Source organism: Rhizobium sp. USDA 4016 (assembly GCF_056279705.1).
In genome coordinates this window covers 1237016-1463153 of sequence record NZ_JBWCCY010000002.1, presented here as the reverse complement: position 1 = coordinate 1463153, position 226138 = coordinate 1237016, and the positions used below count along the sequence as shown (strand labels likewise).

Annotated in this window: 208 protein-coding genes, 7 pseudogenes and 1 riboswitch (2 of these 216 cut by a window edge); of the genes and pseudogenes, 129 read left to right on the top strand and 86 right to left on the bottom strand. The window is 59.2% G+C overall.

The genetic code is table 11. The features are described from left to right. Positions 1-630 carry the 3' portion of a GntR family transcriptional regulator gene (locus tag ACZ9DP_RS08115; RefSeq protein ID WP_074071838.1) on the top strand. Its footprint begins 33 nt before the window's first position, so 630 of the gene's 663 nt are visible here — the last part of the coding sequence; its start codon lies off the left edge, out of view; it ends in the stop codon at positions 628-630. Positions 631-790: 160 nt separating this feature from the next. Here ACZ9DP_RS08115 and ACZ9DP_RS08110 read toward each other — a convergent pair whose 3' ends face one another. The 3 genes from ACZ9DP_RS08110 to ACZ9DP_RS08100 form a co-directional block, all read right to left on the bottom strand. Then, on the bottom strand, positions 791-1012 hold the full coding sequence (locus tag ACZ9DP_RS08110) for a hypothetical protein (protein ID WP_022717815.1): 222 nt from the start codon (positions 1010-1012) through the stop codon (positions 791-793). Between the two features lie 398 nt (positions 1013-1410). Continuing rightward, on the bottom strand, positions 1411-2541 hold the full coding sequence (locus tag ACZ9DP_RS08105; RefSeq protein WP_476202228.1) for a helix-turn-helix domain-containing protein: 1131 nt from the start codon (positions 2539-2541) through the stop codon (positions 1411-1413). Positions 2542-3054: 513 nt separating this feature from the next. After that, positions 3055-3480 (bottom strand): hypothetical protein, encoded by a 426-nt coding sequence (locus ACZ9DP_RS08100; RefSeq protein WP_476201144.1) that lies wholly within the window; start codon positions 3478-3480, stop codon positions 3055-3057. A gap of 382 nt (positions 3481-3862) precedes the next feature. On the opposite strand from ACZ9DP_RS08100, the gene ACZ9DP_RS08095 reads away from it, so the two are divergent. Next, positions 3863-4309 (top strand): hypothetical protein, encoded by a 447-nt coding sequence (locus ACZ9DP_RS08095; RefSeq protein ID WP_476201143.1) that lies wholly within the window; start codon positions 3863-3865, stop codon positions 4307-4309. Here the strand turns inward: ACZ9DP_RS08095 and ACZ9DP_RS08090 are convergent. Both ACZ9DP_RS08090 and ACZ9DP_RS08085 read right to left on the bottom strand, forming a co-directional pair. Further along, positions 4299-4949: a response regulator gene (locus tag ACZ9DP_RS08090; protein ID WP_092588006.1), complete on the bottom strand. Its 651-nt coding sequence runs from the start codon at positions 4947-4949 to the stop codon at positions 4299-4301. The genes ACZ9DP_RS08095 and ACZ9DP_RS08090 overlap by 11 nt on opposite strands. Next, a complete protein-coding gene (locus ACZ9DP_RS08085) occupies positions 4946-6346 on the bottom strand; it encodes a sensor histidine kinase (RefSeq protein ID WP_476201142.1) in 1401 nt (466 codons plus the stop codon). Before ACZ9DP_RS08085 ends, ACZ9DP_RS08090 begins: the two co-directional genes overlap by 4 nt. A gap of 277 nt (positions 6347-6623) precedes the next feature. Here ACZ9DP_RS08085 and ACZ9DP_RS08080 point away from each other — a divergent pair, with 277 nt between their 5' ends. Continuing rightward, positions 6624-7385, top strand: a complete 762-nt coding sequence (locus tag ACZ9DP_RS08080) for a hypothetical protein (RefSeq protein WP_476201141.1) — start codon at positions 6624-6626, stop codon at positions 7383-7385. Between the two features lie 741 nt (positions 7386-8126). Here the strand turns inward: ACZ9DP_RS08080 and ACZ9DP_RS08075 are convergent. Continuing rightward, positions 8127-10037 (bottom strand): diguanylate cyclase, encoded by a 1911-nt coding sequence (locus ACZ9DP_RS08075; protein WP_476201140.1) that lies wholly within the window; start codon positions 10035-10037, stop codon positions 8127-8129. A 153-nt stretch (positions 10038-10190) separates the two neighbouring features. On the opposite strand from ACZ9DP_RS08075, the pseudogene ACZ9DP_RS08070 reads away from it, so the two are divergent. From ACZ9DP_RS08070 to ACZ9DP_RS08050, 5 genes and pseudogenes are all read left to right on the top strand, one after another. After that, positions 10191-10796 (top strand): annotated as a pseudogene (locus tag ACZ9DP_RS08070) (EAL domain-containing protein); the annotation flags it as partial. Between the two features lie 91 nt (positions 10797-10887). Beyond that, on the top strand, positions 10888-11610 hold the full coding sequence (gene minC, locus ACZ9DP_RS08065; RefSeq protein WP_074071847.1) for a septum site-determining protein MinC: 723 nt from the start codon (positions 10888-10890) through the stop codon (positions 11608-11610). Positions 11611-11642: 32 nt separating this feature from the next. After that, complete coding sequence (gene minD, locus ACZ9DP_RS08060; RefSeq protein ID WP_040115446.1) at positions 11643-12458, top strand: septum site-determining protein MinD; 816 nt, start codon at positions 11643-11645, stop codon at positions 12456-12458. Then, the gene (gene minE, locus ACZ9DP_RS08055) at positions 12455-12715 is read left to right on the top strand and encodes a cell division topological specificity factor MinE (RefSeq protein WP_194731194.1); all 261 of its coding nucleotides are present in this window, start codon (positions 12455-12457) and stop codon (positions 12713-12715) included. Before minD ends, minE begins: the two co-directional genes overlap by 4 nt. Before the next feature lie 564 nt (positions 12716-13279). After that, on the top strand, positions 13280-14560 hold the full coding sequence (locus tag ACZ9DP_RS08050; protein WP_283073926.1) for a DUF3422 family protein: 1281 nt from the start codon (positions 13280-13282) through the stop codon (positions 14558-14560). A gap of 428 nt (positions 14561-14988) precedes the next feature. Here the strand turns inward: ACZ9DP_RS08050 and ACZ9DP_RS08045 are convergent, their stop codons facing one another. Further along, positions 14989-15999, bottom strand: coding sequence for an IS30 family transposase (locus ACZ9DP_RS08045; protein WP_476201139.1), 1011 nt, complete (start codon positions 15997-15999; stop codon positions 14989-14991). A 349-nt stretch (positions 16000-16348) separates the two neighbouring features. On the opposite strand from ACZ9DP_RS08045, the gene ACZ9DP_RS08040 reads away from it, so the two are divergent. Further along, positions 16349-17086 (top strand): hypothetical protein, encoded by a 738-nt coding sequence (locus tag ACZ9DP_RS08040; RefSeq protein WP_476201137.1) that lies wholly within the window; start codon positions 16349-16351, stop codon positions 17084-17086. Between the two features lie 9 nt (positions 17087-17095). Here the strand turns inward: ACZ9DP_RS08040 and ACZ9DP_RS08035 are convergent, their stop codons facing one another. The 5 genes from ACZ9DP_RS08035 to ACZ9DP_RS08015 all read right to left on the bottom strand — a co-directional run bounded on the left by ACZ9DP_RS08035 (position 17096) and on the right by ACZ9DP_RS08015 (position 22192). Further along, a complete protein-coding gene (locus tag ACZ9DP_RS08035; protein ID WP_476201136.1) occupies positions 17096-18469 on the bottom strand; it encodes an ISNCY family transposase in 1374 nt (457 codons plus the stop codon). Positions 18470-19082: 613 nt separating this feature from the next. Continuing rightward, positions 19083-19592, bottom strand: a complete 510-nt coding sequence (locus ACZ9DP_RS08030) for a GNAT family N-acetyltransferase (RefSeq protein WP_476201134.1) — start codon at positions 19590-19592, stop codon at positions 19083-19085. Between the two features lie 240 nt (positions 19593-19832). Continuing rightward, positions 19833-21134, bottom strand: a complete 1302-nt coding sequence (locus tag ACZ9DP_RS08025) for a Fic family protein (protein ID WP_476201133.1) — start codon at positions 21132-21134, stop codon at positions 19833-19835. Between the two features lie 621 nt (positions 21135-21755). Beyond that, positions 21756-21908: a hypothetical protein gene (locus ACZ9DP_RS08020; protein WP_476201131.1), complete on the bottom strand. Its 153-nt coding sequence runs from the start codon at positions 21906-21908 to the stop codon at positions 21756-21758. Further along, on the bottom strand, positions 21908-22192 hold the full coding sequence (locus ACZ9DP_RS08015; RefSeq protein WP_476201129.1) for a hypothetical protein: 285 nt from the start codon (positions 22190-22192) through the stop codon (positions 21908-21910). Before ACZ9DP_RS08015 ends, ACZ9DP_RS08020 begins: the two co-directional genes overlap by 1 nt. A 157-nt stretch (positions 22193-22349) precedes the next feature. Between ACZ9DP_RS08015 and ACZ9DP_RS08010 the strand changes: the two genes are divergently transcribed. Together ACZ9DP_RS08010 and ACZ9DP_RS08005 are read left to right on the top strand one after the other, a co-directional pair. After that, entirely contained in the window at positions 22350-23162 is an 813-nt protein-coding gene (locus ACZ9DP_RS08010) for an aminoglycoside phosphotransferase family protein (protein WP_476201127.1), read from the top strand. A gap of 580 nt (positions 23163-23742) precedes the next feature. After that, the gene (locus ACZ9DP_RS08005; RefSeq protein WP_194731188.1) at positions 23743-24072 is read left to right on the top strand and encodes an ATPase inhibitor subunit zeta; all 330 of its coding nucleotides are present in this window, start codon (positions 23743-23745) and stop codon (positions 24070-24072) included. 495 nt (positions 24073-24567) lie between these two features. Here the strand turns inward: ACZ9DP_RS08005 and ACZ9DP_RS08000 are convergent, their stop codons facing one another. After that, the gene (locus ACZ9DP_RS08000) at positions 24568-24858 is read right to left on the bottom strand and encodes a DUF6522 family protein (protein ID WP_074071854.1); all 291 of its coding nucleotides are present in this window, start codon (positions 24856-24858) and stop codon (positions 24568-24570) included. A gap of 219 nt (positions 24859-25077) precedes the next feature. On the opposite strand from ACZ9DP_RS08000, the gene ACZ9DP_RS07995 reads away from it, so the two are divergent. Beyond that, positions 25078-25455: a YbaN family protein gene (locus tag ACZ9DP_RS07995; protein WP_074071855.1), complete on the top strand. Its 378-nt coding sequence runs from the start codon at positions 25078-25080 to the stop codon at positions 25453-25455. Positions 25456-25604: 149 nt separating this feature from the next. On the opposite strand, the pseudogene ACZ9DP_RS07990 reads toward ACZ9DP_RS07995, so the two are convergent. Further along, a pseudogene (locus ACZ9DP_RS07990) lies at positions 25605-25752 on the bottom strand (NapC/NirT family cytochrome c); the annotation flags it as partial. 195 nt (positions 25753-25947) lie between these two features. Between ACZ9DP_RS07990 and ACZ9DP_RS07985 the strand changes: the two are divergent. After that, positions 25948-26166 (top strand): hypothetical protein, encoded by a 219-nt coding sequence (locus ACZ9DP_RS07985; RefSeq protein ID WP_194731187.1) that lies wholly within the window; start codon positions 25948-25950, stop codon positions 26164-26166. Between the two features lie 46 nt (positions 26167-26212). Here the strand turns inward: ACZ9DP_RS07985 and ACZ9DP_RS07980 are convergent, their stop codons facing one another. From ACZ9DP_RS07980 to ACZ9DP_RS07960, 5 genes are all read right to left on the bottom strand, one after another. Then, on the bottom strand, positions 26213-26458 hold the full coding sequence (locus ACZ9DP_RS07980; protein WP_074071858.1) for a DUF982 domain-containing protein: 246 nt from the start codon (positions 26456-26458) through the stop codon (positions 26213-26215). Between the two features lie 145 nt (positions 26459-26603). After that, entirely contained in the window at positions 26604-27554 is a 951-nt protein-coding gene (locus ACZ9DP_RS07975) for a glycoside hydrolase family 25 protein (RefSeq protein WP_194731186.1), read from the bottom strand. A 188-nt stretch (positions 27555-27742) separates the two neighbouring features. Continuing rightward, on the bottom strand, positions 27743-29176 hold the full coding sequence (gene eglC / locus ACZ9DP_RS07970) for an endo-1,3-1,4-beta-glycanase EglC (RefSeq protein WP_239600728.1): 1434 nt from the start codon (positions 29174-29176) through the stop codon (positions 27743-27745). 228 nt (positions 29177-29404) lie between these two features. Then, a complete protein-coding gene (locus tag ACZ9DP_RS07965; protein ID WP_194731184.1) occupies positions 29405-30715 on the bottom strand; it encodes an HlyD family type I secretion periplasmic adaptor subunit in 1311 nt (436 codons plus the stop codon). Next, positions 30712-32454, bottom strand: a complete 1743-nt coding sequence (locus ACZ9DP_RS07960) for a type I secretion system permease/ATPase (protein ID WP_476201125.1) — start codon at positions 32452-32454, stop codon at positions 30712-30714. The genes ACZ9DP_RS07965 and ACZ9DP_RS07960 overlap by 4 nt, the downstream gene beginning before the upstream one ends. Before the next feature lie 172 nt (positions 32455-32626). Between ACZ9DP_RS07960 and ACZ9DP_RS07955 the strand changes: the two genes are divergently transcribed. The 4 genes from ACZ9DP_RS07955 to ACZ9DP_RS07940 all read left to right on the top strand — a co-directional run bounded on the left by ACZ9DP_RS07955 (position 32627) and on the right by ACZ9DP_RS07940 (position 36326). Beyond that, complete coding sequence (locus tag ACZ9DP_RS07955) at positions 32627-32815, top strand: hypothetical protein (RefSeq protein ID WP_476201124.1); 189 nt, start codon at positions 32627-32629, stop codon at positions 32813-32815. Positions 32816-32938: 123 nt separating this feature from the next. Next, entirely contained in the window at positions 32939-33214 is a 276-nt protein-coding gene (locus ACZ9DP_RS07950) for a hypothetical protein (RefSeq protein WP_040115459.1), read from the top strand. A gap of 125 nt (positions 33215-33339) precedes the next feature. Further along, complete coding sequence (locus tag ACZ9DP_RS07945) at positions 33340-35328, top strand: PhoX family protein (protein ID WP_476201122.1); 1989 nt, start codon at positions 33340-33342, stop codon at positions 35326-35328. A 173-nt stretch (positions 35329-35501) separates the two neighbouring features. After that, entirely contained in the window at positions 35502-36326 is an 825-nt protein-coding gene (locus ACZ9DP_RS07940) for an inositol monophosphatase family protein (protein WP_476201120.1), read from the top strand. A gap of 9 nt (positions 36327-36335) precedes the next feature. On the opposite strand, the gene ACZ9DP_RS07935 is transcribed toward ACZ9DP_RS07940, so the two are convergent. Genes ACZ9DP_RS07935 through ACZ9DP_RS07915 form a run of 5 tightly spaced genes read right to left on the bottom strand, consistent with a single transcriptional unit; the run spans position 36336 to position 41155 of the window. After that, the gene (locus tag ACZ9DP_RS07935) at positions 36336-37184 is read right to left on the bottom strand and encodes a glycerophosphodiester phosphodiesterase (RefSeq protein ID WP_476201118.1); all 849 of its coding nucleotides are present in this window, start codon (positions 37182-37184) and stop codon (positions 36336-36338) included. Further along, positions 37177-38256 carry an ABC transporter ATP-binding protein gene (locus ACZ9DP_RS07930; RefSeq protein ID WP_476201117.1) on the bottom strand — a complete coding sequence of 360 codons (1080 nt, stop codon included), beginning with the start codon at positions 38254-38256 and terminating at the stop codon, positions 37177-37179. Before ACZ9DP_RS07930 ends, ACZ9DP_RS07935 begins: the two co-directional genes overlap by 8 nt. A gap of 36 nt (positions 38257-38292) precedes the next feature. Then, on the bottom strand, positions 38293-39120 hold the full coding sequence (locus ACZ9DP_RS07925) for an ABC transporter permease (protein WP_476201115.1): 828 nt from the start codon (positions 39118-39120) through the stop codon (positions 38293-38295). Then, the gene (locus ACZ9DP_RS07920; RefSeq protein ID WP_476201114.1) at positions 39117-40010 is read right to left on the bottom strand and encodes an ABC transporter permease; all 894 of its coding nucleotides are present in this window, start codon (positions 40008-40010) and stop codon (positions 39117-39119) included. Before ACZ9DP_RS07920 ends, ACZ9DP_RS07925 begins: the two co-directional genes overlap by 4 nt. Continuing rightward, a complete protein-coding gene (locus ACZ9DP_RS07915; protein WP_194731176.1) occupies positions 40010-41155 on the bottom strand; it encodes an extracellular solute-binding protein in 1146 nt (381 codons plus the stop codon). The genes ACZ9DP_RS07920 and ACZ9DP_RS07915 overlap by 1 nt, the downstream gene beginning before the upstream one ends. A gap of 282 nt (positions 41156-41437) precedes the next feature. Here ACZ9DP_RS07915 and ACZ9DP_RS07910 point away from each other — a divergent pair, with 282 nt between their 5' ends. Next, a complete protein-coding gene (locus ACZ9DP_RS07910) occupies positions 41438-41659 on the top strand; it encodes a hypothetical protein (protein WP_476201113.1) in 222 nt (73 codons plus the stop codon). Positions 41660-41840: 181 nt separating this feature from the next. On the opposite strand, the gene ACZ9DP_RS07905 is transcribed toward ACZ9DP_RS07910, so the two are convergent. Beyond that, entirely contained in the window at positions 41841-42320 is a 480-nt protein-coding gene (locus tag ACZ9DP_RS07905; RefSeq protein WP_476201112.1) for a hypothetical protein, read from the bottom strand. Here ACZ9DP_RS07905 and ACZ9DP_RS07900 point away from each other — a divergent pair. Next, entirely contained in the window at positions 42319-42753 is a 435-nt protein-coding gene (locus tag ACZ9DP_RS07900) for a hypothetical protein (RefSeq protein ID WP_476201111.1), read from the top strand. The two genes, ACZ9DP_RS07905 and ACZ9DP_RS07900, sit on opposite strands and share 2 nt — an antisense overlap. A gap of 111 nt (positions 42754-42864) precedes the next feature. Further along, positions 42865-43182, top strand: coding sequence for a PepSY domain-containing protein (locus ACZ9DP_RS07895; RefSeq protein WP_476201109.1), 318 nt, complete (start codon positions 42865-42867; stop codon positions 43180-43182). Positions 43183-43564: 382 nt separating this feature from the next. On the opposite strand, the gene ACZ9DP_RS07890 is transcribed toward ACZ9DP_RS07895, so the two are convergent. After that, positions 43565-43765 carry a hypothetical protein gene (locus tag ACZ9DP_RS07890; RefSeq protein ID WP_239600706.1) on the bottom strand — a complete coding sequence of 67 codons (201 nt, stop codon included), beginning with the start codon at positions 43763-43765 and terminating at the stop codon, positions 43565-43567. Positions 43766-43864: 99 nt separating this feature from the next. Beyond that, positions 43865-44755, bottom strand: a complete 891-nt coding sequence (locus ACZ9DP_RS07885) for a LysR family transcriptional regulator (RefSeq protein ID WP_476201108.1) — start codon at positions 44753-44755, stop codon at positions 43865-43867. Positions 44756-45024: 269 nt separating this feature from the next. Between ACZ9DP_RS07885 and ACZ9DP_RS07880 the strand changes: the two genes are divergently transcribed. Continuing rightward, a complete protein-coding gene (locus ACZ9DP_RS07880) occupies positions 45025-46056 on the top strand; it encodes an aldo/keto reductase (RefSeq protein WP_074071873.1) in 1032 nt (343 codons plus the stop codon). Between the two features lie 16 nt (positions 46057-46072). On the opposite strand, the gene ACZ9DP_RS07875 is transcribed toward ACZ9DP_RS07880, so the two are convergent. The 6 genes from ACZ9DP_RS07875 to ACZ9DP_RS07850 all read right to left on the bottom strand — a co-directional run bounded on the left by ACZ9DP_RS07875 (position 46073) and on the right by ACZ9DP_RS07850 (position 52243). Continuing rightward, positions 46073-47143, bottom strand: coding sequence for an ABC transporter ATP-binding protein (locus tag ACZ9DP_RS07875; protein WP_476201106.1), 1071 nt, complete (start codon positions 47141-47143; stop codon positions 46073-46075). Beyond that, positions 47140-47967, bottom strand: coding sequence for a carbohydrate ABC transporter permease (locus ACZ9DP_RS07870; protein WP_022717691.1), 828 nt, complete (start codon positions 47965-47967; stop codon positions 47140-47142). The genes ACZ9DP_RS07875 and ACZ9DP_RS07870 overlap by 4 nt, the downstream gene beginning before the upstream one ends. Further along, complete coding sequence (locus ACZ9DP_RS07865) at positions 47964-48866, bottom strand: carbohydrate ABC transporter permease (protein WP_074071876.1); 903 nt, start codon at positions 48864-48866, stop codon at positions 47964-47966. The genes ACZ9DP_RS07870 and ACZ9DP_RS07865 overlap by 4 nt, the downstream gene beginning before the upstream one ends. A gap of 130 nt (positions 48867-48996) precedes the next feature. Next, positions 48997-50229 carry an ABC transporter substrate-binding protein gene (locus ACZ9DP_RS07860; protein ID WP_074071877.1) on the bottom strand — a complete coding sequence of 411 codons (1233 nt, stop codon included), beginning with the start codon at positions 50227-50229 and terminating at the stop codon, positions 48997-48999. A gap of 65 nt (positions 50230-50294) precedes the next feature. Further along, on the bottom strand, positions 50295-51197 hold the full coding sequence (locus ACZ9DP_RS07855; RefSeq protein WP_476201104.1) for a sugar phosphate isomerase/epimerase family protein: 903 nt from the start codon (positions 51195-51197) through the stop codon (positions 50295-50297). An 11-nt stretch (positions 51198-51208) separates the two neighbouring features. Next, positions 51209-52243, bottom strand: a complete 1035-nt coding sequence (locus tag ACZ9DP_RS07850) for a Gfo/Idh/MocA family protein (RefSeq protein WP_476201102.1) — start codon at positions 52241-52243, stop codon at positions 51209-51211. Between the two features lie 415 nt (positions 52244-52658). On the opposite strand from ACZ9DP_RS07850, the gene ACZ9DP_RS07845 reads away from it, so the two are divergent. The 3 genes from ACZ9DP_RS07845 to ACZ9DP_RS07835 all read left to right on the top strand — a co-directional run bounded on the left by ACZ9DP_RS07845 (position 52659) and on the right by ACZ9DP_RS07835 (position 55685). Further along, the gene (locus tag ACZ9DP_RS07845) at positions 52659-53702 is read left to right on the top strand and encodes a LacI family DNA-binding transcriptional regulator (protein ID WP_074073070.1); all 1044 of its coding nucleotides are present in this window, start codon (positions 52659-52661) and stop codon (positions 53700-53702) included. A gap of 459 nt (positions 53703-54161) precedes the next feature. Then, entirely contained in the window at positions 54162-54401 is a 240-nt protein-coding gene (locus ACZ9DP_RS07840) for a YjiS-like domain-containing protein (protein WP_074071880.1), read from the top strand. Positions 54402-54647: 246 nt separating this feature from the next. Next, on the top strand, positions 54648-55685 hold the full coding sequence (locus ACZ9DP_RS07835; RefSeq protein WP_074071881.1) for a substrate-binding domain-containing protein: 1038 nt from the start codon (positions 54648-54650) through the stop codon (positions 55683-55685). Positions 55686-55721: 36 nt separating this feature from the next. Here the strand turns inward: ACZ9DP_RS07835 and ACZ9DP_RS07830 are convergent, their stop codons facing one another. Continuing rightward, on the bottom strand, positions 55722-56921 hold the full coding sequence (locus ACZ9DP_RS07830) for a multidrug effflux MFS transporter (RefSeq protein WP_476201100.1): 1200 nt from the start codon (positions 56919-56921) through the stop codon (positions 55722-55724). A gap of 175 nt (positions 56922-57096) precedes the next feature. On the opposite strand from ACZ9DP_RS07830, the gene ACZ9DP_RS07825 reads away from it, so the two are divergent. Next, positions 57097-57828, top strand: a complete 732-nt coding sequence (locus ACZ9DP_RS07825; protein ID WP_476201099.1) for a TetR/AcrR family transcriptional regulator — start codon at positions 57097-57099, stop codon at positions 57826-57828. 3 nt (positions 57829-57831) lie between these two features. Here ACZ9DP_RS07825 and ACZ9DP_RS07820 read toward each other — a convergent pair whose 3' ends face one another. Beyond that, the gene (locus ACZ9DP_RS07820; RefSeq protein ID WP_074071884.1) at positions 57832-58230 is read right to left on the bottom strand and encodes a response regulator; all 399 of its coding nucleotides are present in this window, start codon (positions 58228-58230) and stop codon (positions 57832-57834) included. A 307-nt stretch (positions 58231-58537) separates the two neighbouring features. Between ACZ9DP_RS07820 and ACZ9DP_RS07815 the strand changes: the two genes are divergently transcribed. The 5 genes from ACZ9DP_RS07815 to cueR all read left to right on the top strand — a co-directional run bounded on the left by ACZ9DP_RS07815 (position 58538) and on the right by cueR (position 71677). Continuing rightward, a complete protein-coding gene (locus tag ACZ9DP_RS07815) occupies positions 58538-64006 on the top strand; it encodes an alpha-2-macroglobulin family protein (protein ID WP_476201097.1) in 5469 nt (1822 codons plus the stop codon). After that, the gene (gene pbpC / locus ACZ9DP_RS07810; RefSeq protein WP_476201095.1) at positions 64006-66087 is read left to right on the top strand and encodes a penicillin-binding protein 1C; all 2082 of its coding nucleotides are present in this window, start codon (positions 64006-64008) and stop codon (positions 66085-66087) included. The genes ACZ9DP_RS07815 and pbpC overlap by 1 nt, the downstream gene beginning before the upstream one ends. Positions 66088-66160: 73 nt before the next feature. After that, the gene (gene treY, locus ACZ9DP_RS07805; protein ID WP_476201093.1) at positions 66161-68680 is read left to right on the top strand and encodes a malto-oligosyltrehalose synthase; all 2520 of its coding nucleotides are present in this window, start codon (positions 66161-66163) and stop codon (positions 68678-68680) included. Between the two features lie 75 nt (positions 68681-68755). Next, complete coding sequence (locus ACZ9DP_RS07800; RefSeq protein ID WP_476201091.1) at positions 68756-71269, top strand: heavy metal translocating P-type ATPase; 2514 nt, start codon at positions 68756-68758, stop codon at positions 71267-71269. 12 nt (positions 71270-71281) lie between these two features. Then, complete coding sequence (cueR, locus tag ACZ9DP_RS07795; protein WP_074071889.1) at positions 71282-71677, top strand: Cu(I)-responsive transcriptional regulator; 396 nt, start codon at positions 71282-71284, stop codon at positions 71675-71677. Here cueR and ACZ9DP_RS07790 read toward each other — a convergent pair. Next, on the bottom strand, positions 71674-71832 hold the full coding sequence (locus tag ACZ9DP_RS07790; protein WP_348651999.1) for a type II toxin-antitoxin system VapC family toxin: 159 nt from the start codon (positions 71830-71832) through the stop codon (positions 71674-71676). The two genes, cueR and ACZ9DP_RS07790, sit on opposite strands and share 4 nt — an antisense overlap. A 231-nt stretch (positions 71833-72063) precedes the next feature. Here ACZ9DP_RS07790 and ACZ9DP_RS07785 point away from each other — a divergent pair, with 231 nt between their 5' ends. Genes ACZ9DP_RS07785 through ACZ9DP_RS07775 form a run of 3 tightly spaced genes read left to right on the top strand, consistent with a single transcriptional unit; the run spans position 72064 to position 74095 of the window. Next, positions 72064-72603: a sigma-70 family RNA polymerase sigma factor gene (locus ACZ9DP_RS07785; RefSeq protein WP_074071890.1), complete on the top strand. Its 540-nt coding sequence runs from the start codon at positions 72064-72066 to the stop codon at positions 72601-72603. Further along, entirely contained in the window at positions 72590-73357 is a 768-nt protein-coding gene (locus ACZ9DP_RS07780; protein WP_194731161.1) for an anti-sigma factor family protein, read from the top strand. The genes ACZ9DP_RS07785 and ACZ9DP_RS07780 overlap by 14 nt, the downstream gene beginning before the upstream one ends. A 21-nt stretch (positions 73358-73378) precedes the next feature. Continuing rightward, entirely contained in the window at positions 73379-74095 is a 717-nt protein-coding gene (locus ACZ9DP_RS07775) for a Bax inhibitor-1/YccA family protein (protein ID WP_074071892.1), read from the top strand. A gap of 126 nt (positions 74096-74221) precedes the next feature. Here the strand turns inward: ACZ9DP_RS07775 and ACZ9DP_RS07770 are convergent, their stop codons facing one another. The 3 genes from ACZ9DP_RS07770 to ACZ9DP_RS07760 form a co-directional block, all read right to left on the bottom strand. Then, the gene (locus ACZ9DP_RS07770; RefSeq protein ID WP_476201090.1) at positions 74222-75346 is read right to left on the bottom strand and encodes an RHE_PE00001 family protein; all 1125 of its coding nucleotides are present in this window, start codon (positions 75344-75346) and stop codon (positions 74222-74224) included. A gap of 76 nt (positions 75347-75422) precedes the next feature. Then, entirely contained in the window at positions 75423-76136 is a 714-nt protein-coding gene (hutC, locus tag ACZ9DP_RS07765; RefSeq protein WP_194731936.1) for a histidine utilization repressor, read from the bottom strand. A gap of 56 nt (positions 76137-76192) precedes the next feature. Next, positions 76193-77539, bottom strand: a complete 1347-nt coding sequence (locus ACZ9DP_RS07760) for a formimidoylglutamate deiminase (protein ID WP_476201088.1) — start codon at positions 77537-77539, stop codon at positions 76193-76195. 119 nt (positions 77540-77658) lie between these two features. On the opposite strand from ACZ9DP_RS07760, the gene hutI reads away from it, so the two are divergent. From hutI to ACZ9DP_RS07740, 4 genes are read left to right on the top strand one after another with little or no spacing between them, the layout of a single operon-like run. Beyond that, positions 77659-78909, top strand: coding sequence for an imidazolonepropionase (hutI, locus tag ACZ9DP_RS07755; RefSeq protein WP_283073955.1), 1251 nt, complete (start codon positions 77659-77661; stop codon positions 78907-78909). Further along, positions 78906-80441, top strand: a complete 1536-nt coding sequence (hutH, locus tag ACZ9DP_RS07750) for a histidine ammonia-lyase (protein WP_476201087.1) — start codon at positions 78906-78908, stop codon at positions 80439-80441. The genes hutI and hutH overlap by 4 nt, the downstream gene beginning before the upstream one ends. A 1-nt stretch (position 80442) precedes the next feature. Further along, a complete protein-coding gene (gene hutU / locus ACZ9DP_RS07745; protein WP_194731156.1) occupies positions 80443-82116 on the top strand; it encodes a urocanate hydratase in 1674 nt (557 codons plus the stop codon). Positions 82117-82119: 3 nt separating this feature from the next. Next, complete coding sequence (locus ACZ9DP_RS07740; protein WP_239600676.1) at positions 82120-82695, top strand: HutD/Ves family protein; 576 nt, start codon at positions 82120-82122, stop codon at positions 82693-82695. A gap of 214 nt (positions 82696-82909) precedes the next feature. On the opposite strand, the gene cobM is transcribed toward ACZ9DP_RS07740, so the two are convergent. Further along, positions 82910-83668, bottom strand: a complete 759-nt coding sequence (gene cobM / locus ACZ9DP_RS07735) for a precorrin-4 C(11)-methyltransferase (RefSeq protein WP_476201085.1) — start codon at positions 83666-83668, stop codon at positions 82910-82912. A gap of 2 nt (positions 83669-83670) precedes the next feature. After that, the gene (gene cbiE / locus ACZ9DP_RS07730; RefSeq protein WP_476201084.1) at positions 83671-84903 is read right to left on the bottom strand and encodes a precorrin-6y C5,15-methyltransferase (decarboxylating) subunit CbiE; all 1233 of its coding nucleotides are present in this window, start codon (positions 84901-84903) and stop codon (positions 83671-83673) included. On the opposite strand from cbiE, the gene ACZ9DP_RS07725 reads away from it, so the two are divergent. After that, positions 84902-85672 (top strand): cobalt-precorrin-6A reductase, encoded by a 771-nt coding sequence (locus ACZ9DP_RS07725; protein WP_476201083.1) that lies wholly within the window; start codon positions 84902-84904, stop codon positions 85670-85672. The genes cbiE and ACZ9DP_RS07725 overlap by 2 nt on opposite strands. Here ACZ9DP_RS07725 and ACZ9DP_RS07720 read toward each other — a convergent pair. The 6 genes from ACZ9DP_RS07720 to ACZ9DP_RS07695 are packed head-to-tail and all read right to left on the bottom strand — an operon-like array spanning position 85636 to position 90459. Further along, entirely contained in the window at positions 85636-86400 is a 765-nt protein-coding gene (locus ACZ9DP_RS07720) for a precorrin-3B C(17)-methyltransferase (protein ID WP_194731152.1), read from the bottom strand. The two genes, ACZ9DP_RS07725 and ACZ9DP_RS07720, sit on opposite strands and share 37 nt — an antisense overlap. Then, a complete protein-coding gene (locus ACZ9DP_RS07715) occupies positions 86397-87128 on the bottom strand; it encodes a precorrin-2 C(20)-methyltransferase (RefSeq protein ID WP_194731151.1) in 732 nt (243 codons plus the stop codon). The genes ACZ9DP_RS07720 and ACZ9DP_RS07715 overlap by 4 nt, the downstream gene beginning before the upstream one ends. After that, entirely contained in the window at positions 87125-87757 is a 633-nt protein-coding gene (locus ACZ9DP_RS07710; protein WP_074071904.1) for a precorrin-8X methylmutase, read from the bottom strand. Before ACZ9DP_RS07710 ends, ACZ9DP_RS07715 begins: the two co-directional genes overlap by 4 nt. A 2-nt stretch (positions 87758-87759) precedes the next feature. Further along, positions 87760-89139, bottom strand: coding sequence for a precorrin-3B synthase (cobG, locus tag ACZ9DP_RS07705; protein ID WP_476201081.1), 1380 nt, complete (start codon positions 89137-89139; stop codon positions 87760-87762). 56 nt (positions 89140-89195) lie between these two features. After that, positions 89196-89954 (bottom strand): precorrin-6A synthase (deacetylating), encoded by a 759-nt coding sequence (gene cobF, locus ACZ9DP_RS07700; protein ID WP_476201079.1) that lies wholly within the window; start codon positions 89952-89954, stop codon positions 89196-89198. A 25-nt stretch (positions 89955-89979) separates the two neighbouring features. Then, positions 89980-90459, bottom strand: coding sequence for a DUF2938 domain-containing protein (locus ACZ9DP_RS07695; protein WP_239600670.1), 480 nt, complete (start codon positions 90457-90459; stop codon positions 89980-89982). Between the two features lie 164 nt (positions 90460-90623). Between ACZ9DP_RS07695 and ACZ9DP_RS07690 the strand changes: the two genes are divergently transcribed. The 9 genes and pseudogenes from ACZ9DP_RS07690 (at position 90624) to ACZ9DP_RS07650 (ending at position 100096) form a co-directional block, all read left to right on the top strand. Beyond that, a complete protein-coding gene (locus tag ACZ9DP_RS07690) occupies positions 90624-91556 on the top strand; it encodes a dihydrodipicolinate synthase family protein (RefSeq protein ID WP_194731147.1) in 933 nt (310 codons plus the stop codon). Positions 91557-91991: 435 nt separating this feature from the next. Beyond that, positions 91992-92564: a GbsR/MarR family transcriptional regulator gene (locus ACZ9DP_RS07685; protein WP_194731146.1), complete on the top strand. Its 573-nt coding sequence runs from the start codon at positions 91992-91994 to the stop codon at positions 92562-92564. Positions 92565-92568: 4 nt separating this feature from the next. Further along, positions 92569-94269 carry a thiol reductant ABC exporter subunit CydD gene (gene cydD, locus ACZ9DP_RS07680; protein WP_476201077.1) on the top strand — a complete coding sequence of 567 codons (1701 nt, stop codon included), beginning with the start codon at positions 92569-92571 and terminating at the stop codon, positions 94267-94269. After that, the gene (locus ACZ9DP_RS07675; RefSeq protein ID WP_476201076.1) at positions 94269-95957 is read left to right on the top strand and encodes an amino acid ABC transporter ATP-binding/permease protein; all 1689 of its coding nucleotides are present in this window, start codon (positions 94269-94271) and stop codon (positions 95955-95957) included. The genes cydD and ACZ9DP_RS07675 overlap by 1 nt, the downstream gene beginning before the upstream one ends. 68 nt (positions 95958-96025) lie before the next feature. Continuing rightward, positions 96026-97607: pseudogene (locus tag ACZ9DP_RS07670) on the top strand (cytochrome ubiquinol oxidase subunit I). A 5-nt stretch (positions 97608-97612) separates the two neighbouring features. Beyond that, complete coding sequence (cydB, locus tag ACZ9DP_RS07665) at positions 97613-98764, top strand: cytochrome d ubiquinol oxidase subunit II (protein WP_476201075.1); 1152 nt, start codon at positions 97613-97615, stop codon at positions 98762-98764. Positions 98765-98777: 13 nt separating this feature from the next. Further along, on the top strand, positions 98778-98888 hold the full coding sequence (gene cydX, locus ACZ9DP_RS07660) for a cytochrome bd-I oxidase subunit CydX (RefSeq protein ID WP_040115511.1): 111 nt from the start codon (positions 98778-98780) through the stop codon (positions 98886-98888). A 145-nt stretch (positions 98889-99033) separates the two neighbouring features. Next, entirely contained in the window at positions 99034-99339 is a 306-nt protein-coding gene (locus ACZ9DP_RS07655) for a hypothetical protein (RefSeq protein ID WP_476201074.1), read from the top strand. 142 nt (positions 99340-99481) lie between these two features. Further along, positions 99482-100096 carry a TerC family protein gene (locus tag ACZ9DP_RS07650; RefSeq protein ID WP_476201072.1) on the top strand — a complete coding sequence of 205 codons (615 nt, stop codon included), beginning with the start codon at positions 99482-99484 and terminating at the stop codon, positions 100094-100096. A gap of 560 nt (positions 100097-100656) precedes the next feature. On the opposite strand, the gene ACZ9DP_RS07645 is transcribed toward ACZ9DP_RS07650, so the two are convergent. Beyond that, the gene (locus ACZ9DP_RS07645; RefSeq protein ID WP_476201070.1) at positions 100657-101748 is read right to left on the bottom strand and encodes a LysR family transcriptional regulator; all 1092 of its coding nucleotides are present in this window, start codon (positions 101746-101748) and stop codon (positions 100657-100659) included. A 185-nt stretch (positions 101749-101933) separates the two neighbouring features. Between ACZ9DP_RS07645 and gstA the strand changes: the two genes are divergently transcribed. Together gstA and ACZ9DP_RS07635 are read left to right on the top strand one after the other, a co-directional pair. Next, positions 101934-102560 carry a glutathione transferase GstA gene (gene gstA, locus ACZ9DP_RS07640; protein WP_476201069.1) on the top strand — a complete coding sequence of 209 codons (627 nt, stop codon included), beginning with the start codon at positions 101934-101936 and terminating at the stop codon, positions 102558-102560. 80 nt (positions 102561-102640) lie between these two features. Further along, positions 102641-103081: a nuclear transport factor 2 family protein gene (locus tag ACZ9DP_RS07635; RefSeq protein ID WP_476201067.1), complete on the top strand. Its 441-nt coding sequence runs from the start codon at positions 102641-102643 to the stop codon at positions 103079-103081. 12 nt (positions 103082-103093) lie between these two features. Here ACZ9DP_RS07635 and fhuB read toward each other — a convergent pair whose 3' ends face one another. The 6 genes and pseudogenes from fhuB to ACZ9DP_RS07605 form a co-directional block, all read right to left on the bottom strand. Further along, a complete protein-coding gene (gene fhuB / locus ACZ9DP_RS07630) occupies positions 103094-105085 on the bottom strand; it encodes a Fe(3+)-hydroxamate ABC transporter permease FhuB (RefSeq protein WP_476201066.1) in 1992 nt (663 codons plus the stop codon). Further along, positions 105069-105941, bottom strand: coding sequence for an ABC transporter substrate-binding protein (locus ACZ9DP_RS07625; RefSeq protein ID WP_476201065.1), 873 nt, complete (start codon positions 105939-105941; stop codon positions 105069-105071). The genes fhuB and ACZ9DP_RS07625 overlap by 17 nt, the downstream gene beginning before the upstream one ends. A gap of 5 nt (positions 105942-105946) precedes the next feature. Then, complete coding sequence (locus ACZ9DP_RS07620) at positions 105947-106726, bottom strand: ATP-binding cassette domain-containing protein (RefSeq protein WP_476201063.1); 780 nt, start codon at positions 106724-106726, stop codon at positions 105947-105949. A 90-nt stretch (positions 106727-106816) separates the two neighbouring features. After that, positions 106817-109016 (bottom strand): annotated as a pseudogene (locus tag ACZ9DP_RS07615) (TonB-dependent siderophore receptor). A 167-nt stretch (positions 109017-109183) separates the two neighbouring features. After that, positions 109184-110068, bottom strand: a complete 885-nt coding sequence (locus ACZ9DP_RS07610) for a helix-turn-helix domain-containing protein (protein ID WP_074071921.1) — start codon at positions 110066-110068, stop codon at positions 109184-109186. A gap of 131 nt (positions 110069-110199) precedes the next feature. After that, positions 110200-111033, bottom strand: a complete 834-nt coding sequence (locus ACZ9DP_RS07605) for an amidohydrolase family protein (protein WP_476201061.1) — start codon at positions 111031-111033, stop codon at positions 110200-110202. Between the two features lie 159 nt (positions 111034-111192). Here ACZ9DP_RS07605 and ACZ9DP_RS07600 point away from each other — a divergent pair, with 159 nt between their 5' ends. Beyond that, positions 111193-111651: a YbaK/EbsC family protein gene (locus ACZ9DP_RS07600; protein ID WP_476201059.1), complete on the top strand. Its 459-nt coding sequence runs from the start codon at positions 111193-111195 to the stop codon at positions 111649-111651. An 85-nt stretch (positions 111652-111736) separates the two neighbouring features. Further along, positions 111737-112747 (top strand): Tim44 domain-containing protein, encoded by a 1011-nt coding sequence (locus ACZ9DP_RS07595; protein ID WP_476201057.1) that lies wholly within the window; start codon positions 111737-111739, stop codon positions 112745-112747. 4 nt (positions 112748-112751) lie between these two features. On the opposite strand, the gene ACZ9DP_RS07590 is transcribed toward ACZ9DP_RS07595, so the two are convergent. After that, positions 112752-114029, bottom strand: coding sequence for an L-fuconate dehydratase (locus ACZ9DP_RS07590; protein ID WP_476201056.1), 1278 nt, complete (start codon positions 114027-114029; stop codon positions 112752-112754). A gap of 26 nt (positions 114030-114055) precedes the next feature. Then, positions 114056-114790, bottom strand: coding sequence for an SDR family oxidoreductase (locus tag ACZ9DP_RS07585; protein ID WP_194731137.1), 735 nt, complete (start codon positions 114788-114790; stop codon positions 114056-114058). Positions 114791-115080: 290 nt separating this feature from the next. Between ACZ9DP_RS07585 and ACZ9DP_RS07580 the strand changes: the two genes are divergently transcribed. From ACZ9DP_RS07580 to ACZ9DP_RS07570, 3 genes are all read left to right on the top strand, one after another. Continuing rightward, positions 115081-115314 carry a hypothetical protein gene (locus ACZ9DP_RS07580; RefSeq protein ID WP_476201054.1) on the top strand — a complete coding sequence of 78 codons (234 nt, stop codon included), beginning with the start codon at positions 115081-115083 and terminating at the stop codon, positions 115312-115314. 174 nt (positions 115315-115488) lie between these two features. Next, positions 115489-115683, top strand: a complete 195-nt coding sequence (locus tag ACZ9DP_RS07575; protein ID WP_476201052.1) for a hypothetical protein — start codon at positions 115489-115491, stop codon at positions 115681-115683. A 242-nt stretch (positions 115684-115925) separates the two neighbouring features. Then, on the top strand, positions 115926-116243 hold the full coding sequence (locus ACZ9DP_RS07570; protein ID WP_476201050.1) for a hypothetical protein: 318 nt from the start codon (positions 115926-115928) through the stop codon (positions 116241-116243). A 223-nt stretch (positions 116244-116466) separates the two neighbouring features. Here ACZ9DP_RS07570 and ppk2 read toward each other — a convergent pair whose 3' ends face one another. Beyond that, positions 116467-117387: a polyphosphate kinase 2 gene (gene ppk2 / locus ACZ9DP_RS07565; protein WP_476201048.1), complete on the bottom strand. Its 921-nt coding sequence runs from the start codon at positions 117385-117387 to the stop codon at positions 116467-116469. 47 nt (positions 117388-117434) lie between these two features. Continuing rightward, positions 117435-117644, bottom strand: coding sequence for a hypothetical protein (locus tag ACZ9DP_RS07560; protein ID WP_476201046.1), 210 nt, complete (start codon positions 117642-117644; stop codon positions 117435-117437). Between the two features lie 233 nt (positions 117645-117877). Between ACZ9DP_RS07560 and ACZ9DP_RS07555 the strand changes: the two genes are divergently transcribed. Continuing rightward, entirely contained in the window at positions 117878-118591 is a 714-nt protein-coding gene (locus ACZ9DP_RS07555; protein WP_476201044.1) for a TIGR01458 family HAD-type hydrolase, read from the top strand. Positions 118592-118833: 242 nt separating this feature from the next. On the opposite strand, the gene ACZ9DP_RS07550 is transcribed toward ACZ9DP_RS07555, so the two are convergent. From ACZ9DP_RS07550 to ACZ9DP_RS07540, 3 genes and pseudogenes are all read right to left on the bottom strand, one after another. After that, positions 118834-119166 (bottom strand): DUF6665 family protein, encoded by a 333-nt coding sequence (locus tag ACZ9DP_RS07550; protein ID WP_476201042.1) that lies wholly within the window; start codon positions 119164-119166, stop codon positions 118834-118836. A gap of 609 nt (positions 119167-119775) precedes the next feature. Then, positions 119776-119924 (bottom strand): annotated as a pseudogene (locus tag ACZ9DP_RS07545) (nitrate reductase); the annotation flags it as partial. 25 nt (positions 119925-119949) lie between these two features. Beyond that, the gene (locus tag ACZ9DP_RS07540) at positions 119950-121008 is read right to left on the bottom strand and encodes a LacI family DNA-binding transcriptional regulator (RefSeq protein WP_074071930.1); all 1059 of its coding nucleotides are present in this window, start codon (positions 121006-121008) and stop codon (positions 119950-119952) included. A gap of 260 nt (positions 121009-121268) precedes the next feature. On the opposite strand from ACZ9DP_RS07540, the gene ACZ9DP_RS07535 reads away from it, so the two are divergent. From ACZ9DP_RS07535 to ACZ9DP_RS07510, 6 genes and pseudogenes are all read left to right on the top strand, one after another. Next, positions 121269-122252 (top strand): autoinducer 2 ABC transporter substrate-binding protein, encoded by a 984-nt coding sequence (locus tag ACZ9DP_RS07535; protein WP_194731133.1) that lies wholly within the window; start codon positions 121269-121271, stop codon positions 122250-122252. 93 nt (positions 122253-122345) lie between these two features. Beyond that, positions 122346-123857, top strand: coding sequence for a sugar ABC transporter ATP-binding protein (locus ACZ9DP_RS07530; protein ID WP_476201040.1), 1512 nt, complete (start codon positions 122346-122348; stop codon positions 123855-123857). Next, on the top strand, positions 123850-124851 hold the full coding sequence (locus ACZ9DP_RS07525) for an ABC transporter permease (RefSeq protein ID WP_476201038.1): 1002 nt from the start codon (positions 123850-123852) through the stop codon (positions 124849-124851). The genes ACZ9DP_RS07530 and ACZ9DP_RS07525 overlap by 8 nt, the downstream gene beginning before the upstream one ends. Further along, positions 124848-125843, top strand: a complete 996-nt coding sequence (locus ACZ9DP_RS07520) for an ABC transporter permease (protein WP_194731130.1) — start codon at positions 124848-124850, stop codon at positions 125841-125843. The genes ACZ9DP_RS07525 and ACZ9DP_RS07520 overlap by 4 nt, the downstream gene beginning before the upstream one ends. A 4-nt stretch (positions 125844-125847) precedes the next feature. Next, positions 125848-126696: a sugar phosphate isomerase/epimerase family protein gene (locus ACZ9DP_RS07515; protein ID WP_074071935.1), complete on the top strand. Its 849-nt coding sequence runs from the start codon at positions 125848-125850 to the stop codon at positions 126694-126696. 117 nt (positions 126697-126813) lie between these two features. Continuing rightward, positions 126814-127247: pseudogene (locus ACZ9DP_RS07510) on the top strand (hypothetical protein); the annotation flags it as partial. Here the strand turns inward: ACZ9DP_RS07510 and ACZ9DP_RS07505 are convergent. Next, positions 127177-128142 carry a GNAT family N-acetyltransferase gene (locus ACZ9DP_RS07505; RefSeq protein WP_476201036.1) on the bottom strand — a complete coding sequence of 322 codons (966 nt, stop codon included), beginning with the start codon at positions 128140-128142 and terminating at the stop codon, positions 127177-127179. The pseudogene ACZ9DP_RS07510 and the gene ACZ9DP_RS07505 overlap by 71 nt on opposite strands. A 168-nt stretch (positions 128143-128310) precedes the next feature. Beyond that, a complete protein-coding gene (locus ACZ9DP_RS07500; RefSeq protein WP_074071937.1) occupies positions 128311-128550 on the bottom strand; it encodes a hypothetical protein in 240 nt (79 codons plus the stop codon). A 297-nt stretch (positions 128551-128847) separates the two neighbouring features. On the opposite strand from ACZ9DP_RS07500, the gene ACZ9DP_RS07495 reads away from it, so the two are divergent. Continuing rightward, positions 128848-130983, top strand: a complete 2136-nt coding sequence (locus tag ACZ9DP_RS07495; RefSeq protein ID WP_476201035.1) for a PBP1A family penicillin-binding protein — start codon at positions 128848-128850, stop codon at positions 130981-130983. A gap of 403 nt (positions 130984-131386) precedes the next feature. Here ACZ9DP_RS07495 and ACZ9DP_RS07490 read toward each other — a convergent pair whose 3' ends face one another. Genes ACZ9DP_RS07490 through ACZ9DP_RS07480 form a run of 3 tightly spaced genes read right to left on the bottom strand, consistent with a single transcriptional unit; the run spans position 131387 to position 134317 of the window. After that, positions 131387-132064 carry an ABC transporter ATP-binding protein gene (locus tag ACZ9DP_RS07490; RefSeq protein ID WP_074071939.1) on the bottom strand — a complete coding sequence of 226 codons (678 nt, stop codon included), beginning with the start codon at positions 132062-132064 and terminating at the stop codon, positions 131387-131389. After that, the gene (locus ACZ9DP_RS07485; RefSeq protein ID WP_476201034.1) at positions 132061-133302 is read right to left on the bottom strand and encodes an ABC transporter permease; all 1242 of its coding nucleotides are present in this window, start codon (positions 133300-133302) and stop codon (positions 132061-132063) included. The genes ACZ9DP_RS07490 and ACZ9DP_RS07485 overlap by 4 nt, the downstream gene beginning before the upstream one ends. Before the next feature lie 7 nt (positions 133303-133309). Further along, positions 133310-134317 (bottom strand): efflux RND transporter periplasmic adaptor subunit, encoded by a 1008-nt coding sequence (locus tag ACZ9DP_RS07480; RefSeq protein WP_476201033.1) that lies wholly within the window; start codon positions 134315-134317, stop codon positions 133310-133312. Positions 134318-134460: 143 nt separating this feature from the next. On the opposite strand from ACZ9DP_RS07480, the gene ACZ9DP_RS07475 reads away from it, so the two are divergent. From ACZ9DP_RS07475 to ACZ9DP_RS07435, 9 genes are all read left to right on the top strand, one after another. After that, positions 134461-135150, top strand: coding sequence for a TetR/AcrR family transcriptional regulator (locus ACZ9DP_RS07475; RefSeq protein ID WP_476201032.1), 690 nt, complete (start codon positions 134461-134463; stop codon positions 135148-135150). 443 nt (positions 135151-135593) lie between these two features. Then, complete coding sequence (locus ACZ9DP_RS07470) at positions 135594-136940, top strand: ABC transporter substrate-binding protein (protein ID WP_194731122.1); 1347 nt, start codon at positions 135594-135596, stop codon at positions 136938-136940. Between the two features lie 55 nt (positions 136941-136995). Further along, complete coding sequence (locus tag ACZ9DP_RS07465) at positions 136996-138297, top strand: carbohydrate ABC transporter permease (RefSeq protein WP_476201030.1); 1302 nt, start codon at positions 136996-136998, stop codon at positions 138295-138297. Positions 138298-138299: 2 nt separating this feature from the next. After that, positions 138300-139142: a carbohydrate ABC transporter permease gene (locus tag ACZ9DP_RS07460; protein ID WP_074071946.1), complete on the top strand. Its 843-nt coding sequence runs from the start codon at positions 138300-138302 to the stop codon at positions 139140-139142. Then, positions 139142-140197: an ABC transporter ATP-binding protein gene (locus tag ACZ9DP_RS07455; RefSeq protein ID WP_476201028.1), complete on the top strand. Its 1056-nt coding sequence runs from the start codon at positions 139142-139144 to the stop codon at positions 140195-140197. Before ACZ9DP_RS07460 ends, ACZ9DP_RS07455 begins: the two co-directional genes overlap by 1 nt. Further along, positions 140197-140976 carry a glycerophosphodiester phosphodiesterase gene (locus tag ACZ9DP_RS07450; protein ID WP_074071948.1) on the top strand — a complete coding sequence of 260 codons (780 nt, stop codon included), beginning with the start codon at positions 140197-140199 and terminating at the stop codon, positions 140974-140976. Before ACZ9DP_RS07455 ends, ACZ9DP_RS07450 begins: the two co-directional genes overlap by 1 nt. Next, complete coding sequence (locus ACZ9DP_RS07445) at positions 140960-141964, top strand: LacI family DNA-binding transcriptional regulator (RefSeq protein ID WP_476201026.1); 1005 nt, start codon at positions 140960-140962, stop codon at positions 141962-141964. The genes ACZ9DP_RS07450 and ACZ9DP_RS07445 overlap by 17 nt, the downstream gene beginning before the upstream one ends. After that, positions 141964-142785 carry an inositol monophosphatase family protein gene (locus ACZ9DP_RS07440; RefSeq protein ID WP_283072478.1) on the top strand — a complete coding sequence of 274 codons (822 nt, stop codon included), beginning with the start codon at positions 141964-141966 and terminating at the stop codon, positions 142783-142785. Before ACZ9DP_RS07445 ends, ACZ9DP_RS07440 begins: the two co-directional genes overlap by 1 nt. Before the next feature lie 78 nt (positions 142786-142863). After that, positions 142864-144351 (top strand): sulfatase, encoded by a 1488-nt coding sequence (locus tag ACZ9DP_RS07435; protein ID WP_476201025.1) that lies wholly within the window; start codon positions 142864-142866, stop codon positions 144349-144351. Between the two features lie 61 nt (positions 144352-144412). Here ACZ9DP_RS07435 and ACZ9DP_RS07430 read toward each other — a convergent pair whose 3' ends face one another. Next, positions 144413-145330 carry a LysR family transcriptional regulator gene (locus ACZ9DP_RS07430; RefSeq protein ID WP_476201023.1) on the bottom strand — a complete coding sequence of 306 codons (918 nt, stop codon included), beginning with the start codon at positions 145328-145330 and terminating at the stop codon, positions 144413-144415. A 123-nt stretch (positions 145331-145453) separates the two neighbouring features. Here ACZ9DP_RS07430 and ACZ9DP_RS07425 point away from each other — a divergent pair, with 123 nt between their 5' ends. The 3 genes from ACZ9DP_RS07425 to ACZ9DP_RS07415 all read left to right on the top strand — a co-directional run bounded on the left by ACZ9DP_RS07425 (position 145454) and on the right by ACZ9DP_RS07415 (position 148994). Next, on the top strand, positions 145454-146065 hold the full coding sequence (locus ACZ9DP_RS07425; protein WP_194731115.1) for a glutathione S-transferase family protein: 612 nt from the start codon (positions 145454-145456) through the stop codon (positions 146063-146065). 11 nt (positions 146066-146076) lie between these two features. Then, complete coding sequence (locus tag ACZ9DP_RS07420) at positions 146077-147024, top strand: flavin-nucleotide-binding protein (RefSeq protein ID WP_476201021.1); 948 nt, start codon at positions 146077-146079, stop codon at positions 147022-147024. 206 nt (positions 147025-147230) lie between these two features. After that, a complete protein-coding gene (locus tag ACZ9DP_RS07415) occupies positions 147231-148994 on the top strand; it encodes an adenylate/guanylate cyclase domain-containing protein (RefSeq protein ID WP_476201020.1) in 1764 nt (587 codons plus the stop codon). A gap of 21 nt (positions 148995-149015) precedes the next feature. Here ACZ9DP_RS07415 and ACZ9DP_RS07410 read toward each other — a convergent pair whose 3' ends face one another. Beyond that, a complete protein-coding gene (locus ACZ9DP_RS07410; protein ID WP_074071958.1) occupies positions 149016-149918 on the bottom strand; it encodes a DMT family transporter in 903 nt (300 codons plus the stop codon). Positions 149919-150182: 264 nt separating this feature from the next. Between ACZ9DP_RS07410 and ACZ9DP_RS07405 the strand changes: the two genes are divergently transcribed. Both ACZ9DP_RS07405 and ACZ9DP_RS07400 read left to right on the top strand, forming a co-directional pair. Next, positions 150183-150860 (top strand): helix-turn-helix domain-containing protein, encoded by a 678-nt coding sequence (locus ACZ9DP_RS07405; RefSeq protein ID WP_476202225.1) that lies wholly within the window; start codon positions 150183-150185, stop codon positions 150858-150860. Positions 150861-151334: 474 nt separating this feature from the next. After that, positions 151335-152597, top strand: coding sequence for a glycerate kinase type-2 family protein (locus tag ACZ9DP_RS07400; RefSeq protein ID WP_476201019.1), 1263 nt, complete (start codon positions 151335-151337; stop codon positions 152595-152597). 22 nt (positions 152598-152619) lie between these two features. Here ACZ9DP_RS07400 and ACZ9DP_RS07395 read toward each other — a convergent pair whose 3' ends face one another. Next, entirely contained in the window at positions 152620-153633 is a 1014-nt protein-coding gene (locus ACZ9DP_RS07395) for an AraC family transcriptional regulator (RefSeq protein ID WP_476201017.1), read from the bottom strand. Between the two features lie 144 nt (positions 153634-153777). On the opposite strand from ACZ9DP_RS07395, the gene ACZ9DP_RS07390 reads away from it, so the two are divergent. From ACZ9DP_RS07390 to lpdA, 7 genes are all read left to right on the top strand, one after another. Continuing rightward, a complete protein-coding gene (locus ACZ9DP_RS07390; protein WP_194731108.1) occupies positions 153778-154545 on the top strand; it encodes a 3-hydroxyacyl-CoA dehydrogenase in 768 nt (255 codons plus the stop codon). A gap of 21 nt (positions 154546-154566) precedes the next feature. After that, positions 154567-155754, top strand: coding sequence for an acetyl-CoA C-acyltransferase (locus tag ACZ9DP_RS07385; RefSeq protein WP_476201016.1), 1188 nt, complete (start codon positions 154567-154569; stop codon positions 155752-155754). Between the two features lie 13 nt (positions 155755-155767). Continuing rightward, a complete protein-coding gene (locus ACZ9DP_RS07380) occupies positions 155768-156895 on the top strand; it encodes an acyl-CoA dehydrogenase family protein (RefSeq protein WP_476201014.1) in 1128 nt (375 codons plus the stop codon). 64 nt (positions 156896-156959) lie between these two features. Next, positions 156960-158192 (top strand): 3-methyl-2-oxobutanoate dehydrogenase (2-methylpropanoyl-transferring) subunit alpha, encoded by a 1233-nt coding sequence (locus ACZ9DP_RS07375; RefSeq protein WP_074071966.1) that lies wholly within the window; start codon positions 156960-156962, stop codon positions 158190-158192. 1 nt (position 158193) lies between these two features. Beyond that, positions 158194-159207, top strand: a complete 1014-nt coding sequence (locus tag ACZ9DP_RS07370) for an alpha-ketoacid dehydrogenase subunit beta (protein WP_022717608.1) — start codon at positions 158194-158196, stop codon at positions 159205-159207. A gap of 3 nt (positions 159208-159210) precedes the next feature. Then, entirely contained in the window at positions 159211-160470 is a 1260-nt protein-coding gene (locus tag ACZ9DP_RS07365; protein WP_476201012.1) for a dihydrolipoamide acetyltransferase family protein, read from the top strand. 5 nt (positions 160471-160475) lie between these two features. Beyond that, positions 160476-161873, top strand: a complete 1398-nt coding sequence (gene lpdA, locus ACZ9DP_RS07360) for a dihydrolipoyl dehydrogenase (protein ID WP_476201011.1) — start codon at positions 160476-160478, stop codon at positions 161871-161873. A gap of 326 nt (positions 161874-162199) precedes the next feature. Here the strand turns inward: lpdA and ACZ9DP_RS07355 are convergent, their stop codons facing one another. The 10 genes from ACZ9DP_RS07355 to ACZ9DP_RS07310 form a co-directional block, all read right to left on the bottom strand. Beyond that, positions 162200-162808 (bottom strand): thiamine phosphate synthase, encoded by a 609-nt coding sequence (locus tag ACZ9DP_RS07355; RefSeq protein ID WP_194731104.1) that lies wholly within the window; start codon positions 162806-162808, stop codon positions 162200-162202. Beyond that, on the bottom strand, positions 162805-163578 hold the full coding sequence (locus ACZ9DP_RS07350; RefSeq protein ID WP_074071973.1) for a thiazole synthase: 774 nt from the start codon (positions 163576-163578) through the stop codon (positions 162805-162807). The genes ACZ9DP_RS07355 and ACZ9DP_RS07350 overlap by 4 nt, the downstream gene beginning before the upstream one ends. A 3-nt stretch (positions 163579-163581) precedes the next feature. After that, positions 163582-163779 carry a sulfur carrier protein ThiS gene (thiS, locus tag ACZ9DP_RS07345; RefSeq protein WP_074071974.1) on the bottom strand — a complete coding sequence of 66 codons (198 nt, stop codon included), beginning with the start codon at positions 163777-163779 and terminating at the stop codon, positions 163582-163584. After that, on the bottom strand, positions 163776-164759 hold the full coding sequence (gene thiO, locus ACZ9DP_RS07340; RefSeq protein WP_476201008.1) for a glycine oxidase ThiO: 984 nt from the start codon (positions 164757-164759) through the stop codon (positions 163776-163778). Before thiO ends, thiS begins: the two co-directional genes overlap by 4 nt. Position 164760: 1 nt before the next feature. Further along, on the bottom strand, positions 164761-166587 hold the full coding sequence (gene thiC, locus ACZ9DP_RS07335; RefSeq protein WP_476201007.1) for a phosphomethylpyrimidine synthase ThiC: 1827 nt from the start codon (positions 166585-166587) through the stop codon (positions 164761-164763). 92 nt (positions 166588-166679) lie between these two features. Then, a riboswitch (TPP riboswitch) is annotated at positions 166680-166791 on the bottom strand. A 63-nt stretch (positions 166792-166854) separates the two neighbouring features. Further along, complete coding sequence (gene kduD / locus ACZ9DP_RS07330; RefSeq protein ID WP_476201006.1) at positions 166855-167610, bottom strand: 2-dehydro-3-deoxy-D-gluconate 5-dehydrogenase KduD; 756 nt, start codon at positions 167608-167610, stop codon at positions 166855-166857. A gap of 5 nt (positions 167611-167615) precedes the next feature. Continuing rightward, positions 167616-168452, bottom strand: a complete 837-nt coding sequence (gene kduI, locus ACZ9DP_RS07325) for a 5-dehydro-4-deoxy-D-glucuronate isomerase (protein ID WP_476201004.1) — start codon at positions 168450-168452, stop codon at positions 167616-167618. Next, a complete protein-coding gene (locus ACZ9DP_RS07320) occupies positions 168449-169219 on the bottom strand; it encodes a GntR family transcriptional regulator (protein ID WP_476201002.1) in 771 nt (256 codons plus the stop codon). Before ACZ9DP_RS07320 ends, kduI begins: the two co-directional genes overlap by 4 nt. A gap of 187 nt (positions 169220-169406) precedes the next feature. Beyond that, entirely contained in the window at positions 169407-171332 is a 1926-nt protein-coding gene (locus ACZ9DP_RS07315; RefSeq protein WP_476201001.1) for a DUF5054 domain-containing protein, read from the bottom strand. An 11-nt stretch (positions 171333-171343) separates the two neighbouring features. After that, positions 171344-172360 carry a LacI family DNA-binding transcriptional regulator gene (locus tag ACZ9DP_RS07310; RefSeq protein WP_476200999.1) on the bottom strand — a complete coding sequence of 339 codons (1017 nt, stop codon included), beginning with the start codon at positions 172358-172360 and terminating at the stop codon, positions 171344-171346. Between the two features lie 322 nt (positions 172361-172682). Between ACZ9DP_RS07310 and ACZ9DP_RS07305 the strand changes: the two genes are divergently transcribed. From ACZ9DP_RS07305 to ACZ9DP_RS07250, 12 genes are all read left to right on the top strand, one after another. Then, positions 172683-174044, top strand: coding sequence for an extracellular solute-binding protein (locus ACZ9DP_RS07305; protein ID WP_283072497.1), 1362 nt, complete (start codon positions 172683-172685; stop codon positions 174042-174044). 80 nt (positions 174045-174124) lie between these two features. Then, a complete protein-coding gene (locus ACZ9DP_RS07300; protein ID WP_074071984.1) occupies positions 174125-175033 on the top strand; it encodes a carbohydrate ABC transporter permease in 909 nt (302 codons plus the stop codon). After that, the gene (locus ACZ9DP_RS07295) at positions 175033-175863 is read left to right on the top strand and encodes a carbohydrate ABC transporter permease (protein ID WP_074071985.1); all 831 of its coding nucleotides are present in this window, start codon (positions 175033-175035) and stop codon (positions 175861-175863) included. The genes ACZ9DP_RS07300 and ACZ9DP_RS07295 overlap by 1 nt, the downstream gene beginning before the upstream one ends. A 16-nt stretch (positions 175864-175879) precedes the next feature. Next, positions 175880-176980 carry an ABC transporter ATP-binding protein gene (locus tag ACZ9DP_RS07290; protein WP_476200997.1) on the top strand — a complete coding sequence of 367 codons (1101 nt, stop codon included), beginning with the start codon at positions 175880-175882 and terminating at the stop codon, positions 176978-176980. A gap of 11 nt (positions 176981-176991) precedes the next feature. Further along, on the top strand, positions 176992-178392 hold the full coding sequence (locus ACZ9DP_RS07285; RefSeq protein WP_476200995.1) for a CehA/McbA family metallohydrolase: 1401 nt from the start codon (positions 176992-176994) through the stop codon (positions 178390-178392). A 154-nt stretch (positions 178393-178546) separates the two neighbouring features. Next, a complete protein-coding gene (locus ACZ9DP_RS07280; RefSeq protein ID WP_283072499.1) occupies positions 178547-179278 on the top strand; it encodes a FadR/GntR family transcriptional regulator in 732 nt (243 codons plus the stop codon). A 65-nt stretch (positions 179279-179343) separates the two neighbouring features. Next, positions 179344-180852 carry an ABC transporter substrate-binding protein gene (locus ACZ9DP_RS07275; RefSeq protein ID WP_476200993.1) on the top strand — a complete coding sequence of 503 codons (1509 nt, stop codon included), beginning with the start codon at positions 179344-179346 and terminating at the stop codon, positions 180850-180852. A 65-nt stretch (positions 180853-180917) separates the two neighbouring features. Beyond that, positions 180918-181865, top strand: coding sequence for an ABC transporter permease (locus ACZ9DP_RS07270; RefSeq protein WP_074071991.1), 948 nt, complete (start codon positions 180918-180920; stop codon positions 181863-181865). Continuing rightward, positions 181862-182734, top strand: coding sequence for an ABC transporter permease (locus ACZ9DP_RS07265; RefSeq protein ID WP_476200991.1), 873 nt, complete (start codon positions 181862-181864; stop codon positions 182732-182734). Before ACZ9DP_RS07270 ends, ACZ9DP_RS07265 begins: the two co-directional genes overlap by 4 nt. 12 nt (positions 182735-182746) lie before the next feature. After that, positions 182747-184531 (top strand): gamma-glutamyltransferase family protein, encoded by a 1785-nt coding sequence (locus ACZ9DP_RS07260; RefSeq protein WP_476200990.1) that lies wholly within the window; start codon positions 182747-182749, stop codon positions 184529-184531. Positions 184532-184534: 3 nt separating this feature from the next. Continuing rightward, positions 184535-185290 (top strand): DUF1028 domain-containing protein, encoded by a 756-nt coding sequence (locus ACZ9DP_RS07255; protein ID WP_194731090.1) that lies wholly within the window; start codon positions 184535-184537, stop codon positions 185288-185290. 28 nt (positions 185291-185318) lie between these two features. After that, positions 185319-187142: an ABC transporter ATP-binding protein gene (locus tag ACZ9DP_RS07250; RefSeq protein WP_476200989.1), complete on the top strand. Its 1824-nt coding sequence runs from the start codon at positions 185319-185321 to the stop codon at positions 187140-187142. A 157-nt stretch (positions 187143-187299) separates the two neighbouring features. On the opposite strand, the gene ACZ9DP_RS07245 is transcribed toward ACZ9DP_RS07250, so the two are convergent. Beyond that, positions 187300-187557 (bottom strand): hypothetical protein, encoded by a 258-nt coding sequence (locus ACZ9DP_RS07245; protein WP_476200988.1) that lies wholly within the window; start codon positions 187555-187557, stop codon positions 187300-187302. Between the two features lie 429 nt (positions 187558-187986). Here ACZ9DP_RS07245 and ACZ9DP_RS07240 point away from each other — a divergent pair, with 429 nt between their 5' ends. Further along, positions 187987-188301: a hypothetical protein gene (locus tag ACZ9DP_RS07240; RefSeq protein ID WP_194731087.1), complete on the top strand. Its 315-nt coding sequence runs from the start codon at positions 187987-187989 to the stop codon at positions 188299-188301. Between the two features lie 519 nt (positions 188302-188820). On the opposite strand, the gene ACZ9DP_RS07235 is transcribed toward ACZ9DP_RS07240, so the two are convergent. The 3 genes from ACZ9DP_RS07235 to ACZ9DP_RS07225 all read right to left on the bottom strand — a co-directional run bounded on the left by ACZ9DP_RS07235 (position 188821) and on the right by ACZ9DP_RS07225 (position 190184). Next, a complete protein-coding gene (locus ACZ9DP_RS07235) occupies positions 188821-189117 on the bottom strand; it encodes a DUF982 domain-containing protein (RefSeq protein WP_476200986.1) in 297 nt (98 codons plus the stop codon). 212 nt (positions 189118-189329) lie between these two features. Beyond that, positions 189330-189758: an HD domain-containing protein gene (locus tag ACZ9DP_RS07230; RefSeq protein ID WP_476200985.1), complete on the bottom strand. Its 429-nt coding sequence runs from the start codon at positions 189756-189758 to the stop codon at positions 189330-189332. A gap of 9 nt (positions 189759-189767) precedes the next feature. Then, entirely contained in the window at positions 189768-190184 is a 417-nt protein-coding gene (locus tag ACZ9DP_RS07225; RefSeq protein WP_476200984.1) for a hypothetical protein, read from the bottom strand. 217 nt (positions 190185-190401) lie between these two features. On the opposite strand from ACZ9DP_RS07225, the pseudogene ACZ9DP_RS07220 reads away from it, so the two are divergent. The 9 genes and pseudogenes from ACZ9DP_RS07220 to ACZ9DP_RS07180 all read left to right on the top strand — a co-directional run. Further along, positions 190402-190685: pseudogene (locus tag ACZ9DP_RS07220) on the top strand (NADPH-dependent FMN reductase); the annotation flags it as partial. A 38-nt stretch (positions 190686-190723) separates the two neighbouring features. After that, complete coding sequence (locus ACZ9DP_RS07215) at positions 190724-191155, top strand: hypothetical protein (protein WP_476200982.1); 432 nt, start codon at positions 190724-190726, stop codon at positions 191153-191155. 210 nt (positions 191156-191365) lie between these two features. Beyond that, positions 191366-192223, top strand: coding sequence for an SDR family oxidoreductase (locus ACZ9DP_RS07210; RefSeq protein WP_074072001.1), 858 nt, complete (start codon positions 191366-191368; stop codon positions 192221-192223). 207 nt (positions 192224-192430) lie between these two features. Further along, entirely contained in the window at positions 192431-192634 is a 204-nt protein-coding gene (locus ACZ9DP_RS07205) for a hypothetical protein (protein ID WP_476200981.1), read from the top strand. A 1-nt stretch (position 192635) separates the two neighbouring features. After that, positions 192636-192848, top strand: coding sequence for a hypothetical protein (locus ACZ9DP_RS07200; protein ID WP_194731083.1), 213 nt, complete (start codon positions 192636-192638; stop codon positions 192846-192848). A 38-nt stretch (positions 192849-192886) separates the two neighbouring features. Then, positions 192887-193111 (top strand): hypothetical protein, encoded by a 225-nt coding sequence (locus ACZ9DP_RS07195; protein WP_476200979.1) that lies wholly within the window; start codon positions 192887-192889, stop codon positions 193109-193111. 297 nt (positions 193112-193408) lie between these two features. Beyond that, the gene (locus ACZ9DP_RS07190) at positions 193409-193579 is read left to right on the top strand and encodes a hypothetical protein (protein ID WP_476200977.1); all 171 of its coding nucleotides are present in this window, start codon (positions 193409-193411) and stop codon (positions 193577-193579) included. 394 nt (positions 193580-193973) lie between these two features. After that, complete coding sequence (rfbC, locus tag ACZ9DP_RS07185) at positions 193974-194537, top strand: dTDP-4-dehydrorhamnose 3,5-epimerase (RefSeq protein WP_074072004.1); 564 nt, start codon at positions 193974-193976, stop codon at positions 194535-194537. A gap of 15 nt (positions 194538-194552) precedes the next feature. Then, on the top strand, positions 194553-195836 hold the full coding sequence (locus ACZ9DP_RS07180) for an NAD(P)H-dependent oxidoreductase (RefSeq protein ID WP_476200975.1): 1284 nt from the start codon (positions 194553-194555) through the stop codon (positions 195834-195836). A 462-nt stretch (positions 195837-196298) separates the two neighbouring features. On the opposite strand, the gene ACZ9DP_RS07175 is transcribed toward ACZ9DP_RS07180, so the two are convergent. Further along, entirely contained in the window at positions 196299-198203 is a 1905-nt protein-coding gene (locus tag ACZ9DP_RS07175) for an acyltransferase family protein (RefSeq protein WP_476200973.1), read from the bottom strand. Between the two features lie 540 nt (positions 198204-198743). Continuing rightward, positions 198744-199514 (bottom strand): metallophosphoesterase family protein, encoded by a 771-nt coding sequence (locus ACZ9DP_RS07170; protein ID WP_476200972.1) that lies wholly within the window; start codon positions 199512-199514, stop codon positions 198744-198746. A gap of 540 nt (positions 199515-200054) precedes the next feature. On the opposite strand from ACZ9DP_RS07170, the gene ACZ9DP_RS07165 reads away from it, so the two are divergent. From ACZ9DP_RS07165 to ACZ9DP_RS07065, 21 genes are all read left to right on the top strand, one after another. Then, positions 200055-201476: a glutamate-1-semialdehyde 2,1-aminomutase gene (locus ACZ9DP_RS07165; RefSeq protein ID WP_074072010.1), complete on the top strand. Its 1422-nt coding sequence runs from the start codon at positions 200055-200057 to the stop codon at positions 201474-201476. Between the two features lie 161 nt (positions 201477-201637). Continuing rightward, positions 201638-202876 (top strand): class I SAM-dependent methyltransferase, encoded by a 1239-nt coding sequence (locus ACZ9DP_RS07160; RefSeq protein WP_194731075.1) that lies wholly within the window; start codon positions 201638-201640, stop codon positions 202874-202876. Between the two features lie 41 nt (positions 202877-202917). Continuing rightward, complete coding sequence (locus tag ACZ9DP_RS07155) at positions 202918-204183, top strand: DUF4910 domain-containing protein (protein ID WP_074073081.1); 1266 nt, start codon at positions 202918-202920, stop codon at positions 204181-204183. Positions 204184-204188: 5 nt separating this feature from the next. Continuing rightward, positions 204189-204920, top strand: coding sequence for an SDR family NAD(P)-dependent oxidoreductase (locus ACZ9DP_RS07150; RefSeq protein ID WP_074072012.1), 732 nt, complete (start codon positions 204189-204191; stop codon positions 204918-204920). 494 nt (positions 204921-205414) lie between these two features. Further along, entirely contained in the window at positions 205415-206245 is an 831-nt protein-coding gene (gene exoK, locus ACZ9DP_RS07145; RefSeq protein ID WP_476202224.1) for an endo-1,3-1,4-beta-glycanase ExoK, read from the top strand. Further along, positions 206245-207429 carry a glycosyltransferase gene (locus tag ACZ9DP_RS07140; protein ID WP_476200970.1) on the top strand — a complete coding sequence of 395 codons (1185 nt, stop codon included), beginning with the start codon at positions 206245-206247 and terminating at the stop codon, positions 207427-207429. The genes exoK and ACZ9DP_RS07140 overlap by 1 nt, the downstream gene beginning before the upstream one ends. Before the next feature lie 11 nt (positions 207430-207440). Further along, positions 207441-208439 (top strand): glycosyltransferase family 2 protein, encoded by a 999-nt coding sequence (locus ACZ9DP_RS07135; protein ID WP_476200968.1) that lies wholly within the window; start codon positions 207441-207443, stop codon positions 208437-208439. Continuing rightward, positions 208436-208558, top strand: a complete 123-nt coding sequence (locus ACZ9DP_RS07130; RefSeq protein WP_476200967.1) for a hypothetical protein — start codon at positions 208436-208438, stop codon at positions 208556-208558. Before ACZ9DP_RS07135 ends, ACZ9DP_RS07130 begins: the two co-directional genes overlap by 4 nt. After that, positions 208555-210951 carry a polysaccharide biosynthesis tyrosine autokinase gene (locus ACZ9DP_RS07125; RefSeq protein WP_246763437.1) on the top strand — a complete coding sequence of 799 codons (2397 nt, stop codon included), beginning with the start codon at positions 208555-208557 and terminating at the stop codon, positions 210949-210951. Before ACZ9DP_RS07130 ends, ACZ9DP_RS07125 begins: the two co-directional genes overlap by 4 nt. A 106-nt stretch (positions 210952-211057) precedes the next feature. Then, complete coding sequence (locus ACZ9DP_RS07120) at positions 211058-211672, top strand: NAD-dependent epimerase/dehydratase family protein (protein ID WP_476200965.1); 615 nt, start codon at positions 211058-211060, stop codon at positions 211670-211672. 37 nt (positions 211673-211709) lie between these two features. Then, the gene (locus ACZ9DP_RS07115; protein ID WP_476200963.1) at positions 211710-212171 is read left to right on the top strand and encodes a hypothetical protein; all 462 of its coding nucleotides are present in this window, start codon (positions 211710-211712) and stop codon (positions 212169-212171) included. A gap of 70 nt (positions 212172-212241) precedes the next feature. After that, positions 212242-213030 carry a glucose-1-phosphate cytidylyltransferase gene (gene rfbF / locus ACZ9DP_RS07110; protein WP_074072017.1) on the top strand — a complete coding sequence of 263 codons (789 nt, stop codon included), beginning with the start codon at positions 212242-212244 and terminating at the stop codon, positions 213028-213030. A gap of 295 nt (positions 213031-213325) precedes the next feature. After that, on the top strand, positions 213326-213946 hold the full coding sequence (locus tag ACZ9DP_RS07105) for a sugar transferase (RefSeq protein ID WP_476202222.1): 621 nt from the start codon (positions 213326-213328) through the stop codon (positions 213944-213946). Between the two features lie 39 nt (positions 213947-213985). After that, on the top strand, positions 213986-215275 hold the full coding sequence (locus tag ACZ9DP_RS07100) for a polysaccharide biosynthesis/export family protein (protein WP_476200961.1): 1290 nt from the start codon (positions 213986-213988) through the stop codon (positions 215273-215275). A 22-nt stretch (positions 215276-215297) separates the two neighbouring features. Continuing rightward, positions 215298-216596, top strand: a complete 1299-nt coding sequence (locus tag ACZ9DP_RS07095) for an O-antigen ligase family protein (RefSeq protein ID WP_476200960.1) — start codon at positions 215298-215300, stop codon at positions 216594-216596. A 403-nt stretch (positions 216597-216999) separates the two neighbouring features. Continuing rightward, positions 217000-217962, top strand: coding sequence for a glycosyltransferase family A protein (locus ACZ9DP_RS07090; protein WP_074072023.1), 963 nt, complete (start codon positions 217000-217002; stop codon positions 217960-217962). 33 nt (positions 217963-217995) lie between these two features. After that, positions 217996-219087, top strand: a complete 1092-nt coding sequence (locus ACZ9DP_RS07085; protein ID WP_476200958.1) for a glycosyltransferase family 8 protein — start codon at positions 217996-217998, stop codon at positions 219085-219087. A 90-nt stretch (positions 219088-219177) separates the two neighbouring features. Next, positions 219178-219747, top strand: coding sequence for an oligosaccharide flippase family protein (locus ACZ9DP_RS07080; RefSeq protein ID WP_476200956.1), 570 nt, complete (start codon positions 219178-219180; stop codon positions 219745-219747). Next, positions 219644-220210 (top strand): oligosaccharide flippase family protein, encoded by a 567-nt coding sequence (locus ACZ9DP_RS07075; protein WP_476200954.1) that lies wholly within the window; start codon positions 219644-219646, stop codon positions 220208-220210. Before ACZ9DP_RS07080 ends, ACZ9DP_RS07075 begins: the two co-directional genes overlap by 104 nt. Beyond that, a complete protein-coding gene (locus ACZ9DP_RS07070; protein WP_476200953.1) occupies positions 220188-220631 on the top strand; it encodes a hypothetical protein in 444 nt (147 codons plus the stop codon). Before ACZ9DP_RS07075 ends, ACZ9DP_RS07070 begins: the two co-directional genes overlap by 23 nt. Positions 220632-221017: 386 nt before the next feature. Continuing rightward, positions 221018-221833 carry a hypothetical protein gene (locus ACZ9DP_RS07065; protein WP_476200951.1) on the top strand — a complete coding sequence of 272 codons (816 nt, stop codon included), beginning with the start codon at positions 221018-221020 and terminating at the stop codon, positions 221831-221833. 68 nt (positions 221834-221901) lie between these two features. Here the strand turns inward: ACZ9DP_RS07065 and ACZ9DP_RS07060 are convergent, their stop codons facing one another. Next, positions 221902-222576, bottom strand: a complete 675-nt coding sequence (locus tag ACZ9DP_RS07060) for a sugar transferase (protein ID WP_074072029.1) — start codon at positions 222574-222576, stop codon at positions 221902-221904. 348 nt (positions 222577-222924) lie between these two features. On the opposite strand from ACZ9DP_RS07060, the gene ACZ9DP_RS07055 reads away from it, so the two are divergent. The 3 genes from ACZ9DP_RS07055 to ACZ9DP_RS07045 all read left to right on the top strand — a co-directional run. After that, entirely contained in the window at positions 222925-223272 is a 348-nt protein-coding gene (locus ACZ9DP_RS07055; RefSeq protein WP_083635979.1) for an exopolysaccharide production repressor protein, read from the top strand. A 186-nt stretch (positions 223273-223458) separates the two neighbouring features. Next, positions 223459-224604 (top strand): NAD(P)/FAD-dependent oxidoreductase, encoded by a 1146-nt coding sequence (locus tag ACZ9DP_RS07050; RefSeq protein WP_476200949.1) that lies wholly within the window; start codon positions 223459-223461, stop codon positions 224602-224604. Positions 224605-225254: 650 nt separating this feature from the next. Further along, positions 225255-226138: the 5' portion of an FAD-dependent oxidoreductase gene (locus tag ACZ9DP_RS07045; protein ID WP_476200947.1), read on the top strand. 715 nt of this gene lie beyond the right edge of the window; only the first 884 of its 1599 coding nucleotides appear in the window; the start codon lies at positions 225255-225257; its stop codon lies off the right edge, out of view.

Sequence of the window (226138 nt, the reverse complement as noted above, 5' to 3'; positions counted from 1 at the left end):
CCGCGTCTGGCGGAGGAGATCCGCGACATGCTGATCGCGGGCGAATTGAAGCCGGGGCAGCGCCTGTCTGAGGCAGCGCTCAGCGCCGGCCTGGATGTGTCGCGCAACTCACTGCGCGAAGCCTTCCGGCTCTTGACCAAGGAAAATCTCTTGCGCCACGAGCCCAATCGCGGCGTCTTTGTCGCCACGCCGAGCATGGCCTCAATCATCGACATATACCGTGTGCGCCGCATGATCGAATGCCAGGCGCTTGCAAAGGCCTATCCCAAGCATCCGGCGGTGGTGCGTATGCGCTCAGCGGTCGAGCGCGCCAGGGTCGCGCGCGATCGCAAGGATTGGGCAATGGTGGGCAGCGAAAACATGGTCTTTCACGCGGCGATCGTCGATCTTGCCGACAGTCAGCGCCTGAATGCTTTCTATGCGCAGATCGCCGCAGAGCTGCGTCTCAGCTTTGGCCTTCTCGCCGATCCCGAATTGTTGCACGCGCCCTATGTCGACCTCAATGGCGCTATTCTCGAGAAGCTCGAGGCGGGATTGACGGCCGAAGCTTGCACAGCGCTCGAAGCGTATCTGATGCAGTCTGAGCGCACAGTTCTCGCCGCCTTCTCGCGAATCGATCCGGGCAAATGATCCGCGAATGTGAAACCCCCAGCTAATACCACGGTCTCAGACCACGCACGCCGCCGACGAGCCGCTTCGTCGCGAAGCAGCAGCGCCGGCGGGCTTGCCGAAGAATTGCTGGCACCATCTCGCGCTTGTTGTTGTGCGAAACGCGAACGGATACTCAATACTAATTTGCCGCAACCCTTCGCGCGAGCGCCATCACATAGTCATCCGCGATGTCGGCCAAGGTCAAAGCGACCTCCGGCTCCTTCCACCCCGCAGCAAGGGCCCTTTGCACGAAATCTTGAAATGCCGCTGCAAGGACCTCCTCGCGCTCGACGGCTCGATATGGATCACTTGCGCCATGTTGCGGGTTGCTGATCTGTATTGTCGGACGGGTAAATTCCATTGATATGCCCCCTAGAGGTTGCGCTATTTGCATGGAGAGTACATTCGTCATGTACCCGGTTTCTCTCGCCTGAACTGCTATTATGCTTCTTTATTAATAAGTTAAGTGTCGGGTGTCGTTAGCCACGCATCCCGAAACTTGCAGCAGCGTCCATTTTTGCAATCATCGATCGGCAATGCGGAATTTTACCCTCAGTGGCCACGATATTCAGTCAAGCAAACATGCCCACGGTCCTGCGACGAGGCGGCGACCAGTAAAAAGCCATCGTGAGGAGGCCGCCGGGCTGCTTTGGATCGGTCGCCATCGGCTGGACAATGGAGCATTCGTTCATTTGGCGGGTGCGGCAATGAGGTCGTCAATGCCGCAGATCGCCTGCTGTGATGGCGAACAGGCCGGGACTAGCGGTTATGGCCGAGCATCTTTAGCCATTTGTCGAAGGAATGAGCGCTCTCGACTTCTGACATTGGTGCGACAGCATGCCCAAGATAGAGCGGAACGGCTACATTTCTCGCCTCGCGCGGACTGTAACCAAACTCCTTACTGAATGCCCGGCTGAAATGGGCAGCAGAAGAAAAGCCCACAGCAAAGGCGATATCGACGATTTGCTGCCGATTGCTGATGTCACTCAGGGCAGCGTGAGCAGACAAAAGCCGCCGGCGCTGAATATAGTGATGAACGCCGCCATCCGGCTCGAACACCTGATAGAGGCGGGTGCGCGAAACACCGAGTTCCCGGCATATTCGATCCGTCGTGAGATCGGGCGACTTCAAATTGCGCTGGACGAAGCGGCGCACGCGCTCCATCAAAGCCAAGGTGCTGTGTTGCTCCGGAACAGCAATATTGGAAGCCGATGCTGAAACGCAGGTCAAAATCATATCACGTGTGGTCTGGACCACGTAGGGAAGGTCCACTGCAGCCAGACGTGAAAGGTTTGCCTCGACACCATCCAGATATTCGATCAGCAGTTTGGTGTATGTTCCGGACAAGGCGACATTGTTTTTGATTTCGCTGGAGGCGGGAACATCAAAAAGCAGTTCGCGCGGCAAATAAAGCGAGAGGACTCGTGCCTCGGTTGATCGGCCTCGAAAGGGATGGCCCAAAGAACGCAGCTCCACCTTTCCTGGCTCGCCCTCCGAGACATGCCCATCAACTTCCGTCCATGTCCGGCCGTTGCGCAGGACCGAAATGTGCCAATGATCGATGAGGTTTGACCGCACCTTTGCCTCCGATCGCATATAGCTGTGGGCAGGTGTGCTTTGTTGAACGACCAGCATGCCGCCGAGATTCCACGCCGCATGATCGGCTACAAACGCCGCTTCTTGCGATGGGCAATCCGGACGCCGAATGTCTATAAGGGGAGCGACATAGGCCTGCCAGGCCGCAAATTGATCTGCCGGTTCCAGCCCGCGCGTGGAAAACAGCAATGGTTCCAACGCTGGCGGAGCCGGAGGCTCTTCATTGCTTGGTTGTGCCGATCGCGGATAACGACGGCGTTCGACTTTTACCGGCGCAGTGTCGTCGCCCGGCACGCCATTTTCGGTTTCGGCACCGGGGGATACGGATTGTTCTTTGCGTCGATCATCTGACAATCTGGTCCCCCGAACTGGCGTCACGACAGCGCCAAATAGTCACCCGAAACCTGTGTATGTCGCCGGATCTGCCGAAAGAGACGGAGAACGCTGTCCCCTTCCAGCCGAAGATAGGCGCTTCATCAAACCAACGACTGCACAGCGCTGACCCAACCCGGCAGCATGCCATCTCTTTAGGCGTTCCAGTCTCCGAGCCCGAACCGGCCACGTCTGACTTTCAAGCTCGCTACCACCGACCGTGTGGTCGACCCGATCAGGAACTGGTCTGATTCTACCGATGATCCCGTCAAGGCCATTGTCTAGGTAATTTCTTGTCTAGATTGTGGCATTTGGCGGCATGCACGAACGCCGGGTCAGGTGTCGGCACCGGGCGCATGAACCGGAGCCGAGTAGATGGTCGTCGGCATTGGTGGAAGTCTCAACGGTCGCAGCGACTCCATATCACCGGAATGGTCAGCATGAAGCTGAGCGGAGACTATCGAAATCTCCAGCTTCGTGAGGAATGCCATCCCGATCCTTGTCAGGCGGTTCTGGTCTCCTGGCACGCTCGTCTGTCAAGATGTGTCTTACGATAATGTCATTGGCACTTCGCCCAGGATCGCACGCCCGCATTTCCGCTGTCAGCAATTTTAAAGCATCGGCCAATTGTCTTTCCGCGTTGACGGTAGATGCCGAACCGGCTTCGCGCAATTCGCTATAGAGCTTTGCTCGCTCGCAAACCTCTTCGGCTCTGGCCAGACACTCTGCTGTCGGTTTGATCAGCCTCAAGGCGAGGCGTAGGTTAATTGCGGCCGTAAGCTCAAATGCAGCAGCCGAGAAACTTGTAACCGCGCCCGGGGGGTGGGTGTTCTTTAGAAGCGCCAGCCATTGAGGGATCATTACGGTCTCCGGAACGCGACCTGGACATCAGGAAGAAACGAGAGTACGCGAGCACATATCTCTCGTGGGTTGATCATGCCCTCCCAGTCCTCACCTGTCCTCGGACTTTGGTCCTATCCGCAAGCGGACGAAGGTCCGATCCCGTCCGCAGGAAAGGTCTGATCTTCCTTTATCAGGCGCTTGCAGGGTTGACGACCGGCATGCGTCATGAGCAATCTCAAGAACTTGGACTGGCTTTTTCGGCTTCGGATCTTGGATATTGCATGTAAATTTGCTCAGCAGGTTTTGCCCATCGCCTCCGAGCCGAATATTCGCCATTGCTCCAAGTGCGCTCTTTAATTGACAAAGGACGTGGGCGCTGACCCCGCGTCAGGTAACAGCGATGACTACGCGTCGGAATCTTCTAGCCACGTTGTGTTGGGCTTTGGTTGGTGTCTCCCTTTCAATCCTTCCCTACAAGATTGAAATATCGGGATCCGCGTTCGACGTGGTCACCCAGTCTGCCCTGGCCAAGAGTGGAAACAACGGCAATGGCGGCGGCAACGGCAACGGCGGCGGCAATGGCAACGGCGGCGGTAATGGCAACGGCGGCGGTGGCAATGGCAACGGGAAGAGCGGCTCGAGCAACAGCTCTTCCGGAAAAGGCTCTGGTGTGTCGGCAACGACAAGGGGCGATGACAACTCCTCGCTCGAAGTGCTTCACGTCGATGGAATGAGCGAGGAAGTCAAAAGGGGACGCTACATCATGAAGGATGCGAAAGGGCGCACGATCGTCAATCGGCGCGCCACTTTTGATGATGTAAAGCGGCTTCAATCATTCAGTCCCTGACCGGCTTTCGATCGATCGCATCGCGAAAGACCATCGCCGCCTCTGTCCTGTTGTTGACGTCAAGTTTCGCCATGACCTGTGTCATGTGATGCTTGATCGTTTTCTCGTGCAGGTCGAGCTTCCGGGCCACCTCCTTATTGCTAAGGCCCGTCGCGACGAGCTTTAGAACTTCGTGTTCACGGGCGGTAAGCGCAGCAATGGCGTCAACGTTGGAGGGCTCGGATGGATTGTGAAGCAACTTGGCAGACAGCGTCGGAGCGACATATCCGTCCCCGTCAGCCACCGTGCGGATGATGTCGGCGAGTGCTCTGGAGCCGACGCCTTTGAGAACATAACCTTTCGCCCCCGCCTTCAAGGCTCCGGTAACATCATCGTTGGCTTCAGAGACCGTCAACATGATGATCTTCTGCGATGGTGATGCTTCAAGGATCGGACCAATCGCGTTCAGTCCCCCGCCTGGCATGGAAATGTCGATGAGGATGATGTCGGGCCGCAGGTTCTGTGCAATTCGCAACGCGTCATCCTTCGAACCGCCTTCGGCGATCACCTCGAAACCATCGATCTCCGACAAGCTTCTCGTTACGCCCTCTCTAAACAGCGGGTGATCGTCTATAACCGCGACCCTTATCGTTTCGCTCATACTTGCTCGGTCTCCTCGGTGTTGAGTGTCATCCTGACGATCGTACCTGGCGCCGCAAATGTGATCTCGAACGTACCGCCAAGACTTTCAACGCGTTCCCTGAGGCCCGCAAGTCCAAGGCTGGTAGGTCCGACGTCGTCGGGACTGAAACCTGGTCCATCGTCTGCGACTTCTACGCTGACGCGATTTCCCTGCAGACGCGGGATAACACGCTGGCCTGCGCCGCCGCCATGACGATAGGCATTATTCAATGCTTCCTGCACAAAGCGGTAGATGCATATTTTCGCCGACGGCGACAGACAAACAGGTATGCTGGACGTCACCAGGTCGACGATCGTCCCGGTTCTCTGGCGATGCGCGTGAACACCACGCTCCAATATTTCAGAAAGGCTCGCTGCCTCGATCTGCGGCAAGACCAGACCGCTGCAAATCGTACGGATTTCGCGCATGGCTTCGTCGAGACTTGCCTTGATGGATGCTATCTCCCGCTCGCGGGTGACAGGAGAGGTCGATGCGCTGACGACGGTGCGGCTATCCAGCCGAAGCGAAGCATAAGCTATAAGTTGGGCTGGGCCGTCGTGAAGATCCGCGCCGATGCGCCGCAGATAGCTCTCGTTCAACGCGGTGACGCGTTCGGAAGCGCGCTGGACACGCTCCCGGAGAGCCTCGTTCTGGGCAAGCAAAGCGGACAAATCGTCAATCCGCTGCCTCAACGCATGACGCTGATTTTCGATCGTTCGGCTACCCCTTAGAACAATCGCCGAAAGCGTCGCGAAGAACACAAGGGTAAAACCCGCCACCGCGAGCCAGGTGTGAAGCCGGGCCTGGCTGAGGCTGTGCTGGAAGTCATTGGCAATTTCGTAAAACTCGGAAACGGCGACCACCTGTCCCGACCAGGGCTGCAGGACGGGGTTGTAGATCTCCAGAAGCGGTTTACCGGCAAGACGTTCTACCTTGTCCTCGACATCGTCGAGCTCGTTGAACTGAGCCGCCATCTTGCCGGCAAAGGCCGTCTTCAGCTCATCACTGAGCGGGAACTTCTTTCCGACCATGGTCTTGTCGTTCGAATAGAGAATAGTTCCATCCGAGCGCCACAAACGGAATGACAACAGCCGGTCGCCGAGCGCACCTTGCCCGAGCGTCTCGTCCAGAGCCCGCGCGACCGTGTCGTCAAGCGCCTGGCTCGTCTGCATGTCAGGCAGCAGCGGAGCAATGACACTGTCCACGTAAAGGGCAGTCGTTGCGGCAGAATTGCGTGTAACGGCGTCTTCGATCAAACGAGTGACGAACGCCCCGACCAGAAGCATCGCTCCAATCGAGACAATGCCGCCAATGACCAAAAACTGCTTGGCCAGTGACTGCGAATTCCATTTTGAAATCAGGTTGGGCCGACGCACGAGTTATTCTCGGGGATTGGTCGCATTGCGTGGGCGACCCGTTTCGATCTTGCAGATAGCCTACCTTCTCCGCTGCGGCGGTCAATGGCGAGCGTGTCAAGCGTCCACTATCAGACGTTTAGAATCCATCCATCGGACCTAAGTCCTAACCGCTGCGGCATTGGTCTGAGGATCATGGAATCGCGCCGCCGCGCAAGCTATCGTTGCGTTCACTGAAGCCGCTCATCGGCGGCTGGCCGTGATTTTTATCGCCGCCGCTTTAACGAGGAGACATCGCATGCCAATCAGAAAACTGATCAGCCGGGGCATTCTTGCGCTTACGATGACAGTCGCACCACTAACGGGCGCTACGGTCGGAACCTCGAACGAGGCCCTCGCCAAGGACGGAAATGGCAACGGCAATTCTGGTGGTGGTGGAAACGGGAATGGGAATGGGAATGGAGGCAACCACGGCAGCGCGGGCTCGAACCATGGCAAGTCTGGCAATGCGCATTCCCATTCGAAGACGAGTTCAAAGTCGGGTGCAAGCACGCCGACGCTCGAATCGCTTTTCTTTCATGACAAAAAGACTGGTAAGGCAACAAAGGCGGATAAGCCCGTCAAGAGCGGCAACGCTGCAAAGAAAAGTCTGAAGAACACTAAATCGGACACGGTTGGACTGAGTTCGTTGAACCGCAACTATCACGCCTACATGCATTCCAACGACCCGCGACTGGCTCCCGTTGCGTCCTACGTCATGGCATATGCTGAATTCGAAAAGGTAAGCGGGCCCGATGTGGTTCCGACCGATCCGGCGCTGAGCGATGAGGCGCTGCGCGAGGCCCTTACGGGCTTCACAAAAGGGGGCGTCGTGAGCGACGATGCCCTTGCTGAAGCCAAGGAAATCCTCGGCGTGGGACCGGCAGTCGGCAAGATTGACGAGATTCGCGAAACGCTGCCCGATCCGGAGGCCGTGGATACGGTTGAGGAGCCAACAACCACGGAAACGACGACAACAGTCACGATTGTCACGGAGACGCCCACCGAGCCGGCGAACTGATGTTGAGATACTCGCCGGCACCTGAGGTGCCGGCGCAATTCATTGCCGGCAGCGGCGAGGTCCCTCGATAACCACCACGCTGGCTGCAGAGTCCCGTCTAGGAACTCCTGCTGAGAGATCTTAGCGAAATATTATCATTTGTGTCGATTGCTACGGATACGTGCAACGTGCCATATCTGAATCAGGGCCGGATGATGCCGCAATCGTTGAATCTATCCTGGAAAGCCTGCGCCAGGGCATTGTGCTTCTCAATCCTGGCGGGTCTGGTGAAGCAGATCGTCGAACTGCACCAAGGCTCAATCGAGGTTCGCAGTGCAAGGGGATCCGGATCGACATTTGCCGTTACACTTCCAATTACGCGAAACAGCGGTTCTTCCGCGCGCAGTGATGCTGCCTGAGGCGAGACGTCGACAATAAAATCACCATTCTTCGCATGGACGCGAAGCTCGCTTCGCATTGTTGAGGCGTTGAGGGATGCAGGCTCAACTCGACGCGTCCAACGGTCGTGGGGGATTGGAGGCGTCCGGGCCAAATGGTTGATCTTTACGGTGTCAGGATGCCGGAAATGACGGCCGCCCGCTTTTGGCGAAACTCAGTCGACTATCTAGACTTCAGCAAAACTCCATTCTTGTTTCCGATCTCACAGACGAGCAGAATTCGCACGCTGGCTTGAAAGCAGGCGGGGGATCAGAAGATCCTGCAGCGCATGAAAAGCGCATACAGAGCCCCGGGGAAGGCCAATCATCTTGAGCGCGATGGCCCCTTTTGTCGACGCCCATCGCATTTTTGGGCACTCCAGGCGCTGATCTGGTTGCGACCGTTGCGTTTGGCATCATAAAGAGCGTCGTCCGCGCGTTTGATCAGTTCCGACGATACGAGTTCGGAAGAAGAGCTTAGCTTTGTCGAAACGCCGACACTTGCGGTGACATACCGGAATTCGCTGCCCGCATGCGGTATTTCCAGCGCCCGAAGCCCCGTCAGGAATTTGCGGGCAAGCGCCTGGGCTGCGCCTTCGTCGGTTTCGGGCAGCAGAACGACGAATTCCTCACCACCAAAGCGGGCGACGACATCGGTGCGGCGCTTGACAACTTGGCGTAAACAATCGCTCACGGCTTTGAGACATTCGTCGCCGGCAACATGACCGTAAGTGTCGTTATAAGCCTTGAAACGATCGACATCGATCAAAAGCAGGCTGAGCGGGGTCCGGTTTCTGGTGCTCCGGGCGAGCTCGATGACGATCGCCTGGTCGAAAGCCCGCCGGTTGACGATCCCCGTTAAAGCATCCGTTTCCGCCAAACTCTTCATTTGCTCGGCAAGTTCACGTAGCGAGTGCTCGGCCTGCTTCATGGCTGTGATGTCGGATACGACAACAAGTGCTTTTCCGTCGGTCGTCAGTCGCGTCCGCAAGCTGAGCCAGCGGCCATCACAGAGGTCAATCTCCTCGTCCTTGTCCTGATGCAGGTGCGCGACGGCGTTGTCGATCCAGTCGTCTGTCACTTCCTTGGGCAGATCGCGCCGCTCCTCTGTCTCCGCGACCTTCCGCAGAATGTCTTTAATGTTGGCCCCGGGAATCCGCGCTGGAGCAGATAAGGGGAACAGGCACCTGTACTGCTCGTTACAGAATAGCAGCGTGCCGTCAGGACCGAACATCGCAAATCCATCCGACATGCCGGCCATCGCGTGCGACAGCAGATTCCGGCTTTCGGTCAGTTCGCGCTCCACGCGCCGCTGTTCCGTGATGTCGCGCGTGGCGCCAGCAAGACCGATGATTTCGCCCTTTCCGTCGCGCAAGGGAAACTTGGACGTCGAGTAGCACCTTTCCTGCTCGCCCTCACGAAGCTGTTCGATCTTGTCGATCACGGGTTTGCCGCTCCGCACAAGCTCTTGCTCTTCGGCAAACAGGATCTCCGCGCGCCGTTGCGTTGCAAGCTGAAAATCGGTGAGGCCGATCATCTCGGCCGGCGAGCTGAAGTGATGATGTTCGGCGACATTGCGGTTGACGATGACAAACTGGCTCCGGCTATTCTTGACGTAATGGTAGTCGGATGTCTGGGTGAGGGCGGCCGTCAACAGATCACGTTCGAGTGCAATGCGTTCGAACTGCAACAGGACAAGCCCGGAGATGATGATGGCGCAGGAATTCAGGAAGACAGCGGGTGCAACGATTGTCGTAAGCGTTTGGCCATCGGCGTAGCTTAGCAGGATCAGTGACCCCACGAGTGTTACGCAAACCGCAGCAGCCAAGAGCACGACATCGATAATCCCGATCTTGCGGTTTTGAACGACTATGTGAGCGGCAAGACCAACGGCGCCGATCAGCAGGATACCGGTAATGCCGTTGATTGTTCCCGCTCCGCCTGAAAATATCCGGAAGGCGCCTGCAACAGCCATCGTGGCAATGGCTGCCACCGGCCCGCCAAACAGCCCGGAGATCGCAATCAGCGACGATCTCAAATCGATGAACGCCCCGGAGTCGACAGGGATCGAAAGCAACATCGATGCAATGGCGCCGAGGCCCATTGTCAGACCGAATGCGACCCTCGACTGAAGCGCGGAAAGATCGCGGAATCGATAATAGAAATGAGCCCACAGCGACATGACAAGTGCAACGACGGCGAGGTTTCCCGTCAGTATCTGCCAGGTTGTACTCATGATCGTTTCAGCAGCTCGAGAACATGGATCAATTTGAACTTCTACGCTTTTTTTCTTTCGGGCAGCTTAACGCGGTGTTTGTTTTGGATCCCGGTGGCGGCGCTATCATTTCGCCGCCGCTGACTGCGTTGGATGGTTACGACTGTCGGTAACCACGCTTTCATCCCACTTGCTGAAAATCTGGCCTCATAGGCGCTCTCGGCGTTCACATGCTGCGTGAGTCGATCTGCCATGCGAGAGCCTGGCCCGGCTGACGTTGTCCGTCAATGTCTCACCAATCCAGCTGTGTAATCCGGACTTCGGGGCGCAAGTGATTGCGGTTCTGCAGGAATCTGATTTCGACGCCAACCGCCTGACTTTGGAGATAACCAAGGCGTCCTCATGACGAATCCTGATCAGGCCCGCCGGTCCATCGACCAGCTTAAGCGCGTCAGAATCAAGTTCGCGCTTGACGACTTCGGTTGCGGCTATGCGAGTATTGGCGCACTGCAGCAGTTTGGCTTCGATCGGATGAAGATCGATCGATCACTTGTTTCGGGTGTCGAAGACGCTGCAAACGGCATTGAGGTTCTTCGCGCGACGATCTCCTTGGCAACGGCTCTTAATATTCCCGTTACCGCCGAGGGCATCGAGAATGTCCGCCAGGCAGCGATACTACGCGACACAGGATGTGATCAGCTCCAAGGATATCTCGTCGGAAAGCCCATGTCTGCACGGGAGATTTCAGAGAAACTTCGTCAAGAAGATCCAGCGGCATGATTGCCCAGCGGCTGCGCAAACCTTTCTTAATACTGTTAACTCTTTATTAACCATGGCGGCGGTAGACATAGTCAACGATTTCTTAACATAGATGACCAAAGTGCTAACAGACGCTCGCTCTATCCGCATCAAGGGCCGCTCTTTCCTCGCGGTCATGCTTTCTCCAGATCTCCCGCTCGATGATTGGCTGGCGAGACTGGATGATCTCGCAGCCCGCTCAGCCGGATTCTTTTTGGGCCGGCCCATCGTGCTTGATGTCACGGACCTGCAGATCGACCGATCGCAGTTGAAGGACCTCATTGCGGAACTAACGCAACGCAATGTGAGCGTCATGGGAATCGAGGGCGGCCGGCCGTCAATCCTTGGGCCAGGCATGCCGCCTGCACTGAAGGGCGGACGGCCGGTTTCCGACTTTGAACTTCCAAAAGCGGAACCAATCATCGATCTGCAAAGCAAGCCGCCGGCAAGCGAAGCGCGTCCGGCGCTCCAGTCCATCGTGATCCGGCAGCCCGTGCGTTCAGGCCAGTCAGTGATTTTCCCGGAAGGCGATGTCACCATCGTCGGTTCTGTTGCCTCCGGTTCGGAGATCATCGCCGGAGGTTCGGTCCATGTTTATGGCACCTTGCGGGGCCGGGCCATGGCGGGGTCGGTCGGAAATGCGTCCGCGCGGATCTTCTGCCGAAAGCTCGAGGCAGAGCTAGTTGCGATTGATGGCGTCTACAAGACCGCTGAAGACATGGCCTCGAACCTTCGAGGACAAGCTGTCCAGCTCTGGCTGGAAGGCGACACGATCATGGCAGAGAAACTTATCTGAGCCGAAAGCCGGCTAGGACACAGGAGAGCAAGATGGGGAAAGTCATCGTCGTCACTTCAGGCAAAGGCGGAGTTGGCAAGACAACTTCTACCGCCGCGCTTGGAGCGGCTCTGGCGCAGAGGAACGAAAAAGTGGTCGTCGTCGATTTTGACGTCGGGCTACGCAATCTCGATCTCGTGATGGGTGCGGAGCGAAGGGTCGTCTACGACCTGATCAACGTCATACAAGGCGATGCCAAGCTCCCTCAGGCGCTGATACGCGACAAGCGACTCGAGACGCTGTTTCTGCTCCCGGCATCGCAAACGCGCGACAAGGACAACTTGACGCCGGAGGGTGTCGAACGTGTCATGGCCGACCTGAAGCGCCACTTCGACTGGATCATCTGCGATAGCCCCGCAGGCATCGAACGTGGGGCGACCCTTGCAATGCGCCATGCCGATATCGCCGTCGTCGTCACCAACCCGGAAGTTTCTTCGGTCCGTGATTCGGACCGCATCATCGGCCTATTGGACGCCAAGACCGCCAAGGCAGAACGCGGCGAGCGGATGGAGAAGCATCTGCTCCTGACCCGCTACGATGCCAACCGAGCCGAACGGGGCGATATGCTCAAAGTCGATGACGTCCTGGAGATCCTCTCCATTCCGCTCCTCGGCATTGTTCCCGAAAGCATGGATGTTCTACGCGCCTCCAATATTGGCGCGCCTGTGACGCTCGCCGATAGCCGCAGTGCACCCGCGATGGCATATTTCGATGCCGCCCGCCGGCTTGCCGGTGAGGAAGTACCGATCACAATTCCCGGGGAAAAGCGCGGTCTCTTCGGCAAGATATTCGGACGGAGGGCCGCATGAACATCTTCAGTCTTTTCGGCAAGAAGAAAACCGCCCCCGCGGCCCGTGAACGCCTGCAGGTGCTTCTGGCCCACGAACGCTCGTCGGCGGGTTCAGACCTTGTATCGCTGCTGCGCGAGGAAATCCTTGCGGTGATTGCCAAGCATGTGCAGCTCGACAACGACAAGGTCCAAGTAAAGATGGATCGCAATGAGCACGTGTCGATTTTGGAAATCGACGTCGAGATCCCATTGAAGGCAGAGGCGCAAGCTGCTTGAAACGGCCAAAGAAGCCGCACGCCTGAAGTAGTGGTCAGATATTGAGAGCCGGGTAGGCGAGGGGAGGGCGCGGAGTAAGCGGCGACTGTAACTGTCGGTTGCCTGAAGACGCCGCCCTCCCGCTGCCGCTTCCGGCATTGCGGCGCCTGATAACATCCATATACCCAGCTTGGCCCGGAGCGCCCCGTCAGCGCCGCTGATGGAAGCACCGCTTCTGACCGGCGACGTCGATTTGCACAGGCTTCATGCCTGGACGACCGGCGCGATTGGGACAATCGTGCACCGGCGTTGGCCGTACGGGGCAACCAGGTCCAATCGTGATCGCCGTAATCGCGCGGACCGGTGCCGCGATGCGCCCAGTTGTGCGATGCTGCACCTGCCGCTCGCCGGCTCCCTTCCTGAACTTTGCCACTTTTGCGGGCCGCTTCCGCTGCTCATGCGCAATTGGGTTGCAGCCGGACTGCTGCCCTATAATCGATTAAACTCGACCTAGCTTAACAAATTGATTTACATGACATTTGAGGCATGGCAACGGGTAGAAACTCAACTGTTGCCGGGGGCCAAATGAGCAGGGGTGTTTTTGCTTTCAGACCGGCCGCTCTTCGTGAAAGAGCGGTGGGCGAAATCCACGCTCGGCCATATGCCCTTATTACGGTACCTCGCGTCATCTTTCAGCTTGCGTTCCTGACGGACAGCGAGCCCGATCAGGATCATGATATCGTAAAGCGGCTCTCCCAATCGAGCGGATCGCCGCCTCCGTCTCATGAGACCAATCACCATGCGATCAGCTGGGGACAAGGAACGCTGAGATGGGAACGCCACACGGAATTCTCGACCTATTTCTGGGACAGCCCCGCTCCGGAAAAGTTCGGGGCTGAGATCCCTGTGCATCCATTCGGTGACGGATTTTCGCAACCCGGACCCTTCATCTCGGGAATACGGCTGGAGATCAGATCTGACACTGAAGAGACGCAGAAGGACCTCGCCGTTTTCGACCGGACGAGCCTTTGCCGCAGTGACCTCAGAAGCGGGGAGGCCACCATTCTTACGGATTTCCGTCCGGATGGGGATGGCCTGACAAAGATCCTCGTTATTGACCGCGGTCTATCCGACAGCTCGCGCGGTGCGCTCGTTCAGAAGCTTCTGGACATTGAGACCTATAGAACACTTGCAATGATGGCATTGCCTTTGGCACAATCGCTGTCACCCGAGATCCGCCGGATAGAAGCTAGCCTGACGGCGGTCACTCAGCGGATGAAGCAGCACGCTCGCGACGAAGCCGATCAGCTGCTTGCGGAAATTACCCGTCTGGCGGCCGAACTCGAAGCGAATGCTGCGATGAGCCTTTACCGGTTCGGCGCCAGCCGCGCCTACTACGAAATTGTCCAAGAGCGAATTCGGGCGCTTGCCGAAACAGCGACATCCGGGAGCGAGAGCCTTGGTACTTTCTTGGAGCGCCGCCTGGCACCGGCGATGCGGACCTGCCAATCTGTAGAGGAGCGCCAGGCAAATCTCTCGCGCAAACTGGCTCGTGCCACGTCCTTGCTAAGGAGCTGGATCGATGTCGAGCTGGAGCAGATCAACATGACGTTATTAAACTCCATGGACCGCAGGGCAAAAATGCAATTACGCCTGCAGCAGACCGTTGAGGGCCTCTCCGTTGCTGCCATATCGTACTATGTCGTCGGACTGATTGGATATGTCGCCAAAGGGGTACACTTGTTTGGCATCGAGTTTGGATCAGAAATTGTGACGGCAATCTCGGTGCCTGTCGTCGTCTTGGGAATTTCGCTTATCGTGCGGAATATCAGGCATCGGCACTCGGAAGAAGGCGACACGCAATAAAGGAACCACCCGCAGGTTGGGCGAAGACGACCACTGTCGGATTTGGCCGACATACGAATGGCTTCTGGACTCTCGAGGCAAATATGTTCGAGCGTAGCCAGATGCGGATGACCATATCGTCGTGTAACGTCTTCTCGGTGGACGTCAGGACTGGCGGCGGATTCTCGACACGCTGGTGATCCGCTCAGACAGCTCTGCGAACCCGACAAAGCTAAGCGCGACCGACGGTTCTTCAACGGGCCGCAGAGCTAAGAGCTTGCCGCTAGCATCGTCGATATAGACCAGCAGGCGCAATTGGGACCGCGGTTCTCTGACGTTGACCAGCAGATCGAGAGGCGAGACTGTCGCATCTCTAACTGGCCCAACTGTCGCATTACTAAATAGCTCTGTGAGTTCATGGCGAACCGCGACCTGCGGGCTTTGAGAAGCTAACTGGTGCGCCGGATTTGCGCGAGGAGTTTCTGGCGGAAGACTTCCGCTGGTGTTTTGTAGCCGAGGCATTTGCGCGGCGTTGCGTTCAGATGATTGCAGATGTCGGTGAGATCGCGGTCGCTGAGAGACAGGGGATCGACCTCTCTCGAAAGCCATTTCCTCGCCCGTCTGTTGGTGTTTTCGACGGTGCCTTTCTGCCAGGGAGATTGTGGATCGCAGAACCAGGTCTGCGCTCCGATGCTTGCCTGCAGGTAGGGCCAGTCGGTGAACTCAGTACCACGGTCGAAGGTGATCGAACGACGAGCGAGGTGGGGCAGGGATTGCAGCACCTGGATCAGGCCGTCCATCACCGGTCTGGATTGTCGGTCGTTGTTGCGCAGGAGAATGGCAAAGCGACTGACCCGTTCGACCAGTGACGTCACGTTGGCCTTTCCGAACTTTTTGCGAAACTGGATGAGATCGCATTCCCAGTGCCCGAACTGCTTGCGCTCGGCAACTGCGTCGGGCCGGTAGAGAATGTTGACGTCGGGGGTGAACCGCCGACCATGGCGGCGTCTGGCGTGCCGTGGCCGACGCCTGGCGCGGTGCTCCGGAAGATGTCGCCACAGCTTGATTGCGTGGCCGTCCGAGGAATAGGCGAACTTGTAGATCGTCTCATGGCTGACAGAGATCGGATGGCGCTCAAGCTGCAGTCGGCCAGCGATCTGTTGCGGCGACCAGCCATGCATGATGCGCTCGATCACCGATTGGCGCAGATGCGAGAACCGGGCAAGTTTGCGCAGCTTGGCACGCCGTTCTCGCGCCATGTCATTGGCCATCACGCAGTAGTAACTGTTGAGGTCCGGCATCTCACGATCCTCGAACGTATTGCGGCGCAGCTCACGGAAAATGGTCGAGCGATGTCGGTGCAGTTTCTCGGCGATCACGTCAACGCTGATCCCAGCCGTGCGCCAGCGGGCAATCTTGCGGCGTTCTTCCACATCGATCTGGGAGTAGGTGCGTTTCATGTCTCGTTCCTTGCAAGGATAAACCGTTGTTATCTATTGCAAGTCGCACTTCATCCTTGAACCCACCCCTCTTACAAACAATGTGGCGGGGAAGTTGGAATGTCCGCACTTGTGCAAAAGTAGAAATGTCACTTTGGGCGCGTCTTCAGCCATTTAGAAATGCGACACTCGACATCTCCACTTGCGCTGAGGCAAGCCCCCGACCGGACCGGCTGGTCCGGGTTGCAAGGGAAGGGAGGGGGCGGGTGAGAGGCACCCCTTCGGCTTGAGCTTTCTCAGTAGCAATTGTTCGGTCGCCGGTTGTACTATTGTCGGCAGTATGTTGCAGGGCAGGGATCAGAGTGGCACGATGCTTCCGGAAATCAAGCTGGTGGGTGGCGTCGATGTCGCCGCTCTCTCGCCACTTCTTCGCGGGATGATCCTTTCGGTTTCCTACGCCGGCAGTCAGGGCGGCATCGGGTTGACCGCGACTGGCGCCATGAACCGCAAGTTTGTGCATTGGGCCGCCACGCACTTCCAGTGGCCCGGCTTCACAGCCGAAGACCTCTACAGCATGAACAAGGTGCTCAACGAATGCGACATGCCGCCGCTTTGGCCCGTGCGCGACATGCTTCATCACCTCAGACTTCTTCGCCGGAATAAGGACAACCTGCTACCAACCAAACGTGGTCGGGACTTCTTGGCGAGACCGCAAGCCTTCTTCGATCTGATCGCCACGGATTATCTCTATGCTTATATCCATCATGGGCAGACGCAGGAAGATGTGCGCAACCGGATACGTTGGTGGCACGTCTTTCTCAATCTTATCAATATGAAAGCAGATATGCCGTGTTCTCTCGAAGAGCTGGCGAACGAGCTATACCCGAGCGAAGCGTATCCGGCGCCAGCAGAGATGACGGTCGAAACCGTAATGGAACGATCGTCGCTCCGCTACGACGTCATCCAGCCGCTGTGCTGGCTGGGATTGCTACACGAAGAGCGCGAAGGACTGACTATCTGGCAGGACGGTACCTACCTCAAGACACCCTTGTGGGAGGCCTGTCTGAAACTGGAGTCGGATAAGCAGGCCTCAATCAGCATGCATTGACGACGACTTTTATTCGGCAGCCGGTTGCCTCAACAACGCGTTCTCTCGCCGCGCAACGACCTTTGGATCGCCCATGAAATCCTTCCTCCGGCCCGGGCCGCGCGCGCGTTTGACGTAGCCATTTTTGTCGCTGTTACTCTTTACGGTCGGCTTGTCGTGCTGGTCCTGGCGCTCCTTGATATAGGCCAGCACATCGCCAAGCCGCTTGTTCTCGGTGATCGCCGCATGCGTCACACGCTGGTCCTTGTCGAACACCGTGTAGGGCAGGGAATACCCTTTCCAGCGCACATCCAGGCGACCATCCGCATAGGCATAGGTCTCGACATAACGGCCAGCCAGACCGCGCGTCACCTCGGTCTCCTTCAGCATGATCCGCTGGCGCTCAAATGAAAACGTCAGCTGCGATCCGACATAACGCTGCTCGCGTTTGCACAGAATCTCGTTGAGCCGTTCCGGCGCCAGATTCATTGGCCGATGCAGATCGTCTGATCGGGCAGGGACAATCGCAAACCGCGCATTGTAGTGCTCCATGAAGCCCGGCAAAAACGCGTTGCCAGTCTTCATATCGCCGATGCCCGCCAGCCGTAATTCCTTGACCAGCCGATCCTGCAGCGTCCGGTTCATTCGCTCGACACGCCCCTTCGCCTGGCTCGAATTTGCGCAAAGAATCTCGATGTTTAACTCTGAAAGCGCCCGCCCGAACTGGGTCATGCCCTGGCCACCCTTGGCGTCCTCCTTCGCCACCCGAAACACCGAATGCTTGTCGGAGTAAAAGGCCACAGGCGCGCCGTGATGCTTTAGATAAAGTGCCAGCGCCTCGAAATAGCTGAAGGCGCTTTCCGAGCGGACAAAGCGCAGCTGCAACAGCTTGCCCGTCGCATCGTCGACGAACACCAGCAGCGAGCACGGCGGCCCGCGATCTTCGAACCAGCGATGCTCGGAGCCGTCGATCTGCACCAACTCGCCATAGGCCTCGCGTCGCAGTCGTGGCTGATGAAACGTCCGGCGCTGCTTGCGCGACAGCCAAAGTCCGGCCTCCGTCATCCAGCTCCGCAGCGTCTCGCGCGACACACGCACTCCATCGCGTTCGGCAAGCTTCTCGGCTGCCAGCGTCGGACCGAAGTCCGCATAGCGTTCGCCAACCAGCGTCACGGCGTAATCGCGAACACCATTGCTGATCCGGTTGTTCGACGGCCGGCCGATCGCCTTGTGTCGGATCGAGGCCGCACCGCCAGTGCTGATCCGCTCCAGCAGACGACGCACCTGGCGCGTACTCAGATCAAGCACATGCGCCGCCGACACCAGCGTCATCCGGCCGGCGATCACCTTCGACAAAATCTCGATCCGCTGCAGATCCCGCTCGCTCATCGCAATCAGTCCCATCCGCAATCTCCCAGGTCATCAAACCCGGGGAGAGTGACATTCTTACTTTGCAGAAACAGGACACTTTAACTTTGCGGCTACAAACAAACATCACATAATCTATCTTATGGAACTAACGGGCGGTTTTGTGAGTGTTGCTTTTGCTCCCAAACCGCCGCTTACGCAGTTGTGGATTTCCTCGATAAAAAGCGGTTTTGGCTGTTGGTTTTGTGACGGAGCGTGAAAGATTTGCGCAGGTTTATGTGGGCGCAGGTCGTTATGCCGGTTAATCTAGCTTCTTCGTCAATACCGCCAACGATGTCCGGCGTGGTCAGCGTCGGCTCTTCCGGTGCTCCTCGGTTCTGGGCGACAATCTGGAGCGACGTCCTAAAGACGTCGTTAGAGCCGTCGACCCGACGCAAGCATCTGTCCGCCCTGGACCGGCTCTATGACGCCGCCCAGCGCCAGCGTGGCAGCGACTGCCTCGACCGTCTGATCGCCGAGGCCGACGCCGATGCTCTTGCCCAGAGGTCCGCACGTCGGATAATGCCCCAAAGATGGTCTGACTTACCCGCGAGATAACCGAGACGGTCGAGGGCATGACGGCCCAGTTCGGCTTTAAGTCCCAATCCCTCTAAATCGGACGGTCGAATGAAAGTAGCAGACTTTCCACCCCGCCCTCGATGACGTCTCGATACGGCAGAAACCCTGCGGACAGCGAACCACGAATAGCTATTTTGTTCTCTTTAGCGTGACAAATGAAGCATTTGCAGTCTTGGGGGAAAAGGGAAGGAACCACGTTCAGCACATATGAGCGAAGCATAGCCTTCCCCAAGCCCCTCCCTATGAAACGCTCATCACCGATAAATAGGTCGACCGCTACGCCGTCGTGCTCGCCTATCTCAAACGCGAAATCGGGATAGCCGCGAAGCAAATAGCACTGCAATTTTCCAAAAGGCTCACCATTATAACAGGCTATATGGCAATGGGTGGGATGGCTTGGATTGAGGCGTTCGGAATACTTCCTCTGAACTTCCTCTATTGTTATCGGCGTCTTCTGGTAGTGAGCACGCATATGAAAGCTATTTAGCCATTCACACAATATCCGAAAATCTGCTTCGGTCAGTGACCTGAAATCAATCATCTGGCTGTACCTTAGGTCGATTGCTCGACAGGTTCTACTCGCACGTCGCCCACGGGCATTCCAAGCGGTAATCACGAAGCCGCAAAGCCCGACGCGAGCTAAATGCTCGCGTGCGGATGCTTGAGCGCAGGTCGCCTTCAGGACCTAGTCACTCACTCACCCAGCTTCGGAGCCGAAACCGCACTCTTTGGAACTGGCAGGCGGTTTCGCCGGTCACGCCGGCGTGCGTCCCGAGAGTTCCTAGGTATCATCGTCGTCGGCATCCAAACCATCCTTCACGCGCTGCACTGCCGCCGCCACAGCGGCTTCCAGAAGCGAAAGCTCGTCATCAGTCATCTCCGCAAACAAGCCGCGTTTCTTGTTTGAGATGTGGCCGTTCTGCAGGCACAGCTTGACAAACAAAGCTGCTTTGCGGTTGGGCATATCAATTATGTCGGTCAAAGCCGAGTAGCCGGCGTCGAAATAACGAATGTAGTCGAGTTCCTCCCTGAGGTCTTTCTGAACCGTCTCGCCAATCTTTTGATAGATGAACTCCACCGATGGAGTGGCATCGAAATATCGGTAGAGGTGGGCAGTGTCGTTCCTGACGACGATGCTGTGGTCCCTATCCCATCGCCAGTCCGTTCTTTCCAAGGCGGGACGCGAGAACGTTTCAAGCGTGGCCTCGTATGCCCTTTCGTCACGGACGATGGCGGCGGATACCGGGAAGAGAAAGTCGGGAGGGGTGAAGCCTTCTCTGGACAGGATGTTGTGGATCAGGAAGCGGTGAATTCGCCCGTTGCCGTCTTCGAACGGGTGTATGTAGACGAAAGCGAAGGCGACGATCGTGGCCGCTACCACCGGGTCCGACATGCCCTTGAGCCGCTCAGTCAACAAAGACCAATCCGCCATCAACGGCTCGACGTCCTCGGGTTTCGGGCCGATGAAATGGACCTTTTCAAAGCCCGGGCCGATCGTCTGCCCGACGAAGTTCTGGAAATCGCGGAAGTCATCTGCGGCATACCTCGGATCGACGATCGTATTCTGCAGCTCGACGAGATCGCGTTTGCTCGCCGGATCGAAGGCCGCGATGTTCCTCAGCGCGGCAACGAACCGTTCTGCTCTCTGCGCGGTGGGTTCTTCGCGCTCGATTTCAAAGGAGGATTTCGTCTCCTTGGTGAACAGGTACTGGATCGCTCTGGCGAGGAGTGCTGGATCGCAGTCGTTCACGATGTCTTCAGCTTGCCTGTTGATTTCCGACGCTCTTGCATCGGCTATCGGCCTCGTGGAACGTACGGTGACGCATAGTCCCGGCACGCCGAGCATATTGTCGACGACCTTGTGGCGTTGTGAGAACCTTCCGGCCGCACCGATGTTTTTCTTCTCGTCCAGTGCGTGGACGTAGTTCACGGTTCCCGCGTCCGGCAGAGAAAGTCGTGTTCCAGTGAACCATTCAAAGAGAAACCATGCGCGGCGGGCGAACGCGCCTTTCGGCTCGGCTTTGATCCAGGCTTCGATCTCTGCCGGATCGACCTTGTTCATAGTCTGGGCGATAACGCCCATGTCGAGTGTTTCATGCTTCAGAGCGAATTTGAGGTTTCCCGCGATGCTTTCTTCGGGAGCATAGACGAGAGGGTACTTCTCAACGACCCTACCCTCTTCTACATATGTTTTCCGAGACGTCTGGCCGCACCAGGACTCGACGGCTGGCGCGGGGCAATCCAATCGCAGATGCGTCCTCAGCCAATTCTGTCCGATTGGAAATTCGCTCATCGTTGAAGCTTACCTATTCAAAAACGCATTCGCCTGTTCAAATTCGGTTTAATTTACCCTCTTCCGTCAAAAAACACTATACGGCCAAGCATTTCCTGGCGAGCGCCATCAAAAACGCATTCGAACGTGAAAAAACGCAATGCAAGTTTGCCTTAACGTCGAAAAAGTATGCGATGTTTTCATTACCTTCCACGCCGGAACAGCTTCCATGTTGCAGGCGGCAGTACGGGTTCGGCCATCGTGGAATCCTTGGAACGATATAGTCGCCCGAAACTATCGATCCCGATGGACGCGCCGAGGGAAAAGCGGCAGGCCATAGGTTTCGCCTTCCGCCTTCGCAGCCAACCGACGTGCACAGTCTGGAAGAGCGAAGTCGGGAATCTGAATGTCGATCCTTTAAGGCTCATCCAATCACCCTTCACCCTCTGGCGGATGATCTTTTTGCTGGTCTGGCAACACCGACCACGGTCGACCCGTACGCGCATCCTCTTCGGTCGCTTCGTATCCGAGGTCATCCGCGCTTCCGGCAATTAGCTTGAAAGCATAAATTCGATTGATTTTCATTAGGTGCTCGCCTCCCCTTCCAGCATGCTCGCACTTGAGTCGATACCGGTCAGTATCGCCCTCGAGGAGCTCTGCGGCATGAGTCCCGCCGCCGCATCTCGCATCGGCGGACAGTTCTCAAATTCCGCATGTGCACTGGCGGTGTTTGGCGGGTGGCCGCGTTCCAACACGACATAATCCGAGCAGCTTTGATACAGCGGCATCAGTCGTGGAGCGTCAATTCCAATCAGCCCTTCAATTTCATAGCCAGAGAGCGAAATTAGGAAATTGGTGGTTTTGTCCATGAAACGTAGCGTTTCGGCGCGGGATGACGCATGCTCCCAGCTTAAGTATAAAAAGACGGCTCGCCGCGTTTCTTGCAATCAGACTCACCTGCAGGAACCTTGGCCAAGGTGGGCCATCTGCACCGCACACGCGGGATAATGGGAGTTAGATAGGTGTATGGTTGAGTCAGAGATCGCCCTCGACGGCGGTGCAGACTCGACAGTCGTTCGAGTCGGCCAGACAGTTCGGCGCGACGGTCGCTCTTGGTCACCGGCTGTCCTCGATCTGCTGCAGCACATCGAGCGTAAAGGATTTGCTGGCGCGCCGCGTGCGCTGGGCTTTGACCACCAAGGGCGAGAAGTTCTGACTTATATTGAGGGCGAGGTCGGCCGAGGTGCCGGCTTCATCCCGGACCACGGTGGCCGCTTCGACAGTCGTCTCCCAGACTATGTTTGGCGTGACGACGTGCTCGTGCATCTCGGCGCGCTCATGCGTTCCTATCACGATGCCGCGTCGACCTTTCCCTCGGCCAGCCGCGGGTGGCGCTTGGAGTCTCGCGAGCCTGTCGAGACGGTCTGTCACAACGATCTCGCGCCATGGAACACCATCTTTCGAGCAGGCCTTCCGGTGGCGTTCATCGATTGGGACACCGCGGCTCCGGGGCCTCGCGCCTGGGACCTTGGGTTCATCGCCTGGCGTTGGGTGCCGTTCTGGCGTGACGCGAAGTGTCGAGCACACGGGCTCCCGATTGGCGTTGCCGAAAAGGCTCGCCGCTTTCGCTTGCTGCTCGACGCGTATGATCTCGAGCCTGAGATTGGCGTTGTGCACGCGGGAATCGAGCGGATGCGCCAATTGCAAGAATACATGTGGAAGCTCGTCGCCGGCGGTTCTGGCTGGGAGGTCGAGCTCGCTCGTCGCGGTGTGCTCGACGAGGTGGCCCTTGAGATCGAGTGGGTTGAGGAGCACGCTTTAGCTCTGGTGGGATCCTGATTCGTCCCACCCCCGGCGTGCTCGACCTTGCGGCGGCTGACTTGGGAAGTGTTGCGGCGAATTCGAAATGAAGAGGATATTCTTCCCGTGTTCGATGCCTGACATGACGTAGGTTGCTTTTCCGCACCGGTCCTTCCGGATCGCCGGGATGTGGGGCGGCTTCGGGCCAACTTGAGACTTTTGCTTGGGTCTCCTGTGCGCCAAGAGGAGCAAGATCCAGGAGGATAAACCGAACTCCTGGATTTCGACTGTGAACAGTGGTTCGAAAGTGCTCTCTTATCGCCCGGATATCCGCGCGGGTTTGAGGGTGGCCATCTGTCTGGCCGCCATAACGCGGGTCCTTGTGGCGGGCGAAGCGAGGAATAGATTCGAAGTCCTGCACCAATTTGGGAACGGCTAACCCTCTCACAGCGTTTTCAGATGGTCGGGTTTGATCGCTATCAACGCGCCTTGTCTCTCGCGCACACCGTCGCCTCAAAACGGAGGTTACGTCATGACGCACAAGCAAAGTCCTGTTTCGGCCCGGTCGCACTCGATGCTCACGGCCTTTTGCGCCGCGGCAAGGAAAAGGAGTTTTCGCATGACATCCTTGGACGATAGAAGACGGGCGCTTGAAGACAAATACATTCTCGACTTTGAACGGTCGCTTAAGGTCCGCGCCCGCCGAAATCGCCTGCTGGCGGAATGGGTTGCCGCTGCAATCGGCCGCAACGACGTCGACGCGTATGTGAACGAGGTCGTGGCAACAGCCATCGCTTCGCCGGAAGACTCGAATCTGCTGCAGAAGATTCGCGCGGACTTCAGTGCCGCTGGCCGGGCTGCCGATGAAGCACTTCTTCGCGAGAAGATGCACGACCTGATGTACATGGCTGCCGAAGCCATGGAGCGTGAGGACGCAACGCAAAGGTAGCGGGACGACAGATGGACCATATGGAGGTCCATCCCCTGAGAGCGGAGCGCGGCCAAGCTTGCGGCCAAGCTTATCGCCGCCCTCGGTCCACCTGCCGTGCAGGCGCCGGCTTAAGATTTGGCGATGGCCGAGTGTCGCTGCCGAGGAAGCGCGTGCCGATGTCGAAGAAGCTGACCGCCTCTGTCGCTCGCCATTTCCTCGTACTACACCTCTGCCTTGGGTCGAGGCCGCGTTGCGGTGTCGTGTCATTGGCGACATCTCCTCGACCGTGTTCTCGCCTGGAGCGTTTCATCACCCCGGGGTTCCTCGATGCCTTGGAGCGACCAATGCCGGGATCGTCATTGAGGCCGAAGATCGCGGCAAGATCCCAACGTTGATGGCGACTTCTCCCAGGGCATAAGGCCTTCACGAAGGGTATTGCAGACGAGGACAAGGTCCCTGCCCCCTGATGAGATAGCCCACGGCAAGAATGAACGGAAATAGGAATAGCCGCTTCTACGCAAGTTTCCGGCGGCTACTCCTTTTCATCGTGCCAGCCCGGGCGAAGGTCATTTCTTCGGAAATGACAGTATCGGAGTTGTCGAGGATCGCGCGCCAAATGCGATTGCCGATCCTGAGGCTCAGCCGCTGCAGGCCGAGATCCTCGCCCTCACCAATTTCCACGGTACTTGCAACCAATCCCATCTGCAGTTTTCGCCTGAACTCGGCTCCGGAGAGGCCGAAGCGCGAGGAAAGCTCTGCGGGATTGAGGATGAAGTCACCATTGTCGTCGCGCGTTATCTGCATTCTGGATCCCTTCCGGTCTTGTCCCTGATCGCGTCTCTAGGCGTGCGTTGTATGCCTGGTCGCTTTTTCGAGATATTCGGTTTGGTGGAAAAACGGATATGCGCAAGGTTGAACGGCGCGCACTGCAATCCTATTGTCCGCGCATCCCTATGGTATGCTGATAGAAGAAACGGCAGGGCGATCGGCGCTTTGGAGCGGTTGAACGGCTGAAGCCGCTTGATGAAAGGACATTCCGTGCGATTGCTGTTTGCTGCCCTTGGCTTTGGTTTCGTTGCAATCGGCGTTATTGGTATCTTCGTGCCGCTGCTTCCGACGACTCCGTTCCTGATCCTTGCCGCTGCTCTTTTCTCCCGCTCCTCCCCGCGCTTTGAGCGCTGGCTGCTTGCCCATCCGCGCTTCGGCGAGCCACTGCGAAATTGGCGGCGCCAAGGGGCGATCCGGCGACGTCATAAGCTTGTCGCCTGTATCTCGATGATTTGCAGCTTTCTCATTCTGCTCGTATTTTTCAGACCTTCAGCAATTGCGATGGTTGGCGCTGGAGTTCTGATGGCGGTTGCCGCGATCTATGTCGCGTCCAGGCCCGAACCGCGATACTGAAAATCCTCCACGACTGCCACACGGCCCTTGGCTTAGAACGCCCCGCGTGAATTTTGTCCAAAGCATGGGTGAGGTCATCGATCGGCGAATTGCCTGCCAAGCTCGAGGCGTTTGTCGAGAGACTCGGTCGTGTGTTGATCGTTACCTTACACCTCCTTGGAGGCTGGCATCTTGCGGGCGATCTTGTCTGTCCATTGGTGCGGAACGTGACGCCGGAACGCTTGGACAAATGAATGGTGCGGGTGAGCTCTCGTGACAGGGTGTGCAGAACTTTTCAGTGTTGGTAAGTTCCAGCGCAATTGCAATCAAGCAATCAAAATGCGCCGGAAAACAAAACCTATCGGAGGCATGGTCATCTAGAGTTCACGGTTTGGTCGCGAAGTCATGGGTATTGCGATCCCTGGAAGGAACTAGAGGATTGGACGTGCATTTCCAGAGATTGCCCAAACGAAAATGGACGCGCTTAATACCGCACTTGGAAGGATTGCCAGGATGAGTCTCGAAGGACACACGACAGCGCCGGGTGCAAACGTCCATGAGAACCATTACTGCGACCATGAAGATGCAAGTGGCATCCGTTGCACGCAATGGGGCTGTTACGGCTTCGAGGAGAGCACCGGCGCCACACGATGGTACTGCCGCAAGCATCAGCCGCTGATCTATCGCGGACTGCCTGCGCACGGCAGCATACACGTCTTGATCGGACGTTAGCCCGCGCTGGTTTGCCGGCTGCCCATACGGCGGCGGAACTTTCTGTTCAGCTTAAACGGAAGTGCGCTTCGACCGCTGCAGCAATGAATGCTTGTCGGGCTTTGGTCCCGTCGCACCCGCCATTAAGAGCGTCGTCACATATCTGCTCTGCTCGTCGGTACTGGCTTCCATGATAAGCCGGCCAGGAACGATCAAGCATCGACTTGGCTTGCCGCACGGTCTTGACCGTTCGCATAGTGCCCGTTACCGGATCCTCAAGAGTGATTGGAGTATCCCAAATAGCCCTTTTCATGACGCAGCACCTCCCGAAGCGGGAACGGTTTCATCCCAGTACGGTTCCGGGCTTGCCCCACTTCCGGCTGCATTGGTTAACAGGGTGTTTCCCTTTACCATCCGGCATGCCCTGAAGACCCGGTTCGATTGGACGCCACCGCTCGTCAGCGGCGGTCCGGCGAGATCGAAGACGTTACGATCAGGTCAGGTTGCGGCGCTTCAAGCGGCACGGAGCCGAATTCGATCTTTGCAAGGATCAGCGGAGGATCGGGCTCGGCAGGGCGCAGGAGACCGCCTTGGGGCCAGGCACGCCGCAATTCCTCCTTGGACATCGCTGCGACGTTCACGTCGATATCGGTCAGCGTGCCCGGCACGCGATATGGACAGCGCCGCTTTGAACAGTTGCTGGCGGAAGAAAACTGCCAGAGAAAATAGTTCTGCCAGTTCCCAAGCGGGAAGACCTTGCGGATGTCCGGCTTGTAACGCGCATACCAAAGGGGCAGCCTAGCCAGTACACTGTAGTCCCGCCGATATGCGGCAATATAGCGTGCCGTATCATGGTTGGTATAAAGGATCGGATAGCGTCCGGTTCTCGCCCTGATGTGCCCGACAAATATCTGCGCATCCTCGAGTGACATGAACCGATCGGGGTCGATGCCTTCGATATCGAGGATCATCAGATCGTCCGCATCCGGCGTCGCATAGTCGAGGAAGTGATTGGCCTGGTCGATGGGATTGCCGGGCCGGCCGACATGGTAGGCACCCCAGAGCAAGCCGTTCTGTCGGGCAATCATCCGGCGGCTCGTATAGAGCTCGCGGCTTACCGCGTATTTCCGCCACATCGTCTTGCAATGCGCAAACGTGTCTCCACGGTGCTCTCCCTCGCAGCTGAAGCTCTCGGGCAGACCATCGGATGCCTTGGAAATAAAGGCCGCGACGCGCTCGTCCTTGAGCAAGGCCTGCCAATCGATCGCATTCATTTCATAGGCGTCGACAACCAGCGCGTTGTTTGAACTCTTCCAGGGCGACACATCCGCCGCAAGCAGCCCCCCTGCTTCAGCGATGAAAGCAAGCAGACAAAGGCAGGAAAGAATCGATGCTCGGAGCCCCTTCATCGAGCCAAGGTAAAATACCCCGAGTTTATAATATATTAAGAATAAGGCAGCCTTAACGCGCGCCGCGTCCAAGCGGCTGATTGAGCGCCATGGCCATGGCGCTCAAGTGCACGACCCGTTCACCGTCGAAGCGCTCGGAACCAAGTCTGTCGCTTGAGATTCGCGTCGATCATCGGCCGGGGCAGATGTTAAATGTGCCAGTCGGTTGCAGCGGATTGGGCGCTGGCCGTGACCGGTGCATCATCGAGCGAATAGGCATGGATGTAGTCTATCTTCATCTGTGCCCCATCGGCGAACCCGGCACCCGGCGTTCCGGCCGTGCCGCCGACGGCGAGGTTTACCAGCATGTACATTGGATCATGCATGTCGGCCGGCGTATCGGCATGAGCAACGGCGACATCGTCGAAATACCAGACGATTTGATCTTCGTCCCACAAGACCCCATAGGTGTGGAAGCCATCGGTGCTTGGGACCTTGACCGGCGTCGAGACCGTGGTGCGCGAGCCGGTCTCGTTGCTGTGGACTGTCACGTTGACGGTGTTCGGATCCTGTCCCCGCATCTCGACGACGTCGAGTTCCGGCGGCCACGAGCCATCTTCAGGCAGCAGCCAGAAAGCCGGCCAGGCACCCTGTTCGGTCGGCATGTCGGCGCGCATTTCGAAGTACCCATAGGTCTGAGCGAAGGAGGAATGCGTGTTCAAGAGGCCCGACGTATAATCGTAGCCGTTGATCTGCGATTGGATTGCTTCGGAGGCCGGCGCCGCTGTTATGGTTAGCACCCCATTCTGAAGAGAGAAGGGATTGACGGCCGAGGTCGCAGAATAGGACGGATTGATGTACCACTGGAGTTCGCCATTGCCGGGGAGCGTGCTGCCCTTTTCCGGCGCCCACCAGAATTTGGCATCCCAAACGCCCTGGTCACCGTTGCGCAGCGACAGGCTGTTGAATTCATCGGCAAATGTGAGCGTGAGTGCGGACCGGTCGAGCGTCAGCTGGAACTGATCCGCGCTGAGGTCGGCGACGGTTTTGTTCGCAAAAACGATACTTTCTCCGCCACCGAGATCGAGCCGCAGGTTTGCGCCCTCCTGTGTGAGGTGGCTTACGACCTGATCGAAGCTCGACAGCCCGTAGCCGTTCAATCGGACGGTATCGTCGGTGCCGAAATCGACGACAAGGTCGCTGCCGTTGCCGCGCGTGAAGATGAACGTGTCGGAACCGCCGGCGCCGATGAGGACATCGTTGCCCGCGCGACCATCTATCGTTTGACTGCCGGATCCGCCGGTGATGATATTGTCCGCCGCATTGCCAAAGGCGTAGCGGCCGCTGCCGGTGACGGTCAGATTTTCGAAATTTTCAGGAAGCGTATAGCTCATCCAGGTGCTGATGGTATCGACCCCGGCGTTCGCGGCCTCCACCGCACGATTGATGCTGGAGTAAAGGTAATAGATGTCGTCACCCGTTCCGCCCTGCATGGTAACGTTTACGGAGGCGTCGCCCCAGATCGAATCGTTGCCGCTCGTCCCATTCAGCACAGGGCCTGAACCTTTGGCCGAAAACCAGGCGCTCGATGCACCGCTATAAAAGAGTGATTTACCAACGGCGTTCGTAACCGAGCTTGCCATATATGATTCTCCTTCGTTTTCTGCCTTGCGATAATAGACGACGATTTAGGCGATTTTGACTCTGTCGATTGGTTTTAGCTTCAACCTCCACGGAAAGCCTGCAACAGGCCTAATGGAATTATCGCCGCGCGTTTGCGGCTGTGCCACCATCTGGCGTTCGGACCATAGTGATCCATAGTGACACGGAAAAGACTTGCGCTTGCCCTCGCACGCGCCCCGCCAGATCACTCAGTCCTCCCGGAACGCGCGTGCCACCTGGTCGGTCAGAGGCTTCGTCAAATAGGCAAGAGCAGTACGCGCACCTGTTTGCACGAATGCTTCCACCGGCATGCCGGGGACGGGCACAAGGCCGCCCAATCGGCTCCATTCGCTCTGATCAACCGAGATCCGGACGGCATAGTAGGTCGTGCCGCTCTCCCGATCCGTCGTCAGATCGGCGGCAATCTGCTGCACGATACCGTTGATTTCGGGCGTGTTCCTTTGGTTGAAGGCAGAAAATCGCAGCCTGACCTCTTGGCCGATGGATAGCTGATCGATGTCCTGGGGCAAGACGCGGACTTCGGGCGTCAGCGTATCGCGGGCGGGCACGATCTGCATGATCGGCTCGCCAGGTGGAACGACAGCGCCGGCGGAGTGGACCGTAAGCTGATGGACGATACCTGTCTGAGGCGCCCGGATGTCAACGCGCCGCAGTTCGTCTCTTGCGGCGACCATTCGTTCCGAGAATTCTCCGATGTCGCTCTGCGTCTTGCGCAGTTCGTCCGATACTTCGCTGCGGTGATCGTCATCGATCTGAATGATCTGCAATTCCGTCTCGGTCACCTTACCGTTCGTCTGCGCAAGGCTTGCCACAAGGCTGCCGAGTTCGCCCGTCAGGCGCGCGGACTCGCGTTCAAGGGCATAGAGACGGTTGACGGGCACGATACCTTGATCGAACAGGCGCCTGACGCTCGCAAGCTCCTTGTCGATCAGCGCCATCTCTGCCTTCTTGCCGGTCTGCTGGGCGACAAGTCCCTCCGCTTCCTGCCGCAATTGCTGGATGCGTTCGCGCAACTGTGCTTTTCTGCTGGCACGCGATGTCCGGCGATCTTCGAACAATCGGCGCTCGCCTTCGATGATGCCGCCGTCTCCAGCTTCGCCCGCCTGTTCTAACAGGCTATCGGGAAACCCAATCTCCTCAACGCCGTCCCGTTCGGCGCCCAGCCTGGCAGAGGCGGCCGACAGCTCGTTCAGTCGCCGGGAGATGATTGCGAGGTTTGCCCGCAATTGCGTGTCGTCCAGATGCACGAGGATCTGCCCAGCCTCCACCAGCCCGCCGTTTTTGACGAAGATTTTCCCGACAGTGCCGCCCTTTTGATGCTGAACGGGCTTCACATAGCTGTCGACGACAAGCGTGCCGTTCGCAATCACCGCGCCGGAGAGATAGGTCGTTGCTCCGAGGCCCCCAACCACGCCGATCAGAAGGAGGACCATCGCGAGTGCGATTGTCGTAAGGCGGCTGATTGCAGCTTCGGATATGGGAGATCGCTTGTCGATCAACTGTCGCCTCCCGCTATAACCGTCAGCGTGCTACTGCGCGGAGCCGTCGAAACCGTTGCCTTATTGAAAACCTCGTCCTTCGCCCCGAAGGCCTGAAGCTGTCCATTGGCGAGTACCAGAACGAGATTGGCGGCCGCCAATGCACTTGGCCGGTGAGCAATAACGATGGCAATGCCCTTGCGTGCCCGGATGCCTGCGATCGCCTGAGCGAGCGCTGCCTCGCCATCGCTGTCGAGGTTCGAGTTCGGCTCATCCAGGACGACAAGGAAAGGATCGCCATAGAGCGCGCGCGCCAGGCCAATGCGCTGGCGTTGCCCGGCCGAAAGCATCGATCCGTTCTCTCCGATCTGGGTATCGAAGCCATCGGGAAACTGCACGATCATCTCATAGACGCCCGCAGCTCTTGCCGCTGCAATGATTTTCTCGGACGGGGCATTTCTGTCGAAACGCGCGATATTTTCGGCAATTGAGCCCTCGAAAAGCGACACTTCCTGCGGGAGATAGCCGATCGACCGGCCGAGCGACGACGGGTCCCACTGATCAAGGGACGCCTTGTCGAGACGCACCGAGCCGCCGATAGGTTTCCAAAGACCGACGAGTCCGCGGGCAAGCGACGATTTTCCAGATGCGCTCGGTCCGATGACGCCGACGGCGTCTCCGGCCTCCGCCTTGAACGAGACCCCGCGCAGTACCATCGTCCGGGTACCAGGAACGGCAAGGTGAAGCGCTTCCACGGACAGGTTGGCGGTCGGTGCAGGCAGGTCGACATGCCGCTCCTCGGCCGGCAGCAGTTCCAGATGCTTCGTCAGTCTGCTCCAGCTTTGCCGGGCGGCGACAAAGCCCTTCCATTGTCCGATTGCAAGCTCCACAGGTGCCAGCGCCCTGCTGACGAGGATGGAACTTGCGATCATGATGCCGGGCGTCGCCTCTTGCCTGACGACCAGGATGGCGCCGACCGCCAGCACACCGGATTGCAGCATCATCCGAAGGACTTTTGAGATCGACATCAGACTGGTCGTGACGGTCGTCGCCGAGATATGATTGGCAAGATACCGGTTGTTAACCTCGGTCCATTTGGTGGCCAGCAACGACCCGAACCCCATGGCCAACACGGCCTCGGAGTTTCGCCGTGTCGCTTCGGCAAGATTCAGTCGCCGCGCGGAAAGCTCTGCGGCAATTTTTGCCGGTTTGCGGGACTTGAATTCGGCGAGTGCTGTAAGGCCTATCAACATCACCGCACCGGCAAGCGCTGTGACACCGATCCAGACGTGAAAGAGAAAGCACAGACCGATGTAAAAAAGCATCCACGGCATATCGAACAGCGCCGTTGGCCCGGGGCCGGAGAGAAAACCGCGTACTGTATCAAGATCGCGGATCGACTGCAGACCGTCGCCCGGCATTCGCATCCGCGAGGGCAACAGGATCAGGGAGTTATAGACGTCGCCTCCCAAACGCTCGTCGACAGCGGCTCCGGCGCGCATCAAAAGCATCGAACGGATAAAATCGAGCAATCCCTGGAAGATGAAGAGCGTTGCTGCAATGATCGCAAGCCCGGAAAGTGTCGGCAGGCTTCGACCCGGAATCACCCGGTCATAGACTTGCAACATGAAGAAGGAGCCAGTGAGCGCCAATATGTTGACAATGCAGCTCGTGGCTCCGACACCCAGGAAAGCGCGCTTGAGGGAAAAAAGCACCGCCACAAGGAAAGCCCGTGGTGGGCCGGATTTTTCGTTCGTCATGCAGCGCTCCGCGGTTGTATCACCGACACGAAGCGGGAGCCGTTCGTGCAGGCCATTCAACATTTGATTCTCAGTTCGACGCTATTGTTATCATCCCATGCGGTCGGCGTGTTCCCGTTAAAAAGTTTCTTTCGGTCTAAATTAAGGACCGCTTTACAGCGGACGCATCTGAATGGCCGATGTGCAGGAACGGGACGAGGTCGCGCATGCCTTGCGGACGAAATTTTCACCCACTATCTCAGCCGCGGCGTTCGAGAAAAGCAAGCCCGGCCTGCAAATCCTGCTGTGGATAAGGGAGATTGCCGACGAAATTTGGCCCTGTTGGCCGCCTACGGGCTGGGATCCGGCAACCTTTCGTTAACCATGCCGGCCTATCAATGGGGCGCTGCTTTTCCGCGATAGCAAGGCAGCACGTCGCGTGGCGGGCTTTGCCGCTTCAGGCACGTGGCGCTTGGGCTGGATATCTTCGCCAAGGAGTTTGCAAATGCAGCTTATCGCTTTACCGGATACGTTCAACCTGATCGGCAACGATGCGCTTATCGTCATGAAGGCCGAGGACACACATCAAGCCGTGTGTGTGACGAAAGATGCGCTTGCTGGTGTTCAGGCTGCGCCCGACCCACGGTGGCTGCCGCAGGATCTGAGCGTACTCGAACTTATTGCAAGCCGGAAATTCGATCATGGCGAGATCGCCTTCGATGGCCGCATCTGGATCACGGCGAAGGATGTCCAGAACTGGCATAAAATGACGCGGCATTAAATTCAGCCGACGACGACGGGTTACGAGCGAGCGACAAGGCAATTGTCGCATTTCCGTAATATCCCAGCCCTAAGTTTAGAATGGCTCCAAAACTAGGGGCCGTTCTCAACTTTGGAGCCAGTCCCATGAATGAACATCTTTCTCAAAAGATATTCCCCACGACGCAACTTGAAGACGCAGATGGCGAAGGCCACAATTCGAGCCTCAATCCGACCATGGGCGAAATCATCAGCAAGCGCTTTTCGCGCCGTAGTTTCCTCCAGGGTTCGCTTGCAGTTGCCGCCATTACCGCGACCGTCAGCCCAGTGGCGTTGATGACGGCGGAAAAGGCGCGCGCGAATGGCGCTTCTGCCTTCTCCTTCCCGGAAGTCGAGGCCGGCGTGGATGCCAACCATCACGTCGCCGAAGGCTACAACGCCGACGTCCTTTTGCGTTGGGGCGACGCGCTCTTCCCCGACGCACCGGCCTTCGACCCGACCAAGCAGACGGCAGAAGCCCAGCGCCGGCAATTCGGCTACAACAACGACTATGTCGGCTTCATCCCGCTTGAAGGTTCTTCGACAAACGGGCTGCTTGTCGTAAACCACGAATATACGAACCCGCACCTGATGTTTCCCGGCATCGTCAAGATCGTCGACGGGAAGATCTCCCAGGGCAAGCTCAGCAAGGAACAAGTCGACGTCGAAATGGCCGCGCATGGCGGCACGATTGTCGAGATCCGCAAGGTCGACGGAAAGTGGCAGGTCGTTCCGGAAGGCCGCTACAACCGCCGCATCACCTCTACCACGGAAATGCAGCTTACCGGCCCGGCTGCCGGTCATGATCGGGTCAAGACCTCGGCGGACGCCACCGGCACGCGCGTCATCGGCACGCTCAACAACTGTGCCGGCGGCGTGACCCCTTGGGGCACCTACATCATGGCTGAAGAGAATTTCCACGGCTATTTCTCCGGCGAACTGCCGGAAGGCCATAGGGAAGCCGCCAATTACAAGCGCTACGGCGTGCCGGAAGGCGGATATGATTGGGCCAATTACTACGACCGCTTCGACCTCTCCAAGGAACCGAACGAACCGAATCGCTTTGGCTGGATCGTCGAAGTCGACGTCATGGATCCGACCGCGACCCCGAAGAAGCGCACCGCTCTTGGCCGTACCAAGCATGAGGGAGCGGCATCGATCGTCAGCAAGGACGGCCGTGTTGTCTTCTATCTCGGCGATGATGAACGCTTCGACTATGTCTACAAGTTCGTGACGTCGGGAACGTTCAATGCGAACGATCGTGCCGCCAATCTTGATCTCCTCGATGAGGGCACGCTTTACGTGGCCAAATTTGCCGAGGACGGTACGTTGCAGTGGCTGCCGCTCATCTTCGGCCAGGGACCGCTGTCAGCCGAAAACGGCTTTGCCAGCCAGGCCGACGTTCTCATCGAGACGCGTCGCGCCGCCGACATTATCGGCGCAACGAAAATGGACCGGCCGGAAGACATCGAACCGAACGCCGTCAACGGCAAGATTTATGTCATGCTGACCAACAACAGCAAGCGCAAGGCCGATCAGGTGGACGCCGCAAATCCCCGCCCCGACAACGCCTTCGGTCACATCATCGAGATCACCGAGGATGGCGGCGATTACTCAGCAACTTCAGGCAAATGGGAAGTTCTCTTGAAGTGCGGCGATCCTTCGGTTGCCGAAGTCGGCGCGACTTTCTCGACCGAAACTTCCAAGAACGGCTGGTTCGGCATGCCGGACAACTGCGCCGTCGATTCGGCCGGCCGTCTTTGGGTCGCAACGGACGGCAATAACAACAAGGCCACCGGCCGCACTGACGGCCTTTGGGCTGTCGACATCGAGGGTGACGCCCGCGCCACCTCTCGCCTGTTCTTCCGCGTCCCGGTCGGTGCCGAGCTCTGTGGTCCGCTCTTTGCCCCGGATGACGAAACGGCTTTCGTCGCCGTGCAGCATCCCGGGGACGGCGGTGATGACTGGGCGGGCCATGGCCGCCCATCCTATTACGAGGATCTTTCCACCAGGTGGCCAGACTTCAAGGATGACATGCCGGTGCGCCCGTCTGTACTCGCCATCACCAAGATCGGCGGCGGCAAGATCGGCATCTGAGACGGCGCGTTGACAGAGCCTTTGTTAGCCGGGACGAGTGCGTCGTCCCGGCTATTGTTGTTCACAGGGACACAATCGTGTCTGCATCCATGCCCTCTCGTGTCACAAAAACTTCATGCGCCTCTGCGAAAGCTTTGGGCAAACGAAATCCGCAATCTCCATAAGAATTCTTCATGACATCGACCTCGGTCTCCACCCGCTTGTCACCGGCGGCCTCGCAACGCCTTTTGCTTCTCGCAAATACGGCACTGAAAGCGGGGCAAACCGCCCGCAGGTCGCTAAAGCGGCGGCTGGTGAGCGAGATCGTGTCGAAGGCTCCGCGTGACTACCAGACGGAAATCGACGTGGCGGTCGAGGGGATCATCGTCGATGAGGTGGCGAAAGCCTTTCCCACTTACGCGATCAAAGGAGAGGAAGCCGTCGGCAATCGTGATGCCGAGGCAAGCACACCTGTCATCTATATCGACCCGATCGACGGCACGACAAACTACGCCTGGGGCATTCCGCATTTCGGCATGACGATTTCGATCGCCGAAGGTGGCCGCATCGTGGCTGGTGTCGTCTATGATGCGATGCAGGATGAACTGTTCAGCGCGGAGGCCGGCGGCGGCGCTTATCTGAACGGTGAGCCGATCCGCTGCATCGAGAACGCCGAAATCGAAAGCGTGCTGATCGGCGCTGGACTGCCCGTTCCAGGACAAGTGAAAGCCGTCAGCGAGGACACTTACTTCACCGCGCTCAAGCGGCTGATGGTCAATACGGCTGGTGTGCGGCGGCTGGGCTCAGCAGCACTTTCGATTGCCTATGTGGCATGCGGACGGCTGGACGGCTTCTTCGAAGACGGCCTGTCGCTGCATGATTATGGCGCGTCGGTCCTTCTGGTCGAAGAGGCTGGCGGACAGGTTTCGGCCTTTTGCGGCGGGCCGGTCACGGCAAACGGCGATATCCTCGCCGCAAATAGGGCGATCCATCCGTGGCTTGTCCAGGGGTTTAATTGAGCTCGGGACTTACTGGTGCTTGACCAGCAGCGCTTCCAGCCCGACCGGATCGTCGGTCGTGATTTGATCCGCTTTCAGCGTAAGAAGCCGGCGGACCTTCGGCAAGACTTCGGGAACGGCTGCCGTGATGGTATAGGCATCGACGCGGCGGCCAGCGCGATGGAAGGCGTCAATGAGGTCATAACCTGCAGCGTCGGCGAAGAGCACCAGTTCGTAATAGAGATAGAACATTCGCGCGCGCGGCGATGCCTTCAGCGCTGTTTCCACGAAACCTGCGAAGTCGCGGCTTTCGATCACGCGCTCAATCGCCCCGTCGTGACAAGGGTCATAGCCGATCGGCATGTCGGGAACCGCGTCGGAAAGCCGTTCGACGGCTCTAGCATCGCCCCCAGACAGAATGACCGACCGTGCGACCGGCGACATTGCTGCGGCAAAGGCGGTAATGTCCACGTCGCGGATACTCGCGGACGCCTCCTTGAGATCCAGCTGCAGGACGGCATTTTCATCGCATTCGCCCGCAAGAAGAAGCTGCCCGAGATCGTCGATCAGCATCACCGGGTGATCTGCCGGCACGCCGGTATCATCGCGAAGCTGCAAGCCACGCAGATACTCCTGCGAAGCATCCAGGACACGGCCCGTGCCCGTCGTGGCCCGATCAAGTGTCTCATCGTGAAGAACCGCAAAACCTTCGCCGCAAAAACGAATGAGATCTATCTCGACGCTGGCGCCGAGCAACATGCCTTCGGCAATCCGCCGGCGTGTGAATGAGATGTCGCCGGCGAAGCGATGGCCACGATGCCATTTCAGCCATGTCCGGTGCGCACCTGTTTCGACGGCAATCCCCCTGCGGTCAGACATGTCCGAGCATCCGATCGGTTTGCAGCTCGCCGGCGGCGGCCGACCGATGGACGAGCTTGTTGTCACGAAAGGCGAAATAGGCGGTGGCTGCCGGTTCCACAAGGGAGCCCCTTGTCCAATCGACATCCGGTGACGTCATGGCCTTGAGCCGCGTGCCGTCCGCAAGGTCGATATCGACGATCCTGTGAGTGCCGAAATCGATGCTGCGATGCACGATGCCGGCGCCTGACTTCTTTGACCGGCTGAGCGAGAGCGCTTCCGGTCGGAAGGCGAGCACGAGATCGCCGTCTTCGACCGGAACTGCAAGCGAAAAATCCGGATGTTCGCTGATCCCGTTGCGGACTTTCACGCGAACGAAATTCATGGAGCCGATAAAACCTGCCACGAATTCGGTCTTCGGTTCGCGGTAAATGAGGTCCGGCGGTGCGGTCTGTTCCGTGCCGCCATCCCGCATGACGACGAGCCGGTCGGCAAGCGCCAGCGCCTCGTCCTGCCCATGAGTGACAAACAGGGTCGTGATGCCGAGGCGCTGCTGGATGTCGCGCACCTCTTCCCGCAGGCGCTCGCGCAAATGCTGGTCGAGACTGGCAAAAGGCTCGTCGAGCAGCAGGATCTTCGGCTCGAGCACGAGCGAGCGCGCCAGCGCCACGCGCTGCTGCTGCCCGCCCGAAAGTTGTGTCGTCATCCGCTTTCCGTAGTTGGAAAGGCCGACAAGTGCGAGCGCGCTTTCAACGCGCTCCGCGAGCTCGGGTTTCGGCAGCCTGCGTATCTTCAACCCGAATGCGATATTGTTGAAGACGTCCATATGCGTCCAGAGCGCATGGCTTTGAAACACCATCCCTGTCGGGCGCTTCTCCGGCGCAAGTGTCGTAACATCCTTGGCGTCGATGAGAATTGAACCTGCACTCGGTCGTTCGAAACCGCCGATCATGCGAAGAAGCGTGGACTTGCCGGACCCCGATGGTCCGAGCAGGCAGACGAGCTCGCCATCATCGACATCGAGCGAGAAATCGCGCACTGCGAACGAAGCGCCGAAGGCCTTCGAAATCCCTTTGATCGTCAAGCGTGCCATTTCAAGCCTTTCTTCGGGTCATGCCCGATCCGCACGTCACGCGCCAAAGCCGCGGGCAAAGGCACCCGTTCCAACGACACGGCGGGCAAACATCAGTGCGATGAAGGACGGCACCCACAACATGACCGAGAGGACTGCGCCGTACTGCACGACGATCTGATTGTTGATGAAGGTGATCATCAATACCGGCATGGTTCGGACCTCAGGAGCACCGATCAGCCACGCTCCCTCCGTTTCGTAGAAGGTACCAACAAAGGTGAGCAGAAGCGCAGCCGCGATTGTCGGTGCAGCCTGCGGAAGGGTGATCGACCAGAACACCCGCAGTGGTGCCGCACCTGCATCCCGGGCCGCTTCCTCCATGCGCCGGTCAACGTTCTGGAACGCCGCGACAGGGATCCAGATCATCAGCATGAGGGTGCCGACGAGCTGGATCAGGACGACACCCCAGAACGTGCTGATCAGGCCGAGCTGCAGGAAGATGCCGGCGATCGCGACAAGCAGTCCGAACTTCGGGAAGGCGTGCGAAGCAAGAAAGGACAGGAAGAGGATGTTCCTGCCCGGAAAGGTCATGCGCGCAAATGCGTAAGCCGCCGGCAGGCAGATGACAGCCGACAGCAGCGTCACGGTCGCCGTCAGCCGAAGGCTGAGAAAAAGCGATTCCCAGACGTCGGAGCGCGATAGCGTCTGCGACCAGAAGCGCAGCCCGAACTGCTGCGGAATGACAGAGGGATAGCGCCAGACCTCGGTAAAGGCCCAGGTTCCGACAACAATCAGCGGAAGCGCGATGAACAGGGTCAGCAGCGCCGCAAACAGGATGCCAACCCAATCGATCCTTGCCGCACCGGCAGCTTTACCAAGGCTCATCGACCGCCCTCCCGGTTTTTCGCGATCGAGCGAACATAGAAGATCCCGAACACCAGGCAGAAGCCGAAGGTGATCACCGCTTGCGTCAGAGCATTCAGCGGGTCGTTGAGGTCGGAGAAGGTGCGTTGCATGAACGGCCCCATCATTTCGGGCGAAGCTGGGCCAAGCACGTAAGGCAGCGTGAAGGACGAAAAGATGCCGAGGATGGCGAAGGAGGCCGTGACGAGAAACGAATTGCCCATGCGCGGCAGGATAATCGAAACGAAGACCCGCAGCGGAGAAGCACCGACATCGCGCGCAGCTTCGATCGAGCTTTTCGCGATATTGCCCAATCCGGCCGCCAGCATCAGCACCGTCAGGGGAAGATTGTCCCAGACGAGGCCGATCACTGGCCCCCAGGGTGTCAGATATGGAGACGGCAGCTTTGGCAGGCCGGTCGCGTTCAGGAGGATGTCGACGGTGCCGTTCGGACCGATCGTGCGGATAAGCGCGTAGGAGAGGATGATCGACGGGACGAACATCGGAAAGATTGCAAGGCCTTGGACATAGGCTGCGAGCCGTCCCTGCGAAAAGCGCAGATAGAGGGCGATCGGTAGGCCCGTCGCGAGAAGCAGCAGGCCGCAAACCAGCGTCGTCCAGAGCGTAAGCCAGAGATTGGCGAGGCTATAGGTATCGCTGAAGAAAAAGCGGTAGGAGGCAAGCGAAAAGACAGTAGCGCCGTCCGGTTGGCGCAGGAAAACCGTGCCGACGACTGCGGCGATGATCGGATAGACGATCAGCCAACCCAGCAGAAGCACCGGCACGGCGACGAGAAGAAGCCCTGCCGAAGCGTTCGTGGCGGCTGGTGTGCGCCAGCGCGCCAGCGATGGTAGCGGAAAATCCCTGCGCATCAGGTACGGCTGATGCCCGGCGCGACGCTGCGGTACCAGCCGTCGTTGATGGCAGGCTCCCAATCGCCGCTCGGAAAGGTCGGGATCGTCGCCGGGACGACATCGGCATATTTCTGGCGGAGTTCCTCGGAGATATGGTCCCAGGAGATGCCCGGAAAACCGCCGATCTCGGTGATGATCGCTTCCTGCATCTCCTTTGTCAGCAGGAAGGCGGTGAGCTTCAGGGCCGCGTCCTTGTGCGCGCCGTTCGAAAACACCGTCATGCGGGAGAAATTACCGCAAAGCGCAAGGTCGCCGAGCTGAACGAGGCCGGTCGTTTCCGGCAGAACGCCCTGCGAGATCGCCTGCAGGACCTGGTCGGACCAGACCGGCGTCATGGCGACGACGCCCTGCGCCAGAAGCTGGATCGACTGCGTGTTGCCAGCCGTATAGGCGCCCTTTTCATAGAGCGACGGCGCAAGGTCGTTGAGGATCGCCCAGGCAGGCGTCAGGGTCTGGTTGGCGTAATCGGCCGAGAAGTTGTCGATCGTGAATTTCTTCGGATCGCGGCCGTTGGCCTCATGGATGGCGCGGCGAACGAAGTTTCCGCCTGAACCACCTTTGTCGGGACGATTGTAGATAAACTGGCCCGGATTGGCCTTGATCCATGAAATCAGCTGTTCCCAGGTTTTGGGCGCATCCATTGGGTCGAGCTTGGCCTTATCGTAGGCGAGAAGAACCTGCGAGCCGCGGTAGGGAAGCGAATATTCGCTGTCGACGCTCAGCGGATTGACGCGGTCGAAGCCTTCGATGTTCTCTGCAGAGAACTTGACCCAAAGACCGGCGTCGATCCCACCCGTCGGCAGGCGTGGATCGAAGGTTTCGAAGATGTCTGCCTGCGGATCCGTCTTGGTCTGCAGGGCGGCCAGGGCTCGATCTGCAATGGCGCGCAGGCCGGTATTGTCGCCGGCATCAGTGACCTTCAAGGCAACGTCCGGATGGGCCGCTTCGAAAGCCGGACGGACGATGTTGTTCCAGAAGTCGACGATATTGGCATCGGAGCCGCTGTAGAGATCGATAGTCCTCGCTGCGGCGGTGGCAAAACGCGGCGCAGCCAGCAGAGCTGCTGCGGCCGACGACGTGATAAGAAACTCGCGTCTGTTCATTACCTTCTCCATTCGTTTCGCGGTCGCACCCCGCGTGCCTGTTGGAGCTAGCTAACGCTGACGCGTGACATCGGGATGACAAAAGGGTCCGGACGAAGGGTTTTTTGCACAGCCGTGCATTCTCATCTCTGCAACAACAAAATCGACAAAAGATGGGCGAATCCGACGTTCTTGCATGCGGCTTATGATTGACGGCCGGCCTGCGGCCATCTTTTCGCCGTCGCTCTTACATTAGATTGTAATCAATCGCGGCTAGATTGTTTTCATCATCAGGAGGCAACTATGCGCGATATGACCATGTCAGAGATAATGAGCGATCCACTGATCCGACAGCTTATGCGCGCCGACAGGGTATCGCTTGACGTTTTCGCAACATTGCTTCGCGAAGCTGCAGCGCGCGTAGACGCACAGGCAATGAAGGGCACGAGCGCCGCCGTGCGGCCAGACGATAACGAGACTTCAGCACAGTCGCACGGGACGATCATGCAATCGGAAGCAGTATAGAATTGCGGGCCTCAATTTTTGCCGCCCACGCTATGCTTTCTGACCTGTGAGCATGCGGGTCTTCCAGCCCGAGAATGGTCTCATGGGCGCCGGGTGGGGTTTGATCGGTCCCGTAACAGCGATCTGCCAAGCCGCGATATGGCCTACAACTTCAAGAGGAAGCGAAGATCCAAAGCGGGCGTCAGCGGGTAGCGCCCCAGAGGTAGGCGACTGCCGCAACTATGCCGACGGCAGTCAGCGGCCTTGCCCTTACATGCTCCTCGATTTCATACACAAAGCTTCTCGCCTGAACTTTCGCGATCCGCGCCGTACCGGAGGCGAGCTCTGTTGCGGACTCTGAGACGCGGCTTACTTCTGATCGCAGAGCCTTGATCTCGCCGCGGCTGACCTCGTTCCGCTTTCGACTTGCAGCGAGCGCTTCATCGACCAAGGGAGATTGTTCGTCGGGCGGTTCGGGGTCGCGCTGCCGCTGGACGCGCTCGGCCACCTCGGCGTCCACTCTTCCAGATGGTGCCGTGGTGTGGGTGACCGAAACGGGATCTGAGGCCGGAAAGGTGTCCTCAAGTCCTTTCTCGAGTTCGCCCTTTCGCGATCGCTTGCGCTGCTGGGCCTGCTCCCGCTTCATGGACTGAACTGCTGGGGATTCGTCTGGATTTGGCATGTTGAGTTCCTCCTTGCTTGATCGCAGTAATCCCGCAGGTGCCGGGAAGTTCCGGATTTGTGTTCAAACTGCCACCGGCCAGCATGTCAAAGTCGAAATTCATCATGAACCTCGCGGGATACCCCGGGGTTCAGGCCGGGGAGGAACGCGAGAGCGGCGTTGGGCCGCTTCCCGCTGGGATTTGACATATTCGGAGATCACCGAGAGCGGTGCGCCGCCACAGCTTGCCGCAAAGGAGGACGGCGACCACAAAACGCCCTTGTGGGAGCGCCCGGTATTTCAGCAAAACAATCTCTATGAGTCTGTTTTCGTTGATGGTCTTGCCCACGCTGGTTTTTTCGTGGCTACGATGATTGGCTCTAAAGGCTTCAACAACTGGCGGGCATGCGTTTGCATTGCGTTACAGCTCAGGAGAAGGCGCGTTAAATCATAGGGATGCATTGGGATCTTAAGATGCCGCTTACGCCCGGAAAATTTCTGGAACTTTAAAGTTCGACCGGTGTTCCGTGCACGGATCTCGGCGATCCCAAAAAGGAACACAACAATGCGCGCGTTCATCCTAGCCGCTACCGCCCTCGGGGCATCCGCCTTCTCTGTGCTAGCCCAGGCAACACTTGCGCCATCCCCGTCCGGAAACACGCCTGCGATCGCAACACCAGGCACGAAGAACCCGACTGCCCCCGTCGCAGGTGCCAACAGCTTCACCCAAGCCCAGGCAAAGGATCGCATCGAAAATTCAGGCTACACGGAGGTTAAAGACCTAAAGCTCAACGACAAAGGCGTCTGGATGGCCTCGGGCATGAAGGACGGCAAGGCTGTTTCGATCGCCCTCGACTATCAGGGCAACATTGTCGCCGAATAGGGAACACCCAGGCGCCGAAATGAGAGTTATATCCGGATTTTTCGACGACTACTGCGAAACGAAACCGCAGCAGTGCGAAGCATGGCCAAAACCTACGAACGTTGCTGTCATCGTAGATTTTATTTCAACCGACACTTTAGGTAAGCGATCAGAAGTCACTGATATAACAGGGAGACCGCTTCATGATCGGGATAGGCACTTGCATGCGTCCAACACGGCTGGGGCGGATTTCTATAAGCTTGGGGCCTTTCCGTTGGCCGTTTTGTCAGCCGCGACTGGGTCCTTGCGGATCCTTACGAAATTGCCTCACCAGCAGATCGGGTAAAACAGACCACGAACCTGTCTGCTGCGACAGCCGGCCAAATTTAGACCTGCAAGCCTATCAGTCCCCGCGCAGTTTATGGGTGATGAAGACAGCTATGCCGCCGATCCCCAAGACTATGACACCCCATAGAATCCAGACACTTTGATTGACCATGAAACTCGAGGAAGGATACGGGAAGAGCCCGCTACCTTGTCCGATCCAGAGCAATCCGAGCAGGATCAAACTCGCCCCGAATGCATAACTGAATTTCCGTCTCATGTTCATCCCTCTCGCTCACTTCCGGCCATGATGACGATAGACGATCATAGGCCGCCCAGCCTCGACAGTATCCGCAATTCACGCACCACCCGGCGCGGGTCAAACTTCGATGCCGGCGGCATCACTTCCGATGATCTCCTCGAAGCGTCTCGGCAGAGCGTCGCCCGATGTTGCCGATGAAGCCAATACAACTTCCCAGCATGCATCTGCTTCTTTCAGACGGCAAACACTCAATGTCTGTGCCCGGCTGCAGGCGACCGATTCCGGCACGAGGGCGATGCCGAGCCCGTGTCCGACGAGTTCCATCAACGTGCCGAGATCGCTCACCTCAAATGCGATCTTGCGATCAATATTCGCCGTCAAAAACAGATCATCGATGATTTTGCGCGTACCTAAATCCTGCTCGAATTCGACAAAGGCATGAGCTGCAATTTCATCAAGCGAAACAACCTGGCTTGAGGCAAGTGAATGCGACTTGTTGCAGACGACAACCAGTTCTTCGCAGGCGATGGTGACGGTTGCAATGTCGGCCGGCGGATCAAACATGGGCAGGAATGCAAGGTCGAGTTTGCCGTTCCTGACCTTCTCCAGGAGATGGACCGCCCCGCCCTGTATCAGCCGCACGTCGATATGTGGATGACGCTTATGAAAACGGGCAAGTAGAAACGGCAGATCGACAAATGCCGGCAGTCCCTGAACGGTTCCGAGGTTCAACTTGCCCGATTTCGCCTGGGCAACAGCGCTTACCGCTTCCCGTGCGTCCTTCGCTGCCTCAAGGACAATCTCCGCCTTTTCCAGCAGCGCCCTGCCGGCGGCCGTCAGCCGCACCTTTCGAGTAGTGCGGACGAAAAGCTGCGCATTCAGCTCTTGTTCCAACGCCCGGACTGAACTCGAAAGAGCGGACTGAACAATGTTCAACCGCTGCGCGGCTTTCGTGAAATGCTCGGCTTTTGCCGCAGCAACAAAATACTGGAGCTGGCGTAGTTCCACTGGAGCCTCATTTTTCACACATATTGATCAATCTCATCTAAATCTTCCGTTTGAAAGATGGAAGCGCCTGACGCATTCTCTCGCGGCGTTTTCGGCATTGCTTCTACCTCACGTGATCAACCTATTCGTTCATGACGGTCTTCTCGACGCTGTCCTTTCCGACAGCTGCGCAGGAGAAGAAGCGTTGGCTGCACGGCCGCCATCGGTGCCGATGATGCGAGACAGTGGCCGCCCTTGGTGTCGCGGCTTTGATGTATCAGGAGGTTAACATGGACTATCGCAAACTCGGCCACAGCGGCACAATCGTGAGCGCCTATTGTCTCGGCACGATGACCTTTGGTGCGGAGGCGGACGAGGCCGCCTCTTACAAGCTGCTCGACGATTATTTCGCCTGGGGCGGCAATTTCATCGATACCGCCGACGTATATAGCGCTGGCAAATCCGAAGAGATCATCGGCCGCTGGCTGAAGACGCGGCCGACCGAGGCAAAGCAGGCCGTGATCGCAACCAAAGGCCGCTTCCCGATGGGTCCGGGTCCGAACGATATCGGTCTCTCACGCAGACATCTTAACCAGGCGCTCAACGACTCGCTCCGTCGCTTGGACATCGAGCATATCGATCTTTACCAGATGCATGCTTGGGACGCGCTGACGCCCATCGAGGAGACTCTGCGCTTTCTCGATGACGCCGTTTCAGCGGGCAAGATCGGCTACTACGGTTTTTCCAACTATGTCGCCTGGCACATTGCCAAGGCTTCCGAAATTGCCAAGGCGCGCGGCTACACACGGCCGGTCACGCTTCAGCCGCAATATAATTTGTTGATGCGCGATATCGAGCTTGAAATCGTCGCCGCCTGCCAGGATGCCGGCCTGGGGTTGCTTCCTTGGTCACCGCTTGGCGGTGGCTGGCTGACTGGCAAGTACAAGCGTGATCAGATGCCGACCGGCGCAACCCGTCTTGGCGAAAATCCAACGCGCGGCGGCGAAGCCTTCGAAGCCCGCAATGCGCAGGAGCGCACCTGGGCAGTTATCGGGGTGGTCGAGGAGATTGCGAGAGCCCGCGGCGTCAGCATGGCGCAAGTGGCCCTTGCCTGGACGGCGGCGCGCCCGGCAGTGACCTCCGTCATTCTCGGCGCGCGAAATCCTGAGCAGCTCGCCGACAATCTCAATGCCGCCAGCTTTGCGCTTTCACTTGAGGAGACCACCAGGCTCAACGAAGTCAGCGCGCCGACGCCCGGGCAATATCCCTATGGTGAGCATGGCATCAACCAGCGCCACCGCAAGATGGAAGGCGGACGCTGAATCTTTAAAGGCGGCGTCAGATCCTGACGCCGCTTGTCTCATCGAAGAGGTGAAGCTGCTCCGGATCGACAATCACGCCGATAGTATCTCCTGCCCGTGCATTTCCGCGACCGGTTTCGACAATGGTAAGTTCAGGTCCGGTTGCCGCAGTGATGAAGGTCGAAGAACCCGTGGATTCCACGACGGCGACCGGAACGTCGAAGGTGCCCTGCCCTTGGCCGGTGATGCCGATATGCTCGGGGCGAATGCCGGCGGTCACTTTGCGGCCGGGTTGCAGTTTGCTGGAGATCGTCAGCTTGTGCTTCAGCGGGCCGAGGTCGAGCGTCAGGCTTGCGCCATCTTCGCCGACGATCGCCGGGATAAAGTTCATTGCGGGCGAGCCGATGAAGCCGGCGACGAATTTGTTGGCAGGCGTGTCGTAGAGATCAAGCGGCCTTCCCTGCTGCTCGATGACGCCCTCGCGCATGACGACGACGTGATCGGCCATAGTCATCGCCTCGATCTGGTCGTGGGTAACGTAAACGGAAGTCGCGTGAAGCCGGTCGTGCAACGCACGGATTTCCTTGCGCATATGGACGCGCAGCGCCGCGTCCAGATTGGAAAGCGGTTCGTCAAAGAGGAATGCCTTCGGATGACGGATGATGGCGCGGCTCATGGCGACGCGCTGGCGCTGGCCGCCTGAAAGTTCGCGCGGATAGCGTTTCAGGAGATGCGACAGGCCGGTAGTGGCAGCGACTTCCTCGGCGGCTTTCTTCGCCTCGGCTTTGGCGACGCCGCGGATGCGCAGACTATATGTGAGATTCTGCTCGACCGTCATATGCGGATAAAGCGCGTAGGACTGGAAGACCATTGCCACGTCGCGCTTGCGCGGCGGCACGTTGTTCATCAACTCCCCAGCGATCTTAAGATCGCCCTCAGAGATGCTTTCAAGGCCCGCGAGAGACCGCAGAAGCGTGGACTTGCCGCAGCCGGAAGGGCCGACGAGCGCCACGAACGTCCCCTTGGCAATCGACAGGTTGATGTTCTTGAGAGCGTGGAAGGCGCCGTAATGCTTGTTGACGCCGGCAAGCTCGATCTGAGTGGTCATTTGAGGGCTCCCGAGGTGAGGCCGGATACGATGCGGCGCTGCAAGAGAACGAAAATGGCGAGGATCGGCGTTACATACATCGTGGCGTAGGCCATGATGTTGTTCCACTCGTTGGTGTTCGGTCCCATGAAGGAATTGAGACCGACACTCGCCGGCTGAAGCTCGGCGGCCTGGATCATCGATTTCGCATAGACGAATTCGCCGAAGGCCTGCATGAAGATGAGGATCGCGCTGACGAGGATGCCGTTGCGCGCCAGCGGCAGGACGATGTTGAAGAAGGCGCCGATGCGGGAATTGCCGTCGACAAGAGCGGCCTCCTCCAGTTCCTGCGGCACGGCCATGAAGGTGGCGCGGACGAGGACGACGAAGAAGGGCATGCTTTTTGCTGCAATGGCGATGATAACGGCAAGGCGCGGATAGTTGAGCATGCCGAGCTGCGAGAACCCGACGAAGATCGGTGTAACCATCAGGGAGGCCGGAAGAACCTGCAGCATGAGGATCAGGAACAGGCCAATATCCACCCAGATGCTGCGATAACGCGCCAGCACGTAAGCGCAGCCAACGCCGAGAATGGTGATGAGCGCCACGGAACCGAGCGCGATCACCAGCGAATTCCAGAGATAGCGGCCCATGTTCCGGCTCTCCCAGACATAGGCATAGGTGCTCCATTGCGGAGAAGACGGCCAGAAGCTCGGCGGCGTAGCGAACATCTCTGAGCCGCTTTTCAGCGCCGTGATGTACATCCAGTAGAGCGGAAAGAGATAGATCGCCGCCATGGCGATGGCGATTGCGAACATCAGTCGGTTGCGGTTTGTATCGCTCATCCGCGCACCTCATGGCGTGTCGAGCGGACATAGACCACAGAGGCGATCATGACGAAGACGATCATGATGACGGAGATCGTGGCACCCTTAGCGAAATCATATTGGCGGAAAGACAACTCCCAGGCCCAGTATTGCGTTACATTTGAGGAATTGTTCGGCCCGCCAGAGGTGATCGCGGCGAAGAGGTCGAACTGTTGCAGCGTGAAGATCAGGCCAAGGGCGATGATGGCGCCGATCGTCGAGCGCATCATCGGCACAGTGATGGTCCAGAAGCGCTGCCAGGCATTCGCACCATCGAGTTCTGCAGCTTCATAGAGATCGCCGGGGATGGCCGAAAGGCCGACGGATAGCAGGATCATGTTGAAGGAAGTGCCGAGCCAGATATTGGCAATAATGACGGCAAAGAGCGAATAGTGCGGGTCGGAACGCCAGAAGATGTTTCCCGAGATGATGCCGCTTTCTCGCAGGATGAAATTGAGCACGCCGAAGTCGCCTGACAAAATCCAGTTCCAGATGGCGCCGACAACGAGGCCCGGCATGACCCAGGACACGAGGAAGAGACCGCGCAGCCACGATGCACCGGGAAAGTTCACCCAGAAGAACAACGCAAGCCCGAAACCGATCAAGAACTGACCGGCGATCGAGCCGGTGACGAAGATCAGCGTGTTGTAAAGGATCCCCAGCGTCTCGGGCTGCGCGAAGATATCCGTGTAATTCTTGAAGCCGACGAAGGGGCGCGAGAAGGTCCCGAGGCTGAACATGTCAACCTCTTGAAAGCTCATCACAACATTGTAGATGAGCGGCAGACCCGCCATCAGGAACAGAAAGCCGAGCGGAAAGGCGACAAGCACGATATCGAAACCGCGGCCGTCCTTGACGCTCATCAGGATCCTCTTCATCGGGCCTCCGATAACTCCGAACGGGGCTGCCTGGCGCTCTCGCGGAAGACAGCCCCTGCCGGGAGGAATGGTTGAGTTTCTCCTTCTCCCCGGAGCGGGGGAGAAGACGAAGCGATTAACTGGGTGCCAATTATCCAAGAACGGCCTTGATTTTGTCGGCGGCCTGGTCGAGTGCTTCCTTGGCGCTCATCTGGCCTGTCAATGCTGCCTGTATTGCGTCCTGGATCGCCTTGGAGATCTTCGGCCACTGCGGGTGCGGGCCGCGGGGCTTGGCATATTTCATCTGCTCGAGGAAGACCTTGAGAGCGTCATCCTTCAGCTTTTCGCCGGTCACCGGGATGGTGATGTCGGAACGGGCCGGAAGCTGGCCGTAGTTCTTGAACAACTTGTCGTCCTGAGAGGCGAAATATTCAAGCGCCTTGAAGGCTTCGGCCGGGTGCTTGGAACTTGCGAAGATCGCCCAGTTGAAGTCGCCCATGGCCGACGAGCGGTCCGCGCCTGCCTTCGGAACCGGAAGCAGCGTTACACCCCAATCGAACTTGGCTTCCTTCACCATGCGGTCGAGTTCCCACGGACCGGAGATCGCCATTGCTGCATTGCCGGAATTGAAAGTGCCGGTCGAGTCCCACTGGCCGCGCGTCAGTGTATCGGGCGAGGCAAGCTTCTCGTCCATAATGGTCTTCCAGGTCTCAAGCGCCTTGACAGCGCCGTCGGCATTGATGTTCTCGTAGCCGCCACCGCCCATTTGGGCCCAGGGAAGGAACTGGAAGGTGCCCTCCTCGTTGGCTTTTGCAGAGAAGGCCAAGCCATAGACGTTCTTAGCCGGATCGGTCAGTTTGCGCGCGTCTTCAACGAGCTCATCCCAGGTCTGCGGCGGCTTGTTCGGGTCGAGGCCCTTCGCCTTGAACATATCCTTGTTGTAGTAGAGGGCGATCGTGTTGGTTGCTTTCGGCACGCCATAGTATTTCCCGTCCCATTCGACCGACTTCAGCGGCCCGGGAAAATAATTCTCCGGCTTGATCACGGTCGACTTCGAGATCATGTCGGTCAGATCGAGGAAGGCGCCACGCGAAGCGAACATCGCGTGTTCCGGATTATCGACGGCAATGATGTCGGGCGCCTGACCGGAGGCATAGGCGCGCATCGCTTCGGTAACGACGTCATCGAATTGGATCAGGCGGTACTCGATCTTAATGCCGTTGTTCTGCGCGTTGAATTCCTTGACGAGATTGGGCGCTGGTTGAATGTCGCGATCAAGCGACCAGACGCTGATGGTAACGTCTTCCGCCTTGGCTGAAAGGCCGAAGAGCGAGACGCCGGCAAGTGCCAAAGCGCCCAGAACTGCGAATTTGCGGATAGCCATGGTTCTCCTCCTTTGTGGTTACCCCCGACTGCCCGGCAAAATCCTCCTTGCCGGGCGCGGTATCATCAAACCGGATCGGCGACGAAATCGCCGCCCCGGGCATGCTTCAGATAATTCAGTGCGTAGACCTGGCCCGTCATCTCCAGCACGTCGCGGTAAACCGGATCGTGCCAGCCTTCGATATCGATCGAGCCCGACCAGCCGGCCAGACGCAGCTCCGAAATGATGTCCGTCCAGTTGCTGTCGCCGAAACCCGGCGTGCGCATGAAGACGAACTTTTCCTTGCCGAAGATGCCATGCTCCTTGATGACATCCCAGCGGATCGTCGCATCCTTGCCGTGGACATGGAAGATTTTCTTTGCCCACTTTCGAATCTGCGGCAGCGGCTCGATCAGGTAAACCATCTGGTGGCAGGGTTCCCACTCAAGGCCGATATTGTCGTCCGGCGTCTCATTGAAGATCAGCTCCCAGGCATCCGGATTATGCGCGATGTTCCAGTCACCGGTTGCCCAGTTGCCGTCCATAGCGCAGTTTTCGAAGGCGATCTTGATGCCCTTGTCGGCGGCGCGCTTGGCAAGCTCGCTCCAGATCTGCTTGTAGCGCGGCAGGCTGTCGGTCAGCGGCGTACCGCGGATGCGGCCGGTAAAGCCGGCAACGCAGGTGGCGCCAAAATGATGGGCATTGTCGATGCAGTCCTTCCAGCCCTGCAGCGTCTGCAAGTCGATATCGGTTTCTTCCAGCGGATTGCCAAACATGCCGAGCGTCGAAATTGTAATGTCGCGATCGCCGATCGCGTCGAGTGAGCGCTTGCCGAGCTCGGCGAGATCCTGTCCGTTGGTCGTCTGCCAGAAAAAGGGCTCGAAGCTCTCGAACCCCATATCGGCGATCTGGCAGATGCGCTTGTCGGCGCCGCCCTTGGACGCGCTGACCATAGTTCCGATACGGATGGATTTTGCAGGATTGCTCACGATCTCATTCCTTATGCTGAAATTTCAACGCGCTTGCCGGTTCTGGCGCTCTCGATCGCGCCGAAGACCATGGCAAGGCTTCTGATGTTGTCGCTGCCGGCCGTCTCCGGCCGCTTGCCGGTCCGGATGGCGTCCACGAAACCGGCAATCACGCTGGCATGGCCGTGCGTCTCCTCGTCCCGCTCCGCCCCAGGAACGTCGACGGGCGTAACGCCGCGAAGCAGGCCCGTCTCTTGGCCGGCAACTGCGGCGCGGAATGTTTGATCCCCGTCCCAGGTTAGCATTCCCTTGGAGCCGACGAGACGCCACTGGCTTTCCCAGCTCGTACGCTCGCCTTCTGCGCACCAGGAGCCGCGATAGGTGAAAACGACATCGTCGGAGAATTCAAAGGTGGCGTTGGCAGAGGCGCCGTGACGATACCACGACCCTTTTGGATTACGCTCGACGCAATAGACGGCGAGCGGCTTCTTGCCGGCGACAAAGCGTGCGGCATCGAAGGTATGGATCGCCATGTCGAGAAGCAGGACATTGTCCATGTCCTCGCGGAAGCCGCCGAAATGCGGGGCTATGAAGAAGTCGCAATGGATCGCGGTCACATCGCCGATTGCGCCGCTTTCGACAAAACGGCGCATGCGGCGAACTCCGGAAATGAAGCGTCGGTTCTGGATGATCGCATGGATCTTGCCGGTCTCCGCCGCAAGATCGATCAGGGCAGCTCCTTCCGCCAGCGAGGTAGCCATCGGCTTTTCGCTCAGCACATGGCATCCCGCCTTAAGTGCCGTAGAGACGACATTGAAACGGGCAGCCGGGATGACGACGTCAAAGACGATATCCGCCCTCGCCTTTGCAATAACGCTGGAAAGATCAGTGCCGATGGAGGCCTCATTCAGGCCGAACTCCGAGGTGAGCGCTTCGGCCGCAGCCAGGTTCACATCGACGAGGCCGGTGACCTCGATCGATTCGGCTAGAGCCGGGGTTTCCTTTAAGGCGCGCAGCCAGCCTTTGGACATGGCTCCGCAACCGCACAGAACTGCATTCAATGTCACGATTTCCTCCCGCGGCGCGCGTCCGGCAAATCTCCGTTTGCGTGTCCCGTAAACGTTTACGATAGTAAGCGGAAACGTTTCTTGCTGTCAATAGAGGGCGAAACGGGGCGAAATGCTGCGGAAAACAGCTTTAAATGCGCGATCTTAGCCAAATTCACATTGCAATGCAGCACGGTCATGCCGGGCATGTCATCGGGCTGTCAAACAGACATTTTACCAAACCCCAAACCAGGTTGCACAGCGATGCAACGCAAGGGACAAACACGACGACCTACTGCTGTTTGCATGGCAAGCGCCAGTGGCAACTCAGGTTGCAGTGATGACCGCGCTCATGCTTGCATCCTGGATGTTTATGCTAATGATGAAGCGGTTCCTAACGGCAGACGTACTTTCGCGGGTGGATAAAGGAATGCCAATGAAGGACGGCCCGACGATCGACGGAAAGAAGACCAAGCGCAAGGAGCGCATGCGATTTGTCAGCGCAGATCAGGTCGCACAGCTTGCGGGCGTTTCACGCTCCGCTGTTTCACGGACTTTCACGCCAGGCGCAAGCGTTGCGCCCGCCACCCGCGAGCGGGTGCAGAAGGCTGCCGAGGAGCTTGGCTATCATGTCAACGATCTGGCACGCGGCGTCCTTGCAAATCAAAGCCGGCTGGTCGGCATCGTTGCGACGCGGCCGGAAGTCGGCTTTCGCGCCCATCTGGCCGCAGCACTTGCAAAAGCGCTGATAAAGCGGGGCAGCATCCCGATCCTGATCAACACCGGCCAGACCGAGGATGAATTGCTTGCAGCGCAGAAGATGTTGATCGGCCACCGCGCCGAAGCAACGATCATTCTTTCGGGATCCCCACCCGCGAGCTTCGTAGATATCGCGCATCGCAACGGCCAGCCGCTGGTGGTCATCGGCCGCACCGAACCGGATGCGGACCATGTCAGTGCCGGAAACGCCGAAGCGTCCCGTAATGCAGCGACGGCCTTCTTCGACAAGGGATACCGGCGGCTTGCCGTTGCAGCGTCGCATTCGGCAACGTCCAGCATTGCCGAGCGCGAGGATGCCTTCTTGGCGGCAGCCGAGGAGTTCGGCGCTTCGGTCTCGGTCGGACGCGGCATAGATTCCGACTATGACAGCGGCATCGATGCCGCGCGTCAACTCTTCTCCCGGGCCGAAAGACCCGATGCGGTCTATTGCGCCAACGATTTAATTGCCTTCGGATTGATGGATCATGTCCGAAAGACGCTCGGCTTGCGGATACCGGAAGACGTCGCCGTGATCGGCTTTGATGATGTGCCGGAGGCAGCCTGGCTCAGCTACCGGCTTACGACTTTCCGCCAGGATCCGGTCGTCATGGCACAGCGCGCCGTCGACCTTGTCGAGCGTCGGCTTGCCAGCCCGGACTTGCCGCCTGCCTACGAGAGGGTCATTCCGGAACTTATCTTCCGCGACAGCTTCACCCCCTGACCTCAGCGCTCGATATGTGTCACTTTTGCCGCTCGCCGGAGGTCATTCTCGATGCTGCCGAACGAGAGGTGTCGCATGATGGCGTGTTGCCGTTAGGCAACAAACTTCTCGGTGATAGCTACAATTCAAGATTTAATATTGCTGATCATCCGCTGTTGTGCAAATATAAGCCTATCTCGCAAATTTAGTCAGAGGAGGCGTGAAATGAATCTCATTCTCGTGTTTATACGCCCCGCTGGCGGGATGGCTCGCAAGACGTCGATGCGTTGTGCATCCAATCCGGGCCGACATTCCTCCGAGGCTGTATAAACCCCGGATCACTGCCATTTTGGCATTTCCCAACTTGACCTGAATTGAGCCGGACCGCCGAACGACTACGTGTGTTCCACGTCCGCCTCCATGTGTCTTTTTAACCTTCGAGAGGACCTGGCTGCTTGAGCGCGCCGGGACGGAAAAATCATGCGTGAAGCACAAGTAGTAGTTGCTGAAACCCTTTCGGCGACGGTCGATGAACTGTACCAGAAATTTGGCGTCTGGAGGACAGCCCGCGCGCTGGTTCTGGCCGCCTGGAGGCATCACCAAACGGTGAACCAGGTCTCCCAGCTGTCAGATCGTATGCGCCGCGATATCGGCCTTCCGGAGGCCGAGGATGCGTACGGGGCGGCGAGATTCTGGAGCATCTGGCCCGACACAAGATGACTTCCAGCCCCGGCGGCCTGGCTGCCGGGGCTGGCGTCTGCCTGCGGACCATCGTCATGAGAAGCATACAATAGACGTCGGCTGCCGGCGCGAAAACGATGCGGCATCTTCATCTCGTGCCGATCTGACGTCTGTGCCGCACACCGTTGCCGCCCACGAGCGGGACCGCAGCCGCTTTGCGGAAACGCGTTCCTGTGGCAATAAGAGAAGATCACGCGTTTTGATCGGGGAGGAAGAACGCAGCCGATGAAGGGAATCCGACAGCTTGCCAAGCATCTCGACATTTCGATCGGGACGGTTTCCCGCGCGCTAAACGACAAACCGGACGTCAACGAGGAAACGCGCAAGCGCGTGCTGGCGGCTGCCGAGGAGCTTGGCTATGTGGCAAATCAGTCCGGCCGCAGCCTGAGGCAGGGCACGACCAACGTTATCGGATTGATGATCGAATCCAGCAAGGAAACCGTCGAAAATAGCGACAACTTTTTTCTCGGCCTCACCGGCGGTCTGCAGAGCGTGCTTGCGCGGCACAAGCTCGACCTCGTGATGCTGCCCTGCCCCAGCGACGAGGATCCCTATGAATACCTGAAGCGCATGGTGGCGCGGCGCGTCGTTGACGCGATGATTATTTCAGCGACGCAGCGGATCGATAGGCGCATCGATCTTCTGGTGAAAGCCAAGATTCCTTTCGTCGCGCTCGGACGAAGCTCATCGGGCGGCAACTACACCTGGATAGATCTTGATTTCGAGGGCGTGGCGGCGTCGGCGGTCGACCGGCTGGTGGCCAAAGGACATCGTAGGATCGCGATCGCAGCACCTTCGAGCGATATCAATCTCGGCTATGTCTTCGTCGATGCCTACCAGCAGTCGCTTGAGCGCCACGGCATCCCGTATGATCCCAAGCTCGTCATTCGCGTCAAATCGAGCGAACAAGGTGGCTACCAGGCCGGACACGAATTGCTGCTCTTGGACAACAAGCCGACAGCCATCATCCTGATCTACGAGTTGATGGCGATTGGTCTTTACAGACGCTTGGTCGAGGCAGGCGTCGTTCCGGGGCGCGATCTGGCAGTGATCGGCTTCCGTGAGGAGCCACGCGCCAAATTCCTGCAACCTGCCCTCACCTGCTTCCGCATGTCGCTGCGCGATCTCGGTGTCGAACTGGCCGAAACGCTGCTTGCGACCATGCCCGCTTATGCGAAATATTATCCGAAGGGCGCGCGCAACACGATCTGGCCGCTGGAACTGGTCCCAGGCGAAAGCGACGCCTTTTTCCTCAATCCATGAAACTGGCCGCGCCGTTTGGGGACGCGGCCGCAATTGTCATTCAGCCGGTGCTGCGGCGGCGCGGCGGCCGAGCGTTGCTTGCGTCAGGACGAAGGCAAGCAGCGCGCAGGCCGCAATGCCTGCCGCCATCGGAACGGCCGTGCCATCGGCAAACAGGCCGGACACCACCATTGCGACGGCCGCAATGACGAAGTGCAATGTCCCCATCAACGACGAGGCCGTACCTGCGATCTGACCGTGATCCTCCAGAGCAAGAACCGCGCTCGTTGGAATGACAAGTCCGAGAAAGCCATATCCGATGAAAAGGAAGACGGCCATCACCGGAAGCTGGTTGATGCCCGCCGCCATTACGACGGCCATCACGACCATGACGAGGCAATAGAAGGTGACGGCTGAGCGCATGACGCGAACGAGGCCGAAACGCTCGCCGAGCCAGCCGGTCGCCTGCGATACGGCGAAGAAGGACACGGCGTTGACGGAGAATGCGAAGCTGTACTGCGTCGGCGTCAGGCCGTAGTGCTGGATGAGCACGAAGGGCGAGTTGGCGAGATAGACGAGGAAGCTCGAGATCCCGAGGCCACCGATGAAGGTGAGCGTCAGGAAGTTCCTGTCGCGCAAAAGGAAGCCATAGGCAGACATCGCGCTGCCGAGGCTGCTGCCCTTGCGATCCTTCGTCGGGCGAGTCTCGTCAAGCTGTGTGGCAAGCAGCACGAGCCCGATGAAAGCCGCGACCGTCACCGCCCAGAAGACGCCGCGCCAGCCGTAGAACTCGATGACCGCACTGCCGGCCAGCGGAGCAAGAATGGGGGAAATTGAGAAGACGAGCATGAGAAGCGACATTAGACGGGCTGCCTGAATGCCAGTGTGCATGTCACGAACAACAGCGCGTGGTATGACCATGCCGGCCGCACCGCCGATGCCCTGGATGAAGCGGAAGGCAATCAGCGTTTCTATGTCTTGGGCCAGCGCGCAGCCGATGCTGGCAACGGTGAAGATGCCGATACCCAGGTAAAGTGGCAGCTTGCGGCCCCACATGTCGGACAGCGGACCGTAAAGCAGCTGGGCCAGTGCAAAGGAAATGAAGAACGACAGAAGGCTCAACTGGGTGACGTTGTTATCCGACCCCAGATCGACGCCAATCGAAGGCAGTGCCGGAAGGTACATGTCGATGGCAAAGGGACCTATGGCTGATAAAAGCCCAAGGATGAGCGCAATGCGAAAGAATGAAGCGGTCATTTTGATGATCTTTCATAAATGCGCAGCGAAGGAAGCGGACTATGTCTCTCCGCCGCGTTGCTCTCGAGGGGTTCAATGAGGGGCGGCTGCAACCCGCGACGGCGCTTGGAGAAGCGTCAGCGAATGCGAACCGAGGTGTCTAGTATTTTGGACACGAGTGTAAAATTAGACAGTGTTGTCTAACTCGTCAAGGCGCATTATCCTTAGAGCGATGAAAAATCTCGCGCCACCCGAAAAGAGATTGGATGGGCCGACCCAGCGCGGCCAGTTCAAGAAGCGCGCTTCCATCCTGGAAGCAGCCGCGGATGTATTCTGCCGCCAGGGCTTTGCAGGAGCAAGCATCGACGAGATTGCGGTAGAGGCCAATGTCTCGCGCCAGACGATCTATAATCACTATTGCGAGAAAGAGACTTTGTTCGTCGCCGTCGTAGACGACGTGCTGAAGCGCGCCAATTCGATGATTTTTTCGATGCTGGCAACGTTTCCGGTCAATGCCGACAATTTGGAAGAAGACCTTGTCGCCTTTGCGGTCCGGATCAACAAAAACTGCATCTGCAACCAGGACGGAAAGTTCCTGCGCCGTCTCGTCCAGAACGAAGGTGAGCGCTATCCGCATCTTTTCGAGACCTGGCGCCAGCAAGGCCCGGGTCGGATCATTTCCGCGCTCGGCGCTCTGTTTGCGCGGTTGAGCGCCAGTGGTGCGCTGAAGATCGAAGACTTCGATGTGGCGGCACGCCAATTCCTCGCTCTCGGGAATGCGGATCTGCAGATCATGATGCTGTTCGGGCAAACGCCGAGCGATGAGCAACTCGAAAGTGCCGCCCGCAACGCGGTCAGGACGTTCCTTCGCGCTTACGGCACGGAGAGGTCCGCCGAGCGACCAGAGCTTGCGGCCGTCAGCGGCTGAGCGTCAGGCAAAGACGAGCATCTGCGACGGAACGGCAGCGAGCGCGCCATTGCGGCGCGCGACGGCATACTTCAGCGACTGCTCGACGACGGACGGCTTGACCGGCTTTTTGACGACGCCGAGCGTCCCCTTGACGCCGCCTGCCACCATCTCCGGGTTGCCTGTCATAAAGACGACGGCAATACCGTGGTCTTGCGCGAGCCGGCGGCCGATTTCCGGGCCAGTCGCACCATCCGACAGGTTGACGTCTACAAAAGCGACGTCCGCCGTCGGCGCAAAACGCAACGCCTGCTCCTTATTTGCGGCAAGCCCCGTCACTTCCATGCCCATGGCTTGAACGGTTGCTTCAAGATCGAGGGCGATCAAGAGCTCGTCCTCTACGATCAATACTCTCTGGTTCATGAGGTTATCCTGTAGCCAGCTTACGCAAAACATTCGTGGCCAGACGCCCTTGCCGGCCCGGGCACGTGAAAAACTTCGCACCAGTCGGCCGTGGCCGGCGGAACTTGACCGGATAACGGGCAACGGCCGGATATGTTCCGAGCCGATACGCATTATTTCTCGATTAAGCCATTGTTAATACTAATAAAACATTAAGATCGGCGTAAGCCTTTGATAAAAAGCAGCTCTAAATTTGAAGTTGTATTGACAAGTCTTTTCGGCAGCAGGAGAGTGCCCCAATCCAGCGCCAGCGACCGGGGGGAAACCTATGTCTGTACGCTCGTTTTTCGCATCCGCCGCCATTGCTCTTTTAGCCATCGCGGCCAGCCTTCCCGCGACAGCTGCGGAGACCAAGCGCGATATCCAGACGATTAAGGACGCCGACTTCTTCGGCTTCGATCTGCGGACGGAGCAGAACGTTTCCCTCGAACAATGCAAAACCGCATGCATTGGCGACAAGAGCTGCAAGGCTTTCACCTATAACCCGAAGGTGAAATGGTGTTTCCTGAAGTCCGACTTCAAGACGATGAACGCTTTTCCAGGCGCAATTGCCGGTCGGATCGTCGAAACGACTGCGGGACCGCGCGAGCCCGATATCGGTGCGCCCCCTCGCCTCAGCTTTCTCTCAGAAGACATCATCCAACAAGCCCGCGACTTCAAGGCCAATCTGGCGCTCACCGACGCTCAGCCGGGCCAGACCGTCGACAGCCTGACAGCAACGGCGCGCCTTGATCTTACCGCCAACAACCTCGCAGGCGCGATCGACGCTTTCCATCGCGCGCTGGCGCTGACGCCCGACGATGCCGATCTCTGGCTGGAGACGGCCCGCGCCGCAAATTCGCTCGGCGGCACTGGCAGCCAGGCCTTCGGCCAGGCACTTCTCGATGGGTTGAACGGCTACGAACTGACGCGCACAGCCTCAAAGCGGGCAGATGCTCTTGCCGTGCTTGCGACCTCGCTCGCCAAGAATTCGAATTTCCGCGCGGCCCTCAACGCCTATAAGGCAAGCCTTGCGCTGGCAAGCTCCAGGGAAGTCCAGGCGGCCTATCTCAAGCTCAAGTCGGAACAGGGCTTCCGCATCACCGAACACAATGTCGATGCCGACAGCGCAACGCCGCGTGCCTGCGTGACGTTCTCGGAATCCCTCGTCAAGACGGTCGACTATGCACCGTTTGTGACGCTGAACGGACAAGCCCCCAAGGCGCTCGAAGCCAAGGACAAGCAGATCTGCGTCGAGGGCCTGGGTCACGGCGAAACCTACAAGATTAGCTTCCGCACCGGCCTTCCCTCTTCCGTCGACGAGGTCCTGGACGCACCCGTCAGCCTCGATGTCTACGTCAAGGACCGCAGTCAAATGGTGCGGTTTACCGGCGATAGCTTCGTGCTGCCTTCGACGGCGCGCCGCGGCATTCCGCTCGTCAGCGTCAATATCGAAACTGCCAACCTCAAGCTCTACCGCATTGGCGATCGCGGTATTGCTCCGCTTCTTACCAGTTCGCAGTTCCTGACGCAGCTCGACGGCTATAGCGCGCAGCGCATTCAGGATGAAAGCGGCGAGCTCGTGTGGCAGGGTTCGATCGAGATCGCCAACGATCTTAACAAGGATGTCGTCACCAGCTTCCCCGTTGATGAAGCCTTGCCCGCGCGCAAGCCGGGCATCTATGTGCTGATCGCCTCGCCTGCCGACAAGCCGGAAAACGAGTGGGATTCCAAGGCGACACAATGGTTCGTCGTTTCCGATATCGGCGTTACTACCTACGCCGGAACCGACGGGCTCAACGTCTTTACGCGCTCGCTCGCTTCCGCCAAGCCGATCGCCGGCGTCGAGCTGCAACTGCTTGCCAAGAACAACGAGGTTCTGGGCACCGCGACGACGGATGAAAACGGCCGAGCCACCTTCACTGCCGGGCTGCTGCGCGGCACGGCAGCACTCGCTCCAGCAGTCCTGGCTGCCAGGAACGGGGCGTCCGACTACGTCTTCCTCGATATGACGAGGGCAGGCTTCGACTTGTCTGATCGCGGCGTGACGGGACGAGCCTCGCCCGGGGCGATCGATGTCATGACCTGGACCGAGCGCGGGATCTATCGGGTGGGCGAAACCGTCCATGCCACCGCCCTTGCTCGCGATACGGATGGCAGGGCGATCGAAAAGCTGCCTCTGACCTTCATCTTCATGCGTCCCGATGGCGTCGAAGACCGGCGCATCGTCCGGCAAAGCAGCGACGTCGGCGGCTATTTGATCGATCTCCCGATCCAGGAAAATGCCATGCGCGGCAGCTGGACAATGAACGTCCATACCGATCCCAAGGGGTCGCCGATCGGTACGAGAACATTCCTCGTCGACGATTTCGTCCCCGATCGCACCGACCTGGAGCTGAAGACAGAAGCCAAGGAAATCGGTCCCGATACGCCGGCAACGATCGATATCAGCGGTAAATATCTCTACGGCGCGCCGGCAGCCGGCCTGACGCTTGAAGGCGATGTCGTCATCAAGCCGACTCGCGAAAGCCGAACCTTCCCGGGCTACTTCTTTGGTCTTTCTGACGAGGAGGCGAACGAGGAAAGCCGCCAGGCGATCGAAGGCCTGCCGGAATTGGACGAGAACGGCCAAGCAACGACCGATCTTTCGGTCGGTGATCTTCCCGCAACCACGCAGTTGTTGAACGCGACGGTCTATATCCGCATGCAAGAAACGGGCGGCCGGGCGCTGGAGCGCACGCTGCTGATCCCGGTCAAAAACCAGGGACCGATGATCGGCATCAAGCCTGAATTTTCAGGCGATATAGCCGAGAATTCGATCGCCAGCTTCAACGTGATCGGCGTCTCGGCCGACGGCCAGAAGCAGGAAATGAAGGGGCTGCGCTGGAAGCTTTCGCTCCTTGAGCGCGAATACCAATGGTATCGGGAAGGCACGGCATGGAAATACGAAACCGCTTTCAATGCGCGCCAGGTTGCCAGCGGCACGACTGATGCCGGCTTGGACGGCGGCAAGATAGCGTCCCAGGTTGGCTGGGGCCGCTACCGACTTGAAGTCGAAAGCCCGGACGCGGATGGCCCGACATCAAGTGTCGAATTCGACGCCGGCTGGATGGTGGAGGCTGTCTCGACCGAAACGCCGGACGGCCTCGAGATCGCGCTCGACAAAGAGAGCTACAAGGCCGGCGAGACGGCGAAGCTCAAGGTTTCTTCCCGTTATGGCGGCGAGTTGATGGTGACGGCCGGGACGGAAAACCTCCTTGCCGTACAAAATGCAACGATCGGCGAGACTGGGGGTGAAGTGGAGATCCCAGTCACCGCCGAATGGGGCGCTGGCGCCTATGTGACAGCAACCCTCTTCCGTCCGGGCGACGCACAGGACAGCCATATGCCGATGCGCTCGATCGGCATCAAATGGCTGAAAGTCGATCCCGAGCAGCGCGCGCTGCAGGTCGCAGTCGATGCACCGGAAACGATGCTGCCGCGCGCACCGCTGAACATCAGCCTTGCAGTGACGGGTGCTGGAGCCAATGAGGATGCTTATGTCACGGTTGCCGCCGTCGATGTCGGCATTCTCAACCTGACGCGCTACACGGCCCCCAACCCCGAGGACTGGTATTTCGGCCAGCGCCAGCTCGGTCTTGAAGTCCGCGATCTCTATGGCCGGCTGATTGACGGTTCGCTCGGCGCGACAGGCAAGCTCAGAACCGGCGGCGATGGTGGCGCGGTGGCGCTGCAGGGCAGCCCGCCGACGCAAAAACTTGTCGCCTTCTTCTCCGGTCCGGTGAAGCTTGACGCCGACGGAAAGGCCAATGTCAGCTTCGACATTCCGCAATTCAACGGCACGGCGCGTGTCATGGCCGTTGCCTGGTCGAAGGATGGAGTCGGCCACGGCATCAAGGATATCGTCATCCGAGATCCGGTGGTCGTCACCGCCAGCCTGCCGAAATTCCTGGCGCCTGGCGACAAGGCGGAACTGCGCCTTGACATCGCCAATACCGATGCGCCGGCCGGCGATTTCAAACTGCAGCTGACCGGCAACGAAGCCGTCGGCATCGAGGAGGCCGCAGCTTCGCGGACGATCCATCTGGATGCCGGTGCGAAATCCGATTTCACGCTGTCGGTGATCGGCAAGCAGCCCGGCAACGGCGCTTTTTCGATCAACCTGTCGCATGCATCTGGACTGTCGCTTTCTCAGACAGTCGACGTACCAGTCCGCCCATCGTCACTGCCCGTGACCGAAAGGCGCGTCATCGCCTTAAAACCAGGGGCGAAACTGAGGGTCGACAAGGAACTTCTGGCCAACAGCGTTTTGCCGGGCGCCTCGGTCAGCGTCAACGTCACGCGTTCGGCCGCCTTCGACATTCCCGCACTGCTGATGTCGCTCGACCGTTATCCTTTCGGCTGCGCCGAACAGACGACGAGCCGCGCCCTGCCGCTTCTTTATCTCAGCGAGCTTTCAAAACAAAACGGGCTCGAAGACGATGCAGACGTGAAGAAGCGCGTCCAGGATGCGATCTATCGTGTGCTGTCCTATCAGGCATCGGCGGGCAGCTTCGGCCTTTGGGGACCGGATTCGGGCGACCTCTGGCTCGATTCCTATGTCACGGATTTCCTGACGCGGGCGCGTGAAGAGAAGTACGATGTGCCCGACCGTGCGCTGGTCCAAGCGCTCGAGAACCTGCAGAACGCGCTGAGCTACGACGTCGAGGTCAAGACGCAAGGCGATCAAATTGCCTATGCAATCTATGTTCTTGCCCGCAACAGGAAGGCCTCGATCAGCGATCTGCGCTACTACGCCGATACGATGATCAACGACTTCCCGACGCCGCTTGCCAAGGCGCATATCGCCGCGGCATTGGCACTTTACGGAGATGCGACGCGTTCGAAGAACATCTTCGTCGACGCTTTGCAGATGACCGAAAATTCCATCGTTCATCGCGTCAATCTTTCGCGCACCGACTACGGCTCGATCCTGCGCGACGGTGCGGCCATCCTGGCACTTGCGGCCGAAAGCCGCCCTGTCCCGCCAGTCATTCCGGAACTGGCAAAGGCCGTCGGCAGGGAGTGGGACCGCAGCAAGTGGACGAGCACCCAGGAGCAGGCCTGGACGCTGCTTGCCGCGCGCGCGATCCAGAGCGGCGATGATTCGCTGAAAGTGGACGTCAACGGCGCGCTGCATAGCGGTGCCTACATGGCGAAGATGAGCGGCGACGCGCTGATGAACAATCCCCTGACACTGACGAGCGCAACGACCGATCCGGTATCGGCGGTCGTCACGACAGTCGCAGCGCCCGTCACGCCGCTGCCTGCCGGCGGCAACGGCTTTGCCATCGAGCGCACCTATTACACGCTTGATGGCGAGCCGGTGAATATCAGTGAGGCGCAGCAGAACGAGCGTTATGTGGTCGTGCTGCACGTGACCGAAACCAACGCCTGGCCGTCGCGTGTCGTCATGACCGATCTGCTGCCTGCCGGCCTCCAGATCGATAATCCGAGCCTGGTCGACAGCGCTCAGCTCACCAATTTCGACTGGATCGGCGAACAGACGGCGGCGCACACCGAATTCCGCAACGATCGCTTCGTTGCGGCCTTCAACCGGACTTCGGACGACAACCGTGAAATCAACGTCGCCTATATCGTGCGGGCCGTCACCCCAGGCGTTTATGACCATCCGGCGGCGACCGTTGAAGATATGTACCGCCCCGAATATTCGGCTCGCACCGCGACCGGCAAGATGGAGGTTGTCGCAGCACGATAATGCGGCTCTGGCGCAAGCTCACGATTGGAACTGCGGCCGGTTTCATTCTTGCCGGCGCGGTTTTCTTCGCGTTGGACGCTGCCGACAGGGTCTTTCCGCCGCCGCTCGAAATGACCGGTGCGGTGTCGGCCGAAGTGCTCGATGCCGACGGTCAGTTGCTGCGCGCCTTTGCGACGCCGCAAGGCCGTTGGCGTCTGAAAACCACGGTCGCGGATGTCGACCCGCAATTCATGCGCATGCTGATCGCCTATGAGGACCGGCGCTTCTACGAGCATCACGGCATCGATCCGCTGGCGATCGGGCGGGCGGGCCTGCAGCTGGTCACCAACGGCCGCATCGTTTCCGGCGCCTCGACGCTTTCCATGCAGGTGGCGCGGCTGATCGAACCGCGCGCCGGACGTTCGCTTTCGGCGAAAATCCTGCAGGTGATACGCGCCGTCCAGATCGAGCGGCGGCTTTCGAAGAAAGAGATTCTCGATCTGTATCTGACGCATGCACCCTATGGCGGCAATCTGGAAGGCGTGCGCGCCGCAAGCCTTGCCTATTTCGGCAAGGAGCCGAAGCGGCTGACGGTGGCGCAGGCTGCCCTCCTCGTCGCCCTCCCCCAGCTTCCTGAACGGCGACGCCCCGACAAAAACCTGGCGGCAGCGGAAGCGGCACGAAAACGCGTTCTTGAGCGCTCCGCCGTGGCCGAAGTCATCGGCGAGGGTGAGGCCGAGCGCGCCGAGGCGACACTCGTTCCGGCAACGCGCATGCAGCTTCCAGCTCTTGCCGCGCATCTTGCCGAAGCAGCCCTTCGCAGCAAGCCGAACGAGCGCGAGCATCGCACGACGCTGAAGAAGCAGATACAGGCAGGACTAGAAGCGACGGCGAAAAGTGCCGCGATGAAACTTCGTCCGAAACTTTCTCTCGCGATCGTGATGGCCGATGCGCGCACGGGCGAGATCGTCGGCGAAGTGGGATCTGCGGACTATTTCGACGCGAGCCGTTCCGGCTGGATCGACATGACGCGTGTCAGCCGCTCGCCCGGCTCGACACTGAAACCCTTCATCTATGGACTTGCCTTCGAGCAGGGGCTGGTCAGCCAGGAAACGATCATCGAGGACCGGCCAGCCGATTTCTTCGGTTACCGGCCGCGCAATTTCGACATGAGCTATCAAGGCGACGTAACGGTCCGAGAGGCATTGCAGCTTTCGTTGAATGTGCCGGCCGTCAGGCTGCTTGACGCCGTCAATCCGGCGCGGCTTTTGGTGCGCTTCCGCCGCGCCGGCGTTCGCCCCATCCTGCCGCCGAACGAAGCGCCGGGACTGGCGATTGGGCTCGGCGGCGTAGGTATCACGTTGAAAGACCTCGTGCAGCTTTATGCGGCGCTTGCCAACAAGGGCGAGCCGGTTCGCATCGGCGACGGTGTAACTGCAAAGCCCGGCAAGATAGACGGCGAGCCGTTGCTGGAGCCGGTCGCCGTTTGGAATGTTTCGGATATTCTTTCCAGCGTCATCCCACCGACAGGCGCCCCGCAGCGCGGCATCGCCTACAAGACGGGGACCAGCTACGGCTATCGCGACGCATGGTCAGTCGGCTACGACGGGCGGTATGTGCTCGGTGTCTGGGTTGGAAGGCCGGACAATGGCGCGGTGCCGGGGTCGACCGGTTACGGCACGGCAGCCCCCATCCTGTTTGAGGCATTTGCAAAGTCGAGCATTGCAACCACACCTTTGCCACGCCCGCCTTCTGGCGCAGTGCGCGTCGCCCAGGCGGATCTGCCGGTGAGCCAGCGGCGGTTCTCGATAAATGCCAGCGGATTGCCTTCCACCTCCAGCCGCGAACAGGCACCGCAGATCGTCTATCCACCGGAGGGCGCGCATGTCGACCTCGGCGCAAGAAGCGGTGATCTCTCGCCATTGATGTTGAAACTGCACGGCGGTCGGGCGCCGTTCCGCTGGCTTGCAAACGGCAAGCCGCTGCCCGATCTTTCTCGCCGCCGCACCAACCAATGGATGCCGGATGGTGGCGGCTACTCGAAACTGACGGTGATCGACGCGATGGGCCGTGCCGCAAGCGTCGGTGTCTTCATCGATTAAACCTTGGAATTGGGGGGAACAAAGGGCCCGTTATCACCGTTCCGGGCCGTCTCCTCCGGAACGGCAGGCGAACATGATGCTTCCGACATCGACATACCGCATTCAATTCCGCAACGGCATGACATTCGACCGGGCCATCGAATGTGTGCCCTATCTCAAAGCCCTTGGCATCAGCCATCTTTACGCTTCGCCGATCTTTGCCGCGACGAGCGGTTCCACGCATGGCTATGACGTAACCGATGTCAATGAAATCGAGCCGGCAATCGGCGGACGCGAGGGCTTTGACCGCTTGAGCCATGCTTTGAAAGACGCCGGGCTCGGCCTCATCCTCGACATTGTGCCGAACCATATGGCCGCCTCGACGGAAAATCCCTGGTGGCGAAGCGTGTTGAAGCTCGGCCGGGAAAGCCCCTATGCGCGCCATTTCGATATCGACTGGAGCGAACGGCTCACCCTGCCGATCCTCGGCAAGCCGTTCAAGGATGCACTGTCTGATGGCGAGTTGCGGCTTAAGCGCGATCCGGAAAGCGGCGAACTGGCGCTTGGCTACTGCGATACGCTTTTGCCCTTGAACCCCGACAGCACCAATCTTGTTCCAGCAAGCGCAGATGAGCCGGCGTTGGTCGACCTCGCAATAGACCAAGAGCTGATCGTCAGCCTACACCAGGCCCAGCATTGGCGGCTGACATATTGGAAAGAGGCGGCCAGACATCTGAGCTACCGGCGGTTTTTCGAAGTAACGGGTCTGGTCGGCCTGCGCGTTGAGGACGAGCAGGTTTTCGAAGATAGCCATCGGCTCATTCTCGAACTCGTTCGGTCCGGCCAGGTAGAGGGTTTGCGGCTCGACCATATCGATGGCTTGGCCGATCCGAAGCAATATCTGCAAAGGCTCCGCACTGAGACAGGACCCAAGACCTATATAGTCGTCGAGAAGATCCTCGGCCATGACGAGACACTGCCCGCAAGCTGGCCGATCGCCGGGACCACCGGCTACGAATTCATTTCGGCACTCGGCCATCTCTTCGTCGACGGCGGCGGCCTGCAACAGCTTGGTACCGCCTATGCGAATATTGCCCCGGATATGGCCGATATTACTGCTGGTCTTCGCGCGGCCAAGCAAGTGATGGTGGAGCGGAACTTTGAAGGCGAGACGACGCGGCTGGTGAAGATCGTCCATGGCCTTTATCCCGACCTTGACCGCGCCGCAATTGCGGCAGCTATCCACGAATCGCTGATCGCCTTTCCCGTCTATCGCATCTATGGCAGCAAGGGTCCGCTTGATGCACGGGATGCGGACGTGCTCAGCAGGGTCATTTCCAGCGCAGCTGCAAGGCTTGCCGACCGGCGGGCGATCGACGGTGTGGCAAGGCTATTGAAAGGCGAGGTACGGGAAGCAGCGGCGAAAGAATTCCGCTGCCGATTCCAGCAGTTGAGCGGACCGGTCATGGCCAAGGCAATGGAGGACACGCACTTTTATCGCTACAACCGGTTGCTTGCGGTAAACGAAGTCGGCGGCGATCCGGATATCAAGCCGGGCGGCGTCGAGGCTTTCCATGCGCTGATGCTTAAGCGCGCGAAGCTTAATCCGCACGGGCTTTCGGCGACATCGACGCACGATACCAAGCGCGGCGAGGATGCGCGTGCGAGGCTTTATACCTTGAGTGAAGGAGCCGATGTCTGGGCGCAGGCGGTGGAGCGCTGGCGCGAGATGAACCGCGACCGTCTGATCGAACTGCCGGGCGGATTGACGCCGGAACCGAATGTCGAATGGATGCTCTATCAGGCGCTTGCCGGGATATGGCCGGAGGATTTCTTAAACGGAGAGGCCGAAGCGCTGATCGGGCGCTTCACGGCCTTTGCGGAGAAGGCGATCCGTGAAGCAAAGCTCGGCACGAACTGGAATGAGCCGCATGCCGGATACGAGGCGGCGGTCAGAGCTTATGCAACAGCGTTGCTTTCATCGACCAATCTCGTCTTCCACGAGGATTTCGGAGCGGTCATGCGGCCCTTCATCGAGGCCGGCTATCTAAACAGCCTGTCACAGACGCTGATTAAGCTGATGGCGCCCGGCATTCCAGATATTTATCAGGGGGCCGAGCTTTTGGATTTGAGCTTCGTCGATCCTGATAACCGCAGGCCTGTCGACATGACAGCCTTGTTTGCCAGCCTCTTAGAAGGAACGCCAATTGCAAGTCTGACGGTGCCCGCGTTGAAACAGCGCATCGTCCAAATCGGTCTTCATCTTCGAAAGCGGCAGCCGGAGCTTTTTGCGAAAGGCAACTATGTTCCGCTTAAGGTGTTAGGCGGCCGCAAGGATCATGTTGTCGCCTTTGCGCGAGAGTTGAACGGAACCTATGCGATGACCGTCGTTCCACGGTTGATGCTCGGCTGGCTCGATCCAGGCGTTTTATTCGCCGGTCCGGAATTCTGGAACGATACGGCAATTCAGGTGCCGGCCTTCCTTGAAGGTCGCCGCTGCGATCTCCTGACCGGTCGAATTCTTGATCCGGTAGGCCAGCTGCAACTTTCGGCGCTCCTTGGCAGCCAGCCTGTGGCGCTCATCGAACCTGTCGGAACCGACCGAGGACCATGAAATTATCGCTTGACCTTCCAGTTGCTGGAAGGTTCATAAGCCTATCCACTGCCTGTCCGGGCAAAGGAGAAGCCTATGAATACACAAGATCATCATCATCACCACGGAAGTAGCAATTGCTCCTGTCACCAAAGCCTGGACAATCTCGGCAAGGCCGCTTTGGCACGCGATCCCGTCTGCGGCATGACGGTTGATCCGGACGCGGGCAAGCCGAGCCTCAATTACCAGGGCCACGCTTATCATTTCTGCAGCGACGGTTGCCGGAAGAAATTCGAAGCCAATCCGAAAGATTATCTGACGGCGAAGGATCCGGTTTGCGGCATGTCCGTCGATCGCGCGACAGCGCAGCATTTCCTGAAGCACGACGGTGATAAATTCTACTTCTGCTCGGCAGGGTGCAAGGCAAAGTTCGAGGCCGATCCAGAAATCTATCGTCAGGAAAAACGGCAGGGGCCGAAGCCTATGCCCAAGGGCACGCAATATACCTGCCCCATGCATCCGGAAGTCGTCAGCGATCACCCTGGCGACTGCCCGAAATGCGGCATGGCGTTGGAACCGATGGGTATTCCGCCGGCAGAAGAGGGTCCGAACCCGGAGCTTGCCGATTTCACGCGGAGGCTCTGGATAAGCGCCGCGTTGGCCATTCCGCTGCTCGTACTCAGCATGGGTCCGATGATCGGACTGCCGTTGCGCGATGCGATCGGCGAACCGCTGGTGAGTTTCACCGAACTCTTGCTCGCAACCCCTGTCGTGCTCTGGGCGGCCCTGCCCTTCTTCCGCCGGGCCTGGAACTCACTCCTCAACCGCAGTCCGAACATGTGGACGCTGATCGGCCTTGGCGTTGGTACCGCCTATGTCTACAGCGTCGTCGCCACCCTTGCGCCCGGCCTCTTTCCCATGAGTTTCAGAGGTCACGGCGAGACGGTGCCTGTCTATTTCGAGGCGGCTGCCGTCATCGTGGCGCTGGTCTTCGTCGGACAGGTGCTGGAACTGAAGGCGCGCGAGCGGACGGGCTCAGCCATTAGGGCACTGCTCGACCTTGCGCCAAAGACGGCGCGCCGCCTTAGTGCCGACGGCAGCGAAACGGACATCGAAGTGGACGAGATCGCAAGCGGCGACCGACTGCGGGTGCGGCCGGGCGAGCGCGTGCCGGTCGACGGGTCGGTCAGCGAAGGGCGATCAACCGTCGATGAATCGATGATCACCGGTGAGCCGCTCCCCGTTGAAAAGACAAAAGGCGATGCTGTCACCGGCGGCACCATCAACCGCAACGGCACTTTCGTGATGACGGCCGAGCGCGTGGGCGCGGAAACAATGTTATCGCGTATCGTCGATATGGTCGCCAAGGCACAGCGCTCGCGTGCGCCAATCCAGGGCGCAGTTGACCGGGTCTCGGCCATTTTCGTGCCTGTCGTCGTTGTAACAGCGATTGTTGCCTTCCTCGCCTGGGCCATTTTCGGACGGGAGCCGTCGATGGCGCATGGACTGCTTGCCGCAGTTGCCGTGCTCATCATCGCTTGCCCGTGCGCACTCGGCCTTGCGACGCCGATGTCGATCATGATTGCGACCGGCCGTGGCGCGCAGGAGGGCGTGCTAATCAAGGATGCTGAAGCACTGGAGCGTTTTTCGAAGGTCGATACGTTGATCGTCGACAAGACGGGCACATTGACCGAAGGCAATCCGCGTCTTACCGACGTCGGGCCGATGGACGCCATAAGCGAAGAACGGCTGCTGCTGCTGGCGGCGAGCCTGGAGCGCGGTTCCGAACATCCGCTCGCCGAAGCGATCGTTGCCGGCGCAGAAGAGCGGAGCGTCAAACTGGTTGATGTCACCGGCTTCGAGGCTGTGACCGGCAAAGGCGTAAAAGGCAATGCCGACAATACGGCCGTGGCGCTTGGCAACGCCGCGATGATGAGTGATCTCGGCATCGATCCCGCGCCGCTTGCCGAAAGGACCCGCGCCTTGCGTGACGAAGGCAAGACCGTAATGTTCGTCACCATCGACGGCAGCCTTGCGGGTTTCGTTGCGGTTGCCGATCGCATCAAGGCGACGACGGCCGAGGCGATCGGCGCGTTGCACGAAAGCGGGCTGCGCATCATCATGGCGACCGGCGACAACGAGCGCACGGCAAGCGCCGTCGCAAAAAGCCTCGGGATCGATGAAGTGCGCGCCGACGTTTTGCCGGAAGGCAAGAAAGCGCTGATCGACGAACTGCATGCAAAGGGCGCGGTCGTTGCAATGGCCGGCGACGGCGTGAATGACGCTCCGGCGCTTGCGGCTGCAGATGTCGGTATCGCCATGGGAACGGGCGCAGATGTTGCGATGGAAAGCGCCGGCATTACCTTGGTGAAGGGTGACCTCAACGGAATCGTGCGTGCCCGGCGGCTGGCGGAGGCGACGATGCGCAACGTCCGCCAGAATCTTGGCTTCGCCTTCAGCTATAATGCGCTTGGCGTGCCAGTCGCCGCGGGCGTGCTCTACCCGGTCTTCGACCTACTGCTCTCGCCGATGATTGCCGCAGCGGCCATGAGCCTGTCGTCGGTCTCCGTGATCGGCAACGCGTTGAGACTGAGGCTCCAGAAACTCTGAAAGGACACGAGGATGAACATCGGCGAAGCATCGGACCGGTCCGGTCTGCCATCAAAGACCATCCGCTATTACGAGGATATCGGCCTGATCCGCCCCGGCAGGGGCGGAAACGGTTATCGCGACTATGCCGCAGTCGATGTCCATAAGCTGCGCTTCCTCCAGCGCTCGCGTGGCTTGGGTTTCTCCGTCGAGGAATGCCGCCAGCTTTTGGCGCTCTACGAAGACAAAAGCCGAGCAAGCGCCGATGTGAAGGAGATCGCGCAAGGCAAGCTCAATGAGATTGATCGCAAGATCCGCGAGTTGATGGAACTGCGCCGGACGCTGGAGCATCTGGTGCATGCCTGCCACGGCAACGGCAGGCCGGATTGTCCAATTCTGGAGGAGTTGTCGGATGGAAAAACCGTCTAGAAATCAGGACCATTTGTCTTGAGATCGGTCAGCGCGAAACCGGCATCCCTCGTCAGGATCGGCATCTTGCCTGCCTTTGCCGCCGCATAGTGAAAACAATCTGCCAGATTGAGCGCACTGTTGCGGTTAGTAACGATGGCGGCCCTATTTTTCAAAGGCGCTGAGGCAATGTTATCGATACGACCGCGATCTCTGCAGACCGCAGAAATTCCTGGATCTGAGCCTCGGCTTCGGCCATCGGAATCTGTTTCTTGCGATAGAGGGCGGCCGACGCCTCCTACACAGCAAGCACGGAAGTGACGAGCTTGCCGCAAGAGTTCCTTCCATCCGTTAAAAAACTTCAGAAGAACTGGAATAAAACCTCACGGACAGTCGTATACTCAATCATGGAACTGAAAGAACGGCCATTCGACGTCATCGGGCAGCTCGCGGCGCTGAGGCGCTATGCGCGTGCCTTGGTGCGCAATTCGGATGACGCCGAAGATCTTGTCCATGATGCGCTGGTGCGTGCCTTCGAGAAGCGGCAGAGCTTTAGGCGCGGCGGCAACCTGAGGACCTGGCTGCTTTCCATTCTCCACAACGCCCATATCGACCGGGTTCGTCAGAACCGGTCTATAACGCGCCGCCACGATAAGGCAGCCATCGAGGCAGACCAGTCGCTGCCGGCGGGACAGGAACACGCTGTGCGACTTCAGCAGGTTCGCGATGCTTTCTTCAACCTGCCGGAAGAACAGCGCGAAGCACTGCATCTCGTTGCGATCGAGGATCTTTCCTACCAGGAAGCTGCAGCCTCGCTCGGCATCCCGGTCGGAACGCTGATGTCGCGCATCGCGCGCGCCCGGGCCCAGCTTCGCGAATTCGAGGCAGCGACGCCGCGTGCCTCGCACCTGAGGTTAATCGGAAGGAACGGCAATGAAAGCAGTTGATCCGATCATCGATGCCGATCTCGACGCCTATGTGGATGGCGAACTGGACGTGGCGCGCCGCATCCAGGTGGAGTCTTATCTCTCTGAGAATCCGGCGATTGCCGCAAAGGTAATGGCCGATCTTAGCATCAAGGGCGAGCTGCGTCTGGCGCTTGCCGGAGAGAACGCCTTTGGCCGGATCGAGACCCGCGATGCCGCACGGCGTCTGGAGCGGGGTCTTTCTTACGGCCGTATCTTGCATTCGGTTCAGCGGATTGCCGCCGTCGGCGTGCTCGTGACGGCAGGCTGGGTGGCGCATACATCCTTTGGTGCCTTTACTGCGACGGAGGTGGCCGCATCCGTTCCGGCCCCGCCCTACGTCGAGGATGCGGTGCGTGCCTACCAGACAGCCAAGCTTCGCGAAACGATGCCTTCGCAGCCGGCGGCGCAATATAATGCCGACGACATTCGTGCGGCGACCGCAATCGCGATGCCGGAGCTCCCGAAAGACTGGAAGGTTTCCGATGTCCAGATCTTTCCGTCTGAGTTCGGCCCCAGTGTCGAAATGGCAATCCGGGAACCGGACGGAAAGCGGCTTTCGCTTTTTGCCGTGCGGCCCGGCGCGTTTGCTGTTCAGCCGGTCAGCCATCTGGCGCTCGACAATGCCGAGGCTGCTTACTGGCAGATCGGCGAGGTCGCCTATGCGCTGATTGCCAGCGACAAGGATCTTGAACTCGATCGGGCTGCCGAAGGGCTCGCCCGTTCGCTCTACTAGTGTTAACCCGAGGAGATCAACATGAATCCGAACAATCCGCGATACGGCTACGGCTCCGCCGCAGGCTCGCAAGCTATCTTCGACGAGGGCCTCCGCCAGCATATGCTGCGCGTCTACAACTACATGGGTCTCGGCCTGGTCATCACCGGGATCGTCGCCTTCATCGTCGGCAGCACGCCGGCCCTTTACGTGCCGATCTTCCAGTCACCCTTGAAGTGGGTGGTGATGCTCGCACCGCTTGCCTTCGTCTTCTTCTTCACGTTCCGCATCCAGACGATGTCGGCAAGTGCTGCGCAGATGACTTTCTGGGCGTTCTGCGCGGTAATGGGACTGTCGCTTGCCTCGGTGTTTCTGGTCTTTACCGGCACGAGCATCGCGCGCACTTTCTTCATCGCCGCGACGATGTTCGGCGCGACCAGTCTCTATGGCTACGCGACAAAGCGTGATCTTTCCCGCTTCGGCTCGTTTCTGATCATGGGCCTGATCGGCGTCATCATCGCCAGCATCGTCAACCTCTTCCTGGGTTCGAGCGCGCTGCAGTTCGCCATTTCGGTGATCGGTATCCTCGTCTTCGTCGGCCTGACCGCCTGGGACACGCAGAACATCAAGGAACAGTTTTCGGAAAATCACGATCAAGAATCGAACCAGAAGCTTGCTGTCTTCGGCGCGCTCTCGCTCTATCTGAACTTCGTGAACATCTTCCAGCTCCTGCTCAATTTCACGGGAGAGCGGGAATAAAGACTGCGCTTCTGGGGGCAATGGAAGCGCAAGAACGCTCGGTCCGTAGTCTGTGACAGGATGGCGGGCCGGGCGTTCACTGAAAAAAGACGGCCGGGCCTCATGCCCGGCCGTCTTCATTTTGTGTCAGATGATACCCCAGGCGCGGTAGCGTCCGCGGCCGGTGATTTCGCGGATGCCAATCTCGTTGAGAAGATTGAGTGCGCCCCGGCTCGTCACCCGCAACTGACGGGCAACCATCGTCGAGGAGACCATGGGCCGCGAAAGGACGAATTCCGCAAGCTGCGGCAGGCTGCTGTTCGAGCGGCGATCCCTGAACCGCAGTTCCATCTGGGTGCGGGCAAGGGACAAACGATCCATATCCTTCAGGCCGGCCGCCGCACTCTCACGCATTGCCTCCAGGAAGGCGAGCAGGCGCGTCGCCCGATCGCGCGAGCGGCGGCGCTCATGGCGGATTACCTTCAATCCGGCATAGAAGGAAAAGAGATGAGAGGCGACCTTGCCCCGTGATCGTAGATAGCTCGAAACCAGAAGGCCGCCCAGCCAGTGCTGACGTCGAAGCGGTTCGGTTCTCTCCCAGGCCTCGAAAAGGACGGCTGCGCCTAAGGCGGCAGGCAGCTCCTCGGCGAGCGGAATCACCGCACGCCAATCGGATAGACGCTGGGCCTCGTCCCATTCATCGTCGCCGAACAGGCCAAGCGGATCGGCAGGCGTCTCCTTCGGCCTTTCTTCCACCTTAGAACCTCTGCCGAGATGAGTGTGAGTGTCGAGCAATCGTTGAGAGCGCGCGAGTACGGCGTCGATCTCGGCAAGTTCCATCGACAGCAGCGCTTCGCCTTCGTCCTGTTCCTCTTCAGGCGACGCTAGCGTGCTCCTTACCTCGGGTGCCCGCCCCGCATCCTCTAGACCGGCGCCGGCAAGTACATTCAATCCGGCGCCACTCAGCGCCCAGATGGGGTCGGCCGTCCAGATGCGACGCCGTGCGCGCAGCACGGCATGGGCAATCGTCAGCTCGTGGCTCGGCGTCCGGCTGTCCATATGCGCGTCATGCAGCACCAGGTCTTCGACATGCACGAGTTCTCCAGCAACCCAGAGCGCGCTTGCAGCGTCGAAAAAGTGGCCGCGCTCGGTAAAGCCAGCGCCGACCGGCGAACGGGCCACCCTCTCATCCAGCCTGGCCAGCATATCCTCCGCCAGCGCGAATGCGGGCAGCAGGCTCTTCAGCAGGGTATTGTCGATTTCGTAGCGCATCTCATCGGCCGGAAGTCATCTTGATGTTTACTTCCGCTATTTGTGGGATGATTCGCAATAGACCTGCTGCGAATTCTCAGGAGGCCGGGCTGAAACGGGCAACGAGCGCATGGCGGTCGCCGGGATAGGTAAGGCGCACATGCGTCACAGGCCCGGCACTGCTCCAGGTGCGGCGCTCGATGACGAGGCAGGCCGCAGAGCGGGGAATGTCGAGTGCTGCGGCTTCCTCAGCACCAGCCGCAAACGCGTAAATCTTGTGCTCCGCCTTGCTCCACGGAACTTGTTTTAGAAGCCAGGGGCCAGGCGCGATTGCGCCGAAGTCGGCATCAACCGCTTCCGGAACGGTGCCAAGATTGATCAGGCGCTCTTCCAGGCAGAAAGGCCGGGTACCCGCAAAATGGACGCAAACGACCTCTTTAACGAGACCGCCGACCGAAAGATCGAGTTTGTCATCCGCCTTTGTTTTGCGGCTCGCGTTTTTTGTGACCGAATAGGCGTACGGCAAATTCAGCGATTGAACTTCTGCTTTGATGTCGTGGATTTCCAGCACAGCGGACTGCGCCTGCGGCTGGGTGACGAAGCTGCCGGACTTCTTGCGGCGCTCGATCAACCCGGCCTTCGCCAGCTGCGTCAGCACTTTGTTGACGGTCATTCGTGAGCAATCGTATTGCGCAGCGAGATCGACCTCGAAGGGGATGCGATAACCCGGCGGCCACTCGCCCGAAACGATGCGACCTTCGATCTCGCTCAAAATGCGCTGATGCAGGGTCGCATCCTTGCTGTCGTTCATCATTCTCTCCGCTTCGCGCCACCTGCTCTATTGCGAATGCAGCAGCAAGGAAAGACTTAGGCGGCAAGCAGTTCGCGCATCGCAGCGAGGAAACGCCGACTGATCGCCTCGCGCTGCCGATGACGGCCGGCTTCGACCTGTTTGCGGCCAAGGGCCCAGAGGCAATCGACAGCGACGCTGCCGGCGAATATCCAGTGGTCGAGGATTTGATCATGTGCGAGATAAGGCACCGTGCTGCAGTCAAGCGCGACGATATCCGCATAATTGCCTTCGGCGATGCCCCCGGCAGCGCCGAGCGCGGCACCACCACCCAAAAGCGCGTGATCGAACAGCGTGCGGCCTGTCGAGCCGCTGGTTTCTGCAATCACGTTGCGGGCCCGAAGCGCCAGGCGCTCGGAATATTCGAGCTGGCGGAGTTCCCCGGCAAGCGTAATCTGCACATTCGAGTCCGAACCAATGCCATAACGCCCGCCCTCTTCGAGAAAGATCGGCGCTGAAAAAACCCCGTCGCCGAGATTGGCTTCAGTGATGGGGCAGAGACCGGCGACCGATCCGCTTTTTGCCATGCGCCGCGTTTCATCCTCGGTCATGTGGGTAGCATGGATGAGGCACCAGCGGCGGTCGACGGGCGCATGCTCAAGGAGCCATTCGATGGGTCTTGCGCCTGACCAGGCGATGCAATCGTCCACTTCCTTGACCTGTTCGGCGACGTGGATATGGACCGGACCGCCTTCTGCAAGCGGCAAAAGCTTTGCCAACTCATCAGGCGTGACGGCGCGAAGGCTGTGTGGCGCAATCCCAATCTTTGCGCCTTCCAGCTTGCGGGTGATCGTGTGAGCCCGCTCCATCAGCTTGCCGAAGCTCTCAAGCGAGTTGATGAAGCGCCGCTGGCCTTCGAGGGGAGCAGCACCACCGAAGCTCGAATGCGCGTAAAAGACCGGTAGCAATGTCAGGCCGATACCGGCCGTCTCGCTCGCCGCGCCGATGCGTTCCGCCAACTCCGCAATATTGGCATAAGGACTGCCGTCCTTGTCATGATGTAGATAGTGGAATTCGCCGACGCGCGAAAAGCCGGCTTCAAGCATTTCCATGTAAAGCTGTGCGGCAACGGCCTGGACATGCTCCGGCGTCATCGAATGCGCGAACCTGTACATGACCGTCCGCCAACTCCAGAAGCTGTCGTTTGCAGGACCACGGACTTCAGCAAGGCCCGCCATGGCGCGCTGGAAGGCATGGCTGTGCAGGTTGGGCATCGCAGGAACAAGGAGGTTGTGACACTCGTCGCTCGACTCGGCCTTCGCGCCGACCTCAATCTTCGCGATAAGGCCGCCATCAATTGTGAGACGTACGTCGCTTTGCCACCCCTTAGGCAGGAGCGCAGTCGCCGCATGAAGTGTCGTCATCGTCTTTTCCCTTCCTGTCGGCCTTCCATCTTTCTTTTCCATGGAAACGCCCAATTTTCCACTTGTCACCCGATTATTATGTATATACATGTTTCGACCTAAGGAAAGGCGTAAAGCTGATGAGCGGGAACAATCTTTTTACGCGGCAGCAGAGACCGAACCTCTGGCGAAATGGCCGGCTCGCGACGCTCGATCCGGGTAAGCCGGGGCTGGGTATTGTTGAAAAAGGCGCGATCGTCACGGAAAACGGCCGAATCCGCTATGCCGGCCCGGAGGGCGAATTGCCGGTTTCCGTCATCGAACGTGCCGAAATCATCGACCTTGAGGGCCGCTGGGTGACGCCGGGGCTCGTCGATTGCCACACCCACATCGTTCATGGCGGCAACCGGGCGCGCGAATTCGAAATGCGCCTTGACGGCGCGACCTATGAAGAGATTGCCCGCGCTGGCGGCGGCATCGTCTCCTCGGTCAAGGCGACGAATGCACTTTCTGTCGAAGGCCTTGTGCAAGCTTCCCTGCCCCGCCTTGATACGTTGCTTTGCGAAGGGGTGACGACGATCGAGATCAAGTCGGGCTACGGCCTCAGCATCGCTGGCGAAGTGAAGATGCTGGAGGCCGCCCGTGTTCTCGGCAGTATGCGGCCGGTGCGCGTCAAGACGAGCTATCTCGGCGCCCATGCGACACCCGCCGAATACAAGGACCGCAATAGCGACTATATAGCCGAAATCGTGCTGCCCGCGCTCGAAGAGGCACACGGCAAAGGCCTTGTCGATGCCGTCGATGGGTTCTGCGAAGGCATCGCCTTCTCAACGGAAGAGATCGGCCTTGTCTTTGATCGCGCCGAGGCGCTTGGCCTTCCGGTGAAGCTGCATGCCGAGCAGTTGTCCAATCTGGGCGGAGCTGCACTTGCCGCTGAGTATGGTGCGCTTTCGGCGGATCATCTCGAATATCTCGACGATGACGGCGTGGTCGCCATGGCCGCAGCCGGAACCGTCGCGGTGCTGCTGCCCGGCGCATTCTATTCCATCAACGAAAAACAGAAACCACCCGTGAAGGCGCTGCGCGCCGCCGGTGTGCCGATCGCGGTCGCGACGGATTGTAACCCAGGCACATCACCTCTCACCTCCCTGCTTTTGACGATGAATATGTCGGCGACGCTCTTCGGCCTAACGGTTGAGGAGTGTATTGCAGGGGCCACACGTGAAGGCGCTCGCGCACTCGGCCTTATTGCCGAAACGGGAACAATACAGGCCGAAAAATCCGCCGATCTCGCCATCTGGGAGATCGAGAGCCTGGCCGAACTTGTCTATCGCATCGGCTTCAACCCGCTCTTTGCGCGTGTCTTCAAGGGCGAAAGGATCGACCGTTGACCATCATTCTCCACCCAGGCTCCGTTTCGCTGAAACAGCTGGAAAAAATTTACTGGACCGGCGAACCGGCAGAACTCGATCCCGCATTTGATGCCGGCATAAAGAAGGCGGCGGCGCGCATAGCAGAGATCGCCGCCGGCAATGCGCCCGTCTACGGCATCAATACCGGCTTCGGAAAACTCGCTTCGATTAAGATCGACAGTGCCGATGTCGCCACACTTCAACGCAATCTCATCCTCTCGCATTGCTGCGGTGTGGGCGCGCCGCTACCCGAAAATATCGTGCGTCTCGTCATGGCGCTGAAGCTCGTGTCACTCGGTCGCGGCGCCTCCGGCGTGCGACTGGAACTGGTGCGGCTGATCGAAGCAATGCTCGACAAGGGCGTCATACCGGTCATTCCGGAAAAAGGTTCCGTCGGCGCCTCGGGCGATCTTGCGCCGCTTGCGCATCTGGCGGCCGTGATGATGGGAGAGGCCGAAGCCTACTTCAAAGGCGAGCGGCTTCCAGGCGCGGAAGCCTTGAACAAGGCGGACCTTACGCCGGTCGTTCTCGCCGCAAAAGAAGGCCTTGCGCTGATCAACGGCACGCAGACCTCGACCGCACTTACACTTGCTGGCCTATTTCGTGCGCATCGTGCCGCCCATGCGGCCCTGATCACCGGCGCCATGTCCACCGATGCGGCCATGGGCTCTTCGGCACCGTTCCATCCGGATATCCACACGCTTCGCGGTCATCGCGGCCAGATCGATACGGCCGCGGCTTTGCGGGCGCTGCTTGAAGGCTCCGTTATCCGTGAAAGCCATATTGAGGGCGACGAGCGCGTGCAGGATCCCTATTGCATTCGTTGTCAGCCGCAAGTCGATGGCGCCTGCCTCGATCTTCTCCGGTCGGTCGCACGCACGCTCGAAATCGAAGCCAATGCAGTGACCGACAATCCGTTGGTGCTTTCCGACAACTCCGTCGTTTCCGGCGGCAACTTCCATGCGGAGCCGATCGCCTTCGCCGCCGATCAGATCGCGCTTGCGGTCTGCGAGGTCGGTGCAATTTCGCAGCGCCGCATCGCGCTGCTCGTCGATCCGGCTCTATCTTACGGGCTTCCAGCCTTCCTCGCCAAGAAGCCAGGGCTCAATTCCGGTCTGATGATTGCGGAGGTCACCTCTGCCGCGCTGATGTCCGAAAACAAGCAGATGTCGCATCCAGCTTCCGTCGACTCGACGCCGACTTCGGCGAACCAGGAAGACCATGTTTCCATGGCCTGCCATGGTGCACGCCGTCTGTTGCAGATGACCGAAAACCTCTTCGGCATCATCGGCATCGAGGCATTGACGGCCGCACAAGGCGTAGAATTGCGCACACCGCTTGCGACCAGCCCTGAACTGCAAAAGGCGATCGCTGCCATCCGCAATGTGGTGCCGACGCTGGAGGTCGATCGCTACATGGCGGGCGACCTGCAAGCCGTCAGCGAACTTGTTGCAACCGGCGTATTGAACGCGTCCGTTTCCGAAAACATCCTTCCGTCCCTGGAGATCTGAGATGAGCAATCCCCGTCACAACATCCGCGAAATCCGGGCACCTCGCGGACCGGAGCTCAATGCCAAGAGCTGGATGACCGAAGCGCCGCTTCGCATGCTGATGAACAATCTAGATCCAGATGTGGCGGAAAATCCGAACGAACTCGTCGTCTATGGCGGCATCGGCCGCGCCGCCCGCACCTGGGAGGATTTCGACCGCATCGTCGCGACGTTGAAGACGCTTACCGAAGACGAGACGCTTCTGGTGCAGTCCGGCAAGCCGGTCGGCGTCTTCCGCACACACAAGGATGCACCGCGCGTCCTGATCGCCAATTCCAACCTCGTGCCGCACTGGGCGACTTGGGACCACTTCAACGAGCTCGATAAGAAGGGCTTGGCGATGTATGGTCAGATGACGGCAGGCTCATGGATCTATATCGGCACACAAGGCATCGTCCAGGGGACCTATGAAACCTTTGTCGAGGCGGGCCGGCAGCATTATGGCGGCAACCTCAAGGGCAAATGGATTTTGACCGGTGGCCTTGGCGGCATGGGTGGCGCGCAGCCGCTCGCTGCCGTCATGGCAGGTGCCTGCTGCCTTGCCGTCGAGTGCAATCCGGACTCGATCGATTTTCGCTTGCGTACCCGATATCTCGATGCCAAGGCCGAAACGTTGGACGAAGCCCTCGAGATGATCGGCGGCTGGACAAAGGCAGGCGAAGCCAGATCGGTCGGTCTTCTCGGCAACGCCGCCGAAATCCTGCCTGAAATGGTCCGCCGCGGCATCCGCCCGGATATTGTCACCGACCAAACGTCAGCGCACGACCCGATCAACGGCTATCTACCGAAAGGATGGACGATCGCGCAATGGAAAGCGATGCGCGAAAGCGATCCGAAGGCTGTCGAAAGAGCGGCTCGCGCATCTATGCGCGAGCATGTCGAAGCGATGATCGCATTCTGGGATGCAGGTATTCCGACGCTCGATTACGGCAACAATATCCGGCAGGTTGCTCAAGATGAGGGTCTCGAAAACGCCTTCGCTTTCCCGGGCTTTGTACCTGCCTATATCCGCCCGCTCTTTTGCCGCGGCATCGGTCCCTTTCGCTGGGCAGCACTCTCGGGCGATCCGGAGGATATCTACAGGACCGACGCCAAGGTGAAGGAATTGCTGCCGGACAACAAGCACCTGCACAACTGGCTGGACATGGCCCGCGCGCGTATCGCCTTCCAGGGTCTGCCGGCGCGCATCTGCTGGGTCGGCCTTGGCGACCGCCATCGTCTCGGCCTTGCCTTCAACGAGATGGTGAAGAGCGGCGAGTTGAAGGCGCCGATCGTGATCGGCCGCGACCACCTCGATTCCGGCTCGGTTGCATCACCGAACCGCGAGACGGAAGCGATGAAGGATGGTTCTGATGCCGTCTCCGACTGGCCGCTGTTGAACGCTCTTTTGAACACCGCCTCCGGCGCAACTTGGGTTTCGCTCCATCACGGCGGCGGCGTCGGCATGGGCTATTCGCAGCATTCAGGCATGGTCATCTGCTGCGACGGCACCGACGATGCGGCGCGCCGCATCGAACGCGTGCTTTGGAACGACCCGGCAACCGGCGTCATGCGCCATGCCGACGCGGGCTACGATATCGCGCTTGATTGTGCCAAGGAGAAGGGGCTAAGGCTGCCGGGGATCTTGGGGGATTGAACCATGCAGATCCTTCGCGCGGCCAATCACCGGCGCATGCCGTGGAAGAACGGCGGCGGCGAGACAGTGGAGGTGGCCGTTTCGCCGCAAGGTGCAACCCTCGGCGATTTCGACTGGCGGGTCAGCATGGCCACGGTTGCTTTCGATGGACCGTTTTCGATCTTTCCCGGCATCGACCGCACACTTTCAATCCTGTCCGGCAGTGGCATGACGCTGGAGATCGATGGGCATGAGCCTGTGCTCTTGGCGCAGCAGAGCCCGCCATTTGCTTTTGCAGCCGACATTGCCGTGACGGCACAGCTTATCGCGGGGCCGATCACCGACCTCAATGTCATGACGCGGCGCGACGCCTTTATGCACAAGGTCGAAAGGCTGCATATCGAGCGGAGTTGGAGCGGCTCTCTACCGGCCGCAATATCGCTTGTGCTGTGTCACGAAGGCGAAGCAGCATTCGAATTGGCCGAAGAAAGCGGCATGATATATGCCGGCGACGTATTGATGATCGAGGCTCATTGCCGCGCCGCTTTGACGCTTGCTGGTGCCGCCACCTGCTATTTGATCAGCATCACAGCCATCTGAAGCCACGACGATTTCCTCGGATTTCGAGGTGGTCGAGACGCTCATCAACCGCGAGGCTCATGCGCGATCCGCACTCGAGTTCTCGTCGGCGCCTCCGACCGCCTCGACAATGCCGGGCAGATGCGCGCGCTCTTGCAGGCTCAAAGGTCCCTTCTCCTTCGAGCCTTTCGCAGCCGAACTATCTGTCGGCAAAGCGAGCCGGCATTCCGGCTCGCTATTGTCTGCCCCTGAACCGCCGCTGATAGGCGGCGTCGTAAAGGGCGCTTTCGCGAAAATCGCGGACAGCAAGCGTTGGACCGACGAAGATGATCGCCGTGCGCTCGATCGGCTCGATGGCGACCCTCGCCTCGATGTCAGCAAGCGTGCCATGCAGGACGCGCTCGTCCGGCCAGGAGGCTTTGACGACGATCGCAACAGGACAATCAGCGCCATAAAGCGGTGTCAGTTCTTCGACGACCTGGCCGAGTGCATGAATTGCCAGATGGATTGCAAGCGTCGAACCCGTTGCGCCAAACCTGGCAAGCGTTTCTTCATTCGGCATCGGCGAAGCGCGGCCCGAGACGCGGGTCAGCACCAGGCTCTGGGCAACGGCCGGAATTGTCAGTTCCCGGCCAAGTGCGGAGGCCGCAGCAGCAAAGGCCGGAACGCCCGGTGTCATCGTGTAGGCGATGCCATGCTTTTGAAGGCGCCGAACCTGCTCAGCAACCGCGCTCCAGACGGAAAGATCGCCGGAGTGCAGACGAGCTACATCCTCCCCGGCGTTGGCCGCACGCAGATATTCCGCCTCGATCTCATCGAGCGACATCGGCGCGGTATCGATGACGCGCGCATCCGGCGGGCAATATTTGAGCAGTTCCGGGGATACGATCGATCCGGCATAAAGGCATACAGGGCATCTGCCAATGAGGTCGCGGCCGCGAACGGTGATGAGATCGGCTGCACCTGGGCCTGCTCCGATGAAGTGAACCGTCATTTTTAGTCCTTGATCCAGCGCCATTGCACCACGGGCATTGCCGGGCGCCAGCCGCTCATTGCGCCGAGGGGGCCGGCTCGGGAAATCTCGATCCTTGTCAGAAAACCGCCGCGCCTGGCTTGTTCGGCAAGCAGCACGGCCTCCATTTCCAGTGTCACCGCGTTGGCGACAAGGCGCCCGCCGCTTTTGAGCGAGACGATTGCGGCATCCATCACGCCCGGTTCGCTGCCGCCTCCGCCAACAAATATGGCGTCCGGTTCCGGCAATCCACTCAATGCCGCAGGGGCTGTTCCCTCGACAACGGCAAGGCCCGGCACGCCGAACGCAGAAGCATTGCGCGCGATCCGGCTGACGCGATCTGGCGATTGCTCGATGGCGACCGCCTTCAGTGATGGGTCGCAGAGCATCCACTCGATGCCGATCGAACCTGAGCCGGCCCCGATATCCCAAAGCAGTTCCCCATGGCGCGGCGCAAGTGCCGACAGCGTCAGAGCGCGGATTTCACGCTTGGTGATCTGCCCGTCGTGTTCAAAGAGTTCGTCGTCCAGGCCGGTGGCAAAAGGCAGGACGCGAGCTTCTTTTCCTGCCTTAACCTCGACGGCGCAGACATTGAGAGGGTCGATATCTCTAAACTGGAAGTCTTCTGCCGACGTGCTGAGGATACGCTCGCGCGCGCCGCCGAGCGCCTCCAGAACAGTTATGCGGGAATGGCCGAAGCCGCTGTTTGACAGCAGCACAGCCAGTTCCTCAGGCCCCTTCCCGTCGGAAGTCAGCGCAATAATGCGCCGTCCGGAATGAAGATGCGGGCGGATGAGATGGATGGAACGGCCATGAAGCGAGAGGCAGGCGGTTTCCTGCAAAGGCCAGCCGAGACGCGACGCGGCCATGCTGAAGGCCGACGGAGCTGGAATGGTGCGCATCTCCTCAGCATTCACATGCCGCGAGAGTGTCGCGCCGACACCAAAAAGAAATGGGTCACCGGAAGCGAGTACGACGACCGGTGTGCCGCGCCGCCTAAGGATCGCATCGATCGACTTCTCAAAGGGGCTTTGCCAGACGAGCCGCTCGCCGGCAATCAGATTATCCATCAGCGCATGGTGGCGTTCGCCGCCGAAGACGGCGGGCGCGGCCAGGATCAGCCGCTTGGCGTGATCGCCAAGTCCTTCTGGACCATCCTCGGCGATACCGATAATGGTTAGCCAGGGTTTCGGGGTGTGGCTAGGCATATCAGACATGGCAAAAATCCGCGTGCTGATACTGGGCGGAACGAGCGAAGCGCGCGCTTTGGCGCAGATGCTCTCCAAGAAGGCCGGGTTTGACATCCTGCTGTCTTTGGCCGGCCGCACAGAAAAACCGTCCATCCAGCCTGTTCCCGTCCGTATTGGCGGTTTCGGCGGAGCTGAGGGCCTTGCTTCTTTTCTGCGCGACGGAGGATTTGACCTTCTCGTCGATGCGACACATCCCTTTGCCGCCCGAATCTCCACCAATGCCTTCGCCGCAGCACGACTTTCCAAAATTGCGGCACTTGCCCTTCGCCGGCCCGAATGGATCGAGAGGCCGGGCGACATATGGACCGCGAGCAGAAACATCCCGCAGGCAATCGCCGCGCTTGGGCCTGCCGCCCGCCGCGTCTTCCTGGCGATTGGGCGTCAGGAGGCGCACTATGCCGAGGCGGCGGCACATCATTTCTATCTCGTTCGTAGCGTCGACCCCGTCACCCCGCCGCTCAATATTGCGAACGTCGAATATATTCTCGATCGCGGCCCCTTCGATGTGGACGGCGAGGCCACGCTTCTTGCCTCTCACCGCATCGATGCGATCGTTGCCAAAAATAGCGGCGGCGCGGCGACCTACGCGAAAATCGAGGCGGCTCGCCATCTCGGCATTGAAGTCTTCATGATCGCCCGTGCGCCCGCGCCTGCCATGAGAGCGGTCGAAACCGTCGAGAAAGCGCTCGGCGTGATCGGTCACTTGTTTCCTCCCGCCATGGAACGGGGGGTATAGACGAGTTCGGGCCTGCCGCCGCCGGAAATAATCCGTGTTTCGGGCGACCCGATGATGATGCAGGTCGCCATATCCGCCACCGAAGCGTGGGCGTCACCGAGCGGCTGAATGATGATCCGCTCATCGGGACGTCCGGCGGCGCGGCCGAAGATCACCGGCGTCTGCCGCGGCAGATGTGCGCGCAGCAGTTCAAAGGCCTTGCCGAGCTGCCAGGGCCGCGCTTTGCTGATTGGATTGTAAAGCGCAATCACGAAGCCCGCCTTTGCAGCCAATGTCAGGCGCTTTTCGATGATCTCCCAGGATTTGAGGTTATCCGAAAGCGAGATCGCGCAGAAATCGTGGCCGAGCGGGGCGCCGACACGCGCTGCAACCGCAAGCATTGCGGTAATGCCCGGAACGACGACCAGCTCGACGGAACGCCACTCCGCCGGACCTGTGTCGATTGCCTCGCAGACTGCCGAGGCCATGGCGAAAACACCGGGATCGCCGCCGGAGACGATACAGACCTTGCGGCCGCCTGCCGCCATCGTCAAAGCATCCCCTGCTCGCCTCATCTCCTCGCGATTGTCAGAGGGATGACGGTTTTGATGGGCGCCGAGCTGCAGCCGGTCGAGATAGGGACCATAGCCGAAGAAATCGGTCGATGCCGAAACGGCTGAATGCGCTTCCGGCGTCATCTGCTCTGGGTTGCCAGGACCGGTGCCAATGACAAACAGGATTCCACTCATCGGTTTGCCTCCCAGCCTGGCACCAGCACCAGCGAGAAATACGGCGCGTCACCCTCCGGCCGTTCCGCAAGCTTCAGCATGGCGGCATTCGCCATCGTCCCACGCTCGACATAGACGGCTTGGCCGAGACGCCCTGCCGCTTCAAGAGCGCGGCGGATCTTCGGAAGATTGCGGCCGACCTTCATAATGACGGCTGCCTGGGTATCGCCAAGCCGCCGCGTCAGTTCCGCTTCCGCCATGGTGCCCGGCAGAACGGAAAGCACATCGTCACCTTGGACGATCGGCATGCCGGCAAGCGACCAGCAACCGGACATGGCGCTGATGCCCGGGATCACCTCGGTCGGATAGCGATCGGCGAGGCGCACATGCAGGTGCATATAAGATCCGTAGAACATCGGATCGCCTTCGCTGAGGACCGCAACGGTTTTTCCGGCATCGAGGTAGGCTGCGACCACGGCTGCAGAATCATTGTAGAAGGCGGTGATCTGGCTTTGATAGAGCGCTTCGCTCTTTTCGATTTCAGTGGTAACCGGATAGTAGAGCGGCAGCAGTTCTGTCTCGGGACCGATCAGGTGCTGGACGACCGCTCGGCCGTTGCCGGCCCTGCCCTGTTTGGCGAAATAGGCAATGACGTCCGCAGCTTCGATCGCCTTCTTTGCCTTGATGGTCAGCAGATCCGGGTCGCCTGGACCCGTGCCGACGCCGATCAGACGGCTGGGTCTGCTCATAGTCCCGACCTCGCCAGCGCGTTGATTGCTGCCGCCGTCATTGCACTGCCGCCCAGGCGGCCGCGAACGATCGCAAAGGGCACGCCATAAGAATTTTCCGCCAACGCGTCCTTGGATTCTGCCGCACCGACGAAGCCGACCGGCATGCCGATGATGGCAGCCGGCTTTGGTGCGCCGCCGCGCAGCAGTTCAAGAAGGTGGAAAAGTGCCGTTGGAGCATTGCCTATCGCGACAACGCTGCCGGCCAGACGGTCGACCCAGAGGTCGATGGCCGCCGCCGAACGTGTGTTGCCGCTTGCTTCTGCCATTTCGGGGGTGCGCGGGTCGCGCAGAGTGCAGATCACGTCGTTCTTTTCTGGCAGCCTGGCGCGTGTGATGCCATGAGCCACCATCTCTGCGTCGCAGAAGATCGGTGCGCCTTTTTTGAGCGCGCCGCGCGCTGCAAAGACGAAATCCGCAGAGAAGTCGAAATGTGTGGCGGCTTCGACCAGCCCGCATGCATGGATCATGCGCACGGCAATCTCGGCCTCTTCCGGCGAAAAGCGCGAGAGGTCCGCTTCGCCGCGGATAATCGCAAAGGAGCGCTCGTAGATCGCCTCGCCGCTGCGGATATAATCGTAATCTGGCATACCTATTCCTGTTTCAGCGCCTTCACGATCGTCTGGGGGCCGAGCCGCGTCAGGCAGGCAGCAGCCGATTCATCAGCGCTCTTGTTCTTCCCGACAAGCCGGGCGAGCTTCTCTATAGCGAAATCAATCTCGCCGCCAGCAATCGTTGCATCGGGGCTGTCGCCTGCATGTCCGCTCAACACAATACCATAACCACTCGGCATTCCAGTCAGCGCCAGCGCCGGTCGCGGATGAGCGCATCCCTTGGAACAACCCGAGAGATGAAACGTCAGCGATCCATCGAAAAGAACCGGTGAATGCCGCAGTAAATGCTGTGCCCGCATCCTTGTTTCATAAAAGCCAGAGGCGCAGGCACCCGCCCCGGCGCAAGCCGCAATATTTGCAGATGGATCATTCGGATCGGAGCTAAAGCCATACTCCTTTGCAGCTGTCTGCAACGCCTTCGCCTCCTCTGTGCTGCAGCCCGTCACGAAGAACTGGCGGCCCGGTGCCAGGCGAATTTCCGCTGCACCGAGGCGTTCGGTTTCTCCCAGAAATCTTGACAGGTCGCTTGCCTTCATCTGGCCGAAACGCGGTCTGAGGCCAAGGACCGGGCTGTGATCGGAGAGCTGATGAAGGCCGGGCCCCGGCATTTCCGAATGTGGCCCGGTGGCAAATTGCGCTTCCATTGCCGGAAACACATCGCGCAATGCAAGCAGTCCAATGTCGCGCGTTCGAGAATTCTTGCCAATATCCATGAGCATCGCCAGCAATTGCCCGACCGCCCGGGCGGCGTCATCCGCTGAACCGATACAAACCGGTTTTGCCGTTTTTGCATCGCCGTTTATCGCGACCAGCCAGCGGTCTGCGTCCAGAGCGACAACGCGGATATCGGCCGAAAGACCGGATAGACCGAAACGTCCTCCACCGTCGACGATGATGGAGAGCTTCGGGGCCAAAAGTGGTGAAGACAGCGCGATCTTGAGCTCATCTCGCAGCCGGGCTTCGATCGCGGCGGCACTTCCTATCTCACCCGGGTCGATGCCATGCAGCGGCGATAGCTCGATCGGCGGACCTGCTGGCACAAGGATCCCAGCCGCATCAACATCAGAGGCGAGCCGCCCGACAGTTTCCGGCCGCAGGCCGCGGACTTGCAGACTTCCCCGCGCAGAAATTTCCAGAAGGCCATTGCCGTATGCCGCTGCGGAGGCTGCAAGCATATTCAATTGCGAAGGCGTTAGCGCGCCGCCGGCCGGCCGCAACCGTACAAGAAGGCCGTCGCCGGTCGCCATGGGTGCAGCAAGCGTCGGACAGGCGCCTCGGCGCGAGCCTGGTGCAGCAATGGCGCGCCCTTCCATGTCGATCTCTTTTTCGCCGGCAAGGCCCATGGCTCGTCCTTTCATCCATGCCTCTACGGGGCGGCACCCTTGCGGTAAAGCGCCCGGACTAATCCTCTGGACTAATCCTGAAAGTCGCGACCTTTGCGCAGCAGGTAGATATCCATGATCCAACCCTGCCGTTCGCGCGCTTCGGCCCGGGTCCTTACGATGTCATCGGCGACGTCGCCGAGCCGCCCGGCACGGATGATTTCGTCCTGCGTGCCAAGATAGGCTCCCCAGAAGATCTCCGTATCCGGGTCGTCGATCTTCGTAAACGCCTGGATGCCGTCGAGCATTACAACCGTACTTTCCGCCTTAAGCCCCTCTTCGGCAAGCCTTCGGCCGGTCGTAATCTCCACCGGCTTGCCGACGAGACTGATAGAAATGCGGTGGCTGGCGGCAAGCGCCTGAATGCTGGTAATGCCCGGGATGACGGTGAGATCGAATTCCACTTTATCCCGCACCCGTTCCAGGATGCGCAACGTGCTGTCGTAAAGGCTCGGATCGCCCCATACGAGGAAAGCAGCCGTGCCATTTTCAGGCAACTCGCTGATCAGCTGACGATAGGTGGCAGCAATCGCGGCGTGCCATTCATCGACGCTTTGGCCATAGCTGCGCTCCTTCGTCTCGCGAAGAGGCACCGCAAATTCGATGATCTTGCCATCCGCCTGCTTGAGATACCGCTCACAGATTTCGCGGCGGACATCTGCAAGCTCTTCTTTCTGTGCACCTTTTGTGGGAATGAAGACTAAATCGGCAGCATTCATGGCATTGATCGCCTGAATGGTCATGTGCTCCGGGTTCCCGGTGCCGATGCCGATCGCGTAAATATGCTTCACTGAGCCTCCTTGCGGTCTTGCGCCGTTAGGCGATCAAAAGCGCCGTGCCGTAGAGCCCAATGGCAAAGACGGTATGCGCGATCAGATTGAGCGCGCGCACCTTGTTCGGGTTCGGCGTCTTCGACGCGGCCCAGCCGATGCCAAGCCCAGGCTGCAGCAGGAACCAGCCGGCCCCGACCGTGACAATACCAAGGATCCAGGCGGGGAGGAAGGTCGGCGCTGCCAGCCAGGATGGCCCCGTGATAGCCGCAAGAGCAAGGCCATAGATGATGCCGGTCGCATAATGGCCGATCCACCCGAGTGCCAGCTCGTGCCTATAGGGCTCTGCATTGGCGATACTGTCGTGAAATACCTTGCCGCGCCCGAGGTGCCAGAACCACCGTCCGACAGGCGCCCAGTTGGCAGGCGCCTGACCGAGGGCCTGGAAAAGGACGATTGCCCAAATATCCATGAGGATCGTCGCACCGATCCCCATTGCAATGCCGCGCCATAAAATATCGAACATGAAGAATATCCAGAGTCGTAAATTGCTGGACCTGTCTTAAACACGCGCGGCAAGCCCTGCAACAGCGCTCGTACACTTCCATCGGATCCCTGCGCAAACGGCGCATTTCAATTGATCGGAACGATGACTACTTCTAAGTTCCGGCCAAAAAGGGAGAGTGCGCAATGAAGCTCGATCACACAGCCAAGGGCGTCTATGCCATCGCCGCAACGCCGTTTCATCCGGACGGACGGCTGGACACGGTGTCGGTCGACCGGCTCACCGATTTCTATCTCGGGTGCGGCGTGAGCGGGCTTACCATTCTCGGGATCATGGGCGAAGCACCGAAGCTTGAGCCGGAGGAGTCGCTTGCAATCACCCGGCAGGTCGTGAAGCGCGCCGGCGTTCCGGTGATCGTCGGTGTCTCGGCGCCGGGCTTTGCGGCGATGCGCTCACTTGCGCGTGGCGCCATGGATATTGGTGCTCAGGGCGTCATGATCGCCCCACCGCCGTCTCTTCGGACGGACGATCAAATCATCGGCTACTATGCCCAGGCGGTCGAGGCGATCGGCGAGGATATTCCTTTCGTCATCCAGGACTATCCGCTGACGCTGACCGTGGTGATGACGCCTGGCGTCATCCAGAAGATCGTCAACAATCATCCATCCTGCGTGATGCTGAAGCACGAAGACTGGCCGGGGCTTGAGAAGATTTCCCGGTTGCGGGCAGCGCAAAAGGCGAGCGAGATGCGCGACATTTCGATCCTTTGTGGCAACGGCGGATTGTTTCTCGATTTCGAGATGGAGCGCGGCGCCGATGGCGCGATGACCGGTTATGCCTTCCCGGATATGCTGGTCGACGTCGTGAATTTCCAGCAGGCCGGAAACCGCGAGGCGGCACATGACCTCTTCGATGCGCATCTGCCGCTCGTTCGCTATGAGCAGCAGCAGGGCGTTGGCCTTGCCATACGCAAATATGTCCTCAAGAAGCGCGGCGCGATCGCCAGCGATTCCCAGCGCAAGCCCGCGGGAAGCATTTCGGAGAGGGCAAAGGCGGAGATCGATTACCTCCTTTCACGCGTTGCAAGATACGACAAGCGCGCGGCGTTCAGGACCTAGCCCGCCTCTTTTATTCGGCGCTCTATGTTTCAATTCGGCGCTCTATGTTTCTCGATCGTTTTTGAGCGGATTAAATATGCTCAATCCGTCGTAATCTCGCGCGTTATCCGTGATGAATAAGCATTTGTTGGCCTCGGCGATGGCGGCAATCATGATGTCGAGAGCGCTTCGTGATCGACTGGAAATTTTGCGATTCGACATGAGTCGCGCTCAGATCTGCCCAGCTCTTTTCATCAAGTGACAGCACGCGGCCAGCAAAAAGAGCCTGCGGTCCGTCTGGGCATTGTGTCAAGGTAATGGAGTTGTGACGCTCAGTGGGCTGAGCTCGGCCTGCAACCAAATTGCCGCAGCCCTGGTTACCTCGATTGAGAGCTGCGAAAACCGGTGTATAGTTTTTCAGAGATTTCTGAAATCATAGAAACAACGGAATCGCTAATGAATCTTCCGCCGCTCGTTCAATCCTTCGTTCTGCATTTCGGTGAGATGGGCTCGCGCTGGGGCATCAATCGCACGGTCGGCCAGATCTATGCGCTTCTTTATGCTTCGCCCTCGCCGCTTTGCGCCGATGAGATCGTCGACGCGCTCGGCATCTCAAGATCGAATGTTTCGATGAGCCTGCGGGAGCTGCAGGCATGGAACCTTGTGCTTTTGAAACATAGACCTGACGACCGCAGGGATTTCTTCACCACGCCTGACGATGTCTGGCTCATCCTGCGCACGCTTGCTGAAGAGCGGAAGAAGCGCGAGGTCGATCCAACACTCTCGGTTCTGCGTGAAATCCTCATGCAAAGGCCGGCGAGCGAAGCCGAACGCTTCGCCCAGGAGCGGATGAGCGAAATGCACGGTCTGATCGAGCAGCTGACGCATTGGTATGAGGACGTGAAACAACTTGAAACAGAACGCCTCGCAACGCTACTCTCTTTGGGAGCAAAGGTTACGAAGCTTCTGGAAGCCAAGGACCGGGTGGTTTCACTCGGCCGTGGCCGGCGGCCTGCGAACAAGAGCTAGCGCGATGGGGAGTGCTTTCTTCGACGAGCGAAAAGCCCATGCAGCCGGAGCGCCAGCAACTGGCTTGCCGGCCCGCTCGACCCGGCCCTTAGGTCTTCGTCATGCCGCTTCGCTTCAAACCGCTGCCGCTCTCTTGTGGATCCCGCAAGCCAGTCTGCTCGCTTATGCCGTCGGCGGCATTGCAGATGGCGATGGTCTTCGTGATGTCCTTTGGCCTGCCTTTTTTGTGTTGGTACTCGGTATTGCAAAGGCGCTGCTTGACGCGGTTGGCGGCCAGATTGCCCTCGACAGCGCGCGGACCGAACTGAGTTTGAGGAGACAGGTTGCCGTTGCAGCACTTGCCCGGCGATCGCCGATCGACGGCACGCGTCCTGCTTCCGGGCAGGTTGCGAGCATTCTCGGCGAGCAGGCGGAGCTTGTCGTTCCCTACCTCGCGCGCTTTTTTCCCGCTCGCTTCAAAGCGAGCGTCACCCCTTTCGTCATCCTTGCTTGCGTGCTAGCGACCTCCTGGGTTGCCGCGCTCGTGCTCTTCATTGCATTGCCGCTTATTCCGCTTTTCATGGCACTCATCGGCTGGCGCGCACAGGCCGCGAGCGAAAAGCAGCTCGCTGCAACAGGCAGGCTCAATGCATTCCTTCTCGACCGGCTCCGTGGACTGGCCACGATCCGCTCGTTTGATGCAGTCGGGCCGACTGCCACGCGCCTGCGGGCAGATGCTGAAGACCTCAAGACACGCACCATGGCGGTGCTTAAAATCGCCTTTCTCTCCTCGGCCGTGCTGGAGCTCTTTGCTGCGCTCGGCGTTGCAATGGTCGCGGTCTATGTGGGCTTCAGCCTCCTCGGCGAAATCCACTTCGGGACATGGTCGGGCAAGCTCAGCCTGGCCGAAGGCCTTTTCATACTCCTTCTCGCACCCGCCTTTTTCGAACCCTTGCGCGAACTTTCTTCCGTTTGGCACGATCGTGCCGCCGGAGAAGCGGCGATAAAGGCGCTCGACAGCCTCGGCGAGTGCGGCATTGAGATCGTAGATCCGGAGAGCACCGGCCCGGCGCCGCGCGTTGACCGGCTCGACATTGAATTCAACGATGTCAGCTTCCGTTACGATTGCTTGCGGCCTTCCGCGCTTTCCGGCTTCAACTGTCTTATCACGGACGGTGAGCATGTCGCGCTTTCAGGTGCGAGCGGCGCGGGAAAATCCACGCTGCTTGCGCTGATCGCTGGTCTGGCACCACCTCAGACGGGTCAAGTCCTGATTGATGGACGGTCCGTCGATGCGGGCGTGCGCAGCACCATGGTCTGGATCGGCCAGACGCCGCATATATTTGCCGCAAGCTTGGCGGGCAACGTCTTGCTGAACAGACATTGCGGCGTTCTGCAGGAGGCTTTGGCGCTTGCCAGACTGGACGGCGTTGCGGCCGCCTACGGCAAGCGGCCACTCGGCGAAGGCGGTGCCGGTCTTTCGGGCGGCGAAGCGTTGCGACTTGCGATCGCACGGGCGGCCGCCAATCCTTTCATTCGCATCATCCTGGCGGACGAACCGACGGCGCATCTCGACGCAGTGACTGCTGCGGAGATCACGGAAAGCCTGATTGCCCTTGCCAGCGAGAGGACGCTTATCGTTGCCACGCATGATAGGCGTCTTGCTGCGCGCATGGACCGCAGGATCGTCATCGATGCACCGTTCTTACAAGAGGCTGCTGAGTAATGAGAAATCTGATCCGGATCCTTGCGCCGATCCTCAAGCTTTTCTTTTCTGAAAGGCCGCGTCGTCTGTTGGCCGGTGCCTTGCTTTCTGCCGTCACGGTCATTGCGGGCCTTGCCCTGCTCGGCTTGTCGGGCTGGTTCATCACTGCCGCGTCGATCGCCGGCCTCTCTGCGGCAGCCGTCGCCTTCGACGTCTTTGCGCCGGCAGCCGCAATCCGCTTGCTTGCAATCAGCCGTACGGCCGCGCGCTACGGCGAGCGGATGACGACGCATGATGCGACGCTGGGCATATTGGCGGCGCTTCGTGAGACGCTTTTTCGCGGCTGGGCGGCACCTGATGCCGCACGCAATCTTCTCCGCCGGCCCTCCAAAGCGCTATTTCGCCTGACGGCTGATATCGATGCGCTGGATTCGCTCTACCTTAGAATTCTCGTCCCGATGGGTGCCGCGATCGGTGCCGCGGTTGTCGCTGTCGTCACGCTGGGCATCATGCACCCCGCCTTCGGGGTCACGGCCGGCGCGGTTTTGCTAGGCTCCGGCATCTGCGTTCCGATCGCCGCAGGCGGCCTTGCCAGAAAGCCTGCCCGGCGCCGCGCTTACGGCATCGAGGCGCTTCGCTCGCGCGCCATCGACCTGACAGCCGGCCAGACAGACCTCATGATGGCATCGCGCATGGAAGCGCAATGCGCGTCCGTTCTCGCAGCCGATCGCTATACCGCCAGGGCCGATCGTCATCTAAATCGGATCGAAACGGGCGTCACCTTAACCTTCGGCCTCGTCACCGCGCTCTTGCTCGCCGGCTCGCTTCTTGCGGTAGCGGCGCTTACCGAAGTAAAGGCTGTCACTGCACCGGTTGCCGCATTGGGGCTGCTGATCGCCTTTGCAGCCGTCGAACCCTTCACGGCCCTGCGGCGCGGCGCCCTGGAATTCGGCCGTGTCCTAGTCGCAGCCAAGCGGATCGGTCCGCGCCTGAGTGACGAGACGTTGCGACAAAAAAGAAGTGCCCCTGAAGCCGGTATCGCTCTTGGTCTGCAGGAGGTAAGCGTTAGACATGACGGCTCCGCCGGAGATGCGCTCCATGCAATCAGCCTGGAATTGAGGTTGGGTGAAGCATTGGCCGTCATCGGCCCGAGCGGTGCCGGAAAATCGACACTGCTGTCGCTGCTCGCAGATGAAGTGGAGCCGCGCCTTGGGACTGCTGCATGCGTCGATGCGACGCTTATGACGCAACGGACCGAACTCTTTCAGGATACGCTCGAAGGCAATCTGCGGCTCGCCAAGCCTGAGGCGAGCGACGCGGAATTGCGCGAAGCGCTTCTCGCCGCGGGGCTGCTTTCGGATGTCGAGGCTTTGCCGAAAGGGCTCGGCACACCTCTTGGTGAAGGCGGTTTCGGTCTTTCGGGCGGCCAGTCCCGTCGTCTGGCGCTTGCACGCCTGTTCCTTCGCGACACGCCGCTTTGGCTGCTCGATGAGGCGACGGAAGGTCTCGACAGCGCAACGGCAAGCGACGTCATGTCCCGCCTCAAGGAACGGGCGTGTGGCCGTTCCCTCGTCATTGCATGCCATGCCCGCCGGGAGGCTGCGATCGCCGATCAGATCGCAGTCATCGAAGGCGGTCGTATTGTAGAACTATCGCGCCGTGGAGAGGCGGCGTTCGAAAGAGCGCTCGAGCGGCTAAGGCCGGATTGAGTGCTGCGCTAACCGCGGACGCCGGCGGCGCCCGTTCGACATCCTGTGGGACCGTGGGAAGAAAAACAATGGAATTAGATATCGTCGCGCTATCGCGCTTCCAGTTCGCCCTGACGGCGCTTTATCACTTCCTGTTCGTGCCGCTGACGCTCGGTCTGTCGGTGCTGCTCGCGATCATGGAAACGACCTATGTGATGACCGGCAGGCAGATCTGGCGGCAGATGACAAAATTCTGGGGCACGCTCTTCGGCATCAACTTCGTACTGGGCGTTGCGACCGGCATCGTCATGGAGTTCCAGTTCGGTATGAACTGGAGCTACTACAGCTATTATGTCGGCGACATCTTCGGTGCGCCGCTGGCGATCGAAGGGCTGATGGCCTTCTTTCTGGAAGCGACTTTCGTCGGCCTCTTCTTCTTCGGCTGGGACAAGCTGTCCAAAGTGGGGCATCTGGTTGCTACCTGGGCCGTGGCGCTCGGCTCCAACTTCTCGGCGCTCTGGATCCTGATCGCCAATGGCTGGATGCAGAACCCGGTCGGCTCGGCGCTCAACCCGCAGACCATGCGCATGGAGATTACGAGCTTCTTCGAGGTGGTCTTCAATCCCGTCGCGCAGGCGAAGTTCGTGCATACGGTTTCTGCCGGCTACGTCTGTGCCTCGATCTTCGTGCTCGGTGTCTCGGCTTGGTACCTGCTGAAAGGGCCGCCATATCGAGCTTGCCAAGCGCTCGATGACGGTTGCCGCCTCCTTCGGACTTGCCTCGGCTCTCTCGGTGGTCGTACTCGGCGACGAGAGCGGCTATCTGGCAACGGAAAACCAAAAGATGAAGCTCGCCGCAATCGAGGCTATGTGGGAGACGGAACCGGCGCCTGCAGCCTTCACGGCCTTCGGCTTTCCAGACCAGCAATCGCGTGAGACGCATTTCGCCGTCCATATCCCATGGGTCATGGGGCTGATCGGGACACGCTCGCTGACCACCGAAATTCCAGGGATCGACAAGCTTGAACAGCAGGCCGAGACCCGTATCCGCGAAGGCATCAAGGCCTACGATGCGCTGATGCAAATCCGCGCGGCTTCAACACCGGCCGGCATTGCGCAGGAGGTTCGCAGCTCCTTCGACGACCTAGGCCACCAGCTCGGCTATGCGCTTCTATTGAAGCGCTATGTCGATGATCCGCGTCAGGCAACAGATGAACAGATTGCTCAGGCTGCACGCGACACGATCCCGCATGTACCGACCCTTTTCTGGTCGTTCCGCATCATGGTCGGGCTCGGCATGTTCTTCATCCTGCTGACGGCGGTCTTCTTCTGGCTGTCGGCCCGCCGCCGCCTCGACAAATATCCGCTGCTGCTGAAGGTCGCCGTTTTCGCCATACCACTTCCTTGGATTGCCATCGAGGCGGGCTGGATCGTCGCCGAGATCGGCCGCCAGCCCTGGGTCATCGAAGGGGTGCTGCCGACGGCGATGGCAGTTTCCAGCCTGGGGGCAAGCACGGTGCTCCTCACCATCATCGGCTTTGCCGCACTTTATACGACGCTCATCGTCGTCGAAATGAGCCTGATGATCAAAGCGATCCGGCAAGGGCCCGATCCGGATGACGAGCCGGACGCCGCACTTATTTCCGAAACCCTCGTACCAGCAGCGGAGTGATCGCCATGATCCTTCATGAACTCATCGACTACGAAACCCTACGCGTCATCTGGTGGCTGCTGCTCGGCGTATTGCTGATCGGCTTTGCGGCAACCGACGGCTTCGATCTGGGTGTCGGCACGCTGTTGCCCTTCGTCGCGAAGACCGACACGGAACGCCGTATCGCAATCAACACGATCGGCCCGGTCTGGGAAGGCAATCAGGTCTGGCTGATCCTTGCGGGCGGCTCCATCTTCGCCGCGTGGCCGCCGCTCTATGCCGTTTCCTTCTCGGGCTTTTATCTCGCCATGTTTGCGATCCTCCTTGCGCTCATCTTGCGCCCGGTCGGCTTCAAGTACCGTTCGAAGCGTGATAGTGCGCGCTGGCGCAACAACTGGGACTGGGCGCTGTTCATCGGCGGCTTCGTACCGTCGCTGATCTTCGGCGTTGCCGTCGGCAATGTACTGCAGGGAGTGCCTTTCCGTTTTGCCGACGACATGCGCATTTTTTACGAAGGCTCATTCTTCGGCCTTCTCAATCCATATGCGCTGCTTTGCGGCCTGCTCTCGGTTGCCATGCTCGTGCTGCACGGCGCATCCTGGCTGGTGCTGAAGGCGAGCGGTCCCGTTGCCGAGCGCGCCAGAAACTATGGAAGTATCGCTGCCCTTTGCGTTATCGTACTCTTTGCCCTCGGCGGCCTTTTCCTGGCGCTCGGCATCGATGGCTATCGCATCACCAGCACCATCAGCCCGGCCGGTCCGTCAAATCCGCTCTTGAAAACGGCGCAGCATGATGGTTCGTGGCTTGCGAACTACAGCACCTATCCGTGGCTGCTGATTGCTCCGGTACTCGGCTTGCTGGGTGCGGCACTTTCGTTTGCGGCAATGCGGGCGAGGCGCGAGGTCTCGACCCTGCTCTTCAGCAAGCTCTCGATCGTCGGCATCATCGCAACGGTCGGCGTCTCGATGTTTCCCTTCATTCTGCCCTCCTCGCTCGATCCGCGATCAAGCCTGACGGTCTGGGATGCTTCCTCGAGCCATATGACGCTTTTCATCATGCTCGTCGTTTCGCTGATCTTTCTGCCGATTGTCGCCGCCTACACTGCCTGGGTCTACAAAGTGCTGTGGGGCAAAGTCGACGAAAAGTCGGTTACCGACAAAAGCGGACACGCCTACTGAGGGAGACAAGATGATGTGGTACTTCGCATGGATGCTCGGGCTGCCGCTGGCGGCCGCCTTCGCCGTCCTCAACGCCATGTGGTACGAGCTCGTCGACGACGAAGCCAAGAAAAAGAAACAATGACAAACAAAAAGGTCAGGCCCAAAATCCCGGCCCTGAATGCAGCCTGCCACACCGCCGTCCCGTCCCCACAGCGACTTTGGTCAATCTGGCACAAGGATTGCGTCTTAATACCCATCGGAAGAATGGCGCGTGGGCAGGAGAAGATATGACGGTGTCAGTCACGGATATGATTGGTGCGACATGGCGTCTCGAAGATGCAATCCGGGAGGTCATCGCCGATCCGCAGAGTTTTCCCAATGAAATCAAACCTATGAAGAAAAAGGCTAAGGTTCTACCCCATCTTCTGGTGCAGAAATATCCACATCTCTCGGAGATCGAAAACGAACTACGCGGCGTCTTCGAAACCTGCCGCCTGGCGATTGACCACAAATCGATCAGTCCGGTCGTTGTAAAGGCAGCGATTGCCATTGCCGACGAATACCGGGAGATCATCATCAAGCTGAAGCACTGAATTTGCTGGTACGCGCGCCCCTAAAAACTTGGGGACAGAGCGCTTCCCCGCTTCGCATTTTCTTGACCTTGCGTCATTCATGGTTGACGTGGCGTTCCGGGGACACTAGCACGCTTCTCGAAGGCATTCTGGGGACGTTTCCATGGAAATCTTTACTGCTGCGGGCCTGACTGCACTCCTGCAGGTCATCGCGATCGATCTTGTTCTTGCCGGCGACAACGCCGTCGTCATTGGTCTTGCTGCAGCCGGGCTTCCGGTCGTACAGCGCAAGAAGGCCATTCTGGTCGGCATTCTTGCCGCCACCGTTCTGCGCATTCTTTTTGCATCCGTGACAGTTCAGCTCTTGAGCATCGTCGGCTTGTTGCTTGCCGGTGGTCTGCTCCTGCTCTGGGTCTGCTGGAAGATGTGGCGCGAGCTTCGCTCCCAGCACGCAAACGGCGGGGAGATTGGTCTGGAAGGCGAAGCGTCCACCGGACTTAAGAAGACCTTCATGCAAGCTGCAACCCAGATCGTCGTCGCCGACGTGTCGATGTCGCTCGACAACGTGCTGGCCGTTGCCGGTGCCGCACGCGACCACCCGACCGTGCTTATCCTGGGCCTTGCGCTCTCGATCGCTATGATGGGTGTCGCGGCGAACATCATCGCCCGCCTGCTCAACCGCCATCGCTGGATCGCCTATGTCGGCCTGCTGATCATCCTTTATGTCTCCCTCGACATGATTCATCGCGGCGTCCTGGAAGTGTGGCCACATCTCTAGCCTAAAGAGCGGACGCAATTGCCCTTTTAAGCGGATCGGCGAGAGCCGCTCCGCTTTTACTTATTCACGAACAGTGATGCTCATAGGTAGCGAGTGCGGCACGCCGTTCGCTTGACGCCTAACCTGTCGCAGCCACCTTCTGTGCAAGATGACCGCCAGGTCGTCCCCGTTTTGGATGCGGCCGAGCCGATAACGACCTTCGCGATCGCGAAGCGCGGACAAGTGACGATGTACGCGATACCGAGAGAAGAGCTCGTCCCGGCGCAGGCTATGGTGGCTGCACCTTGCCGAGCATCGGGCCGAGGGCCTTTCACAAACCACATTCTACAATGACAGTGCGGGTGCGGCGAACCGCACGGCCGGCCCTCCACCGCACTCCCCGAGCTGGGCGATTGCGCCGGAACCGCTCATCGTCGCGCCAGGCCCCTAATACGTCGATCGCCAGGAGCACGACAATCTGGGGCTTTCCGCGGCATCACTGAGGTCGAGGTCAGCGTCGATGGTGGGGCGAGCTATGCGCGCGCCGCCCTGGATGAGCGGCGAGACTGGGCCTGGCACTGCTACTCGCAGCCTTGGACGCCGGCCAAATCTGTGCGCGCCATAGACGCGACTGGTGCCGGGCAGCCGCAGGATGGCGCGCGCAACGCAGTAGGATGATCGAGACGACGCGATGCTCGCATCGCGTAATTCGACGTTGCCGAAATCAACGGGCGAGCCACCTGGCGATTGCCAGCTTTTCTTCCTTGTGTCGGTTGGCCTTCAAACACCGCGCGCTCGCCGACAAGGCCCTCGCCAACAACATCGAAGAACGCGCGCACGCGAGCAGTCCCTTTCAGGTCGGCATGGGTCACGATCCAGAGCTCGCCTGCTAATTCCGGGATAGGATCAGCAAGTGCGCGCACCAGCGCGCGATGACCATCGCCGAGATAGCAGGGAAGCAGTGCAACGCCTATCCCGGCTTTGGCAGCGACCAACTGATTGACCAGACTGCTCGTTCGATAGACGAAGGCGATGCCCGGCGCGTGACTGGCGAGCCAGTCAGCGGCCGCGATCCCGGCGATATGTTCTTCCCATCCGATCAGCGGACGCCCGACCACATCCTCACCGCGTGTTAACGGTCCGCCGATAGCGTCGAGAACCGCTGGCGATGCGTAGAGCGTCCAGCCGACGTCAGCGAGTTTACGCCCCCAAAGATCACCCTCCTTCGGGCGGACCGGACGGAGCGCGATATCAGCCTCGCGGCGAGACAGGCTCAGCACGCGATTATCGATCAAGAGCTCGACGACAATGCCGGGATAGGCGTGACGGAACGCGGCGACATGCCGGGTCAGCATGCTGCATGCAAGTGTTTCGGAGGAGGTGATGCGCAGCTTACCGGAGAGCCGGTGATCGCGGCCCGCGAGATCGCGATCGAGCGAAAGCATCTCGTACTCCATGCGCTCGGCGGCGGCGGCCATCCGTTCGCCGGCAGGAGTCACCTGATACGATCCACCCGGCAGGCGTTCGAACAATCGCACGCCAAGTCTCTTTTCCAGCGCGGTCAAGCGTCGAAACACGGTCGAGTGATCGATACCGAGCGCGTCCGCCGCCGCTGTAAGACCGCCCGTCCTGTCCACCGCCAAGACGAGCCGCAGCTCGTTCCAGTCATCCATTCCAGTCTCCAATCGCGGTCCTTAACATATAGCGCACTTGCAGCGATGCAAACGAGACTGGCAAAATGCCAACGAGCTTTGCGCCTATGTTGGGCTTATCTTTGTGCTTGTCGAATGACCTATGGGTCTCGTCGAACCATGACAGCACGCGGCAATAGACGTGACCTCAACCGAAAGGACTCGCAGTGAAGCTCTACTACGCCCCAGGAACCTGTGCGCTATCTCCCCACATCGTCGCCCTGGAAGCAGGAGTTCCGCTTGAACTTGAGCGGGTGGATATCCAAAAGACGCCACACCTGAGCGAAGCGGGTGTGGATTTCGTGACAATCAATCCCAACCTCTACGTTCCGGTTTTAGAGCTCGACGACGGCTCGGTGCTGACCGAGGGTGTCGCCATCATCCAGTTTCTTGCCGACCTCAAGCCGGATGCCGGTCTGGTTCCGGCGCTAGGCTCGCCAGAGCGATATCGCTTCCAGGCCTGGCTGAATTTTATCGCGACCGAGCTACACAGGATGTACAGCCCCTGGCTGTTTCACCCTGAATGTGGAGCTCAGGCGCAGGACGTAGCGCGCAGGAAGATCGCCGAGCGTCTTGAATTCGTCGAGGATCATCTCGCCAGGAGCGGTCCGTTCCTCTTGGGCGACCGATTTACTGCCGCGGACGCCTATCTCTTCACCATCGCCGGCTGGTCCGATTTCACCAAGATCGACCTCGTCGCTTTCCCGCGTCTCGGCGACTTCATGGCCCGCGCCGGTGCGCGCCCGACAGTTCAGGCAGCGATGGCAGCCGAAGGAATGAAGGTGGCGGCATGAATAGTGCAAGGCGAGCATCAATCTTCCAGTGTTAGTTAAGTTAAATTACGCAAGTGCCTTGAAATAAAAGGAGACTACCTATGGGAGCCCCATCTCCTGAACTCTGCAATCTCTGGCTCGCCCGCGCCTTCAACGCTCATGATGTCGAAGCGGCGGCAGCGATGTATCATCCGGAAGCCTCCATCACCCAGGTCGATGAGGTCCATGGCGGGACCATGATTGCTCGCGGGGCCGATGGCATCCGCCGTACCATGGCTGCCTATATCGGCCTCAAGCCGCACATGGATGTTGTCACCCACCACACCACGATCGCCGGAGATTTCGCCATGACCCGTTCGCAGTGGTCATCAAGGGCATCAACGACGACGGCCAACCGACCGAAGTGCATCACCACGGCATGGAAGTTCACCGCCGGCTACCCGATGGAACCTGGGTGTTTTACATTGATCATCCATTTGGAGCCGATCCGGGCTGGGCCGCCATCGCACCCCCGCATACTGAATAGGGTGCGTGCCCCATGAACCTCTGCGCCGCTACAGACGCGCCGCCTTGCGCGTGAGCAGCCAAATCAGATACGGGCCGCCAATCAGCGCAGCAAAGAGCCCTACGGGGACCTGATAGGGATAGATGACGACGCGCGAGAGCCAATCGGCGCAGATCAAAACGATAGCACCGATGAGGATGCTCGCGGCAAGCTGATGCGCCGGTTTCTGGAAGCCCATCAATCTCGCAAGATGCGGAGCGATCAGACCCGTCAGACTGAGTGGACCAACGAGGAACGAGGCGATTGCCGTCATCAGTGCTGCGATCGTTGCGAGCACCAGACGGCTCACCCTGGTCGACAGGCCGAAGGCGCGCGCGGCCGAACCACCGAGCGGCAAGATGGTCAACCATCGGCTCAGGAGGGGTAGCGGCGCTGCCAGGCCGGCCAATGCGGTCACGGCAGTCCATGCCTCGAACGGCCCTGCCCGGTTTGTCGATCCCGAAAGCCACGTGAGAAGGATGTAGCCGCGCATGTCGCCTTGCGCGAGGACAATCGTTACGATGGCCATCGAAAAGGCGCCGATGGCGACACCGGCGAGCAGCATGCGCTCCGGCGAAAATCGCGCGCGGGCAGCAATCGCGATCATGACAAGAAACGCCGCCAGCGCACCAAGCGACATCGCGCTCAGCATGACGATCGGCGACGGAAAACCGAAGATGAAGAGTGCAACGGTGAGACCTGCGCCGCCGCCGGCGCTCACCCCTAACACCTCCGGACTGGCAATCGGATTGCCGGTCACGCGCTGCATGATGAAACCTGCAGCCGCCAGCATCGCCCCCGCTCCGCCCGCGGCTGTAGTGCGCGGCAGGCGAAACGGCAGGAGGTCGGAGAAGAGCACGCCGCTTGCGATGTGCCATCCGTCATCGGCGGGTGCCGCCGTCAATGCGAGCCAGATGACGCCCACGAGTGCGATCAACAGCACAAGCAAACCGGCGGAAGGTTTGCGGAGGCGGCGAAAGCCAGGCGGCGGCTGAGGTGCGACCGCCGAGAAGGAATGGACGCGCGGCAGAAGGTAAAGCAGTAGCGGTCCACCGAGGAGTGCGGTTGCCGCACCTGCGGGCGCCAGGTCAGTAAAACCCGGTCCAAGCAGTTGCGTGATGCAGTCCGTCAGGAAAAGCAATCCGGCGCCCGTGAGGGGCGCGGCCATCATGATCTGCCCGGTCGTTCGCGCACCGGCAAGACGCGCGATCGCGGGTGCCGCGAGCCCCATGAACCCGATGACGCCCACCTGCGCCGTGACCGAAGCCGATAGCCAAACGGCAAGTGCCAGGACGGCAAAACGGGCCGTATGCAGCGCCAAGCCGAGGCTTTTTGCCCCGGCATCGTCCAGCGAGAGAACGCGCAGCGGCCGAAGCAGCAACAGGCCGGCGGTAAAGCCGATCAGAAGCCGCGGGGCGAGCGAAATCACGCCGCTCCAATCCTGCTGGCTGAGCGAGCCGGCTCCCCAGATGACGATCGACATCGCATATTCGCCGCGCGCAAGGATGATCGTGACGCTGAGTGCTGAGGCGATCAGGGTGACGATCATGCCCGAAAGCGCGACGGTGACCGGATCTAGCCCTCGCCGCCAGCCCAAGGCAAGGACGATGGCGACGGCGCTAAGCCCGCCTGCAAAGGCTGCAAGCTCGCGCGAAATACCGAGCAGCAGGGGGGAAGCGCTTGTCACGATGGTCAACGCCAGCTCAGCGCCGGATGCGACACCGAGCGTCGAGGCGTCGGCGATCGGGTTGCGCAGGACCCTTTGCAGCAGCAAACCGGAAAGCCCCAGAGCCGCACCGGCAATCAGCGAAAGCGCGGCACGCGGCATCATGCTCTGCCAGAGCAGGACCGCGTCGAGCCCAGCCGAATCCTCTGAAAGCTTCGGGCGAAGCAGGACGAGCAGCGCGAAGGCGACGAGGCAAAGCCCTGCCAGCGCGGAGCTCACGGCGAGTGGTTGCCGGATCCCTCTTGCGACAATCACGCGGTTAGCCGTTCCATGCATTGGAAAGCGCCTCCACCAGGAGATCAGCAAAACGCATCGCCGCCGGCAATGCGCCATAGGGATTGATGGAGTCGAGAATGATCACCCGTTTTTCGAAAACCGCGGGAAGCGCGTTCCAGAAAGCGCTCATCTCGAGTGTCGCTAGGGCGTCCTTCGGGTGCGGCGGGATCAGGACAATCCAGGCATCCGGCATGGAAGCGAGCGTTTCGATCCCGACCGGCGCCATGGCCGAATAGCTGGTCACGCCCTGCCAGGCATTTGTCAGTCCTGTGCATTTCAGGACAGCACCGAACATGCTGTCCGAGCCGAAGACGCGGTAATGCCGCGCATCGCCGAGATTAATGGGGATGATGGGACGTCCGTCGCCTTGCGCAAAGACGGTGCGATAGCGCTGAAGTTTCCCAGCCAGCTCTTCCGTGAGCCGTCTTGCCGCCTCAAGCTCAAGGCGCTCGCCGATCGCCAACGTCGTCTGGCGCGCAAGCTCGTATGGATCTTCGCCCGGCTTGTAGACCGCGTGATTCTCGACCGGCGCGATCGGGTTCATGCGTGCATCCGCCCAGGCATAGAAATTCGAGTTGAAGATCAGATCGGGCCTGGCGAAGCGAAGCACCTCGAAATTCGGTGTGCCGCGCAGTCCGAGGTCGGCGACTGATGCCGGAACCTCGGGTTTCACGACGACCTGGCGGAATTGCCGGAGCTCGGTTCCGGCAACCACATTTGCGCCGATAGCAAGCAGCGTTTCGAGCAGTGCCCAGTCGAGCGTCGCGACCCGTCGCGCTTCAGCTGCCCTGACGAGAGCCGGCGTTGCAAGCGCAGCTGTCAGTGCCATGAGATGCCTGCGGGTAAAATGCGCCATGGCCGTCACAGGAGATAGCTGACGGGTTCGCCGCGTGCAGGATGCGGGAAAACGCCCATGCCGATCCCGAAGATCGTCTTCAGCAGGTCGGCCTGCATGATCGTGCCTGGCGTTCCTTGGGCGGTGATGCGGCCATGATTGAGCGCAATGATCTCGTCACAGTAGCGCGCAGCGAGGTTGATGTCATGCAGCACGATCACCACACTCAGACCGCGCTCGTGGCTCAGCGACTGGACGAGCGAAAGCACCGATGCCTGATGCGCGAGATCGAGCGCCGAGGTTGGCTCGTCGAGCAGAAGGCAACGGGCATTCTGCGCCAGCATCATGGCGATCCAGGCGCGCTGGCGCTCGCCGCCCGACAAATTCGCCACCATTGCGTCGGCGAACGCCTCAAGGTCCGTTCGCGAGATCGCATCCTCGACCAGCTCGCGATCGATTTTTCCGAACCGGCCGAGCGTGCCATGCCACGGAAAGCGACCGAGAGAAACCAGCTCACGGACCGTCATTCCGTCGGTGGGAGGCGCAAATTGCGGCATATAGGCAACGTTGCGCGCGAAGGCGCGGCCGCCCCATTCCGCCGCCGCCCTGCCCTCGACGCAGACCGTTCCGGAAACCGGCGCGATATGACGCGCGATGATTTTCATGAGCGTGCTCTTGCCGGAACCATTTGGTCCGATGAGCCCGTAAATACGCCCGTGCTCCAATGTCAGGTCGATGCGCGAAAGGATCTTCCTTGTGCCCGTGGAATAGTCGACGCCCGACATCGTCAGAAAGGGTGTGGACACGATCAAGTGCTCCGTTGTTGCATCGAAACCCATACGGGAGAGCACTCCCTCCCGCACTCGGTTTCCTGCAAACTCTATTTTCTTGTCAACTTACCACTTCTTGCTGAGCTTGAAGGTGATCGTGCGCGCATCGCCGTAGCCGCACGTGCTGAGACCTCCGCAGCCCTTGACGTATTCCTTGTCGAAGAGATTGGTGACGTTGAGTGAGGCGCCCCAATTTTCTTTTTCGTATCGGATTGCGGCATCGAAGACGGCAGCGCCTGGCACCTTCTTGCTGTTCTCATTGTCTGCCCAGGACCAGCCCTGATAGCGCACACCACCGCCGACGCTTATGCCTTCTAGCGCACCCCGCAAAACAGTGTAGTCGAGCCATAAGCTCGCTTGAACTTTCGGCTGGAGATAGGGGGTGTTGCCGACGAGCGCCGAATTGGTGTCCTCGGTAATTTCAAGATCGGTGTAGGAGAAGCCGGCAATCGCTTTCCAGCTATCGGTGAGATTGGCTTTGCTCTCGAATTCGAAGCCCCGCGAACGCACCTCGCCAAGCTGGCTTGAGAGCATCGTCGAGGGATCCGTTACGACAACGTTTTTCTTCGTGATCTCGAAGAGTGATGCGGACATTGCGCCGTCGAAGAAGGTTGGTTCGTATTTTATGCCGGCCTCGATCTGATTGCCTTCCTCCGGCTTGATATTGGGGGTGAGGCTGGTTGCGACGATCGGGTTGAAGAAGGTCGCAACGCCGACATAGGGCGTCAGGCCGTTTGCGAATTCATAGGCGAGGCCTGCACGCCCGCTGAAGGCCGTCCTGTCGTAACTATAAGTGAAATCCTGGATAGGCGCCCAAAAAGTAGGACCGTTATGCGTTTCCGTATCGACATAGTCGTAGCGGCCGTTGAGGGTCGCCAGCCAGCCCTCGCCGAAATGGATCTGATCCTGCACGTAGGCTCCGACCTGCCGCTGCGTAATGACCTGATTCAGATAGCTGTTGTTTGCCGGTTGTGGATCACCGTAGACGGGATCGGTAGGGTTAATCGGCGTAGCGGCTGACGCGGCCTGAATGTGGTCGAGCCGGTAGTATTTATAGTCAATGCCGAGCATCACGTTATGCGTGGTCCCGCCAAAATCGAATTCGTTCTCCGCACGGTTGTCCACTGAAAAGGAATCGACCTTGGATCTGTGTTCGAAGCCGATACGGTTGAGCCAGTAATAGTTTGGGTTTGTGCGATCGGTCGTGTTGAGATAGCCGAAACCATAAGGGCCAATCTCATGTTTGCGCAGATGCCCGTAGCGAGCGCTCTGGGTAATTTTCCAGCCATTATCGAACGCGTGCTTGAGCTCGTAGCCGATCATATGCTGAGCATAGTTACCTTGATCGATGTCCGGCTCGCCGAGGAAAGCGTCGCGCGGAATCTTGCCGAAGGGAGCGTCGGTGACGGTGCCCTCGTAAGGGAAAAAGCCGTTCCCGGTATGGACTTGATCCAACACACCCACATAGCCCCAGACGTTGATCATCGTCGCATCATCCGGAACTATTGTCAGCTGCGGCATGATGAAACCACGCAGGTCATGGGAAAAATCGGAATAGTTATCGCCGCCGGCGACTTTGCCTGTCAGCCGATAGGTCATGGTATCGCTTGACCCGACTTCGTCCGACAGATCCACGCCGGTGAAGGCGTTTCCATTACTGTTGATGCCGATATCTGTATAAAAGAGCGGCTCGTCGGTTGGACGCTTACGAACCAGGTTGACGATACCACCCGGGTTGGAACCGCCATAAAGAACCGAGGCTGGGCCTTTAAGAACCTCAACACGCTCCAGCATGAAAGGATCAATCTGGAAGCCGCCGAAACCGTAGCTAAAGAGGTTCAGGCCGTCCATGAAGACGCCCGTCTGCGTGGCGTCGAAGCCGCGGATATAGAACCAATCAGTATCGCCCATCATTGCCGAACGGTTGGGCATTGACGCCGGGCGTATAGGAGAGCGCCTCATCCACCTTGTTCACGACGCCGCGGTCGTGCATTTCCTCAGAACCAACAACCGACACCGATTGCGGTATCTCCTTCAGCGGCGTATCGGACTTGGAACCGGTCGTAGAGCGCTTCGCCACATAGCCCTTCACGGGGCTCGTCGCGGTCGCCTCGGAGTTGGCATTTCCCGCCTCGCCCCGAATGATGACGGGCTTCAGCTCGGTTGCTTCCTGCGCCGACGCAGACATTGCAATTGCCAGCCCGACAACGGCAACGCCGGTCAATAGCTGCGCCTTTAAGATGAGCCCCTTTGTTTGCCCACGCATATTGTTTACCCCACTCGCACCGAGAAGTCTTAACCCCGCGGCCATGCCCTTTTGATAAGATGAGTCTTTAACTCAAATTTTAGGTTGTGGATTGTCGCATTCGGTGGAATTTGAACGTTTTTGGGCAAATTTTCGCGGCCCAAACAAATGCTCGCACGGCGTTGTTTTCAGGCAACGTGCGCCTTTTTCCAGTGGGCAGGCGTGGTGCCGACATTCTTGCGGAAGACACGCGTGAAATGCGCCTGATCGGAAAAGCCCGTCTCCGCAGCGATCGCCGGGAGCGTGAATTCGCCCTTTGAGAGCAATTGCTTGGCCTTGTTCAGCCGGGCATTCGTTTGCCACTGGTGCGGCGCGACACCGGTCGACGCCTTGAAAGCGTGACTGAAATGCGATTGCGAAAGGCCGGTGAGATTTGCGAGTTCTTCCAGCCTGATATTGCGAAGGCAATTCTGTTCAATAAACTCAATCACGCGCCGAAGCTGCCAGCTTGCAAGCTTGCTTCGCTTGCGTGCAGGCGCTTTCGTGAGCTTCATCACGTCGATAATCAGCGACAAGCAGAGGCCATCGCCATAAAGATCATGCAGGGGCTCTGGATTGATGCATTCTGCGGCGATTAGGTTTGCCAGCGTCAAAACGCGCTCGTCGTAAAAGAGCAGCCGCGCGTCACCCAGCCGCTTCGGATCGATATCCTCCATCAGCCGACGGCCGACGATGTCTGCGTCGAAATGGATATCCAGATGACGGACGAACTGGACATCAATGAGATCGGCCCAAAGTTCCATGCCGGCCGGAACATAGGAGATCGGCCGCCGCACCGTATCCTGCACCAACCCGCTGCTTTTTGGCGCCAGCTTGATCATCGAATTGCCGGGACCGCGCAAGTCGAGAAGAATGAACAGCCGTGGATCGCTGGCAACATAATAGCCGCCCGCATAAGGCGCGCACTCGACATCCCACACGTCTGCGACGATGCCGTTCCAGTTCCGGCGGTTCATCCCGCCGACAACGGAAAAGCCTTCAATCTTGTTTTGCATCCGCGGCTGAAACGTCATATCGGATCCTGCCCGACTGGGTCATGATAAACCTTCTTACAATAATCAAGTTTTCCTATCGAAAACACCGCCGATGGGCAATAGAAAACCGGGCGCAAAAGCGCTGCGCGATAAGCTTCATGTCGGCCGTGTCAAAGCCCGTAAAATCGCTCGCCGTTTGATGCCCAGATCTTTTGCTGGTCGGCGGCGGGCAGGCTCTTCATGGCGTGGTCGAGCGTCTCGATCCAGCGGCTGTAATCCGCGACGAGATTGACGACAGGCCAGTCGCTGCCGAAGACGAGGCGATCGGGTCCGAAAATGTCGAACACCGTCTCGAGATAAGGTTGAAGCCGCTCCGGCGTCCAATCCGGCCCGTCCTCGGTCACGATGCCGGAGATCTTGCAATGTACATGGTCGAGATCACGGAAGCGTTCCATGTCGCGCCGCCAAGGTTCAAAGTTGCCGCTTCCGATTTCGGGCTTGGCCATGTGATCGACGATCACCGGCAGATCGGGATAGCGCTCGATGAACCTCACCGTGTTGAGGATATGCCGCGGCTTGATCAATGCGTCAAATCGCAGTCCATGGTCGAGCATGGCGCGGAAAGCCGGATCGAGTTCTTTCTTCAGGATCCAATCCTCTTCAGGCAGATCCTGAAGATAGGGACGGATGCTCTTCAGCTTCGCAAAGCGTGCCCAGTTCCCAAGGTCGGCGGCGGCCGTCGGCGCGAGAAGATCAAGCCAGGCAACAACGCCCTTGATGAAATCCCGCCCGTCGGCAAGGCCGAGAAGATAGCCGGTTTCATGAACGGAAGACGCAGCCGAAACGACAACGACGCCCTCGACATTGTTCTTCTCCATCAGCGGAACGGCATCGCGCGGCCCATAGTCACGATAGAGCACCCTGTCATCCGGCGACATCCAGAGCGAATAGTAAGGCTCCATCGCCAGCGTCCAGAAATGCATATGGCAATCAACGCGCCGCATCGCTTTCCTCCCTCAAATGTCTCTCGGCGCGACAAAGAAGCTCAGAAAACCGGCCGGATCGCAAGTGCATTCAGGTTCGAAATGCGATTGAAATTCCTCGAGCATCAGATACTTTCCAAGGTCATTTAGATCCCGATCGTTCTGGTCCTGTATCCGCCCATGAGCTTTGAATCCGTCCGCGCATTTTTCAGCGCACATGCACCTGAGATCGAAATCATCGAAACCCCCGAAAGCTCGTCGACGGTGGCGCTTGCGGCCGAAGCGCACGGAGTCGAGCCGGGGCAGATCGCCAAAACGATCTGCCTCAGGGTCGGCGATGAGACGATGCTCGTTGTCGCAAGCGGCACGGCTCGCCTCGACAACCGGAAATTCAAGGATGCATTCGGCGGCAAGGGCCGCATGCTGGGACCGGAAGAAGTCCTGGAAGTCACCAGCCATCCGGTGGGCGGTGTCTGCCCCTTTGGATTGCCCGCCCCAATTCCAGTCTATTGCGATGTTTCATTGAAGCGTTTCGACGAAGTCGTGCCGGCCGCCGGTTCCACGCATTCGGCGGTCCGTATCGCGACGGAGCGGCTGGCCGAACTCACCGGAGCCAAATGGGTCGATGTCTGTCAATAAGTCGAGTCGGCGAACTTCAAATTGTCAAGAGAACACCTATATTAGCTCGCAAACATGCCATGGTTGTTGCATGACAGGAGATATGATGCAGAGTGCCGTTTCGCGTTTTGCCAAGATTGCGGCGATAGCCGTTCTGACGAGCGCTACCGTTTTTGCTGCCTATAGCGATGCCGAGGCGCGCCGCGCCGGAGGTTTTGGCGGGTTCGGCAGCCGCGGAACGCGCACCTTCCAGGCGCCCCCGGTCACACGCACCGCGCCTGCTCCGGCCGCGCCGATGGAACGTTCGATGACGCCGCGCCCACAGACCCCCGCTACCGCCCAACAGCCTGCTAACCCGCAGCGTTCCGGCGGTCTCTTCGGCGGGTTTGGCCGTTCGATGATAGGCGGCCTGATAGCCGGCGGCCTGCTCGGCATGCTCCTCGGCCACGGTTTCGGTGGCGGCTTCGGGTTCCTCGGCATGCTGCTGCAGATTGCCCTGATCTTCGGCGCAGTCATGCTTGCCATGCGCTTCTTTGCCAATCGACGCCAGCCGTCCTACGGTGCGGCAGGCGGCCGGAGTGCCTCGTCCTACAGCAATATGTCGTCTAACAGCAATTCGTCGTTTAACATTCCGGCGATCGGCTCAGGTGCTGCAGGCTATCAACAGCAGCAACAGCGCAACGACAGACCAAGCGACGAAATCGGATTGGCGCAGGCCGATCTGGATCAGTTCGAGGAGCTGCTGACCAAGGTGCAGACCGCCTACGGCGCCGAGGACTATGATACGTTGCGCAAGCTGACAACGCCCGAAGCCATGTCCTATCTTGCCGAAGAACTCGGCGAAAATGCCACCAACGGCGTGCGCAACCGCGTCTCGGACGTCAAGCTGCTGCAGGGTGACATTGCCGAAGCCTGGCGCGAGGACGGTCAGGATTATGCAACGCTTGCAATGCGCTATTCGTCGATCGACGCAATGGTCGATCGTGACAGCGGCCGCGTCGTTTCCGGTGACGATCGCCACCCCGGCGAAAGCACCGAAATCTGGACCTTTGTACGCAGGACCGGCAGCGACTGGAAGCTAGCCGCCATTCAGAGCACAGAGCAGCGCGCTGCCTGAAATATCAGCCCTTGAAGGTGTAGTCGGTGATCGACTGCGCCTTCATTTCAATTGAAAAACCAGGCATTGACGGCGGCATATAGGCCGCGTCCTTGATCACGCACGGGTCGAGGAAGTGTTCGTGCAAATGATCGACATACTCGATCACGCGGCCGTCCTTGCTACCGGACACGGCAACGTAGTCGATCATTGACAGATGTTGCACATATTCGCAAAGGCCGACGCCGCCCGCATGCGGCCATACCGGCAGACGGTATTTTGCGGCGATCAGCAGCACGGCCAGCACCTCGTTCAGGCCGCCCATGCGGCAGGAATCGATCTGCACGATGTCGATCGCCCCTTCGGCGATGAATTGCTTGAACATGATCCGGTTTTGGCACATCTCGCCGGTTGCGACCTTGACCGGTCGGATGGCCTCACGAATTTTCCGGTGTCCGGCCACGTCATCGGGACTTGTCGGCTCCTCGATGAAATAGGGCTTGGCGAAGGCTAGTTCCTTCACCCAGTCGATTGCCTGCTTAACCTCCCAGACCTGATTGGCATCGATCATCAGGTAACGATCCGGGCCAATCACCTCGCGGGCGATACGCAGACGGCGGATATCATCCTGGAGATCGCGGCCGACCTTCATCTTTACATGGTTGAAACCTGCGTCGATCGCTTCCTGACAGAGACGGCGCAGCTTTGCATCATCATATCCGAGCCAGCCGGCAGAGGTCGTGTAGCAGGCGTAACCTTCTTTCTCGAGCGTTGCGATCCGCTCGGCCTTCCCCGCCTCGGCACGTTTCAGGATCGTGACCGCCTCGTCGCGCGTCAGCACGTCGGTGAGGTAGCGGTAGTCGACGATGTCTGCGATTTCCTCCGCCGCCATCTCCGCGACCAGCCGCCACACAGGCTTTTCCGCCTGCTTCGCGAGAAGATCCCAGAAAGCGTTGACCACGGCCCCCGTCGCCAAATGGATGGCGCCCTTCTCCGGACCAATCCAGCGAAGCTGGCTGTCGCCTGTCAGATGCCGCCAGAATCCACCTGGATTGGCGAGAACCTGGCTAAGATCTGCGCCGACAACCAAATGCTCCATCGCCTTTATTGCCAGGCAGCAGATGTCGTTGCCGCGGCCGATCGTGAAGGTGAGCCCGTGGCCCGAAAGCCCCGGCTCGTCCGTATCCAGAATAACGTAGGCCGCCGAATAGTCCGGGTCCGGATTCATCGCATCGGAGCCGTCGAGGCTTTGCGAAGTGGGAAAGCGAAGATCAAAGACACGAAGGCCGGTAATGCCTGTCATGGGTTCCTCCCGAACTGGCCGGGCGGTCAGATCGTCCAGCCGCCGTCGATCGCGTAGGCCTGTCCACTGGTATAGGTAGCACCGGCAAGATAGACGGCAAGGTCGGCAATCTCTTCCGGCGTGCCGAGACGGCCCATCGGCTGGCGAGAAATAAAGGCAGCGCGGGCTGCATCATAGTCGCCCTGCGCGCGCATGCGATCCTGCAGCGACGGGCTTTCGACCGTGCCGGGGCAAATGGCATTGCAGCGGACGCCCTCGGCGACGTAATCGGCGGCAACGGATTTCGTAAGGCCAATCACCGCCGCTTTTGTGACGCCATAGGCAAAGCGGTTCGGCACACCCTTGATGCTGGAGGCAACCGAAGCCATGTTGATGATCGACCCGTCCTTCCGCTCCAGCATGCCGGGAAGCACGGCGCGGATCGTGCGGATCATCGCCTTGACATTGAGGTCGAAAGCAAATTCCAGGTCGGCATCCTGCATTTCCAAAATGGATCCGGCGTGCACGAAGCCGGCGCAGTTGAAGAGCACGTCGACCGCGCCGATTTCAGCGACCAATGCCTTCACCGCCCCTTCGTCGAGCACGTTCAACTTGTGCGTCGACACCCCGGTGTCGGCGGCAAGCGTTGCCAGCGCATTCGCATTGATATCCGTCGCGTGAACCTTTGCCCCGGCCTGCTGAAAGGCGATTGCGCTGGCACGGCCGATGCCTTGCGCTGCCGCTGTGATCAGAACGGTCTTGCCGGAAAGAGTGATCGTCATGTCTTGGCCTTCTCAGGGTTTTCAATACGTGGGGGTAGAGCTCGGTTTCATCGGTGCCGAACCTGAACGGCGGCTTTTATGGTGTCAATCGAATAGTGAATCTGTCTCTCGCTCGACGTCGATGGGAGACTATATCGAGGACGAGGCCGTCAATTCTTGATTCTCGATTGGGGGACAGTTCCGCCATTACCCCACGCGTCAGGACACTCACACATTAGCGTTGCGAGGTTGGCGACGAGGTTTGTTCGGATCGCTTTTTCCAAAACGAAACGTCATCTGGAGGAAGGCATATGCTCATTGGACACCAGGGCAAGCGTCCTAAGATCGACCCAGCCGCGTGGGTCGCGCCTGATGCAACAATTTGCGGTGACGTCACCATTGGCCCGGGCGCACGCATATTGCATGGCGCGCGCATCATCGGAGAAGGAGGTGGCGCCATCCGCATCGGCCGCTGCTGCATCGTCATGGAGAACGCCGTCGTGCGCGGCGGCCCCCGACACTCCTGCTTGATGACTAATGCCTGATCGGTCCGAACGCGCATGTGACCGGCGCAGAGCTTGAGAACGAGGTATTCGTCGCGACCGGGGCTGCCACCTTCCATGGCGCCCGGGTCGGCCACGGCAGCGAGGTACGCGTCCACGCTACGGTGCATTTTTGCGCACCCGGCTCGATCCTGGACCACGGTGCCGATCGGATGGGTGGCCGTCGGGGACCCTGCCGGCATCCTGCCGCCCGATCGGCACGATGACATCTGGGCCGTGCAGGAGTCGCTGAATTTCCCCGACTGGGTCTACGGCTTCGATCGCGCCACACCCGATCTTATGCGGTATGTCACCGAACGGCTGTCGGACACGCTGGGGGCGCATGAAAGCGACACAGTGCTTGGTTCATAGTGACGGCACGCCAATATATGCTTTGGCAGCGATCCCAAAGCCGCGTTCAGCAAGGTCGAGCCGAGTTGACAGACTGGCGGAACTGCTTCGACAGTCACGCCAGCATGTGCGCTTCGATGTTGGCAGCGACAAAAGCATCGGGCACAAAATCGGACGATTCGCGTCGATTGACCGCCGCGCGAACACATTCGGAACATTTGATATTCCAAAGTGTTTCCACGACAGCGAACGAAGGAGGGTTCATGCTCTCCATTCAAGAAAATGTCGTCAATTGCACGAAGCGCATCGGCGCATGTGCCGTCGGACTTCTGTGCGGATTGGCGGTTGCCCAACCGCTCGCCAGTCAGTCGGATCGCTGCCAGGCGCCAGATCAGCAGCAGAACCGGGCGCGCGCCCTTGAGAACGGCAATTCAGGACTTACGGATGGGTCGGATACCTCGAAATTGTCTGATTGCAACGGCGTGCTAAAGCCGCCGTCCATCGGCGACGGAGACCTTGTCAAGCCTGCGCCACCTATTGGCAATACGCCCGTAATCCCGCCGGATTTTCCGAAGCAGTAGGCAGAATTGTGCCCGGATGTACGTGACAACCCGTGGCGAGACAACGACAACGCTGCCGTGGTCGTGTGGATTGTGCTGAAGGCGAGAAGATATCCGTCATCTCTACGCAGACGGAAACCTTTTCCAACAGCATTACCTTCTCCTGGCGGGAACAGTAGACGACGAGCCAGCAGCTAAGAAGGTTGCGTGATCCGTACAGTGTCTTGATGCTTTTGGGCTGGCATCAGTATTTCGGCGGCACGTAGAGCTCCGGCGGGAGGACCTTGCGTTCGTAGTCGGGGTTAAACACGCGCTCTGGGAGCGCGATGTCCTCATGCGGCACGTCTTCGTAGGGAATCTGCTTAAGCAGGTGGTCGATGCAGTTGAGGCGGGCCCGCTTCTTGTCGTTGCCCTCGACGATGTACCAGGGCGCCTCAGCGATATTCGTGCGGGCGAAGGTCTCTTCCTTTGCCTTGGTATAGGCTTCCCAGCGCACGCGCGATTGCAAGTCCATCGGCGACAGCTTCCACTGCTTCAGGGGATCGTGGATGCGCATCAAAAAACGCATCTGCTGTTCCTCGTCAGTGATCGAGAACCAGTATTTGACCAGCCGGATGCCGGAGCGCACCAGCATGCGCTCGAACTCGGGCACATCGTTGAAGAATTGTTCCACCTGGTCTTCGGTCGCAAACCCCATGACGCGCTCAACGCCGGACCGATTATACCAGGACCGATCGAAGAGAACGATCTCGCCACCGGCCGGCAGATGTGGCACGTAACGCTGGAAATACCATTGGGTTTTCTCTCGGTCCGAAGGAGCCGGCAGCGCCACCACTCTCACCACGCGAGGGTTGAGCCGCTGCGTGATGCGCTTGATCACGCCGCCCTTGCCGGCCGAGTCGCGTCCCTCGAAGATCACGACGACCTTCTCCCTGTGATAGGAGACCCAGTCCTGCAATTTGATCAGCTCGGCCTGCAGCGCCAGAAGAGCGCGGAAGTAATCGACACGCGGCATCGGGGGCGGATGCGACGTGCGATAGATCTTGCGGATTTCTTCCGACAGCGCCGGTTCGGAGAGCTCGAGTTCGTAGTCCTCGTCGAGCGTATCGGCCAATTCGGCTTCCAGCCAGTCTGGTTTATCGAGATCATCCTTTGACGTATTCATATCTCTCTCCGATGTGCCCCGCATCATGCCACGCATCGCAATTTATTTCATGCCAGCATGACGGGATTTTGAAGCCATAGTAGCGCCATCCCCTCCTGCAGCATGACGGAGCGATTACACGAGGTAATATTGTTGCGGGAGAGCTCGTACTCTTCGAAGGCCCATGCGCTTGATGAGCTCGATATAGCGGTAATGCAGGCGTGCGTGAAAAACGCATCAGCATAGCGCGCTGCGCCTTCGCAAGCGCGCAACAGCATCGGTAGCGCCCGGTATGACTTCCTCGCCGTCATAGATAACGCCAGCGAGATCCAGAAGTACTCCGCTGATCATGGACGGAGAATGAACGCCGAAGCATCGTGCGTCAAATTTAGGAATTCGGCGGAGATCTTATCGCGAATCCGTGGGCGGCAAGGAAGTCGCCGGTCTTGTCACTCAACCCACTGACTTTCGCGACCGACTTCCGCATCCGCCTCGTGGCCGTCGGTGATATTTGCGGCCTATTTGCGGTGAGGGCAAACCCACAGAAGCCGGCCTACTCATCCGGTTCGTGAGCAATACGACACGCTCGAACAAGCAGGCGCTCTTGCAGCGACTTGCAGGACTTGGACTTTACGCCACAAGCGATGAGCTCTTTACTCCGGCGCAAGCCGCGAGGGAGTGGCTCGATAAGCACGATCGATCGCCATACCTGTTGGTTCATCCCGATCTCGCGCTGGATTTCCACGACCTGGCAGGAGGGCCACAGAAGGCTCTTGTTGTCGGCGACGCCGGCGAGGCTTTCGATTACCAGACCCTGAATGCCGCATTTCGCGAGCTGGTCACGGGCGCGGAATTCCTGGGGCTCGCGCCAAACCGGACGTTCCAGGATGTTGACGGCAAACTCAGTCTCGACGCGGGCGCGTTCATCGCGGCGCTGGAGTTCGCAAGTCAGAGGCGTGCCACTATCCTGGGAAAGCCGTCACCCGAATTCTTCCTGTCCGCGCTCGCCAGCATGAATTGTCCGAAAGCAAAGGCCGTCATGGTGGGCGACGACGCGGAAACGGACGTCGCGGGTGCCTTGCAGGCCGGACTTTCCAAAGCAGTGCTCGTCCGCACAGGCAAGTATCGTCGCGGGGACGACACACGATTTAAGCCTTCGCCAACTGCAACGGTCGACGATATCTCTGCTGCGGCAGACTGGATCCTCGCGGCACGCAACATTTAATCGCGGCCGTGGCGATACATCGCGGCGGCAGCCGCTTAGCGACGTCAGCTGAAGCTTCCGGTATAGGCACGGCGAGTACCGCCTTTGCGTGGTTTCATTGACGACTTCTTGCAGCCGAGTTCTGCGTGGCCCCCCATGGTTAGTCTTCGCGCTTCTCTGACATTGTAAATTTTCCGGCAATGACGGTCGCGTGCTGCGAACGCACATGTCTTTGCTGTCGAATAGAGGCCAGCCTGATGAGTTCATCGCCGTATGGCCCCGACCCTCGCAAGCACTTCGCCGGGAATCCCATACCGTGTGACGAAGTCCCAGTTGTTGCGGAGTCCGCAGATCTCCCGCTGAATGAACAATGCCCAGACAGCCTCCGCGGCGTCATTCAGGAGGCCTTCTCGATCAGCTGTGCGATTATCGCTCTTTGTCGAGGCGGCAAGTTTTGCAAGTGCCGCCTCGACTTTACGGCCTTGGCGACCAAGTGCATCGGCCCGCTCCGAGGCAAGTTCGTATTCCAAAGGGCTCAAAGGGCTGAATACGGAATTCGGCCGATCCGAGAACGATCGTGGTGGTCTGAAGCTCACGAGGCGCCTTTCCATGTTAGGATGGGCAAGCTTTGCCGTCAGCTTGCATGTGAGGTGTCGACGGCCCTGATATCCTCCTGATCAAGCGAAGCAACACGACGTTGGCCAATCGCCGACTGCCGCCAGCCTGACTTCGTCGGCTTCGAGCACCGGCAGCGTGATGATACTCGGAAGCGCAAAGAGGAACAGTTATGCCCCACGGAAGTTTGGTACTTTATGAGGCGAGATCAAGAGGAGGAGACCGTGTGGACAATCTCGATTGGCGCTATTTTCATCATATGCGGCATACTCCTCCTGTGTCGGGAGGCTCTTGGCCGACGGCCTCTCAGCGACCCTCACCAATCATCCCTTAGCGGGCGGACACTGGAACCTAGGAGCCAAGGGGTTCGATTTCTGGGATTGACGAGGAACTGGCTGGGTGTGGGCATGATCGCGGCCGGAGCAGCGTTCTTATTGCTGGTCGCGTTCACCTAGTCCAGTGCGTTTTGTCGATCGGCATGGTGAACAGCCACGTAGCAAAGCAATCATGGCAAGAAAAGCGCCCGGTGAAGTGAGCGGGCGCAGTAGTGACACGTCAGGTGGCAAAGCAGGTTTGCGGCGCGCGCCGGCAAAGGCGGTGGTGGTCGTGACGCCTGCGACACGGCAAAAGGCCAAAAGATTGACCGGCAGCCCCAGAGGTTGCCCTTCCGCAATGTCTTTTCGTCGGTGGCATATCGCGAGAAGTCGCAGAAATTCAGATAGAGCGCTGCCGTGCGAGTAGGCGCGTCAAAGGCAAAGGCCGTTTCAGTCGATGTCCTTCAATGCGTCGAGAGGGCCGGCCAGCGCCGTGCGGGGTTTGATGAGTTCCGGCCGGATCATGTGAACGGTTGGCGCGGGACGCGGCTCTTCCATGACCTCAAACGCCTTTGCCAGCATGCTCTCGATATCCTGCCTTATCATGATCACGGGAAAGGGCAGGAAAGAGGCGAAGGGATCGTAGTCGTAGCAGCCGACCACCATGTCGGAGAAGGTCTCGTGCGGATGGCCAGCCATGAAACGGAGGAAACCTTCGAAGTTGATGGACGAATTAACGAAGAGAGCGCGCGGCAGCCGGCCTTCCCGCTCGTAGAACGCTTCGAAGGCAAGGCGCGTGTTGTTTGGCGAATAGCCCGTCGTTTGAATGCAAATGTCGGGGTCGCCTGCGAGCAGGTCGCGTTTGACGGCGCGAAAGCCGCGGATGCGCTCGTGGCTCGCATGGTCGTTGCGGCCGCCGAAGAGGTAGAGCTCTTCGGGTGCAAGGGGCTTATCGGCCGGAAATTGGCGGATGATCGCTTCTGTCAGCATCCGCGCGCCCTCGTAGTTATCGCTGATGACGGAGGGAACCTTGCTGCCTGGAAGATCGATGTTGATGTGCTTCAGCCCTGCTTTTTCGCAAACCTCGTGTACGCCGTCTGGATCGGTCGCGCCGCAGATGAAGAGCTCATCGATCGAATAGGAAATGAGCGTCGCTGCCGTTTCGCGCTCTTCCTGGGGATCGCGGCTGGCGCTGACGACGATGGGGCACTGGCCCTTGCTGCGCACGTGCGCCTCAAAAGTCTGGGCCATAGAAGAGAAGTAGCGGTTGTCGTGGACCGGCAGCAGCAGACCCACCAGGCCGGACCGGGAACTGCGTAGTCCCTGGGCCTGGCGGTTTGCAGTATACTGGTACTTCTCTGCAAGCTCACGGATCAGTGCGGCGGTCGCTTCCTTGATGCGGCGCTTGCGCCAAGTGCCGTTCAGCACGGCGCTGACTGTCGAGGGCGAGCTGCCCGACAGCACCGACAGATCGTAGATCGTCGGCTTCTTCCTCATGGCGTTCTTCATTCAAAACCCTCGGATTTTCCTTAGTGCCGATTTCGAAGCGGCGAAAGGCGTTTCCGCTTGACGAAAGTATAACTCTGACCGATAGTCTTTGCACTATCGATTGTGCAAAGAGAAATATCGATTGTGCAACGTAGTGCCGCTTGAGGAGGCGGCTTCGAAGGGAGGCGGGAATTCACATTCTTCGCCAGCTACTTGCAACGGGAGGCCGGCGGTCTTCAGCAGGCCCTGTGCCCATCTCGAAACGATGGAGGAGGAACAAGATGAGGAAATTGCTTGTCGCCGCATTCGCGGCTTCGCTGTCGCTGGCAGCCGCTTTCGGCGCCCTGGCGCAGGAGGCCGGTAAGGTTGGTGTCGTCGTCAAGATCGGCGGCATCCCGTGGTTCAACGCGATGGAGGCCGGCATTAAAGAGAAGGGTGCCGCGCTCGGTATCGATGCCTTCATGATTGGCCCGACCAGCGCCGACCCGGCGCTGCAGGTGCGCGCCATCGAGGATCTCATCGCCCAGGGCGTCAAGGTGATCGGCGTCGTGCCCAACGATGCGAAAGTGCTGGAGCCGGTTCTCACCAAGGCCAAGGAAAACGGCATTATTGTCATCACGCATGAATCACCCGGTCAAAAGGGCGCGGATTGGAATTTCGAACTCGCCTCGGCAAACGGCTTCGGCGAAGCGCATGCCGAGCTTCTTGCAAAGAAGATGGGCGGCAAGGGGAAATATGCAGTCTTCGTCGGCTCGCTCACCGTGCCGCTGCACAATGCCTGGGCCGATGCGGCGATTGCCTATCTCAAAGAGAAATATCCGGAGATGGAAGTGGTCGGCGAGCGCTACGGCGTTGCTGAAGATGCCGACAAGAGCCGGTCGACTGCGCTCGACCTGATTTCGGCCAATCCCGACCTCAAGGGCTTCCTCGCCTTCGGCAGCCAGGGGCCGATCGGCGCCGGCCGTGCCGTGGAAGAGCGCCGCAAGGTTGGCGAGATCTTCGTACTCGGCCCCTTCTCACCGGGCCAGGGCCAGAAACTCATTAAATCCGACGCGATTTCCGGCGGATTCATGTGGAATCCGAAACAGGCCGGCGAAGTCTTCGTGACACTCGCCGACAAGCTCATGAAGGGCGAGGAGATCAAGGCGGGTGACGAGATCGAAGGCCTCGGGAAGATCAATCCGACCGGAAATGATATTATCGTCGACCAGCTCGTGACCATCAACAAGGATACGGTCGACGAACTCGCGGCCATGGGCCTCTAAACCTTTCGAAGGCACCTCCCAGACCGCCGGGCTGGCTGCGGCTGGCTCGGTGGACTGCGAGCATGGCCGGCGGACCACTACGGCAGGCGCGATATGGAATCTCCAACTGGCGCAGACGTCCAACGACCTCTGTTGTCGATGAAGAACATCAACATGACCTTCGGCGGTGTGCGCGCGCTCCGCGACGTCTCCTTCGAGGTGCGACCGGGCGAGGTGCATTGCCTCGCCGGCGAAAATGGCTCCGGCAAGAGTACCCTCATCAAGGTCATCACCGGGGTCTATCGCCCGCAGGCCGGTGCTGCAATCGAATATGACGGCCAGCCCTATACGCATATGTCGCCAGTCACAGCGCAAGCCTCCGGCATTCAGGTGATCTGGCAGGATCTCGCACTCTTCCCGGAAATGTCGGTGGCAGAAAACATCGCTTTCCAGACCGTGCTCGGCCATCGCCCGCGCCGGGTCAACCACAAGGCCATGCGCGAGACCGCCGAACGCGTGTTGGCGCGCCTCGGCGTTACCCTCGACGTCGATCTCCCGCTGCGCGAATATGCTGTCGCCCAGAGGCAGATCGTGGCGATCGCACGAGCCTTGGTCGGCGAGGCAAAGGTCGTCTTCATGGACGAGCCGACTGCTTCGCTGACGCAGTCAGAAACCGACCATCTGCTTGAGATCGTCCGTAATCTTTCCGCCTCGGGCGTCGCCGTCGTCTTCGTCAGCCACCGACTGGCCGAGGTGCTGGAAATATCGGACCGTATCACCGTGCTGCGCGACGGCAGGCTTGTCGGCGTCTATCCGGCCGAAGGCATGACGCAGTCGCGCATCACCGAACTCATGACCGGCAAGATTTTCGACCACGCCGTGCGCGCCCAATCGCATGATGGGGCTGCGCCTGTCATTGCGGTTGAGGGGCTGACACGGCGCGGTGAGTTTAGGAACATCTCCTTCTCCGTCCGCCGCGGCGAGACGCTCGGTATCACCGGCCTGCTGGGCGCCGGCCGCACGGAACTGGCACTGACGCTCTTCGGTATGCGCCGTCCCGATCGCGGCACAATCAGGCTTGATGGCGAGCCCGTGCGCTTTTCCTCCAATCGGGACGCGATCGCTGCCGGCATTGCCTATCTCTCCGAAGACCGACTGTCGCTTGGGCTCATCCAACCGCAGTCGATTGCCGACAACCTGGTGATTTCCTCCCTGCGCAAGATTCTGTCCCACGGGTTCATTTCGGAGCGTAAGAAGCACGGTCTTGCGGCACGCTGGATTGCCGATCTCGCAATAAGGATTGGGCTGCAGCAGGATGCCATCTCGACTCTCTCGGGCGGCAACCAGCAGCGTATTGCCATCGCAAAATGGTTGGCGACCGACCCTAAGCTGCTGATCCTCGACGCACCTACGGTCGGCGTCGACGTCGGTGCGCGCGCCGGTATCTTCGACATCGTGGCACGGCTTGCGCAAAGCGGGCTTTCCATCATCCTCATCTCCGACGAGGTACCCGAGGTCTACTTCAACGCCGACCGGGTGCTGCACATGGCACAGGGGGAGATCGCCGGCGAATACGATCCGCGCGCGACAGCGCTTAGAGACATGGAGGCTGCCGTCTATGCGTAGGCTCTTCCGCACCCATGCGACGGAGATCTGCCTGCTTGCCGTCATCGTTCTGATCGGCGCGTTTCTTTCCTTCGCGACGCCGCGTTTCTTTACGCTCGGCAATGCCTTCGACCTTTTGAACATCAGTTCAGTCAACATCATCTTCGCAGTCGGTCTGCTCGTTGTATTGATCGCGGGCGGCATAGACATCTCGTTTGCGGTCGCCGCCTCGGTCGTGCAGTACGTGACCGCCCTTATCCTCGGCCATGTCGGCGGCGGAGGCTGGGCAAGCGGGCTGCTGATCGCCGGCGGCATCGGCACGCTGCTCGGCGCCTTCAACGCTTTCCTGATCCACCGGTTCAAGATCATCTCGATCGTCGTTACGATCGCCACCTTCAATATTTACTTCGGACTTTTGATGTTCTTCACCCGCGGCGTATCGATCTACACGCTGCCCGACTGGTGGACGGAGCGGATCATCCTCTACGAACGGGAGATGGCTGACGGCAGCTGGGCCGAAATCCGCCTTCCGGTCCTTGTCATGGCAATCTGCGTTGCGGCGACCTGGTTCCTGATCCGCCACACGACGACCGGGCGTCAGCTTTATGCCTTCGGCGACAATCCCGAGGGCGCGCGCCGCTTCGGAATCTCAATCGGCGCCATGCAGTTCATCGCCTTCGGCTGGTTGGGGCTCATGGCCGGTATTGGCGGATTGATCCAGGCACACTATGCCCAGGAAGTCGTGCCAAATGCGCTCTACGGCCGCGAGCTGGATGTGCTTGCCGCCGCCGTGCTCGGCGGCGCCCGCCTCGGTGGCGGCAAGGGCTCGGTGCTCGGCTGCGTGCTCGGCGTGCTGCTGATCTCGATCACCCAGAACGGCCTCAACCTGATGGGCGTTTCACCCTTCGCGTTCAAGATGATTATTGGCGCCATCATTCTCGTCGCGATCACGCTCTCGAATTCCCGCATCGAGCAGCTGCTTCCTATCCTGAAGAACGAGCGGAGGCGCAGATGACGACGCTTGTCCGGCGGACTCGCCACCTCCTGGGATCGGAAATCGCGGGATCGGTCGTCGCCTTCGTGTTCGTGGTCGTGGTCTTCGGCCTCGCTTCGCCGCAGTTCCTGTCGCGGGCCACCTTCGGTTCCGTTGCCTTCCAGCTTCCGGAGCTCGGCCTTCTTACTCTTGCCATGCTGCTGCCGATCCTGACGGGAGGGCTCAACCTCGCGATCACCTTCACCGCCAACATCGCAGGCCTCACCGTGGCTTGGACGCTGCAGGCCAACGGCGGCGTCGACGCGGGACCGGGATCCTTCCTGCTCGGCGTGGCGCTTGCGCTTGCAGCAGGTGCGGCAAGCGGCGTCGTCATGGGTCTTGTCATTGCCTATACGAAGGCTCACCCGATCCTTGTCTCGCTGTCGATGATGATCTTCCTGCGCGGGCTCGGCGAGTTCTTGACCCGCGGCGGGGACGTGTCGGGCTTTCCCGCCTTCCTGCGGCCGTTCGGCCATGGCTCTGTGATGGGAATTCCGGTGCCGCTCCTCATCTTCATCCTGTGCGTCGCGCTCTGGCATGTTCTGCTTTCGCGCACGAGGCTTGGCTTCAACACCTACATGATCGGCTCCAACATCGAGGCGGCGCGCTATTCCGGGGTCAACACACGCAGGGTCATCGTTCTCGTCTATACGCTGTCGGGCGCGATGTGTGCCGTCGCCGGCATCATCATGCTGGCACGCTTCAACTCGGTGCGCGTCGGCCACGGTGAGTCCTACCTGCTCATCACCGTTCTCGCCTGCTTCCTTGGCGGGGTAAATCCCTTCGGCGGCTTCGGCCGCGTGATCCCGGTCTTCGCGGCGCTTGTGGTACTTCAGCTGTTTTCGTCCGGGCTCAATCTTCTCGGCGCCAACCAGCATCTGGCGACGGCCGTGTGGGGTATCCTGCTCGTCGGCGTCATGATGCTGCGCTGGCTTGCCGGACACTTCAGAACCGTTCTGCGCAGAAAGGAATGAGACGATGCAAGGCTTCGGCGTACATACCAGCATGTGGACAATGAACTGGGACAAGGCAGGCGCCGAAAAGGCGATCGCAGCTGCGGTGTCCTACAAGATGGACTTCATCGAAATTGCGCTCCTCAACGCACCCGCCGTCGATGCGCCACACACCCGGGCGCTTCTCGAAAAGCACAGCCTGCCGGCCGTCTGCTCGCTCGGGCTGCCCGAGCACGCCTGGGCGTCGGTGCGGCCGGAGGCGGCAATCGAGCATCTGAAGGTCGCGATCGACAAAGCGGCCGACATGGGCGCATTGGCGCTATCCGGCGTCATCTTCGGCGGCATTGGCGAGCGCACTGGCGTGCCGCCGACGGAGAAAGAGTACGACAACATCGCCCGCGCGCTGACGGCCGCCGCCAAGCACGCCAAGTCCCGCAGCATCGAGCTCGGCGTCGAGGCAGTGAACCGCTATGAAAACCATTTGATAAATACCGGAAGGCAAGCAGTCGAGATGATCGAGCGCGTCGGCGCTGACAATATCTTCGTGCATCTCGACACCTATCACATGAACATCGAGGAGAAGGGCGCTGCCACGGGCATCCTCGATGCGCGCGAACATCTAAAATATATCCACCTGTCTGAAAGCGACCGTGGCACGCCCGGCTACGGAAACGTCCCTTGGGACGAGATATATACAGCACTTGCGGCCATTGGGTTCAAAGGCGGCCTTGCTATGGAGAGCTTCATCAACATGCCAGCGGAAGTCGCCTACGGTCTCGCAGTCTGGCGTCCTGTCGCCAGGGACGAGGCAGAGGTGATGGGCAACGGCCTGCCCTTTCTGCGCAATAAGGCGAAACAATATGGCCTGATCTGAGGCCTTAGGACGCGCAGCGCAAGATGGCGCAAAAGGCAGAAAGGATTATGACCGGGGTGGCTGCAACCTTGACGCCGGCAAGACGGACGTCACGCCGAGTCAGCGCCAGTGCCGTAACGGCGCATCTGGCGAGCCCATGGTCTCCAGCTGCATCGCTATCGCCAGTTCAAGCTCTCCAACGATCCCAACTTTGGCGAGAAGCTCAGCGACGTGGTCGGGCTCTACGTCGATCCACCCGCTCATGCCATCGTTCTCTCTGTTGATGAGAAGAGCCAGATCCAGGCGCGCGACCGCACCCAACCAAGCTGACCCGCCAGCGGCTGAAGCGCGGCGTCTTCCGTTCGGTGGTCGATCTTCAGGAGGCCATCAACCGGTACGTCGCTGAAACCAATGCGCGTCCCAAGCCTTTCACCTGGACGGCTGATCCGGATGAAATCATCGCTGCCGTTAGGCGTGGGCACCAAGCGTTAGATTCCATCCCTAGCGCCAGTCGTCGAGCACGAAGAGGCCGGCGCGACTGTAACCCGGCTCATTGGGCCGGTGCATCGTGACCCCTTGGATTTCGGTTCGAAAGCCACGCCCGACCAAGTGCCGGTACGCCTCGTGGCGGGCCATGTTCACCCCGGCCAGCAGCTTGGGCATCCCCTCCGCTACGGCAAGCGCCTCGCAGGCATGCAGCAAGCTGTCGAAGGTCTCCCCAGCCGCCGATCCTGGACGCACGGTCCCGAACTTGATGAAGCAAGCACCGTCGCCTGCTTCGCTGCGCGGCCCATGGTGGCACACGGCAAAACCGTCCAAGCCCGCACCCGCCATATCGCCGAGCAGGACCCTCTCCCCAAGCTCCTGCGCCTCTACGGCCTGGATTTCCGGCCCCAGGTCGAGCCCGTCGTAAAGGGCGCCGGTCAGGTCACGGCAGGACTTCAGGCATTCCACTCTCTGCTCCTCTGTCAGATCGGAATACCGCGACCAGCGCACCGGCTCGGTCTGGTTGTGACGGACCGGCGCCGACATGATGGCCGTGAGGAAACGAGCCCAGTAGCCGTACTTCTGGTACAGGCCCACGTGCTTGGCGCTCTGGGCGAAGGTGAACAGGCCTGCATGCCGCGTGCCCCATTCATCGAAGCTCGCCGTGACGGCCTCGACGAGCCGCGCGCCGATGCCCCGGTCCCAAAGGTCGGGGCGGATCGTCAACGGTCCGAAGAAGCCGACGCTGCCCCAGCGGGTTGCGAAGTTGGAGCCCACCAGTTCACCGCCCACCTCTGCGGCGAAGGCGGCGACGTAGGGCGCCTGCCAGCGGCCGCGTACATAGTCGCGGTCGGACCAGAACGTCTCTGGTTCGGGTGCTCCCAAGAAGGTGCCAAAGGCCAGCCGGAAAATTCTTTCGGCTTCCGGCAGATCGGTCTCGGCCAGCGCGCGGATGGCTACGCTCGGTGCAGCCGTTCCCATATCGCCCTCCCTGGTTCGCTAAGGTATGCAGCGCCCGATGCGCTGCCCAAGGGCACTGCGGTCGGGCTGTAGTCTACTCTTCTCCAGAGGAATGGTCACGTCGCATGGGAGATGTCGGCCAGCGGATCGGTCCTCTGGCGTTTGGTACTATCCGTCAGGCTGCTGCCACTAGTCTTTCGCGATGAAGCCGGACGAGCTGGTGGAGATGGTTCGACGTTCGAGCAGATGCGCACCATGCGCTATGGCCATACCGGATGCCGACGCCAGACGGGGCGAACGCCGCTCACGCGCGCTGTTGACTTGGTATTGCGTTGCCATGAAAAGGCTGGCTTCGGATGTGAGAACATTTCCCGCATCAATTTTCAGGACTGGGCCTCTATTCGAAGAGACTTGGGAGAGCAGTGCCAATGTCGTCTTTCCTCCGCTCCATTGCGCGCTAATTGCTTCAAAACAACCAGCCGGTAAGAAATGGCAAGCACCGCAGACACCTCAAAACAAACCGGCAGCTCAAATCAGACTGGTGATCGCACCGCCGCCGAATCTGCGCAGCTGCCGCAGAGCGAAGGATTTCCAGCTGAAGGCGCTGAAGGAGAAACCGGGGCTCACGAGGGAGCATCCGGATCTTCATCACCGCTGGAACAATCCAAAGAGGCTGTGAACCCTTCCTCGCCTTTTGCTCAAAGCGCACGAGCCGTTCGTGACCTGATGGCCGCCCTCCGTCATGATCTCCGTGCGGTTTTGCGAAGCAGCCCGTTCTGGATGAGAAAGGGCATCGCAACCATCAAGAAAAGACAACAGTCGTCTGGCACTCGAACGCCAAATGAGACGTTTCGGCGGGTATCTGCTGCTTTTGCATCGCTTTCTTCCAAAGCGCGCTCCCGCACGGCAGCCATTCGAGCCGGACTGACCGGCATAAAGCAGGCCCGTCCACTGAAACTGCGGTCATGGAAAGGGCTCGTCGCGCTCGCTCCTTTGCTCGGCTTGCTGATCGTGGCCGGCGTTCTGACTTGGGCGTTGAAGGATGTGCCGTGGCAAGAGATTGCCGATGGTTCCATGAAGCCCGTCATTGTATTGGAAACGGCGGACGGGGAACCTCTTGTTCGGCAGGGGCCCTATCAGGGACCCTATGCAGGGTACGAACAATTCCCCCCTCACCTCGTGGATGCAGTGCTTTCAATCGAGGACCGCCGGTTTATGGATCACCACGGCATCGACCTGAAAGGCATTGCGCGCGCGCTAGTACGGAACTTTGAGGCAGGCTCGGTCGTCCAGGGGGGAAGCACGATCACGCAGCAGTTGATCAAGCTGCAGTATCTCGAAAGCGACCGAACGCTGAAGCGAAAGATCCAGGAACTGGTGATCGCGTTCTGGCTGGAATGGAAGCTCGGCAAGCAGGAGATCCTGACGCGGTACCTGAATTCGGTCTACCTCGGTTCCGGCGCTACGGGAATGCCGGCAGCGGCACGGATCTATTTCAACAAGGATATCGGTGCGCTCGATATTCCAGAATCGGCGATGCTGGCAGGTCTGCTGAAGGCTCCGAGCCAGTTGAACCCGATCGACAATTTCGAGGGTGCACGCCAACGCACGGCAACAGTGCTCGACGCGATGGCCGCCAACGGCAAGCTTACCCCGCAAGAAGCCGACGCCGCCAAGAATGAATTTGCCGAACTGCACCCGACGACACCGACGCCGCGCTCCGGCAGCTGGTTCGCCGATTGGGTTTCGCCACAAGCGAGCGAGATCGCGGGTTCCTCTCCCGGCTCGACGACAGTGCGCACGACGTTGGTACCGCGCCTGCAGGAAATCGCCGAACGGGTGGTGAGACAGGCGCTCGATGAAGAGGGAAAGGCTCGCGGCGCATCGCAGGCGGCGCTGGTCGCCATGACGCCCGATGGCGCGGTTGTCGCAATGGTCGGCGGACACGACTACAAGACCAGCCAGTTCAACCGTGCCGTCACGGCGATGCGTCAGCCAGGCTCCACATTCAAGTTGTTCGTGTACTATGCTGCGTTGAAAAAGGGGCTTTCTCTATCGGATCAGGTCCTCGACGGCCCTATCGAGATAAACGGATGGTCGCCCCAAAATTCCGGGGGTGGTTACCGCGGTTGGGTTACGCTGGCGGAGGCTTTTGCTCGCTCGTTGAATGCCGCCACCGCAGCCCTTGCCCAGGAGGTGGGACTGGACAGTGTCGCCGCGGCAGCCAAGGAGCTCGGCATAAACGCGCCCCTGACGACGGCGCCTGCCTTGTCGCTTGGTGCTTCGGAGGTGAGTTTGCTCGATCTGACCGGCGCCTACGCATCGGTTCGCCTTGGAAAGGCGCCCGTCGAGCCGTGGGGTATTATCGAATTTCAGGCATCTGGCCAACCCAGAGGCTTCCACGTGGGTGCGCAAGTGCCTGCGGCTATTGATCTCTCTCCGTATCAGCCGGACCTTCTTGCGTTACTGCAGTTGGTCGTTGAGCGTGGGACTGGCCGCGACGCCGATCCCGGCATGTTTGCGGCCGGCAAGACAGGTACCAGTCAGGACAACCGTGACGCCTGGTTCGTCGGCTTCACGGACGCCTTGGTCGCCGGAGTCTGGGTCGGGAACGACGATGACGCGCCGATGAAGGGTGTCACCGGAGGCGCACTTCCGGCTCGCATCTGGCGGGAATTCATGCACGCGGCGATGGCTGAGCCTGCTCCGCAGATCGATCCGGATACAGGAATGATGACAAGCGAAGAGAACGCCGCACCGTCCTGCAACATCATGGCCTGCTCCCGCAGTTATCGTTCGTTCCGCGCTTCCGACTGTACCTACCAACCCTATTATGGCGCTCGGCGTCTTTGCGAGAAATAGCCCAACCCGCTTGTTAATATTTCCCGCCTTCGAGGCTTTCCTCTTTGCCACCGCATCGCGCCTTCAAGCGGCGGTTACGGGCACTGGCGGGCGGCCACCGCCCGAAGGGTCATCTCGGCGATCTTGGTGCTTGGTCTATTCGCATGCCTCGTTCGACCGGCGTCGGCGGCATGATCGCCCTTGCCGTCCAAGTCTTCGCGCTTTTCGGAGCATTTGGAGCCTTCACCATCGCCATCGGATTTCGACCACAAACAACTGGCAACTAGGTGTTTCACCTGGTCTTGCTGGTGGCGGGGCGTTGCGTCGCTTTCAGATCGAACAGGCCGTGACGAACAATGGCTGGGCTTCATCGCGAAGGCCGTCGCTGCTGCTGGCTGGCCAAATGCCTCCGCTCGCACCGATCTCAAGGATCGGCGATCTTGCCATCCATGAGATGAATGCGCCGCCCCATACGGGCCGCCATATCGAGATCATGGGTGACGGCGATAACCGTCTTGCCGCGTTCGCGCACGAGCCCTTCGAGGATCAAAAAGACCTGCTCGGAATTTTGACTGTCGAGGCTTCCCGTCGGCTCGTCCGCAAGCAGGATGGGTGGATCATTCGCAAGCGAACGTGCGACAGCGACCCGCTGGCGTTGACCGCCGGAAAGCTGATCTGGCCTCTTATCGATATGGCCGGCAAGGCCGAGCGATGCCAAGAGTTCTTCAGCCCGCGCCTGCATGGCCGACCGGCTCAAACGACCAAGCTTACGCATCGGGATCTCGACGTTCTGCCGCGCCGTGAATTCTGGCAGGAGAAAATGGAACTGGAAGACGAAGCCCAGCATAGAGAGGCGGGTTTCGGCGCGTTCCCTTTGGTCCATCGGATCGGTATCTCTGCCGCCAATCGAAAGCCTGCCGCTCGTCGGCTCGTCGAGCAGCCCCAACAGATAGAGCAGCGAAGACTTGCCGGAACCGGAAGGTCCAGTGATTGCAACGAATTCCCGCTCACCTATCGTCAAAGACACATCTTCGACCAGCGTTACGGGGACGGTTTCCGTCAGGATGCGTGTGAGGTTCTTCGCTTCAATCAAGGCGCTCATGTCGCACCCCTTATGATATCCACGGGATTAAGGCGTGCAGCACGCCTAGCCGGGAGATAGCCGGCAAAAGCCGCCGAACTGAGCGCGAAACCAGAGGCGATCACGTAATGCAGAATGCTCCAGGCAATCGGCAGGCGTGTCATTTCCTGCCCCGTCGCGGCAAGCTCGAAGCGCACCAGGGACAAGGCATAGACGAGCGCGAAGCCAAGCAGCCAACCGAGCGCCGATCCGCCGGCCCCGATGGCGACACCTTCGAGCAGAAACAGGCGCCGCATGTCCGCCTCGGCAAAACCGAGCGACTTCATGATGGCGATATCGCGCGCCTTTTCGTAAGTAATCGTCGAGATAATATTATAGATGCCAAAACCAGCGACCAGCATGATTGCTGCGACAACGGTGTACATGATGACATTGCGGATCACGAGCGCTTCGAGGAGCGATTCATTGGCCTCCTGCCAAGCCTCGGCCCTGTAGCCGAGTTCGGCCTCGATCCGGCGCGCCACCACTGGTGCGTCATCGGGATTGGCAAGCTTGATGCGGATCTCATTGATGGCGTTGGTGCGCGCGCTCAAGATCTGCGCGTTCTTCAGCAGTACATAAGCTTCGCCCTCATCCCGCGCGGTCGTGCCGGTATGAAAGAGGCCGACGATCTTGAAATTGCGCGTGAGTCCCTCGGACGAAACCGCCGCAACTGTATCGTTCAGTCCGGCGCCGAGGCGTTTTGCCATCGTATCGCCGATGACGATATTGTTGCCGCCTGCCGCAAGGGCTCCGAAACTTCCCTCCACGAAATCGCCGATGATCGGTGAAACGCTGCGCTCGGCGACCGGTTCGATGCCGATCACCGATGCTCCGACCTCGCGGCTGGAGTAACGAATGACACCTTGCAGCTTCAGGTCTGGTGCGAGCCGGCCGGGTATCCATGCCTCGAGCCAGGAGCGCGCGGCAGTCGGATTGATGATGCCGCGGCGGTCCTCCCGCGGCCTCAGTCCGAAGATCTCCGTCGTACGGAATACGGTTTCGGCAGGCTGCCGTCGCGCCGTTCGCTGCTCGTCGGTGATCTCGACATGCGGCATGGTATTGATCAACTGTTCCACAAAATCGTCCTGGCCGCCCTGCATGAGTGCCGCCATGGCGATGGAAAAGCCGACACCGACGGCAACGCCGAACACGGCAACAAGTGTCTGCCGGCCGCGGCCGGCAATATGGGTGACGGCGATCTCGAAAATCAGCCGCATCGCAACCTCACTTCGCAGCACCGGTTATCTTGACCCAGGCCCCATCCTTCAGATCTTGCGGAAACGGTGAAATCACCCGCGCCTTTTCATCCAGACCGGACCTAATCTCGATGCCACTCGGGCCGCGGATACCGGTTTTGATCTCACGTAGCCGGGCAGAGTTTCCTTCGACGGTGAAGACCTTCTCAATCTGCATCGCAACGGTGGGGACCAGCAGTGCGTTTTCCGAGACGCGGACGATGACGTTCACATCGCTCGACATACCGATCATCAGGGGCGTGTCGTCGGGAAGACGCAGCTTCACGCGATAAGTCTTCGTCACCGGATCGCCCTTCGGCGTTATGCTGCTGACGGTTGCATCGAGGGTCTGATCCTTGAAGGCATCCGATTTGAGCAGGGCCTTCTGCCCCAGCCGGAGCCGTGGAATATCCTCCTCGTTGACATCGGCGACCACGAGCAGCGGTTTTTGTTCCCCGACCCAGAAGAGCGCCGTTCCGAGATCGGCGACCTCGCCCACCTCGCCATCCTGGCGAAGCACGACACCATCGATCGGAGCGCGAATGATATAGCTGTCAAGGCGCGCCCTTTGGCCTGCGGCCAGCGCCTTGAGCTGCTCCACCTCACTGCTTGCCCGGTCGACTGACTGCTGGGCTGCGGTGTTTTTCTCCAGCATCAAATTGTAGCGCCGAAATTCCTGCTCCGCCAGCGCGAGCCGCGCCTCGAGTTCGGCAAGGGCCGCCCTCGCCTCGCTATCATCGAGGCGAGCAAGTATGTCGCCCTTTTTTACGGCCGCACCTTCGCAGTTGCATTGCTCGACGATCCGTTCGCGCACCAGCGGCGTGACTTTTGCCCAAGTGAGAGGTTCGACAACGCCACTGGCATAGACGATTTCGGCAGCACTACCACGCGCGGGGACGACGACCGATACGGGGATGGGGCGCCAGACGTACCAAGCAGCCAAACCGCCTGCCACGGAGAGGGCGACGACAACGGAAAGCAAGCGGAACGGTTTCACGCCATCTGCCTTGAACTGCTGCTGTTGCCGACCCTATAGCATTAGACCGACCGTCGGTCTATGAATACAGCTGAAGAATTCGGCCGCAGCATCGAATTCCGCTCCGCTAGTCAGGGGAACATACGAAAGAAACGAGCGCCGCTATGCGTGTCAAAAAACACCCAGAAATCCGCTCGGGCGAATTGTTGGATTGCGCTCAGCGGCTCTTCTTCGCTCATGGCTACAATCATACCACGATTAACGACATCATTCGCGAAGCAGGCGTGTCGAAGGGTGCCTTCTATCACTATTTTCCTTCCAAGGAGGCGCTGCTTGAAGCATTCGCTGCCCGCCTTGCCCGCGAAAGCCTTGAAGAGATTCGACCGCTCCTCGACGATCCTACGCTCGACGCCGTGGGACGGCTGAACACCTTGTTCGCCGGATCGCGGCGCCTCAAGGTCGAGCTTGGCCCGCAACTGCGAACAGTATTCGATGTCATTTTCCGCCCGGAAAACATCGTGCTGTTCCACCGCATCGATCAGGCTGTGACCCGCATCGTGGTCCCGCTTTTGGCCGATGTTCTCCGAGAGGGAACAGAGGAGGGTCTCTTCGATGCGCCAGACCCCGAAGCGTTCGCAGAGATGCTTCTTCTCTTTCGGCTTTCCCTCAGCAGCGTGATGCACGAGGCCCTGATAAGGAGCCGCGAGGGCAATATCGAGCAGGCCGTGAAGATGCTCGACGATCGCCTCAGGCTCTATGGTACTGCCATCGATCGCATCCTGAAGTTGCCCGAGGGAACGATCGAAGTAACTGAAACGAGCTTTGTCCGAGCTTTGCTTGATGACTCTCAATAAAATAGGAACCGTTGCGCAAAACTCTGCCGGATGAGATTTAAGCGACCGACCGGATGGTTGGAATATCGGCAGCGCGATTCTGTTCTCCTGTCGAAGGAGGATGCGGACCCATTACCGATATAAGGAAGGCCAGTCCGCTGGAATCCGGCTTGGGGCCGGCTGAACTAGCAAACGGCATGTGACCGATCCCCAGCGAATAGCGGTCCATTCGCATTCGAACCGTGTTTCGAACCCGGATTCGGCGCGCTGCGAAACGTCGCTTGCAATGTTTTCCTACCGAGTCATAATAATTTTGCACACGTGCTCAATTTTGTCACGCGGTCGTTACGCAGATCCCCTAGAGCGGAAACCGTTCGCGCTTTTCATGGGATCTCCGGGCCGGCCGTCAGCAATGGTGATGGCCCGCCAAGAGGCTCGCACCAAATCTCTGGGGAGATGAAGAGATGACTATTCTGCCGACACTGAAGTGCATGACCGTCGCGGCCGCCATCCTAGCCTCGACGACCGCCCTGTCCTTTGCCAAGGATCTGACCGTTACGGTCTGGGCCGGCGGCACAGGCCCAAACGACGTCTATCGCCTCGACGCAATCGATATTGCAGCCGAGCAGCTTCAGCGGGAAGCCGCTATCAAGGGCGAAGACCTCAAGATCAAGGTCGAGAAAAAGGCCTATAGCGGCTGGGAGGACTTCAAGCAGGCGATGACGCTTGCCGCCGAGGCGAAAACCGCTCCGAACATCGTCGTCACCGGCCACGAGGACATTGGCCCCTGGGCACAGTCCGGCTTGATCGTGCCAATTGAGGACTATGTCGACCTCGATTCCTGGCCGCTTAACAACATCTATGAAAACCTAATGGACATTGCCTCCTTCAGCGGCACGGTCTACGGCATCCCGCAGGACGCCGAGTCCCGCCCGATGTTCTTCTGGAAGCCTCACATGAAGGCGATCGGCTATAACGATGCTGATCTCGACGCTCTGCCGCAGAAGGTCCAGGACGGCAGCTACACGATGAAGAACCTGCTGGAAGACGCCAAGAAGATGCAGGACAAGGGCCTCGTGCAGCCAGGCTATGGCTTCTACCCGCGCTACACCAACGGTCCGGATTTCTGGCAGTTTTACACGAGCTTCGGCGGGACGATGGAAGAAGACGGCAAGCTGGTCTTCGACAAAGCTGCGATGCAACGCGCGTACCAATTCTTCGCCGACGCTGTAAAAGACGGCGTCACCAAGAAGAACCATATCGGGATGCCGGCCGACCAGTGGTGGAAGGAAGTGGCTTCCGGCAAGGCCGGGATCTGGCATGGCGGCACCTGGCATTATGCCCGCTACGTCAACCAGGAAGGCTTGAAGGACTTTTTCGGCAACGTCATCTTCACGCTGATCCCGGCCGGCGAAGGCGGCAAAGCCAACACGCTGACGCATCCGCTCGTCTATCTTCTGACCTCGGGCCACGACAAGGACGACACCGAGATTGCCGCCCAGTTGATCAAGATCGCCTCCGAGCCGCGCATCAATGTGCTGCATGCGGTCAAGTCCGCTCATCTCGGCATTTCGAAGTCGGAAACCGAGATCGAGCTCTACTCCTCCGACCGCTGGACGCGCGAAGCCACCGAGCGGCTTCTGCCCTACGCCAACGCGATGCCCAACAATGCCGATTTCGGCACCTACTGGAACATCATGTGGAAGGGCCTCGAGGCCTCCTGGACAGGCGCCAAGAGCGTCGATGCTGCCGTCAACGACGTAGAAGGCGAGCTGAAAAACACGCTCGGCGACAAAATCATCATCCGCTAAGCGCAGGCAAGCCTCCGGGCGGCCTCATCCGCCCGGACATTTTGCGGAGGCTTTCATGAGATCGTCCAGAACGCTCGGGCTCATAATGATCGCGCCGGCCGCGATCATGATTGTGCTGTTCTTCTTGATGCCGGTAGTGCTAACCGCCGTCTTTTCCTTCACGAACATGACGACCGCCACGGGCATTTCGGGCGGTGCCTACCAGATCGCCCCAAATTCGCTCATCGCGCTCAAGGACCAGATGCCGGAGGTCGTGCAGCAGCTTACCGAGCCGCGCTACGCGATCGACGAGGAGGGTATCAAAGGCGTCGAGGGCCTTGCGCTTGGGCCTGGCATCGCCACGGAGCTGCGCGAAAAACATCTCGGTGAGGTCTTCTCCTCGCGCCGCGAAGCCGAGCGCATGATCAAGGATCTTAACGACCGGCCGTCGACCCGGGACGTCAAGCAAATCTCAGAGCAGTTCAACCGCTCCGTTGCCAATCTGCGTTTCTCGAGCAAGGAGGACCTTTTCGCCTCGCTCGACAAGTTCGGCTTCAAGATGACGTCGGAACAGAAGGAAGGCCTCGCCAGCGCGACCTATACCGGCTGGAGCTGGACGACGGAGAACTTCTCGCGCATCGCCTCGTCACCGGACATGGCGCAGATCCTTTTCAACACATTGCTCTACGTCGCCCTTGTGCTCGTGCTCTTCAACACGAGCTACGCCATGCTCCTGGCGATCTGGACTCACTACATGCCGAACACGCAGGCAACGATTTTTCGCTCCGTCTGGCTCCTGCCGCGCATCACGCCCGTCGTTATCTATGTGCTGATGTGGAAATGGCTCGCCTGGGATACCGGCTTCATCTCCACCTTCATGGGCAAGTTCGGCTACTCGCCTAAGAACTATCTTCTCGACAACGCTTATAACGCTTGGCTCTTCGTGGTGCTGATCAACGGCTTCATCGGCGCCTCGATGGGCATGCTGGTCTTTTCCTCGGCGCTGAAGGCGATCCCGAAGAGCCAGTTCTTCGCAAGCGAGGTGGATGGCGCCAGCCGCTGGCAGCAGATCCGCTACATCATCCTGCCGCAGATGCGCTGGCCGATCCTGTTCGTCACCTGCTACCAGACGCTGTCGCTGCTTGCCTCCTTCAACGAAATCCTCCTTTCGACCCGCGGCGGGCCGGGCAAGGCGACCGAAGTCTGGTCGCTTGCCGCCTATCACACGGCGCTCAATAACTATGCCGGCAATCTGGAATATGGCCTTGGCGCCGCTATGGCGCTCGTCCTCGTGATTATCGGCATCATCCTGTCGCTCGCCTATCTGCGCGTCTTCAATTACGCCACGCTGGTTGCGCGGCCCCTCATCGAGGATTGATCATGGCGGAGAAATCGCAGCCCTCGGCGAACTACCGCACCTGGCCGGTCGTTCTGGCGCTCGCCATCGTCAGCCTGCCGCTGGTGCTGATGTATGCCTATCTCTTCATCGATACGATCACCGACAAGCAACCGGCGGCGCTGATGCCGGATACGCTTACCCTGCGGCACTGGACATTCCTTTGGCAGACGCCGCCTGGAAGGCCGAACATCTGGCTGGTGACGCTGAACACGCTGATCTTCACGGCGAGTACGACGGCCGTCGTACTCCTTGTCTCTTCCATGGCGGGCTATGTGCTGTCGCGGTTGAACGTGCCTGCCCGCGGCTTCTTCCTTGCCGGCGTCATGGTGCTGCACGCCTTCCCGTCGGTCACACTCATCATCGCGATCTTCATCGTACTGCAGATGGTCGGCCTCTATAATTCACTGATCGGCGTCATCCTTGTGAAGGCCGCGATCGACCTGCCACTCGGCATATGGCTGATGAAAGGCTTCTACGACAGCGTGCCCTGGGAGATAGAAATGGCCGGTGTCGTCGACGGCGCCTCGCGCTTCCGGGTCTGGCGCAGTCTCGTGCTGCCGCAGGTGCGTCCGGCGATCATGGCGCTGGCGCTCTTCTCCTTCCTTTCGGGCTGGGGAGAATTCATCCTGCCGCAGGTATTGGCCCCAGGCGGTCAGGTACAGGTGCTCTCGGTCTACCTTTCGGGGCTGATCGCCGATGACAACAATTTCGACTTCGGCACCTTCAAGGCGGTAGGCGTGTTCTACGTGATCCCGGTGCTGCTGCTTTACGGATTCTTCCACAAATATCTCATGAATATCTATGGCGGCGGGAGCAAAGGCTGATGCGTATCCTCCTCGACAATTTCTCGAAGAGCTTCGGCGCCACCAAGGTCATCGAGAACATGAACCTGGAAGTGGCTCACGGCGAGATGCTAGCCCTGCTCGGTCCGTCAGGCTGCGGCAAGTCGACGACGCTCTTTGCCATCTGCGGCATCCATCGCCCGACCGGGGGCCGCATCCTCTTCGGCGACCGCGATGTTACCGACCTTCCGAGCCAGGTGCGCAATGTCGGCGTCGTGTTTCAGTCCTACGCGCTCTATCCGCACATGACGGTTGCCGAAAACATCGGCTTTCCGCTGAGGGTCAAGGCAATGCCCTCAGCCGACATCCGCAAGGAGGTCGACCGCATCGCCGCTCTGGTGCAGATCGGCAACCTGATGGGCCGCCGCCCCTCTGAGCTTTCCGGCGGGCAGCAGCAGCGCGTGGCGCTCGCCCGCGCGCTGATCCGCAAACCGGACGTCCTGCTTCTCGACGAGCCGCTCGCCAATCTCGACGCAAAGCTCCGGCTGGAGATGCGCTCGGAAATCCGTCGCATCCAGCGCGAGACGGGCATCACCGCGATCCTGGTCACCCACGACCAGGTGGAAGCCATGAGCATGTGCGACCGCATCGCCATCATGAAGGAAGGTGAGATCATACAGATTGCAACACCGGCAGAGATGTATAACGACCCGCGCACCGCCTTCGTTGCCGGCTTCCTGGGAAACCCGCCGATCACCTTCCTGCACGGCGTGGCGGCAAAGGGTGTCTTCTCCATTCCAGGCAGCGAGATCAAAGTTCCACTCCCCGCTTGCGTGGACGCCTCGGATGGCGCCACGCTGATACTCGGCGTGCGGCCGGAGCACTACAATCCAACCGGCGACGTGCCGGTCACAGGCGTCGTGAACTTCGCCGAAACGCAGGGCCGTGAAAATCTTTATGACGTGCGGCTTGCCGGGGGACCACTGCTGCGCTCCGTCCAGCCGGTCCGCCACGACATCAAGATCGGCGACGAGGTCACCTGGGCAATCGACAGCCGCAACGTGCTCATTTTCGACGAAGACGGACGGAGGCTCTGATGCAACGCGATTTCTCAGCCTTCTTCGAGCGCTATGGCTGGCCCGCCGGCAAGGGCCGGCTGCCTCTCTGCATCGGCCATCGTGGCGCAAGCGGGCATGCCCGCGAAAATACGCTCGCCGCCTTCCGTCTGGCGGCGGACCTCGGGGCAGAAATGTGGGAGCTCGACACGCAGTTGACCAAGGACGGCGTAGTCGTCGTTTCCCATGACGACCATCTCGAGCGCGTCTTCGGCGTGGACAAGCGTATTTCGGAGATGATCGCAACCGAGCTTGCCGCGCTGGACGGCGTCGACGTCCCGACCTTCGAGGCGGTCGCCGCCCTTGGCCGCGAGACCGGAACCGGGCTCTATATTGAGCTGAAAGCACCGGGAAGCGGCCTCCCTTGCTGGCAGCAACTGCTCGAAAAGGGTCAGCGCTTCGCCTGCCTCGGCTCCTTCGACATCGCACAGGTCCGCGAGCTTCGCGAGGCCGGTTGCGACTATCCGCTGTCTGTGCTTGTTCGCGTCGGCGATAATCCGCACGTGATCGGCGACGAGGCGGATGCCGATATCTTGCATCTTTGCTGGGAGCGCGCCGGCGAGCGGCCGCAGGATCTGGTCACCCCGGCACTGATGGAGCGCGCCTTCGCAACAGGCCGCGAGATCGTTTTGTGGCATGAGGAAAGACGGCCGATCCTCGATGAGATCATGAAGCTGCCGGTGCTGGGTATCTGCACGGATCTGCCGGATATGATGCGCACCGTGCCGGGTGGGGAAAGAACGTTTGGCAGACAAGGATAAAGGACCGCGCAGAGTAACGTCCTTCGACGTGGCGCGTGTTGCGGGCGTCTCGCGCGCGGCCGTATCGCGCGCATTCACGCCGGATGCGAGCGTTTCGGCGAAGACCCGCGAAAAGGTCTATCAAGCGGCCAAGGAGCTCGGCTACCGCGTCAACTACCTCGCGCGGAGCCTGACGAACAAGCGCTCCGATCTCGTCGGCGTCGTCGCCGCCGGGCTCGACAACCCATTCCGCACGCTTCAGATCGAGCATCTGGCGCGCACGCTCATTTTCCGCAATTTCCGTCCGATTCTGTTGCCGACCTCCAAGGAGGCGGATACCTCGACCGTCATCGGCCAGCTTCTGCATTATGCCGTCTCCGGCGTAATCGTGACGTCGGACGCGCCGCCGACGGAAATCTGCGAGCAGTGCGCCGCCGAGGGCGTGCCGATCGTGCTGATCAACAAGGGCGACGAGATTCCCTTTGTCGACCGCATCATTTCCGATGACCACACCGCCGGAAATCTGGCCGCCGATCACCTGGTCGATAAAGGCGCCAGGCGTCTCGCCGCAATTGCCGCGTCCTCCGTCTCCTACACGGCACGCCGCCGCAGCGAGGCCTTCCTTGCCCGCTGCCGCCAGCGCGGCCTCGAGGCGCAGCTCTTCACCGTCGCCCTAAACGACTATCGAAGCGGCTACGACGCGGCATCCGGGCTCATCTCCTTGGGAATCGACGGCGCCTTCTGCGCCAACGACTACATGGCCTGCGGCGTGATCGACCGTCTGATGTCGGGCCGCAGCCGCCAAGACGTACCCGCCATGCGCGTGATCGGCCATGACGATATTCCCCAGGCAAGCTGGTCTGCCTATGAGCTCACAACCATCCGCCAGCCGTGCGACCTTCAGGCCGACCAGGCGATCGGCCTGCTGATGAGCCGGATGGCTAAGCCGGATATGACGGCGCGCGTAGAATTCACGCCCGTTTCGTTGATCAAGAGAAGGACTGCCTGATGAGTTCCGCATTCGATCTCTCCGCCCTTGAGGCCCGCGCTGCGGCTGCGATAGAGATCGCACGTCATGTCGGCCGCGAGGCGGCCCGCTTCCGCGCGGAAATGGGTTCGGGATTGAAGGTCGAAAACAAGGGCCTGCAGGATTTCGTGACCGTCGCCGACCGCAATGCCGAGCGGGCCATTCGCGACGGGCTGCTTGGGCTGTTCCCGCAAGACACCTTTGTGGGTGAGGAAACCGGCGGCGGAGCCGGCCGCGCTGGAACCTGGGTGGTCGATCCGATCGACGGTACAACGAACTACATTAGAGGCTTCCGCCACTGGGGCGTATCGATCGCATTTTGCGCCGAAGGCCGCCTGGAGATCGGCGTCGTTTACGATGCCGCCAAGGATTCTGTCGTCTCGGCAATCCGTGGCAGCGGCGCGTTTCGCGAGGGGACACCCATTCGTGCTGCAGCGACGAGCGATCCGGCCAATGCCATCTGCATCCTCGGCCATTCGCGCAAAACGAGCTTCGACGAGCACCTTGCCATCTCCCGGCGCCTACATGAGCGCGGCATGGACTACCGCCGCATGGGCGCGGCCGCGATCGACCTCCTACGTGTCGCCGAGGGTGCGGCCGATCTCTATTACGAGCGGCATCTGAACGCATGGGATATGCTCGCAGGCGCACTGATCGCTTGCGAAGCGGGCGCGAAAGTCGCCATGCCCGCGTTACCGGCTCTTCTGTTCGAAGGCGGCCCGGTCGTCGCCTATTCGCCGGGGCTTGCCCGGGAATTCGAATTCATCATGGAGATCGAGGGTTTGGCGCCGATGACGGACTAACCAGACTGCCATGCGCAACGCCCAGGCGGGGCGGGCTGCGCTTGTCGTCACGAGCAACCGCGTAAGAGGAGATTGCCAATGAAAACCGTCTTTGTTCTCTTCGATTCCCTCAATCGCCACATGCTCGGCTGCTACGGCGGATCTCGAATACCAACGCCGAACTTTGACCGCCTTGCCGGGCGCTCGATGGTCTATGACAAGCATTATGTGGGCTCGCTGCCCTGCATGCCGGCACGACGGGATCTCCTGACAGGACGTCTGACTTTTCTGCATCGCAGTTGGGGGCCCCTCGAACCATTTGACAATGCCTTTCCAGAGCTTCTCAAGCAGAAGGGCGTGCATAGCCACCTGATCACCGATCACTACCATTATTGGGAAGACGGCGGCGCGACCTATCACAATCGGTATTCAACCTTCGAGTTCGTGCGAGGTCAGGAGTCGGATCCGTGGAAGGCAATGGTGCAGCCTCATTGGGAGCGTCTTCGGGAAAAATATCACCAAGCACAGACCGGCAGCGGCCCGATCAGCAAGTACGGGCCATACATGATCAATCGAGAATTCATCAGGCAAGAAAAGGACTTTCCCTCTGTACAGTGCTTTGCGCATGGTTTGGAGTTTCTCGATCTCAATCGCGAGGCTGATGACTGGCTACTGCAGATCGAAACATTCGATCCGCACGAACCCTTCTTCGCGCCGGAGCGCTTCAAGGAACCTTTCAAAACCGGATGGAACGGGCCTATCCGTGATTGGCCCCGCTATGGACGGGTTGAGGAACTGCCGGAAGAAGCTGATGAACTCAGAGCGAACTATTACGCGATCGTGTCGCTATGCGATTTTCTGCTCGGCCAGCTGCTCGATTGCTTCGATACGCACGATATGTGGAAAGACACCGCGCTCATCGTGACAACCGATCACGGGTTCCTTCTCGGGGAACACGATTTTTGGGCCAAGAACCGTATGAACATGTACGAGGAGATCGTACACATCCCCTTGTTCATCCATGATCCGCGCTGGCCTGCTGCGGGAAGGATTGACCGGCTGACCCAGTCCATCGACGTGGGGCCGACATTTCTCGATATATTCGGAGTAGATGCCCCGCCTGAGACAGAAGGGCAGTCGCTTCTGAAGCCGAATTCCAAGGATGCAGTTATCTTTGGCTATTTCGGCGGCGCAGTCAACGTAACCGATGGCCGCTATACCTACCACAGGTTTCCAGCCGATCTCCTGAAGCAGGATATCTATCAGTATACGGTTATGCCTACGCACATAACGCGGCCATTCACGCCGGAAGAGCTATCAGGAGCGACGCTGGCCAAGCCGTTTTCGTGGACCAAGGATGTTCCTCTGCTGCGGGTGCCGGTGACCGAAAGATCGCCGATGTTCGACAATTATGGACCTGGAGCATTGCTTGAGAAACAAACGCGTCTCTATGATCTGGCGACCGATCCCGGGCAGGAGACGCCCCTTCAGGATCCCGCTCGGGAACGGCGGATGCTTGAGTTGATGAAGGCCCTCATGCGATCAAACGATGCGCCTGCGGAAGCCTTCAAGCGCCTCGAACTATAAGTGACGTCATCGCCCGGACGTCGCCGGTGAGTATCGCGCGTCGTGCTTTTTTCGCTGGCGTTCATCTGCTTTTCGAAAGCTCTGCATTCACGCCCGCGCGGCGCCGCAAGCGTTCTGCCGCGAAATCCACGAAGGCACGCACCCGGGCGGAAACCATGCGCCCTTGCGCGTGAACGATGTGAACTGGCACCGGCTCGCGCTCGTACTCTGCAAGCATCACCTTGAGACGGCCGGCCTGTATCTCTGGCGCCACTTGGTAGGACTGGAAGCGGGAAAGCCCCCAGCCCGCCACAGCGGCCGCGATCGCTGCGTCATTCGTGTTGCAGATGAGCCTGGCGCTGATGGGCACGCGAATGCTGCTGTCCTTTCCGAACAGCCACTCTGAATGGCCAAAAAGGCCGTCGCGTCCGATAATTCTGTGACCCGCAAGATCCTCCGGCTTTTTTGGCTCGCCCTGACGGGCGAAATAGTCTGGCGAACCGCAAAGTACCTGCCGGATAGACCCGATCCGACGCGCGACGAGGCCGGAGGCGGGAAGTGCTGCGATACGCACGGCAACGTCCAGACCTTCCTCAACCAGGTTGGTGACGCGATCGACGAATACGGTTTTGACCTGCATGGCAGGATAAAGATCGAGAAAATCGAGTATCACGGGAAGCACGTGGATGCGCCCGAAAAGCGCAGGCGCCGTCACGGTAAGCAATCCCGCCGGATGCGTGAAGCTGCCCGCCGCATTGGCCTCCGCCTCGGCAATTTCCGCGAGTATCCGTCGACAGTCGGTCATATAGCCTTCGCCAGCTGCCGTCAGCTTTAGCGAACGGGTCGTGCGGACGAGGAGTCGCGTACCGATCAAGCTTTCCAGTTTGGATACCGCTCGCGTTACCGATGGAGGGCTCATATGCAGGACTTTAGCCGCTGGCGCGAAACCGCCGCTGTCCACCACCTGTACGAATACCCGCATCGCCTGCCACCGGTCCATCAACCTCTCCTTGGCCGAGTCTATTATTTCAACTCGTGAAATGGTTTAGTGCCTTCTTTCACTCTTACCATCATTGATCTTAATAATCATCATGCAGCCGACCTTATGACTCAGGAGGCTGACATGAAGCTCTACTATCATCCGCTGTCGGGCCACGCCCATCGTGCGCGACTCTTTCTCTCCCTGCTTGGCATCGACCACGAGCTTGTGCTCGTCGATCTGGCGAAACTGGAGCACAAGCAGGCTGAATTCCTCAAGCTGAACCCGTTCGGCCAGGTCCCGGTACTCGACGACCACGGCACCATTATTTGCGATTCCAATGCCATTCTTGTCTATCTTGCGAAGAAGGCAGGACGGAACGACTGGCTTCCCGAGCACCCCAAAGGTGCCGCCGCCGTCCAGCGATGGCTATCAGTGGCGGCCGGTCAGATCGCGCATGGTCCGGCGCAGGCGCGGCTTATCAACGTTTTCAAGGCACCCTATAGCCCGGAAGAAGTCATCCCGCGCGCTCATGCCATACTGGTGCTCATAGAGGCTGAGCTGGAAGGCCGGGACTGGATCGCTGCCGACCGAGCGACGATTGCCGATGTCGCCCTTTACAGCTACGTGGCCCGCGCCCCGGAGGGCGACGTGGATCTCAAGAACTATTCAAACATCCGCGCCTGGCTAAGCCGTGTCGAGGCACTGCCCGGCTTTGTCGACTTCCAGAAGACCCCAGTCGGCCTTGCGGCTTGAGGAGGATCGCTGTGGAAGGCCCGACTTTGTTTGCGTCGCCATGGCATCATGGCGAAATCGCTCTCCAGACGCGGCTCGGCGTCGAAGCGCGAATGGATGAGGTCGGGCGCCGCGTCGTGCGCGATCATCTGATCGACCAGCACAGGGAATTTTATCCGCTGCTACCGATGGTGGTCTTGGGGGCCGTGGACCGAGAAGGCGACGTCTGGGCCACTCTTCGTTCCGGTCGGCCGGGCTTTCTCAATGCGCGGGATTCCCGCAGGCTCTGCGTCGAGCTGGAAAGGGAGTTTGCCGATCCCGCCGAAACCGGCATGGACCACGGCTCCCCTCTCGCCCTTCTTGGCATCGATCTCGGCACGCGCCGCCGCAACCGCTTGAACGGCACATTGCAGAGGCATGCGGGCGGCTTCGATGTTTTGGTCGATCAGAGCTTCGGCAACTGCCCGAAATACATCCAGCTTCGGCAGGTCCGGTTCGTTCGCGATCCGGCGCGACCCTCTTCCGTGCCACCGCGTGAAAGTTCTTGGCTTGACGATGCGGCCCGCGCACTGGTGGAGCAGGCGGATACCTTTTTCGTCGCTACCTATGTAGACGTTTCCGGAGCACGACAGGTCGATGTGTCGCATCGCGGCGGTCGTTCGGGCTTTGTCCATATCGGCGAAGACGGGTGGCTGACGATTCCCGATTACACTGGCAACCGCTTTTTCAACACACTTGGCAATATCATGCTCAATCCGTACGCCGGGCTTGCGTTTTTTGACTTTTCGACCGGCGATCTCCTGCAACTGGCCGGCGAGGCCGAGCTGTTATTCGATCACCCTTGCGTCAAGCCCCTAGAAGGGGCCGAACGCTACTGGCGTTTTCGTCCACGCCGTGTTGTGTGGCGCGCTGACGCACTGCCGATCCGCTACGACTTTGCCGAATGGTCACCATTCGCACTCGCCACCGGCACTTGGTAGCAGTCACCGAGAGGAAGAGCGTCGCACCCGGCAAATTGCCGTCTCATCTTCGGCGGCACCCGCGTATAAAAGCAGAAACTAATTTAGATAGTCGATTTCCTCGACGTGCTGTAGAATCGAATGTCGGGCGCCCAAACTGGGAGATTATCGGACTCTGGGTTAGCGCTCTCGCGAAAAAATGTCATTCTTGTTTGTTGGCAAATGAAATGGAACAGAGATTAGCCGCGATCCTGGCGGCCGACATGGCAGGCTACAGCCGGCTGATGGAGATGGATGAAGCAGGCACGCTCGCCCGCTTGAAAACTCACCGAATCGAACTGATGGACCCCGCGATCGCGAAGAACAAGGGTCACATCATTAAGACCACGGGTGACGGCATGCTTGTCGAATTCCAAAGCGTTTCTGATGCGGTAAAGTGCGCCGTGGAGATCCAGCAGCGTATGAAGCGGCGTAATTCGGACGTGCCGCAAGATCGGCGGATCGAATTCAGGATCGGGATCAACCTCGGCGACATCATTTTTGACGAGCAGGATATTTTTGGTGATGGTGTGAATATTGCTTCTCGGATCGAGCAATTGGCCGACGTCGGCGGCGTCTGCATCACCGCGGCCGTAGCGACACAAATTGTCGACCGGCTCGAAGTCGCCATCGAGGATTTGGGAGAAAAGACGCTCAAGAATATAAGCCGTCCGGTTCATCTCTTTCGTGTGGGGCTCGAAGCGTCCGCCCTGCCCGGTCAATTGGATGACCTGGATGCGAAACGATCCGTTGCGAAACCTTCTATCGTTGTGCTGCCATTCATCAACATGAGCGGCGACCCCGATCAGGAATTTTTCGCCGACGGCCTTACAGAGGACATCATTACCGAACTATCCCGCCGTCACGAGCTGTTCGTCATTTCGCGCAATTCGAGCTTTGTCTATAAAAACCGCGCCGTGAACGTACGCGAAGTCGCGCAAAAGCTTGGGGCTCAGTACTTGGTGGAGGGAAGTGTTCGCAAGATAGGCGACAGGGTGCGTGTGACCGTCCAGCTCATCGATGCAGTCAGCGATGCTCATATTTGGGCGGACAAATACGATCGGAAGCTTGACGACATATTCGCGATACAGGACGAGGTAACGGGCGCGATAGTGGCGACTTTGCCCGGTCGCGTCGAAGCAGCCCAACGCGACCAGCTTGCACGAACAAAACCAGCGAATATGGCCGCATACGAGTGCGCGCTTGCCGCCAAGGTACTGCATCACAAGGGCACTGTGTCGGACAATCAGCAAGCGCAATTGCTTATAGACAGGGCCGTCGCGCTCGACGCAGGTTATGCCCATGCCCATGCGTGGCGGGCGTGCATTCTGGGCCAAGCCTGGGTCAACGGCTGGTGCGAAGACAAGGATGCAGTGTGGGATGAGATCGTTGCCGCGTTGGATCGGGCGCTGGCGCTGGATGACAACGACGCCGACGTCCACCGAATTTTGGCAGCGGTGAACGTGAACAATAATGCCTTGACCACAGCGCGGTATCACCAGGAGCGCGCGCTTTCCCTCAATCCAAATTATGACCTGGTGGTGGTTCAGCAAGGCGAGCTGCTGACGTGGCTCGGGCGGCCCGAAGAGGGGATAGAATGGATCCGTAAAGCAATGCGGCTCAATCCTCATCACCCCGAGCGGTTTTGGAGCCACCTCGGAAAATCACATTTTGCTGCGCATCAGTACGGCGAGGCGATCGAAGCATTTATGCACCTGTCAGTTATGGATCACGTCCAGCACGCCTTCGTCGCTGCATGCTACGGCTGGCTCGGTGATGAAATCGCCGCTACAGGTCATCTGGAGAAAGTAAGAGCGCTTGCCCCGCAATTTGACATACCGTCATTTCTTGCAACGATGCACTACGCTCAGGAATCCGATGTTCAACACCTTCGCGAAGGCCTCGTCAAAGCGGAAAACAAACGCGACGGCACATCACCAAAGGCAGTTTAAATTGCCTGCCAGATCCAACACTCACGTCGGGCTTGCTGGGGCGGCTCGCCGCAGCCTGATGGGCCTGCCGAACATGATGACGTTGCCGCCAAGCGCGAAGATGAGGCCGAGCACGGCTTCGGCGGTCCAGACGTAGCCTTCGAAGAGTGTCGAGACCGTCAAGGCGACGAGCGGAAACAGCACTGTCGCATAGGAAGCGCGCGCCGGACCCCATCGGCCAACGAGCGCCAGATAGGCGAGGAAGCCGACGACGCTTCCCGGGATCGCAAGGTAGAGCAGCGCGCCCGTATAGACCGGCGATGGATCGAAAGTAAGAGGCAGGCCGCGGACAAGTACAATGGCGCCCAGCGCCGCCACGCCGCAGACCATCGCATAGGCCGTCGTCGACGAAAGATCGAGCCCCAGCCTTTGATGGCGAGCTGAGAGGAAATTGCCGAGCGAGAAGCAATAGGTGCCGGCAAGTGCCAGCAAAAGGCCAAGTCCGCCCTGAGGCGTGGTGTCGAGCGCGCGCATCTCATCTGCAAAAAGAAGCATCAGGCCGACGAGGCCAACGGCGCCTGCCAACATCACACGGGCGCTCGGGCGATTTCCTTGAAGGAGCCAGCCGTTCGCCGCGTTAAATAGAGTTGCCATTGCAAAAACGACCGAGACGATGCCGCTCGGCAGCATGCCGGCGGCATAATAGAAGCAGAGGAAATTGCAACAGAACAGGCAAAGGCCCTGAGCGCCGACTGTCAGCCAATGATTCAATGGCGGTGGCGGCAGGCGCCGGCGCAGCGCCAGCAATCCAAGCAGCAGAATGGCTGCGAGCGCGAAACGGTAGAGGATCGAAACCTCCGCGGGCACGATGCCGACCTGCAGCTTGATCGCAAACCACGTGGTGCCCCATATAAGGACGGTGAGAACGAAGAGAAGCGGCGCCATTAGCTGTCTTTCCTGTCGGAGGCATCGAACGGCGCCTTCTATGGCGCTGCACCACCCGCCGCTATCATAGACTTGCGCGACTATCGAAATCTTGCGGTCTTCGGCAGCACCCAGTTGCAGGAGATACCGCCGCGGCCTTATGAGAAAGCATGACGGCGGCCTGACGATTGCGCAATGGCGAAACTTCGCCAATAGCCGCGCCTTGCCTATCGCGATCCCGGGCACCACACCGTTAGCCTTTATCTCGATGGTACCGTGCGCCGCATGGACAGCGGTCAGACGGGGATAGGCTCGTCGGGAGCGCTCTGTCTGCTGCCGGCAGATGGTGACAGCGCCTGGCATGTACTCCGAGACGTCTATTTCTGTCACATCTACATCTCTCAGGGCCGGTTTCAGAGGCTGGCCGGCGAGGTTTTCGATCGCGACAGCCGGACGTTGACGCTTCCCGACCTGAGTTTCTTTTCCGACGGCTTCATTGCGGACATCATCAACCGGGCGATCCTGCCCAACGACTGGTCGGAAAGCGCCAATCGCCTTTTACTTGCCCAGGCGGCTGATCTCATCTTGCTCGAAGTGCTGCGCAAGAACGGTCCAGTCCGGTCCAGCAGCCTTGTCCTCCAGGGCGGGCTTTCACCCCACGTTTTGAAACGCATTATACAATTGATCGATGCCGATCTCGCCGGCGACCTCAGCCTCGACCGGCTTGCCGCGGAGGCAGGCCTCAGCTCCTATCATTTCGCCCGTATGTTCAAACTGACCACGGGCCAGACGCCGCACCGTTTCGTGCATGAGCGGCGGCTTGCGGTGGCTTATGAGTTCATACGCGCTGGCAAAGCCAGCATCACGGAAATCGCAGCCGCCTGCGGATTCTCGACACCGGCGCATTTCGCCGCAAGCTTCAAGGCGAAATTCGGCACGAGCCCGTCCGCTATCCGCGTCTGACGGCACGCAAGAACGTGCCCAACGCGTTCACCGGATGAAGCACTTGCCACCGGTTATCGGTAGCCTCCGGAATCGGCCCGACGGCGGCGGAAGAGAGCGGGAGTCGAACCCACAAAAGACCGTCTTTCGGACCCTCGGCCCACGGATCCCCAGACCTCGGGACTGCTTGCGTCATGCATGGCTCAGACGAAAGAATTTGCTCGGAAAAATCGTTGCGATGGGTTATTCCGCAGCAATAATCATCGGTTAAGTGGCGGACGGCGAGGCCGTATTGCGCGTCGCTGCTTAGTCCTCCTCTGCCATACGGTGGACGCGGCGGTCAGTCTCGCGTGCCGCTTGGCCCCCGTCGATGGCGCGAATACACAAAACTGGCCAAACGTGCCTTGCCTAAGCTGTTAATCTCTTGGAAGCTGCAGCTTGAGGAGATGCCGGTGCGTTAACGCGTCCGGCAATGCAGATTCGAAAGATTTACTTGTGGTTGTTTCATCCCCCCGCACCTTTTTGACATCCCTGTTTCACGCAGCTGTCGGGGCCGCCGATCCCCTGTCGGGTATCAAGGCGCATCTGCCTGCGAAGCCAAAAGGCCGAACGGTGGTGATCGGGGCGGGCAAGGGAGCAGCGCAAATGGCTCGCGCGCTTGAAAGCGTCTGGGACGCGGCGCTCGATGGCGTGGTCGTGACGCGCTACGGCTACGGCTGCGAAACACAGAAGATCGACATCATCGAAGCTGCCCATCCGGTGCCGGATGCCGCTGGTCTTTCCGCATCGAAGCGGTTGGTCGAAGCGCTAAAAGATCTGACGGCGGACGATTTGGTGATTGCACTGATCTGCGGCGGTGGCTCGGCGCTTCTGCCGGCGCCGCCCGAAGGCCTGACGCTTGAAGGTGAGATCGCGCTCAATGAAATGCTGCTGGCTTCCGGAGCGCCGATCTCGGCCATGAACGTCGTGCGCAAGCATCTATCCACCATCAAGGGCGGGCGGCTCGCGGCGGCCACAAAAGCGCGCGTCGTCAGCCTGATCGTCTCGGATATCCCGGGAGACAATCCCGCGCATGTCGCCTCAGGTCCCACCGTTCCCGATCGCTCCACCCGGTATGAGGCTATCGAGATCGTCCGGCAATATGGCCTGCAGCTTGCGAAGGCAGCGCTCGATCACCTGGGCTCCCCGGCTGCAGACGCGCCCTTTCCGGACGATCCGATCTTTGCCGGACACGAACATCACATCATCGCTTCGGCCGGTGTGTCGCTCGAGGCCGCCGCTCAACTGGCGACGTCCAATGGCATCACCCCCGTGATCCTGTCGGATTCGATCGAGGGCGAATCCCGTGACGCTGCACTGGTGCACGCGGCAATCGCCCGTGAGGTTCTTGGCCGCAACCGACCGTTCGAAAAGCCAGTGGTCATTCTCTCGGGCGGAGAGACAACCGTGACACTGCGCGCCAAAGGCGGCAGAGGCGGGCGCAACGGGGAATTTGCGCTTGCCGCCGCACTCGCAATCGATGGACACGACATCCATCTCCTGGCAGCAGACACCGACGGCATCGACGGCTCGCAAGACAACGCCGGCGCATTTGCCGATGGCACCACCGTCAGGCGCCTGCGCGAAGGCGGCCTCGATCCCCGGCGCCTGCTTGATGGCAATGACAGCTATTCGGCCTTCCAGGCTATCGGTGACCTCTTCGAGACTGGCCCGACAGGCACCAACGTCAACGATTTCAGGGCATTCTTGATTCGTTGATGGCGGAGCCAGGCGCCGGCGTCTACATTGTCGGCACCGCTTGCCTGCTGTCCCGGCGGAAAGCATCCGGGCTCGTCGACATCCATTTGCGGAAGGCCCGGAAAAATGCGCTGGGTTCGGAATAGCCGAGTTGTGTGGCGATGTCGCCGATCGTCTTTGGCGTATTGAGCAGCAAGTCGACGGCCATATCTCGGCGGATATCATCTTTGATGCCGGCATAGCTCTGCCCTTCGTCACTCAGGCGATGACGCAGGGTGGAAACCGGCACGCGCATGTCGGCCGCAAGGTCCACGAAATTCGACCATGCAGCCGGCGGCAGCCTGCTCAGCCTCCGGCGGACACTTGAAGCGAGCCCGGCATCGTAGCGATAGCGCACGAGGATGTTCGCCGGTGCGCCACGCAGGAACTGTTTTAGTGCCTGCTCGGTCCGCGAAACCGGCAGGTCCAGCATGGCGCTGTCGAAACCCAGCCGGCTGACGGGTTGAGAGAATCCGACGGGGGCACCGAAGAAGAGCCGGTAATCGGCTCCCTGTTTTGGCTCATCACAGCGGAAATCGACGAGCCGGATGGGGATCCTGCGGCCCACCAGCCAGCACGTGATACCGTGCAAAATGATCCAGTAGGTGCGATAGGCGAAAGCCGAGCGAGGCCCGCCTGCGTCCGCAAGCTCGATCTCAGCCAGGCCGTCGCGGACGACGAGTTCGCCGCGCGGATCCTCCAGGACGACATTGAGGAAGCGCAGTGCCCGGCGTAACGCCTGGCCGAGGCTTCGTGCGTGCAGCACGCAGTGACAGAGCAGTGTGAAGCTTCCGCTGCGCATCGGCCTTCCTCCCATTCCGAAGAATTCGTCATCGAGCTCGGCCGCAATCGCGAGCCACAGTGCACCATAGCGCTCGGCCGATATCGGCTGGTCGACACGCTGAGGCAGTCCGAGCGCAGCAATGAGCGGGGCTGTCGGTTTTCCTATCCGGCGCAGGCTTTCGAGTGCCTCTTCGACGAATCCCGGTGCGATCATGCGCCTTTCGAGTTCAGTCATCCCCTTCCCTCTCCGTGTGGTAAAATTGTCCAAAAATATGAAGCAGTTCTGTCATCGCTTGCAATAGTGGGACGACATAAAGTCCGTGCTATTCTGGCTGGGCGCTACATGAGAGGAGCATCGTAGGGCTGTGGGAGATGATCCATGCTGATTCGTGGAGGAACCTTCATCGTCACAGGCGGCGGGTCCGGTCTCGGCGCAGCAACCGTGCGGATGCTGGTCGAAGACGGGGCGCGCGTCGTCATTGCGGATCTTAATGAAGAGGCAGGTGAGATGGTCGCCGCAGAGCTCGGCGCGCAGGTTTCATACCTGTGTGCCGACGTGACGAGCGAGGAAGATGGTGTGCGCGTTGTCGCCGCTGCGCTCGATACCTTCGGTGGCCTGCGTGGGCTCGTCAACTGCGCCGGCGTTGCCCCGGCCGAAAAGGTCATTGGACGCGATGGGCCGCATCGGCTCGAAAGCTTTTCGCACGCGATCGGCATCAATCTGATCGGCACGTTCAACATGACGCGCCTCGCCGCGTCAGCCATTCAGCAACAGGAGCCGGATGGCGAAGGCGAGCGTGGCGTCATCATCAATACGGCCTCGGTTGCCGCCTTCGACGGCCAGATCGGCCAGGCGGCCTACTCCGCCTCCAAGGGTGGTGTGGCCGCCATGACGCTGCCGATTGCCCGCGAGCTTGCCCGCCACGGTATTCGCGTCCTCTCAATCGCTCCCGGCATCTTCGAAACACCGATGATGGCAGGCATGCCGTCTGAGGTTCGCGAATCACTCGGCAGGAGCGTGCCCTTCCCGCCGCGGCTCGGCCGGCCTGCTGAATTCGCCGCCCTGGTGCGCCATATATGTGAGAACAGCATGCTGAACGGCGAGGTCATTCGCCTCGACGGCGCATTGCGGATGGGCGCGCGTTAGGCGCTACCAGGGAGGAGTAAAATGCCATTGCAGGATCCTGTCGTGATTGTCGGCTCGGCACGCACCCCGATCGGCGGATTTCAGGGCGAGCTCAAGGATGCTACGGCGCCCGCGCTCGGAGCTTGCGCAATACGGGCCGCACTTGAACGCAGCCGCGTCGAGGCCGGGGCCGTTGATGAAGTGGTGTTCGGCTGCGTGCTGCCGGCCGGCCAGGGCCAGGCGCCGGCGAGGCAGGCGGCCATCGGCGCTGGCCTTGCCTTTTCGACCGGCGCCAGCACCATTAACAAGATGTGCGGCTCCGGCATGAAAGCCACGATGATTGCTCATGACCTCATTGCCGCAGGAAGTGCCTCGGTCACCATCGCCGGCGGCATGGAAAGCATGTCGAATGCGCCCTATCTCCTCGATCGGGCACGTAGCGGCTACCGGCTCGGCCACGGGCGCGTTGTCGATCATATGTTCCTCGACGGGCTTGAGGATGCTTATGACAAGGGACGTTTGATGGGCACTTTCGCGGAAGACTGCGCCGAGGCCTATCAATTCACACGCGCCGCACAGGATAGCTATGCGATCGCCTCGCTGACGCGGGCGCAAAAGGCGATCGAGGCCGGCTATTTCGACGAAGAGATCACACCGGTGACCATCAAGACCGGCAAAAGCGCACTGACGGTTGCGCGCGACGAACAGCCGGGCAAGGCAAAACTTGAAAAGATTCCGGCCCTGAAGCCTGCCTTCCGCGACGGCGGAACCGTGACCGCTGCCAATTCAAGCTCGATTTCCGATGGTGCGGCGGCCCTGGTCCTCATGCGCCGCTCGCAGGCCGAACGCCGCGGATTGCAGCCGCTTGCCACGATCACTGCCCAGGCCACCCATTCGCAGGCGCCCAATCTCTTTGCAACGGCGCCGGTCGGTGCTCTTGAGAAGCTTTCCGATCGCGCCGGCTGGTCGTTTGATACAGTCGATCTTTTCGAAATCAACGAGGCTTTCGCCGTCGTCGCCATGGCTGCGATGCGCGATCTCCATCTGCCGCACGACAAGGTCAACGTGCACGGCGGCGCCTGTGCGCTTGGCCATCCGATCGGCGCGTCGGGAGCACGTATCATCGTCACGCTGCTTGCGGCTCTTGAGCGATACGACCTGAAGCGCGGCATGGCCGCACTTTGCATCGGCGGCGGCGAGGCAACTGCAGTCGCCCTCGAACGGCACTAAGGGAGGAACGCAGATGATCCTTTCCGACCTGCAGCAGCAAATTCGCGATCTCGCGCGCGATTTCGCCCGCGAGCGCCTGGCGCCGGGCGCGGCCGCCCGCGACCGCGATCACGCCTTCCCCCGCGAGGAACTGAAGGAGATGGGCGAGCTCGGCCTGCTCGGCATGCTCGTTCCGGAAGCCTTTGGAGGCTCCGACACCGGCACCGTCGCCTATGCTGCCGCGCTCGAAGAGATCGCCGCCGGCGACGGGCCGTGCTCGACCATCATGAGCGTCCATAGCTCGGTTGCCTGCGTGCCGATCCTGAAATTCGGCAATGAAGAACAAAAGCAGCACTTCTTGCCAAGGCTTGCGAGCGGCGAATGGATCGGAGGTTTCGCACTGACCGAGGCTCAGGCGGGCTCCGATGCCTCAAACCTGCGCAGCCGCGCGCGCCGCAACGGCGATCATTATGTGCTCGACGGGGCCAAGCAGTTCATCACCTCGGGCAAGAATGGCCAGATGATCATCGTCTTCGCGGTCACCGATCCCGAAGCCGGCAAGAAGGGTATCACCGCCTTCATCGTGCCGACCGATATACCCGGTTACGAAGTCATCCGTGTCGAAGAAAAGCTTGGCCTCCATTCGACCGATACCTGCCAGATCGCCTTCACCGGCATGCTCATCCCCGCCGAACTCAGGCTCGGCGCGGAAGGGGAAGGATACCGCATCGCGCTGGCCAATCTCGAAGGCGGGCGGATCGGCATTGCCGCGCAGGCGGTTGGCATGGCACGCGCGGCCTATGAGGCGGCGCGCGACTATGCGCGCGAGCGTGTCGCTTTTGGCAAACCGATCATCGAGCACCAGGCCGTCGCCTTCCGTCTCGCCGACATGGCGACGCAGATCGAGGCCGCGCGCCAGCTCGTCCTCCATGCAGCGGCATTGCGCGAAAGCGGCCTGCCTTGTCTTTCTGAAGCGTCGATGGCGAAGCTCTTTGCCTCCGAAATGGCAGAGCGGGTCTGCTCCGACGCGATCCAGATCCATGGCGGCTACGGCTATATGGCCGATTATCCGGTCGAGCGGATCTACCGGGATGTCCGCATCTGTCAGATTTATGAAGGAACGAGCGATGTGCAGCGCATGGTGATTGCGCGCAATCTGTAAACCAAGGATGCGCCGTCCCCTCCTAGAGGAGAGGAGCGGACGGCAAAGGGAGGAATGAGACCATATGGCGGAATTCGCTCAACTGAGCTTGCATGTCCCCGAACCCGCCGTCCGTCCGGGCGGCCAGCCTGATTTTTCCAACGTCAAGATCGCCAAGGCAGGCGCGGTGCCGCGCCCTGAGGTGGATGTCGCGTCTGAGGACATCCGCGAGCTCGCCTATTCGATCATCCGTGTCCTTAATCGCGACGGTGAGGCCGTCGGCCCGTGGTCGGGCATGCTTTCTGACGGCGAACTGCTCACCGGCCTTCGCCACATGATGAAGCTCAGGGCCTTCGACGCCCGCATGCTGATGGCGCAGCGCCAGGGAAAGACATCCTTCTACATGCAGCATCTCGGGGAGGAAGCCGTCAGCTGCGCCTTCCGCAAGGCGTTGCGCAAGGGCGACATGAACTTTCCGACCTATCGCCAGGCGGGACTGTTGATCGCCGACGACTATCCGATGGTCGAGATGATGAACCAGATCTACTCGAATGAGAGCGACCCGCTGCACGGTCGGCAGCTGCCGATCATGTATTCCTCGAAGGACCACGGTTTCTTCACGATCTCCGGAAATCTCGCGACGCAATATGTTCAGGCAGTCGGCTGGGCGATGGCGTCGGCCATCAAGAACGACAGCAAAATCGCCGCCGGCTGGATCGGCGATGGCTCGACAGCCGAATCCGACTTTCACTCCGCGTTGGTTTTCGCCTCCACGTACAAGGCTCCGGTGATCCTCAATATCGTCAACAATCAATGGGCGATCTCGACGTTCCAGGGCATCGCCCGCGGTGGCTCCGGTACTTTCGCTGCCCGCGGTCTCGGCTTCGGCATCCCAGCGCTGCGTGTCGACGGCAACGACTATCTCGCCGTTTATGCCGTTGCCTGCTGGGCAGCCGAGCGCGCCAGACGGAATCTCGGCCCGACGCTGATCGAATATGTGACCTATCGCGTCGGCGCCCATTCGACGTCGGACGATCCGAGCGCTTATCGTCCGAAGACGGAGTCTGAGGCCTGGCCGCTTGGCGATCCGGTCCTTCGCCTGAAAAAGCATCTGATCGTCAGGGGCGTCTGGTCCGAAGAACGTCATCTTCAGGCGGAGGCCGAGATCATCGACGAGGTGATCGAGGCGCAGAGAAAGGCCGAGCAGCACGGCACACTGCATGCCGGGGGCAGGCCTTCCGTGCGCGACATCTTCGAGGGCGTCTATGCCGAGATGCCGCCGCATATTCGCCGCCAGCGGCAGAAAGCGGGATACTGAGATGGCCAGAATGACGATGATTGAGGCCGTGCGCAGTGCCATGGACGTATCGATGGCCCGCGACGACAGCGTCGTGGTGTTCGGCGAGGACGTCGGTTACTTCGGCGGTGTTTTCCGCTGCACGCAAGGGCTTCAGGCAAAATACGGCAAGACCCGCTGCTTCGATACGCCGATCAGCGAATCCGGCATCGTCGGAACGGCGATCGGCATGGCGGCTTACGGGTTAAAGCCCTGCGTCGAAATCCAATTTGCCGATTACATGTATCCTGCCTACGACCAGATCACTCAGGAGGCCGCCCGTATCCGTTACCGCTCGAACGGCGATTTCACCTGCCCGATCGTGCTGCGTATGCCAACCGGCGGCGGTATCTTCGGCGGTCAGACGCACAGTCAGAGCCCGGAGGCGCTCTTTACTCATGTCTGCGGCCTGAAGGTTGTCGTGCCTTCCAATCCTTTTGATGCCAAAGGCCTGCTCATCTCGTCCATCGAGGATCCGGATCCGGTGATGTTCCTGGAGCCGAAGCGGCTCTACAACGGTCCCTTCGACGGTCATCACGAGCGCCCTGTCACCCCCTGGTCGAAACATGACCTCGGCGAAGTACCTGAGGGACATTATACAGTCCCGATCGGCAGGGCGGAGATCAGGCGGTTGGGATCGGCCGTGACAGTCATTGCCTATGGTACCATGGTGCATGTGGCGCTTGCAGCTGCGGAGGATGCCGGCATCGATGCCGAAGTCATCGATTTACGAAGCCTTCTGCCACTCGATCTCGATACCATCGTACAGTCGGTCACGAAGACCGGCCGCTGCGTCGTCGTCCATGAGGCAACGCTTACGTCTGGCTTTGGTGCCGAAGTGGTGTCGCTCGTGCAGGAGCATTGTTTCTACCATCTGGAAGCGCCGGTCATGCGTGTCGCCGGTTGGGACACGCCCTATCCGCACGCACAGGAATGGGACTATTTCCCCGGGCCTGCGCGTGTCGGGCGGGCACTTGCAGAAGTCATGGAGGCGTAAGCCATGGGCGAGTTTACGATCAAGATGCCCGATGTCGGCGAAGGCGTGGCCGAGGCTGAGCTTGTCGAATGGCACGTGAAGGCCGGTGACCCCGTGCGAGAGGACATGGTGATCGCCGCCGTCATGACGGATAAGGCGACGGTCGAAATCCCTTCTCCCGTTACCGGCACCGTCGTCTGGCTCGGTGCAGAGATCGGCGACCGGGTCGCCGTGAAGGCGCCGTTGGTGCGCATCGAGACGGCCGGTGAAGGCGGCGAGATTCGAACCGAAATCCCTGCGGCTGTAACGCCCGCGAAAGCTCCTGAGCCACCGTTGCCTGCTTTAGATCTCACAAAGGGAACGGTACCGAAACCCGCTACCGCGCCTGGTGCAGTTGCTGCGGTGCCCGCCGAAAAGCCGCTCGCCTCCCCTGCCGTCCGGCTCCTTGCCCGGGAGAACGGCATCGATCTCAGGCAGGTGACGGGAAGCGGTCCTGCCGGCCGTATCCTGCGCGAGGATATCGACCAGTTTCTCGCACGCGGCGCGGCCCCCTTCCCGGCGCAAGTGGTTCCAGGAAGAAAGACTGCGACGGAAGAGATCAAACTTACCGGCCTTCGCCGGCGCATTGCCGAGAAGATGTCGCTGTCGGCCTCCCGCATTCCCCACATTACCTATGTCGAGGAGATCGACATGGCGGCGCTGGAGGAACTGAGAGCCACCATGAACCGCGACCGCAAGCCGGAACAGCCGAAGCTTACCGTCCTGCCTTTCCTGATGCGGGCAATCGTCAAGGCGGTTGCTGAACAGCCAAACCTCAACGCTACCTTCGACGATCACACAGGCGTACTCACCCGTCATGCGGCCGTCCACATCGGCATTGCAGCGCAGACGCCCGCCGGGCTGATGGTGCCTGTCGTGCGACATGCGGAGGCGCGCGGCATCTGGGATTGCGCCAGCGAGATGAACCGACTTGCGGAGGCCGCGCGCACGGGTTCAGCGACCCGTGATGAGCTCGGCGGCTCGACGATCACCATCAGTTCGCTCGGCGCGCTCGGCGGCATCGTCTCGACGCCTGTGATCAATCATCCCGAAGTCGCCATCATCGGCGTCAACAAGATCGCCGTCCGTCCGGTCTGGGACGGCACGCAGTTCGTGCCGCGGAAGATGATGAACCTCTCCTCAAGCTTCGACCATCGCATCGTAGACGGATGGGATGCTGCCACCTTCGTCCAGCGCGTCCGGGTTCTTCTCGAAACGCCGGCACTCATTTTCATCGAAAGCTGAGTTTTATGAAAGAGATCGTCTGCAAGCTCCTCGTCATCGGCGCCGGTCCTGGAGGCTATGTCTGCGCCATCCGGGCGGGCCAGCTCGGCATCGACACCGTCATCGTGGAGGAGACCAAACCGGGCGGAACCTGCCTGAATGTCGGCTGCATTCCGTCCAAGGCGCTCATTCATGCGGCAGAAGAGTTCGCCGTAGTCCGCCGTATGGCTGCCGGAAGGAGCCCGATCGGCATCCGTGTGGGGGACGCTGCCATCGACCTGGCGAAAACCATCGGTTGGAAGGATGGTATCGTTGGCCGGCTCACCAGCGGTGTCTCAACGCTGCTTCATAAGGCGAATGTCAAGATCGTCCACGGACGCGCGGCTTTTCGCGACGGCAAGACCGTGGAGGTGGAGACGGAAACGGGCGCGCAGATCATTCGCGCCGACACCGTGGTCATCGCCACCGGCTCGGAGCCGGTCGACCTTGCAAGTCTTCCCTTCGGTGGTCGCGTCATATCCTCAACCGGGGCCTTGTCGCTTAAGGATCTGCCGGAGAAGCTTGTGGTTGTCGGCGGCGGCTATATCGGCCTCGAGCTCGGTACCGCCTTTGCCAAGATGGGCTCCGAGGTGACCGTTGTCGAAGCGATGCCGCAGATCCTGCCGCAATATGATGCCGATCTCGTGCGCCCTGTGCTACGCAAGCTCGGAGAACTTGGCATTCGCGTGCTGACCGGTGCAAAAGCGAAGGGGCTCTCCGGCGACGGAAATGCACTCTTTGTCGAGGCGGCGGATAGTCAGGAACAGCAGCTGCCGGCCGATCGCATCCTGGTCACCGTCGGACGCAAACCGAAAACCGCAGGATCGGGGCTGGAAGAGCTCGATCTAGATCGTTCAGGGCCTTACCTGCGCATCGACGAGCGCTGCCGCACGTCGATGCGCGGCATATATGCGATCGGCGACGTCACCGGCGAGCCGATGCTTGCCCATCGCGCCATGGCGCAGGGCGAAATGGTGGCCGAGATTGTGGCCGGCCGGAAGCGTGCCTGGGACAAGCGCTGCATTCCGGCGGTTTGCTTCACGGACCCGGAGATCGTGACGGCGGGTCTTTCCCCCGGCGAGGCTCGTGCTCAGGGCTATGAGATCCGCGTCGGCCAGTTTCCCTTCAGCGCCAACGGCCGCGCCATGACGATGCATTCGGACGAAGGCTTCGTGCGCGTCGTGGCACGGGCCGACAGCAATCTTGTCCTCGGCCTTCAGGCCGTCGGCGCCGGGGTTTCGGAGCTTTCGGCCACCTTCGCACATGCCATGGAGATGGGCGCGCGCCTGGAGGATATCGCCGGTACGATCCATGCCCATCCGACACGCAGCGAAGCAATCCAGGAAGCAGCCCTTAAGGCACTCGGCCATGCATTGCACACATGACGCGTAGTTGACGGTCCGTAGATTGCGATGGTGGGATTAGCCCGCCGATGTCAGAGCCTAGTTCTTGCATCTTCCATTTCCGCGCGAGCCGGGAATCGCGTCTTGTGAGCACGGCAACAGTGCTTTTCGGTCTGGCAGCCGTCATGTGAGTTTCTCGCGGCTTTTGGTAAAGTCCTCCCCGAGAGGGGAGATGATCCAAAGACGGGAAGCACCCCGCCTGGATACGCCGGTCGGTCACGATACGGCCAATCATTGCATGGTCGGCAACTGCTTCAAGGGATTGGCGAGCGGCACACCGAGCGGCTCGAAATGGCGCTCATTGGCCGTCAGCTTCTCCATCTGGCGGTGGCCTTTAGCCACTGCCTGGTTCTTGCCTCTGGATCGCTGTTCAGCGTGATGTCGGTCACAACGGCCGCGCTGTCTGCGCCATGGGCAAAGACGCCGTCGATGCGATCGACATTCAGCCCGCCGATGGCGACAAGCGGCAGGCCGGCGATGCGTGTTTTCCATTGGCTGAGCCGTTCCAGCCCTTGCGGCGCCCATTTCATCTGCTTCAGGATCGTCGCATAGATTGGGCCGAGCGCGACATAGTCCGGCTTTGCGGCGAGCGCTGTCTCCAGCTCGGCTCCGTCATGGGTCGAGAGCCCGAGCTTCAGTCCGGCCTCACGGATCGCTTGAAGATCAGCTCCGGCCAGATCCTCCTGTCCCAGATGGAGGAAATCGCATCCCTCCTCGATCGCCAGTTGCCAGTAGTCGTTGATGATCAGCTGGCATCCATTTGCGGAGCAAATCGTCTTTGCGTTGCGGATATCAGCACGGATTTCTGCCTCCGTCCGGTCCTTGATGCGGAGTTGAACCAGCTTGACGCCGAGCGGGACCAAGCGGGCGATCCACTCTGCACTGTCGACAATCAGGTAGAATGGATCGAGCCTCATGCAAAGACCGCCCTACCGATCACCGGTGTCGAGGGTACGGCCATCTCGCGCGGCTCCAGCATACCGGCACCGAATGCCTGATGGCCGGCCTCGATCGCCCTGGCGAAAGCCACGGCCATGGAGACAGGATCGCCGGCGCCCGCCACAGCGGTGTTGAGAAGAACCGCATCAAAGCCGAGTTCCATGACGGTTGCTGCATGCGAGGGCCTGCCGATGCCGGCGTCGACAATCAGCGGCACCTCGGGAAAATGCCCGCGTATGGCCCGAAGGGCAGAAAGATTGAGCGGCCCGGCGGCACTGCCGATCGGCGCGCACCAGGGCATCAAGACCTTGCACCCCGCTTCCAGCAAGCGTTCCGCCACGACAAGATCATCGGTCGTGTAAGGGAAGACTTCGAAGCCCTCACCCGAGAGGATACGCGCGGCTTCGACCAGCCCAAAGACATCGGGCTGCAGCGTATCGTGATTGCCGATCACCTCCAGCTTGATCCAGTTGGTCTGAAACACCTCGCGCGCCATCTTCGCCGTCAGCACCGCTTCGGAGACGCCATGGCAGCCGGCCGTATTGGGCAGCACACGTACGCCGAGCGCCCGGATCATGTCGAAGAACGCACCACCGTTCCGGCCGCCGGCGGTTTCACGGCGCAAGGAGACGGTGACGATTGCGGTCTGCGATCGCTGGACGGCTTCAGTCAAGATTGCCGGTGAGGGATAGCGAGCCGTTCCGAGAAGAAGGCGGGACGCAATTTCGGCTCCATAAAGGTTCAGCATGGCTCAACCTCCCTGCATCGGCGTCAGGATTTCTATCCGGTCATTCTCGTCAAGCGCATGGTCAGCCCGATCCTCCCGGTGGACGAGCTCGCCGTTGACGGCGGTCGCGAGCCACTCGCCTTCGTAGTCCATCAGCCTCAGCAGTTCGGAAAGCGTCTTGGCACAGATATTCTGAGCTTCGCCATTGATGATCAGTCTCATGAAAACATACCTTCTTGTTGGCTTACTTGTTGGAGTTTGCCGAATACAAGCTCCGCAGCTTCCGCCGCCATTGCCGGTGCCAGCAAAAAACCGTGACGATACAAGCCGTTGACGAATACTGTGTTCGCGTCGCGGGCGGCGCGGGGAAAGTTGTCGGCGAAGGCGGGGCGGATTCCGGCCCCGGTCTCGACGACGGTTGCGTCCGCAAAGGCCGGATGAAGCGCGTAGGCGGCATTCAGCAGTTCCAGCAACGAGCGTGCCGAAATCGGCCCGTCGAAATCGGTTTCGATCATCGTGGCACCGATCATGAAAAGCCCGTCGCCGCGGGGGACGATGTAGAGCGGGATGCGCGGATGCAGCAGGCGAACCGGGCGGGCAAGGTCCACCTCCCAGGTCTTGAGATAGAGCATCTCGCCGCGAACGCCGCGCAGCCCGCCGGCCTTGCCAATCTGCGCCGCACCCGTGCAGTCGACACAGTCGTCGAACCTGCCCTCGTCGGCATCTCGAACGAACGACACGCCCTGCGTTGCAAGCCTCTCCCTCAACCTTGCGAGCGTCCGGCGGGGATCAAGATGGGCTTCGCGAGGAAAGAACAGGCCTTTTCGGAAGCGCCCGGCAAGGGCGGGTTCCAGCCCAGCAATGGCCTTCCCATCGAGCCATTCGCAACCGGTCGTGCGGCTGGCGAAGCGTTGCAGTTCACCAAGATCGCGGGCCGGCGCGACCACGAGCGTACCATTGCGTCGCACTTCTCCCGGCACCATTACCTCCCACCGGTCGGCGGCATCGAGGCCCTGTAGAAGCACAGCCTCGCCAGCACTTTCCCGCTCGCACCAAGGCGCCAGCATCCCGCCGGCAAACCAGGATGCGGCACCCCTGAAACCCTCATTCGGATCCACGACCGTCACACCAGCACCGCCGGCGTGAAGCGCATGGGCAACCGAGAGGCCGGCAACGCCGGCCCCTTTGACGAGCACGCGCATCTCAGTCGCCCGAATGCTGAAGCGCTTCGACCGGAACGTAGAGATCGCCGCCCTCGCGGAATTTTGCCGCCATCGCATCCAAGCCCTCCTTCTGCGCCTCGGCGCGAATGTCGTGCGAAATTCGCATGGAGCAGAATTTCGGGCCGCACATCGAGCAGAAATGCGCGACCTTGTGCGCCTCTTTCGGCAGCGTTTCGTCATGGAAGCTGCGGGCTGTTTCCGGGTCCAGGGAGAGATTGAACTGATCCTCCCAGCGGAACTCGAAGCGGGCGCGTGACAGTGCATCGTCGCGAAGACGCGCGGCCGGATGTCCCTTGGCGAGGTCGGCGGCATGCGCTGCGATTTTGTAGGTGATGACCCCGATCTTGACATCATTCCGATCGGGCAACCCAAGATGCTCCTTTGGCGTGACATAGCAAAGCATGGCCGTCCCGAACCAACCGATCATCGCAGCCCCTATGCCTGAGGTAATGTGGTCGTAGCCGGGTGCGATATCCGTCGTCAGAGGGCCGAGCGTGTAGAAGGGCGCCTCGCCGCAGACGGCAAGCTGCTTGTCCATGTTTTCCTTGATCTTGTGCATCGGAACATGGCCTGGCCCTTCGATCATCACCTGGCAGTCCTTCGCCCAGGCAATCTTCGTCAGTTCGCCAAGGGTTTCGAGCTCGGCGAACTGCGCTGCGTCATTGGCATCGGCAATCGAGCCCGGCCGCAGGCCGTCGCCGAGCGAGAAGGAGACGTCATAGGCGCGGCAGATATCGCAGATCTCCTCGAAATGCTCGTAAAGAAAGCTCTCACGGTGGTGATGCAGACACCACTTCGCCATGATCGAGCCGCCGCGCGAGACGATTCCGGTCACCCGGTTGACGGTCAGCGGGATATAGTGGAGCCGCACGCCGGCATGAATGGTGAAATAGTCGACACCCTGTTCCGCCTGTTCGATCAGCGTGTCACGATAAACCTCCCATGTCAGGTTCTCGGCAATGCCTTCGACCTTTTCCAGCGCCTGGTAGAGCGGCACGGTGCCGATCGGCAATGGCGAATTGCGGATGATCCATTCGCGGATATTGTGGATGTTGCGGCCGGTCGAAAGGTCCATGACCGTATCGGCACCCCAGCGCGCCGCCCAAACCATCTTTTCGACCTCTTCGGCCATCGACGAGGTGACGGCGGAATTGCCGATATTGGCGTTGATCTTCACCAGGAAGTTGCGGCCGATGATCATCGGTTCGGCCTCGGGATGATTGATGTTGGCGGGGATGATCGCGCGGCCTGAGGCCACTTCCTGCCGGACGAATTCAGGTGTGACATAGTCGGGGATATGGGCACCGAAGCTTTCGCCGTCGCGAACCATGGCCTCGCCTTGTGCCTTTCGGCCGAGATTTTCGCGGATGGCGATGAATTCCATTTCCGGCGTGATGATGCCGGCACGCGCATAGGCAAGCTGGGTGACGGCCCTGCCGTTCTTGGCCCGCAGCGGCTGGCGCTGGCCGGGAAATTCGGGCGTCAGCCGCTCACCGCTGGCAAAACCATTGTCTTCCGGGCGCACGTGGCGACCCTGATAGGCCTCGACGTCGCCGCGGGCCAGCACCCAGTCGCGCCGAAGCTGAGGCAAGCCCTCTTCGATGCGAATATCGGCCCCCTCGACCGTATAGGGGCCAGACGAATCATAGACCGCGACTGGCGGCTCGCCTGCGGTCGGATGAACGCTGATCTCGCGCATAGGCACGCGAATTCCGGGATGGATATCTCCCGCAACGTAAACTTTGCGGGATGCCGGCAAAGGGCCGGTGGTAACGGTCGGGGTAATGGTCTTTGCGGCAATATTCATGGTTTGAGGCTCCAAGTTGTGATTGGAGACCCAGTCCTCAGCCGGAATGATGGAAAGACGCCGGCATGGATTCCACGCGTGAATTCCAAGCCTTTCGAGCGCTCGCACCGTCCCTACGCCAGTATGAACTGGATCAGGTTCAACGGGTCACTGCGCGCGACAGCAGTATCTCAGCCCCTTGCCGGGACCCCCCTGGTGAATGTTCAAAGGTTAAGGTCGGGTGTCGCCGGTGTCAAGACGAGCGGCTCAGTTCACCCTCCTTTGCAGTCAGCGAGCCAGCCACCCGCCGTCGACCGGCAAGACGGTGCCGTGGACGTAGTCGGACGCCGATGAGGCGAGAAACACCGCCGCACCGCCGAGTTCGGCGGGCACTCCCCACCGCCCTGCCGGGATGCGTGCCAGAATGGCGGTACTGCGGTCCGGATCTTCGCGGAGCGCCGTCGTGTTGTTGGTGACAAAGTAGCCGGGCGCGATGGCGTTGACGTTGACGCCTTTGCCTGCCCATTCGCAGGCAAGCAGCCTCGTGACGCCGGCAAGGCCGCTCTTCGAGGCCGTGTAGGACGGAATCCGGATGCCGCCTTGGAAGGACAGCAGCGAGGCGATGTTGATAATCTTGCCCCTGCCCTTTTCGATCATGTGGCGGCCAGCGGCCTGAGATAGGAAGAAGGCCGTTTTGAGATTGGTGTCGATGACGGCGTCCCAGTCTTCCTCGGTGAAGTCGATCGCATCGGCGCGGCGAATGATACCGGCATTGTTGACGAGGATGTCGAGTGCACCGAAGGCCGAGAGCGTTTCGGCGACGATACGCTTTACCGGCGCGATCGTGCCAAGATCGGCCTTGATGGCATGGAAGCGTGCCCCAGCCTCCGTGACCATCGCCTCGGTTTCATCCATAGACGAGCGGCCGACGGCGGCAATCGAGGCACCTGCTTCCGCAAGCGCCATCGCAATGCCCTGCCCTATGCCAGTATTGGCGCCCGTGACAATGGCCACGCTGCCGGAAAGATCAAATGGATTTGCCATTGGACTTACCTTAAATCTGCGATCGCGATCTGATCCATGTCGGTGAAGCTCTTGTTGTCACCGGCCATCGCCCAGATGAAGCTGTAATTCTTGGTGCCAGCACCCGAATGGATCGACCACGGAGGCGAGATGATCGCCTGCTCGTTTGCGACCAGCATGTGCCGGGTCTCCTGCGGTTCGCCCATGAAATGGAAGACGCGCTGATCGGTATCGAGATCGAAGTATAGGTAGGCTTCCATGCGCCGGTCATGGATGTGGCTCGGCATGGTGTTCCAGATGCTGCCCGGCTCCAGCATCGTCAGTCCCATGGTGAGCTGGCAGGACTGGCAGACCTCGGGATGGATGAACTGGAAGATTGATCGCTTGTTGGCAGTTGCCGCTTCGCCAAACGTTAGATGCCGAGCCTGTTCGCGCGTCAAGAGCACCGTGGGATGCGGTTGATGTGCCGGCGTCGAAACGAGGTAGAACTTGGCGGGATTACCGGCATCAGCACTTTCGAAGCGGATGTCCACCGCGCCCTTGCCGATATATAGGCAATCGTATTTCGCGATATCGTACGCCTTGCCGTCGATCAGGACGCGGCCTGCTGCCCCGATGTTCAGCGCACCGAGCTCGCGTTCGGCAAGGAAGGTTTCCTGGCCGATTGCCTTTGGCGCCGACAACGTGAGTGCGGCGCCGAGCGGCATTGCGCCACCGATCACCATGCGGTCGTAATGCGAATAGGTAAGCCTGATTTCGCCACCTTCGAAGACGGCGTCGACAAGAAAGTGGCGTCGCAGTGTGTCGGTGTCGTAGGCGCGGACGGCCTCGGGATGGGAAGCGTGTCTTACGTCGACTTTCATTGAAAATGTCCTTTCTTTTCAGTGCATACCATAGGTTTTTTCGCATCCTCGATAAAGTAATTCGGGTCCCAGATTTCGGCCCTTTCAACCTCGTGCAGAAGTCTGCCGAGATGGAGGTCCATGGCATCGACGGCACCCTTCTTGTCGCCCTTGCGCATGCAGTCGATGACGGTCGAATGCTCCTCGATGACGCGGTCGAGACGGCCATCCTGCGGCAACGTCAGGAGGCGGTAACGGTCGCTGTGCACCTTGACCTGCTCGATGATTGCCCAGATGCCGGAAAAGCCGGCGATATCGCTGATCAGTTTGTGGAAGTCGATATCAAGCCGGTGGAATGCAGTCACCTCGCCATTGCGAAGGCAGGCGCCAAGATCGTCGAGATTGCGATCGAGCAGACGGATGCCGGCGGGCGTCATCTTGTCGACGGCATGGCCGACGGTGGTTATCTCGAGGGCTTTGCGCACAAGGATGGCTTCATAGAGCGCGCGGCGCGGAATGCGCGAGACGAACGTGCCGGATTGGGGAAAGATATCAACGAGGCCATCGTCGCAAAGACGTAAGATCGCCTCGCGGATCGGCGTTCGGCTGACGCCGAAGTGCGCCTCCAACTCCTTCTCGCTCAACAAGTCCATGGGCTTGCGCCGAAGCGAGAGGATGTCGTCGCGCAAAACATCGTAGACCAGGGTTGCGGCGCGAGGAGCTGTGGCACGCTGGTGGGAAAGTTGGGTTACGCCCGCCAAGGAACGCTTCTTGCGCGCTTCGCTCATTGGCAACGCATTTTGTCAAATCGCAGTTTGAAATACCGACTGACTTGCACCGATTGCCCTCCCGCAGGCTCGGCGGAAGTAGTATATTAGTATCTGACTCCGGGCAAACGGAAAATCGCACGATGGAAAGCGAATAGAGAAGGGCCGCCTGAAAGCGGCAAATGTGCGCAACCAGGAGGCTGGCTTCTTAGGTGACACTGAGTCGGTAGCGCGCCGAAAAGTCGCCTTCCCACCACATGGGGAAGTTCGTACCCCATTTATTGTTGTGCAGGTTAAAGCGCACGCCGTCGGCAAAGTCAGGTAACGCTTTGCAAAAAGTCATAAAATCCCAGTTTTGCGGTGCGACGAGCGGCGTGTCGAATGGTTGGATGGACAGCACAGTCCCATTCATGTCGCCACGAACGCCGCTAACAGCCTGGAGTTGAGCGCCGCCGCCTCGAGCAATATCGCCGCTTTTGTGCCAGAGCCCCATCTTGCGCAAGCTCCATTCGGCCTTTGCTTGCGGCGTGAAGGAAAGAAAGCTTGCCTCCGGCATGCGGTTCGCCGCTTTTGAATGCATCGTCAGCCGAAACTCAAGCACATCGCCGTGCGCTAAAAATTGCAGCATAACATACTCCGGCGCGCCGTATCGGCTGACCGCTTCATCGGGCATAGCAAGCAGCACCCCTGCTCGACCAGCTGCCTTCAAGGCAGGCATGTAGGTTCTCGACAGCGCAGCACCGGACCTGGCAAGCCCCGGCTTGTCGTGATCGAGGATCGCCCATTCCTGACGATGCGTAAGATATGTATCCATATGCCGGCCGACATCGCTGGCGTCATAGCTCTCGTATCGATAGGCAATCAGCGATCCGCTGCGACCGGCAATCGTCCTGCCGGTAGGCACCGTAAGAGCGGAAATGTCGCCGGTTACAGGATCGAGATCAATGGCCCAACCGCCGGCCGAAAGGCGCTGCTGGCGCTCGCCCACCGAGATCATGACGGGCGCGGAAAGCTCGGCTAGAGCGGCCTTTGCGGCCCTGGCATCGGCGCCATCCAGCTGCCGTACGGCTTCATCAAGATAGGAGCGCTGCTCATTCCAGGAGGCTTCGGCATAGGCAAACCGGTAGTCGCTCGCCCGGGCTGTTTCGAAATCCTCGCGGGACCAGGCCTGGTCGTCTCGGAGATAGGATTTGATGTCGACGCCACAGGTATGTTCCGCAACCAGAGTAAGCTTGCGGCCGAATGCGAGCCGGGCGGAATTCAGGCCCTCAGCTGCAAAGCGGTCATAGAGCCGCTGCAACGCGAGAAACTGCGCGGTTTTCTGCGGATCGCTGGCAATGCCGTGAATCCAGCTGTCACCGAGCTCGAGCTCCATACGGGGAAAGCGTTCGCGTTTTTCCCAAAGAAGCGCCCCGTAGTCCTCAAGCGTCGCTGCACGGATAATCGCATCGGGATCACGCTGGTGCATCTGCCGGTAGACATCGGCTGTCTGCGCCACGCTTTGCGGGCCAATATTATCGCTCGTGTGCGCAAAGCCCAAACCCTCGGAAACACCGTCCGGGAAGTATGTTTCGCCATAGGAACGCTGATACATCACAACGATCTCTTCGCCGCCGGGCGCGCGCCAGCGAAAGATATCAGGCACCTGCGGCGGCGGCGAAGCAGTGTTAACGCCGAGATGCAGGAAACGAATGCCGGCTTCGGCAAGCAGCGGCACCATTCCGAGTGTGTGTCCCGGCACGTCCGTCATCTTCGCTGCAATCGTCTTCTTGCCGAAACGCCGATCCAATTCCTGCGAGTAGGAAAGACCGGCCCGGAAAAGATCGGGCGACATCAACTCCGTATGCGTGGTGAATGGCAGGCCGTGCCAACGGATGAGACCGCGTTCGATTGCCCGCTCCAGTTTCGCCACCTCTTCCGGCCGGCACGAATTCAGATAGTCCCAAATCAACCAGGCACCGGTGGTCCAGATGAACTTCGGATCGCCTGGATCTTCCGCGTAAAAATGGTCGCCCGTCTCGATCGCCTGCGGAATGAAGCGCTCGTGATACTGGCGGCGGACCTTTTCCGCATGGTCGGTGAAACCGATGTCGAGATGGGTCTTGAAGACCAGATGCACACGCTTTTGCGTCATGAACGTTCCATTCAGCCAACCGTGCCGCGCACGACGAGACGGGTGCTCAGCGTCTCGATCAAGGGTCCGGCATCGGGTGTCTTAAGCCGCTTGAGGATCAGCCGGACAAGCGCCCGGACCCGATCTGTCAGATCGATCCGGACGGTGGTGAGGTTGTAGCTCTTCCAATGCGATTGCGGGATGTCGTCGAAGCCGACGATCTTGACGTCGCCCGGCACCGACAAGGAAAGCTCGTGACGCAACGCATCGATTGCGCCGAACGCGCCGACGTCGTTGGAGGCAAAGATGGCATCGGCTCCATCGCCGACACGGAAGAGGTCCACCGTCGCGCGATAGGCGGTATCGTAGGTGTAGTCGCCAGGCACGACGATCGGCGGCGCCATGCCGCGCCCTACAAGAACCTGCGTGATGATGCGTTCACGCTCGGTATTGGCCAGCGATTGCGGCTTTCCGCCAAGATAGGCAACGCGGCGGGCGCCATAACCCTGCAACAACGCAACGGCCTGCTCGATGCCCTCTTTCTGCCGCACGACCAACCGGTCGTAGAGGCTGGCAGACGGCTTTTTGCCAAACTCTTCTGCATCATCATAAATGATGTAGATCGGCACTGCGCGATCGAGAAATCCGCAAAGCACGTCCGGCTCCACGTTCTCCGTAAAGGCAATGACCGAATCCGGATTGAAACCGCGCATATAGGTGAGCAAGGTCTGGTCCATGCTCAAATCGGCCTTCGCCTTGAACAGCAAAGTGGCAAAACCCTCCGCTTGCAAGGCCGTCGTCAGTGCATCGATTTCCTGGCTTTCCCAGGGACTGCACACGTCGGGCACGATCATGCCGACAAGATGCGATCGTCTCGTGACGAGCGAGCGCGCCGCCATATCCGGCGTATAGTTCAACTCCCGAGCAATCTGCAGAATGCGGTCGCGCTTTTCCGGCTTCAAAGATGCATTGGGGTTGAACGCGCGCGAAACGGCAACCCGCGAAACATTGGCTTCACGCGCTACTAGATCAGCGGTCGCACGTGCCATTTTTTTGTCGCTGCGTTCATTCATGAAGATAACTGGCGTTGGAATTGAAAACGTGTTCATTCATCGTGCACTTGAGAGCGGCAAATCGTCAAGCGCGACGATGCAGTTTTCACGGGAATGCGCAGCTCTGCTGCCTTTTCCGTCTTTCGTCCATCGAATATTCCAGCGTGCGCAACCGCAGTGTTGACAAAAATGAAAGCGTGTTCATTCTGATGGCTGGATGAGGTGGGGCGTGGCTTGGAGGAGGATCCGGTCCGTTCCGATGCACCGAACCGAAAAGCGTCTGGTCGACAACCGGGCCAAATCCTAGGGAGGAATTGCAATGCGCAAGGGCATACAGTCTTTATTGCTTGGCGTTTCGGCGGCAGTGGCCCTGTCGGGCTCTGCCATAGCCACCGATCTCGACATCACCTGCCGCTGCGTCGTCGGCGGCGTGAACAGCGGTACGGCCGAATGGATCCAAAAGAAAATCATCCCGGCCTTCACCGAAAAGATGAAGACGCAAGGCAAGGACGTTACTGTCAAGCTGACCCAATTCGGCGGCGAAGATGAACAGTTGACGCAGCAACTGGCGCTCGACTTCTCGACCGGCGCCGGTCCGGACATTTCAGCTTTCGACGGCTTCCTCATTCCGAGTTTCGTTCAGGGCGGGCTATTAAAGCCGCTTGAAGAAATAGCAGGTCCGGACGTAGCCAGTTGGGATGGCTGGAGCCATATCGCCGATGGCACCAAGGCTCTGATGAGCTACCAGGGCAAGCCTTACGGAATTGCGCTCGGCACCGATGCACGCATGATCTTTGTGCGCAGGGATCTCTTCCAGAAAGCCGGTCTTGATGCAGATAGCTGGCAGCCGAAATCCTGGGGCGAACTGCTTGACGCTGCGCGCAAGATCAAGGCTGCCGATCCAGATTCCTTTCCACTGCAGCTGAATGCCGGCGTTTCCATGGGCGAAGCAACGACCATGCAAGGTTATTGGATGGCGCTTCTTGGCACCGGCGAGCAGGTCACCGACGAAAATGGAAAGTACATCGTCGCCAGCCAAGGCATTCTCGATACGCTGAGGCTTTACAAGACCATCTATGTTGACGACAAACTTGGCGATCAGCGCGCCCAGCTCTTGGCAGACGGCCGCAACCGTACCTTTGCAAATTTCCGCGACGGCAAGACGGCGATGCTCGTCGAAGGAGACTGGTTCTACCGCTCCGTGACGGCACCGGGGGCCGAATTTGCCGTCGCCGACCGCGACAAGGTCATGACCTGGAAGAAGATGCCGGCCGCACAGCCGGGCAAGGGCCTGCGCGGCCAGGATTTCGTCACCATCTCCGGCGGAACGGGCTTCGTCATCAACCCGCATACGGATGCGCCGAAGGAGTCCTGGGAACTGCTCTCCTTCATGAACAGTCAGGAGCAGTTGACAGCGTTCCAAGAGATCCAGCCGGCGATCCGTATCCGTGACGACGTCGCAATCCCGAACTCGCCGTTCCTGACGGAAACGGCAAAAACGCTGCTGCCGATCACGACGGCGCGTCCCAACGACGCCAATTACAATAAGGTGTCCACGGAGATCCAGCGCATGACGGAAAGCGTCGTCTCCGGCGAAATGTCGCCTGAAGACGCGATGGCCCAGTACAAGGCCGCCATTGTCGCCATCGTTGGCGAAGAAAACACCGTCAGCCGTCTCTGACCGGTCGGAACTGGACCCGGCCGGATTTACGGCCGGGTCCAATCAAGCGGACGCCGCAAACCGTCATCGGGTTTTCAAGCATGAAGAAGTTCTCCCTGCTTTCCACGCGCGCGGGCGCAGTTTTTTTGGCACCCGCCGCCGCACTGGTCGGCGTCTTCGTCATCATCCCCTTCTTCTGGGTAATCTTCGTTTCCTTCACGAACCGGACGCTGCTCGGACGAACGGCGCTCGATCCGGATTTCGTCGGTTTGCAGAACTACGTCGCGCTTTTTAATCCGGCGACCTTCTTCACACGCGGCCAGTTCGGCTTTTCATTGGTCCTGACGATTCAGTTCGTGTTGCTGTCGGCACTCGTCGGCCAGGCGCTGCTCGGCCTCGTGCTTGCCTGGCTCAGCCAGTCCGTCTCACCGTCCGTCAAAGCCTTTCTGCAGACGACCGTGATTGCGGCCTGGATCCTTCCGGAAGTGGTGATCGGTTTTGCCTGGTTTGCCTTCCTCGACTATGACAACGGCACGCTGAACATGATCATGCGCAGTCTCGGCCTGCCGCCGGGAGACTGGCTGCTGCAGCAGCCATTCTGGGTGATCGTTTTCTTCAACACATGGCGCGGCGCCGCCTTCTCGATGATGCTTTTCAACTCGGCTTTCCAATCGATCCCGCCAAGCTATTTCCAGGCCGCCGATGTCGCCGGCGCAACCTCCTGGCAGAAGCTGCGCGATATCGCCCTGCCGCTGATCCGCGGCCATGTTGTTACCGACCTCATCCTGATTACCATGTGGACCTTCAACGTCTTCACGCCCTTCCTGCTGACAAACGGGGGGCCATCCTACCGCACCGAAATTCTTTCCATCTATACCTACCGGATCGCCTTCAAGGATTTCGAATTCGGCAAGGGTGCCGCCGTAGGCGTCGTCATCATGCTCATCAATCTGGTATTCGCACTCGCTTATCTGCGTATCGCCCGCAAGAAGACGGCGGAGGCCGAGTGATGCAGATATCGCGCGCAGTCTATGTGCGGCGCTTGGGCTTTTCGGCTGTTGCCGCGCTGCTCGGGGCCATTTTCGCGCTACCGCTCGTCTGGTTCGCCTTTGCGCCGTTCAACGCGCGCGCCGAGCTCGGCCTTGCCATCCCCAAGCCGTTCACGCTGGCGAATTTCGCAACCGTCTTCCAAAACAGCTTCGCCATGCAGGCGCTGTTCAACAGTCTCGTCCAGGCCTTCGGCGGCGTCGTCTTCGTCGGCACTGCCGCAACGCTCGCAGCCTATGCGCTCTCCCGCTCCTCAGTCCCGGGCAAGGGCGCGGTCACATATATCCTGCTACTCTTTTCTTCCGTGGTGTCAGGTTCGGCGGCAATGGTGCCGATCTTCCTGATCATATCGGCGGCGGGTCTCATCGACACGCATCTTGCTGTCATCCTTGTCTTTGCGGGCGGGCTGCTGCCGACAGCGATGTTCATCCTGCGTGATTTCATCGACGCAATCCCTCGCTCTTACGAAGAGAGCGCCATGGTCGCCGGCGCATCGCCGCTTCAGGCCTTCTTCGACGTGGCGTTGCCCGTCATCCGGCCCGGGATTGTCGTGGTCGTCGTCTGGGCCTTCGTGAATATCTGGGGCAGCTTTCTCATCCCCTTCATCCTGCTGCGGAGCGACAGTCTGATGCCCGCCTCCGTGGCGATCTACTCGTTTTATTCCGAAGCCGGCACGCCGATTGTCACATTGCTTGCCGCCTATTCTCTTCTCTATTCGCTGCCGGTCATCGTGCTCTACCTCTTCGTAAACTGGAAGTTCGGCTTCCGGTTCTTCGGTGGCATCAAGTCGTAATCGGAAGATCAGTCTCATGGCCTCTGTCGAATTCCAGAACGTCTCCAAGAGCTTCGGCGCCTTCAACGCCGTGCCCGACATCAGCTTTTCGATCGCCGACGGCGAATTCGTCTGCCTGCTCGGGCCTTCAGGCTGCGGCAAGACCACCAGCTTGCGCATGATCGCCGGCCTGGAAACGCCGACCTCCGGCAAGGTGCTGATCGGCGGCAAGGACGTCACCTTTCTCCACCCAAAGGACCGGAAGATTTCGATGGTCTTCCAGGACTATGCCCTTTATCCGCACATGAACCTTGCCGACAACATCGCCTATCCCTTGAAGGTCCGCGGCGAGGCGGAAGACAAGCGTCATGCACGGGCCAAGGAAGTCGCCGACGTGCTTAAGATCGGCGATCTCCTCAAGCGCTTGCCGAGCCAGATTTCCGGTGGGCAACAGCAGCGCACCTCGCTTGCCCGCGCTCTTGTCTATCCAAGCCAGGTCTATCTTTTCGACGAGCCGCTCTCGAACCTCGACGCCAAGCTCCGCCTCGAGGCCCGCGGCTTCCTCAATCATCTGCAGCGCGACATGGGTATGACGGCCGTCTACGTCACCCACGATCAGGCCGAGGCCATGGCGCTTGCGACCCGCATCGCGGTCATGGACAAGGGGCGTATCGTGCAATTTGCCCCGCCGATCGAAATCTACCGCCGCCCGGCAACCACATTTGTCGCGAATTTCGTCGGCAATCCGCCAATGAACCTCGTTCCAGTCGAAGCCATGGTCGCAGAAGACAGGCTGCAGCTTCGTGCCGAAGGGCTGACGCTTGAACGCCTTGCGGTCTCCGCGGCCATCGCACGTGCGGCAGACGCAAAAACGATGACACTGGGCATCCGCCCCGAGCATCTGCGCATCGCACGCCCGGGTGATGCGAATGTCATTTCCGGCATGCTCTTTGCGAATGAAAACATGGGGCCGGAAAGCCTGGTGACGATGGAGCGACAGGACTCAGGACGCGTGACGGCCCGCATCTTCACCGACGACGAAATCAAGGTCGACAACCGCGTGGCGCTTTCCTTCGATGCAGCGCATGTGACACTTTTCGACGCCACCGGTGCACGCATTCCCGTCATTGGCGAGTAGGCAGGCATCGAATGCGCGAAATCGCCGTCCATGTCTCCCGCGCCGATCAGGTTGACAACCCCTATTTCCGCGTAGCCTTCGACGTTCCCGTAGGGACGACGCGGATCGACGTGGCAATGCGCTATGCCAAGGCCGAGAATTGCATTGTCGACCTCGGCCTGCTTGATCCGCGCGCCACCGACTATCCATCCACCGCCGGCTTCAGAGGCTGGAGCGGCGGAGCGCGCGATCGCTTCTTCGTTGCGACGGACGATGCCACGCCCGGCTATCTCCATGGCGAGATGCCAGCGGGTCGCTGGCAGGTGATGCTCGGCCTTTACAAGGTTCCGGCGGAAGGTGCCGATGTCTTCCTCACGATCGATTACGACAGGGCGAAGCGCAAACTGGAACCGCCTCCATCCCGTACGTTCCCGGTGCGCAAGGGCGCCGGCTGGCATCGTGGCGATCTTCATTGCCATACCTACCATTCCGATGCCGCCGGCTCCCCGGACCTACTGCATGAAGCAGCAAAACAAGCCGATCTCGATTTCCTTGCGATCGCCGACCACAACACGATCGCCCAGCGGCGCTATTTTCATCCGAACTCCTCAGCCGACCTCGTCTTCGTTCGCGCCATGGAAGTGACGACCGGCGCCGGCCACGCCAATGTCTTCGGCGTCGACGACTGGATCGATTTCCGCATGACGAAGCCAGGGGACGCCCATACACTTGCGCGTCTGGTGCATGAGCGCGGAGGCCTTCTGTCCATCAACCATGACAAGCCGACGATCCCTTGGGACTACGAGCTTCCGGAGACCGACTGCATGGAGGTCTGGCAATCCAACTGGATGGCTTGGAACTGGATATCGCTCGAACGCTATCAGCAGCGCCTTTCTTCCGGCCTGAAGATTTCTGCCATCGGCGGCAGCGATTTCCACCAGCCCGCACGCCTGATGCCGGAGGGTCCGCTTGCACTTGCACGCCCGACGACCGTCCTTTGGCTTGAAGAACTCTCCGAAGAGGCAATCCTTGCCGCCATGAAGGCCGGCCGCGGCTACGTTACCGAGAGTCCATCCGGCCCTCACCTGGCTCTTACCGTCAACGGTAAGCCGATGGGCGAAACAGTGTCCGGTCCGGTTTTTGCTGAAGCCGAAGTGGGTGGTGCAAAAGGCGATCGCCTCGTGTTTCTGGACGCCACCGGCGTGCTTGTCGATCAACCGATTGAGGACGATGCGTGGACGGGCCGCTTTTCCGGTATGCCGAAGACCTTTCTGCGCGCCGAAGTCATCGCCGAGGCGAGCCGCGCGCGGCTTTTATCGGAATTCACAGCGGCGATATCTGGCAGGAGCCTGCCATGGCAGCTTCGCGGTTCCGATATCCACAGCCAGCCGATCCGCCGCGCGCTCAGCAATCCCGTCTATATAGAAGCCTGATTTGGCGCCATATGCCAGCGCAGGACCACCAAATAGCGTGCGCCGCGCACCAAATCGCTCAAACTTTGTGCATTGCAGAATCTGCCCAAAAATTCGCTTGACGCGTCGGCCAATATGGTCTGGATTGAACCAATAATCAATTGGTACGGACCATTTGCCAATGGACGAAGCCGCCGGGAACTCAAACCTTGCACTGGACAAGCTCCGGACGCTGCTGCGTTCCGACGGACTGGATGCGGACGGCAAGCTGCCGACGGAGCGCGCGCTTTCGCAAACCTTTGGCGTTAGCCGCCGCGCTGTGCGCCGTGCACTGGAGGTCCTGGAAGCCGAGGGGCTAATCTGGCGGCGTCAGGGTTCGGGCACCTTTGCCGGGCGACGTCCCGATGGCTGGAGCGAGCATGTCGGTTCGATCGTCGCCGGGACCGACCTGATGGAAGTCATGGAAGTGCGTTTGCGCGTTGAGCCGCAGCTGGCCCAGCTTGCCGCCATGCGCGCCAAGGCCGCCGATATCGAGCGCATGTATGAGCTCGTCAAGAAGATTTACGAAAGCACCGATGCCGACGGCCGCGAACTCTGGGACGGCGCACTGCACCGGCAGATCGCCCAGTGCGCCGGCAACCAACTTTTCCTGGCGATCTTTGATGTCATCAACAGGGTGCGTCAGGACGAGGCCTGGCAGACGATCCGCGAGCGCGCCCGAAGCGCCAGCAAGACGCGCACGGTCACTTACGGCCAGCATACCGCAATCATCGAGGCGATTGCTGCCCGCGACCCTGCGACGGCGGGCGAAGCCATGCGCCAACATCTCTTCACGCTCCAGGAAAGCCTGATCCGCATTACCTCGCTAGACCACCACGAACCGAAGACAAAACAAGAACTCGCCTAAGCGAGCCGGACGCTGAGAGGCAGACGCTGCCCCTCAAGAAGCAAAGAACGACAGAGGAGAATGGCATGACGATCGCCAGATTCGTGACGACCCTTCTTTCGGGCGCGCTGATTGCGCTGCCCGCTTTCGCTGCCGAACTAAAAATCGGTCTGCAGGATGATGCCGACGTGCTTGACCCCGCACAGTCACGCACCTTCGTGGGCCGCATCGTCTACACGGCAATGTGCGACAAGCTGGTCGATGTTACACCCGACCTGAAAATCGTGCCGCAGCTTGCGACCGAGTGGAAGTGGTCTGGCGACGGTAAGCTGCTGACCATGAAGCTGCGCGAAGGTGTAAAATTCCATGACGACACGCCGCTTGATGCCGAAGCCGTCGTCGCCACGATTGAGCGCAACATGACGTTGCCTGAATCGCGCCGCAAGAGCGAGCTCGCCTCTGTTGAAAAAGTCGAAGCAGTCACACCCTATGAAGTGAAATTCACGCTGAAGAGCCCGGACGTCACCTTGCTTGCCCAGCTTTCAGACAGAGCCGGCATGATTGTCTCGCCAAAGGCGGCAAAGGAACTCGGCGCGAATTTCGGCAGTCGGCCGGTCTGTGCCGGACCCTTCAAGTTCGTCGAACGCGTGCAGCAGGACCGCATCGTGCTCGAGAAGTTCAAGGATTACTGGAACAAGGACAATGTCTTCATCGACAAGGTCACCTACCTGCCGATCCCTGATACGACCGTACGCCTTGCCAACCTTCGTTCTGGCGACCTCGACATGATCGAGCGACTGGCCGCCACCGACGCAGCTTCGGTCAAGGAGGATGCGAGCCTGACCTACGCGGACGTGGTCAATATCGGCTACATGGCGCTTTATGCGAACATCGCCAACGGCCCGCGCGCCGACAATCCGTTCGGCAAGGACAAGCGACTGCGGCAGGCCTTTTCGCTTGCGATCGACCGCGAGGCGCTGAACCAGATCGTCTACGAAGGCACTGCCGTGGGTGGCAATCAGCCGTTCCCACCCAATAGCCCGTGGTTCGACAAGGACATTCCAGTGCCTGTCCGCGATCTCGACAAGGCGAAAGCGCTCGTGAAGGAAGCCGGCTTCGATCGCGTGTCCGTAGAAATGCAGATCCCAAACAATCCGGTCGCAGCGCAGATGATGCAGATCGTCCAGTCGATGGTCGCCGAGGCAGGGTTCGACGTCAGTCTGAAATCGACGGAGTTTGCGACCCTTCTGTCCGAGCAGACGGCAGGCAACTACCAGCTCAGCCGCTCCGACTGGTCCGGCCGCGTCGATCCCGACGGTAACATCCATCAGTTCATCACCTGCAAGGGCGGAATCAACGATACCAAATATTGCAACCCTGAAGTCGACAAGCTGCTGAATGAGGCCCGCGCCTCGACCGGCGATGCCGTGCGCAAGCAGAAGTATGACGCCGCCACAGCAATTCTCAACGAGGACCTGCCGATCATCTATCTCGGCCACCAGTCCTGGATCTGGGCGCTGCATAAAAACATTACCGGCTTCGTCCCCTCGCCGGACGGCATGATCCGCCTCGCCGGCGTGAAGAAAGCCGGCTGATCCAAACAGACCCGCATGGCGGACCAGTATCCGCCATGCTCCCGGTGCCGTGTCAGGACCTGCTCATGTACACCTACATTACCAAGCGGCTTCTGGTCGCCATTCCGACGCTGCTGATCATCTCGATCTTCGTCTTCTCGCTGCAGAAGCTTTTGCCGGGCGACCCCATTCTCGCCATGGCAGGCGAGGAGCGCGATCCGCAGGTGATCGAATACCTGCGCGAAAAATATCGGCTGAACGACCCGGTACCCTATCAGTACGTCTCGTGGCTCGGCTCGGTTCTGAAGGGCGATCTTGGCATATCGTTGCGTACCAACCAGCCGGTTGTTGAACTTGTGGCGGAAAAGCTGCCGGTCACCATCCAGCTCGCGATCATGTCGATGATTTTCGCTTTCGCCATCGGCGTGCCGATGGGGATTTTAGCCGCGGTCAAGAAGAATACGGCCTTCGACTACCTCGCAAATCTCATCGCACTTTCAGGTCTCTCGATCCCGAATTTCTGGCTCGGCATCATGCTGATCCTGCTGGTCTCGGTGAAGCTCGGCTGGCTTCCCGCCTCTGGTTACGAGCCCTTCTTCAGCAACCCGCTACGCTCGATTGAAACGATGTTGATGCCATCCTTTGTACTTGGCAACGCACTCGCCGCCACGCTGATGCGTCACACCCGCTCTGCGATGTTGAGCGTACTCAGCGCCGATTACGTCCGCACCGCCCGGGCGAAGGGGCTTTCCGAGCGCTCCGTCGTGCTTGAACACAGCTTTCGCAACGCCGTCCTGCCGATCGTCACGCTGAGTGCACTGCTCTTCGGCGAATTGCTTGCAGGTGCGGTATTGACCGAACAGATCTTCACCATTCCAGGCTTTGGCAAACTCATCGTCGATGCCGTCTTCAACCGCGACTACGCGGTCGTCCAGGGCGTCGTGCTTTGCACGGCAATCGGCTTCATTCTGATGAACCTGTTAGCTGACATCGTCTATGTCCTTCTCAACCCGCGAATGAGGGCAGCCCTATGACCGCTCTCGACCAGATCACCATTGCAACTGATCAGCGCCCGCCAAGCCGAGCCTGGCGCAAGCTGAAGGCGAACAAAGGAGCGATCGCAGGCCTCGGGATCATCGCCTTCTTCGCCATTCTCGCAACAGCAGCGCCGCTATTGCCGATCCCGGACCCTAACGCGACGAGCTGGTCTGCAATCCGCAAGGCGCCGTCAGCAGCCCACTGGCTCGGAACCGATGACATTGGCCGTGATATTCTCTCCCGCATGGTCTGGGGCGCACAGGCCTCACTGATGGCGGGTGTCTTTTCGGTGGCGATTGCGGTTGTGATCGGCGTGCCGTTCGGCCTCATCTCCGGCTATTTTGGCGGGTGGACGGACCAGATCATCTCCCGCGTCACCGAAGCCTTCCTCGCCATGCCGTTTCTGATCACCGCGATCGCACTTGCGGCGTTCCTCGGCCCAAGCCTGACGAATGCGATGATCGCCATTGGTCTTTCGGCCATGCCTATTTTCGTCCGGCTGACCCGAGGCCAGGTGCTCGCCGTCAAGACGGAGGAATATGTTGAGGGCGCACGTTCCGTCGGGCTTAGACACTTTAGCATCATCAGCCGCTATATCCTGCCGAATGTCTTTGCGCCGATTCTCGTGCAGGCGACGCTGACGATTGCGACAGCGATCATCGCCGAAGCGAGCCTTTCCTTTTTGGGCCTCGGTCAGCAGCCGCCTGCCCCCAGCTGGGGCTCGATGCTCAACGTTGCCAAGAATTTCCTCTCCCAAGCGCCCTGGATGGCGATGTGGCCGGGTGCGGCAATCTTCCTCGTCGTGATTGGCTTTAACCTTCTCGGCGACGGCCTGCGCGATGCGCTCGACCCGCGCGAAGCATGAAAGGATTTTGAAATGACCGCGTTCACCACCCGTCCTGAGATTTTGGGCACCTTCGGCGTCGTCACATCAACCCATTGGATCGCCTCCGCCGTTGGAATGAGCATACTCGAAAAAGGCGGAAACGCGTTTGATGCAGCTGTCGCCGCCGGCTTCGTCCTGCAGGTCCTCGAGCCGCATCTTTGCGGACCGGGCGGCGACATGCCTGCGATCTTCTATTCGAAGAAGAAAGATAAGGTCGAAGTCATCTGTGCGCAGGGGCCGGCTCCGGCCGGCGCCACAATCGAGCACTATACGTCTGAAGGTCTGAGCCTCATCCCAGGCAACGGCCTGCTTGCCACCGTCATTCCCGGCTCTTTCGATGGGTGGATGCTGATGCTTCGAGACTATGGGCGCCTGACCGTCCGCGACATCCTTGAACCCGCAATTCATTATGCCGAGCACGGTCACCCTGTCCTTGAGCGCGTGTCTGCGACAATCTCCGGCCTTGCATCTTTTTTCGAAAAAGAGTGGCCGACCTCGCATGAGACCTGGCTGCCCCGCGGCTCGGTCCCGGCGCCGCATTCGAACTTCAAGAACCCGGTGCTTGCCGAAACCTGGAAGCGCGTCATCGCAGAGGCCGAAGCAAAAAAAGACCGCGAGGCGCAAGTCGAAGCTGCGCGCGATGCGTTCTACCGCGGTTTCGTTGCCGAGGCGATTGACAGATATGCCGGCTCGACGGAGGTGATGGATGCAAGCGGCAGTCGGCACAAGGGCGTCATCAGCGCGAACGACATGGCAAAATGGTCGGCTGCGATCGAAGAGCCGCTGATCTATCAGTATCACGACTGGACGGTCGCAAAGATCGGCCCATGGGGCCAAGGCCCGGTGTTTTTGCAGACGCTCTCGCTTCTGAAGGAGATCGACATCGCCGGAATGGACCCGGCGGGCGCCGAATTCGTCCATACGCTCACCGAGGCGATGAAACTCGCCTTTGCCGACCGTGAAATCTATTATGGCGACCCGAAATTCGCGGAAATCCCGATCGAGCATCTGCTCTCGGATGCTTATGCGAACGCGCGCCGGAAGCTGATAACCTCCGAGGCATCGCTTGAATTGCGCCCCGGGCGCATTCCCGGCTTCGAAGCTCAATACGAACTCACCATGGACATGCTCAACGTCACCTCGAAGACAGGCGCCGTCTACGAGCCGACCATGGCGCATCTTTCCGAAAAGCGCGGCGACACCGTCCACATCGACGTGATCGACCGCGAGGGCAACATGGTTTCCGTCACGCCGTCAGGCGGTTGGCTGCAGTCCTCACCGATCGTGCCAAGTCTCGGCTTTTGCCTGAATTCGCGTGCGCAGATGTTCTGGCTGAAGCCCGGCCTGCCGACGTCGCTTGCGCCAGGCAAGCGTCCACGCACGACGCTGACGCCATCCTTAGCTCTCTACGAAGGCCGGCCCACGCTCGCCTTCGGCACGCCCGGCGGCGACCAGCAAGAGCAATGGCAGCTCTCCTTCTTCATGCGCTATGTGCATCACAAGATGAACCTGCAGGCCGCAATCGATCAGCCTCTCTTCCACACATCGCATTTCCCGGGCTCCTTTTATCCACGTACCCGCGAGCCGGGCAGCCTGATGGCGGAGGCAAATTTCGGCACCGAGGTTCTCGATGCGCTGCGCAGGAAGGGCCACAATCTGACGGTCGCCGACCCATGGACCATCGGCCGCCTCACCGCTGCGCGCCGCGACGCCGATGGCCTGATGCGGGCAGCCGCAACGCCGCGCCTGATGCAGGCCTATGCTGTCGGGAGGTAAGCCATGACCTGGTCGATCGTTGCCCGCGACCCTGAAGCCGGCCACTTGGGCATCGCCGTTGCCAGCCGCTTCTTCGCCGTGGGCGGCCTCGTCCCGCATATTCGCGGCCGCATCGGCGCGGTTGCGACGCAGGCTTTCGTCAGCCCGCTTTACGGCATCGACGGGCTTGCCGCGCTTGCGTCAGGACAGGCTCCGGCGGATATCCTGCGTGGACTGACCGCCCGCGACGAAGGCCGCGATCAGCGGCAGTTCCACTTGATCGACGCCAGGGGCCGGAATGCAGCTTTTACGGGCGCACGATGTATCGACTGGGCAGGCCATCTTATTGGGGACGACATATCCGTCGCCGGAAATATGCTGGGCGGACCGCAGGTGCTCGAAAAGACGCTCGCCGTCTATCGCAAGACGTCCCGGCTGCCGCTTGCCGAGCGGTTGCTCGAAGCCATGCAGGCCGGCGAAGATGCAGGCGGAGACAAGCGCGGCAGGCAATCGGCGGCCCTGCTCGTTTATCGCGATCAGGATTACGCCTGGCTCAATATCCGCGTCGATGACCATGCCGATCCGCTTGGCGAACTTCGCCGCCTCTATGCCGTCGCCCAGGAGCGCTATCTGCATGTCGCCGAGACGATGGCGACGCGCCAAAACCCGAGCGGATTGATCGACCGCCGCGTGATCGACGAAAAGATAGCCACCCTTGAAGCCGCACGTATCGCCGAAGGCCGCCCTTCGGCCTCCTTTGCAACGCCGCTCAAGCTTTGAAACGCAAACGATAAAGCAGGGAAACGAAATGGGTGAAGCCGCAAAATCCGTGCTCTCGGTCAAAGACCTGACGACGTCGTTCCTCGTCGATGGCCAGTGGAAGCCGGTGGTCCGCAACATCGGCTTCGATGTGATGCCAGGTGAAACGGTGGCCATCGTGGGCGAAAGCGGCTCCGGCAAGAGCGTCACCTCGCTCTCGATCATGCGACTGCTGGCCAGGAACCAGAGCCGCATCGACGGCAAGATCGTCCTGAACGGCAAGGATATCCTTGCACTTTCCGACAAGGAGATGCGGCGCGTGCGCGGCAATGACGCCGCAATGATCTTTCAGGAGCCGATGACGAGCCTCAATCCGATTTTCACGATCGGCCGGCAGATCTCCGAAGCGCTCACGTGTCACGGCGACATGACCCGGTCCGAGGCGCGGGGTGAAACGATCCGTCTTCTGGAAAAGGTCCGTATCCCGAATGCTTCCTCGCGCTTCGACGAATATCCTCACCAGTTTTCCGGCGGCATGCGCCAGCGGGTGATGATCGCCATGGCGCTTGCCTCCAGGCCGAAACTTTTGATTGCCGACGAGCCGACGACGGCGCTCGACGTAACGATCCAAGGCCAGATTCTCGACCTCATAAAATTGCTGCAGGAGGAGGAAGGCATGTCCGTTCTCTTCATTACCCATGACATGGGCGTCGTCGCCGAAGTTTCGGACCGGACGATCGTGATGTATCGCGGCGAGGCAGTCGAGACGGGCCCGACCAGTCATATTTTCCTCCGCGGCAAGCACCTTTATACGCGCGCGCTGCTTTCCGCCGTGCCGCGACTCGGTTCAATGGCCGGACAACAATGGCCGCTCCGGTTTCCTGTTGTCGATACCGCGACTGGCGAGCGGAGCGAGCCGGTAGCAGTGGCAGATACGGTCGTCAGCAAGACGCCGGTCCTCGAGGTCAAGAACCTCACCACCCGCTTTGCTGTTCGCGGCGGGCTTTTCGGCGCAAAGACCGGCGCCATCCATGCGGTCGAGAATGTCTCCTTCGCTCTCTTTCAGGGCGAGACCCTGTCGCTTGTCGGCGAATCCGGTTGCGGGAAATCGACCACAGGCCGCTCCATCACCCGCCTCGTCGAACCGAACGCGGGAAGGGTCATCCTTGACGGCTATAATGTGACAGCCCTTGATCCATCGAGCCTGCGCCGCATGCGGCGCAGCATCCAGATGATTTTTCAAGATCCGTTTGCAAGCCTCAATCCGCGGATGACTGTGGGGGCAGCGGTCGCAGAACCGATCATCGAGCACGGCCTCGCCAGCCGCGTCGAGGCGCGCAACAAGGCCGCCGACCTATTGGAACGTGTCGGTCTGAGCGCGGATATGATGGCGCGCTTTCCGCACGAGTTCTCCGGCGGTCAGCGTCAGCGCATCTGCATTGCCCGGGCGCTGGCGCTCGATCCGAAGGTGATCGTCGCCGATGAAAGCGTCTCGGCCCTCGACGTCTCGATCAAGGCGCAGGTCATCAATCTGATGCTGGACCTGCAGCAGAGCCTCAACCTCGCCTTCCTGTTCATCTCGCATGACATGGCCGTCGTCGAACGCGTCAGCCATCGTGTTGCGGTCATGTATCTCGGTGAGATCGTCGAGATCGGCCCGCGCGCTGCCATCTTCGGCAACCCGCAGCACCCTTATACGAAGATGCTGATGGCGGCCGTTCCCGTGCCCGATCCGGATCGCCGGCGCGTGAGACGCGGACTATCGACAGAGGAGCTGAAAAGTCCGGTCCGACCGCTAGATTATGTTGGACCAACGCCCAGTTACCGCGAGATCGGCGCTGGCCATCTCGTCCGGCTGGAAACTGCTGCGTGAGCACAGGTTTACGAGCAGCGCCTCGCGAAAGGCGCCGAGCCGCAAGCCCTGCCCCAACACCATGGCACCTCGGTGTTCCCAGCAGTTGTTCTGCCCGTTTTGTGACAGCTGCATCACCCGTGATGCGACGTTATCGAAATGTCGACCGTCACGACAATCAATCGTAGAGCTCGCCATGGCCAATCTGCTCTTTTGCAGCGCCACTTATCGAGGAATTGCCAGCCGGGTCAGGGTCCCTGCGATGGGCATCCTTGAGGAAATTTGCCGCCTCCGCAAATGCAACGGTGATTTCTTCAGTGCCCCATCCTGCTTCATTGGCGCTTGCAATCAGCTGTTCCAGGGCGTGGCGCGCGGCATCACTTGCTTCTTTGAAGCGTTGAGAAGGGACTTCGGTCATCGGCGATGGGAAGGTCATTTTGATACATCCTTCAATCGATCATGGATCTCGGAGATCAACGCGGCCGTATCGAAATGGATGCAGCAGTGCGTATCTTTTCTTAGTCATCGCCAATCGCCATCGAAGAATTGGGAGCATATCCGGCCTATCTGGGATTTACCGGCACGATTGGCAATCCGATGCGGCAGGCGCAGCGCATGGTCAAAACCGGCGGATAGCGAACCTCGTCTGGATATCGGAAGTCTTAAGGAAGAATATCAACCGAAGTTCACAACCTGTTAAAACATCAGATCTTTAGGACGACCGTCAATTGACGGGCTGGTTTATCTCTTATCACGTCGGCTTTGTCATGGCCATCCTCGACAAGCCGGTCGTGTTTAGCCCATTCATGCCCCTTAGGGATCTTTCAACGCGGATTGACGAACGTTCCGTCACTGGCAGACCTGCATGACCTCTACCAACGACTTTATCGCCGAAATCATCCGAGCCGCCAACAGGGTCGAAAGGCTGGGCAATCCCGAAAAGCGCCGACTGCTGCGTCGCGCGGTCGTGACGATCAGCAACCTACGCGAGCGTACCGGGATACCGAGCAGCAATACGAACCACGATGCGGTTTTCGACTTGCAAGCGATCGAAGTGTCCGTCGAGCGACGGAAGCCCGGTGAAATCAAGAAAGCACTTCTTATGGCCGCCGACATGATCCGGACGCTGCATATAGTGCTGGATTCGGGAACACAGATTACGACCAAGGTGCCGGAGTAAGCCGCCTCGGTTCGCGTCCGCGGGCGCGGCTTGGAGGCAGAACAGCAGACTGCACCGCTTCACATCGAAGGCGAAAATCAGATTGCTTGATCAAACACGATGACGGCCGGCGCCGGGCTCATTCCCCGCACGCAGGTACAGGGAGCCCCATCAGTGTGCGCGATCTCATTGCGTCAGCCGCAGCAACGGTCCGACTCCAAGGCGATCCGGCAAAGAGCAACATAGATTCCTTGGCCTCATGGCACGATCAAGAGGCTCTTCGGCAACAATCGTCCAAACGCTCCAAGCGCATTCCCGGCCGAGCGCGAACTGTCGTCCATCATTTTGCGACTAACAGGCATTCCAAGACGACAACCTTAAGCGAGCGTCAGGATGGGTTTGCCGATGCAGGCCTGCGCGCCATCCATGGATTGGTACAGCAGCGCGAGGACTTTTGCAGCAAGCCGCGAATAGTCCTTCGAGGGTGCCGGCAACGGCCGCCGAGAGTGACCCGCGAGCTTTGCAGCATGGTTGAGCCGCCTAGGCGTTCCCAATATTGCGGTCGTTGCTCGATCCGACGAAACTGGGCATATCCTCACTTTCGATCAGCATCCCTGCCCTCTTGACGAAGCGTTGGAAATTCTGACGCGCTGCACTCAAAGGAAATCTTCCGCAAGCAGCCTCCCGGCACGCCCTCTGCAATTTCTCATAGGGAATATCGCGCTTGTATTCCGGCCATTCGTCAAGAAAATCAAAAGCTTCATGGAGGTTCGTAATCTCTTCGATGAAGTGCTTGCGCTGAACGTAAACAGGAAGGTCAAACTGAAAACTTGCCATTTTTACCTCCTTGTCTTTGGCGTGTTGACGTCCAAAATTTAGGAGGTGATTTTGACGCGTTCAAGACCGCCAGTACGGCTGCCGCGGACGATTAAAAACCCGAGGCAGTGCCTCCCATACCTCATTGGTCTTCAGGCATGCCCAGGCCCATCGCGTCGGCAGGCTCAAAATCTGCGACGATCGTCGAACGAGGCCATATCGCCACCTTTTGGTCAATCTGCAGAAGAGACGTTCGCAATTATCGCAAGTCCGCGCTCGTATTTTAACGTTTCGCATCCGGTTTGCCGCGCTTGGTCAAGATTGTCCTCGAGATCCGCCTGCTTCACGGGCCGTGCCAGCCGGTTGGCGATCGCCCGCCGCACAAAGACCTCGTCCTCCTCGCCTTGCCTTTTCGTCAACGCATCGACCGCGGCGAGGACGGCCTGGGAAAAACCCTCTTCCTTCAGTCGGTCGAGCGTCCATCCCCAGGCCTTTTCAGGCACATCGTGAAGGTAGGCGACCACTTTCTCTTCGTCGCCAGATACTGCGTCCGCGACCCTTCGGCAGTGGTCAAAGTAAGGGTTTCCAAGCTTGTCCTGCTGGCCGTCGTGGGCTTCGGTTGCGACTTGAATGGCATGCTGGAGATGCTGTTCAGATTGCATCTAATTCTCCTATCGGCGCGAATTCGCCTCGAGGCGAGCGACGATTAAGGGGACCGCGACTGCCGCAATTGCACTCACAGGAAGGCGTCTCAGCACCCGCGCGCCGATAGCGGTCGCGGCCATGGCGCCTGCAAGCTTCGCCCATGGGTATGTTCCGAGTTGGTCATGAGCGCTGGCGTCGGCCCATTCGAGGTTGGATCTGGCGACGATCACCGCCCGCTGCTTGACGAGTGACAGCCTTGAGCGAAGGGTTTCGATCTCGTCCCGCACATGATCAAGGTCGTCTCTAACCCGCTGGAAAGGACGAGCTTCCGGCGGGCCGCTGTCGGGCGCTGAATAGGTTTCGGCCTCAAGCGCGGCGAGATGAGCCTGCAGTTCGACGTCGGTGTCGAGGCCTTCCGAGAGGGTTGTGTCGCGCTTAGGCATGTTGCTTCTCCAATTCGCCTTGGCACTGCGAACACACGCCGGGCGCCCCTTACGTGCCTCGCCCTTGACCGGATTGTCCGGTGATCGCTCGTGCGCTCAACTCCTGCCGGAAAGGATGGTTCCTGAGCTGATTGTCGTTTTGACGGCGATGCGCCTCGACACTCTTGACGGAGTGGCTCAAGGCTCGCGGCTCAGGAGGCGCAATCGCACCACGTAGGATGCAAATGGCCCGCCGCGAGCGCTTTTTTTGATCAATGGATCGTCGCAGCGAACACACCTGTCCCTGCGAACTATCGAAGAGTTACAGGATGGTTCAACTGGCCAAGCAGATTTTCCAGGAAAGATCCGATTTCAAAGTCGAAGTCCTCGACCTCAGCCGTATTGCGTCCGAATATGAACGGCAGATCAATCCCTGCAAGTCGTGCTTCTCCACAGCGGCGCCGCTGGTGTCACTGGCCGTGCTCCTGCTATCCGGACTACTCTCTCGGGCCAATCCACGACGGCCCCAAACGCTGCAAGGACACTGCGCGAAGCCGTCGTTGCGAAGCGTCGCGGGATTTGATCGAAACTGGGAAAGACGTGGAGCATGCTCGCCCAAAATAGGATCAATCGCAGATGTTAGGTCGCGCCATGCTACCGCCATCGGTTCGAAGGTTCACAACCAAGCCGCTCAGATTTTGGGCGCGTGTGGCTTTCTGGTGATTGCTCATTGCCCGGCGGCCGCTATCGTCATCAAAAAACGGGGTAACCATGGCAAAGACGGACTGGCCGAAGGAACCGCTGACAAGCGAAACCATGAAGATGCTCGATCGCATTCTCGCGAATGGTGCGCCGAGCAAGATTGCGAACCATCGAGTGATGCCGCCATTGTGCAGGCGAAAGCCCTCATTGACTGGTTTGAATTCGGCGTGCGGGATGAGGCGGAGCTTTCGAGACTGCTTCGCGACGAGCTTACGACGAAGCAATCGTAGGAACTCTGAGCGTCTTTGGAAGTTGTGTTGAGACACAGCCAAGGAGACATGAACACATTCCTGTCGCCTGCATCGCCACGACAACCACTTAGGCCCTACAAAACGGCAGGACAATCGTGACCCGAACGCTTGGCCGCACGCCTGTCCAGCTTTCGAGCATTATCTCCAAATGGCTCAAAGACCTTAACACGCAACCCGTGGGAGATTGCCATGCCAAACTATCCAGCCCCGCCCTTCGACACCCCCAAGCAGCCAATGCCCGGTTCGACGAACGCCATGTCGCCGTTGCCTGATCATGGCGAACATACTTACCGTGGCTCCGGTCGCCTCAAGGATAAGAAGGCGATCATCACCGGCGGCGACAGCGGTATCGGCCGCGCTGTCGCCATCGCTTACGCCCGAGAGGGTGCCGATGTTCTCATCGCCTATCTGGACGAGGATGATGACGCCAATGAAACGAAAAGTTGGGTCGAAAAGGCCGGTCGCAAGGCCATCCTCTTGCGAGGCGACATCCAAAATCCCGAGCATTGCCGCCACATCATCGACACGGCAAGGGCAGAACTCGGCGGCATCGATATTCTCGTCAACAACGCCGCTCATCAGGCAAGCTTTAGCGACATTGGAGACATAAGTGACCAGGAATGGGAGCTGACATTCAAGGTCAATATCCACGCGATGTTCTACCTTTCCAAAGCGGCTGTTGCGCATATGAAACCAGGCAGCGCGATTATCAACACCGCCTCGATCAACGCTGACAGTCCAAGCCCGCACCTGCTTGCCTATGCCACAACAAAAGGCGCCATCCAGAACTTCACCGCTGGTCTTGCCCAAATGCTTGCCGACAAAGGTATTCGGGCAAATGCGGTGGCACCCGGGCCAATCTGGACGCCACTGATCCCATCTACCCTGCCGGAGGACGCAGTCAGGAACTTCGGAAAACAGGTTCCAATGCAGCGCCCTGGGCAGCCGGCCGAACTGGCGACAACCTATGTAATGCTCGCCGATCCCCTGTCGAGCTATGTCTCAGGCGCGACAATTGCCGTTACAGGTGGCAAACCGATCATCTGATCGCAAGCGGGACCATGCGGACCGGTAAAGCAAGTTGAAGCGCGCCAGCGAGCTTTTTGCCGGCCGCTTCTGGCGTGACGCTCAATTTCCCATTGCTGCGACTTTGGAACCTTGGACTTGGTCAAGGGTTAGACCGTCAGGAATGATCTATGGCGATGGCAGCTAGCAAGCCTGCCTCAACCCCGCATAGACAGACGGAGGACCAAGATGGGCATGAATTCACCGAAGAATGGCCGACCAGGAACCACCGATCAGTCGCCACGTTGGGAAGGCCCTAAGGGCAATACTCCGAGGGGCTATCTTCCGCCGAAAGACGATCCGGACAACGATCGGGACGCGCTTGGTGAAAACAACCGTGATCCAGAGAGAAAAAAACTTTCCGATGCCTTCAAGACAAAAGGAGGAAGCTGACATGGGTGGAAGCCCCAAGAAAGATGCCGCCGGCCAATTCGCGAAGTCTCGTGCAGACAGAAAGGCTTCCGGCGTCCACAGCGCCAAGCCCACCGTCATAACGGGGTCGGAGGACGCCACGGTTCATAAAAACCCTCCAGGCAAGCAAAAGCCAGAAAAAGACTGGGATCTGAACTACGATCCAGCTGAGATGAATGAGGGTCAATCGCACTAAGTGTTGTCGGGCGGCGGCGCAGAAGACGGCGCTGCCTCATGCGTTCTATTCCGATATCCGCTGGTCATTTCGATCGGCACGTTCGTCCTGAAGACATGGATCAGCATGTCCGCATTTCGGCCGATCAGGCAGATCTTATCGCATGGTTGGGTGATGATGCGCGGATGGGCTTCGAAAAGGTATTCTTGCACAATGTCGGGCGCAACCAAGCCGAGTTCATCGATGTCTTTGCCAAAGACGTCTTAGCAGTGTTCAAAACTTAAGGCGCGAAGCGCCGCCTGCTTGTCGCACGGTTGACCGTCCACACCTTCCAGTCGCCGGATCTTCAAGAGTGAGTGTCCCAAATGGACCGTTTCATGATGCAGCACCTGCCGCAGCATAAACGGTCTGCAATTCACCACGCCTCCCGGTCACCCTACGCTTCCCGCGGCACTGGTTAACAGAGCGTTTTCTCTCGTATGCATCTGCCTGACGACAGGATCCAAGTGAAGCTGTGGCGGCGTCCGACGGACATGATCTTTCACGACCGGTCGCGGCGGCCTATTCGAGGAAGCGCAGCCATGGATGACGATGTCGTGTCGTCGTTAAAGATGCAGTCGCCCATGAACTGCAACACGTTTTCAACTGGGTACAGTTCCGGCGAGTGCGGCGGCAGCAACGTCAAGATGATGTGGTCCGGCATTTTCAGTCTCAGCGATTATCGGGCGACATTATTTCTTCCAAACGATTAAGTCTTAAGAGTTGACATTACGCAATGGCGGAAGGTAGCATATAGCATGATGGAATAAATGATATCGTTTTATCGATACGGGCAAGTATCGATATTGAGTACCATGCACGTTTAAGATACCGTTCCTGCCTGAATCCCTTGCTTCGCGCAAAAAATCGGTCGACATTCTTTTAACGTAGCCCGCTGCAGCGACATTTATATTTGTACGACGCGCCCGCTTTGTTGGTTTTTGAACTTTAAAACTCATGGTTAATGTAATACTAAATTCTGGAGCAGCGTGAAGAGCATATGATTAAAATCAATCTTTGCGGGCCTTTGAAAGGCGCTCAGAGCGTCATTGCTCTACGGTCGGGGCTCGCAGCTGACCGCTAACAGAGGGATACGAGGCTAGCGGCATGAAGTTTCACGGAACGCCTTTGGATGGTGCATACGTTATCGAGCCGGAACCGCGCGGGGACGAACGAGGATGGTTTCAGCGCGTCTTCTGCGAGCGAGAAATGGCCGACGCCGGAGTGGAGGGCCGCTTCGTACAAGTCAATAACTCGTTCAATGCCGAAGCGGGCACCCTGCGTGGGCTGCACTATCAACTCCCGCCGTCGCCAGAAGTTAAGATCGTCCGGTGCCTCTCCGGAGCACTGTGGGACTGTATCGTCGATCTGCGGCCCGATTCCGCGACGTACCTCGGTTGGCACGCGGTTGAGTTAACGGGTGAGAACCGGCTGGCATTTTATGTGCCCCGCGGCTTTGCCCACGGGTTTGTGACACTAAGGCCCAACACCGAGACATTGTATCTTGCCAGCGAGTTCTATGATCCAAAGTCGGAGCGCGGTGTGCGTTGGAATGATCCGAAGTTCGGCATCGCCTGGCCGGTTGAAGGGGTCGTAATTTCGGAGAAAGACGCGAAATGGCCAGACTTCGATGAGGATTTTCATGGCGTGGAAAGCCTACGCGGCATCTAGGAGCAGGAGGTTCTGATGGTGATTGACACGCTCCTGAAGAAACGGGAACAGGATGGCCGTCCCATTAGGGTCGGGATGTATGGCGCGGGCTTTATGGCGAAGGGCATCGTCAACCAGATCGCCAACTCCGTGCCGGGAATGATCCTTTGCGTGATCTGCAACCGAAACGTGGAGAAGGCTATGTTAGCCTACCGCGCTGCTGGCCTTGAGGCATCCTACGCCTGCGACAGCAGCAAGCTCTCCGACTTGATTGCCGAAGGCACGCCGGCTGTCACTGACAATCCAGCATTGCTGTATGAGTCGGGTGATCTGGATTGCTTGATTGATGCGACGGGTGCGATCGAATATGGCGCCAACATCACCTTAGGGGCAATCGCGCACGGTCGCGACATGGTGACCATGAATGCCGAACTGGACGGTACGGTTGGTCCGCTTCTCAAGAAAAAAGCCGATGCGGCAGGGGTTATCTTCACGGCCTGCGATGGAGACCAGCCCGGAGTACAGATGAACTTGTGGCGCTTCGTCAAATCCATCGGCCTTACGCCGCTGGTGTGCGGCAATATCAAGGGCCTACAGGATCCCTATCGAACACCGACAACGCAGGCCGAATTCGCGGCAAAATGGGGGCAGGACCCGCATATGGTCACCAGCTTCGCTGATGGCACGAAGATTAGCTTTGAGCAAGCTATCGTCGCTAACGGCACTGGCATGTCCATTTTGAAGCGCGGCATGACAGGTGTCGAGCATCGTGGCCATGTCGATGAACTCGTCAACGCGTATGACATTGAGGCGCTGAAAGCCGTGGGTGGAGCCGTCGACTATGTTGTGGGAGCAACACCAGGTCCGGGTGTCTTTATTCTCGCCTACCACGACGATCCGAAGCAGCAGCATTACCTGAACCTTTACAAGCTCGGAACCGGCCCGCTTTATAGCTTTTACACACCTTACCATCTTTGCCATTTCGAAGTACCCCTCTCAGTGGCTCGGGTTGTACTTTTACGCGATCCCGTGCTTCAACCACTGGAGGGCCCAAGGGTCGAGGTTGTGGCAACTGCAAAGCGCGACCTTAATGCTGGCGAAACGATCGACGGTTTGGGCGGCTACATGAGCTATGGCCAATGTGAGCGCGTCGATGTCGCCGGCGCTCAGAATTTGCTGCCCATGGGGGTTGCAGAGGGATGCGTCTTGAAACAGGCCGTGGCGAAGGATCAAGTCCTTACCTATTCCGATGTGGTGCTGCCGGCAGGCCGCACCATCGATCTGCTGCGCCGCGAACAGACGGCGATGTTTGCTGCGTAGTGCCGGAGACGGAACTTCGGTGGGGACCCTCGCATCAATTGTGTGGCTGATAATCTTACATCGACGCCGACGGGTAGATCGAGGCAGCCCCTGGGGCGAACATACGGAAAATGCAGTATTCAATCGGCGCACCAGAGCCTCTCAATCGTCATTTTAAAAGCTCTGCTGCGTGGCGATCGTCGCGCTTCTTCTGCGAAGCGGGATCCCGCATTGGGCTTTCCCTCCGATCGAAGTCGCGGCTGCGCTCGGCCTGTCGCTGATTGCCTATGTTTACATCGAAAAACCGTTGGGCAGGGTGATCAATCGGCGATTTCAGTCCAGACGTCGCGATCCCCTGGCGACATCAAACGCCTGACGAAAAGGCTCCTGGCTTGGCCGAGAAGACCGCGGCCGCGCATCTGGAAAAAGCGGAGCGGGCAAGCGCTTTGCGGGAGCACGACCGCAAATCGACCGGCGCAGGCTTCAATTGACGCGGGATAGGAGCGGGAAATAGCGTTCGACAAGGCGAGCGCTGCCAAAATTCGACAGGTGACCGGAATCGAAATAGAGCATCCTGCCATCGTCAATGTAAGGGCACTCGCCGGCTGCGCAATCCATCGCAATCGGATCAACGAAATCGGCGCCGCCCGCAGCAGTCCGCAGCCGCTGGTTAAAATCGTGATCGATCACGGTTGACCAAGAGGCCGCTTTTTGGCCAGCGGCTGCCTTCTTAAAAGCAATGACGTCGACATTGGTTACAAACATTGGCGATTGCCCGATCACTATTACCCGGACACCCTGCGCCTGAAGCTGTCTGACAGTGTCTTCGAGCATATCCAGGCCCCGGCGTTGCAAATCAACCCATCGGCCCGAGAGCACGACCGTCTTAACGTCAAGCGACCGGATGATCTCTAGTGCCTTCTGATTGAATGCCTGGCAGTTCGGTCTTGCATAGGAGTAGTAGGCAAGGACCGGAGGGCATCCGGCAAATGTATACTCATAGACGCGGCCATGAATGGACGCAGCATTCGCGACGATCCCGGGGGCGTAGTGGGCGGCATAGGAATCCCCCCACAGAAGCGCAACATCACCCATGTTTGTCGTCAAAGCGCAATCTTCGGGGCGCCAATTTTTAAAGCCGTCGTCGTCTTCGAAAAAGCAGATGCCGTTCCGCCACGTCTGGCCGGCCTGCACTGTCATATCCGCGCTCGCTACAACTGCAGAAACGTCAAGCATGCGCGCTTCGACCTTGGTTGCATAGCCGGGAAAACGCTGGGGGAAGCCATGAGCGGCGATGCCCGCGTAACCAAACAGCGAGACGATCGACATGCTGGCAAGCGCCGAGCCGATGAGGGCGCGCCGAGGCCAACTTACGGTCTGCAGACGGAACGGCGTTTCGACAAAGCGCCAGGAGCAAATGGCAAGCAGAAGGCTGGCGGCGATAATGCCCATGGCATGGAGCCCGTTGGGCTCCTCAAGGGTCACGTATCGGACGAAGACGGTAATTGGCCAGTGCGCCAGATAGAGCGAATAGGAAATCTTGCCGATGAATACGAAGGGCGCGCTCGCAAGGATTTTGCCGACCACGGATCGGGTCGGGCCGCCTGTATAGATGATGAGAGCTGCGCCCGCGCATGGCAAAACGGCGGCGAGCCCCGGAAATGGTGTCGCATCAGTATAGGCAAATACCGAATAGAGGATCAAGATCGCAGCACCGATCGCAACGGCGCTGTTTGTCCGGTAGGACAGCGTGCTTTGTCCTCCCCAAAGCGCCAGCAAGCTTCCAATCAAGAGTTCCCAGCTTCGTGTCGGCAAGAGGAAGAAGTTCGCTGTCGGAGCGACGTCGATCGCATAGATGCTAAGTGCCAGGGACAGTGTTAAGGCGAGTGCGAATGCCGCCAGCCGCACGCGGAAGTTCACTTTGTAGAGCAGCCACATGGCGATCGGCATGAAGATGTAGAACTGCTCTTCGACCGCAAGCGACCAGGTATGCAGCAAAGGGCGTAAAAGCGCGCTGTTTTCGAAATAACCTGAGAACTTCCAGAAATAGATATTTGAGGTGAATGTCCCGACAGCCACCAGGCTTCGGGCGAAGTCTTCGAAGAATGGTGGTAGGAAAAGCATGTAGGCGGCGATCGCCGTCAGTAAAATATAGAAAACCAGTGCTGGAATGATCCTGCGAAAACGCCGCTCGTAGAATGTCAGTATGGAAAAGCGATCATTCTTGAGATCATCGTCCAGAATTCTTGTTATGAGGAAGCCAGAAATAACGAAAAAAATGTCGACGCCGACGAAGCCGCCAGAGAATCCAGTGACGCCGGCGTGGAAAAACAGCACCGGCAATACTGCTATCGTCCGTAATCCGTCAATCTCCGGCCGATATTTCATGAAGATCCTAGTTTGTGAAAGGATTTTCAGGTTTGTTAGTCATGGGTAATCAGCTTAGAAGCCGGAGTCAATAGAACAGTTAAACCGGAGAAACTTCCTCATCTGTCTTGAGTAACATGGTTTCTTTTTTGTTCATCGGCTTCCTGGATAGCTGTTTGTGTTTTACATCGATGGCTTACTTCACCAGCCGGAGCGGCCGGCGCCTCACCTAGAGAGCTGGGTTTGATTTACTCAGAGTCATTCCTACAGCCTCGAGCTGGTTTCGGCATTCGCTTGAACAGCCGGCGCAAGGGTAGTCGGCGATAACCGGCCAGAATTTGGCGATCCGCGCTGCAGCTTTCCTGAAACGGATGAAGAGTGAAGAATGGTTATCGGTCATCCGTCGTGATCCGCAGACGATGGAATGTGTTGCATGCCTTGATCAAGGCGGCGCTGTGCCATTGAATTTGACGGCAATGCGCCGACGGCGCCTCCCCTAACGTCGGCTGCGCAAATCGGGACGGCAGGGCGGCGGCCAGCGCCACCCAAAGAGCCGGGCTGTCAGATGAAATTAAAGCTTGCCTCGGCGATCTTCAGCACTGTCAGGTGGCCAGTGGCCGTTGCCGCCGTGTCGATGGCAACCCGCTGCGGTCCGAAGGTCGGCTGCAGGACAGGTGTATGCCCGTGGATCACGAAGAGCGGCCGACGCGGGCCTTCGCTTAAGAATGGCTCGCGGATCCACATGAGGTCCATATCCGTTTGTTTTGACATGTCGACGCCAGGCTTTATGCCGGCGTGCACGAAGAGTAATTTGCCGATCTGAAGCGAGACCGGCATCATTTCGATCATGGCGATGTGCTCTTCTGGGACGAGTTCCGCGACGAGACCTTGAAGACCGCGAACCCCTTTCGTCTTGATGACATGCGCAACGTCGATACCGTAGGAAGCAAGCGTCTCGGTCCCGGCGAAGTCGAGCCAATCAGCAATGATGGAAGGTTTGCGGAACATGCGGGCAAATTCGTCGTCGTGATTGCCTGAAAGCGCGACCTGCACGAAGCCAACAGGCGGCTCTGCTGCAAGCATGTCGAGAACCTTGCTGCTGGCGGGACCGCGATCAACATAGTCGCCGAGAAAAACGAGGAGCTTGGGGCCAAGATAGGCCCTAGAGTCATCGACTATGCGTCGTTGTGCTTCTGCCAGTTCATCGGCGCAACCGTGTATATCGCTGATAGCATAGATCGCATCGAAGTCGTTATCGGACCACAAGAGCCTTTGCCTGCCGATCGACTGCGGGTTCATATTGCGGCGCCAACGCATCGGGAAGTGAAACATTGATCCACCGAAAATGACAACGACTCAAATCTCCCTACAGGAAATGTCTTAACTGAAGTTCAAAGAGGAAGGCTCTCGAATCCCGTTATGGTTCATCTCGATGGGATCTGATTACAATTGCACGCTCAACCGGCGCAACGCCCCGGTTTGCCAAGTAGCAAATGCACAAAAATACACCAGATTAAATCTGCTTTTAAGGCATCATTAATTCTTATTTACATGTTGTTTCTTTAATGATAACTCTTGAACAGTAGCAGTGGAGTATAGTGTACTTGCGTGTATCTAATGCGTACCTGACGAACTTGGAATCCAGCAGTCGATGCACGATTTCGATTTGGCGCCCGTTGCAATATATGCGGCTGGCTCAACAGTTCTTCAGAAAAGACTTCACCCACCTTGATCACTCAAGGTATGGTCTTCCCGCGCTTGGGACATCCCACGGTCACCCCTCCCCGCTCAGCCATTTCAAAATGTCGTTAAACACGTCCGTCGACGCCCCTTGCAACGGTCTACGACGTGTTTTCGGAGGGGGAAAGAACGGTGACCAGCCTCATTAGCAACTTTGAGAACTCGAAAGAGTTGCGCCAGCGAGCCAGAAGGTTGATTCCGGGAGGAGCGCATACTTATGCAAAGGGCGACGATCAGTATCCGGTCTTATCGCCGGGCTTCATCGCCCGGGGGCACGGCGCCTATGTCTTTGATGTAGACGGCAACAAATATATCGAGTTTGGCATGGGAAACCGTGCAGTCTCCCTTGGCCATGCCTATCCGAAGGTCTTGCGCGCTGTCGAGCGGGAATTGAAAAATGGTGCGAACTTCACCCGGCCGGCAGTCATCGAGTTAGATTGCGCATCGATCTTTCTTGAGACGATCCAAGGCGCCGAAATGGTCAAATTCTGCAAGGATGGCTCACATGCAACCTCTGGCGCCATCCGTTTGGCAAGAGCCGTCACCGGCCGTGACCTTGTTGCCCGATGCGCCGATCACCCGTTCTTTTCGACCGACGATTGGTTCATCGGCACAACGCCCATGAATGCCGGCATCCCGAAAGCCGTACGGGATATGACGCTATCGTTTTGCTATAATGAGATTGACAGTGCCAAAGCACTGTTTGAGCAACATCCCGGTAAGATCGCGGCTGTCATCCTTGAGCCATCGAAAGGCGAGGCGCCGAAGGATAACTTCCTGCATCGTCTTCGTGATCTTTGTCATGCCAATGGAGCACTTTTCATCCTTGACGAGATGATAACCGGTTTCCGGTGGCACCTGAACGGAGCGCAGGCTCTTTACGATATCCAGCCAGATCTATCCTGTTTCGGCAAAGCGATGGGCAATGGCTTTGCCATCTCCGCGCTTGCGGGAAAACGCCAATTCATGGAGCTTGGCGGTATCGATCAGCGCGAGAAGCCACGCGTTTTCCTGTTGTCGACCACCCATGGCGCTGAAACGCACGCTATGGCGGCGGCAATTGCAACGATGAAGATTTATCGTGAAGAGCCGGTGATCCAGCATCTTTTTGAAAAAGGCGAGGCGCTTCGAAAAGGTATTTCGCAGATCGCCGCTAGCCACGGGATTAGCAATCATTTCAGCGTCTTCGGGCTGGCAAGTAACCTCGTTTACGCAACGATTGATGAGGACGGCCGTCCCTCCCAAGCGTTCCGCACGCTGTTCCTGCAGGAATTGATCAAGCGCGGCGTTCTCGCTCCCTCCTTCGTTGTCAGTTACACGCACGGCGACCCCGAGATTGCAAAGACGCTCGATGCTGTTGACGGTGCGCTTTGCGTTTATCGCAAGGCCCTTGAAAACGGTGTGTCCAATTATCTGGTCGGCCGACCATCGGACGTGGTGTTCCGCGCCACGAACCGCATGACAACCCAGCCTGACGCTGTGCCCGCTCTGGTGCCTGAATTAAATCGTCGCGTCAAACGGCGCGAGACGAGCCTTGCCACCGCCGGCCGATAGAGAGGTTTAATGATGTATCGCCCCGGATCATTTCGAGGAGCCTAAAACTCACGGCTGTTCTACCGCGAACAGATCAGCAAAGGTAAACGTCTCATAAAGCTGCCATAGGTTTCAGACCACGTACTCTTCACTGCATCGTTTCGTCTAGGGGGACGAAGATCATGTCTTCATTCAACTGCCGGTTCTGCAATACCACACTCACTCAGACGGTCGTCGACCTTGGCGCGTCACCGCTTGCAAACTCCTACATCGCCATCGACAAAACCCAGGATGCCGAACCGTTCTTTTCACTACATGCTTTCGTTTGCGACGAGTGCTTCTTGGTCCAGGTCCCTCCCATGGCGCCGCGGGAAGACATTTTCGACAGCGAATATGCCTATTTCTCCTCCTATTCGGCCTCGGTACTGAAGCATGCCCGCGAATATGTTGACCATATGGTCGAGCGGTTTCAATTCGACTCTGGCCACCAGGTGATCGAAATTGCCAGCAACGACGGCTACCTTTTAAAGAACTTCAAGGAACGCGGCGTTCCGGTGCTCGGCATAGAGCCATGTGCCAATGTCGCGGCTGTCGCGGTAGAGGCCGGCATCCCGAGCAGGGTGCAGTTTTTCGGTGTCGAGACGGCACGGCAGTTGGTTGGCGATGGCCTCACAGCTGACCTATTGATTGGCAATAACGTGCTGGCGCATGTCCCCAACATCAACGATTTCGTTGCCGGCATCAAAATCGTGTTGTCGGCAACCGGCATCGTAACGATCGAATTTCCGCATCTCATGAAGATGCTGGAGCTCAATTACTACGATACGATCTATCATGAGCACTATTCGTACCTGTCGCTCTATAGTGTCGAGAAAATCTTTGCCCATCACGGCTTGACGATCTTCGATGTCGATGAGATCCGTCCACAAGGAGGATCGTTGCGCATTTATGCTCGCCACGCCGAAGATCAAAGCCAGCCAGTCTCGGTGCGTGTCGGCGAACTGCGCGCGCGCGAGATTGAAGGCGGCGTCAATTCTGTTCAACGCTACAGCAAATTTTCTGAACAGGTTCACCGCACCAAGCGCGATCTGCTGCGCTTTCTGATCGATGCAAAAGAGAGCAAAAAGACCGTTGTCGCCTATGGCGCTCCGGCAAAGGGCAACACGCTTTTGAATTTCTGCGGCGTTGGTACGGATCTCATCGAATATACTGTCGATGTCAGCCCTCATAAGCAGAACCACTTGCTTCCGGGGACCCGCATCCCGATCCACGCACCGCAAAAGATTGCGGAGACCAAGCCCGATTACGTCCTGATCCTTCCCTGGAACATCAAGGATGAGATCATCAGCCAAATGTCGGAGGTCAAAGGCTTGGGGAGCCAGTTTGTGGTTCCGCTTCCCAATGTCGAGGTCGTTGCTTGAGCGCCGCCAGTGCGCCAGACAAGGAGCCTGCCGGCGCGCGGATGTATGCCCTCATTGAACGACTTTATCCGATCTGTCGCAGCATCACCGGTCCCGGCGTCGTGGAGACACTGGAGATTATCAGGCAGGAAATTCCGGTTAAGATTCATCGCATAGCAAGCGGCACAGAGATCTTCGACTGGACGGTCCCGCAGGAATGGAGCATCCGCGATGCCTATGTGAAGGACGATAAGGGCAATCGCGTCATCGACTTCAAGGCAAGTAATCTGCACGTCGTCAACTATTCACGACCGATCCACGCGACATTGCCGCTTAAGGCGCTGAGGCCCCATCTACACACCGACCCCGCCCATCCCGCTTGGATACCCTACCGGACGAGCTACTACAAGGAGGACTGGGGCTTCTGCCTCTCCCAGAACGCCCTTGAGGCGATGAGCGAAGGATCCTACGAGGTCCTGATAGACTCAACACTTTCAGACGGCGAACTCCTGTGGGGCGAGTGTTTCATCCCCGGCACCACAACCGACGAAATCGTTATCTCGACGCATATCTGCCATCCGTCACTTGCCAACGACAACCTGTCCGGCATCGCCGTTTGTGTCGAGCTTGCTAAGCTTTTGATGGCAGCACAGCGGCGCTATTCCGTGCGGATGCTCTTCATTCCGGGCACCATCGGTTCGATTGCCTGGCTTTCGATGAACCGCGAGCGGCTGTCGCGCATCAGACATGGTCTCGTCGCCGTCAACCTCGGCGACCCTGGCATGCTGCATTATAAGAAAAGTCGTCACGAAACGGCCGAGATCGATCGGGTGGTGGAGCATGTGCTGAAGGCAGCGGGGCAAGCCCATTCGATTATGGCGTTTTCTCCCTATGGCTATGACGAAAGGCAGTTCAGCTCGCCTGGCATCAACCTTCCCTTCGGCTGTCTGTCGCGTACACCCTACGGGCGGTTTGCTGAGTACCATACGTCGGGCGACAATCTTGATTTCGTGAAGCCGGAAGCGCTTGCCCACTCGCTCAAAACCTACGCCTGCGTGCTTGACACACTGGACCGCAATCGAGCTTTCCTGAACCTTTCGCCGATGTGCGAGCCGCAACTTGGAAAACGGGGGCTCTACGATGCCGTCGGCGGCAAATCCGACACGAAGACGCGTCAGTTGGCCCTGCTCTGGGTTCTAAACTACTCGGACGGCAAACATGATCTCCTCGATATCGCCGTAAAATCGGGTCTTGAATTTGATTTGATTGCCGATGCCGCCGATCTTCTGCTTGGCCATGATCTACTTGCACCGGCGCAGAGGGACTAGGGATCATGGAAAAATCTCTTAAGGGGCGGGTGGCAGTGGTGACCGGGGCAGCGGGCGGTATCGGTCAGGCGATCGTATCAGCCTTAGGTGTAGCCGGCGTGACCGTTCATGCTCTTACCCGCGGCGGCGTCCCGCCGTCGTCCCTTAGCAACGGAGCATCGATCAGCTGGCATCACGTCGATCTTGCCGATGATCGGGCGATCGCCGAATTCGTCGCCCGTTTGCGGGTAACCGATCGCGGCATCGACTACCTAGTGCACAGTGCTGGCGTCTTTCGTTCCGGTCCGGTTGCGCAAAGCCCGGTGGAAGAACTCGATAACGTTTGGCGCGTCAATCTGCGCGCGCCCTATGTTCTGACACAGCTCCTCCTCCCGGCACTGGCCAGACAGAAGGGTTATATCGCGTTCATCAACTCAAGCGTGTGGCTGAATCCGAGAATGGAGCTCGCGGGTTACACGATGAGTAAATATGCCTTGAAGGCCTTTGCCGACGTGCTGAGAGCCGAGATCAACAATCAGGACGTGCGTGTCCTCAGCATCTTTCCCGGGAAGACCGCAACGCCGATGCAGGAAACTATCCATGATTCGCGAGCGCTTTCCTATCAGGCAGACGAGTTACTGCAGCCGGAATCGGTGGCAGCGAACCTGATCACAGCCTTGTCGATGCCGTCCACCTGTGAAGTCACCGAGATTTTCATGCGTCCAGCACGACCGACGCCGCCGACCTTCAACGACTAGACATTCTTGGTGCCTCCATCCGCCGCGCCAGCGTGATAGGGCAAATACGCTCATGACGGACAGACGTCCCTGCCCTCTCCAGCATTCGGAATGCCTACCTGTACCATTATGAAACGGCAGCAGCTGAACTTTGTTCAAAAACTAATCTACGGCGTAAAATCAAGCTTTTAGCTATCAGATTCGTTAATTTTTTGTTGCCTATTTCAGATTTCTGAAATAACGTCCTCGCAAATACTGATACGCCGTTCTAAGGATGCCGGTATAAACGATCGCAACTAGTTGAACGCGGTCGATATTGGCAACATCGGCGCTGAAATTCTGGCAGGATACCTATGCGGTGATTCCACCGCGCGTTTATTCTGCCTGTAATAAAAGAACCAGAAAGTATAGCCTGGAATTTTTAGTGCCGACGTCCCCGCGCCATTTGTTTCTCGTACTCGCTTCGGGTTGCTACTATGAATTTCGATCAACCTTCACATGCTGACCGCTCGGTTATGGGTCAGGAATTCAGTTGCATTTTCCGGCAGATCTTTTCATTGATCTTGCTAACGTGTGCGCTTGTCCCCAACGTTCAAGCCGCGGACGGCCGCCCTGCAGCGTCCTTCTTCGAGAGCTTTGACCGGCTCGATCCCAACTTCTGGTATATTTCAGACGGCTGGACGAACGGTGATCATCAAAACTGCATCTGGTCGGCAGAAATGATCAAGATTGCCGACGGCTTTGCGTCGCTGATGCTCGCAAAGGACACTGTCGATCAGAAGGCCCTTCTGTGCGCAGAAATCCAGACGAAGCAACGCTACGGCTTTGGTACCTATGAGGCACGGATAAAGTCGGCGACCGGGTCAGGCCTTAACTCGGCGTTCTTCTCCTATATTGGCCCCGCCGACCAGGAGGAGCACGACGAGATCGATTTCGAGGTGCTGGGGAAGAACAGTGCTGCTGTCCAGGTCAACCAATATGTGAAAGCGAAAGGCGGCAACGAAAAGCTCGTTTCGCTCGCCGGTCCGGCAGACGTGGATTTCAACCATTTCGCCTTTACCTGGGAGCCCTCAAGACTGCGGTTCTACGTCAACGGCTTACTCGTCAACGAAGTTACCGATACGCTCCGCATTCCGACGGCAAGGCAGAAAATCTTCTTTAGCCTGTGGGGAACCGATACGCTGACAGGCTGGATGGGCCCCTTTGCCTACAAAGGACCGGCGATCATGCAGGTCGACTGGGTGAGCTATACGGCTATAGGCGAAAGATGTCTGTTTGCAGCCTCTCTGACCTGCGACGGGGCCATCACGGTCAGCGCCCCTGCAAAGCCGCAGGAGAACCTTTGATGGCGCACGTGCTTTACCTAGTCCATGATCTGTCCGATCCGGCAGTTCGCCGGCGCCTGATCATGCTGACACGCGGCGGCGCGACGGTTGACCTTCTAGGTTTTTCGCGAGCTAAGATCCCAGGCGATATCGAAGGCATCAAGCCGGTCAACCTCGGCAAGACGGCCGATGGTCGCTTTGTCCAGCGCACCTGGGCCGTTCTCAAGGCAATGGCAAGGCTGCGTTCCGTCCTTGCAGGCCTCAGCAAGCCGGACGTGATCGTCGCCCGCAATCTCGAAATGCTAGCATTGGCAAACCGCGCCAACGGTTATTTCGGCGGGTCCGTACCAATCGTTTACGAGTGTCTCGATATTCACAGGCTGCTCGTCGGCATGGGTCCCGTCGCGCGCTCGATGCGATTTGCCGAACGTTGGTTTGGCCGAAACGTCAGTGCGATCGTCACCAGTTCGCCAGCCTTCAAGAGCAACTATTTCGATGTGCTGTCGTTTCTGAAGGTCCCGGTCATGCTCGTCGAGAACAAAGTCGTCGCGGTCATGGATGACGGCCTTCTTCCTGCCCCGCAAAAACGCGAAGACCGGCCATGGCGCATCGGCTGGTTTGGCGCGCTGCGTTGCAGGAAATCATTGAAGCTGCTCGCGCACTTCTCAAGGATGGCGAATGGCAGGTTCGAGATCATTCTGCGCGGCCGGCCGGCTTATTCGGAATTTGACGATTTCGACGCCTTCGTGGCGAACGAACCCTTCATGCGTTTTTGTGGGCCCTACCGAAACCCGGAGGATCTGGGTGCAATTTACGGCGAGGTCGACTTTGCCTGGACGGCCGATTGTTTCGAAGAGGGCCACAATTCCAAGTGGCTGTTACCGAACCGGCTTTACGAAGGATGCCTGCACGGGGCGGTACCGATTGCCGTTCAAGGCACCGAGACGGCTGAGGCACTTCGGCGCAATAATATCGGCCTGATCTTGTCGGATGCCACGTCCTTTGCGCTAAGCCTGGCGATGGAGGGGCTGGACGTTCGCCGCTTTAGGTACCTGAAGTCCGCCGTTGCCGCGTGCGATCGGCGCAACTGGGCGATCGATGAGGCAGACTGCAAGAACTTGGTCGCCTGGCTCGCCGGCTTGGCGCCATCCGAGCCTCGCAAAACTTCAGATCACTTTCCGATCAGTTCGTCATTTGCCATATAGGATTGAACGCGATGAATAAGCACGTAAGTCCAGAAGATTGCTGCTTGATCGTCATTCCATGCCTTAACGAGCGAAACTACATTGGTGCGCTTCTGAACGGTCTGAGCATGGAACTTCAAGCTCCGGGCTGGCGCATTGTCGTGGCCGATGGCGGCAGCAAGGACGGCTCGCAGGATATCATTAAGGCCGCCTGCGCCATCGATCCGCGCATCACCTTCCTTGACAATCCGAAGCGCCTGCAAAGTGCGGCGATCAATCTTGCAGTGGCACGCTACGGCCGTGATTTTGAATATTTCGTGCGCATGGACGCACATGGACAATATCCGAAGAGTTATTGCCAACAGCTAATTGCTGATGCCGAGATGACCGCGGCTGCCTCCGTCGTCGTCGCCTTGGAGACGACCGGTTTCAATACGATCCAGAAAGCAGCCGCGATTGCCCAGAACTCCAAGATCGGCAATGGCGGTTCTGCGCATCGCAATCTGTCGACGGGTGGTTACGTCGATCACGGACACCACGCCTTGATGCGCGTCAGCGCCTTTCTCGCCGTCGGCGGCTACGACGAAACCTTTTCCCATAATGAAGATGCCGAGCTCGACTTCCGCCTGAGGAAGGCTGGCTACAGGATCTGGATCAGCGGCAGGACAAGCATGGTCTATCATCCGCGCGCAAGCGTTGGCGCACTGTTTTGTCAATACCTCAATTACGGCCGCGGACGGGCGCGCAATATCCGCAAACACAAGACAATGCCAGCTTTGCGCCAAATGCTGCCGCTTACAGTCGCGCCCGCCGTTGCCGGCACCGTGCTCGCGCTGTTTTACTGGGCGGCGATCGTTCCAGCTTTCGCCTGGGCGTTTACCTGTATCGGCTATGGCTTTTATCTTCGCGTGCGCCAGCAGATGCCCCACGGACCATTGGCCGGACTGCTTGCTATGGTCATGCATGTAGCCTGGTCAACCGGTTTCTGGCTCGAGATGCTGTCGCTTGGTCCAAGAAGGAGCGTCTCATGAGCCGGCCACTTCTCTTCGAAATTGCCGTCTGCACATACCGGAGGAGCTCGCTCAGCGACACGCTGGCGTCGATTGCGGCGGTTGCGGTACCTGAGCAGGTTAGGCGGGTGTCGCAATGAACGAGTTCATAGGCATAGGCAAGGCAAAGAAGATGCAGGAAGCAATACGCCCCTATCTCGGTCAGCCGGGCACGGCCAAGCAGCCTGAGGCCGGCGATGAAAGGTTCATAGACGTCGACCGCCTGATACAGATCGCCAGGCGTCAAGCAAAGCTCGTGGTCCTTTTTGCCGCCATTGGCCTGCTGCTCGGCGTTACCCGGCTGGTGTTTGCAACCTATTATTACACGGCAGGCACTAGCGTCCTCATCGATGACAATCTGAGCCGGTTTGCTGGAGACGTTTCACCGGCGCCTGCAAACATGGAATCTGACAAAAAGATCATGAGCCAGGTGGCGATCTTGAGGTCGAGCTCGCTTGCGGCAAAGGTGGTGGATAGGCAGCAGCTTTACGAAAAGCACGAATTCGTCAACCCTCCACTCTCGGTCACCCAGCAGATCAAGGGCCTTGCCAAGATGGCGATGGACGTGTTTGCCGGCAAAGGCACGGAGATGGCAGATGCCGATAGCCTCGACGCGCGCAAGGGCGCTGCCGTGGCAGTTCTCATGGAAAATCTGAGGGTCGAGCAGCAACCGCAGAGCTTCGTGATCGATCTCTACTACACGTCGACAGACCCCACCTTGTCGGCGCAGATCGCTAACGCCTATGCCGAGGCCTACCTGTCAGACAAGCTCGATGCCAATTTCGACGCGTCGCAAAGGGCGACGGTCTGGTTGCGCGCTCGGCTGACCGATCTGAAGGACCAGTCGCAGGAAGCGGCCCTGAAGGTCGAACGCTACCGCACCGAAAACGGCCTCACCTCAGCAAAAGGTGCCCTCTTGTCGGAAGAACAGCTCTCCGACATCAGTGGCCAGTACATTTTGGCCCAGGCGGACAGCGCCAAGGCGCTTGCGCTTTACAACCAGTACAAAGCGATCGTCGCCGCCGGCCAGCAAACTGCGGTCGACAATGCCGCAACCGTCTCCGAGCAGCAAGGCTCGACGGTCATTGCCACGCTCAGAGCCCGCTATCTGGCGGTCACCAAACGGGCCCAGGAGATCGAAGGCCGTTTCGGTCCCGAACATCCGCAGGCAATCACGCTGCGCAGGGAGCAGGACGACATTGGACGGCAGATATTTCTAGAACTCAAGCAGATGACCGAAAGCTACCGCAATCAGTATGAGGTTGCGGTCTCGCGCGAGGCATCGCTGAAGGAGGGACTGTCGAGGATCACCGGACAAACCTCGGCGGCGAATGAATCGCTCGTGCAATTGAAGGACTTGGAACGCAACGCCGAAGCCATTAGCGACCTCTACAAGACCTATCTGACGAAATATCAGGAAACGGCCCAGAACCAGTCGTTCCCGATATCAGAAGCGCGCGTCATCTCGCCTGCCTCGCCGCCGACCGAGGCATCCAGCCCCAAACGCACCTTGACGCTTGGTGGCTCGCTGATGCTCGGCGCGATCTTCGGTATCGGACTTGGCCTGTGGCGCGAGATTAGGGAAGGCACGTTCCGCCTTGGTGAGGAATTTACGCCGTTCGGCCTGAAGTTCTTGGGTTACCTGCCGCCGATCCCTGGGGCCACGCGTCCCTCCCCCGATGACGAAAGGAAGCTGATCGCCAATCCCGATGTCGAAACCATGCGGTTTGCGGTCAAGTCGGGCGGCACCAAATTTACCGAGACCTTACGGCATGCAAAGATCGTGACCGACACGATGCTTGGCAGCCAGAACTGCAAGGTCATCGGCGTCGTCTCAGTATTGCCAGGCGAAGGCAAGACGACGATCGCGGCAAATTTCGCGACGCTCGTGGCATCCAGCCCAGCCAAGGTGCTGATGATCGATGCTGATCTTAGACGCGGATCACTAACGCAGGGTCTTGGCATCCGCTTTGAAACCGGCTGGACAGAGGCGCTGGCTGGAACAACGAAATGGCAAGACACTCTGGTTGTCGATCCACAGACGGGTGCGAGCCTTCTCGCGACGCCGCGCCAAGTGAAGGTCTTCAACACGAGCGAGCTGATCTCAGGTCCTTCCATGGCAACTCTGTTAGAAGAGGCCCGCTCCATGTTCGACTATATAATCGTCGATCTTCCACCAATCGGGCCGGTCTTTGATGCCAAAGCCTTTGAGCCGTTGGCCGATGGTTTCCTGCTCGTGTCGGAATGGGGAGCCACACCGCGGGCCCTTTTGAAGTCAACGCTTGAACAAGAACCGGCGATCGCAGCAAAATTGCTGGGCGTTGTGCTCAACAAGGCCGATCAGGAGAAACTTTCTACCTATGGTGGGCTTGGCAGTTCCGAAAAGCTCTATTCCCGGTATGCGAGCTACTACCTCGAGCATGGCGAGCCGATCATGAAGGCGCGAGGCCGCAGACGGCGAAAGGCGCGCGTGCACCTATCGAAGGAGCTCTAACGAGACGCGCAAGAAACACTGATCCGATGCAACGTTGGTGTGAAGCAACCCCCTGGTTTGCGCCATGCCCATCTTAATGACAGTCACCAGTTCCGGAGCGTTTGAAATGAAGATCTTAATCACAGGAAATATGGGCTATGTCGGGCCTGCTGTCGTCTCTCACCTGCGCCGTGAGATGCCTGACTGCTTGCTTGTTGGCGTCGATACTGGCCTTTTCGCGCATTGCCTCACCCAAGCAAACCTGCCCGAGCGTTTGCTTAATAGTCAGGTCTTTGCCGATGTCCGCGACCTGCCCGCCGAGCTATTCGAGGGCGTCGATGCGGTCGTGCATCTGGCAGCCGTTTCCAACGACCCGATGGGCGGCCGCTTTGAGGCGGTGACCGACGAGATTAACCACCGTGCTACACTGAGAACAGCCGAACTCGCCGCCACGATGGGCGTAAGAAGCTTTGTTTTCGCCTCCAGCTGCTCCATGTACGGATTTGCTGAGGGCGGCGCGCGCACCGAAGCAGATGAGCTTAATCCTCTGACCGCCTATTCGCGTTCGAAGGTTGCGGCCGAGACCGGGCTTGGCGAGATCGCCCGCAACAGCCAAATGAGGGTCAGCGCGCTGCGCTTCGCGACTGCCTGCGGCTTTTCAGGGCGCACGCGGCTCGATCTCGTCCTTAACGATTTTGTGGCCTCGGCGCTGAGGACTGGACGGGTTTTCGGTCCTCTCTGATGGCACGCCCTGGCGGCCGCTCATTCATGTCAACGACATGGCAAGGGCAATCGAATGGGCGCTGCTCAGGCAGGATGGCGGAAACTTTCTGGCCGTCAACGTCGGTTCCGAAGACTGGAATTATCAGGTCCGCGAGCTCGCGGAGGCCGTCGCCGCCTCGGTTCCGGGGACGGTGGTCGAAATCAACAAGGACGCGCCACCGGACCGGCGTTCTTATCGGGTTAATTTCGATCTCTACCGGAGCCTGGCACCGGCCCATCAGCCAGAAGTAACGCTTGCAGGCGCTATTGCCGATCTGAAAACCGGCCTTGATGCGGCGGGTTTGAAGGATCCCGATTACCGCTCAGCGCAACTCGTGCGGTTGAACGTGCTCACACAGGCGATCGACGGCGGCAGCCTTGGCACCGATCTGCGCTACACGGCCAATCCGTCCGACCGTAGTTTCATTCCTGGTTTCAAGGACCCCGCTCATCGGACGCGCGAAGCCATGCCTGGCTGAACCGGATCATGCGACACAGTGACTTAAAGCCGCGTACGGCGGGCAACGCTTCAAATGACGAGAGGACGCAATGAAAGTTGTCATTTTTGCAGGAGGCTACGGGAGCCGTCTTTCGGAGGAGACTACACTTCGGCCAAAGCCTATGGTCGAGATCGGCGGGCGACCGATCATCTGGCATATTATGAAGATCTATTCGCACTACGGCTTCAACGACTTCGTTGTGCTTGCCGGTTATAAAGCGGATTACATCAAGGACTACTTCATCAACTATGCGATGATCAACAGCGACTTCACAGTCGACCTAGCGACAGGCGAGTTCAAGTGGCTCCGCCGCGCGTTGGAGCCGTGGAAGATCACCGTGCTCGATACCGGACTGAACACGATGACTGGGGGACGATTGAGGCGCGCCCGCGACGTCATTGGCGATAGCCGGTTCCTTCTGACCTATGGCGACGGTGTCTCCGATACCGATATCGCCGCGACCATTGAGCTTCATGAGAGAGACGGAAACTGGATCACGCTGACCGCCGTCAGCCAGCCGGGCCGCTATGGCGCGCTTGGCCTGTCTGACGACGGAACTCGTGTCCATGCCTTCCGCGAAAAACGCATTGGCGATGGCGGTCTGATCAACGGTGGCTTCTTTGTCTGCGAGCCTGAAGTCTTCGACCTCATCGAAGGTGATGACACCGTCTGGGAAGAGGGGCCGATGGAAAGAGCGCTTCACATGGGCAAGGTTGGCTCGCATTGGCACCAGGGCTTCTGGCAAAGCATGGATTCGCTGCGAGACAAGATGGTGCTCGAAAAGGCCTGGGAGAGCGGCAATGCGCCATGGAAGCTCTGGGACCCGACACCGGGGTGAACCGAACCGCTGACGAGTGACACGTCGCCTCTGCGGTTTGGCCCGCCCGACCGAAATTGAATAATACCGTCTGTTCAATGGAATATTGCCTGCGAACTGCGCGAACTACAGAACCAATCTGTATCACAATGTTACACTAAGTATATTTCGATTATAACGGATCTTTTTCTATTGCCTTTTCGAACGCTTTAGTTACTAATTTCTTAACATTCTGCTTTCGGGGAGCTTCATGATGAAGCATGATGTCGAATTAGCCGATGCCTCTATTTTCTCGCACTACACCCAGTGGCGGCCAATGAGGCCACTAGGCGGGTTGCGCAAGAGGGTGTTTGACGTCGTCGGCGCCCTCATTCTGCTCGTCCTGTTTTCCCCACTCTTCTTGCTGATCGCGATCGCCGTAAAGCTTGATGACCGCGGCCCCGTTCTTTTCGGTCATCAGCGCGTTGGCCACAACGGAAAGTCATTCCGTTGCCTGAAATTCCGAACCATGGTTACCGAGAGCGATGCGCGGCTTGCTGCCTATCTCGCCGAAAATCCCGTCGCCCTTGCTGAATGGGCAACGACCCGCAAGCTGCGTCACGACATCAGGGTAACCGCCACCGGAAAGGTGCTGCGAAAACTCAGTCTCGACGAGTTACCACAACTGCTCAATGTCGTGCGCGGCGATATGAGCCTTGTTGGCCCGCGTCCAATCATGGGCGAAGAAATGGCCCGTTACGGTGATAGCGGAAGTCACTACCTCCGCTCGCGTCCGGGTCTCACCGGCAAGTGGCAGGTGAGCGGGCGAAGCGACACGACCTATGAGGAGCGCGTTCAGCTCGACAGCCAGTATGTTGAGCACTGGTCCTTCGTGGGCGACGTCTGGATCATTCTGAAAACCGTGCCGGTTGTCCTGTTCGCGCGGGGTGCTCGCTAGCAGGCCGACGCCTTTGCCAGGCAAAGATAGGGAAGAACCATGAGGTTAGTTCGTCAGCTCTCTCCTGCCGCGCGTAACGCCATTTACGCGCTATCGCGGCTGTGCCTTGCAACGCTTGCCGCAGTCGTCTGTCTTGTTCAACCGGCGTTGCTCTCGCCTGCGCACGCTGATCCCTATAAGCTTGGAATCATGGACAAGCTGTCCGTCCGCGTGGTCGAATGGCAGACTGCCGAGGGGCAGTTTCGCGAGTGGCCGGGTATTACAGGCGAATACATCGTCGGTCCGAACGGTGATCTGGCTCTGCCGTTTGCGGGTGAACTGAAAGCTGTCGGCCGGTCGACCTCTGAGGTGGCGCGCGAGATCGCCCGCAGTCTTCAGGAGCGTTTCGGGCTTCCCGATCCGCCGGAAGCTTCGGTTGAGATTCTTGAATTCCGGCCGATTTTCGTAGCTGGCGAAGTCCACACGCCTGGCAAGTATCCCTACGATCCGGAGATGACGGTCCTGAAGGCGATTAGTCTTGCCGGCGGCATACGTCGCGGGCTGCACGAAGGTCAGCGCTTCGAACGCGACTTCATCAACGCCAGGGGCAGTCACGAGGTACTTGTTGCCGAGCGCGCCCGTCTGATGGCGAAGAAAGCGCGACTTGCCTCCGAGGAGGCCGGCGAGGAGAAGATTGCTATCCCCCAAGACCTTGCCGCCATCCCGCAATCGCGAACGCTGATCGAGGATGAAATAGCAATCATGGAAACGAACCGCAACGCGTTCGACCTTCGCCTCAAAGGGCTTGATGAGCTGCAAACCCTCTACGGCAACGAAATCACCTCACTCAGCAAGAAGGTCGACAACCAGACCCGGCAAGTGGACCTTTACAAGAGGGAGCTTGAAAAGACCGCCAAGCTCGTCGATCAGGGTCTGGCAGTCAGCTCCCGGGCGCTGGGCCTCGAGACGACGCTTGCCGATACCCAGAGCAACCTGCTTGACCTCGACGCTGCCACGCTGCGCGCCAAGCAGGAGATGAACAAGGCCGCACTCGACACGATCGACTTGAAGAACGAGCGCAAATCGAAGATTGCGCTCGATATGCAGGAAACCAAGTCGCAGCTGGACGAAAATGCGCTGCAGCTTCAGATGTACCGGCAACTGATGGCTGAGGCGCTGGTGAATGCGCCAATGGCCTCGCAATTGACCGGAAGCGACGCTGCCAGGCTCATCAGCTATTCGATCGTGCGAACGGTCGCAAGCAAGATCCAGGAGATTCCAGCGACCGAAACAACGCCCGTTCAGCCGGGAGACTTGGTCAAGGTCAGTGTCACCAACGAAAAATCATAGGACTTGGGGTCGGCAGATCGGCATGCGTATCAGTATCAACGCTTTCTTATCGCCTGGACAGAACGCCCCCTTTGCGATCGCTGCTATGGTCGCGACGATGTTTTTCATCGCCTATGCGCAGCTGTTTGGCTCTGTCTTCATTTTGTTGTTCTATCTGGTGTGGCTGCCTCTTCTTGCCATGGACCCGCGCGCAGTCATCGGCGATCCACGGCCTCTCTATTGGATTTTTGCCTTTTCCATCTTTGCATGTCTGTCCTTTTTCTGGTCTGCGGTTCCGGGGCTCAGCCTGCGCGGCGGGCTGCAATATCTTTCAACGATTGTCTGCGCGTTGGTTGCCGCACGGGTCGTGCCTGTAAAGGCGATGATTTTGGGTATGAGCCTCGGCGCATCGCTGGTACTGCTCTACTCGCTGATATTTGGACACTTCAGCTACGACCCTCTTGATGGCGTCTACAGCTTCATCGGCGCCTTCGGATCGAAGAACCAACTCGGCATGTTTGCCGCGCTCGGCGTCTTTGCCTCCTTCTCGGTGGTCTTCGTCCTGCGCGTGCAGATGATCTGGCGCATCCTGGCCCTTATGTCAGGCGTCTTCGGCGTCTTTTCGCTGCACGCCGCCCAGTCGGCGACCTCCACCATCACGATCGCCGCAACGATTGCCGTAACGGTCGCTGCGGTCTTTCTGAAGTGGTTCTCACCGCGGCACCGGACGGTCCTCTTCCTGTCGATCGTTCCGGCAGCAGCCGTCGGACTCCTGATTGCATTGAGTACCGGGCTGTTCGGCGCGATCCTCGGCGCCTTCGGCAAGGATGCGACGTTGACAGGGCGGACGTATCTTTGGCAGCGCGGTATCGAAATCGCCCACGAACAACCTATCTTCGGCCTCGGTTTTCAGGGTTTCTGGGTCCAGGGCTTTTCTCAACCGGAGGTTCTGTGGCAGCAGTTCTATATTGCATCGCGTGCAGGCTTTCACTTTCATAATACCTACATCGAGGCCGCGGTCGAACTTGGCTATATCGGACTGATCCTGCTCAGCGCCGTTATTCTTGGCCTCCTCGCTGGATACCTCAGACGCCTCCTGTCGTCGGGCGCGCGAAACGAGGATGTGGTCCTCTTCGGTCTCGTCATACTGTTCATCGGTCGCTCCTTTTTCGAAGTCGATTTCCTGAATCAATACACGATCGGATCCTTCCTCATCTACTACTGCGCCGGGGCACTCACCAGACCGGTCGCTGGAACGTTAGGCAATGCCTCGGTGCGGTTCTATCCTCAATTCGCTGGCAGTGAAGGTTTTCATGTGCCTCGCCGTGGCGGTCACGGGTGACCGATCAGGATGACCGCTTACAAAACAAGCGAAGCGACAGATGGAAGGTATTGTCACAGTCGATTTTATGCACCTCATTTGCTGCGCGCCAGAGTGCAATCTCCTTTGGCTCGTGCATCTCCAGGGCTAGCTCGTCATCGCCACAGTTTGCGAACAGGCCGGGGTCTATTCGCGACTGCATCTGTTGGCGACATTCTTTCATTTGCTCGCTGCAATTGCCGACAGCCTCAAACGGCCTCTGCATAGAATGCAGCTAAGCTCTTTGATAGTCAGCTATACAGAGGATCGACAATATCTCAATAATAAATTGGATTCTACGCTAAGCCATTATTGACTCGCATCACCTGAACTATAACATAGCTTTAGTTCTTCTTAGGATTTCTTTCGCGTTGTGGAATGTACAATGTCCTTGCCGCTTGTCGCTGTTGTGACCCCGACGTATAATGGCGGACGGTTCTTGGCTGAAACGATGGAATCCGTTCAGCAGCAAGATTGGCCAAACCTTGTTCACGTCGTGCTCGACAACAATAGCAGCGACAATACCGAAGAAATCGTCTCCGCCTATTTGAACAAGCGCATCCCTGTCCTTCGCTTCCGCAATGAAAAGACGCTGGATCAGCGTGAAAACTGGACGAAAGCTTATCGCCTGGTACCACGGGACGCTGTCTATGTGCGCTATCTCTGCGACGATGACACGATTAGCCCGACGTCGATCTCCAAGATGGCGGCACTCGGCGAAACCTTTCCCAATGTCGGGGTCATTGGCAGCCTTCATGACTGCGCGGGTGCTGTTCAAGATTTCTTCTGGCCACCCGGCAAGCCGGTTTTCCCCGGCAAGGACGCCATGCGGATGGCGCTGCTGCGTCAGGGCATTTTAATGCCGGTCCAGATGATGTGGCGCCGGCGCGTGACTGACTCGCTCGAACCTCTTTTTGCCAGCGCCATGGACGGCAGCTGGGACCTCGATACGGTTTTCCGGATGCTGGCGATCAGCGATTTCGGTTTCGTGCATGAGGCACTCGGCTTTACCCGTGTACACGAGAATACGGTCACTGCCTTGCATTATGCCGGCAAAACTCGCGCCTGGACGCGCGATGGCCTTGATCTGATCATGCGCCACGGCCCAGTCGCCTTCGGGACCGACTACCGCCACCAGCTTCTCGCGTTTCGCCGCTATTATGTGCGCCGCATTCTGACCTGGTGGCGCGAAGATCGCGGTCGCGAGCATCTGCAACCCCATTTTGATGCACTGGCAAGGGCCGGCTTTGGTGTCAACGGCATGCTCGTCGTCGATGCCGTGCTGGACTGGATTTACGTCAAGCTTGGCATGCGCCGCGCCTGGACCGGATATCCGGGCTGGCAATAGGCGGCAAACGTTTCGACGACATGAGACTGGAGCATGAGGCTCCCGCTTGGAGGGGTAATGAGTGATCCCGTATTTGAAGGAAATCTGGCATCTTCTGCCATGGGCGCCTTGCCGATGAAGACTGCCAGTTTCCGGTCAATCGCCGAAGGCCTGAACGGTCGCCCCCTTGCCGAACCTCTACTTGAGGCAGCAATGCAGCGATACAGCCGCCCGCAACCGCCAGCTTCGGAGGTGACAATCGCCTTCGGACTCGATACCGCTTACCTGCCGCATGCAGCTGTTGTGCTGGCATCTCTTATCGCTAACGCGCCGGGCGCAAAACTCCGTTTTCTGATCGTCCATGATGGCATTCCCCCCCAAGCCCGTTCGACATTCGAACGCTGTGCTGAAGGACACCGGTTTGATTGGCTCGAGATTAAAGGCTCAAGTGTCCTTGCAATGCCCGGCAAACGCCATATCAGCCGCGCCGGCTACTATCGTCTGATGCTTGCCGAGCTGGCCCCGCCAGATATCGATCGAGTCCTTTATCTCGATGCCGACCTCGTCGTCATGGGTGATATTCGGGAACTCTATGCCTCCGATCTGGGCGAGCATGCAATCGGCGCGGTCTGCGACGTCGGCATGGACGGCGAGGTGTTCGCCAAGCGTTTTCAGCTGCAGCCCAAGCGTCTTGGCTACTTCAATTCCGGTGTACTGTTGATGGATCTCACCAAGCTGCGCGCCAGTGATGATCTTTCCAAAGTCATCACTGTTTTGGAAACGCGCATCGACGATATGGAGTATGGCGATCAGTGCGCTCTAAACGTTGTCTTCTGGAGCCGATGGAAACAGCTTGACATATTGTGGAACGTCCAACGCCGAATGCTGATGCCGCAGGAAGGCAAGCCCTGCTATGCAACTGCAGCCGAAATGAAAAAAGGGCGCCGGCCAAAAATCATCCACTTCACGGAGCACAACAAACCGTGGTCGACGGACGGATGGCATCCGTTGATCTGGACCTATTACCGCTATTTGAAAAAGACCCCGTATCGCGCGCAGGTCCTCAAGCTTGGCGAGGTCCATTTCGTCAAGGATCTGCGTCGGAAAATCAAGACCATCGTCAACTGGTACCGGTTGCAGGCGTGAGGCGGGCCTGGTTTTCCAGGCGCACATGCTTGATTATGACGCGCGGCGGTGCAACGGCGCCGGTTACACCTTGCACAGATGGGATGGTCCATGTCTGAAACGTCGCTAGCAACGGCACTTCGTAATGGCATTGCCTGGAATACCATCAACGCGATCTTTTCGCAGAGCGCCGGTTTTGTCATCTTCCTGGTTCTTGCACGTATGCTGGAACCGGCGGTCTTCGGGGCAGTCGCGCTCTCTGCTGTTATTGCCGACTTCATCGCCAATGACGGCCGCTATGCCGGCATGGATGCGATCCTGCAGCGTGGTGATTTCGACAAGAAGAGCTTAAACGCGGCTTTCATTTCCCTGTTTTTGGTCGCCTCACCCTTCGCGCTCTTTCTGGTCATGGCTGGGCCTTTGATCGCTGGCTTTGAGAACGCGCCACTGGTCGGTTACTATATGCCGATTTTTGGCCTTCTTTTGCTCTTTACGCCGTGGCTGTCGGTGATGGATGCCCTCATAATGCGCGAACTGGGCTTCAAGACGTTTGCCAAGCGCAATATGATTTCGACGCTTGCGGGCGGTATCGCCCGGCATCACGCTGGCGTTCTCACCGCTGGCGATTTGGGCGCTGCCTGCTCAGCGCATTGTCTCGACAATGGCCGTTGTTGTCTTTGAGTTCCGTCATACCGGTTGGCTTCCCGGGCGTCATACCAAAAAAGGCGCGTGTCGCGAAAATCTTCGCCGCTTCCTGCCTCTATGGATGGTCGCCGCCATTAACATATCCATGCAGCGCGCTGCCGTGCTGTTCTTCGGCATCCGCTTCGATGGCGCGACCGTCGGTCTGTTCCGGGCTGCCGACAGGATCAGCGAATCGCTGCAAAATCCCCTGGTCAGCCCGCTCTTTGCGCTTTGGTTTCCGTTGATGAGCAAGGTGCGCGGCAACCTTGCGGCGGAACGCGAAGTGTTTACCGCCATCATCCGCACCGCTGCCTTCGTGACACTGCCGGCCTTCACCGGACTGATTGTCGTCGCCGATGATGCGGTGGCGTTGCTGTTGCCCTCGTCCTATGCCGGGGTCGCGCCCATTTCTTCGCGCTGTGGCGATCACCTCGCTGATGATCCCGATCGTCTGGTTTAATCCCATTGCAATGAACGCGCTCGGCTTGAACCGCATGTCGCTGCAATACTCCATCATCGTTGCCTTGACTTGTATCGGTGCGCTCGTCGTCATACCGACAAGCACGCCGGGCGCGGCGATTTTGGTGATGTCGTCGCCGGCGCTCGTCTATGGGGTGATCGGCAATGTCTTGTTACTGCGCCGGCTGAACCTGCAGGCGAAGGTGCATTACATGGGGCTCGCGCCGGCCGCGGCGGCGGCCCTCGCCATGGGCGTCGTCGTATATTATGTGCAAGTAACAGCAATGGTTGGGATGCAATCTTCCTTCCGCCTCGCTATCTCGGCGAGCCTTGGCATGGTCATCTATTTCGGCTGGCTCACCTGCTTCAGCCGAAGCTGGATGATCGAACGTATCCAGCTCCTGCGTGGCCAAGGCAGATGACGCACAGCGTCACAGACAGGCGATAGCCTCGACGCAAGCTTCACCGCCTATCCTTCTCTCATGCGAAAGCGGGAGAGCGACATGAAGAAAACGACGTTGCTGAATGCCACCGGCCTTTCCGTGCTCCTCTGGCTTTTTATCCTGCTCGCGGTCGTCTGTCTGCTGCGCTAGCGCAATCAGAAAGGATCGGCGCGCCAAAAGCTGCTTCCGGCTCGCCTTTTTAATCACCGGATAGAAATCTGCAGATTATCTGCTAGAATAATCTTGAGGCATTTATGTCTCATTATCCAGAGAGCGTAACATCCACAGCCGAAAATCGAAGTTTTTATCTGGTCTTTAGTAGGATATGTCTTCATATTGTTAGCGCCTCCACAGGTGGTATAGTGATGTTACTCAATGATACCGTATTTCCTGCCGTTCAGGCAGCATCAGTCTGCGTTCTGGACAGGCTTTTGGTCTGCGAGAGCGCTGAGCTATCATTTTTGTACTTTCACTATGAGGCTCGCTTCGTCCTTATCATGCGCGCAGCGGGTGCGCCGGCAAGGTGCGAAATCATTGAAGATTTCGAGGAAAAAACCGGGGCGGCCGCTGACAATTACTTCCGCGACTTTGCAGCGGCTGTGCTCGAAGTCAGATCCAGTGAGCTCGGACTTTATCTGACATCCGCAATTTCTCCGGCAGAGGGCTTGGCAAATGGTGCGGTCGGGATCGCAAGGCGTGCTGGGAGACCGAGCGACGCGCTGGCCCTGGAAAAGCTGACCGCCGCAAGCTTCCTGATTGGCCAGTTACTCAAAACGTTCACCGAGATCGCAAGCGATGTACCGCAACACGACGCCCTGCCCGGACTTGTCTTACATCGAGCCCTTGACGCGCTGACCATCCTTTTTGATCTGCGGGTATCTTCGCTGCGCAGTTTCGACGGCATTGAAGCTTATCGGGAACGACTGCTGATCCTGATCATCGCGCTGTCGACGATGGCAGCGAGCGCACAAGAAGCAGAGGCCGTCAGTGTCGAGATCGCAGGCGGGGCAGCAGAAAGGTCGGTGACTTTCATCCAGAAGAACGCCACACTAATGTTTCCATTCATGAGCGGTCGGGACGCCGCGATCCTAAGGCGCGCCGTCAATGGCCTTGGCGCGCGGCTATCGGTCCAGCGTGATAACCAGACCAATATTACCCGCGTCCAACTCGTGATTCGCTAGTGAGGGCTGCAACGGCTGCTTACTCGCACAAGCACGGTCCTGAACCGCGCCCGCCATCAGCGGTCTTCTCAATGATCGAGCTGAAACCTTTCAGCCTGGAACAGACCACCAATCGCGCGGACCAGAATTTTCAAATCACCCAAAAAACTCCACTGCGCGGCGTAGGAAGCAGCCGCCATTTCCCCGTTCCTGACACCGTCAGCCGTGGCGCGGCAATCGCTGATCATGCCTGGTCTACAGAATTGTGCCGACACGTTGCCCCTTTTTACATAACCGCGATCAACAGGCAGCGATGGCGGACCAACGAAGCTCATGTCACCGAAGAGCACGTTGAGAAGTTGCGGCAGATCATCAAGCCCTGTTCGATGAAGAACTCGTCCAACCGGCGTTAGCAAAATATCGTCCTTCAACGTTTCCGTCATGATCCAGCTTGCAAGCTCGTCTGGATGGCGCGACAGATGCTGGCCAAGCCGGAGGCGCCAGTCGACCGGCAATTTCCGGAAGCTGTAGCAGTCAAACGCCTCTCCCCCGGGTGATCGCCGTCTTTCCAAGTGAAGGATCGGTCCGCGATCGGCCAAACGAACAAGTAACGCGATCGCAATCATCAGCGGCAGAAGGCAAATGATAGCCACACCCGCCAGAACGACGTCAAAAATCCGTTTCTGTGCACCGCCCGCAGGCTGCGGGATGTGTCGATCGCCGTGATCACGCGAGGGATTGGCAAATTCGGCATCGTATTTCATTTTGAGGCCTCCACAGCGTTGGCCATTTAAATCGTAATGATTAGTATTTTCAAGCAGAATCTTATGTATACCTCGAAAGCATGAACTACGTCCTGGAATACCCTACGTTACTGTAGGTAGCGTTACGTCACGATCGATTTGCGCGAGCACATTCATCTGGCGCATAGACTTCTGATTTTTGCTGATGATTCACTATCTTATATTTTATAAGCTTCTATCTTTCCGGTTACTGACAGCTTTTCGCCATCTATCGCAAAGGTCGTCATGAAAAATCGTGTTTAATGACTTTTTAACGATGACATCTTTTTGACATCTTGTCTGTTGAAGGTTTCCGGCGACGCATTAAGCATGGAAACACTGCAACAAAGAACTCAGTTATCTCTGATTATGCGAAGTATTGCGGGACGATGGAAGAAGGTCCCAGATCAGAGTGTGCGTCGTGAGGCCGGAGGGGAGTTCATGTACGCACCCAGGGTGTTTGTTTCGATGGCCGCCGTGCTCATCGCTTTCTTTTGCGCGATATTGTGGATGCAAGGGTCCGTCCTCAGTGCGTTTGCCGATAGTCTTTTATGCGCTGTCCTGATCCAGAGCGGGTATTTTCTCGGGGTCCTGTTTCTGGTCTGGCACGAGGACGTGTCCAGGCCTTCTCGCGCTCTTGATATTTCGAGCCAGGCGGTCGGTCCCCGATCCCGGTGAGGTCACGATCCTTCCGAGCAGCCCCAAGTACGGCTGTTCAGATTGGTCGAGAGGCGAGGTGTCATCGGCTCTCGCGTGATGAAAATCTGCGCCGCTTTGCACGCTGCAGAATTGACTTCGCTGCTCAGAGGTCAGATGAAGGAGCGTTAGTTCATGCGTGGCGGCGGTTGGTGAGATGAAAGCCGGATGAGCAGATTGTTTGTCGACGCCATTGTCGTTGGCGCAGGCGTCATCGGCCTGGCGGTTGCCCGCAAGCTCGCGCTTTGCGGCCTTGAAACCATCATTCTCGAGCGCGCCAATGCAATCGGCACAGAAACCTCATCCAGGAACTCGGAAGTTATCCACGCCGGTCTTTATTACCCGCAGGGTTCGCTGAAGGCGACGGTCTGCGTCGAGGGCCGGGCAGCGCTTTACAACTACTGTACCCGCCGCGGCGTGGATGCGCGACGGGTAGGCAAGATCCTGCTTGCCGCAAGCCCCGAGGAATTACCCAAGCTTGAAGCGATCGCTGCGGCAGCCAAACGCAACGCCGTTTTCGATGTCGTTCCGCTCACACCGAGCGACGTCGCCGACCTCGAACCGGAGCTGCACTGCGCCGGCGCGCTGCTCTCGCCATCGACGGGCATCATCGACAGTCACGGCTACATGCAGGCGCTGCGCGAGGATTTCGAGGCCGCAGGCGGCATGCTCGCCTTCCACACGCCGGCTATGGCAATCAGGTGCGGTGGTGCGCGGATCGGCCTGACCACGGGCGGAGCGGAACCCACCGAAATTGAGGCCAGCTTCGTAGTCAATGCCGCCGGCCACGGCGCCCCCGGCCTTGCGGCAAGAACAGCGGGGCTTTCCCCCAAGATGGTGCCGCCACAGTGGTACGCCAAGGGCAACTACTTCGCGCTTTCCGGACGCCAACCCTTTTCGCACCTCATCTATCCAATGCCCGACCATGCCGGCCTTGGAGTCCACGCAACACTCGACCTCAACGGGCGCTGCCGTTTCGGGCCTGATGTCGAATGGGTCGATGAGAACCATTCGCTCGATGTTGCTGCCTCGCGCGCGGAACAGTTTTATGACGCGATCCGCCGCTATTGGCCAGGTTTGCGTGACGGCGCCTTGCAACCGGATTATGCCGGGATACGGCCAAAGCTTCACGACGCAACCATGCCGATGCCGGACTTCCGCATCGACGGGCCGCAGGTGCACGGCGTCAAAGGTTTGGTCAATCTGTTCGGGATCGAGAGCCCCGGTCTGACAGGATCGCTTGCGATTGCGGATATGGTTGTGGTCGCACTTGGAGTTGCAAGCGACAAAGAAGCACCCCACTCTGATCGATAAGCGGTTCTCGTGCTCTATCTGCCTGAAAAAGCTACACGCGGCCGTGTTTAGTGCGCGGAGGGAGCGGGATCTCCTCCACCCGACGTGCGGGCCTAGAGGGTAAGGCGAGCAACCACGAAAGCCATCACATGGGCAAGGTAGTGCGCCAAGGTCGCGTATCCGAGCTTTCCTTGCAGCCGGCATAATCCGCAATCGACGTCTTCTCGCACAGTGCCACTGCACGTGCCTCGGCAATGCTGGAATTAATAAAGATCGGAATCCGATCCTTCCGAGGTATCGTATCGAGTTAAAGTTTTTGAGTATACTGCCGTCAGTATTATAAATTTATGCTAGTAAGCCGCTTTTGTTACACGTAAAGATCGCAGAGAATATTGATTAAATACCCCATTTCGAACACATCACAAATGATACATTTTTCCATATACATAACGTGATTGAACACTATTTCTAACTTATGATAGTAAATAAATATTGCAAGAACTTCAAAACCATGCTGCCGCTTCTTTCGTGAGAGTCATTGGGATTTTTTAATCCAGAAATCTTCTTGAACCCCACGCCCGCATACTCTTTTGCATTGAATGCATTGCAACATATCGCATCATAGCTAACATTGTGACGGGGCCGCAATGATTTCAGGGCGTATTGATGACATGCCAGGTGACACCGATGTCCTCATCGTCGGATCCGGACCCGTCGGCCTCACCCTTGCCAAAGAGCTTCGGCAGGCCGACAAGCGCGTGCTCGTTGTTGAGTCGGGCGGGTTAGACCCATCTGCGGCTTCGAACGAACTCGCCGGCGCCTTGATCCTGCAGCCCGCCACCCACGACGACGTGCGCATCTGCGTCTCGCGCCAATTCGGCGGAACAAGCAACCTTTGGACCGGGCGATGCCTTCCCTTTGATCCGATCGACTTTGAAGATCGATTTCCCGATGGGCGGTGGCCTATTTCCTATGACGAGATACGGCCGTTCTACGACCGTGCCGTTGAATACGCCAACTGCGGCCAGGGTTTCGTCGATAAGGCGCCACTTGCGTCGGTAGACGCCCGTTTCGAACTAACGCACCTTGAACGTTACAGTCGTGATCCGAAGCTGTTTCGCGCAAGCCTTCAGCAATTCAGCGAGGATAGGGGACTGACAATCCTGCTGAACACCACCGTCGTGGATCTGGTCCTGACGGAAAATAGCAGCGTCAGCCATGTCGTGGCCCGTCACAAAAACGGTCTTGCCTATCGCATTTCATGCAAACGCGTGGTTCTTGCCTCAGGGGGACTGGAAGCGGCGAGACTTCTGCTCAACATCCAGCGGCGTCACCCGCTGATGTTTGGCGGACCCCATGGAGCGCTCGGCCGTTATTACATGGGCCATCTTTTCGGGCATGTTGCTGCGCTCAGATTTTCGAACAGACCGGCCGAGGCACTTTTCGACTTCCGCCGGGACGAAACAGGCGCATATGTGCGCAGACGCATCGTGCCGAGCGATACGCTAATCAACCAGCATCATTTGCCGAATGTGGCGTTCTGGCCCGACGTGCC

Excerpts from the sequence above, each read along its gene's own strand:
- ACZ9DP_RS07635 (WP_476201067.1), top strand. The coding sequence starts at position 102,641 with ATGGGAGCCCCATCTCCTGAACTCTGCAATCTCTGGCTCGCCCGCGCC.
- ACZ9DP_RS07085 (WP_476200958.1), top strand. The coding sequence starts at position 217,996 with ATGAGGCTCCCGCTTGGAGGGGTAATGAGTGATCCCGTATTTGAAGGA.
- ACZ9DP_RS07160 (WP_194731075.1), top strand. The coding sequence starts at position 201,638 with ATGTCTTCATTCAACTGCCGGTTCTGCAATACCACACTCACTCAGACG.
- ACZ9DP_RS07865 (WP_074071876.1), bottom strand. The coding sequence starts at position 48,866 with ATGAAGAGGATCCTGATGAGCGTCAAGGACGGCCGCGGTTTCGATATC.
- ACZ9DP_RS07050 (WP_476200949.1), top strand. The coding sequence starts at position 223,459 with ATGAGCAGATTGTTTGTCGACGCCATTGTCGTTGGCGCAGGCGTCATC.
- minD (WP_040115446.1), top strand. The coding sequence starts at position 11,643 with ATGGGGAAAGTCATCGTCGTCACTTCAGGCAAAGGCGGAGTTGGCAAG.
- ACZ9DP_RS08075 (WP_476201140.1), bottom strand. The coding sequence starts at position 10,037 with ATGAGTACAACCTGGCAGATACTGACGGGAAACCTCGCCGTCGTTGCA.
- ACZ9DP_RS07895 (WP_476201109.1), top strand. The coding sequence starts at position 42,865 with ATGCGCGCGTTCATCCTAGCCGCTACCGCCCTCGGGGCATCCGCCTTC.
- ACZ9DP_RS08045 (WP_476201139.1), bottom strand. The coding sequence starts at position 15,999 with ATGAAACGCACCTACTCCCAGATCGATGTGGAAGAACGCCGCAAGATT.
- ACZ9DP_RS07100 (WP_476200961.1), top strand. The coding sequence starts at position 213,986 with ATGAGGTTAGTTCGTCAGCTCTCTCCTGCCGCGCGTAACGCCATTTAC.
- ACZ9DP_RS07465 (WP_476201030.1), top strand. The coding sequence starts at position 136,996 with ATGAGATCGTCCAGAACGCTCGGGCTCATAATGATCGCGCCGGCCGCG.
- ACZ9DP_RS07950 (WP_040115459.1), top strand. The coding sequence starts at position 32,939 with ATGCAGCTTATCGCTTTACCGGATACGTTCAACCTGATCGGCAACGAT.
- lpdA (WP_476201011.1), top strand. The coding sequence starts at position 160,476 with ATGAAAGAGATCGTCTGCAAGCTCCTCGTCATCGGCGCCGGTCCTGGA.
- ACZ9DP_RS07625 (WP_476201065.1), bottom strand. The coding sequence starts at position 105,941 with ATGGCGCATTTTACCCGCAGGCATCTCATGGCACTGACAGCTGCGCTT.
- ACZ9DP_RS07405 (WP_476202225.1), top strand. The coding sequence starts at position 150,183 with ATGGACAGCGGTCAGACGGGGATAGGCTCGTCGGGAGCGCTCTGTCTG.
- ACZ9DP_RS07225 (WP_476200984.1), bottom strand. The coding sequence starts at position 190,184 with ATGCCTAAGCGCGACACAACCCTCTCGGAAGGCCTCGACACCGACGTC.
- ACZ9DP_RS07995 (WP_074071855.1), top strand. The coding sequence starts at position 25,078 with ATGAAAGGACATTCCGTGCGATTGCTGTTTGCTGCCCTTGGCTTTGGT.
- ACZ9DP_RS07210 (WP_074072001.1), top strand. The coding sequence starts at position 191,366 with ATGCCAAACTATCCAGCCCCGCCCTTCGACACCCCCAAGCAGCCAATG.
- ACZ9DP_RS07435 (WP_476201025.1), top strand. The coding sequence starts at position 142,864 with ATGAAAACCGTCTTTGTTCTCTTCGATTCCCTCAATCGCCACATGCTC.
- ACZ9DP_RS07265 (WP_476200991.1), top strand. The coding sequence starts at position 181,862 with ATGACCGCTCTCGACCAGATCACCATTGCAACTGATCAGCGCCCGCCA.
- ACZ9DP_RS07580 (WP_476201054.1), top strand. The coding sequence starts at position 115,081 with ATGCTCATTGGACACCAGGGCAAGCGTCCTAAGATCGACCCAGCCGCG.
- ACZ9DP_RS07180 (WP_476200975.1), top strand. The coding sequence starts at position 194,553 with ATGGTGATTGACACGCTCCTGAAGAAACGGGAACAGGATGGCCGTCCC.
- ACZ9DP_RS08080 (WP_476201141.1), top strand. The coding sequence starts at position 6,624 with ATGCCAATCAGAAAACTGATCAGCCGGGGCATTCTTGCGCTTACGATG.
- ACZ9DP_RS07080 (WP_476200956.1), top strand. The coding sequence starts at position 219,178 with ATGTCTGAAACGTCGCTAGCAACGGCACTTCGTAATGGCATTGCCTGG.
- thiO (WP_476201008.1), bottom strand. The coding sequence starts at position 164,759 with ATGCGCGTGCTCGTCAAAGGGGCCGGCGTTGCCGGCCTCTCGGTTGCC.
- ACZ9DP_RS07775 (WP_074071892.1), top strand. The coding sequence starts at position 73,379 with ATGAATCCGAACAATCCGCGATACGGCTACGGCTCCGCCGCAGGCTCG.
- ACZ9DP_RS08090 (WP_092588006.1), bottom strand. The coding sequence starts at position 4,949 with ATGAGCGAAACGATAAGGGTCGCGGTTATAGACGATCACCCGCTGTTT.
- ACZ9DP_RS07985 (WP_194731187.1), top strand. The coding sequence starts at position 25,948 with ATGAGTCTCGAAGGACACACGACAGCGCCGGGTGCAAACGTCCATGAG.
- treY (WP_476201093.1), top strand. The coding sequence starts at position 66,161 with ATGATGCTTCCGACATCGACATACCGCATTCAATTCCGCAACGGCATG.
- cbiE (WP_476201084.1), bottom strand. The coding sequence starts at position 84,903 with ATGTCTGATATGCCTAGCCACACCCCGAAACCCTGGCTAACCATTATC.
- ACZ9DP_RS07930 (WP_476201117.1), bottom strand. The coding sequence starts at position 38,256 with ATGGCACGCTTGACGATCAAAGGGATTTCGAAGGCCTTCGGCGCTTCG.
- thiS (WP_074071974.1), bottom strand. The coding sequence starts at position 163,779 with ATGAGACTGATCATCAATGGCGAAGCTCAGAATATCTGTGCCAAGACG.
- thiC (WP_476201007.1), bottom strand. The coding sequence starts at position 166,587 with ATGAATATTGCCGCAAAGACCATTACCCCGACCGTTACCACCGGCCCT.
- ACZ9DP_RS08095 (WP_476201143.1), top strand. The coding sequence starts at position 3,863 with ATGACTACGCGTCGGAATCTTCTAGCCACGTTGTGTTGGGCTTTGGTT.
- ACZ9DP_RS07295 (WP_074071985.1), top strand. The coding sequence starts at position 175,033 with ATGCAGATATCGCGCGCAGTCTATGTGCGGCGCTTGGGCTTTTCGGCT.
- ACZ9DP_RS07260 (WP_476200990.1), top strand. The coding sequence starts at position 182,747 with ATGACCGCGTTCACCACCCGTCCTGAGATTTTGGGCACCTTCGGCGTC.
- ACZ9DP_RS07780 (WP_194731161.1), top strand. The coding sequence starts at position 72,590 with ATGAAAGCAGTTGATCCGATCATCGATGCCGATCTCGACGCCTATGTG.
- ACZ9DP_RS07495 (WP_476201035.1), top strand. The coding sequence starts at position 128,848 with ATGGCCGCCCTCCGTCATGATCTCCGTGCGGTTTTGCGAAGCAGCCCG.
- ACZ9DP_RS07720 (WP_194731152.1), bottom strand. The coding sequence starts at position 86,400 with ATGAGTGGAATCCTGTTTGTCATTGGCACCGGTCCTGGCAACCCAGAG.
- ACZ9DP_RS08040 (WP_476201137.1), top strand. The coding sequence starts at position 16,349 with ATGCTTCCGGAAATCAAGCTGGTGGGTGGCGTCGATGTCGCCGCTCTC.
- ACZ9DP_RS07760 (WP_476201088.1), bottom strand. The coding sequence starts at position 77,539 with ATGACGACACTTCATGCGGCGACTGCGCTCCTGCCTAAGGGGTGGCAA.
- ACZ9DP_RS07875 (WP_476201106.1), bottom strand. The coding sequence starts at position 47,143 with ATGACCACTCAGATCGAGCTTGCCGGCGTCAACAAGCATTACGGCGCC.
- ACZ9DP_RS08020 (WP_476201131.1), bottom strand. The coding sequence starts at position 21,908 with ATGAAAATCAATCGAATTTATGCTTTCAAGCTAATTGCCGGAAGCGCG.
- ACZ9DP_RS07425 (WP_194731115.1), top strand. The coding sequence starts at position 145,454 with ATGAAGCTCTACTATCATCCGCTGTCGGGCCACGCCCATCGTGCGCGA.
- ACZ9DP_RS08010 (WP_476201127.1), top strand. The coding sequence starts at position 22,350 with ATGGTTGAGTCAGAGATCGCCCTCGACGGCGGTGCAGACTCGACAGTC.
- ACZ9DP_RS07240 (WP_194731087.1), top strand. The coding sequence starts at position 187,987 with ATGACCTCTACCAACGACTTTATCGCCGAAATCATCCGAGCCGCCAAC.
- rfbC (WP_074072004.1), top strand. The coding sequence starts at position 193,974 with ATGAAGTTTCACGGAACGCCTTTGGATGGTGCATACGTTATCGAGCCG.
- ACZ9DP_RS07505 (WP_476201036.1), bottom strand. The coding sequence starts at position 128,142 with ATGGGAACGGCTGCACCGAGCGTAGCCATCCGCGCGCTGGCCGAGACC.
- ACZ9DP_RS07515 (WP_074071935.1), top strand. The coding sequence starts at position 125,848 with ATGCAAGGCTTCGGCGTACATACCAGCATGTGGACAATGAACTGGGAC.
- ACZ9DP_RS07430 (WP_476201023.1), bottom strand. The coding sequence starts at position 145,330 with ATGGACCGGTGGCAGGCGATGCGGGTATTCGTACAGGTGGTGGACAGC.
- eglC (WP_239600728.1), bottom strand. The coding sequence starts at position 29,176 with ATGGCAAGCTCGGTTACGAACGCCGTTGGTAAATCACTCTTTTATAGC.
- ACZ9DP_RS07880 (WP_074071873.1), top strand. The coding sequence starts at position 45,025 with ATGGACTATCGCAAACTCGGCCACAGCGGCACAATCGTGAGCGCCTAT.
- ACZ9DP_RS07115 (WP_476200963.1), top strand. The coding sequence starts at position 211,710 with ATGGCAAGGGCAATCGAATGGGCGCTGCTCAGGCAGGATGGCGGAAAC.
- ACZ9DP_RS07490 (WP_074071939.1), bottom strand. The coding sequence starts at position 132,064 with ATGAGCGCCTTGATTGAAGCGAAGAACCTCACACGCATCCTGACGGAA.
- ppk2 (WP_476201048.1), bottom strand. The coding sequence starts at position 117,387 with ATGAATACGTCAAAGGATGATCTCGATAAACCAGACTGGCTGGAAGCC.
- rfbF (WP_074072017.1), top strand. The coding sequence starts at position 212,242 with ATGAAAGTTGTCATTTTTGCAGGAGGCTACGGGAGCCGTCTTTCGGAG.
- ACZ9DP_RS07935 (WP_476201118.1), bottom strand. The coding sequence starts at position 37,184 with ATGTCTGACCGCAGGGGGATTGCCGTCGAAACAGGTGCGCACCGGACA.
- kduI (WP_476201004.1), bottom strand. The coding sequence starts at position 168,452 with ATGAAAGTCGACGTAAGACACGCTTCCCATCCCGAGGCCGTCCGCGCC.
- ACZ9DP_RS07840 (WP_074071880.1), top strand. The coding sequence starts at position 54,162 with ATGCGTGAAGCACAAGTAGTAGTTGCTGAAACCCTTTCGGCGACGGTC.
- ACZ9DP_RS07955 (WP_476201124.1), top strand. The coding sequence starts at position 32,627 with ATGGCCGATGTGCAGGAACGGGACGAGGTCGCGCATGCCTTGCGGACG.
- ACZ9DP_RS07645 (WP_476201070.1), bottom strand. The coding sequence starts at position 101,748 with ATGGATGACTGGAACGAGCTGCGGCTCGTCTTGGCGGTGGACAGGACG.
- ACZ9DP_RS07310 (WP_476200999.1), bottom strand. The coding sequence starts at position 172,360 with ATGGCACGTGCGACCGCTGATCTAGTAGCGCGTGAAGCCAATGTTTCG.
- ACZ9DP_RS07235 (WP_476200986.1), bottom strand. The coding sequence starts at position 189,117 with ATGGCAAGTTTTCAGTTTGACCTTCCTGTTTACGTTCAGCGCAAGCAC.
- ACZ9DP_RS07300 (WP_074071984.1), top strand. The coding sequence starts at position 174,125 with ATGAAGAAGTTCTCCCTGCTTTCCACGCGCGCGGGCGCAGTTTTTTTG.
- ACZ9DP_RS07155 (WP_074073081.1), top strand. The coding sequence starts at position 202,918 with ATGTATGCCCTCATTGAACGACTTTATCCGATCTGTCGCAGCATCACC.
- ACZ9DP_RS07130 (WP_476200967.1), top strand. The coding sequence starts at position 208,436 with ATGAGCCGGCCACTTCTCTTCGAAATTGCCGTCTGCACATACCGGAGG.
- ACZ9DP_RS07605 (WP_476201061.1), bottom strand. The coding sequence starts at position 111,033 with ATGCGGCGCGTTGATTGCCATATGCATTTCTGGACGCTGGCGATGGAG.
- ACZ9DP_RS07960 (WP_476201125.1), bottom strand. The coding sequence starts at position 32,454 with ATGACGAACGAAAAATCCGGCCCACCACGGGCTTTCCTTGTGGCGGTG.
- ACZ9DP_RS07785 (WP_074071890.1), top strand. The coding sequence starts at position 72,064 with ATGGAACTGAAAGAACGGCCATTCGACGTCATCGGGCAGCTCGCGGCG.
- ACZ9DP_RS07585 (WP_194731137.1), bottom strand. The coding sequence starts at position 114,790 with ATGACGATCACTCTTTCCGGCAAGACCGTTCTGATCACAGCGGCAGCG.
- ACZ9DP_RS07870 (WP_022717691.1), bottom strand. The coding sequence starts at position 47,967 with ATGAGCGATACAAACCGCAACCGACTGATGTTCGCAATCGCCATCGCC.
- ACZ9DP_RS07170 (WP_476200972.1), bottom strand. The coding sequence starts at position 199,514 with ATGTTTCACTTCCCGATGCGTTGGCGCCGCAATATGAACCCGCAGTCG.
- ACZ9DP_RS07980 (WP_074071858.1), bottom strand. The coding sequence starts at position 26,458 with ATGAAAAGGGCTATTTGGGATACTCCAATCACTCTTGAGGATCCGGTA.
- ACZ9DP_RS07285 (WP_476200995.1), top strand. The coding sequence starts at position 176,992 with ATGCGCGAAATCGCCGTCCATGTCTCCCGCGCCGATCAGGTTGACAAC.
- ACZ9DP_RS07725 (WP_476201083.1), top strand. The coding sequence starts at position 84,902 with ATGGCAAAAATCCGCGTGCTGATACTGGGCGGAACGAGCGAAGCGCGC.
- ACZ9DP_RS07120 (WP_476200965.1), top strand. The coding sequence starts at position 211,058 with ATGAAGATCTTAATCACAGGAAATATGGGCTATGTCGGGCCTGCTGTC.
- ACZ9DP_RS07365 (WP_476201012.1), top strand. The coding sequence starts at position 159,211 with ATGGGCGAGTTTACGATCAAGATGCCCGATGTCGGCGAAGGCGTGGCC.
- ACZ9DP_RS07915 (WP_194731176.1), bottom strand. The coding sequence starts at position 41,155 with ATGAACAGACGCGAGTTTCTTATCACGTCGTCGGCCGCAGCAGCTCTG.
- ACZ9DP_RS07135 (WP_476200968.1), top strand. The coding sequence starts at position 207,441 with ATGAATAAGCACGTAAGTCCAGAAGATTGCTGCTTGATCGTCATTCCA.
- ACZ9DP_RS07205 (WP_476200981.1), top strand. The coding sequence starts at position 192,431 with ATGGGCATGAATTCACCGAAGAATGGCCGACCAGGAACCACCGATCAG.
- ACZ9DP_RS07380 (WP_476201014.1), top strand. The coding sequence starts at position 155,768 with ATGATCCTTTCCGACCTGCAGCAGCAAATTCGCGATCTCGCGCGCGAT.
- minC (WP_074071847.1), top strand. The coding sequence starts at position 10,888 with ATGACCAAAGTGCTAACAGACGCTCGCTCTATCCGCATCAAGGGCCGC.
- ACZ9DP_RS07250 (WP_476200989.1), top strand. The coding sequence starts at position 185,319 with ATGGGTGAAGCCGCAAAATCCGTGCTCTCGGTCAAAGACCTGACGACG.
- ACZ9DP_RS07195 (WP_476200979.1), top strand. The coding sequence starts at position 192,887 with ATGCGTTCTATTCCGATATCCGCTGGTCATTTCGATCGGCACGTTCGT.
- ACZ9DP_RS07395 (WP_476201017.1), bottom strand. The coding sequence starts at position 153,633 with ATGACTGAACTCGAAAGGCGCATGATCGCACCGGGATTCGTCGAAGAG.
- ACZ9DP_RS07375 (WP_074071966.1), top strand. The coding sequence starts at position 156,960 with ATGGCGGAATTCGCTCAACTGAGCTTGCATGTCCCCGAACCCGCCGTC.
- ACZ9DP_RS07060 (WP_074072029.1), bottom strand. The coding sequence starts at position 222,576 with ATGAAATACGATGCCGAATTTGCCAATCCCTCGCGTGATCACGGCGAT.
- ACZ9DP_RS07710 (WP_074071904.1), bottom strand. The coding sequence starts at position 87,757 with ATGCCAGATTACGATTATATCCGCAGCGGCGAGGCGATCTACGAGCGC.
- ACZ9DP_RS07350 (WP_074071973.1), bottom strand. The coding sequence starts at position 163,578 with ATGCTGAACCTTTATGGAGCCGAAATTGCGTCCCGCCTTCTTCTCGGA.
- minE (WP_194731194.1), top strand. The coding sequence starts at position 12,455 with ATGAACATCTTCAGTCTTTTCGGCAAGAAGAAAACCGCCCCCGCGGCC.
- ACZ9DP_RS07070 (WP_476200953.1), top strand. The coding sequence starts at position 220,188 with ATGATCCCGATCGTCTGGTTTAATCCCATTGCAATGAACGCGCTCGGC.
- cobG (WP_476201081.1), bottom strand. The coding sequence starts at position 89,139 with ATGAAAGGACGAGCCATGGGCCTTGCCGGCGAAAAAGAGATCGACATG.
- ACZ9DP_RS07740 (WP_239600676.1), top strand. The coding sequence starts at position 82,120 with ATGCAGATCCTTCGCGCGGCCAATCACCGGCGCATGCCGTGGAAGAAC.
- ACZ9DP_RS07275 (WP_476200993.1), top strand. The coding sequence starts at position 179,344 with ATGACGATCGCCAGATTCGTGACGACCCTTCTTTCGGGCGCGCTGATT.
- ACZ9DP_RS07600 (WP_476201059.1), top strand. The coding sequence starts at position 111,193 with ATGAGCTTTGAATCCGTCCGCGCATTTTTCAGCGCACATGCACCTGAG.
- cydB (WP_476201075.1), top strand. The coding sequence starts at position 97,613 with ATGATCCTTCATGAACTCATCGACTACGAAACCCTACGCGTCATCTGG.
- ACZ9DP_RS08100 (WP_476201144.1), bottom strand. The coding sequence starts at position 3,480 with ATGATCCCTCAATGGCTGGCGCTTCTAAAGAACACCCACCCCCCGGGC.
- ACZ9DP_RS07190 (WP_476200977.1), top strand. The coding sequence starts at position 193,409 with ATGGATGACGATGTCGTGTCGTCGTTAAAGATGCAGTCGCCCATGAAC.
- ACZ9DP_RS07540 (WP_074071930.1), bottom strand. The coding sequence starts at position 121,008 with ATGAAGAACGCCATGAGGAAGAAGCCGACGATCTACGATCTGTCGGTG.
- ACZ9DP_RS07520 (WP_194731130.1), top strand. The coding sequence starts at position 124,848 with ATGACGACGCTTGTCCGGCGGACTCGCCACCTCCTGGGATCGGAAATC.
- ACZ9DP_RS07845 (WP_074073070.1), top strand. The coding sequence starts at position 52,659 with ATGAAGGACGGCCCGACGATCGACGGAAAGAAGACCAAGCGCAAGGAG.
- hutI (WP_283073955.1), top strand. The coding sequence starts at position 77,659 with ATGAGCGGGAACAATCTTTTTACGCGGCAGCAGAGACCGAACCTCTGG.
- ACZ9DP_RS07410 (WP_074071958.1), bottom strand. The coding sequence starts at position 149,918 with ATGGCGCCGCTTCTCTTCGTTCTCACCGTCCTTATATGGGGCACCACG.
- ACZ9DP_RS07230 (WP_476200985.1), bottom strand. The coding sequence starts at position 189,758 with ATGCAATCTGAACAGCATCTCCAGCATGCCATTCAAGTCGCAACCGAA.
- ACZ9DP_RS07890 (WP_239600706.1), bottom strand. The coding sequence starts at position 43,765 with ATGAGACGGAAATTCAGTTATGCATTCGGGGCGAGTTTGATCCTGCTC.
- ACZ9DP_RS07905 (WP_476201112.1), bottom strand. The coding sequence starts at position 42,320 with ATGCCAAATCCAGACGAATCCCCAGCAGTTCAGTCCATGAAGCGGGAG.
- ACZ9DP_RS07105 (WP_476202222.1), top strand. The coding sequence starts at position 213,326 with ATGAGGCCACTAGGCGGGTTGCGCAAGAGGGTGTTTGACGTCGTCGGC.
- ACZ9DP_RS07065 (WP_476200951.1), top strand. The coding sequence starts at position 221,018 with ATGTTACTCAATGATACCGTATTTCCTGCCGTTCAGGCAGCATCAGTC.
- ACZ9DP_RS07590 (WP_476201056.1), bottom strand. The coding sequence starts at position 114,029 with ATGACAGGCATTACCGGCCTTCGTGTCTTTGATCTTCGCTTTCCCACT.
- cobM (WP_476201085.1), bottom strand. The coding sequence starts at position 83,668 with ATGACGGTTCACTTCATCGGAGCAGGCCCAGGTGCAGCCGATCTCATC.
- ACZ9DP_RS07570 (WP_476201050.1), top strand. The coding sequence starts at position 115,926 with ATGCTCTCCATTCAAGAAAATGTCGTCAATTGCACGAAGCGCATCGGC.
- ACZ9DP_RS07245 (WP_476200988.1), bottom strand. The coding sequence starts at position 187,557 with ATGACCTTCCCATCGCCGATGACCGAAGTCCCTTCTCAACGCTTCAAA.
- ACZ9DP_RS07900 (WP_476201111.1), top strand. The coding sequence starts at position 42,319 with ATGTTGAGTTCCTCCTTGCTTGATCGCAGTAATCCCGCAGGTGCCGGG.
- ACZ9DP_RS07175 (WP_476200973.1), bottom strand. The coding sequence starts at position 198,203 with ATGAAATATCGGCCGGAGATTGACGGATTACGGACGATAGCAGTATTG.
- ACZ9DP_RS07315 (WP_476201001.1), bottom strand. The coding sequence starts at position 171,332 with ATGACGCAAAAGCGTGTGCATCTGGTCTTCAAGACCCATCTCGACATC.
- ACZ9DP_RS07715 (WP_194731151.1), bottom strand. The coding sequence starts at position 87,128 with ATGAGCAGACCCAGCCGTCTGATCGGCGTCGGCACGGGTCCAGGCGAC.
- cydD (WP_476201077.1), top strand. The coding sequence starts at position 92,569 with ATGGGGAGTGCTTTCTTCGACGAGCGAAAAGCCCATGCAGCCGGAGCG.
- ACZ9DP_RS07820 (WP_074071884.1), bottom strand. The coding sequence starts at position 58,230 with ATGAACCAGAGAGTATTGATCGTAGAGGACGAGCTCTTGATCGCCCTC.
- ACZ9DP_RS07830 (WP_476201100.1), bottom strand. The coding sequence starts at position 56,921 with ATGACCGCTTCATTCTTTCGCATTGCGCTCATCCTTGGGCTTTTATCA.
- ACZ9DP_RS08050 (WP_283073926.1), top strand. The coding sequence starts at position 13,280 with ATGAGCAGGGGTGTTTTTGCTTTCAGACCGGCCGCTCTTCGTGAAAGA.
- hutU (WP_194731156.1), top strand. The coding sequence starts at position 80,443 with ATGAGCAATCCCCGTCACAACATCCGCGAAATCCGGGCACCTCGCGGA.
- hutC (WP_194731936.1), bottom strand. The coding sequence starts at position 76,136 with ATGAACGACAGCAAGGATGCGACCCTGCATCAGCGCATTTTGAGCGAG.
- ACZ9DP_RS07685 (WP_194731146.1), top strand. The coding sequence starts at position 91,992 with ATGAATCTTCCGCCGCTCGTTCAATCCTTCGTTCTGCATTTCGGTGAG.
- ACZ9DP_RS08025 (WP_476201133.1), bottom strand. The coding sequence starts at position 21,134 with ATGGGCGTTATCGCCCAGACTATGAACAAGGTCGATCCGGCAGAGATC.
- ACZ9DP_RS07415 (WP_476201020.1), top strand. The coding sequence starts at position 147,231 with ATGGAACAGAGATTAGCCGCGATCCTGGCGGCCGACATGGCAGGCTAC.
- ACZ9DP_RS07650 (WP_476201072.1), top strand. The coding sequence starts at position 99,482 with ATGGAAATCTTTACTGCTGCGGGCCTGACTGCACTCCTGCAGGTCATC.
- ACZ9DP_RS07595 (WP_476201057.1), top strand. The coding sequence starts at position 111,737 with ATGCAGAGTGCCGTTTCGCGTTTTGCCAAGATTGCGGCGATAGCCGTT.
- ACZ9DP_RS07695 (WP_239600670.1), bottom strand. The coding sequence starts at position 90,459 with ATGTTCGATATTTTATGGCGCGGCATTGCAATGGGGATCGGTGCGACG.
- ACZ9DP_RS08030 (WP_476201134.1), bottom strand. The coding sequence starts at position 19,592 with ATGATTGATTTCAGGTCACTGACCGAAGCAGATTTTCGGATATTGTGT.
- ACZ9DP_RS07370 (WP_022717608.1), top strand. The coding sequence starts at position 158,194 with ATGGCCAGAATGACGATGATTGAGGCCGTGCGCAGTGCCATGGACGTA.
- ACZ9DP_RS07475 (WP_476201032.1), top strand. The coding sequence starts at position 134,461 with ATGCGTGTCAAAAAACACCCAGAAATCCGCTCGGGCGAATTGTTGGAT.
- ACZ9DP_RS07535 (WP_194731133.1), top strand. The coding sequence starts at position 121,269 with ATGAGGAAATTGCTTGTCGCCGCATTCGCGGCTTCGCTGTCGCTGGCA.
- ACZ9DP_RS07485 (WP_476201034.1), bottom strand. The coding sequence starts at position 133,302 with ATGCGGCTGATTTTCGAGATCGCCGTCACCCATATTGCCGGCCGCGGC.
- ACZ9DP_RS07140 (WP_476200970.1), top strand. The coding sequence starts at position 206,245 with ATGGCGCACGTGCTTTACCTAGTCCATGATCTGTCCGATCCGGCAGTT.
- ACZ9DP_RS07385 (WP_476201016.1), top strand. The coding sequence starts at position 154,567 with ATGCCATTGCAGGATCCTGTCGTGATTGTCGGCTCGGCACGCACCCCG.
- ACZ9DP_RS07055 (WP_083635979.1), top strand. The coding sequence starts at position 222,925 with ATGGAAACACTGCAACAAAGAACTCAGTTATCTCTGATTATGCGAAGT.
- ACZ9DP_RS07255 (WP_194731090.1), top strand. The coding sequence starts at position 184,535 with ATGACCTGGTCGATCGTTGCCCGCGACCCTGAAGCCGGCCACTTGGGC.
- ACZ9DP_RS08005 (WP_194731188.1), top strand. The coding sequence starts at position 23,743 with ATGACATCCTTGGACGATAGAAGACGGGCGCTTGAAGACAAATACATT.
- ACZ9DP_RS07455 (WP_476201028.1), top strand. The coding sequence starts at position 139,142 with ATGCGTATCCTCCTCGACAATTTCTCGAAGAGCTTCGGCGCCACCAAG.
- fhuB (WP_476201066.1), bottom strand. The coding sequence starts at position 105,085 with ATGCATGGAACGGCTAACCGCGTGATTGTCGCAAGAGGGATCCGGCAA.
- ACZ9DP_RS07940 (WP_476201120.1), top strand. The coding sequence starts at position 35,502 with ATGACATCGACCTCGGTCTCCACCCGCTTGTCACCGGCGGCCTCGCAA.
- ACZ9DP_RS07090 (WP_074072023.1), top strand. The coding sequence starts at position 217,000 with ATGTCCTTGCCGCTTGTCGCTGTTGTGACCCCGACGTATAATGGCGGA.
- ACZ9DP_RS07440 (WP_283072478.1), top strand. The coding sequence starts at position 141,964 with ATGAGTTCCGCATTCGATCTCTCCGCCCTTGAGGCCCGCGCTGCGGCT.
- ACZ9DP_RS07390 (WP_194731108.1), top strand. The coding sequence starts at position 153,778 with ATGCTGATTCGTGGAGGAACCTTCATCGTCACAGGCGGCGGGTCCGGT.
- ACZ9DP_RS07920 (WP_476201114.1), bottom strand. The coding sequence starts at position 40,010 with ATGCGCAGGGATTTTCCGCTACCATCGCTGGCGCGCTGGCGCACACCA.
- cueR (WP_074071889.1), top strand. The coding sequence starts at position 71,282 with ATGAACATCGGCGAAGCATCGGACCGGTCCGGTCTGCCATCAAAGACC.
- ACZ9DP_RS07095 (WP_476200960.1), top strand. The coding sequence starts at position 215,298 with ATGCGTATCAGTATCAACGCTTTCTTATCGCCTGGACAGAACGCCCCC.
- ACZ9DP_RS07815 (WP_476201097.1), top strand. The coding sequence starts at position 58,538 with ATGTCTGTACGCTCGTTTTTCGCATCCGCCGCCATTGCTCTTTTAGCC.
- ACZ9DP_RS07655 (WP_476201074.1), top strand. The coding sequence starts at position 99,034 with ATGACGGTGTCAGTCACGGATATGATTGGTGCGACATGGCGTCTCGAA.
- ACZ9DP_RS07675 (WP_476201076.1), top strand. The coding sequence starts at position 94,269 with ATGAGAAATCTGATCCGGATCCTTGCGCCGATCCTCAAGCTTTTCTTT.
- ACZ9DP_RS07910 (WP_476201113.1), top strand. The coding sequence starts at position 41,438 with ATGCGCGATATGACCATGTCAGAGATAATGAGCGATCCACTGATCCGA.
- ACZ9DP_RS07525 (WP_476201038.1), top strand. The coding sequence starts at position 123,850 with ATGCGTAGGCTCTTCCGCACCCATGCGACGGAGATCTGCCTGCTTGCC.
- ACZ9DP_RS08110 (WP_022717815.1), bottom strand. The coding sequence starts at position 1,012 with ATGGAATTTACCCGTCCGACAATACAGATCAGCAACCCGCAACATGGC.
- ACZ9DP_RS07320 (WP_476201002.1), bottom strand. The coding sequence starts at position 169,219 with ATGAGCGAAGCGCGCAAGAAGCGTTCCTTGGCGGGCGTAACCCAACTT.
- exoK (WP_476202224.1), top strand. The coding sequence starts at position 205,415 with ATGGGTCAGGAATTCAGTTGCATTTTCCGGCAGATCTTTTCATTGATC.
- ACZ9DP_RS07200 (WP_194731083.1), top strand. The coding sequence starts at position 192,636 with ATGGGTGGAAGCCCCAAGAAAGATGCCGCCGGCCAATTCGCGAAGTCT.
- ACZ9DP_RS07560 (WP_476201046.1), bottom strand. The coding sequence starts at position 117,644 with ATGCTGTTGCGCGCTTGCGAAGGCGCAGCGCGCTATGCTGATGCGTTT.
- ACZ9DP_RS07150 (WP_074072012.1), top strand. The coding sequence starts at position 204,189 with ATGGAAAAATCTCTTAAGGGGCGGGTGGCAGTGGTGACCGGGGCAGCG.
- ACZ9DP_RS08015 (WP_476201129.1), bottom strand. The coding sequence starts at position 22,192 with ATGGACAAAACCACCAATTTCCTAATTTCGCTCTCTGGCTATGAAATT.
- ACZ9DP_RS08000 (WP_074071854.1), bottom strand. The coding sequence starts at position 24,858 with ATGCAGATAACGCGCGACGACAATGGTGACTTCATCCTCAATCCCGCA.
- ACZ9DP_RS07460 (WP_074071946.1), top strand. The coding sequence starts at position 138,300 with ATGGCGGAGAAATCGCAGCCCTCGGCGAACTACCGCACCTGGCCGGTC.
- cydX (WP_040115511.1), top strand. The coding sequence starts at position 98,778 with ATGTGGTACTTCGCATGGATGCTCGGGCTGCCGCTGGCGGCCGCCTTC.
- ACZ9DP_RS07305 (WP_283072497.1), top strand. The coding sequence starts at position 172,683 with ATGCGCAAGGGCATACAGTCTTTATTGCTTGGCGTTTCGGCGGCAGTG.
- ACZ9DP_RS07470 (WP_194731122.1), top strand. The coding sequence starts at position 135,594 with ATGACTATTCTGCCGACACTGAAGTGCATGACCGTCGCGGCCGCCATC.
- ACZ9DP_RS07450 (WP_074071948.1), top strand. The coding sequence starts at position 140,197 with ATGCAACGCGATTTCTCAGCCTTCTTCGAGCGCTATGGCTGGCCCGCC.
- kduD (WP_476201006.1), bottom strand. The coding sequence starts at position 167,610 with ATGGCAAATCCATTTGATCTTTCCGGCAGCGTGGCCATTGTCACGGGC.
- ACZ9DP_RS07925 (WP_476201115.1), bottom strand. The coding sequence starts at position 39,120 with ATGAGCCTTGGTAAAGCTGCCGGTGCGGCAAGGATCGATTGGGTTGGC.
- ACZ9DP_RS07800 (WP_476201091.1), top strand. The coding sequence starts at position 68,756 with ATGAATACACAAGATCATCATCATCACCACGGAAGTAGCAATTGCTCC.
- pbpC (WP_476201095.1), top strand. The coding sequence starts at position 64,006 with ATGCGGCTCTGGCGCAAGCTCACGATTGGAACTGCGGCCGGTTTCATT.
- ACZ9DP_RS07125 (WP_246763437.1), top strand. The coding sequence starts at position 208,555 with ATGAACGAGTTCATAGGCATAGGCAAGGCAAAGAAGATGCAGGAAGCA.
- ACZ9DP_RS07975 (WP_194731186.1), bottom strand. The coding sequence starts at position 27,554 with ATGAAGGGGCTCCGAGCATCGATTCTTTCCTGCCTTTGTCTGCTTGCT.
- ACZ9DP_RS07355 (WP_194731104.1), bottom strand. The coding sequence starts at position 162,808 with ATGAGGCTCGATCCATTCTACCTGATTGTCGACAGTGCAGAGTGGATC.
- ACZ9DP_RS07290 (WP_476200997.1), top strand. The coding sequence starts at position 175,880 with ATGGCCTCTGTCGAATTCCAGAACGTCTCCAAGAGCTTCGGCGCCTTC.
- ACZ9DP_RS07270 (WP_074071991.1), top strand. The coding sequence starts at position 180,918 with ATGTACACCTACATTACCAAGCGGCTTCTGGTCGCCATTCCGACGCTG.
- ACZ9DP_RS07690 (WP_194731147.1), top strand. The coding sequence starts at position 90,624 with ATGAAGCTCGATCACACAGCCAAGGGCGTCTATGCCATCGCCGCAACG.
- ACZ9DP_RS07835 (WP_074071881.1), top strand. The coding sequence starts at position 54,648 with ATGAAGGGAATCCGACAGCTTGCCAAGCATCTCGACATTTCGATCGGG.
- ACZ9DP_RS07530 (WP_476201040.1), top strand. The coding sequence starts at position 122,346 with ATGGAATCTCCAACTGGCGCAGACGTCCAACGACCTCTGTTGTCGATG.
- ACZ9DP_RS08035 (WP_476201136.1), bottom strand. The coding sequence starts at position 18,469 with ATGGGACTGATTGCGATGAGCGAGCGGGATCTGCAGCGGATCGAGATT.
- ACZ9DP_RS07770 (WP_476201090.1), bottom strand. The coding sequence starts at position 75,346 with ATGCGCTACGAAATCGACAATACCCTGCTGAAGAGCCTGCTGCCCGCA.
- ACZ9DP_RS07610 (WP_074071921.1), bottom strand. The coding sequence starts at position 110,068 with ATGACGTTTCAGCCGCGGATGCAAAACAAGATTGAAGGCTTTTCCGTT.
- ACZ9DP_RS07945 (WP_476201122.1), top strand. The coding sequence starts at position 33,340 with ATGAATGAACATCTTTCTCAAAAGATATTCCCCACGACGCAACTTGAA.
- ACZ9DP_RS07860 (WP_074071877.1), bottom strand. The coding sequence starts at position 50,229 with ATGGCTATCCGCAAATTCGCAGTTCTGGGCGCTTTGGCACTTGCCGGC.